Raw genomic sequence first — 165837 nt, forward strand, 5'->3', positions numbered from 1 at the left:
GAGCTGATCGTGCCGATCGCCATGGAAGAGAAGCTGCGCTTCGCTATCCGTGAAGGCGGCCGCACCGTCGGTGCCGGCATCGTCGTCACCATCAAAGAGTAATTTGGACTTAAACCGATCTGTCGCGGGCGCGGGAGTTGCCCGCGCCGCGCCAGAACAAGGAAGTGACGCATGAACGGACAGAATATCCGCATCCGCCTTAAGGCGTTTGACCACCGCGTGCTCGACGCCTCGACGAAGGAAATCGTGTCGACGGCCAAGCGTACCGGTGCAAACGTCCGCGGCCCCATTCCGCTGCCGACGCGGATCGAAAAGTTCACGGTCAACCGGTCGCCTCACGTCGACAAGAAGAGCCGCGAGCAGTTCGAGATGCGCACGCACAAGCGTCTGCTCGACATCGTCGATCCGACCCCGCAGACGGTCGATGCTTTGATGAAGCTCGATCTGGCCGCCGGCGTCGACGTCGAGATCAAGCTCTAAGGGAATGAGAGCGCGGTAAGGGGCGGTGCCCCTGGCCCGGAACTCTAAAGGAATTGAACCGATGCGTTCAGGTGTGATTGCAAAAAAGGTGGGAATGACCCGCATCTATAACGATGCCGGGGAACATGTTCCCGTCACCGTTCTCCTGATGGAGAACTGCCAGGTCGTGGCCCAGCGCACGCAAGAGAAGAATGGCTACACCGCCGTTCAGCTCGGCGTTGGCCTTGCCAAGGTGAAGAACACGTCGAAGGCGATGCGCGGCCATTTCGCGACCGCTTCCGTCGAGCCGAAGGCGAAGGTCGCCGAGTTCCGCGTCTCCGCCGACAACATGATCGATGTCGGCGCGGAGATCACCGTCGAGCACTTCGTCGCCGGCCAGAAGGTCGATGTGACGGGCACGACGATCGGCAAGGGTTTTCAGGGCGTCATTAAGCGCCACCACATGGGCGGTGGCCGTGCGACGCACGGTAACTCGGTTTCGCACCGTACGCACGGTTCGACCGGCCAGCGCCAGGACCCGGGCAAGGTGTTCAAGGGCAAGCATATGGCTGGCCACATGGGCGACACCCGCGTCACCACGCAGAATGTCGAGATCGTATCGACCGACGCCGACCGCGGCCTGATCCTGATCCGCGGTGCGGTTCCCGGATCGAAGGGCGCCTGGATCCTGGTCCGCGATGCGGCCAAGGTGGCACTGCCGGCCAATGCGCCGAAGCCTGCCGCGATCCGCGCCGTTGCTGCCGAAAGTGGCGCCAAGAACGAGGCTCCGGCCACAGAGGGAGCGGAATAATGGATCTCAAGATCACAACGCTGGGCGGCAAGGACGCCGGCAAGGTGGAACTCTCCGACGAGATTTTCGGCCTTGATCCGCGCGAAGACATCCTGCAGCGCGTCGTGCGCTGGCAGCTTGCCAAGAAGCAGCAGGGCACGCACAAGACCAAGGGTCGCGCCGAGATCGCGCGCACCGGCGCCAAGATGTACAAGCAGAAGGGTACGGGCCGCGCCCGTCACCATTCGGCACGCGCTCCGCAGTTCCGCGGCGGCGGCAAGGCCCACGGCCCGGTCGTTCGCAGCCACGAGCACGAACTGCCGAAGAAGGTTCGTGCTCTCGGCCTCAAGCATGCTCTCTCGGCCAAGGCCAAGAGCGCGTCGATCATCATCATCGACGAGCTGAAGCTGACCGAGGCCAAGACGAAGGCGCTGATCGCGAATTTCGCGACGCTGGGCCTGACCAACGCTTTGCTGATCGGCGGCGCCGAGCTTGACAAGAACTTCAAGCTGGCGGCGACGAACATCCCCAACATCGACGTGCTGCCCATCCAGGGCATCAACGTCTACGACATTCTGCGCCGCGGCACGCTGGTCCTTTCGAAGGCCGCCGTCGAGGCTCTCGAGGAGCGTTTTAAATGACCGACCTTCGTCATTACGACGTGATCGTCTCGCCGGCGATCACCGAAAAGTCGACCATGGCCTCCGAGCAGAACAAGGTCGTCTTCAACGTCGCCAAGAAGGCGTCGAAGCCGGAAATCAAGGCCGCCGTCGAAGCGCTGTTCGGCGTCAAGGTGATGGCCGTGAACACGCTTGTCCGCAAGGGCAAGATCAAGCGCTTCCGTGGCACGGTTGGCCGCCAGAGCGACGTCAAGAAGGCGGTTGTGACGCTGGCCGATGGCCAGTCGATCGACGTCGCGACGGGTCTCTGAGCAAGGCCGCGAGGACAGAACAATGGCACTGAAAAAATTCAACCCGGTAACGCCCAGCACCCGTCAGCTGGTCATCGTCGACCGCTCGGGCCTCTACAAGGGCAAGCCCGTCAAGGGTCTGACCGAAGGCCTGACCAAGTCGGGCGGCCGCAACAATCATGGTCGCATCACCGCCCGCTTCATCGGCGGTGGTCACAAGCGTTCGTACCGCATCATCGACTTCAAGCGCCGCAAGTTCGACGTCGTCGGCACGGTCGAGCGCATTGAATACGATCCGAACCGCACCGCTTTCATCGCGCTGATCAAGTATGATGATGGCGAGCTGTCCTACATCATCGCTCCGCAGCGTCTGGCTCCCGGCGACAAGATCGTGTCCGGTGAATCGGTCGACGTGAAGCCGGGCAATGCGATGCCGCTGGCTTCGATGCCGGTCGGCACCATCGTCCACAACATCGAGCTGAAGCCGGGCAAGGGCGCTCAGGTCGCCCGTTCGGCAGGTGGTTACGGTCAGCTGGTCGGTCGTGACCAGGGCATGGCGATCCTGCGCCTCAATTCGGGCGAGCAGCGTGTCGTTCACGGCTCCTGCATGGCCACTGTTGGCGCCGTGTCCAATCCGGACCACGGCAACATCAATGACGGCAAGGCCGGTCGCACGGTTTGGCGTGGCAAGCGCCCGCACAATCGCGGCGTGACCATGAACCCGGTCGACCATCCGCACGGCGGCGGCGAAGGCCGCACCTCGGGTGGCCGCCATCCGGTTTCGCCCTGGGGCAAGCCGACCAAGGGCAAGAAGACGCGGTCCAACAAGGCGACCGACAAGTTCATCCTGCGCTCGCGCCATCAGCGCAAGAGCTAAGAAGAGGTAACGCCAAGTGACTCGTTCGATTTGGAAAGGCCCCTTCATTGACGGCTACCTTCTCAAGAAGGTGGACAAGGTTCGTGAAGGTGGTCGCAATGAGGTGATCAAGATGTGGAGCCGTCGCTCCACCATCCTGCCGCAGTTCGTCGGCTTCACCTTCGGTGTCTACAACGGCCAGAAGCATGTTCCCGTCTCGGTGAACGAGGACATGGTCGGTCACAAGTTCGGTGAATTCGCTCCGACCCGGACCTATTACGGTCACGGCGCGGATAAGAAGGCGAAGAGGAAATAATCATGGGCAAGGCCAAAGCTCCGCGCAGGCTTGCTGATAACGAAGCGCGCGCCGTATTGCGCACGATCCGTATCAGCCCGCAGAAGCTCAACCTCGTTGCCGCGCTGATCCGCGGCAAGAAGGTCGCGACAGCGCTTTCCGATCTCGAATTCTCGGCCAAGCGGATTTCCGGCACGGTCAAGAAGACGCTGGAATCGGCAATCGCCAACGCGGAAAACAACCACGACCTGGATGTCGATGCACTGATCGTGGCGGAAGCCTATGTCGGCAAGTCGATCGTCATGAAGCGGTTCCATGCCCGTGGCCGCGGTCGCGCCAGCCGTATCGAGAAGCCGTTCTCGCACCTCACGATCGTCGTTCGTGAAGTCGAAGAAAAAGGGGAGGCCGCATAATGGGCCAGAAAGTCAATCCGATCGGTCTTCGCCTCGGCATCAACCGCACCTGGGATTCGCGCTGGTTCGCGAACACCGGCGAGTACGGCAAGCTGCTGCATGAGGACATCAAGATCCGCAAGTATCTCGAGAAGGAGCTCAAGCAGGCTGCCATCTCGAAGGTCGTGATCGAGCGTCCGCACAAGAAGTGCCGTGTCACCATCCACGCTGCGCGCCCGGGCCTGATCATCGGCAAGAAGGGCGCCGACATCGAGAAGCTTCGCAAGAAGCTGATGGAGATGACGAAGTCCGAGACGCACCTTAACATCGTTGAAGTGCGCAAGCCGGAGATCGACGCGACCCTGGTCGCCCAGTCGATCGCCCAGCAGCTCGAGCGTCGTATCGCGTTCCGCCGCGCCATGAAGCGCGCCGTTCAGTCGGCGATGCGCCTCGGTGCCGAAGGCATCCGCATCAACTGCGCCGGCCGCCTCGGCGGCGCCGAGATCGCGCGCATGGAATGGTATCGCGAAGGCCGCGTGCCGCTGCATACGCTGCGTGCGGACGTCGACTACGGTACGGCCGAAGCGCACACGGCTTATGGCATCTGCGGCGTCAAGGTCTGGGTGTTCAAGGGCGAAATCCTTGAGCATGACCCGATGGCTTCGGAGCGTCGGGCCAGCGAAAGCGATGCAGCGCATGGCGGTGGTGGTGATCGCGAACGCGGTCGTCGTCGCGAAAACGCCTGAGACATTTAGGAATTTGGAGTTAGAACGATGCTGCAGCCAAAGCGCACAAAGTTCCGCAAGCAGTTCAAGGGCCGTATCCATGGTACCGCAAAGGGCGGCACCAACCTGGATTTCGGTGGTTTCGGGCTGAAGGCGCTTGAGCCGAACCGCGTCACCGCACGTGAGATCGAGGCGGCCCGCCGCGCGATCACGCGTGAAATGAAGCGCGCTGGTCGCGTCTGGATCCGTATTTTCCCGGACGTGCCGGTCACTTCGAAGCCGACCGAAGTCCGCATGGGTAAGGGCAAGGGTGCGGTCGACTACTGGGCGGCGCGCGTCAAGCCGGGCCGTATCATGTTCGAGATCGACGGCGTCAATGAAGAAACCGCCCGTGAGGCACTGCGTCTCGGCGCGGCCAAGCTCTCGGTCAAGACGCGCTTTGTGCAGCGCATCGCAGAATAAGGACGGGCTGATCATGAAAGCCGAAGACATCCGGACCAAGACCCAGGACCAGCTGACCGACGACCTGGCCAGCCTGAAGAAGGAGCAGTTCAACCTGCGCTTCCAGAAGGCCACCGGCCAGCTCGAGAAGACCGCGCGCGTGAGACAGGTCCGTAAGGATATTGCGCGTATCAAGACCATCGCTGCGGAAAAGTCCGCGGCTAAGAAGGCTTAAGGACGAAAACCATGCCAAAGCGCATTCTGCAGGGCACCGTCGTCAGCGACAAGAACGAGAAGACGGTTGTCGTCAAGGTCGAACGGCGCTTCACGCATCCCGTGATGAAGAAGACCGTGCGCATGACCAAGAAGTACAAGGCGCACGACGAGAACAACGCCCACAAGGTAGGCGATCAGGTGTTCATCCAGGAATCGAAGCCGATTTCCAAGGACAAGCGCTGGATCGTCGTGTCTTCGGACCAAGCCTGACCTCGGGCGTAAACAACGAATTTTGGACAGACCGGGGAGGGGCTTTGAGCCCATCCCGTTAGAAGAGAAGAAGGCGGCCAGTCATGATTCAGATGCAAACAAACCTCGACGTCGCGGATAATTCCGGCGCCCGTCGTGTCATGTGCATCAAGGTGCTGGGCGGCTCGAAGCGGAAATACGCTTCCGTGGGCGACATCATCGTGGTGTCGATCAAGGAAGCCATTCCGCGCGGCCGCGTGAAGAAGGGCGATGTGATGAAGGCGGTCGTGGTTCGCACGGCCAAGGACATCCGCCGCCCGGACGGCAGCGTGATCCGTTTCGACAAGAACGCGGCCGTTCTCGTCGACAACAAGAAAGAGCCGATCGGCACGCGTATCTTCGGACCGGTTCCGCGCGAACTCCGCGCCAAGAACCACATGAAGATCATCTCGCTCGCGCCTGAAGTGCTGTAAGGAGCCGGACCAATGCAAAAGATTAGAAAAGGCGACAAGGTCGTCGTGCTGGCCGGCAAGGACAAGGGCCGTTCGGGCGAAGTCCTCTCGGTGCAGCCGAAGGAAGACACCGCGCTGGTGCGCGGCGTCAACATGATCCGCCGTCACCAGAAGCAGTCCCAGTCCCAAGAGGGCGGGATCATCACCAAGGAAGCGCCGATCCAGCTGTCGAACATCGCGCTGGCCGACCCCAAGGATGGCAAGCCGACCCGCGTCGGCTTCATCTTCCAGAAGGACGGCAAGAAGGTGCGCGTCGCCAAGCGCTCGGGAGAAGTCATCAATGGCTAAGGCTCAAACCACGAAGCCCAAGGCTGAAAGCAAACAGTCCAAGGCTCAGAACACGCCGCGCCTCAAGCAGGTCTACAACGAGACCATCCGCAAGGCGCTGCAGGAACAGTTCGGCTACGACAACGAGATGCAGGTTCCGCGCATCGACAAGATCGTGCTGAACATGGGCGTTGGCGAAGCGACCGCCGATTCGAAGAAGCCTTCGATCGCGGCCGAAGACCTGGCGATGATCGCCGGCCAGAAGGCCGTCGTCACCCGCGCCCGCAATTCGATCGCCGGCTTCAAGGTCCGCGAGAAGATGCCGATCGGTGCCAAGGTCACGTTGCGCAAGGAACGCATGTACGAGTTCCTCGACCGCCTCGTGAACATCGCACTGCCGCGCGTCCGCGACTTTCGCGGACTGAATCCGAAGAGCTTCGATGGCCGTGGCAACTACGCCATGGGCATCAAGGAACACATCGTGTTCCCGGAGATCAACTACGACAAGGTTGATCAGATCTGGGGCATGGACGTCATCGTTTGTACGACTGCGAAGACGGACGACGAAGCCAGGGCGTTGCTCAAGGCCTTCAACTTCCCCTTCCGCCAGTAACGGCAGCGAGAAAAGGAAAAATCTGAAATGGCAAAGACCAGCTCAGTCGAGAAGAACAACAGGCGCCGCAAGCTTGCTGACCAGTACGGTCCCAAGCGGGCTGCGCTCAAGGCGATCATCATGGATCAGTCCAAGCCGATGGAAGAGCGCTTCCGCGCTCAGCTGAAGCTTGCCGCCATGCCGCGCAACTCGGCCAAGATCCGCATCCGCAACCGCTGCGAAGTCACCGGCCGTCCGCGCGCCTACTATCGCAAGCTCAAAGTATCGCGCATCGCGCTTCGTGATCTCGGCAATAACGGCCAGATCCCGGGCCTGGTCAAGTCGAGCTGGTAAGGAGGACATAACATGTCATTGAGCGATCCTCTCGGCGATATGCTGACCCGCATCCGCAACGCGTATGGCCGCAAGAAGTCGAGCGTTTCGACGCCGGCTTCGCGTCTGCGCACCCGCGTCCTCGACGTGCTGAAGGCTGAAGGCTATATCCGCGATTACAGCCAGACCGACTTCGACAACGGCAAGTCCGAAATCGAGATCGAGCTGAAGTATTTCGACGGCGCGCCGGTCGTGCGCGAAATCGCCCGCGTCTCGAAGCCAGGCCGCCGCGTCTATGTTTCGGCCAAGTCGATCCCGCAGGTCGCCAACGGCCTCGGCATCGCCATCCTTTCGACACCGAAGGGCGTGATGGCCGACCATGAAGCACGTGAACAGAACGTCGGCGGTGAGATCCTCTGCCAGATCTTCTGATCTGGCAGTTGACCGCAAAGTGGAATCCGGTCTTCGGATCGTTCCCGAAGACAGAGACCTGAAACAAGAGAAGTGACGAGGACAACAAAATGTCTCGTATTGGAAAGAAACCCGTTTCGCTGCCGCAGGGCGTGACCGCGACCGTCAACGGCCAGACCGTGACGGCGAAGGGCCCCAAGGGTGAGCTGAAGTTCGTGGTAAACGACGAAGTGCTGGTCAAGATGGAAGGCAGCGAGATCGCTGTCCAGCCGCGCGACCAGACCAAGACCGCCCGCTCCAAGTGGGGCATGTCGCGCACGCAGATCGTCAACATCCTGCAGGGCGTCAAGGACGGTTTCGAGAAGAAGCTCGAGATCACCGGCGTCGGCTATCGCGCGGCACTTCAGGGCAAGAACCTGCAGCTGGCGCTTGGCTTCAGCCATGACGTCGTCTATGAGACGCCGCAGGGCATCACCATCACGGTGCCGAAGCCGACTGAAATCACCGTGGCCGGCATCGACAAGCAGCAGGTCGGCCAGGTTGCGGCCGAGATCCGCGAGTATCGTGGTCCGGAGCCCTACAAGGGCAAGGGCGTCCGCTATGCTGGCGAGAAGATCGTCCGCAAGGAAGGCAAGAAGAAGTAGTGGGCCTGGCCTCGAGAGGTTGAAGACTTTTCGGAAAAGGCCAAGCCAGGAAGTGTAACGCCGCGGGGAGCGGTCGCGGGAGGCGCTTTCGCCTACCGCATATGGCGGCCCCCGTTTTTTGAAGGCAAGGAAGACCATCATGGGTACCAAGGAATCCACGCAGCGCCGCGCGCAGCGCGTCCGTCGTCAGATCAAGAAGGTCGCCGGCGAGCGCCCGCGTCTGTCGGTCCACCGCACGTCGAAGAACATCTACGTGCAGGTCATCGACGACGCCAAGGGCCACACCATCGCTGCCGCTTCGACGCTCGAGAAGGACCTCAAGGGTTCGCTCAAGACCGGCGCCGACACCGCCGCCGCGACCGCGATCGGCAAGCTGATCGCCGAGCGCGCCACCAAGGCCGGCGTCAAGGAAGTCGTCTTCGACCGCGGCGCCTACATCTATCACGGCCGCGTCAAGGCGCTCGCCGAGGCTGCCCGCGAAGGTGGCTTGAGCTTCTAAGCATAGTCCCGAAAAGTTGCAGACTTTTCGGATAGGGATTATGCGAAGGAATTGATTTCGCCCCCGGTGACCGTTCCCGATTTATTCGGGGCGAGGCACCGGATCTTATCAGCAACCGTGCTTCCGGAAAAAAACAAGGAACAGGATATGGCACAGGAACGTAGGGATGGCGGCCGCGGCCGCGATCGTGAAGAACGCGATGACGGCATGGTGGACAAGCTCGTCCACATCAACCGCGTCGCCAAGGTCGTCAAGGGCGGCCGTCGCTTCGGTTTTGCAGCACTCGTCGTCGTCGGCGACCAGAAGGGCCGCGTCGGCTTTGGTCACGGCAAGGCGCGCGAAGTGCCGGAAGCTATCCGCAAGGCAACTGAATCGGCCAAGCGCGACATGATCTTCGTGCCGCTGCGCTCGGGCCGTACGCTGCACCATGACGTCGAAGGACGCTGGGGCGCCGGACGCGTGCTGCTGCGCGCTGCCAAGCAAGGTACCGGCATCATCGCCGGTGGCCCGATGCGCGCTGTCTTCGAGACGCTCGGCATGCATGACGTGGTCGCCAAGTCGATGGGTTCGTCGAACCCCTACAACATGGTTCGCGCCACATTCGACGCGCTGAAGAGCCAGATGCATCCCAAGGATGTGGCTGCTGCTCGCGGCATCAAGTATTCGACCCTTCAGGCCCGCCGCGGCACCGCCGTTGCGGCTGAAGAATAGTCGATCTGACCAGGGATTTTGACCATGGCCAAGAAAGCAACCAAGACCATCACCGTTGAGCAGATCGGTTCGCCGATCCGCCGCCCGAAGGAACAGCGCGCAACGCTGGTCGGCCTCGGCCTCAACAAGATGCACAAGCAGCGCACGCTGGAAGATACGCCCTCCGTGCGCGGCATGATCGCTGCCGTCCAGCATCTCGTCCGCGTCGTGGACGAGGGCTGAGCCAGAGCGCAGGAGAACTCAGATGAAACTCAACGATCTGCGTGACAAGGACGGCGCGACGCACTCCAAGAAGCGTCTCGGCCGTGGTATCGGCTCCGGCTCCGGCAAGACCGGCGGTCGCGGCGTCAAGGGCCAAAAGGCGCGCTCCGGCGTCGCCATCAACGGCTTCGAAGGCGGCCAGATGCCGCTCTACCGGCGCCTGCCGAAGCGTGGCTTCAACAACATCTTCGCCAAGAGCTTCACCGTCGTGTCGCTGGCCCGCATTCAGGTGGCCATCGACGCCAAGAAGCTCGATGCCAAGGCGACCGTGACGGCTGAATCGCTGGTTGCCGCCGGCGTCATCCGCCGCGTCAAGGACGGCGTGCGCATCCTCTCGGACGGCGAGATCAAGGCGAAGCTCGCCTTTGACGTCGCCGGCGCCTCCAAGGCCGCGATCGAAAAGATCGAAAAGGCCGGCGGTTCGGTCAAGCTGCCGCAGGAAAAGGCAGCCGCCGAGTAACGGCAATTTGAAGCGCGATCGGCAAGAGTTGGATCCGTTTTTGCTCACGATTGCGCTTTGATCTGCTCAACGAGGCGGCCGCGTCAACGCGGCCGCTTGCATGTTTAGAGCCCGGAGCTTATCTCGTGAGCTTCGGTGAAACGCGCCGCCTGACCTCAGGGCCATCAAGCGTTACCAAGCGGAGAATCAGGCATGGCTTCGGCTGCTGAACAATTAGCCTCGAATCTGAATTTCTCGGCCTTCGCCAAGGCGGAGGATTTGAAGAAGCGCATCTGGTTCACGATCGGCGCGCTGCTCGTCTATCGCCTCGGCACCTACATCCCGCTTCCTGGTATCAATCCCGACGCCTTCGCCCAGGCATTCTCTTCGCAGAGCAAGGGCGTGCTTGGCATGTTCAACATGTTCGCCGGCGGCGCCGTGCAGCGCATGGCGATCTTTGCGCTCGGCATCATGCCTTACATCTCCGCGTCCATCATCATGCAGCTGATGACCTCGGTCATCCCGTCACTGGAAGCGCTGAAGAAGGAAGGCGAACAGGGCCGCAAGGTCATCAACCAATACACGCGCTACGGCACCGTGCTGCTTGCGCTGGTTCAGGCCTATGGCATTTCTGTCGGTCTGGAAGGCGGCAACGGCATCGTCAGCGATCCCGGCATGTTCTTCCGCATCTCGACCGTTGTCACGCTGGTCGGCGGCACCATGTTCCTGATGTGGCTGGGCGAGCAGATAACCGCGCGCGGCATCGGCAACGGCATTTCGCTGATCATCTTCTCCGGCATCGTCGCCGGCCTGCCGCACGCCATCTCCGGCACGCTGGAGCTTGGCCGCACCGGCGCGCTGTCGACCGGCCTGATCCTGGCGATCATCGTGCTGGCCGTCGTCGTCATCGCACTCATCGTGTTCTTCGAGCGCGCCCAGCGCCGCTTGCTGATCCAGTATCCGAAGCGCCAGGTCGGCAACCGCATGTTCCAGGGCGATACCTCGCATCTGCCGCTGAAGCTCAACACGTCGGGTGTCATTCCGCCGATCTTCGCCTCGTCGCTGCTGTTGCTGCCGGCCACCGTCGCGGGTTTCTCGCAGACGACCAACATGCCGGCCTGGGCAAGCACCATTCTGGCTGCACTCGGACATGGCCAGCCGCTCTACATGGCATTCTATGCGGCGATGATCGCGTTCTTCGCTTTCTTCTACACTGCGATTGTCTTCAACCCGAAGGACACCGCCGACCAGCTCAAGAAGCATTCAGGCTTCATCCCGGGTTATCGTCCGGGCGAGCGCACCGCCGATTACATCGATTACGTTCTCACCCGCATCACCGTCGTCGGCGCCATCTATCTGGTGCTGGTGTGCCTGCTGCCGGAGTTCCTGATCTCGGCGACTGGCGTACCATTCTACCTTGGTGGCACATCGCTTCTGATCGTGGTCAGTGTCACGCTCGATACGGTTGCGCAGATTCAGGGCCACCTGATCGCGCACCAGTATGAAGGCCTGATCAAGAAGTCGAAGCTGCGCGGGGGGAAGAAAGCCAGATGAGGTTGATATTGCTTGGGCCGCCAGGAGCGGGCAAGGGGACGCAAGCACAAAGACTGGTAGAAAAACACGGCATACCCCAGCTCTCGACGGGCGACATGCTGCGTGCTGCCGTCCAGGCAGGCACCGAAGTCGGCAAGCGCGCCAAGGCGGTGATGGATGCCGGTGAACTGGTGTCCGATGCGATCGTCAACGCGATCGTCGCCGAGCGTATCGATCAGCCCGACTGCGCCAAGGGGTTCATCCTCGACGGCTATCCGCGGACCCTGGTGCAGGCGGATGCGGTCGAGCAGATGCTGTTGGATCGCTCCCAGGCCCTCGACGCCGTCATTGAGCTCGTGGTCGACGACAAGGCCCTGGTCGGCCGGATCGTCAAGCGCGCCGACGAGGCGCAGGCAGCCGGCCTTCCCGTTCGCAAGGACGACAACCCGACGGTGTTCGAAGAGCGCCTGAGGGAATACTACAAGAAGACGTCGCCGCTGATTGGCTACTACTATGCCAAGGGCAAGCTCCGCAGTGTCGACGGCATGGCCGATATCGACGCCGTGACGGAACAGATCGAAGCGGTGCTCAAGGACGCAGTGCGGGGAAATTAACGATTGCACTTGACGGAAGCGGTTCGCTGCGGTATGGCGGCCCGTCTTCCTATCAGGCATGAGCTTTGCTTGTCCGCAAGGGCAAGGCAGCCGTATTGAACTGGAAACTTCCGCATGGGCCGGCCTCCACCGGACGCGGGGCAACTTAAGACAGCGCCGTGCCCGCCTCGTTTTTGAGGATTGGCCGGCCCACATGGAGAAGGGAAGAACATGGCTCGTATAGCCGGCGTCAACATTCCGACCAACAAGCGCGTTGTCATTGCGCTTCAGTACATTCACGGCATTGGCAAGCGGTTCGCCCAGGAGATCGTCGACAAGGTCGGCATCCCGGCCGAGCGCCGCGTCAACCAGCTGACCGACGCGGAAGTGCTGCAGATCCGCGAAACCATCGACCGCGATTACCAGGTTGAAGGCGACCTGCGCCGCGAAGTCTCTATGAACATCAAGCGGCTCATGGACCTCGGCTGCTACCGCGGCCTGCGTCACCGCCGCTCGCTGCCGGTCCGCGGCCAGCGCACGCATACCAATGCGCGCACCCGCAAGGGCCCGGCCAAGTCGATCGCCGGCAAGAAGAAGTAATTTGTTAGGGGAATAAGGGAGTAGGGGAGTAAGGCAGTAGGGAATGCCCATCAATCGGGCCGCACTTTTCCCTACTCCCTTACTGCCCTATTCCCCTACTCCCTTACGAAGGTGGAGCCGCTGGCATTACGGCGGTGTAGAGATCAACTGAAAGGACTATCATGGCCAAGGAAGCCGCTCGTGTTCGCCGTCGCGAACGCAAGAATATCTCGTCGGGCGTTGCCCACGTCAATTCGACCTTCAACAACACGATGATCACCATCACCGACGCGCAGGGCAATTCGATTGCCTGGTCGTCGGCCGGTGCCCAGGGCTTCAAGGGTTCGCGCAAGTCGACCCCGTTCGCTGCCCAGATGGCTGCCGAGGATGTTGCCAAGAAGGCCCAGGAACACGGCATGCGCATGCTCGAAGTCGAGGTCTGCGGGCCCGGCTCCGGTCGTGAATCGGCATTGCGCGCCCTGCAGGCCGCCGGCTTCACCATCACGTCGATCCGTGATGTGACGCCGATCCCGCACAATGGCTGCCGCCCGCGCAAGAAGCGTCGCGTCTAAGCATTTATCGAACGCCGCGCGAGCGCCCTTGGGCGCTCCTCCGCGGCATTCCAGGTCGCCCGCCACGATTGGATGGTGGCGGGTCAACGGAAGGAAAGCATCATGATCCAGAAAAATTGGCAGGAACTGATCAAGCCGAACAAGATCGAGTTCTCGTCGAAGAAGAAGACGCTGACCACGCTGGTCGCCGAGCCTCTCGAGCGTGGCTTTGGCCTGACGCTGGGCAACGCGCTGCGCCGCGTGCTTCTGTCTTCGCTGCGCGGTGCGGCTGTTACCGCCGTGCAGATCGACGGCGTTCTGCATGAATTCTCGTCCATCGCCGGTGTGCGCGAGGACGTGACCGACATCGTCTTGAATATCAAGGAAATCGCCATCCGCATGGAAGGCGATGGTCCCAAGCGCATGGTCGTTCGCAAGCAGGGACCGGGTGCTGTTCTTGCCGGTGACATCCAGACGGTTGGCGACGTCGAGATCCTCAACCCCGACCACGTCATCTGCACGCTGGACGAAGGCGCTGAAATCCGCATGGAATTCACCGTCGACACCGGCAAGGGTTACGTGCCGGCCGACCGCAACCGCGCCGAAGACGCGCCGATCGGCTTGATCCCGGTCGACAGCCTTTATTCGCCGGTCAAGAAGGTCTCCTACAAGGTCGAGAACACCCGCGAGGGTCAGGTTCTCGACTATGACAAGCTGACCATGACGATCGACACCGACGGTTCGATCACCGGCGAGGACGCGGTGGCTTTCGCCGCCCGCATCCTGCAGGACCAGCTCGGCCTGTTCGTCAACTTCGACGAGCCGCAGAAGGAAGTCGCCGCCGAGGCCGTCACCGAGCTCGCCTTCAACCCGGCGCTGCTCAAGAAGGTCGACGAACTCGAGCTTTCGGTGCGTTCGGCCAACTGCCTGAAGAACGACAACATCGTCTATATCGGCGACCTGATCCAGAAGACCGAAGCCGAGATGCTCCGCACCCCGAACTTCGGCCGCAAGTCGCTGAACGAGATCAAGGAAGTCCTGGCGGCGATGGGCCTGCACCTCGGCATGGAAGTGCCGGACTGGCCGCCGGAAAATATCGAAGACCTCGCTAAGCGTTACGAAGACCAATATTGAGCATGAATTCCAAGGATCGGCGGCGTGGGCCGCTCGATCCGACGGTCATGCGGAAAACCATCAGAGGCCACGGCCTCTTGAACAACTGAAGAAGGAAAAGAGCCATGCGCCACGGTTTCAAAGGCCGTCGCTTCGCCCGAAGCATTAGCCATCGCAAGTCGATGTTCGCCAACCTCGCCGTGTCGCTGCTCGAGCACGAGCAGATCGTCACGACCTTGCCGAAGGCGAAGGACCTGCGTCCGATCGTCGAGAAGCTGGTGACGCTCGGCAAGCGCGGCGACCTGCACGCCCGCCGCCAGGTCATTGCCCAGATCGGCAATGAAGGCGTCGTCAAGCGTCTGTTCGACACCATCGCGCCGCGTTACGCCAACCGCAATGGCGGCTATCTGCGTATCATGAAGGCGGGCTTCCGTCACGGTGACAACGCCGCCATGGCTGTCATCGAGTTCGTCGATCGTGACGTCTCGGCCAAGGGCGCCGGCGACCGCGCTCGCATCGAAGCCGAAGGTGCCGACGCGGATGCCGCAGCCGCATAAGGCTCGGTTTTCCCAATGAGTTCAAAGGGGCCTGCGGGCCCCTTTTTTGTTTGCCGATGTTTGCTGTCCATCGGCCAGCGCCAGGTACTGGCTTCCGCTCAACAGCTTCCAATTGAATGCACCCGGTACCTCTTCAGTCTTCGGGTAGGGGTATGAATAGATACTGTCGAGGACGGCTTGAGAATCGATTTTCGCCATCGATTGCGATGGGGAGGAGACGTTCAAATAGGTTTCGGCGTCTTGGTTGCCGATGAAGTCGGCAGCCACATGAAAATGTATCTGAATCGGTCCGGCGCAGATGTTCATTCCGATGTCATGGCCGGACGTCGCGTAGAAAACCTTGGCCTGATCTGGAGTCCAAAGGCCGGCACCCAGGAACTCTGATGGCTTTGTCTTTCCGCTGAACCCGTCCAGGGAGACTGCAAAGCGAGTGGTGAGAGCCTCCAAATCGCCTTTGAGGCAACTGGCCTGCTCAATTTGAAACCAGTTCATCTGGCGAGGCGGCGTGATATCAAAGGAAATTTCGAGCTTTCCGAACGTCCAGTAATCTGGATCGACATGCTCAGGCGTGCCGAGCACTTCGACAATCTCGGCCATTGTCATGTCGGGGGAGATCGGCCCCCAAGCTGCCGGTCTTCAAAAAGTCACGGAAAGACAGGAGTTGTTTTTTCATCAGGGCCACGAGGTTTTCGGTTTCAAGGTCAGCTGTAGCTGTTTTGCTGCCCAAAATAATCGGATTTCAGCGGCTTAGCCTTTCATTTTGCACAATCGTCGGGACAATGCCCCCGAACTTGCCTTGGAGGATTCGCGAATGCGCGCCAGAAGACTGCCCTTTGTTCTGCTTTTCGCCGTCATGGCGTTTGCGGCCGCACCGGTGGTCAGGCAGGCATTGGCCGAGGAGACCAAGACCGATCCCGGCCTGTCCGATGTGCTGACCGACCTGCTGCATGGCGTCGAAGGCGAAAACGCCACGGCTGGTCCCGACAAGCGTGTGCCGTTCGGCCGCGAGGAGGTGCAATTGTCCTTTGCGCCGCTGGTCAAGCAGACAGCCCCGGCGGTGGTCAACGTCTATGCCTCGCAGACCGCCAAGGTGACGTCGCCTTTCGACGGCGATCCGTTCTTCGAGGAATTCTTCGGCCGCTCGCAGCCGCGTGCGCAGTCTTCGCTCGGCTCCGGCGTGCTGGTCGATCCGACCGGCGTCGTGGTCACCAATTACCACGTCATCAAGGATGCCGACCGGGTCAAGGTGGCGACGGCGGACGGACGCGAGTTCGACAGCAAGGTGCTGCTCAAGGACGAGACACTCGACCTCGCCGTGCTCAAGATCACCTCGGACAAGCCGTTTCCGGTTATCGCCATCGGCGATTCCGACGCGCTTGAGGTCGGCGACCTGCTGCTGGCCATCGGCAACCCCTTCGGCGTCGGCCAAACCACCACCAGCGGCATCGTCTCGGCATTGGCCCGCAGCCATATCGGCGTCTCCGATTCCAGCTTCTTCATCCAGACCGACGCCGCCATCAATCCGGGCAATTCCGGCGGTGCGCTGATCAACATGGGCGGCCAGCTGGTCGGCATCAACACCGCCATCTACAGCCGCAGCGGTGGTTCGATCGGCATTGGCTTTGCCATTCCCTCGAATATGGTTCGCGCTTTTGCCGACGCGGCCAAGGCCGGGCTCGACTTCTTCGAGCGGCCCTATGTCGGCGCCGAGTTCGAATCGGTGACGCCGCAGATCGCCGAATCGCTTGGCATGGAGAAGCCGACCGGTGCGCTGGTCTCGTCGGTCGAAGCGACCGGTCCGGCCGCCAAGGCAGGGCTCAAGCCCGGCGACGTGGTGCTGCAGCTCAACGGCAAGCCGGTCGAGAGCATCGAAGCGCTGGACTACCGGATGGCGACGCTGTCGATCGGCACCACCGCCAACTTCGCGGTTTTGACCAAGGGCCAGCAAGCGGCGATGGATATAGCGCTGGAGCGTGCTCCGGAAGGCATGAAGGCTGCCGAGGTGACGCTGCATGGCCGCAGCCCGTTTTCGGGCGCCAAGGTCGCGGAGCTGTCGCCCCGGCTCGCGCAGCGGCTTGGCCTGCGCACGGACATCAAGGGCGTCACCGTGGTCGACATCAACCGCGATTCTCCGGCCGCCGATTTCGGCTTCCAGCCGGGCGACATCGTGCGTGAGGTGAACGGCACCACCATCGATACCGCGGCGACCCTGGAGCTGGCGGCCAAGACGGATACGCGCTGGTGGCGCTTTACCGTCGAGCGTGGCGGGCAGATAATGCGTCAGGTGTTGCGTTATTAGGGCTGGTTCCGTGCATTCGGGCTCATGCTCCAACGAAAAAGAAGTGCATGGCCGATCTGTTCAGCGTCGATGAACCGGAAAAGACCTCGCCTGGGCGGCCGCTGGCCGACAGGCTGCGGCCGAGAAACCTTGGCGAGGTCGTCGGCCAGGAGCATCTGACCGGCCCTGACGGCGCGCTGACCCGGTTGATCGGTTCCGGCTCGCTCGGCTCGATGATCTTCTGGGGGCCGCCCGGCACCGGCAAGACCACCGTGGCGCGCCTGCTTGCCGGCGAAACCAGCCTGGCCTTCGAGCAGATATCGGCTGTCTTTTCCGGCGTCGCCGACCTGAAAAAGGTGTTCGAAGCGGCCAAATTGCGCCGCACCAATGGCCGCCAGACCTTGCTGTTCGTCGACGAGATCCATCGCTTCAACCGTGCCCAGCAAGACAGCTTTCTCCCGGTCATGGAGGACGGGACAGTCGTGCTGGTTGGCGCCACGACCGAAAACCCGTCCTTCGAACTGAATGCCGCTTTGTTGTCACGCGCGCGCGTTCTGGTCTTCCATTCGCTTGGCGAGGAGAGCATCTCCAAGCTGATGACGCGGGCGGAGGAGACCGAGGGCAGGGCGCTGCCGCTCGACGACGAGGCGCGGGCCATGCTCATCCGCATGAGCGATGGCGACGGCCGGGCCTCGCTGACGCTCGCGGAGGAAGTCTGGCGGGCAGCCAAACCCGGCGAGGTCTTCGATCCCGAGGGACTGCAGCGCATCGTCCAGCGCCGCGCGCCGATCTACGACAAGGGCCAGGACGGCCATTACAATCTGATCTCGGCGCTGCACAAGTCGGTGCGCGGTTCAGACCCTGACGCGGCTCTCTACTATCTCGCACGCATGTTCGATGCCGGCGAGGATCCGCTCTATCTAGGCCGCCGGCTGGTCCGCATGGCCATGGAAGACATCGGCCTTGCCGACCCGCAGGCGCTTGTCGTCGCCAATGCCGCCAAGGATGCCTACGACTATCTCGGCTCGCCCGAAGGCGAACTCGCCTTTGCCGAGGCCACCGTCTATCTCGCCACCGCGCCCAAATCCAACGCCGTCTATAACGCTTTCAAGGCTGCCACGCGGGCCGCCAAGGAACATGGTTCGCTGCTGCCGCCCAAGCACATCCTCAACGCGCCGACAAAGCTGATGAAAGCGGAGGATTACGGCGCCGGCTATCGTTACGACCATGACGAGCCGGACGCCTTTTCGGGGCAGGATTATTTTCCGGAGAAGATGGGCCGCCAGACCTTCTATGATCCGCCCGAGCGCGGCTTCGAGCGCGATATCAGGAAGCGGCTCGACTATTGGGCGAAGCTGCGCAAGGAGCGGGAATAGCGGGTTTGCGTGAGGCCGTTGACCAGATCCGCCAGGCAGCCAGCCGGCCACGATAGCAGGGCCGTTGTGTGGTAACCCAAAAAACCTTATCAAGGCGCACGGCCGGGCGGTGGCCGTTGCCTTGATTTGGGCACCTCATTCGCAACAGGATCGCGCTTCGCGCGTGGAAAAATGACAAAAACCCTTCGCAAATCCCTTCGCAAGTTCGCCATTGCCATCCCGCTTCTCGCCCTTGGCTTCTATTTCATTCCCATCCTGACGACGATCTTCATCATCTGCGGCCTGATCGACGTGCTGCGCAACGACCGCAAGGATCTGTCGCTGTTCTCAGGCTATTTTCTCGGCAACGGCCTGTTCACCTGGCTGCTTTCGCCGTTCAATCTGCTGGTCGACCTCTTGTGCTACAGAAATCCGGGCGTCTGGAAGCTGGAGCAGTTTCCCGCCGACTACCAGCGCGAGGTCAACGAGGTCCTGGACATCTTCAAAGCGCGCAAGGATGAGATCATTGCCGACATCGACGCCAATTTCGGCGCCGGCCGGCGCGGCATGTATGTCTACCAGTGGTACGGCAAGCACAGGATCGATAATGTCGCCGAGTTCAACAAGGATTTCAAATACATCAAGACCATAGCCGTTTCCGTCTTCAGCAAGCGCGAATCGACGTCCTGGCATTTCGGCCCGCTGCGGCTCAGCCTGCGCATCCTCTACAATCTGATCCCGGTGAAGTCGGAGATTTTCGTCGAGTGCGGCAACGTCAAGAATTACTGGTACGACAATCCGCTGTTCATCTTCGACGACACGCTGCTGCATCGCTCGGTCAACGAGTATGACGGCCGCCGCTACTGCGTGTTCATGGACATTATCAGGCCGTCTCCGGTTCCCCGTCTCATCGCGGGCATGCTCGCCATCGTCTCGGTCAGCGTCGAGCGCATCAATTCCATGTTCTACAAGAACTGGAAGATGATCGGCTCGACCAAGCCGAAAAATGCCGGGACGACCTGAGCTTTAGAGAACCGGCGCTGCCGGCGGCATTTGGGTGCTCCGCATGTGAGATTTGGCCCATCCTTGTGGCCGCTCATGCGCCGGAACGGCTCCTGGCTGCATGAACGGCGGCCCGGGCTGACTTTGACAGTTCTGCCTCTCCCCTCCTGGCGGCTTCAAGTGACGAAGAACAGATCTCTCGGATTTTGGGCAACGACCTATGTGTGCACCGCTCTGCTGGGAGTTGCTCTTGCTCTCACCTATGTAGGGCTTGAACAGCCTGTCTATTACTGGGACTTCGCTGCCTATTTCGACACGTTCAGCCGGCAAGGCACGCTCTTGGTTCAGAGCCCTCTCGAATGGCTCAGCCACCTGAGAACCTCGATAGCCACGGATGACTACAGTGCGGCGATCCTGGTGCCGCTGATGCCGTTTCACATCATTTTTGGCGATTCGAGGTTTTCCTACATCGCCGGAACAGTCGCTGTTTATCTGGTCCCGACCGCTCTTCTCATCGGCAGAATAAGCTATCTGGAGGCGGCGACCGGGACGTCTTCATACCGAAGCTGGCTCACCGTATGGATTGCGGCCTTTCTCTACACGCCCTTCTGGGCGGCGACGCTTCGCGGGTTGCCTGACATTGCCGGCTGTTTCGCGCTTTGCGCGGCAACCTATTTTCTCTGGAAATCGAGGTTCCTGACCCATGAACCGGTGATCAGCGGAATACGTGTCGGCGTATGCCTGTGGTTGGCATTCGTGCTGCGCCGCTGGTACGCCTATCCCGTCATCGGGGTCGGAATTTCCGCAGCCTTCTTCTGTTTTCTGCAGGCGAAAGACCGGGACTTTCCGGCACTCCGCAATGCCGCCGTCGGGGGCCTGTGTGCGATCCTCGTGGTTATCGGAGCCGCGCTGACCTTCCAGCAACCCCTGATCCTCAAGATACTGGGAACCAGCTATGGCGACCTTTACAGCGGATACAAGACAAACTTCGGTTCACAGCTTGGCCAGGTAGGATCGCGGCTCAGCTATGTGAACTGGCTGTTGATCGTATTTGGCCTTTACATCTCCATCATACGCCGAAACAGATTTTCCCTGTTCTGTGCCGTTGCTTCGGCACTCACCTTCGTCCTCTTCACCCGCATGCAGGACCCGGATCGCCATCATTCGGTGCCAGTATTTCTTTGGCTCTTTCCTGCCTACGCCCAGGCAATCGTTGCGATCGGTTCGATGCCGGCACTGAGATCGCTATGGTCGAACGCCGCGATAGCCGTTGCCGCCGGGCTGGCGTTTTTCGGTACTTTTTTCCCGACTGGCCGCCAGGTGCTGTCACCGATCAGCTACGTCTTTGCCAGCGAAGCCACGCTCCCGCTGCACCTCGACAATCTTCCAGAATACAGGCGCCTTATCGATGACCTTCTTGGAAAGATGGGACCTGAGGACCGGTTGTCGGTATTTGCATCCAGCGGGATGATGAGCGATTCATTGCTGTATGAAATGGACAAGGACCTTTACCCTCGCATCGAGTGGGCTTGTCAGGTCGATAGTCGCGATCGATTCAGACCGGCGGCGTTGAAGTCCAAATACGTTGTCGTGACCGATCCGCCCGTTACCCATCTGCAGCCGGGTGCGCAGCTCTGTGTCTCGATACCGGACCAATACATTGTCGAGGGCAAAGGCATCGGCGCAGCATACAGGCGCATCGCGGCGTACCAGCTGTCCGGCGACGTCAAGGGCTACCTCTACGAACAGGTGCGCCCTGTCGGCAAAACGGAGATCGATGACCTCTACAACGAGTTCAGGAAAAAATATCCGGGATGGGCAACGCCTGAGTGGTGACGAACTCGGCCAATCCGTGCGGTTGCGCCCGCAACGAGGGATTGACCGGGCAGCCGTGCGGGGGCAGTAAACGGTCATGTTCAATCTGTTTCTCGTCGTCGTCGGTGGCGGCATCGGTGCCGGAATTCGTCACCTTACCAACATCGGCGCGCTGCGCCTTGTCGGCCCCAGCTATCCCTGGGGCACGATGGCCATCAACGTCATCGGCTCCTTCGCCATGGGGCTGTTCATCGCCTCCATGATGCGCCGTGGCGGATCGAACGAGGTCAGGCTGTTCGTTGCTACCGGCATTCTTGGCGGCTTCACCACCTTCTCCGCCTTTTCGCTCGATTTCGCGACGCTGTGGGAGCGGGGAGCCACGCTGCCTGCGCTGGCTTATGCCCTTGCCAGCGTCATTGGCGCCATTATCGCCCTGTTTCTGGGACTTTGGCTCGCAAGAAGCCTGCCTTAGTGCTATTGCCGCGCCAAGAACAGGCCGGGCTTCGCTCGGGAAACGGATAAGCGACAAAAAATATGGCAGGCGTTGAACAGATCACGGTGGAGGCCGGCGAGGCGGGCATGCGGCTCGACCGCTGGTTCAAGACCCATTTCCCGGGCCTTGGTTTCGGCCATTTGCAGAAGCTTCTGCGCTCCGGCCAGATCCGTGTCGACGGCGGTCGGGTCAAGGCGGACACCCGTGTCGAGCCCGGCCAGATGGTTCGCGTCCCACCGCTCGAGGTCGACAAGAAGGGCGAGAGTGCGCTGACCGGCCACTCGATCCGCAACCAGGGCGATGCCGATGTTCTCGCCAAGATGCTGATCCACGAGGATCCCAAGGTTTTCGTCTTCAACAAGCCGGCGGGCCTTGCGGTGCAGGGTGGCTCGGGCGTCACCCGCAATGTCGACGACATGCTGGAGGCCTGGCGCAACCAGAAGGGCGAGAAGCCCAGGCTGGTTCACAGGCTCGACCGCGACACCTCGGGCGTGCTGGTCGTCGCCCGCAGCCGGCTGGCCGCCATGAAGCTCTCGGAAGCGTTTCGCGCCCGCGAGACCAAGAAGACCTATTGGGCGCTGGTCAAGGGCGTGCCGCCCAAGCGCGAGGACAAGATCTCGACCTGGCTGATCAAGGAGCCGACGCCGGACGGTGACCGCGTGCGTGTCGCCGCGCACGGCGAAAAGGGCGCCGATCACGCCGTGTCCTACTACCGGATCATCGAGCAGGCGGCGCAGACGATGACCTGGCTGGAGATGGAGCCTTATACCGGCCGCACCCACCAGCTTCGCGTTCATGCCGCCCACATCGGCTGTCCGATCCTGGGCGATCCGAAATATTTCGAGGCCGACACCAACTGGGACTTTCCCGGCGGCATTCAAAACCGCCTGCATCTGCATGCGCGCCGCATCATCATTCCGCATCCCGACAAGGGCGTCATCGATGTCACAGCGCCAATGCCGCCGCACATGCGACAGAGCTGGAACCTGATCGGCTTCGACGACGCCAGCGCGGAGGACTGATCGTGAGCGGCGCCACCGACGGGCTCGCCGCCGATACGCTTGATCGCCGCGACACGGTCGACATGGCCGCCGCCGCCATCATGGTCGGGCTGACCTTTTCCTGGGGGCTGAATTACGTCGCCGCCAAGATCTCCTACGCTGGCTATGATCCGGTTTTCCTATCGATCGCGCGCTCGATCATCGGCGGCCTGTGTGTCTTTGCCTGGTGCCGGTGGCGCGGCATCGCGCTTTTCACGCGCGACGGGACCTTGCTCGCCGGCATCGCGGTTGGCGCGCTTTTCGGCATCGAGTTCCTTTGCCTTTATGTCGGCCTGGAGCATACGACCGTTGCCCGCAACACGCTGTTGGTCAACACGATGCCGTTCTGGATGCTGCTCGGCGGCCATTTCCTGCTCGGCGAGCAGATCACGTTGAGAAAATTCCTCGGCCTGCTGCTGGCCTTTGCCGGCCTTGCCGCGGTGTTTTCCGACAAGCTCGGCGGCGGCGGAGACATGCTGTTCGGCGATCTTCTGAGCCTCGGCTCCGGATTCTTCTGGGCTTTGACCAATATCCTCATCAAGCGCTCGAAGCTGGTCGAGGCGAGCGCCGAGAAGCTTCTGCTTTACCAGCTCGCCGGGGCAGCGATCGTCGGCGTCTTGGTGCTGCCTCTCGCCGGCCCGCCCGTTCGCGATCCGACCGTGCTGCCGACTTTGGCGCTGCTTTTCCAGGCTGTCTACATCGTCGCCTTCACCTATGTGCTGTGGTTCTGGCTGCTGCGGCGCTATCCGGCATCGGGCCTGTCCAGTTTCACCTTCCTGTCGCCGGTTTTCGGCGTGCTGTGCGGCGCCATGTTCTTGAATGAGCCGCTGACCATGCGCATTTTCCTGGCACTTGGCCTGATTGCCGCCGGCCTGATTATCGTCAACCGGCCGGCGCGCAAGCTGACGCCGGTGTAAGAGAGACCTTCATGCGTGATATCCTCAACGACCTCGAAGCGGGCAAATATCTTTCCCATCCCGATCCGGTGCGTCGCGCCCAGATCCAGATGAAGACGCATCTGCCGAAGCGCTTCTACAAGGCCGCCTCTGTCGCACCTGTCGACAATGGCTTTGCCGTGCATCTCGACGGCAAGCCGGTGCGCACCCCGGGCAAGGCGCTGCTGGCGCTGCCTACCGAGGCAGCAGCAGTGCTTGCCGCCGACGAATTCGCCGCCCAAAGCGAGACCATCAATCCGGTGACCATGCCGGTGATGCGTCTCGTCAACACCGCCATCGACGGTGTTGCCAGCGACCCGCAGGCGGTGCTGGAGGATATCCTGCGCTTCGCCTCATCCGATCTGCTCTGCTACCGCGCCGACGTACCGCAGGGGCTGGTGGAGCGGCAGAACCAGCATTGGGATCCGGTGATCGACTGGGCGAGGGGAACACTCGGGGTCCGCTTCAATCTCGCCGAGGGCATCATTCATGTCGAGCAGCCGCGCGAGACCATCGCCGTGCTGGGCAGCCATCTTGCTCAGCGAACAGAGCCGCTGCGGCTCGCCGCCATCCATGTGATGACGTCGCTGACCGGTTCGGCTCTGCTGGCGCTGGCTGTCGATTTCGGCGAACTCGATGCCGATCCTGCCTGGGCCGCTGCCCATGTCGACGAGGACTGGCAGATCGAGCATTGGGGGCAGGATGCGGAGGCCGTTGCCCGCCGCGCGGCTCGCAAGCGCGACATGATGGCTGCTGTCGGCCTGCTGGAAGCGCTCAAGCGCTAAGGAGTTTTCCCAGCTCGCCCGGATTCATCCCGCAGTGCACCTAATACCAAAGTCATAATCCCAAAGACGCGCTGCCTTTGGCAGGCGCTTTCTGTCATTTTTCCGAATGGCTGTCGTTGAGTCCGTGCTCGGAGGAGAACGCGGACGGTGTCGCGCAGCATCGAGAACGGGTCTCACGGGAGGATAACGCAATGGCAATCGCATCGACCGCCGGCGGAGCAAGCCGCGGCATGACGCGGGAGGAGAAGAAAGTCATCTTCGCTTCCTCGCTCGGCACCGTTTTCGAATGGTATGATTTCTATCTCTACGGCGCATTGGCCGGAGCGATCGGCGCGGCATTCTTCGCCTCCTATCCAGAGGCGACTCGCAACATCTTCACGCTGCTGGTTTTCGCCGCCGGCTTCCTGGTGCGCCCGTTCGGCGCGCTGGTGTTCGGTCGCATTGGCGATCTCGTCGGCCGCAAATACACATTTCTTGTCACCATCCTGATCATGGGCCTGTCGACCTTCCTGGTCGGCCTGCTTCCCGGCTCGGCGAACTGGGGCATTGCGGCGCCCATCATCCTGGTCGGGCTGCGCATGCTGCAGGGCCTGGCGCTCGGCGGTGAGTATGGTGGTGCGGCGACCTATGTCGCCGAGCATGCTCCCGACGATCGCCGCGGCTTCTATACGTCGTGGATTCAGACGACGGCGACGCTCGGCCTGTTCCTGTCGCTGATCGTCATCCTGGTCGTGCAGAATTCGCTGAGCAAGGAGGATTTCGCGGCTTGGGGCTGGCGTATTCCGTTCCTGCTCTCGGCCATACTGCTCGGCATATCGGTCTGGATCCGCCTGTCGCTTGCCGAATCGCCGACTTTCCAGCGCATGAAGGACGAGGGCAAGGGCTCCAAGGCGCCGCTGACGGAAGCCTTCGGCCAGTGGAAGAATGCCAAGATCGCGTTGCTCGCGTTGTTCGGCCTCACCGCCGGCCAGGCTGTGGTCTGGTACAACGGCCAGTTCTACGCGCTGTTCTTCCTGGCGAATGTGCTCAAGGTCGACCCACAGTCGGTCAACATCATGATCGCGATTGCGCTGGCGCTCGGCGCGGTCTTCTTCGTCGTGTTCGGCTGGCTATCCGACAAGATCGGCCGCAAGCCGATCATCATGGCCGGTCTCGCGCTGGCGATCGTCACCACCTTCCCGCTGTTCAAGGCGCTGACATGGGCCGCCAACCCGGCGCTCGCCACCGCCCAGCAGAACACGCGTGCGACGGTGACCGCTGCTCCGGGGGACTGCAAGTTCCAGTTCAATCCAACCGGAACACGCAAGCCTCTCACCTCGTGCGATATTGCGACGGACTTCCTGGCCAAAAGCTCGGTGCCCTATGATATCGTCACGACAGCGGCAGCGGGAACAGCGGCCAGCGTCAAGATCGGCGCCGAGACCGTGACGTCTTACGACGCCGTGGCGGCCGCTGATAAGGCTGCTCCAAGCGATGCGGCTTTCAAGAAGGCGATCAACCTGGCGCTTCAGGACGGCGGTTACCCACTGAAGCGTGCTGCCGCCAAGGTTGCTGACCAAAAGCTCGACGCCTTTGTCGCGGCCAATCCCGAACTGAAGCTCGACGCGGCAGCCATTCGCGCCGGTGAAAAGGCCACTGTCCCGCTCGCCCAGGCGGTCAAGGACAAGCTGCTGACGGCCGATGAGGCTGCCGGCGCCACGGACGTGACCGTCTACAGTGTTCCGGCGGCCGGTGCGTTCGCGATGTTTGCCGACCCGGCGGCGGTCAACTGGGCAAAGGTCATCGGCATCCTGTTCATCCTGGTCCTCTACGTGACCATGGTCTACGGGCCGATCGCGGCGATCCTGGTCGAGATGTTCCCGACCCGCATCCGCTATACCGGCATGTCGCTGCCCTATCACATCGGGAATGGCTGGTTCGGCGGCCTGCTGCCGGCGATCGTGTTCGCGCTCAGCGCCTCCAAGGGCGATATCTACTACGGCCTCTGGTATCCGGTGGTGATCGCGGCGATGTCGCTGATCATCGGCATGATCTTCGTCAGGGATACGCTGGGAACCAACCTGCACGACAAGCAGTAGCTGACAGCTCCAGCATACAAAGATAAAGCCCGGCGCGAGCAATCGCGCCGGGCTTCCTCTTTTCAGGCCAATTATCCGTTGACGAGGGCTGCTGCCCCTCTGTGTCAGCTCTTGCGGCCCCGGGCCTCATCCTCGATGGCTGCCTCATGGTACCAGCCGTCGCCGAAGTCTGCGCGGGCACCACGCAGCGAGGCAAGCTCTGCCGCAAACTTAGCCCTTCCGCTCAAATTTGAGGCAGAGAGGCGCGCTGCCGCCGGGAACATCAGAATTTTGGCCGACGGTCGTGTGGAAATGATTTCCATGCCGGATTCCTTTCTTCCGCCGAACCTTTTCGATTCAACTTGGTCCAAAGATAAGGTCTGCAATCAAGTTAGGCAATATGCCTATGAAAAGATCAGTATTTGCACACTATTTGTGCAAATAACGATTGTGATGGATCCGGGCGCATTGCTTAGGCGCTCACCGACTTTCGAGCGGATGCCGCGTCAATTTTGCCGCACCCTCCGGACCAAGAATGGCACACGAATTGCATTTTAAGTGTGCGGCAGGCCGTCTGCTGACGGCAGACGCATGTCGACGCCGTTCAGTGTTCGGTGATCAAGCAACGAGAGGCTAGAATGACGAAATACAAGCTCGAGTATATCTGGCTCGATGGATATACCCCGGTCCCCAACCTTCGCGGCAAGACGCAGATCAAGGAATTCGCCGAATTCCCTGATCTTGAGCAGCTGCCGCTGTGGGGCTTCGATGGTTCCTCGACCCAGCAGGCCGAAGGGCACAGCTCCGATTGCGTGCTGAAGCCGGTTGCGGTCTATCCGGATCCCGCCCGCACCAACGGCGTGCTGGTCATGTGCGAAGTCATGATGCCCGATGGCGTGACGCCGCACGCATCCAACAAGCGCGCCACCATCCTCGATGACGAGGGCGCCTGGTTCGGCTTCGAGCAGGAATATTTCTTCTACAAGGACGGCCGGCCGCTCGGCTTCCCCGAGAGCGGCTATCCCGCACCCCAGGGCCCGTACTACACCGGCGTCGGCTATTCCAATGTCGGCTCCATTGCGCGCCAGATCGTCGAGGAGCATCTCGACCTCTGCCTCGCCGCCGGCATCAACCACGAAGGCATCAACGCCGAAGTTGCCAAGGGCCAGTGGGAATTCCAGATTTTCGGCAAGGGCTCCAAGAAAGCCGCCGACCAGATGTGGATGGCCCGCTACCTCATGCAGCGCCTGACCGAGAAGTACGGCATCGACATCGAATACCACTGCAAGCCGCTTGGCGACACCGACTGGAACGGCTCTGGCATGCACGCCAACTTCTCGACCGCCTATATGCGCGAAGTCGGCGGCAAGGCCTATTTCGAAGCGCTGATGGCGGCCTTCGACAAGAACCTGATGGATCACATCGCCGTCTACGGCCCGGACAACGACAAGCGTTTGACCGGCAAGCACGAGACCGCGCCGTGGAACCGGTTCAGCTATGGCATTGCCGACCGTGGCGCCTCGATCCGCGTGCCGCATTCCTTCATCAAAAGCGACTACAAGGGTTATCTGGAAGACCGCCGTCCGAACTCGCAGGGCGACCCCTACCAGATCGCCTCGCAGATCCTGAAGACGATCGCCTCGGTTCCGGCAAGCGCCCAGGTTTCGGCCGCCGCGTAAGCGTTTCGGACTGCATGACAAGAAGACCCCGGCGTTTCGCGCCGGGGTTCTTTTTTGGCCGTTACCCGGCTGACGGCATTCCTGGGAAAACATACCCAGAAAAAGTCAGGGAATTCACGCGATCGCAAATCGCCCGGGAGTTCTTGCCGCAGCCATGTGAGCCTCCGGCGATCACTCGCTATAAAGCCCGGAAAAGCGCCTTTTCCAGCCCTTATCCGGGGCAAAGGGCCTTCCATAAGCATCTGTTCATACAGCAGAATCGGCCATTCGCGGCCCAGCTTGCGACGTTGACAGATCACGCTACGGCATGCGTGTATTCGCAGGCCTTGGGGTTACGTCACGCAATGCTGTTCGGACGGGCGGGGTTTTCTGAACGGCGGCATTGGCGTGGGCGCCGGACGAGCGGTCACTGTAGCCTGAGACAGTGCTCCGCTCGCTCCTGGCTCCAACGTTGGCGACCGAGCGGCCGCCTTGATCTTCACTGGACATCGCCGAGTAGTGATTGAAGTCACCGGACCGACGCTCAAGCCGGCCGCTCCGATGGACCGTAGGTCCAAGAATCCGGGCATCGTGCGATCGCCGAAGACGAAAGGCGGATACGGGTGCGCATGCGGCTGCCGCGCAGGCGAGACATGCCGGTCGGCTGGCAATTCCTATTGGAGCGCAGCAAAAAGCCCTTGAAAGAGCGAAGTCTTTCAAGGGCTTGAGCATTATAGCTAATCTGGACTGAGATTGAATCTCAGACCGAGTAGTACATGTCGTATTCGACCGGATGCGGGGTCATTTCGAAGCGCATCACTTCGGCCATCTTCAGCTCGATGTAGCTGTCGATCTGGTCGTCGTCGAAGACGCCGCCAGCCTTCAGGAAGCCACGGTCCTTGTCGAGGCTCTGCAGGGCTTCGCGCAGCGAACCGCAGACGGTCGGGATCTTCTTCAACTCCTTCGGCGGCAGGTCGTAGAGATCCTTGTCCATCGGCTGGCCGGGATGGATCTTGTTCTTGATACCGTCGAGGCCGGCCATCAGCAGCGCGGAGAAGGCGAGGTAGGGGTTCGCGCCCGGATCGGGGAAGCGGACCTCGACGCGCTTGGCCTTCGGCGACGAGCCGAACGGGATACGGCAGGACGCCGAGCGGTTGCGCGCCGAATAGGCGAGCAGCACCGGCGCTTCATAGCCTGGCACCAGACGCTTGTAGGAATTGGTCAGCGGGTTGGTGAAGGCGTTGATCGCCTTGGCATGCTTGATGACGCCGCCGATGAAGAACAGGCAGCTTTCCGACAGACCGGCATATTCATTGCCGGCGAAGGTCGGCTTGCCGTTCTTCCAGATCGACATGTGGACGTGCATGCCCGAGCCGTTGTCGCCGAAGATCGGCTTCGGCATGAAGGTGGCCGTCTTGCCATAGGCGTTGGCGACCTGGTGGACGACATATTTGTAGATCAGCATCTTGTCGGCGTTGCGCACCAGTGCGTCGAACTTGATGCCGAGTTCGTGCTGGGCCGCCGCCACCTCATGGTGATGCTTTTCGACGCGCACGCCCATCTCGGCGAGCACGGTCAGCATTTCCGAGCGCATGTCCTGCGCGCTGTCGATCGGCGGCACCGGGAAGTAGCCGCCCTTGACGCGCGGGCGGTGGCCGAGATTGCCGGTCTCGTAGTCGGTGTCGTCGTTCGACGGCAGTTCCGTGGAGTCGAGCTTGAAACCGGTGTTGTAGGGGTCGGCCTTGTACTTCACGTCGTCGAAGACGAAGAATTCGGCTTCCGGGCCGACATAGATGGTGTCGCCGATGCCTTCGGCCTTCATGTAGGCCTCGGCCTTCTTGGCCGTGCCGCGCGGATCGCGGTTGTAGGATTCACCCGAAACCGGATCGAGGATGTCGCACAGGATGACCATGGTCGACTGGGCGAAGAACGGGTCCATATGAACCGTGTCCGGATCGGGCATCAGCACCATGTCGGACTCGTTGATGGCCTTCCAGCCGGCAATCGAAGAGCCGTCGAACATCACGCCATCGGCGAACATGTCTTCCTCGACCTCGATGACATCCATCGTCACGTGCTGCAGCTTGCCCTTCGGGTCTGTGAAGCGCAGGTCGACGAATTTCACGTCGTTGTCCTTGATCTGCTTCATGATGTCTTTGGCTGTCGTCATGTCATGTATCCCTGTGTGATGACGTTTTTTGATGATGACGTTTTCAGGAGGAGGGCCGGTCAGGTCAGACCGCGTCCATGCCCGTTTCGCCGGTGCGTATCCGCACGACTTCCTCGATGTTGGAAACGAAGATCTTGCCGTCACCGATGCGGCCCGTCTGGGCCGCCTTGCGGATGGCCTCAATGGCGCCTTCGACCGCGTCGTCGCCAAGCACGACCTCGATCTTCACCTTGGGCAGGAAATCGACGACATATTCGGCGCCGCGATAGAGTTCGGTGTGGCCCTTCTGACGACCGAAGCCTTTTGCCTCGGTGACAGTGATGCCTTGCAGTCCGGCTTCCTGAAGCGCTTCCTTCACTTCGTCCAGCTTGAATGGCTTGATGATCGCTTCGATCTTTTTCATGTAAAAAGTGGCCTCCACTGCCAAAAAAAACGGGTTGTGACCCCCCGCTTGCGCCTCCATCAAGCACGAACTGTGCCAATTCAGCGGATTCTAAGCGGTCTCATAAGATTTCAAAGCCGCGCCGCACCGGGATGCAAATTCGCGTCATTCGCTGCACCGGATGCGGCATGGGCTGCCAGAGCCTACACAGCGCCAGCACCCGCGTCCGCACAAAAATCAGGCACATCGCCTATCCCGCAGGCAATTTTCTGCCCGCGATGCCTTCGTACCGACGTTGTGGCCGCAGATCTCGGCAACTCCCCCTTGTTTGCTTAGGATCGAAATTGGACAATGCTTGATAGCATGCGGATCGGCAATCCATGAGCAACGAACTTCTTGTCCCCGCCGAAATGACTGCGGCCGACCGGCTGACGATCGCGGCCGGTCCGGCCGATGGAATCAGCCTGATGCGGCGCGCGGGCGAAGCGGTCGCGGCCGAGGTTCTCAAGCGCTATCCCTCGGCAAAGCACATCCATGTGCTGTGCGGGCCCGGCAACAATGGCGGCGATGGCTATGTCGTCGCACGCCTCCTGGCCGGCAGCGGCGTCGGCACAACGATCTGGTCATCCGGAGCGCCGAGGCCGGAAAGCGATGCGGCGCTCGCCGCCGCGGAATCCCTGATCAAGTCCCGGCCGCTGTCTGATTTCGACGCCGAGTTCGGCTCGATCGTGATCGACGCGCTCTATGGGGCAGGGCTGTCCAAGCCGCTGTCCGGCGATGCCGCGAAAGCTGTCGATACCGTGACAGCCCTGCGCCTGCCTGTGGTCGCGATCGACCTGCCGTCGGGCGTCTCAGGTGCCAGCGGCGAAATATTGAGCAGGGCGTTTCGCGCCGAACTCACCGTTACCTTCGCCCGGAAAAAGCCCGGCCACCTGCTGCTGCCGGGGCGCGGGCAATGCGGTGAAATCGTGCTCGCCGATATCGGCATCGATGACGGCATCATCGCCCAACTCGCTGTCTCGACCTTCGAAAATGTGCCGGACCTGTGGTTGCAGGAATTTCCGGTGCCGGCGGTGGACGCGCATAAATACAAGCGCGGCCATGTCGGCGTCTTTTCCGGCGGCCCGAGTGCTACCGGCGCGGCGCGGCTGTCGGCGATGGCCGCCGCGAGAAGCGGGGCAGGGGCGGTCACCGTGCTGTCGCCTGGCAATGCCCTGCAGGTGAACGCGACACACCTCACCTCGATCATGCTGCGAGAGGCGGGGTCACTCGAGGAGGTGCAGGAATTTCTGACGGCGCGCCATCCCGAGGCGCTGGTGTTTGGACCGGGGCTCGGGCCAAAGCCCAAGGTCGGCGATTTCGCCCTGCAACTGATCAAGACCTTGGCGGAGGGTGCACGCGCATCGCAAACCGCAAACCACGGAGGAGCGATCGTGCTTGATGCTGACGCCATTACATCTATGGCCCATCAGCCGCAGTCGCTGTTCGAAGCCGCCCGTCACCTGAACGCGCCAGCGTTGGTGATCACGCCGCATGAGGGTGAATTCGGCCGCTTGTTCCCAGATATCGCCGGGGACAAAACCATGTCGAAATTGGACAAGGCGCGGGCGGCCGCAGCGCGGGCCAATGCCGTCATCGTCTACAAGGGCGCCGACACGGTCATAGCAGCGCCCGATGGCAAAGCGGCGATCAACTCCAACGGTGCACCGTGGCTGGCCACAGCCGGGTCAGGCGACGTGCTGTCGGGCATCATTGCCGGTTTGCTCGCACAAGGCATGCCGCCCTTGGAGGGCACCTGCGCGGCGGTGTGGCTGCATGCCGAAGCCGGCAGCCGGTTCGGACCCGGCTTGATCGCCGAGGATCTGCCGCTGGCGCTGCTGCCGGTGTTGCGTGAACTCTTCGACGCGCGCATGGCTGTTCCATGAACCGCGCCCTGGCTCTGCTGCTTGCCACAGTCTTTGCCGTCTTCGTGGCGTCGACGGCGCGCGCCGAGGGCCCTTTGATCATCGTCGACGATCCGGCGGTGCTCGCCGCACTCGATGCCAAGGGTTTCGGCTTCGTCGACGTTTTCGGCGTCGACGGCGAGGACGGTCTAAAGACGCTTTACGACGAGGCACCCGCCTATCACGCCATCGTCGACATCGTTGCCTCTGATGTTGCGGCATTGCGCGCCGAGATGAAAGCCGGTGGGCGGCCGCTCTACGAGATAACCGACGGCAATGTCGGCCGCATCATGGACATGCGCTGGCTGAAGACCGATGCCGCGCGCCTCCGGTTGGTCGGCATCGTCAACCGGCTCGACCGTCGCGATTTCACGCGGCTGCAAGGCGACAGGAACTGCGGCGAGGTGCGCTTCGTCTACCGCCTGGCCTACAGTTTTCGCAAGAACGGCAAGCTGCTGGCATCGCGCCTGCCGTTCAATTTCAATGCCGTCTACAGCGCCGCGCCCGATGCCGACGGCGGCTGCGTCGGTACTGCCGGACGCTGGACGCCACAGCTTGACGAGAGCGTCGATGCCGGCTGGCTGACCGGCGGGCCGCTGGAGAAGGCCGGGCTGACCTTCAAGCAGCTGGAGCTCAACGCGCAGGTGGTGCGCTTCCCCTCCGGACAGGAAACCGAGTTCGGTGGCCAAGCCGCCTATCTCATGCGGGTATTCGGCATCGATGGCGCTGCTATCAGCGAGAAGCCGCTGGAGAACACGCCCGACACCGCACGGCTCTCGCAGGACGCGGCGCTGAAAGCACGGCTTGCCGCCTATGTCGGCGCCAATCTGCCGGCGGTCGATGAAGGCGTTTATGAAATTCCCGACGAGTTCCTGGCCAGAAAGATTATTTCATGGTCGACCTTCGGCAGTGCGCGGCAGGCCAATCACCCGTTTACGCAATTATTCCAACCTGAGGAATTCGCATCGCTCGATTATTCCGCGCTGAAACTCGTGCGCACGCCGGAAGCGCTGGTCGAACGATTGGACAATGGCGCCTGCCAGGGGTGCCATCAGGCCGGTTCGACCGCCGGTTTCCATTTCATCGGGCTAGACGACAAGACGACATCGCCGTTGAACCGCATCGAGGTCGGGGTTTCGCCGCATCTTCATGCCGAGATCCCGCGGCGCCAGGCGTGGCTGGCCGCCACGGCCGAAGGCAAGCAGCCGAACCGCTTCCGTCCGCTCTCCTTTGCGCCGCCGGCGGTCTGGACGAACGCCGGCGCGGTCGATTACGCGCCGGCGGAGATGGCCATGCCGTGCCTGATGCAGGAAGATGCGACCCGCTTCGGCGCGACCTGGCAGTGCAGCAGTGGTACCATCTGCACGCCGCTGGCCACCGCTTCGGGCGTGCACACGAAACTGGCGCAATGCCTGCTGCCCAAGGACAGCGAAAAAATGTTTTCCGGCCATCCCTGCCTGACCGGCTCGATCGCCAGCAACGCGGCGCAGCCCTTCAACGACCGCTACAGCAGATCGGGCCAGTTCGCGGCCTTCGCCCCGGACATTTCCCGTACCGCCTACACCTGCCGTCCGCCGAAGATCGGCGTGCCTGGAGGCATCGCCTATCGCGGCTGCGACGACAAGGACCGTGCTTTCGCGGCCTTCAAAGCCGGCAAGCCGATGCCGAATGAAATCTGCGGGCTGGTCGGCGGCAAGAAATTCGACATCTGCGTGGCCACCAACAATTTCGACCAATGTCTTGGCGGCGCTGTCAATCGCGGCAACCGGCCGGCCTGTTCGGCCGATCATTTCTGCCGCGAGGACTATATGTGCCAGTCGCTGCCGCCGGACACGCCGGGCATCGGCAAGGTGAAAGGCATCGGCTTCTGCTCGCCGACCTATTTCATCTTCCAGATGCGCATCGACAACCACGCAACGCCATGGGGCAGCCCTGTCCGTGCCACGATGGGAGCGGGGTTTGGTGCGGCGGAAGAGGAGTGAGCTGCCCGACGGTTACCTCCTCGGATAGATGCCCAGCCACGCCTCACAGCGGGATGTTGTCGTGCTTCTTCCAGGGGTTCTGCATGTCCTTGTTGCGCAGCATGCGCAGCGCGCGCGCGATGCGGCGGCGGGTCGAGTGCGGCATGATCACCTCGTCGACATAGCCGCGCTCGGCGGCGACGAAGGGCGACAGGAAGCGATCCTCGTAAGCCTTTGTGTGGGCTGCGATCTTTTCGGCGTCACCGATGTCCTTGCGGTAGATGATCTCGACCGCGCCCCTGGCGCCCATCACCGCGATCTGCGCGGTCGGCCAGGCGTAGTTCATGTCGCCGCGAAGATGCTTTGACGCCATCACGTCATAGGCGCCGCCATAGGCTTTGCGGGTGATGACGGTGATCTTCGGCACGGTGGCCTCGGCATAGGCGAACAGGAGTTTCGCGCCATGCTTGATCAGCCCGCCATATTCCTGCGCGGTGCCGGGCAGGAAGCCGGGGACATCGACGAAGGTGACGATCGGGATCGAAAAACAATCGCAGAAGCGCACGAAACGGGCCGCCTTGCGGCTGGCGTCGGAATCGAGCACGCCGGCCAATACCATCGGCTGGTTGGCGACGAAGCCGACGGTGCGGCCCTCGACGCGCCCGAACCCGGTGACGATGTTCTTGGCGAAGTTCTGCTGGATCTCGAAGAAGTCGCCTTCATCGGCGACCTTCAGGATCAGTTCCTTGATGTCGTAGGGCTTGTTGGCGTTGTCGGGAATCAGCCGGTCGAGCGACAAATCATGGTCGGTGACCGACTGGTAGCATTCGATCTCGGGAAGCTCCGACGTGTTGGAGGCCGGCAACAGGTCGACCAGCCGGCGCATCTGCAACAGCGCCTCGACGTCATTGTCATAGGCGCCGTCGGCGATCGAGGATTTCGTCGTGTGGACGGAGGCGCCGCCGAGGCTCTCGGCGGTCACCGTCTCGTTGGTCACGGTCTTCACCACATCCGGCCCAGTAACGAACATGTAGGAAGTGTCGCGCACCATGAAGATGAAGTCGGTCATGGCAGGCGAATAGACGTCGCCGCCGGCGCACGGTCCCATGATGACGGAAATCTGCGGAATGACGCCTGAGGCCAGCACGTTGCGCTGAAAAATCTCGGCATAGCCGCCGAGTGCTGCCACGCCTTCCTGGATGCGCGCGCCGCCAGCATCGTAGAGGCCGATGATCGGCGCCCGGTTGCGGAGCGCCATCTCCTGCACCTTGATGACCTTCTCGGCATGCGCTTCCGACAGCGAGCCGCCGAATACGGTAAAGTCCTTGGCGAAGAGGTAGACCGGGCGGCCGTTGACGGTGCCCCAGCCGGTGACGACGCCGTCGCCGGCGATCTTGGTGTTCTCCATGCCGAAGTCGGTCGAGCGGTGCTCGACATACATGTCGAATTCCTCGAACGAGCCCTCGTCGAGAAACACCTCGATGCGTTCGCGCGCGGTGAGCTTGCCCTTCTTGTGCTGGGCATCGATGCGGACCTGGCCGCCGCCCATGCGGGCGATCTCGCGGCGGCGCTCGAGTTCCTTGAGAACGTCTTTCATCGATTACCTCCCAAGCCAGCGGCATTTCGTCGTAATCGTGCCGGCAAGCGAGCGCAAGCGGCGCTTGCGCCACGGGCTTTGCTGCGCTGCAACATGAAGCCCCTTGCAATTGAGGGCGAACTCAGCCATATGCAGCCCATAGGCGCTTGGGCCGGGAACGAATCCGGCCTTCTCGACGAATGAGACTGGTTGCGTCTGTTTTCCCTCTTTCCGGTATATCGGCCCTTTTTCCGGTAAATCACAAAGCGGCGAAAAAGCCCCGTGGCATGATGCCTGCGGGCACGACAGCGCAGCCGAGTGGACGAATACGTCCGCCCGCCTTGTCGTTCATCACAGATTTTTCGACGGCAGGTTGCGCCCTGCCGCCATTGATGTTTGCGGCCAGAAGCCGCGTGAAAGAAGATTATTTTGACCAACGAAAACACTTTGCCCGGTAGCACTGCGGAACTCACCGGTTTCGCGGCACTGGGTATTACGGGCGCGCTGCTCAAGGCCACCCACAACGCCGGCTTCGCCGAGCCGAAGCCGATCCAGGCACAGGCGATCCCGCCGCAGATGGAAGGCCGTGACATTTTCGGCATTGCCCAGACCGGCTCCGGCAAGACTGCGGCCTTCGCGCTGCCGATCTTGTCGAAGATCATTGCGCTTGGCACCAAGCGCCGGCCGAAGACGGCACGTGCGCTTATCCTGGCGCCGACGCGCGAACTCGCCGTGCAGATCGAAGACACGATCAAGATCCTCGCCAAGGGCGCGCATGTCTCGACCGCGCTCGTTCTTGGCGGCGTGTCCCGCTTCAGCCAGGTGAAGAAGGTTGCTCCCGGCGTCGACATCCTGATCGCCACGCCCGGCCGGTTGACCGATCTTGTGCGTGAGGGCGATCTCGTGCTTGCCGACACCAAATGGCTGGTGCTGGACGAAGGCGACCGCATGCTCGACATGGGCTTCATCAACGACGTCAAGCGCATCGCCAAGGCGACCGCGCCCGACCGTCAGACGGTGCTGTTCTCGGCGACCATGCCCAATGAAATCGCCGAACTGGCCAAGGGCCTGCTGAAGAACCCGATTCGTGTCGAAGTCGCGCCGCAAAGCACGGCGGCGGCCGAGATCGTGCAGGGCGTCGTCTTTGCCCGCACCAAGCAGAAGCGCCAGGTGTTGTCGACGATGCTCGCCGACGAGGCGATGAAGTCCGTCATCATCTTTTCGCGCACCAAGCATGGTGCCGACAGGGTGACCAAGGACCTCGAGCGCGACGGCTTCAAGGCCGCCGTCATCCACGGCAACAAGTCGCAGAACGCCCGCCAGAAAGCGCTGAACGATTTCCGCGACGGCTCGGTGCGCATTCTGGTGGCGACCGACATCGCGGCGCGCGGCATCGACGTGCCCGGCATCAGCCATGTCGTGAATTTCGACCTGCCTGATGAAGCCGAGAGCTACGTCCACCGCATCGGCCGTACCGGCCGCAACGGCATGGACGGCATCGCGATAACGCTTTGCGATCCTTCCGAGAACAGCAAGCTGCGCCAGGTCGAGCGCATCATCCGCACCAAGCTGCCGATCGTTGCCGACCATCTCGGCAGCCCCGATCCGCTGCGCAATCCGGCTGAAAAGAACGAGCGATTCGAGCCGGCCAATGATCGCAACGACCGCAATGGCCGTCGCGACGGCAGGCGGCCCGGTGGCGAGAACAAGGGCAACGGCTTTGGCAAGAAGCGCTTCGGCGACAAGCCGGCCTTCGCAGGCGAGCGCAAGCCTGATGGCGCCAAGCCGGCCTTCAAGGGCAACAACAAGCGCCGCTTCGGCGGCAAGCGTCCGGCGGCGCGGGCTGCGTAAGTAGGCAGCGCTGTAGTCAATCAAGCTCAGGCTGGCTGACTGCCGGGACAGACCAAGGAAAGGGCGGCCGAAGCGATGCTTCGGTCGCCTTTTTCGTCTGCCTACTTCACCACCGCTTCGATCCAGACGGCGATCCTTTGCGCCAGAAACGCCGTGGTCGATGGCGACAGCGCGCCGCCGGCAATGACGTGATTGTCCGGGTCGCCGGTGTCGTCGACCGGAACCAGTTCATGCGGCGCCCCCCAGCGCCCGGCAATCTCGCGGGTGCGATCGGCCCGCACCACTTTGTCCGAATCAGAAAAGATGAACAGTGCAGGGGTGGTCGCCTTCTCCACCGGCGCGCCATAGGCAAGCTCGGTCAGCGCCTGCATCGGCAAGGTCGCTTCGATCGGATAGCGGGTGGTCCAGAATTTTTCATGCAGCGCGTTGCGCGGCACGAAGCTGTGTTCCTTGCCGGCGACCAGCCTGGCGATCTGTTTGCCCCACGGCATGGTCAGGATCTCGGCGCCCGAAGCCTTGACGCCGAAATTCGGCGAGATGAACGCGATCGCCGCCACCCCGTCCGATGCACCGGGCTGCGTTGCCGCCCAGACCGCCAGCGAGCCGCCGGTCGACGTCGAGATGACGATCACCTTGTCGCCGATCGCCCGGCCAATGGCGAGTGCCTCCTCATAGTCGTTGATCCAGGCGTTGATGCTGCCTTGCGTCATCGCCGCGCCATCCTGCCCGTGACCGGTAAGGCGTGTGTAGAAGAGATTGGCGTCAAGCTGTTCCGCCACTTCGTCCGGCAGCGGGCGGATTTCGCCCTTCGATGCGGAAAAGCCGTGGATGTAGACGATCGACAGCGGGGTCCTGGCATGCACCAACGGATCGGCCCAGACGATCTCTTTTTCCAGCCCGTCACGGATTCCGGGGATGGCGGCTTCCGCCTTTGCCACATAGGCCTGCGGATCGTCAGCGATGAGCGAGGGATCGAAACGGATAGTGGTGTCGACGCGAACGCGCGGGCCGAGCACGAAGGCCAGTGCGAGAATGGCGACAAGGCCCAGCACAGCAAGCACGATCCGTCGCCCCATCGCAGACTCCACGCAGCATTTGTCTCAACCATGGCGACGGCGGCCCGAAACGGGGAGCCTGCCAATTTCGCAGGCGTCCTATTCGATCGGCGGCTTGCGGTCGTAGTGTAGCGGCCGCGCCTTCCAACTGGTCATCAGGCTGATAAACCCTCTGCACAGCGGCCTCGGCAGCAGGCCGAGCAGTTTCAGGGGCCAGCTTGTCCGGCGCGGGAAATGGACTTCGAAGCCGCCGGACTTGATGCCCCGCGCCATGCGGCGCGATGCGCGGCTGACCGGCATCAGTCCCGGCATGGGCAGCATGTTCTTCTCGGTCAGCGGGGTGTCGATGAAGCCGGGATTGAACACCTGGATACGCACGTTCATCTTGTCGAAATCATACTTCAGCGACTCGGCCAGAATGTTGATGGCCGCCTTGGTGCCGCCATAGGCGGCCGTTGTCGGCCAGCCGAAATAGGATGTCACCGAGCCGACCAGCACGACATGGCCGCGCGCCCGCACACGCATGCGTTCGACCGCGGGCACGAGGCCGTTGATGATGCCGAAATAATTGACCTCGAAGGACCGCCGAAAGTCGTTGACGACAAGATTCTCCCCCGGCGTCGAAATGTAGTTCCCTGCATTGAAGATGGCGAGCACGATGGGACCGAGTTCCTTCTCGATCGCGGCGACGGTTCTTGCCATGCGCGGCTCGTCGGTGACATCGCAAGGAAAGGCCGTGACACTGCCCGGCATCTGCGCGGTCTCGACGACAAGCGTGTCGATCGGATCGTCGTCAAGCGCCGTCACCGCGACGGCATAGCCCTGGGACGCAAGATCCCTGGCCAGCGCACGGCCGATGCCGCTTGAGCCGCCCGTGATCCAGGCGACGCCGTGCTTCGGGTTAGCCCGGTAGAGTGTCATGCTGCGCCCTGTCAACTTGTTGGTGCTTTGCTCTAGCGGTGAAGAAATCGAATGAAAAGCCGCTTTTCAACGTCAGCCGGAAATGAACAGTGGCGCAAGAGGCCAGCCTCGGGAAGCGCCGACGCAACAACAGCACTGCAAATGCGACTGGACCAGACAAATTCTTGCCTTGAAACCGCAGCTTCGGGTTTCTAGGGTTTCGGCGCACCTACACAAGGAATCCTGAATGCCCCGTTCTGTGATCGACGCGATCGGCAACACGCCTCTGATCCGCCTCAACAAAGCTTCGGAACAAACCGGTTGCGAGATCCTGGGCAAGGCCGAATTCATGAATCCGGGCCAGTCGGTCAAGGATCGCGCGGGCCTGTTCATCATCCGCGACGCCGAGAAGCGCGGGCTGCTGAAGCCCGGCGGTGTGATCGTCGAGGGAACGGCGGGCAATACCGGCATCGGGCTGACGTTGGTCGCCAAGGCGCTCGGCTATCGCACCGTCATCGTCATCCCGGACACACAGAGCCAGGAGAAGAAGGACACGATCAAACTGCTCGGCGCCGAACTGATCGAAGTGCCGGCCGTGCCCTACAGGAATCCCAACAATTACGTGAAACTGTCGGGGCGGTTGGCCGAGCAACTGGCAAAGACAGAACCGAACGGCGCCATCTGGGCCAACCAGTTCGACAATGTCGCCAACCGTGACGGCCATATCCGCACCACGGCGGAGGAAATCTGGAACCAGACCGGCGGCAAGGTCGACGGCTTTGTCTCGGCGGTCGGTTCGGGCGGCACGCTGGCCGGCGTCGCCTCCGGACTGAAAGCCAAAAGCCGGGATGTGAAGATCGCGCTCGCCGATCCGCTGGGGGCCGCGCTCTATTCTTTCTACACCAGCGGCGAGCTGAAGTCCGAAGGCAGCTCGATCACCGAAGGCATCGGGCAGGGGCGCATCACCGCCAACCTCGAAGGGTTCACGCCGGATTTTTCATTCCAGATCCCCGATGAGGATGCGCTGCCGATCGTCTTCGACCTGATCCAGGAAGAGGGCCTTTGCGTCGGCGGCTCGACCGGCATCAACATAGCCGGCGCGATCCGTCTGGCCAGGGAATTGGGTCCCGGCCACACCATCGTGACCATTCTTTGTGATTATGGCACGCGCTATCAATCAAAACTGTTCAACCCGGAATTCCTGCGCGAGAAGCAGCTGCCGGTGCCAGGCTGGATGGAGCTGAAGAGCACAATTCCGGTGCCGTTCGAAAAGGTCGCGTGATGGCAAACAGGACGGACGCCCTGTTTCGCGACGATGCCTACCTGCGGACGGCGGACGCAACGGTCGTTGCCGTCAACGATCGCGGCGGTATCATCCTCGACCGCACGATCTTCTACGCCACTTCGGGTGGCCAACCGGGCGATACCGGGTATCTCGAGCGTGGCGACGGCAGCCGCATCGCCATTGCCGCCACCCTCACCGGTGAGACCAAGGACGAGATCATCCATGTGCCGGCGCCGGAGCAGGCGGTTCCGCAGCCCGGCGAGGCGGTGAGGCTGGCCATCGACTGGGAGCGGCGGCATCTCTTGATGCGCATGCACGCGGCTTGCCACCTGCTCACCGTCGTCTGCCCGTTCCCGATCACCGGTGCCTCGGTTTCCGAGGACGACAGCCGTGTCGATTTCGACGCTCCGGATGCCGGCTTCACCAAGGAGGACGTCACTGCCGGGCTGATGGACCTGGTGCGGGCCGATCATCCGATCTTTGTCAGGCTGATCAGTGACGAGGATCTGGCTGCCAATCCCGGCCTAGTGAAATCCAAGAACGTTCGGCCGCCGGTCGGCACCGGCAAGATCCGCCTGGTCTGTATCGGCGACAACGCCTCGGTGGACAGCCAGCCCTGCGGCGGCACCCATGTAAAGAGCACCGGCGAAGTCGGCGAAATCCACATCGGCAAGATCGAGAAGAAGGGCCGCGAGAACCGGCGCTTCCGCATCCGCTTTGGGCCGATGTCGGCAAACTGAACAGGACAGTGATCGCCAAAAAAGCGAGCAGGAGAACAAAATGGCCGAGGACAGCCCCTTCACCGTCGACGCAGACTGGCTGCAGCAACGTCTCGGCGAGCCGGGCCTGACGATCATCGACGCATCCTGGTATCTCCCGGCGCAGAAGCGCGATGCGCGCGGCGAGTATGAGTCGGCCCACATCCCGGGCGCACGATTTCTCGATCAGGATGCCGTTTCGGACCCGGATTCGCCCCTGCCGCATACCTTGCCGTCGCCGCAGCATTTTGCCCAGTATGTCGGCGCCATGGGTGTTTCGGCCGATGACACCATCGTCGTCTATGATGGTCCGGGTTTCTTCTCGGCGCCCCGGGCGTGGTGGATGTTCCGGGTGATGGGCGTCTTCCAGACCTATATTCTGGATGGCGGCTTCGATGGCTGGAAAGCCGCCGGCAGGCCGGTGACGGCTGAGCCGACCAAGATCGCGCCAAGCGTGTTTCATGCCGATTTCGACCCCGGGCGCGTCGCCAGCCTCGCCGACATGCGCCGGATCGTCGACACCAGGGCAAGCCAGATCGCCGACGCCCGGGGGCCGGGCCGGTTCACCGGCACTGAACCTGAGCCGCGCGCGGGTATCCGCTCCGGCCATATGCCTGGCGCGCGCAATCTGCCCTATTCGGCGCTGTCGGAAAATGGCGAGCTGTTGTCGAAGGACCGCCTGCGCAAGGTGATCGAGGAGGCCGGCATCGATCTGTCGAAACCTGTCGTCACTTCATGCGGCTCCGGTATTACCGCGGCGGTGGTGACGCTGGCGCTGGAAACGCTTGGCCATACGAACAACAGGCTTTACGACGGCTCCTGGACGGAGTGGGGCGGGCTTTCCGACACGCCTGTGGTGACCGGCAAGGAATGAAGACGATGGAAAACGGCACGCTGGAAGACATTGACGTCACGGTGACGTTCCTCGAGATGCATGTGCCGCCGGCCTATTCGCCGCCTGTGCCGTATAACCGTCAGGTCGCGCTGCTGAAGACCAAGGACATTCCGCTGCATTTCTACCGCTATCTGATGGACCGGGTGGGGCGCAAATGGCACTGGGTCAATGTGCTGAGACTGGATGACGACGAGCTTTCGGCCGGCATCCATCGCGAGGACCGCGACATCAGGGTGCTCTACCTCGATGGCGCCCCCGCCGGCTTCTTTGACCTCAAGCCGCATCTGCCGGAAGAAGTCGAGCTCGCCTATTTCGGCATGATGGAACATGCGACCGGGCAAGGCATCGGCCGCTGGTTCCTGGGCTCCGCGATCGCCGCCGCATGGTCGCATGGGCCGAAGCGGGTGACGGTGCAGACCTGCACGCTCGATCATCCGGCGGCTCTGCCGCTCTACCAGAAGCTCGGCTTCGCACCGGTGGCGCAAAAGAGGGAAATCGTCCATCCGCTGCCTTTCACCGAGCGCGCGGCCAGCGTCATGCGGCCCTAGCCGGAAGCTAATACCAGCTCGAATCTGAACCCGTCGTTCATCGGCCCTTCAGGCTGTTTTTGGCATGTTGCCGGCACCATCAATGCGGCCAAGGCCGAAGGAGACGAAGACATGCTGACCCGCCGTACACTTGCCGCCGCGCTGATCGCGGCAATTGCCATGCCAAGCCTGGCCGCAGCCCAGGCGACAACGCCTTCGGCCGCGACGATCGAGCGGAAGCTCGAGGCGGCGCCGCGTGTGAAATTGCGGCCGAACGAGCGCGTCACCATCCGCGAATTCAAGCGGCGCCCGGATTTGCGCCGCATGGCCCGCTCGATCGATATCCAGTCGATCAACTTCGCCTTCGGTTCGGCGGCCATTTCCAGTTCGCAATACGACAAGATCGAGACCATTGCCGACGCGCTGCGGCGCATCCTGCGCCGCGATCGCGGCGCCCGCGTGCTGATCGAGGGCCATACCGACGCCGTCGGCTCCTTCCAGTCGAACCAGGCCCTGTCCGAACAGCGCGCCGCTTCGCTGAAGCGCACGCTGGTGCGCGAATTCGGCGTGCCGGGTCATGCTCTCGAGACAGTCGGCTATGGCGAGGAGTTTTTGCTGGTGCAGACGCAGACCGAAAACTGGCAGAATCGCCGGGTGACGCTGCGCCGCTTCGACGATTTCATCCGTTGAGCCGCAGCTCCGACGGGACTTGATGAGAGCCGATCGCCGAGGGGCGACCGGCTCTTCGACATTTGGCAGGAATCGGGTGGGCGGCGAGGGTTCAAGGACATAATTTCCAGTCACGACACCGGAGATTTTTCCATGACCATCCAGTTCAAAGCTTTGCCGACCGAAGATGTCAGGACGTTGCAGCGCGGTGGCATCGATGCTTATGGCCAAATGCCCGAGCGAAAGATCTCCGACGGTGACGGCATGCCTTGCCGTCATTGCTTGAAGAACATAGGAGCCGGCGACGCCTACCTTGTTCTGGCATACAGGCCATTCCCGGGGCTTCAGCCCTATGCCGAAACCGGGCCGATCTTCCTGCATGCCGAGGAATGCGATGGTGCCGCTGAGAGCGGGGCGCTGCCCGAGGTTCTCGATAGCCCTGACTACATCGTGCGCGGCTATGGCAGGGATGATCGTATCGTCTATGGCAGCGGCGGCGTCATCCCGACCACGGCAATTGCTGCACGGGCCGAGACGCTGTTCGAACGCGACGAGATCGCCTACGTCCATGTCCGTTCGGCGCGCAACAATTGCTACCAGTGCCGCATCGAGCGCGCTTGAGGCTGAGATTAGCCCCTGGAAACAGTTGTCGTACTCCCGTCGCATATTCGCGATAGAAAGCCATTGTCGATCGATTTGCCGACCACGGATGAACCGGCGGTAAATCTCGACATCGAGGAAGCGGGGCTTTGGCTCCGCTTTTTTGTTGCGCGGGGGTATTCCGCGCAACAAAAAAGCCCGCCGGCATGGCCGACGGGCTGCAACTGTTTGGCTGGAGGGCCTTTTAGTTGAACTTGTACTTCGCGCCGAGACCCACGGTGTGGAAAGAGGAAGTCGCGGTAAGGGTGTCGTCAGGTGCGCCGAATTCCGAAGAAAAGTCCTTCTTGGCGAACTGCGAATAGCGATATTCGAGACCGACGGTAACGTTGCTGGACAGAGCCGTTTCAAGGCCGCCACCAACCGAGAAACCGCTGGAACCCCAGTCGAGAATGTCGCCGATCGGATCGGAAGCGTTCAGATCGAAATGCTGCCAGCTATAGCCGGCAAGCGCATAGGCAAGGGTCGATTCGTTCATCTTCATGCCGACGCGGCCCAACACATCGAACCCATAGTCGGTATCGACGTTGATCGATCCGCCGCCGAGCTCCAGTTCGGAAGTCATGCCGGAGTAGCGTGCATCGACCATGACGCCTGCGACCCAGCTGCCGAAGTCATGATCGTAGCCGACGTTTAGTTCACCAAAGGCACCTTCGCCACCGAGACCATTGAATTCCAGGTCGCCGAGCGGCGGAACGTTGATCTGATGCACGGATGCACCGGCGCCACCAGCGCCGCCGATGTAGAAGCCGGTCCAGTTGTAGGCTGGCGTCTCGAAGGCAGCACCGCCGCCGTTCTGCGCACCGAAACGGTAATTGGCTGCGATCTGGAAGGTATGGCGCGAGGTGTCAAGATTGAGGAGACCGTCCGGAACTCCGACAAGGCCAGCGTCGGAAAGAAGATCGTCCTTGGTCCCGAAGCGCGTATAGCGATACTCAGTCTTGATCGTCCAATTGCTGTTGATGGCCGTTTCGATGCCACCTCCGACAAAATACCCGCTTTGATCCCAATCAAAGTCGAAGCCGGCGTTCGTATCGAGCTTGTACTTCTGCCAGGAATAGCCACCCAGCACGTAACCCAGAGTGTTCGGCGTCAAGAGGTAGCCGAGACGCAGGCCAGCGTCGAAACCGTAGGTTTCCTTGATCGAAGCGTCGAACCCCGTAATGTCCAGCGTGGTCCCGATGTTGCCGACGTGAGCGTCCAGCAGACCTCCGATGAGGAACCGGGGCGAGACCATATAGTCATAGCCAACCGTCAGCTCACCATAGACGCCTTCGCCACCAATGCCGTTCAGCGAGATTGGAATAAAATCGCTGCCGAGCTTGTGTACGTTGGCACCGGCACCGACGCCAAAACCAACGTAGAGGCCGCTCCAGTTAAAGCCGGCAGCTTCTTCTACCGGTTGCACGACGTCAGCTGCATGAGCAGCAGACATCAAAGCTACAGCAGAAATAGCACCAAGAAGAAAAGATTTCGCGGATGTGCGAATGAACATATGCCCGTACCCCAATGAATAAACCCAGAATGTCTCTAGCAGGGAGTCGGCCGGTACGGGAATGACAAATATGCAACAATGATGAGCAAAGTGCCGTTGCGTCACGTGGTTCGACACCAAGCTTTGCCTGAAAAACAGGCTCGCAAGAAAAAAACCGCCGGCTTGGAACCGGCGGGCTGGATTGAAAGGAGCTGTTTTCGCGAAAAATCAGGCGGCAAGAACGGCTTTCGGCTCGACCAGTTCGTAGCCGAGCGCCTCGGCGACTGCCCGGTTGGTGATCTTGCCTTTATGGACATTGAGGCCGTTGCGCAGGTGATGATCGTCGACCAGCGCCTTCAGGCCCTTGTCGGCAAGCTGCAGGCCATAGTGCAGCGTCGCGTTGTTGAGCGCGTGGGCCGAAGTGACCGGCACGGCACCCGGCATGTTGGCGACGCAATAGTGGATGACGCCGTCGACCTCATAGGTCGGCTCGGCATGAGTGGTGGCGTGCGAAGTCTCGAAGCAGCCGCCCTGGTCGATGGCGACGTCGACCAGCACCGAGCCTTTCTTCATGCCCGACAGCATTTCGCGCGAAACCAGTTTTGGCGCCGCGGCACCCGGGATCAGCACCGCGCCGACGACGATGTCTGCCGAAAAGCACTCTTCCTCCAGCGCCTCGACAGTCGAGTAACGGGTGTGGACGCGGCCGGCGAAGAGGTCGTCGAGCTGGCGCAGGCGCGGGATCGAGCGGTCGATGATGGTGACGTCGGCGCCAAGGCCGGCCGCCATCCTGGCCGCGTGCAGGCCGACGACGCCACCGCCGAGCACGGTGACCTTGCCGGGCAGCACGCCGGGCACGCCACCCAGCAGCACACCGCGGCCGCCATTGGCCTTCTGCAGCGCCGTGGCACCGGCCTGGATCGACAGACGTCCGGCAACTTCCGACATCGGCGCCAGCAGCGGCAGGCCGCCACGGTCGTCGGTCACAGTCTCGTAGGCGATTGCCGTCACGCCGGACGCAAGCAGGCCCTTGGTCTGCTCCGGATCCGGCGCCAGGTGGAGGTAGGTGTACAGGATCTGGCCTTCGCGAAGCTGCGCCCATTCGCTGGGCTGCGGTTCCTTGACCTTGACGATCATGTCCGATCTGGCGAACACCTCGGCGGCCGTCTTGGCAATCGTGGCGCCGGCGGCGCGATAGGCGTTGTCATCGGCGCCGATGCCGGCCCCGGCGCCGGTCTCGACCAGCACTTCGTGGCCATGGGCGACATATTCGCGGACCGAGCCGGGAGTGAGGCCGACGCGGTATTCGTGGTTCTTGATTTCCTTGGGGCAGCCGACGCGCATTTTCTTCTCCTGATCCGGCCCTTTGGGCTCGTTCCCTGTATGGATGGAGTGAACCACGAATCGTTGCGCAGGTGTTTGCGAATGCGCTTGCGCCAACCGGCCGGTTTCGATAATCGTTGCGCGAAATAACAAGATATTCGCAGGATTCACGAATAATGACGCTCGACAGGATTGATATCGCCATTCTTGAGGCATTGCAGAAGGATGGCAGGATACCCAACGCGGCACTTGCCGAAAAGGTCGGCCTATCGCAGTCGGCCTGTTCGCGCCGGCTCGACAATCTGGAGAAATCCGGAACCATCCGTGGCTATCATGCCCGGCTTTCCAATACAGCACTTGGCCACCAGATGACGGCGATCGTGCACATATCGCTGTCGGGACAGTTCGAGAAGACTCTGTCGGATTTCGAGGCGGCGATCAAACGCTGCCCGAACGTGCTGTCCTGCCATCTGATGTCGGGCGAATATGACTACATCCTGAGGATCGCGGCCAAGGATCTCGTCGACTATGAGCGAATCCACAAGGAATGGCTGTCGGCGATGCCGCATGTGACCAAGATCAATTCGTCGTTCGCCTTGCGTGAGATCGTCGACCGTACGGCCATGGGCATGAAGCCGGAGATGGCCTAGTTCCTCGACACAGAAGTTCTGACGGGTCGCTGCATAGACAAACCACCTGCCTTCGATTTGCGGAAACGGGCGTCACTTCGTCATCCACGGGCGGAGCAAGGAGTGTAGCGACGCAGCGCAGACCCGAGGATCCATGCCGCGACTTCAAAGCGTCACTACGGTGCAGAGTTCTGCTCGGCTGCATTCCTTGGTCAAGGTCACGGCATGGATCCTCGGGTCTCCGCGACGGAGCTTCGCTCCTGCTTCGCCCGTGGATGACGAAGGTGGGTGCCTTGGGTCAATCCCGAATGCCTCTGCGATCCATCGAGACGAACCATGACAACCTGGCTGCTGACAGGCCGCTAACCACCCTGTGGGGCCTGGGCTAGCTGACCGCCGTTACCACCCGATCCATCGGGATATCGTGCGGCTGCGGGTAGATGGTAGCGATGCGCTGCAATTCGTAGCCGACGCCGATGACCAGCGGCTTGAACGGCATCGCTGCCAGCGTACGGTCGAAGAAACCGCCGCCATACCCCAGGCGGTAGTTCTGGGGATCGATGCCGACGATCGGCGAGATGACGATGTCCGGCAGCACCGGATCGCCCTCGGCCGGGATCGGGATGTTCCAGACACCTTTCTCCAGCCGGTCGCCCGCTTTGTAGACGCGGAAGATCAGCGGCTGCCCCTTCTCGATGACGATGGGCAGGGCGGTGCGGCCGCCGCGTTCGTTTATGGACGCCATCCAAGGCCGCAAATCCGGCTCGCCACGAAACGGCCAATAGAGACTGACCATGCGCCCGGCGATCTCGCCGATCATCGCGTCGAGGCTTTCCGCAATGCTTTGCGACATTACCGTTCGGGCGTCGGCCGAAACAGCAAGACGCGCGGCGATCAGGCGTTCGCGCTCGGCTTTGCGCCAGCGTCTCACATCGGTCCAGTCGCTCGAAGGCGCACGGAATTGCGGATCGAGTTCGTGCATGAAACAGGGCGGCGAAGAATATTGCGCCGGAGCATCGTCGTCACGATCGTTGGCCATGCCTCACCTCATCGCGTGTTCGATGACGCTATACCTCGCGATACGATACAACATGTGCATTCACGACATGCAACGACGAGTCTCGGGCACTGTCCATCTGTTGTTGCATTGCACAAAAATACCTACATCCAGGACAGGCAATCTTGCTATCGGGGTGAACGAAATGAACGAAGCTAGGCATCATGTCGTCGTTGTCGGCGCGGGTTTCGGCGGCCTCGAGTTCACCCGTGCACTTGCTGGCGCGCCGGTCCGTATCACCATGATCGACAAGCGCAACCATCACCTCTTCCAGCCGCTGCTCTACCAGGTGGCGACGACGGCGCTGGCCACCTCCGAAATTGCCTGGCCGATCCGCCACCTCCTGCGCAAGCGCAAGGATGTGACGACGCTGCTCGCCAATGTCACCGGTGTCGACCGCGCCGGCAAGCGCGTGCTGCTCGATGACGGCAGCGCGGTCGCCTACGACACGCTGGTGCTCGCCACCGGTGCCCGCCACGCCTATTTCGGCCATGACGAATGGGAGCCTTTCGCGCCCGGCCTGAAGACGCTGGAGGACGCCACCACCATTCGGCGCCGCATTCTCCTGGCCTTCGAACAGGCCGAGCGGGAGACCGATCCCGCCAAACGCCAGGCGTTGCTGACCATTGCGATCGTCGGCGGCGGGCCGACCGGCGTCGAGCTTGCCGGCACCATCGTCGAGTTGGCGCATGACACGCTGCGCGGCGAATTCCGCAACATCGACACGCGGCAGACGCGCGTGGTGCTGATCGAGGCCGGCGACCGCATTCTGGCCAATTTCGCACCGAAACTTTCCGACTATGCCAGCAAAGCGCTCGAGCGGCTCGGCGTGACGGTCGAGCTCGGCCGGGCCGTCACGCGCTGCGACGCCGAAGGTGTTGTGTTTGGCGATAAGCAACTGGCCGCCCGAACGATCCTGTGGGCAGCCGGCGTTGCCGCTTCGCCAGCCGCTGAATGGCTCGGCGCGCCGGCGGACCGCGCGGGCAGGGTGCTGGTCGAGCCTGACCTCAGCGTGCCCGGCAGCCCGGAGATATTTGTCATCGGCGACGCCGCTCATGTGCTGCGGCCGGACGGGCGGCCGGTTCCCGGCGTGGCGCCTTCCGCCAAACAGGAGGGCCGACATGTTGCGGCCACCATCAAGGCCAGGCTCGGCGGCGACACGACCGCGCGTCCTTTTCGCTACAGGCATGCCGGCGATCTGGCGACGATCGGCAAACGCGCCGCCGCCATCGATTTCGGCTGGATCAAACTCACCGGCTGGCTCGCCTGGTGGCTGTGGGGAGTGGCCCACATCTATTTCCTGATCGGCTTTCGCAACCGGCTTGCGGTTTCGCTGAGCTGGCTATGGATCTACGCGACGGGGCAACGCAGCGCGCGGCTGATCACCCAGGGCGACGACGACAAGGGCTGATTTCTTCGCCCGATCGTTTATCCGCACGTCATCTGTTGCTGATCGAGTGGCGGCTTCATGCGCGCGACTTGTTGAATGGACTTAAGCAGTTTCAGAGCGAAGTTCGCTTCGGGGCAGGGCTTGTCAGGTCGTCGAAGGAGAAAACATGTCGCAACTGCTCCATCCCGTATCCCGCCGCGATCTCCTTGCGGGCGCCGCCGCAGGGGCACTGATCATGCTGCATCCGTTCTCCGCCCGTGCACAAGCCAACCAGGCGCATCTCCGGATCATGGAGACCACCGACATCCATGTGAACGTGCTGCCTTACGACTACTACGCCGACAAAGCGAACGACACGCTGGGCCTGTCGCGCACGGCGTCTCTCATCGATGCTGTGCGCAAGGAAGCCGTGAATTCGATGCTGATCGACAATGGCGACCTGCTGCAGGGCAATCCGATGGGCGACTACATCGCCTATGAGAAGGGGCTGAAGGACGGCGACCTGCATCCGATCATGAAAGGCATGAACCTGCTCGGCTACGAGTGCTCGACGCTCGGCAACCACGAATTCAACTACGGCCTGTCGTTCCTGGACAAGGTGCTGGCCGGCGCCAATTTTCCCTTCGTCTGCGCCAATTTGATCCGCGGCACCGAGCTTGCCGCTAACCCGCGCGACGACAAGCTCTATCTCAAGCCCTATGTCATCCTCGACAAGAAGATCAAGGACGGTTCGGGCGCCGAGCAGCCGATCAGGATCGGCATCATCGGCTTCGTGCCGCCGCAGATCATGGTCTGGGATCTCAAGAACCTCGAGGGCAACGTCAAGACGCGCGACATCGTCGAGGCGGCCAAGGCCTGGGTGCCGCAGATGAAGGAGGAGGGCGCCGACATCGTCATTGCGCTGTCGCATTCCGGTATCGACGTGAAGCAGGGCGAGATGATGGAGAACGCCTCGTTCTTCGTCGCCGGTGTCGACGGCATCGATGCGGTGTTCACCGGTCACCAGCATCTGGTGTTCCCCGGCAAGAAGGATTTCCAGTCGCTCGATGGTGTCGACACGCAGAAAGGCACGCTGCAGGGCAAGCCCGCCGTCATGGGCGGCTTCTGGGGCTCGCATATGGGGTTGATCGACTTGATGCTGGAACGCGACGGATCGAAATGGAAGATCGTTTCAGCCACTTCCGAGGCGCGGCCGATCTTCGAACGCGTCGACAACAAGAACAAGCCGACTGTCCCGGACGACAAGCGCATCATCGCGGCCCTCGAACAGGACCACCAGGCGACACTGGCCTATGTGCGCCGCCCTGTCGGCAAGACCTCCGCGCCGCTCTATTCCTATTTCGCGCTGGTCGCCGACGATCCGTCGGTGCAGGTCGTCAGCCAGGCGCAGACCTGGTACCTCAAGGAAATTCTCAAGAACACGCAATGGAAGGACGTGCCGCTGCTGTCGGCCGCCGCTCCCTTCAAGGCCGGCGGGCGCAACGGCGCCGACTACTATACCGACGTGCCGGCAGGCGACATCGCCATCAAGAATGTTGCCGACCTCTACCTCTATCCCAACACCGTGCGTGCGGTCGAAATCACCGGTGCGCAGGTCAAGGAATGGCTTGAAATGTCGGCTGGCATCTTCAACCGGATCGAGCCTGGGAAGGCCGACCAGGCCCTCATCAACACCGATTTTCCGTCCTACAATTTCGACGTCATCGACGGCGTCACCTACAAGATCGATCTGTCGCAGCCGTCGAAATACGATGCCAAGGGCGGGCTGGCCAACGCTGGCGCCAATCGCATCGTCGACCTGAGTTTCGATGGAAAACCAATTGATCCCAAACAGAAATTCGTCATCGCGACCAACAATTACCGGGCTGGTGGCGGCGGCAATTTCCCCGACATCAATGCCTCGAAGATCATCTACGAAGCACCGGACACCAATCGCGACGTCATCGTCCGCTATATCGTCAGCGAGGGCACGATCAATCCGTCGGCGGACGACAACTGGTCGTTCGCACCGCTGCCTGGAGCCAGCGCCGTGTTCGAAACCGGCCCCAAGGCCAAGGATTTTATTGCGCAGGTGAAATCGCTGAAGATCGAGCCGGCGGGCGAGGGCGAGGCAGGATTCGCGAAATACCGCATCCTGCTTTGAAGGGTGACGGCGACCGCGCGGCCATGTCGAGATCGTGCGCGACATCGCTTGGTCAGCGGCAATGAAAATCGAAGAGCGTGTCGATTTACGCCTTGTAGACCACCTGGCGCACGTCGATGTAGCTGGCGCGGAAGCCGGCTTCGCAATAGTGCAGGTAGAACTCCCAGAGCTTTTTGAAGCGGTCGTCGAAGCCGAGCGGAACGATCTTCTCCCATGACGCCCGGAACCGGTGGCGCCATTCGGCGAGCGTGCGCGCGTAGTCGTCGGGAAAGACGCGCTCGCGCAGGTGGGCGAGGCCATGATCCTTGCCCAGTGCCTTCAGGATCGACGGTGTCGGCAGCATGCCGCCCGGGAAGACGTAGCGCTGGATGAAATCCGGCCTTGCGCGATAGGTGTCGTAGGCGGCTTCGTTGATGGTGATGATCTGCAGGCCGGCAGTGCCGCCAGGCCTCAGACAGGCCTTCATCTTGCCGAAAAACACCGGCCAGTATTTTTCGCCGACCGCCTCGAACATCTCGATCGAGGCGATGCGGTCATAGGTGCCGGTTTCGTCGCGATAATCCTGCAGCTTGATGTCGACCTTGTCGGCAAGGCCAGCCTTGGCGATGCGAGCCGTGGCAAAATCGTGCTGCTCGCGGCTGATCGTCAGCCCGGTCACGCGGCAGCCGATCTCGCGCGCCGCGAATTCGGCGAAGCCACCCCAGCCGCAGCCGATTTCCAGCACATGGTCCTTCGGACCGATCCCTGTATCCTTCGCCAGAGCGCGATATTTGGCGGCCTGGGCGCCTTCCAGGTCGTTGGCACCGGTCGTGTAGAGCGCCGAAGAATAGGTCATGCTCGGATCGAGCCATTCCTTGTAGAAGGCGTTGCCGAGGTCGTAATGCGCCGAGATATTGCGTTTCGAACCGGTGCGCGTGTTCTGGTTGAACCAGTGGCGGATGCGCTGGACGGTGTTGATCAGCCAACTGGTGCCGCCCGCGATACGCTCGCCGATGACCGAATTGACCACGAACAGCTCCAGGAAGCTGGTCACGTCGGGGCTTTCCCAATCGCCGTCCATATAGGATTCGGCAACGCCGATCGTGCCGCCGGAAAAGGCGCGGCCCGGCAAGCGCCAATTCTTCAACACCAGTTCGGCATCTGGGCCAGGTCCCTTGCCGCCGACGAGGACGGCACGGCCGTCCGGCAGCCTGACCTTGAGCGAACCGCGCGGCAGGTTCATCGCCGCCGACAGCACCATGCGCGCTTTCGCTGGAAGACCTTTCACGATCTCCGCGAAATTGAATTCATCGAGCCTGACCGCGTCGCTCAATGCTACGCCAAAATGTTCCTTTTGCGCCATCTCGTGCCCCTGGATTTCCGCGGTGTCGGCGCAAATTGCCGGGCCACGGTTCTCTTGGATCATTCGCCAGCTTCGAACGCCGCCGCGACCGGTTCGTCGGCGAGCGGGCTCGAATGAAGTGCGCGCCCCCTACCAGAGCTTCAGCGCTTCCCGGTGAATCCGTGCGACAATCTTCCACGTCATGCGGGGAAACTTCAAGGGGCAGGCTGCAACCGGGGCTGTGCCAAGCAGATTGCTCGCGCCGGCGGGCATCTGTGCCTTTGGACAGCCAAGGCGCAGCGCGTTAAAAAACGCCTATGGCCGCAGAATTCCTTGTGCGATAGATTTAGCCATGCGTTATGTAATCGTCATTGCCGCCATCGCGTTTTTCCTGATCTGGGATGGCATGTACAATCAGGGCCGGTATCTCGACACCACGGTGAGAGAACTTAGCCGCATTGTGCGATATGCTACCGGCAAGGTTTAGCTCCGGCGGCTGCAGCCGCGACATCCTTGTCGATTGACGCCAACGTCCTGCCGTCACAAAAGACCCCAGCACTTTGATCGAGGAGGCGGGGTTGATCCGGCATATCGTTTTCTTCAGCGCGCGGCGAAAAGAGGATGTCGAGGCTGTGCGCACCGGCTTGCTGGCGCTCGGCGACATTCCTCATTCCAGCCTTTTCGAGGTCACCTTGAACACCAAGGTCGATCCACTGTCCGATGAGGTCGACGTGGTCGTCTATGCGGAGTTCGCCGACGACGCCGCGCTGGCCGCCTACAAGGCGCACCCGCTCTATGCGCAGACCACCAGCAAGGTCAAACCGATGCGCGAACTGCGCTATTCCGCCGATGTCGTTGCCGGAAGCTGATGCCTTGTCCAGGTGGTGCCTTTTTCGAAGTCCGGTGAACTGACTTGGGCGAACTGGCCGGGATTGCGATCAAGTCTTGAACCGATTTGCGGAATGATGCACATCGCGCCTGCATGACCCAAACCGCAGCCGCAGGCACTCATCCGCTCGATCACCTGGTGCTGCCGACGCAGAGCCTTGAGGTTGCGCGAGCCCGGCTCACCGCGCTTGGCTTCGTCGTGGCCCCGACCGGCATCCATCCCTTCGGAACGGAAAACTGCTGTGTTTTCCTGGCCGACGGCACGTATCTCGAACCGCTCGCGGTCGGCGACGAACAGGTGGCGACAAAGGCTATCGCAGACGGCAATGTCTTCGTCACGCGTGATCGCGCCTATCGCGACAGCAACGGCGACGAGGGATTTTCCGCCATTGTTCTAGGCACGGACAATGCCGACGCCGACCATGCACGCTATGTCGATGCCGGCATCTCGGCGGGAGACATGCTGGGCTTTTCGCGCGCCTTCACCGACCCTGCCGGCAAAAGCGACATCGCGTCGTTCAAGCTCGCCTTCGCGGCCGGAGCCGAAGCCACGGACGCCTTCCTGTTTGCCTGCGAGCGGGTCAACGCGCCTGATGTGGACCGCACGGCTTTGCAGGCCCACGCCAACGGCGCGACCGGAATTGTCGAGATCTTGGCGATCAGCGATGCGCCCGGAAAGCAGCATGGGCTGATTTCCGTGGCGGTGGACGATCCGGCCGCCGACAGGCAGGGCGGCATGTTTCCCTTGCCGAATGCAGATTTGAGCGTGCTTGACGGCGCGGCTTTCACCGCGCGCTTCGGCCTGCCTGCCGGCGCGCCGACAGATCTACGCTTCGCAGCGGTGGTCTTTTCGGTTCGGAACGCCGATGTGACATCGAGGCTGCTTGCAGCCAATTCCGTCCAACACGATATAGCGGGCAATGATATCGTCGTGCGGCCTGCACCCGGACAGGGCGCGGCCTTCATCTTCCGGGAGATCCCATGAGCAAGCCGCAAGCGTCCAATTCGATGGCGCCCAATTCGTCGGTAACCGTCGGCAATGTCGTCTTCGACAACAAGGCGGCTCTGTCGCTGATCGCCGGCCCTTGTCAGTTTGAATCACGCCAGCACGCCTTCGATATGGCCGGCGCGCTGAAGGAACTGACCGGCAGGCTCGGCATAGGGCTCGTCTACAAGACCAGCTACGACAAGGCCAACCGCACCTCGCTGTCGGCGACGCGCGGTGCCGGTATGGACGCAGCCCTTCCCGTCTTCGACGAGTTGCGCAAGGAATTTTCGCTCCCCGTGCTGACCGATGTCCATACCGAGGAGCAGTGCGCGATCGTCGCGCCGCATGTCGATGTCCTGCAGATTCCGGCTTTCCTGTCGCGCCAGACGGACATGCTGGTCGCCGCCGCCAGGACCGGCAAGGTGATCAATGTGAAGAAGGGGCAGTTCCTCGCCCCCTGGGACATGAAGAACGTCGTCGCCAAGATCACCGGATCCGGCAATGCCAATGTGCTGACCACCGAGCGCGGCGCGTCCTTCGGCTACAACACGCTGGTGTCCGACATGCGCGCTCTGCCCATCATGGCCGAGATCGGCGCGCCGGTGATCTTCGATGCCACGCATTCGGTGCAGCAACCGGGCGGGCAGGGTGGTTCCTCGGGCGGCGAGCGCCGCTTTGTCGAGACGCTGGCCCGCGCGGCAGTCGCTGTCGGCGTTGCCGGCGTGTTCATCGAGACCCATCAGGATCCCGACAACTCGACCTCTTCCGACGGCCCGAACATGCTCCCGTTGAAGGACATGCCGGCCCTGCTCGAGCGGCTGATGGCATTCGACCGCATCGCCAAGGGCCTCTAAGGGCGGACGCATACTCCGCCGACTGCCGGCGCTTGTGGAAGGCACGAGCCGGCTATACGCTTGGCTGGCAAATGAGCGTTTTGGCAGGAGGAAGCCATGTCCGTCGCCCGCGTCACCGAAATCACATCCTCGTCGAACAAGAGCTTTCAGGACGCCATCGAACAGGGAATTGCGCGCGCATCCAAAACCCTGAAGAACGTCGAGGGCGCCTGGATCCAGGACCAGAAGATCGTCGTCGAAGACGGCAAGATTGTTGCTTATCGCGTCAATATGAAGGTTACCTTCATCCTCGCGGAGTGAACGGTCGACGCCGAAAAAGTCGGGAACCTTCGCCCGCGCCCCTCATTGTCCAAGTATGGTTCGAAACCACAATGAGGAGCACAATCATGGCTACCCAGACAGGTCACACCCAAGCCATCGCCGCTTCGCGGGTCATCGGCACATCGGTCTACAATACCGAAGGCACGAGCATCGGCAGCATCGAGGATGTGATGCTTGACAAGATGACGAACGGCATCATGTTCGCGGTCATCGGTTTTGGCGGCTTCCTCGGTATCGGCGAGAAATATCACGCCATTCCGTGGGCAAGCCTCGACTACGATGAGGACAAAGGCGGGTATGTCGTGCCGTTTTCCAAGGAACAACTCAGGGCGGCACCTGCTTATTCGATCAACGAATTGACCGGGGCGGATGGCGAGGCGGCCCGCGACGAATCCTACAATTATTACAAGGTCACGCCTTACTGGCATTAACAGCAACGATAAAGCGGCCCCGTCGAGAGACGGGGCCGCTTTGGATTCCGGCTTATTCGCTGACGTGTAAGGGGGCCATCGCCTTGGGCGGCGACTGCTGATTGTCGCACGACGTCAGGAATGCCGCCGCGATCAGGAACAGACTCACGATACCACTCAACTGGGACATGGCGAAACTCCTCCTGTTTCGCCCCGCGCCCCCGCACCATAGCCACAAGCCGGCCTGCCGTACATGACTTATGATGACAGCGATTTGCGCTTCGTGAATCGTTCGGAGGCTGAAGCCGCGGCAATAATTGCCAGCCGGCCGATTGCCTTTTGCAGCACTTTGGCTAAGACGTGCGGCATTCTTCAGATCAATCGAGGACATCGCAAATGACCGCCATCATCGACATTGTCGGGCGTGAAATCCTGGACAGCCGTGGAAATCCGACCGTCGAGGTCGATGTCATTCTCGAAGATGGCTCGATGGGCCGCGCGGCGGTGCCATCGGGTGCTTCGACCGGCGCCCACGAGGCCGTCGAACTGCGCGACGGCGGTGCCCGCTATCTCGGCAAGGGTGTGCTCAGGGCCGTCGAAGCGGTGAACGGCGAACTGTTCGAGGCGATCGGCGGCATGGAAGCCGAAAACCAGATCCATATCGACCAGACCATGATCGAGCTTGACGGCACGCCCAATAAGAGCCGGCTTGGCGCCAACGCCATTCTCGGTGTGTCGCTGGCGGTGGCCAAGGCGGCCGCTGATGCCGCCGGCCTGCCGCTGTACCGTTATGTCGGTGGCACCAAGGCGCATCTCCTGCCGGTACCGATGATGAACATCATCAATGGTGGCGCGCATGCCGACAACCCGATCGATTTCCAGGAATTCATGATCCTGCCGATCGGCGCGCCGACGCTGCGCGAAGGTGTACGCTGGGGTTCGGAAATCTTCCATACGCTGCGCAAGAAGCTGAAGGATGCCGGCCACAACACCAATGTCGGCGACGAGGGCGGCTTTGCCCCGAACCTGAAAAGCGCCCCGGTGGCGCTCGATTTCATCATGGAATCGATCGAGCAGGCCGGCTTCAAGCCGGGCGACGAGATCGCGCTCGGCCTCGATTGCGCCGCGACCGAGTTCTTCAAGGACGGCAACTACGTCTATGAGGGCGAGAAGAAGACGCGCGATCCCAAGGCCCAGGCCAAATACCTGGCCAAGCTTGCCGCCGACTATCCGATCATCTCGATCGAGGACGGCTTGGCCGAGGACGATTGGGAAGGCTGGAAGTACCTGACCGACCTGATCGGCAAGAAGACGCAGCTGGTCGGCGACGATTTGTTCGTCACCAACACGGCGCGGCTACGCGACGGCATCCGCATGGGCGTTGCCAATTCGATCCTGGTCAAGGTCAACCAGATCGGCTCGTTGACGGAAACGCTCGACGCCGTCGAGACCGCGCACAAGGCCGGCTACACCGCCGTCATGTCGCACCGCTCGGGCGAAACCGAGGATTCGACCATCGCCGATCTCGCGGTTGCCACCAATTGCGGACAGATCAAGACCGGCTCGCTGTCGCGCTCCGACCGCATGGCCAAGTACAACCAGCTGATCCGCATCGAGGAAGAACTCGGCAAGCAGGCAAGCTATGCCGGCAAGTCGGTGATCAAGGGCTGATCCGGAAAACACTCGGATATCGGATGAAAGGGCGGGAGCATTCCCGCCTTTTTTCATTTCGGTTCGCCAAACCGGTCACCTGTAACCGTCCGTTAAGCACAATCGGGCGAAAAAGATCGTGAGCCGCCTGAGTTCGCGGGCTAGAGCCGGATGATTTCAGGTCTGTTCGACCTGAAGTCTGAATCCGACTCTAAATCAAAGAGATAGAGCATGTTGTCGTCCGAAAACCGCTTCACACATTTCGGCATCACGCTCTAGAGGAACCGGGCGATGTGGACGCGTCAGCACAAGCAGAGAAACACCGGCCGGCTGATCATTCCCTCGCTTTGCGTGGTGTTCCTGGCCTATTTCGGCTTTCATGCCTATCACGGCGAATTCGGCATCTATTCGAAATATCAGCTGGAAGCCCAGACGGTTGCGCTGCAAGGCCAGCTCGATGCGATCAAGGCGCGCCGCATGGAACTCGAGCGCCGCGTTCGGCTGATGCATGAAGGCACGCTCGAGAAGGACATGCTCGATGAGCAGGCACGCAAGGCGCTCAATCTGTCCCAAGCCGATGAAATCACCATTATGTTGCCGACCTCGGTGAAATAACTGATTTCCAGTTAATCGCCAATATTTTCAACGATTTTAATTGCTTAGGCGCATGCCAGCTATGCAAATTCGGCATGGCGCAACGCTTTGACGCGTGTTAGCCTCCCTAAAATCGGTGGGGAGGAGCTGATCTCCCCAGAGCAGATTTCATCCTGCTCTAATGTCCACGAAGAGACGCCAACAGGGAGTGATGCATGGCCACCGCAGCCAGAAAAGCGCCTGCCAAATCCAAATCCGACGGCAAATCGGGGCTTTCCGCCCCCAAGCCCGCCGAGTTCACCAAGGATGAAGAGCTTGCCGCCTACCGGCACATGCTGGTCATCCGTCGTTTCGAGGAAAAGGCCGGCCAGCTTTACGGCATGGGTTTCATCGGCGGCTTCTGTCACCTCTATATCGGCCAGGAAGCGGTCGTCACCGGCATGAAGATGGCGCTGATCGACGGCGATCAGATGATCACCGCCTATCGCGACCACGGCCACATGCTGGCGATGGAGCTGTCGCCGCGCGGCGTCATGGCCGAGCTGACCGGGCGTCGGGGCGGCTTGTCCCGGGGCAAGGGCGGCTCCATGCACATGTTCTCCAAGGAAAAGCACTTTTACGGCGGCCACGGCATCGTCGGTGCGCAGGTGTCTCTTGGTACTGGTCTCGCCTTTGCCAACCGCTACCGCGACAACAACAATGTCTCGCTGACCTATTTCGGCGACGGCGCGGCCAACCAGGGCCAGGTCTATGAAAGCTTCAACATGGCCTCGCTGTGGAAGCTGCCGGTGATCTACATCATCGAGAACAACCGCTATGCGATGGGCACCTCGGTGTCGCGCTCTTCGGCGGAAACCAACTTTTCGCATCGTGGTGCCTCGTTCAAGATCCCGGGCATCCAGGTCGACGGCATGGACGTGCGCGCTGTCAAGGCTGCCGCCGACCAGGCGACCGAATGGTGCCGCGCCGGCAACGGGCCGATCATTCTCGAAATGCAGACCTACCGCTACCGCGGTCACTCGATGTCCGATCCGGCAAAATACCGCTCCAAGGAAGAAGTGCAGAAGATGCGCTCGGACCATGACCCGATCGAGCAGGTCAAGGCACGGCTGATGGAAAAGAAGTGGGCGACCGAGGACGAGCTCAAGACCATCGACAAGGAGGTCCGCGACATCGTCGCCGACGCCGCCGAATTTGCCCAGAACGACGCGGAGCCGGATCCGTCCGAGCTCTGGACCGATATCGTATTGTAACGGGAGGGCAAGGACATGCCGATCGAAATTCTCATGCCCGCTCTCTCGCCGACCATGGAAGAGGGCAATCTTTCCAAGTGGTTGAAGAACGAGGGCGACAAGGTCGTCGCCGGCGACGTTATCGCCGAGATCGAGACCGACAAGGCGACGATGGAAGTCGAAGCTGTTGACGAAGGCACGCTGGGCAAGATCCTGATCGCCGCCGGTACCGAAGGCGTCAAGGTCAACACACCGATCGCCGTGCTGCTGCAGGACGGCGAAAGTGCCGGGGATATCGGCAAGTCTGCGGCGCCCGCCAAGGCGGAAGCACCTGCAAAGGCAGAGGCTCCGGCCGCAGCAGAGGACAAGGCGGAGGCCACAAAGCCGGCCGCCGCACCGGTGGCTGCCGCCCCGAAGACGGAGATCGCCGCCGATCCGGACATTCCGGCCGGCACGGAGATGGTCTCCACCACGGTGCGCGAAGCGCTGCGCGATGCGATGGCCGAGGAAATGCGCCGCGACGGCGATGTCTTCGTCATGGGCGAGGAGGTTGCCGAATACCAGGGCGCCTACAAGATCACGCAGGGCCTGCTGCAGGAATTCGGGCCGCGGCGCGTCGTCGATACGCCGATCACCGAGCATGGCTTTGCCGGCGTTGGCGTGGGTGCGGCGATGGCCGGCCTGAAGCCGATCGTCGAGTTCATGACCTTCAACTTCGCCATGCAGGCGATCGACCAGATCATCAACTCGGCCGCCAAGACGCTCTATATGTCCGGCGGCCAGATGGGCGCGCCGATCGTGTTCCGTGGACCGAACGGTGCCGCCGCACGCGTCGCTGCCCAGCACTCGCAGTGCTATGCCGCCTGGTACAGCCACATTCCGGGCCTGAAAGTGGTGATGCCCTACACCGCCGCTGACGCCAAGGGCTTGCTGAAGGCAGCGATCCGCGATCCGAACCCAATCATCTTCCTCGAGAATGAAATCCTTTACGGTCAGTCCTTCGACGTGCCGAAGCTGGACGATTTCGTGTTGCCGATCGGCAAGGCGCGCATCCATAAATCAGGCAAGGATGTCACCATCGTCTCCTTCGGCATCGGCATGACCTATGCGGTCAAGGCTGAAGCGGAACTGCGTGGCCTTGGCATCGATGCCGAGATCATCGACTTGCGCACGATCCGGCCGCTCGATCTCGACACCATCATCGCCTCGGTCAAGAAGACCAACCGCCTGGTGGTGGTGGAGGAAGGTTATCCGCAGAACTCGGTCGGCGACCATATCGCCAACCAGGTGTCGCAGCGCGCCTTCGACTTTCTGGACGCGCCGGTCATCACCATCGCCGGCAAGGATGTGCCGATGCCTTATGCGGCCAACCTCGAGAAGCTGGCGTTGCCGAATGTCGGCGAAGTCATCGAGGCGGTCAAAGCCGTCACGTATCGCTGAACCGGGCGGGAGGACAAAATGCCAATCAACATCACCATGCCGGCCCTGTCGCCCACGATGGAAGAGGGCAATCTGTCCAAGTGGCTCGTCAAGGAAGGCGACAAGGTTTCGCCGGGCGATGTCATTGCCGAGATCGAGACCGACAAGGCGACGATGGAAGTCGAAGCCGTCGATGAGGGCACGGTTGCAAAGCTCGTCGTTCCCGCCGGCACCGAGGGCGTCAAGGTCAATGCGCTGATCGCCGTGCTCGCCGGAGAGGGCGAGGATGCAGGCGCCGTCGCGAAAAGCGGTGGCGGTGCCGCACCAGCGAAAGCCGAGGCGCCGAAAGCGGAGGAGCCCAAGGCTGACGCACCAAAGGCGGAAGCATCAAAGGCGGAAGCATCAAAGGCGGAACCGGTCGCGACCGCACCCAAGGCAGAGGCGGCTCCAGTTGCCAATGGTCATGCGGCCGGCGAGCGCACCTTCGCCTCGCCGCTCGCACGTCGCATCGCCAGGGAAGCCGGCGTCGATGTGTCTGCCGTGACCGGCACCGGCCCGCATGGCCGCGTCGTCAAGGCAGATATCGACGCCGCGATTGCCGGTGGCGGCGCCAAGCCTGCCGCCAAGGCAGCACCCGCCGGGGCTCCGGCAACTGCTCCTGCTGTGAAGGCGATGTCCGACGATCAGGTGCTGAAGCTGTTCGAGGCTGGCTCCTACGATCTCGTCCCGCATGACAATATGCGCAAGACCATTGCGCGCCGCCTGGTCGAGGCCAAGACCACCATCCCGCATTTCTACCTGACGCTCGACTGCGAGCTCGATGCACTCCTCGCATTGCGCACGCAGATTAACGCCGCAGCCCCGGTAAAGAAGACCGACAAAGGCGATGCGCCCGCCTACAAGCTGTCGGTCAACGACATGGTCATCAAGGCGATGGCGATGGCGCTGAAGGCGGTGCCGGATGCCAATGCCTCATGGACCGAAAGCGCCATGGTCAAGCACAAGCATGCCGATGTCGGCGTCGCCGTGTCGATCCCGGGCGGCCTGATCACACCGATCATTCGGCATGCCGACGAAAAGACGCTGTCCACCATCTCCAACGAGATGAAGGATCTGGCCAGCCGGGCGCGCAGCCGCAAGCTGAAGCCGGAAGAGTATCAGGGCGGCACCACGGCGGTGTCCAACCTCGGCATGTTCGGCATCAAGGACTTTGCCGCCGTCATCAACCCGCCGCATGCGACGATCCTTGCCGTCGGTGCCGGCGAGGAGCGGGCGGTGGTCAAGAACGGCGAGATCAAAATCGCCACCGTGATGTCGGTGACGCTGTCGACCGACCATCGCGCCGTCGACGGCGCGCTGGGTGCCGAACTGCTGGTCGCCTTCAAGCGCCTGATCGAGAACCCGATGGGCATGCTGGTTTAGGACGGAGAGGGCGGTGCGGATCTTCTTCACCTCCCTTATGGCGTTTTTCCTGTCAGGATTGGCAGGCGGCTTGGTTGCTCAACAGCTGGCGGTCGCAACCCATGCGCAGGAAGAATACATTCTGGTGTTCATGACGTCGGTGCTTGTCACCATTGTCGCGACGATCGTGTTTTTCATCGCGCAGCTTTTTTCGAACGCACCGTCGATCATCAACTGGCTGGGCCTCTGCGCAATTGTCCTGTTCGTGCTGATCGGGCTCGGCCTGATCGGTTGGACGTTCTCTCAGCCGGTCGATAAGCGCCAGTGGGAAGGTGACCTGCCGATCGTCGCCGGCCTGGTTTTGCCGAACCTGGCCACTGTGCTGGTTCAATGGCTGTTCGTGCGCTGGCGGTTGAGGCGCGGCTCGATTAACGCACAGGTGGGCGCATGAAGACGGTTCTTTGTTACGGCGACTCGCTGACCTGGGGCTACAATGCCGAAGGTGGCCGCCATGCGCTGGAAGACCGCTGGCCGAGCGTGCTGCAGGCAGCGTTAGGCGCCGACGTGCAAGTGATTGCCGATGGCCTCAACGGCCGCACCACGGCCTTCGACGATCATCTGGCCGGTGCGGACCGCAACGGTGCAAAACTGCTACCAACCGTCCTGACGACCCATGCGCCGATCGACCTGATTGTCATCATGCTCGGCGCCAACGACATGAAGCCGTGGATCCACGGCAATCCCGTCGCGGCCAAGCAGGGCATCCAGCGGCTGATCGACATCGTGCGCGGTCACGACTATCCGTTCGACTGGCCGGCGCCGCAGATCCTGATCGTTTCGCCGCCTGTGGTCAGCCGTACAGACAATGCCGAATTCAAGGAGATGTTCGCCGGCGGTGACGAGGCTTCGACGCGGTTGGCGCCGCTCTATGCCGCTCTTGCCGATGAGGCCGGCTGCGGCTTCTTCGACGCCGGCAGCGTGGCGCAAACCACCCCGCTCGACGGCGTCCATCTCGATGCCGAAAACACGCGAAACATCGGCAAGGCGCTGGCACCCGTCGTGCGCGTCATGCTGGAATTGTGAAGGAGAAAAACCGTGGCTGAGAACTACGACGTCATCATCATCGGCTCCGGCCCTGGCGGCTATGTCACCGCGGTGCGTTCCGCGCAACTCGGCTTCAAGACGGCGATCGTCGAGCGCGAGCATCTCGGCGGTATCTGCCTCAACTGGGGCTGCATCCCGACCAAGGCGCTGCTGCGCTCGGCCGAGATCATGCACTATTCGGACCACCTGAAGGATTACGGGCTGAAGCTCGACGGCAAGGTCAGCGTCGATGCGTCAGCCGTGGTCGACCGCTCGCGCAAGGTGTCGCTGCGGCTCAATGGCGGCGTTGCCTTCCTCATGAAGAAGAACAAGGTCGACGTCATCTGGGGCGAGGCCAAGCTTTCGAAGCCGGGCGAGATCGTCGTGTCGAAGACGGCCAAGAAGCCGATGGAGCCGCAGCCGCCAGTGCCGAAAGGCGTCAAGGGCGAGGGCACCTATACCGCCAAGCACATCATCCTGGCGACCGGCGCCCGGCCGCGCGCGCTGCCCGGCATCGAGCCGGACGGCAGACTGATCTGGACTTATTTTGAAGCCATGGTGCCGAAGGAGATGCCGAAGTCGCTGCTGGTCATGGGGTCGGGCGCCATCGGCATCGAATTCGCCTCCTTCTACCGCACCATGGGCGCCGAAGTGACGGTGGTCGAATTGCTGCCGGCGGTGATGCCGGTCGAGGATGCCGAAGTCTCGAAATTCGCGCAGAAGCAGTTCGAGAAGCAAGGCATGAAGATCATCCTCGAAGCCAAGGTGACCAAGGTCGAGAAGGGTGCCAACTCGGTCACCGCGCATGTCGAGATGAAGGACGGCAAGGTCGAGAAGATCACCGCCGATCGGATGATCTCGGCCGTCGGCGTCCAGGGCAACATCGAGGGCCTCGGACTCGAGGCGCTTGGCGTGAAGACGGAGCGTGGCTGCGTCGTCATCGATGGTTACGGCAAGACCAACGTGCCGGGCATCTACGCCATCGGCGATGTCGCCGGCCCGCCGATGCTCGCTCACAAGGCCGAACATGAGGGGGTCGTGTGCATCGAGAAGATCGCAGATTTTCCTGGCGTGCATGCCACCGACAAGCTGAAGATTCCGGGCTGCACCTACTGCAATCCGCAGGTCGCCTCGGTTGGGCTGACGGAAGCCAAGGCCAAGGCCGAGGGCAAGGACATCCGGGTCGGGCGCTTCCAGTTCGCCGCCAATGGCAAGGCGATTGCGCTCGGTGAGGATCAGGGTTTCATCAAGACCATCTTCGACAAGAAGACCGGTCAATTGCTCGGCGCCCACATGGTCGGTGCCGAAGTGACCGAACTGATCCAGGGTTTTGTCGTGGCGATGAACCTGGAGACGACCGAGGAAGAGCTGATGCACACCATCTTCCCGCACCCGACGCTGTCGGAGATGATGAAGGAAAGCGTGCTCGACGCCTATGGCCGCGCGCTCAACGCCTGATAGATTGAAAGCGCTGCTACAGATGGAACCCGGCGGCAAGGTACTTCGTTTGCGAATGCGTTTTCACGTATCCCACAAGGAGAAGGCATATGCACCTGAATGGCGTCGGCTGGATAGCAGCCATCATCATCGGCGGCCTGGCAGGCTGGTTCGCCGAAATGTTCATGAAGAGCAACACCGGCATCTTCATGAACATCGTCATGGGCATCGTCGGCGCGGTCGTGCTGAACGCCATTCTGCAGGCTCTCAATTTTGGCCCGTTCGGCGTCGGCTGGATTGCCTATCTGATCACCGGCTTTATCGGTGCCTGCCTGCTGATCTGGGCCGGGCGTCTGGTGCGCCGTTAGCATCACTGAAGAGTTGCTATGCGAAAAAGGCTGTTGCGGCATGCGCCGTGGCGGCCTTTTTCTTTGCGTTGAAAAGTCTTAGATAACGTTATGACAGCGAACGCCTGACTGGCGTCGCGAATGAACCAGGTTTCCCGATGGTCACTGTCCTCGATACGATCGCCAACGCCCCGCGCTTGCGGCATCCGGAAAAGGCGCACAAGCCTGATCAGGACGTGCTGCGCAAGCCCGACTGGATCCGCGTCAAGGCGCCGGTGTCGAAGGGCTATGCCGAAACGCGCGAAATCGTCAAATCGCACAAGCTGGTGACGGTCTGCGAAGAGGCCGGCTGCCCCAACATCGGCGAATGCTGGGAAAAGAAGCACGCCACCTTCATGATCATGGGCGAGATCTGCACCCGCGCCTGCGCCTTCTGCAACGTCGCCACGGGCATTCCAACAGCGCTTGACCCGGATGAACCGGCCCGCGTCGCGCATGCGGTCAAGCAGATGGGCCTTACCCATGTGGTCATCACCTCGGTCGACCGCGACGATCTCTCCGATGGCGGTGCGCAGCATTTCGCCGAGGTCATCCGCGCCATCCGGGCCGCGACGCCTTCGACGACGATCGAAATCCTGACGCCCGACTTCCTGCGCAAGGACGGCGCGCTGGAGATCGTCGTGGCCGCCAAGCCCGACGTCTTCAACCACAATCTCGAAACCGTACCGTCGAACTATCTGACGGTTCGTCCGGGCGCCCGCTATTTCCATTCGATCCGGCTGTTGCAGCGGGTCAAGGAGCTTGATCCGTCAATCTTCACCAAGTCCGGCATCATGGTGGGGCTGGGCGAGGAACGGAATGAAATCCTGCAGCTGATGGACGATCTGCGGTCCGCCAATGTCGATTTCATGACCATCGGCCAGTACCTGCAACCGTCGAAGAAGCACCATCCGGTGATCCGCTTCGTCACGCCGGAGGAGTTCAAATCCTTTGAGACGATCGGCCGGACCAAGGGTTTCCTGCTGGTGGCGTCTAGCCCGCTGACGCGTTCGTCGCATCACGCCGGCGACGATTTCGCCAAGCTGCGTGCGGCACGGGAAGCGATTCTCAAGAAATCAGCTTAATCCGCTGGTTTCATGCCAAAATTCGAAGCCATCCGACGCGTATCCCATACACCCGAGCAGATGTTCGCTTTGGTCGCCGATGTTGAATCCTATCCGCAATTCCTGCCGCTTTGCGAAGCGCTGACGGTTCGCTCGCGCAAGGAGCGTGACGGGCGCACGGTTCTGCTTGCCGACATGAGCATTGGTTACAAGGCGATCCGTGAAACCTTCACGACGCAGGTGCTGCTGAAGCCCGCCGAGAACACCATCGACGTGAAGTACATCGACGGGCCGTTCAAATATTTGAGCAATGTCTGGCGTTTCGAACCCGACGGCGCCGGTTGCGCCGTCCGCTTCTTCATCGACTACGAGTTCAAGAGTCGTATTCTGGGCGCGGTCATGGGGACCATGTTCGATCGCGCCTTCCGCATGTTCGCCGAAGCCTTTGAGAAGCGCGCCGACGTCATCTACGGTGCAGCACCTCGGGCCCAAGGTTAGCCGAGTGCTTGCAGGCCCAGTTCCAGCGCTTGCCGGACCGTTTCGCGACGAATGAAATCGCGGCCTTTGTCTGCAAAGAGCTGGTGCTCGGCGACAATCGGTCGGCCGTCCAGCGCAACCCCGAACCAGACCAGGCCGACCGGTTTTCCCGCCGAACCGCCGCCAGGCCCGGCAATGCCGGTGACCGCCAGGGTCAGCCCGGCGCGCGAACGGACAAGCGCGCCTGTTGCCATCTCGATCGCCGTCTCGCGCGAAACCGCGCCGTGCGCCTCAAGCGTGGCGGCGGAGACACCGAGCATGTCCATCTTGGCCTCGTTGGAATAGGTGATGAAGCCGCGATCGACCACGGCCGAGGAACCGGCGATGTCGGTGAGCGCGGCGATGATCATGCCGCCGGTGCAGCTTTCCGCCGTTGCCAGCATGATGCCGCGCTTCTGGCAGGCTTGCAGCAGCGCATTTGCCAGCTCGTTGTTGCTCATTCCGGCACCTCGCCGGGAAACACCACGCTGGCGGTGGCAATCGCCGCTATGCCTTCCTCGCGCCCGACAAAGCCGAGCTTCTCATTGGTTGTGGCCTTGATCGAGATGCGATCCGGCGTAATCGCCAGCATCTGAGAAAGGGCTGCGGTCATGGCCTCGCGATGCGGCCCGACGCGCGGCGCTTCGCAGATCAGCGTGATGTCGGCATTGGCGATGCGGCCGCCGCGCGCGCGCACCAGCCTTGCCGCATGCTCGACGAATATGCGCGACGCAGCGCCTTTCCACTGCGGGTCGGACGGCGGGAAATGCGTGCCGATGTCGCCAGCGCCGCAAGTCGCCAGCAGCGCATCGGTCAAGGCGTGCAGGCCGACATCGGCGTCGGAATGGCCGGACAGTTTCTTGTCGTGCGCTATGGCGACGCCACACAGCGTGACATGGTCTCCCGGTTCGAAGGCGTGGACGTCGTAGCCATTGCCGGTACGGATGTCGGGAAAGCGCACGCGTTCGCCGGAAAGCCGCTGGTCCGCCATCGCAATATCCCGTGCCCAGGTGAGTTTGACATTGTCCGGCGAGCCCGGAACGATCTTGACCGGAATATGCGCCCATTCGGCGATCGCGGCATCGTCGGTAAAATCCATTTTTCCCAGATGATGGGCTTTCTCGTGCGCGGCAAGAATGGGCCAGAACGGAAAGCCTTGTGGCGTTTGCGCCGCGTGAAGCCCGCTGCGCGATACGGTTTCGCCAACCACGCCGGAGGCCGATTCGCGCTTCAGCGTGTCGGCGACGGGCAAAGCGGGCAACGCGCCCTCGCGCTCGCCGATGGCGGCGATGGTGCGATCTATCAGGTCCGCATCGACAAACGGGCGGACGGCGTCGTGGATCAGAACCTGCGCCGGCGCGTGGCCTCTAAGGGCAAGCAGGCCGAGCCGGACGGATTCCTGCCTCGTCGCCCCGCCCATGATGGCGGTGACGCGCTCTACATTGGCGCCCGCCGCCTGCCGGAACAGCTCGTGGTCATCGGCATGAATGGCGACGACGATCTCGCTGGTCCGCGGGTGGGCCAGAAAAATGTCCAGCGTGTGTGCAATGACGGCAAAGCCGCCAATGTGTTGATATTGCTTCGGTCCGTTGGCCTGTCCGGCGCGCGCACCACGGCCGGCCGCAACGATCACCACCGCGACCTTGCCATCCGCATCCGAAACGTGATTTTCACTTGCGTCAGTCATGCCCGTTTGGTCCTAGCGCACGATCCCGAAAAGTGTAATCGGTTTTCGGAAAGATCGTGCGCTAAGTATGAAATTCCAAAGCGTCCTTTGCGCGTCCTGAGGGACGCGCGGCGCTTTGGTCGCGGCCAAAGCCGAAGGCCAGCATTTTTCCCAATTGCGCCTAAATGTGGCGTCATTCCGCGTTGCACATTGCGCCGGTTCTGGCTAGAGAATGTGCAACGAATGAAGATGCTTGGTTTTTGTGCATGGTTAACTTGACCAAATTGCCTGACTTGACCAAATTGGCAGGGCCGCTTGATGTCGGCGGTGTGAGACTCCGCAATCGCGTGTTCCTCGCACCAATGTCGGGGATTACGGACGAGCCGTTCCGGCAGCGTGCCCACGCGCATGGAGCAGGCCTGGTCGTGTCCGAAATGGTTGCCAGCGGAGAGCTCGCCAAGGGCAGGGCCGGTTTCAACCTGCGCATACGCCACTCCGGCCTGCCCGTCCATATGGTTCAGCTTGCAGGCCGTGAGGCGATGCACATGGCCGAAGGTGCCAGAATCGCAGCCGGTGAGGGGGCCGACATTATCGACATCAACATGGGCTGCCCGGCCAAGAAGGTTACCGGCGGTTATGCGGGTTCGGCATTGATGCTGGATCTCGACCACGCACTGTCGCTGATCGACGCCGTTGTCGGCGCGGTCGAGGTGCCAGTGACGGTCAAGATGCGGCTTGGCTGGGACGAAGGCGCGCTCAACGCGCCGATGCTCGCGCGCCGCGCCGAGCAGGCCGGTGTCAGCATGGTGACCGTGCACGGCCGCACGCGCTGCCAGTTCTACCAGGGCAAGGCCGACTGGCGCGCCATCGCCCGCGTCAAGGAAGCCGTGTCCATCCCGGTCGTCGCCAATGGTGACGTCTCTTCGCCGGCGGAAGCGGCCGACATTCTCGATCAATCGGGTGCCGACGCCGTGATGATCGGCCGTGCCCATTATGGCGCGCCCTGGATCGCAGGCGGCATTGCGGCCGCGGCGACCGGCGAGGCGACGCCAAACATGCCACGGGACTCGACCGCGGTCGCCGACTACATCGTGGCCCACTATGAGGACATGCTGGCGCTCTACGGCGCCGAAAGCGGCCTGCGCCAGGCGCGCAAGCATCTTGGCTGGTATCTTGATCGGCATGCCGGCGGCGTCGCCGACGACAGCCGAAAGGCTATACTGACCGCATTCGAGCCCGCGCGCGTTATTGCCTTGCTGCGCGATGTGTTTTCGCGCGATCCGCAACCCTTGAACCTGCGGAGCGCCGCATGAACGCCGCCGCCGGCCAGGGCGCCGAAATGGCGGATGCCGCCCAAATCGTGCTCAACACCATCCGCCGCCCGGTGATCATGATCAGCGAGGAGGGGTTCATCACGTTCGCCAACGCCGATGCGGAAGACTTTTTTCGCTCGAGCGCGACCATGCTCGCCCGCAACACGCTGTCAAAACTCATTCCCTTCGGCAGCCCGCTGCTGACACTGGTCGACCAGGTGCGCGAGCGCCGGGCTCCGGTCAACGAGTACCGCGTCGACGTGTCGTCGCCGCGGCTCGGCATCGAGAAGGTCGTCGATCTCTATGTCGCGCCGGTACCGGAATTTCCGGGCTCGGTGGTGGTTATGTTCCAGGAACGGTCGATGGCCGACAAGATTGACCGGCAGATGACGCATCGGGGCGCGGCACGTTCGGTCACCGGTCTGGCGGCGATGCTTGCCCATGAGATCAAGAACCCGCTCTCAGGCATCCGCGGCGCTGCCCAGTTGCTCGAACTGTCGGCTTCCGACGAAGACCGCGCGCTGACGCGGCTGATCACCGACGAGACCGACCGCATCGTGTCGCTGGTCGATCGCATGGAGGTATTTTCCGACGAGCGGCCGATCGACCGCTACCCCGTCAACATCCATGTCGTTCTCGACCATGTGAAGGCGATTGCCAAGAACGGTTTTGCCAAGAGAATCAAGATATTGGAGGATTACGATCCTTCGTTGCCTCCGGTGTTTGCCAACCGCGACCAGTTGATCCAGGTGTTCCTCAACTTGGTCAAGAACGCCGCCGAGGCGATCGGCAGCGACCCGCAGGGCGAGATCGTGCTGTCGACCGCCTTCCGGCCAGGCATCCGTGTTTCCGTTCCGGGCACGCAGGACCGCGTGTCGCTGCCGCTGGAATTCTGCGTGCGCGACAACGGCTCCGGCGTTTCGGAAGACATCTTGCCGATCCTGTTCGACCCGTTCATCACCACCAAGCCGAACGGCTCCGGGTTGGGTCTTGCGCTGGTCGCCAAGATCGTCGGCGAGCATGGCGGCATCATCGAATGCGAATCGACGCCGCGCGGCACCACATTCCGCATCCTGATGCCGGCCTGGAAAGAAGCGCCAAACGGCGCCGATGATGACGGTGAAGGAGACCGCAAATGACCGTTCGCGGCAATATTCTCGTCGCCGACGACGACGCGGCGATCCGTACCGTCCTCAACCAGGCGCTTTCGCGCGCCGGCCACGAGGTGCGCGTCACCTCCAATGCTTCGACTTTGTGGCGCTGGGTGGCGGCGGGCGAGGGCGACCTTGTCATCACCGATGTGGTCATGCCGGACGAGAACGCCTTCGACATGCTGCCGCGCATCAAGAAGGCGAGGCCGGAGCTGCCGGTCATCGTCATGAGCGCTCAGAACACCTTCATGACGGCGATCCGCGCCTCCGAAACCGGCGCCTATGAATATCTGCCTAAGCCGTTCGACCTGACCGAACTGCTCAACATCGTCAACCGCGCGCTTTCCGAGCCGCGTCGGCCGAAGATCGACGCGCGGCCGGAAGAGCAGCCCGATGCAATGCCGCTGGTCGGCCGCTCGGCCGCCATGCAGGACATCTACCGCATGCTGGCGCGCATGATGCAGACCGACCTGACGGTGATGATCTCGGGCGAATCCGGTACCGGCAAGGAGCTGGTGGCGCGCGCGCTGCATGAATATGGCCGCCGCCGCGGCGGCCCCTTCGTCGCCATCAATATGGCGGCGATCCCGCGCGACCTGATCGAATCGGAACTGTTCGGTCACGAGAAGGGTGCCTTCACCGGCGCACAGAATCGCTCGACCGGGCGCTTCGAGCAGGCTGAAGGCGGCACGCTGTTCCTCGACGAAATCGGCGACATGCCGATGGAGGCGCAGACGCGGCTGCTGCGCGTGCTCCAACAGGGCGAATACACGACGGTTGGCGGACGCACGCCGATCAAGACCGACGTGCGCATCGTCGCCGCCACCAACAAGGATCTGCGCACGCTGATCAACCAGGGGCTTTTCCGCGAGGATCTTTTCTATCGCCTCAATGTCGTGCCGCTCCGGCTGCCAGCGCTGCGCGAGCGCTCCGAGGACGTGCCGGACCTCGTCCGCCACTTCTTCAAGCTCGGCGAAATGGAAGGCCTACAGACCAAGCGCATTTCTTCCGGCGGCATCGAGTTGATGAAGCGCTATCCGTGGCCAGGCAATGTTCGCGAACTGGAAAACCTGGTTCGCAGGCTTGCCGCGCTCTATTCGCAGGACGAAATTTCCGCCGAGATCATCGAGGCCGAGCTGAAGACCGGCGAGCGCCCCGTAGTGCCGGGAGGCGGTAACCTCATTCCCGACGATTTGTCGATTGGCCAGGCGGTCGAGCATTTCCTGCAGCGCTATTTCGCGTCGTTCGCCGGCGACTTGCCTCCTGCCGGGCTCTATCAGCGCATCCTGTCCGAGGTCGAGTTTCCGCTTGTCCTGGCCTCGATGACGGCAACGCGTGGCAACCAGATCAAGGCTGCGGAACTGCTGGGCTTGAACCGCAACACGCTGCGCAAGAAGATTCGCGAGCTCGGCGTCAACGTCTACAAATCATCGCGGCAGGGCTGAGCCTTGATCTGAGCCCGCGCTCTTTTCAGGGGATCGGCTCGCGAAAGATTTCCGTCTCGGTCACACTTGTTGCATAATCGCCACAATGCGTTGCATACATCCGACGCAATCATGGCTCTAGACGGCGACATGGCTCCGCAGGCACCGACAACAAACCAACCGCTTTTCAGCGAACCCGGCGCTCGTGACGGGCGCCGGCTGCTTGCGCTGCCAGGCGTGATCGCCGTCGTCGGCGCGCTGATGACGGCGGCGATCTCGTTCGCCATCCTCGTTGGCGCCACGCCGATCACACCGAACGAGTCGACTACGCTGGCGTTGATTGCCCTCAACACGGCTTTCGTCCTGTTTCTTATCGCGCTGGTCGGGCGTGAGGTGCACCGCATCCTGATGGCGCGCCGGCATGGCAAGGCCGCTTCGCGGCTGCATGTGCGCATTGTCGCCATGTTCGCCCTGGTTGCCGCCATTCCAGCCATCATGGTGGCCATCATCGCCTCGATCACGCTCGACATCGGCCTCGACCGCTGGTTCGAGATCCGCACCAAGACGATCGTCAATTCATCGCTGTCGATCGCCGACGCCTATGTCCAGGAAAATGCCCGCAACCTCCAGGGCACGACGCTGTCCATGGCCTATGATCTCGATGCGTCGCGCACGCTCTACGGCCTTGATCGTACCGGCTTTCTCGACCTGATGAACAAGGAAGCCGTGGGCCGTTCGCTGGCCCATGCGGCGCTGATCAAGCCGGACGGCTCTTTCGTCATGAGCGCCAAGACCGATACGGATTTCGCCATGCCCGAGCCGCCGGAAGGCGCGGTGGCCAGCGCTACCGACGGCAAGCCGGTGCTGATCGAACCGAAAACGCGCAACATCATGGGTGCCATCGTCAAGCTGCGGGAGATCGAAGGACTCTACCTCTACACCATTCGGCTCGTCGACCCCGAAGTGATCAAGGCAAGGCAGATCGTCAGGTCCAACACCGACGAATATCGGGGGCTGGAAGATAACCGCCGTACCTCTCAGGTGGCCTTCGCGCTGCCCTATCTGTCGTTGACGCTCATCATTATCCTGTCCGCGATCTGGACCGGCATTGCGGTCGCCGACCGTCTGGTGCGGCCCATTCGCCAGCTCATCGGCGCCGCCGACGAGGTCGCGACCGGCAATCTCGACGTCGCGGTTCCCGTCAGGCCTTCGGACGGCGATGTCGCGTCGCTCGGCGATACGTTCAACAAGATGCTTCTCGAACTGAAATCGCAGCGCAATGAGATCCTGTCCGCCAAGGACCTGATCGATGAGAGGCGCCGCTTCTCGGAAGCCGTGCTTGCCGGCGTTACCGCCGGCGTCATCGGCGTCGATCCCTACGGCATCGTCACCATCGTCAACCGCTCGGCCGAGGCGATGCTGGCGATTTCGGCCAGCGCAGCCCTTGGGCAGAATCTTTCCGCCGTGCTGCCGCATGTCGGCCGCGTCTTCGAGATCGGCCGCAAGTCCGGCAAACCCGTCTATCGTGAGCAGGTGACCTTTTACCGCGCCGGTGCCGAGCGGACCTTCAACGTGCAGATCACGATCGAGGCCGGCGACGACGGCTCGGAGGAAAAATCCTATGTGGTGACGGTCGACGACATCACCGACCTGGTTCAGGCGCAGCGCTCGTCGGCCTGGGCGGACGTGGCGCGGCGTATCGCCCACGAGATCAAGAACCCGCTGACGCCGATCCAGCTCTCGGCCGAACGTATCAAGCGCCGTTACGGCAAGGTGATTACCGAGGACCGCGAGGTTTTCGACCAATGCACCGACACCATCATCCGTCAGGTTGAGGATATCGGCCGTATGGTGGACGAATTCTCGGCGTTCGCGCGCATGCCAAAGCCCGAGATGAAGGCGATAGATCTGCGCGAATCGCTGCGTGAGGCCTCGTTCCTGGTCGAGGTCAGCCGCGCCGACATCACTTTCGAGCGGATTTTCGGCACGGAGCCGCTAAAGGGCACTTTCGACAGCCGCTTGATGGCGCAGGCTTTCGGCAATGTGATCAAGAACGCCGCCGAGGCCATCGACGGATTGGAACAGAAGGACGGTTCGCACGGCATAATCCGGATTCAAGCCGGGCGCCAGAATGGTGCGATTCGAATCGACGTCATCGACAATGGCAAAGGCCTGCCGCGCGAGAATCGCCAACGGCTGCTCGAGCCCTACATGACCACACGCGAGAAGGGCACCGGACTTGGCCTCGCTATCGTCAAGAAGATCGTGGAGGACCATGGCGGCAGGCTGGAACTACACGATGCTCCAGCGGACTTCCACGATGGGCGCGGCGCGATGATCAGCATCATCCTGCCGCCTGCGGCCGCAACGGCTCCGCGCGGCGAAAGCAGGGCGGAAAACGAAAGAGAAACTGAAAAGGTCGGTAATGGCGTCTGATATTCTCATCGTCGATGACGAGGAAGACATCCGTGAACTCGTCGCGGGCATACTGAGCGACGAAGGTCACGAAACCCGCACGGCATTCGATGCCGACAGCGCGCTCGCTGCTATAGCTGATCGCGCGCCGCGGCTGATTTTCCTCGATATCTGGCTGCAGGGCTCGCGCCTGGACGGGCTGGCGCTGCTCGACGAGATCAAGACCATGCATCCGACCTTGCCGGTGGTGATGATTTCCGGCCACGGCAACATCGAAACGGCGGTCTCCGCCATCCGCCGCGGCGCCTATGACTTCATCGAAAAACCGTTCAAGGCCGACAGGCTGATCCTTATTGCCGAGCGTGCGCTGGAGACCTCGAAATTGCGGCGCGAGGTTTCCGACCTCAAGCTGCGCAGCGGCGAAACCTTCGATCTGATCGGCATGTCGTCGGCGATGAGCCAGTTGCGCCAGACCATCGAACGCGTCGCGCCGACCAACAGCCGCGTGATGATCATCGGACCGTCTGGCTCGGGCAAGGAACTTGCCGCGCGCGCCATCCACACGCTGTCGGCGCGCAAGAGCGCACCTTTCGTGACGCTGAGCGCCGCCAACATCACGCCCGAGCGCATGGAGATCGAGCTGTTCGGCACCGAATCGAATGGCGTCGAGCGCAAGGTCGGGGCGCTGGAGGAGGCCCATCGCGGTATCCTCTACATCGACGAGGTGGCCGACATGCCGCGCGAGACGCAGAACAAGATCCTGCGCGTGCTGGTCGAGCAGCAGTTCGAGCGGGTAGGGGGAACCAAGCGGGTCAAGGTCGATGTCCGCATCATCTCCTCGACCTCGCAGAACCTCGAAGCGATGATTGCCGACGGGCGTTTTCGCGAGGATCTTTACCATCGCCTCGCGGTGGTTCCGGTCATCGTGCCGGGATTGGCCGAGCGGCGCGAGGATATTCCCTACCTCGTCGATAATTTCATGAAGCAGATCGCCCGCCAGGCCGGCATCAAGCCGCGCCGCATCGGCGACGACGCGCTGGCCGTGCTGCAGGCGCACAACTGGCCGGGCAACGTTCGCCAGCTGCGCAACAATGTCGAGCGCCTGATGATCCTTGCGCGCGGCGACGACGTCGATGCGCCGATCACCGCCGACCTGTTGCCGGCCGAGATCGGCGATGTCATGCCGCGCACGCCGAATCAATCCGACCAGCACATCATGGCGCTGCCGTTGCGCGAAGCGCGTGAGCAGTTCGAGAAGGATTACCTGATCGCCCAGATCAACCGGTTCGGCGGCAACATCTCGAAGACCGCCGAGTTCATCGGCATGGAGCGCTCCGCTCTGCATCGCAAGCTGAAGTCGCTGGGCGTCTGAGCGCGACATATCCAGCCGCCGCGCCCGGGCCGAGCATTTGCCGGTTACGGCGGCGGTGGAATCGCATAAGAAAGCCCCGAGAATATCTAGAGGTTGCCCATGCCGCGCATTGCCTATGTCAACGGGCGCTATGTCACGCACGCCGATGCCGCCGTCCATATCGAGGACCGTGGCTATCAGTTCGCCGACGGTGTCTATGAGGTCTGCGAGGTGGCGCGTGGTTTCATCGTCGACATGCCGCGCCATCTGTCCCGGCTGAACCGCTCGCTGACCGAATTGTCGATCGCCTGGCCGGTCACCTCCCGCGTGCTGCCACTCATTCTGCGCGAGGTGGTCAATCGCAACCAGGTCGCCAATGGCCTGGTCTACGTGCAGGTGACGCGCGGCGTGGCCAGCCGCGACTTCGCCTTCCCTTCCGCCGACACGAAGCCGGCCCTGGTAGTCACCGCCAGGAAGGCCGACCCAGCGGCTGGAGCGAAGCGAGCCGAGACCGGCATCGCGGTCATCACCGTGCCGGAGAACCGCTGGGACCGCGTCGACATCAAGACCGTCGGGCTGCTGCCCAATGTATTGGCCAAGCAGAAGGCCAAGGAAGCCGGTGCGCAGGAAGCCTGGTTCGTCGACGATGAAGGCAACGTAAAAGAAGGCGGCTCGTCCAATGCCTGGATCATCACCCGGGACGGCGTCCTGGTCACCAGGCCGGCCGAGCACGGCATCTTGCGCGGCATCACCCGCACGACCATGTTCGAAGTGGCGGCCAAGCTTGGCCTGAAGATCGAGGAGCGCGGCTTTTCCGTCGCCGAGGCCAAGGCGGCACGCGAGGCGTTCATCAGCTCCGCAACGACAATCGCCATGCCGGTGGTGGCCATCGACGGCGATACGGTCGCCAATGGGCACCCCGGCTCAATAACACTTTCGTTGCGGCAGGCCTTTTTTGACATTGCGGAAAAAAGTCCAGCCTGATAACCGCACAGGTGGAATGAACATCAATATATCTCGTTCTGCTTGTCGTTACTGACGACAAGACGGTGTTTGCGAGCTTGACATGCGCCCGTTAATTTGGCGCATTGGCTTGCAAACCGAAGGGGATCGGCGAAAGACAAGAACAATGGCGGAACGATCGCAAAACCTTCAGGACCTGTTCCTGAATTCAGTTCGCAAGAGCAAGAACCCGCTCACCATCTTCCTCATCAACGGCGTGAAGCTGACCGGCGTGGTCACTTCGTTCGACAATTTCTGTGTCCTGCTGCGCCGCGACGGTCACTCCCAGCTCGTCTACAAGCACGCCATTTCCACGATCATGCCGAGCCAGCCGGTTCAGATGTTCGATGGCGAGGAAAGCCAGGGCGCCTGATTGGCACGTGAGAAAGACGCGGACGCCACCGTTCGCGGAAAACCAACACATCATCCCGGGACGGAAGCCAAGGGCCCGACCCGGGCCGTTGTCATTGTGCCCGTCCTTACCCGCCACCAGCGCAACGACGACGAGACCAACCGTCCTCGGTTGATGCGTTCGGCTGATGCTCGTCATGACGAGGCAGTTGGCCTTGCCCGCGCCATCAACCTCGACCTGGTCCACACTGCGGTGGTTACCATCAACGATCCGCGCCCGGCGACGTTGCTCGGCAGCGGCAAGGTCGCCGAATTCGCCGAAATCGTCAAAGAGGGACACGCGGAGGTGGTCGTCGTCGACCATCCGCTGACCCCGGTGCAGCAACGCAATCTGGAGAAGGAGCTGAACGCCAAGGTGCTGGACCGCACCGGGCTGATCCTCGAGATCTTCGGCGAGCGCGCGCGCACCAAGGAAGGCACGCTGCAGGTCGAGCTCGCCCATCTCAACTACCAGAAGGGCCGCCTCGTGCGCAGCTGGACCCATCTGGAGCGCCAGCGCGGTGGCGCCGGCTTCCTCGGGGGCCCCGGCGAAACGCAGATCGAATCCGACCGGCGGCAGTTGCAGGAAAAGATCATCAAGCTGAAGCAGGAGCTGGAAACGGTGCGGCGCACGCGCGACCTGCACCGCGCCAAGCGCAGGAAGGTGCCGTTCCCGGTGGTGGCGATCGTCGGCTACACCAACGCCGGCAAGTCGACGCTGTTCAACCGGCTGACCGGAGCAGACGTGCTGGCGCAGGACATGCTGTTCGCCACGCTCGACCCGACGCTTCGGCGCGTACGCCTGCCGCACGGCACGCCGATCATCCTATCTGACACTGTGGGTTTCATCTCGGATCTGCCGACGCATCTGATCGCGGCTTTCCGCGCAACCCTGGAAGAGGTGGTCGAGGCCGATCTCGTGCTTCATCTGCGCGACATTTCCGATCCGGACACTGCGGCACAAGCGGAAGATGTCGAACGCATCCTGGCCGACCTCGGTGTCGACGCCGGCGACGCCAAGCGCGTGATCGAAGTGTGGAACAAGATCGACCGGCTCGACGAGGGCAACCGGACCCGGCTGCTTGCAGACGGCGCCAATGCCAGCAAGGCGCCGCCGATTGCGGTGTCGGCTGTCACCGGCGAGGGCATCGATGCGCTGAAGGCAATCATCGAAACGCGGATGGCGGGCGAGCTCGAAGACCTGACGGTGACGATCGAGCCGGCACAGTTCGGCCTTGTCGACTGGCTTTACCGCAATGGCGATGTCGTTTCGCGAAGCGACAATGATGACGGCAGCGCCACCATCTCGCTCAAGGCCACGCAAAGCGCCCGCGAAGAGATCGAAAGCAGATTGCGTCGTAAAAACAACGGCTAATGTAACTTACTTCGCGGTCTTTGCTTCCTGCCAGAGCGCTTCCATCTCGGCCAGATCAGCCTTGTCCAGCGTGTTTCCGGCTTTTCCCAGTGCCTGTTCGACATAATGGAAACGCGAGCGGAATTTTTCGTTGGTGCCGCTCAGCGCTGCTTCGGAATCGAGCTTGAGATGACGGCCGAGATTGACGACGGCAAACAGCATGTCGCCGAACTCGTCTTTGATCGAGGCGGTGTCGCCTTTGGCCAGTGCCTCGCGCAACTCGCCGATCTCTTCCTCGATCTTGTCGAGGATGGGCGCTGCCTCGCTCCAGTCGAAGCCGACGCGGGCGGCTTTCTCCTGAAGTTTCAGTGCCCGGGTCAGCGCGGGCAGGGCGACCGGCACGCTGTCCAAAAACCCCTTGCCGTTGTCTTCGGGATCGAGACCGCGGGCGAGGCGAGCGCTTCGCTTCTCCGCCTTCTCTTCGGCCTTGATCTTTTCCCACATGCCCTTGGCCATGCCGGCGCTGCGGGCTTTCTCGTCACCAAAGACATGCGGATGGCGGCGGATCATCTTCGTCGTGATGGCTTGCACCACGTCAGAGAAGGCGAATTCACCGGCTTCCTCGGCCATTTGCGCGTGGTAGACGACCTGCAGCAGAAGATCGCCGAGCTCGTCGCGCAGATCGTCGAGGTCGCCGCGCGCGATGGCGTCCGCCACCTCATAGGCTTCCTCGATCGTATAGGGCGCAATGGTCGAGAAATCCTGTTCGATGTCCCAGGGGCAGCCAGTCTTCGGCGCCCGCAGCGCCGCCATGATCTCGATCAGGCGCGAAATGTCTTTCGATGGCGTCATCTAGAGCTATTCCAGGAAAAGTGTGAAACGGTTTTCTGTCCGGAATTGCGTCAAAACAGTCTATCGGATGCTATCCCGCGACCGGCCGCGCGGCCAACGCTGTCAGCCGGCGCGGAAGCCTTGTCCACAGATGAGCCGCGTCAATCAAGAACCGAAACGATCGCCTTGGCGAGTTCGTCCATGCCGTCCTCGGGCAGGCCGGCGACATTGATGCGGCTGTCGCCGACCATGTAGACGCCGTGCTCGGCACGCAGCCGCTCGACCTGCGCTTCCGTGAGGCCAAGGCGGGAGAACATGCCGCGATGGCTGGCGACGAAGTCGAAGCGGTCGGAATTGGACTGCCGGCGCAACGCTTCGGCGAATTGCACCCGAAGCCTGAGCATGCGCAGCCGCATCTCTTCGAGCTCGGCTTCCCAGTCGGCGCGCAAGGTGGCGTCTTCGAGCACGATGCGCACGGCCGCCGCACCATGGTCCGGCGGCATCGAATACATGGCGCGCGCCGCCGACAGCATCTGGCTCATCGCCACATCCGCCTGTGCGCCGTCCCTGGCCAGGATCATCGCCGCGCCGACGCGGTCGCGGTAGACGGCGAAATTCTTCGAGCAGCTCGACGCCACCACCATCTCCGGAACTTTCGCCGCCAGCAGGCGCAAGCCGAGGGCATCGGCCTCAAGGCCATCGCCAAAGCCCTGATAGGCGATGTCGACAAACGGCAGCAGCTCGCGCTCGACGACCAGATCGGTAACGGCTGCCCACTGTGCCGCATCCAGATTGGCGCCGGTCGGGTTGTGGCAGCAGCCATGCAGCAACACGACGTCGCCGCTCTTTGCCGTCCGCAACGCGGCCAGCATGTCGTCGAAACGAACGGCGCCCGAGGCCGCATCGAAATAGGGATATTCACGGATCTGCAGGCCGGCGGCGCGCATCACCGGCATGTGGTTCGGCCAGGTCGGATCCGATAGCCAGATGGTTGCATCCGAGCGCGTCCGCTTCAGCAGTTCCGCCACCAGCCGCAGCGCGCCGGAACCGCCGGGCGCCTGTGCGGCGCGGATGCGCGTCATGTCGGCGCCTGGACCGAAGGCGAGCTTGGCCATCACTGTGTTGAAGCCGGTATCGCCGGCAAGGCCGAGATAGGTCTTGGTGTCCTGACCCTCCAAGAGCCGCTTTTCGGCTTCGCGCACGGCGCGCATGACCGGCGTCTTGCCGTCGCGATCCTTGTAGACGCCGACGCCGAGGTCGACCTTGTCGGGGCGCGGATCGGCGCGATAAAGGCCGATCAGGGCCAGGATCTTGTCGGCGGGGGCGGGCTGCAGGGCTTCAAACATCGATACGGCTCCAATGGCGGCGGAGTGATACGCAAATCGGTCACGTTTCGCCAGCGGTTTTAGCTGGGTGATCCAGCCCTAGACGGGGGTGCCGGGAAGCCTGCTCTGCACGCTCCTGTGATGTGGACGGGGTTTGATGCGGAACCCATTGATGCGCGTGGGAAAATGACCAGCCGGCATTAACAGCGCCACCACGCCATCGTCCGCGTCGGCATGAGCGCTTCTGTGCGCAAATTTCGGCTTTGCCACGGCCAGTGGTCAGCCCCCACCGTGCCTGTCTTTCACAGCCTGCCGCAACAGATAGGCGACCGCGCTCAGCACCATCAAGGCCAGCCCGAACCATGTCAGGGCATAGGCCAGATGGTTGTTGTGGAACGAAACCACCGTCAAGCCGCCGACCGGCCACCCTCCCGGATTGGGCGTGGCATCGGCATCGATGAAATAAGGAGCGACCTGCCCGAGGCCTTGCGTCGTGGCGATCGCCTGCACATCGCGCGAATACCAGCGGTTGGCGGCCGGATCGTTGTTACGCAGGAAGCCGCCTTTCGGTTCGCTGATGCGCAACAGGCCGTGAATTCCGGTGTGATCGCCCGAGGGCTTGCCTGCGAAGCGGGTTGCCGGATCGCGCTTGTCCGTCGGCACGAAGCCCCTGTTCACCAGAATCGTGAAGCCATCATCCGCTCGGAACGGCGACATTACCCAGAAGCCCCCGCCGAGATCGGTGACCGCCTGGACCAGGGTCTCGCGATCACCGAGAAACCGGCCCGTGACGGCAAGCTGGCGATACTCGCCATCCCTGGCGTTGATCGCTGGCCAGGCCGAAGGCGCCGGGGCGGCCACAGGTACTGCCTTGAGACGCTGGTCGACACGCTCGATCAGGTCGAGTTTCCAGACGCGGCGCTCCAGCTGCCAGACACCAAGCGCCGAAAAGCCGGTGATGCCGATGGCCCCGCAAAGGCAAAGCACCAACAGCGTCCATGGTGAACGCGTAACCCTTTGGCCGTCGCCTGTATTCGAATGCGGTATCGTCCGTGCCTGTTCGTCCAAAGCCAGGTCCCTCTCTCAGGGTATCTGACTCATGTCATGGCCGGGCATCATGTTGACGTTCAGATGGTACATGACCCAGAGTGAGCCCGTCAGCGCGATCACCACCAGGATGAGGGTGAAGATCAGGGCCATCATGGTCCAGCCGCTCTCCGACCTGGTGTTCATATGCAGAAAGAACACCATGTGGACGATGATTTGCACGACGGCGAAGGCCATGATGGCAATCGCCGACGCCATCTGATTGCCGAGCGCGTTGGTCATGACCAGCCAGAAGGGAATGGCGGTCAGCACGACGGACAGGCCGAAGCCTGTCAGATAGCCGCGCAGCGAGCCGTGATCGACGCCGTGATGCGCGTGGCTCTGGTCGCTGGTGTCTGTTTGGTGCCCGGCGCTCATCGCAACATTCCCATCAGATAAACGAAGGTGAAGACGCCGATCCAGATGACGTCGAGGAAGTGCCAGAACATGCTCAGGCACATCAGGCGCCGCTGGTTCGCGGCGATCAGCCCGTGCCTGGAGACCTGCACCATCAGCACCACCAGCCAGACCAGGCCGAAGGTGACGTGCAGGCCGTGCGTTCCGACCAGCGTGAAGAACGACGACAGGAAGCCGCTGCGCTGCGGCGTCGCCCCCTCGTGGATGAAATGGGCGAATTCGTAGAGTTCGATGCTGAGAAAGGCGAGGCCGAACAGGCCAGTGATCACCAGCCACACCTGCATGGGCTTCACCCTTCCCTTCGCCATCTCCAGCATCGCGAAGCCGTAAGTGATGGAGGACAGGAGCAGCATGGTGGTGTTGAGCGCGACCAGCGGAAGATCGAACAGGTCCTTCGGCGCGGGTCCGGCCGCGTAATTGCCACCGAGCACGCCGTAGACCGCGAACAGCATCGCGAAGATGAGGCAGTCGCTCATCAGATAGATCCAGAAGCCGAGCATGGTGCTGCTGCCGCTCTCGGCATGGCCGTGGTCGTCTTCCAGGTGGAAGACCGTGTCGTCGATCACCGTGTCGGCGTGTGCCATGGTGCTTATCCCGCCTGGCTGGTGGCTGCGAGCAGGCGTGTCCGCTCGTCCTCGACGCGGGTGACGTCACTGGACGGAATGTGGAAGTCCCGGTCGTAGTTGAAAGTATGCGCGATGGCGTAGCCGATCAGGGCGACGAAGCTGACGATCGCCAGCCACCAAATGTACCAGATGAGCGCCATGGCAAGCACCACGCTCAACCCGGCCAGGATGACGCCGGCTCCGGTGTTGCGCGGCATGTGGATGTCACGGAAGCCCGTCAGAGGGCGCTGGTAGCCGCGCTTCTTCATGTCCGCCCAGGTGTCGAGATCATGGACGACCGGGGTGAAGGCGAAATTGTAGGCCGGCGGCGGCGAGGACGTCGCCCATTCGAGCGTACGCCCGTCCCACGGATCGCCGGTATCGTCGCGAAGCTGCTCGCGCCGGCGCACGCTGACGAAGATCTGGATGAGGAAGGACAGGATGCCAAGCAGGATCAGGAAGGCGCCGAAGGCGGCGATGATGAACCAGATCTGCAGCGAGGGATCCTCAAAGGTGCGCAGCCGGCGCGTTACGCCCATCAAGCCGAGGATGTAGAGCGGCATGAAGGCGAACCAGAAGCCGACCACCCAGAACCAGAACGACATGTTTCCCCAGAACGGATCAAGCCGGAATCCGAATGCCTTGGGGAACCAGTAGCTGATGCCGGCAAACAGGCCGAACAGCACGCCGCCGATGATGACGTTGTGGAAATGCGCGACCAGGAACAGGCTGTTGTGGAGCACGAAGTCGGCTGGCGGAACCGCGAGCAGCACGCCGGTCATGCCGCCGACCACGAAGGTCAGCATGAAGGCGACCGTCCACATCATCGGCAGTTCGAAGCGGATGCGGCCGCGGTACATGGTGAACAACCAGTTGAATATCTTGGCGCCTGTCGGGATCGAAATGATCATCGTTGTGATGCCGAAGAACGAGTTGACGCTCGCTCCCGATCCCATGGTGAAGAAGTGATGCAGCCAGACCAGGTAGGACAGGATGGTGATGACGATGGTTGCATAGACCATCGATGTGTAGCCGAAGAGCCGCTTGCCGCAGAAGGCCGAGGTCACTTCGGAAAATATGCCGAAGGCCGGCAGGATCAGGATGTAGACCTCGGGGTGGCCCCAGATCCAGATCAGGTTCACGTACATCATCGGATTGCCGCCGAAGTCGTTCGTGAAGAAGTTGGTGCCGACATAACGGTCGAGAGCCAGCAGGGCCAGCACCGCCGTCAGCACCGGGAAGGCGGCGACGATGAGCACATTGGTGCAGAGCGCGGTCCAGGTGAAGATCGGCATTCTCATCATGGTCATGCCTGGCGCGCGCATCTTGACGATGGTGCAGACCAGGTTCACGCCCGACAGCAGCGTGCCGACGCCCGCCACTTGCAGGGCCCAGATATAATAATCGACACCGACATCGGGACTGTAGCCGATACCCGACAGCGGCGGATAGGCAAGCCAGCCGGTGCGGGCAAATTCGCCGACGAACAGCGACATCATGACGATGACCGCGCCGCCGACCGTCATCCAGAAGCTGAAATTGTTGAGGAACGGAAACGACACGTCGCGCGCGCCGATCTGCAGCGGGACGACGAAATTCATCAGGCCCGTCACCAGCGGCATCGCCACGAAGAAGATCATGATCACGCCGTGCGCGGTGAAGATCTGGTCGTAGTGATGCGAATTGAGGTAGCCTTCCGAACCGCCGAAGGCCATCGCCTGCTGGAGCCGCATCATGATGGCGTCGCTGAAGCCGCGCAGCAGCATGACGATGCCGAGCACCATGTACATCACACCGATGCGCTTGTGGTCGACGCTGGTGAACCATTCGCGCCACAGATAGCCCCAGAGCTTGAAATAGGTCAGCGCGCCGACGAGGGCGATGCCGCCCAGCGCGACGACTACGAAGGTCGCGACCACGATGGGTTCGTGCAGCGGCAGCGACTCGAGCGTGAGCCGGCCGAAGATCGCCTTGAGAAGAGCAGGATTGTCGAACATGTCTTGCGTGGCGCCTCAGGAGTTGAAGGGCGACCGAAGCGTGCCGGTTGCGGAAGGTGACGGCAGTCGGATCGACAGGGGCGGTGGCCGTTGCAGACCAGCGCCGACTATCGGCGTCGAGGTCATCGGCGTGACGGATTGATCGGCCTTCGAAGCCGCCAGTGCTTCTTCGGTCGTGCATATGCTGGCGACATAGGATGGGGCAGGGCCGAATATCGTGCCGCGCCGGGCGAACTTGTCATACAGCAGCGGCAGGGTGTTGCGGATGCCGGCCATTCCCAGACCGCCCTTGGCATCGATCTGCGACATCTCGCTCATGCACATCTTGCCGGGCTCGACGCACATGTTGAGGATCGCCTTGTAGAGATCGGCATCCACCGCCGCATAGTGGCGCACGGGTTGGTTCTCGCTGGGCTGTTCGAGCTCCAGATAGCCGTTTCGGTCGAGCTTGCCGCCGCCGTCCTTTGCCTTCGCGATCCATGCCTGGAAACCGGCATCGTCTAGGCCGTGGAACGCGAAGCGCATTCCCGAGAAGCCGGCGCCGCTGTAGTTGGCGGAGAACCCTTCATAGTCGCCGGACTTGTTTATGACGGCGTGCAGCCTGGTTTCCATACCCGGCATTGCATAGATCTGGCCGGCCAGTGCTGGAATGTAGAAGGAGTTCATCACCGATGCGGAGGTGATGCGAAAGCTGATCGGCCGGTCGACCGGCGCAGCCAGTTCGTTGACCATGGCGACCCCGTAGTCCGGATAGATGAACAGCCATTTCCAGTCGAGCGCGACGACTTCGACCTCAAGCGGGCGCACGTCCGGCGGCAGCGGCTTGCCGGCCGCTACACGTCCGATCGGACGATAGGGGTCGAGCAGATGGGTGCCCATCCAGGTCACTGCGCCCAGGCAGATGATGATCAGAAGCGGCACAGCCCAAATGACGAGTTCGAGGTGGGTCGAGTGGTCCCAATCCGGCTCGTAGCGCGCCTCGCGGTTGGACTGGCGGTATCGCCAGGCAAAGAATATGGTGAGAGCCATCACCGGTATGATGACGATCAGCATCAGTGCCGTGGACACCATCAGCAGGTCGCGCTGCTGCGCGGCAACGTCGCCGGCAGGGTTCATGACGACCATGCTGCAGGAGCCGAGCGATGCCAGCAGGGGCAGCAGGAAAAGGGTACGGAGACGGCTCAATGTTTGACCTGTCGGTTGTTCCCCCCAGTGCTAGCCGTACCGCGGCAATGAAGGCATTGGACAATTTGTCCAATGCCGCAATGACGCGGCAGGCGTCATCAAAGCACCTGGCCCGCGCACATGGCAAGCGATCGTATGAGACCGCGGCGGGGCGACGGAGAATGCTGTGAGCCCAACTTCGAAGATCGAAGCCGACGCAAGACGGATAAACGCGCGCCATCATGAGGTGAAGCCCGGCGAAATCGCCGTTGGCGTCATCATCGGCAGGACGTCGGAATTCTTCGACTTCTTCGTCTACGCGATCGCTTCCGTCATCGTTTTTCCGAAGCTCGTATTTCCTTATGCCGACCCGTTGACCGGCACGCTCTACTCCTTCGCCATCTTCGCGCTTGCCTTCATCGCGCGGCCGATCGGGACGGCGATCTTCACCGCGCTCGACCGCGCCTACGGCCGCAGCGCCAAGCTCACCATCGCACTGTTCCTGCTGGGGACCTCGACCGTGTCGATCGCCTTCGTGCCCGGTTACGACCAGATCGGCCCGGCTTCGGCCTGGCTGCTGGCCATGTTTCGGATCGGTCAGGGACTGGCGCTGGGCGGGACATGGGATGGACTTGCCTCGCTGCTGGCGTTGAATGCGCCCGAAAAGCGCCGCGGCTGGTATGCGATGATCCCGCAGCTGGGCGCACCACTCGGGCTCATCGTTGCCAGCGCCTTGTTTGCATATTTCGTCGGCAACCTGTCGGCCGAAGACTTCTTCAGCTGGGGTTGGCGCTATCCTTTCTTCGTCGCCTTCGCCATCAATGTCGTCGCCCTGTTCGCACGGCTGCGCATCGTGGTGACGCCGGAATACACCAAACTGTTCGAAGGCCAGGAACTGGAGCCGACTTCCGTCCGCGAGACATTGCGCGCCGAAGGGCGCACTGTCGTGCTCGGCGCCTTCGCGCCGCTGGCGAGCTTCGCCCTGTTCCACATGGTGACGGTGTTTCCTCTGTCCTGGATTTTCCTGTTCACGCGCGAGGGACCGGCCCGGTTCCTGGTCATCGAGACGATCGGAGCCTTCTTCGGCCTGGCGGCAATCGCGATCTCGGGCTTCGTCGCCGACCGGGTTGGGCGCTGGCCCTTGCTAGGAGGCTCGGCGGTGGCCATCGCCGTTTTCAGCGGTTTCGCGCCACAGCTGCTCGATGGCGGCTTCGTCGGAGAGTCCGTCTTCATGGTATTGGGCTTCGTCCTGCTCGGCCTGTCGTTCGGCCAGTCTTCAGGAGCACTCGCCTCGAACTTTTCAAAGACCTACCGCTATACAGGTGCTGCGCTGACCTCGGACCTCGCCTGGCTGTTCGGCGCCGGCTTCGCCCCCATAGTCGCCCTGTTCCTGTCCGCCCATTTCGGGCTGATCTCGTCAGGCGCCTATCTGTTGTCGGGAGCGCTGTGCACGTTGCTGGCGCTGAGGCTCAACCAGCGCCTGGATCGGACGCCCGCTTGAGTGACCTGCTTGGCCAGGGCTGGGGACCTCCCGGCCCAATGACTCTGCACGACAAGACCAACAAACAGAATTTCCTGCTTCTGATCCAACTGCGCTGGATCGCGGTCGGTGGTCAGATCGTGACGATCCTGTTCGTCCGCTACGCGCTTGGCATCGGCCTGCCGCTGGTGCCGATGGCGGTGGTGATCCTGCTGCTGATCGCTCTCAATGTCGCCAGCCTGCGCCGGCACAGCAGCCAGGACGCGATCACCAACACCGAGCTGTTTCTTGGGCTGCTGCTCGACGTCACCGCGTTGACGGTCCAGCTTTACCTGAGCGGCGGCGCGTCCAATCCCTTCATTTCGCTTTACCTGCTCCAGGTCATCCTGGGCGCGGTGCTGCTGGAGACATGGTCGGTCTGGGCCCTTGTTCTCATTGCAAGCACGTGCTTCATCGCGCTGACCACTTTCTACCGTGAGATCAGCCTGCCCGCCGCACACGGTGCCGGGCTGTTCAGCTTGCACATCCAAGGCATGTTCATCTGTTTCGTCCTGGCGGCAACGCTTCTGGTGCTGTTCATCACCAGGGTCCAGAACAACATTCGCACCCGCGACGCCCATCTTGCGGATTTGCGCCAGCAGTCGGCGGAGGAGGCTCACATCGTCAGGATGGGCCTGCTCGCCTCTGGCGCCGCGCATGAGCTCGGCACGCCGCTGGCCACGCTTTCGGTCATCCTCAACGACTGGCAGCGCATGCCGGCTCTCGAGGCCGATCCGGATCTGGCGCAGGAAATCCGGGAGATGCAGGGCCAGTTGGACCGTTGCAAGAAGATCGTTTCGGGAATCCTGATGTCGTCGGGCGAATTGCGCGGCGAAGGCACGGTTCGCACCTCCGTCGACACCTTCCTGGCGGAGCTGGTGGCCGAATGGAAATCGACACGGCTGCCGCAAGGTTTCGAATACACCAGGCGTTTCGGCGCCAACCAGGAGATCGTCTCCGATCCTGCGCTCAAACAGGTGATGTTCAATGTACTGGACAACGCACTTGAAGCGTCGCCTCTATGGGTCGGGTTGATCGTCAGCCGCCACGCGGACGATCTTATCGTCGAAGTTGTCGACGCGGGACCGGGATTTGAAGAAGCCATGCTTGCTGAATTCGGCAAGCCCTATACGTCGACCAAAAACCGGCCAGGTAGCGGGCTCGGCCTGTTTCTGGTCGTCAATGTCATCCGCAAGCTGGGGGGTAGCGTCACCGTAAGAAATAGAACCGAGGGGGGAGCTTCGGTTACGTTGCATCTGCCGCTGGCTGCTCTGTCTCCGCGAGGGCACAATGCCGACTAAACGCACGCTGTTGATCGTCGAGGACGACATCGCCTTTGCCAACGCACTGCGCCGGTCTTTCGAACGGCGTGACTACGAAACGCATAGCTGCCGGAGCGTCGACGGCGTGCATGCGCTGATCGGCACCGTTGCCTTCCAATATGCCGTCGTCGATCTCAAGCTTGCCAGCGGCTCGGGCCTGGAATGCGTCAGGGCGCTGCACGAGCACGATCCTGAAATGCGGATCGTCGTGTTGACCGGCTTTGCAAGCATCGCCACCGCTGTCGAGGCGATCAAGCTCGGCGCCTGCCAGTATCTTGCCAAGCCCGCCAACACCGACGACATTGAAGCCGCTTTCGGCCAGGTCGAGGGCAATGCTTCGGTGCCGCTCGCCGAGCGACCAACCTCGATAAAGAACCTCGAATGGGAGCGCATCCACGAAATGCTGGTGGAGGCCGACTTCAACATTTCCGAGACAGCACGACGGTTGGGCATGCACCGCCGGACGCTGGCGAGGAAGCTGGAGAAGAGGCGTGTGAAGTAGGCACGATCTACTGCATTCCAGTCGCCACATTGGGCCCACTGCCGCCATGCCTGCCGTCGATGCACCGATGGAAATCACCCGCACAACGATTCCGGGAGCTTGTATTTCTCGGCTTCATCATGCGGTTCCAGGGATAGCCGCTCGATGCTGCGAGGCGAGGGTAGAGGCGAACGATGTCCTCAAAGGGAAAAAATTGGCAGGGCAGGGATTAAAATCCCCACATGCTCCGTAAACAGGACATGAAACCGTCGATGCCACGCTTTGACATCCTAGGACAGCTCGGTTCGCTGCGTCGCTATGCGCGCTCGCTGACGCGCGACAGCACCGACGCCGAGGATCTTGTCCATGACGCGCTGGTGCGCGCCTATGAGCGGCGCAGCACGTTCCGCTCCGGCGGAAACCTGCGCGCGTGGCTGCTGTCGATCGTCCACAACACCTTCATCGACAAGATGCGGTCCCGCAAGTCCGAAGCGTCGCGCGTCGAACAGGCTGGATACCTGGCCGACGGCAGCACGCCGGCACCACAGGAACATTCGGTGCGCCTAGCGCAGGTGCGCGAGGCTTTTTTCAGCCTGCCGGAAGAACAGCGTTCAGCGCTGCACCTCGTCGCCATCGAAGGCCTCTCTTATCAACAGGCCGCCGATGCCAGCGGCGTGCCGCTCGGCACGCTGATGTCACGCATCGGCAGGGCGCGCGCCGCACTGCGCGAGATGGAGGAGCCGGCGAAGGCAAAAAACCATCTCAGGATCGTTGGAGGCCCGTCATGACCGCAACTGTCGATCCCGTGACCGATATCGACCTCGACGCCTATGTCGACGATCAGGTCGACGTCACCCGCCGCATCGAGGTCGAAGCATTCTTGTCCGCTCGCCCGGAGGCGGCGGCGCGCGTGATGTCGGATCTCAGGACCCGCGATGAACTGCGCGTGGCGCTTGCCGGTTCCGCAGGTTTGGCCGGCTCCAAAGGCATGGCGCGGTCCGCGACCGCCGATGCCGCGCGGCGGCTGGAGAGGGGGCTTGCCCGCGGCCGGCTCTTCGGCGTGTTGCAGCGCGCGGCGGCGGTCGCCGGCTTCGTCGCCGCCGGCTGGCTGGCAAACGGCATCATCGGGCCGATGTCGGTGACCAAGGTCGTCGCCTCGCCGCAGCCGCCCGCCTATGTCGACGAGGCGGTGCAGGCCCACAGGACGACGCTGGTGCGCGAGAGCATGCCATCGCAGCCGGAAGCGCCCAATTACAACGCCGGCGAAATCCGCGCCGCCACTGCGATCGTCATGCCGTCGCTGCCGACGGATTGGAGGGTGCGCGACGTGCAGATCTATCCGTCGCGCTTTGGGCCGAGCGTCGAGATGGCGGTCGAGACGAAAGACATGGGGCTGGTGTCGCTGTTTGCGATCCGGCCCGGAACCTTCGACGTCGTCAAGCCGACGATAGCGCCCTCGGGCGATATTTCGTCGGCCTATTTCCAGATCGGCGATGTCGCCTATGCGGTGGTCGGACGAAGCGAGGTTCACGACCTCGACCGCGCCGCCGAGACGCTTGCCAAGACGCTTTACTGATCGATCCACAAAGGAGAACGCAAATGAACACCCCCAATCTGGGATATCGCGTCGGCGCCGGCGCGCAAACCGGAGCCATCTTCGACGAGGGCCTGCGCCAGCATATGCTGCGCGTCTACAACTACATGGGCGTCGGCCTTGTGGTCACCGGCCTCGTCGCCTTCATGATCTCATCGACGCCGGCGCTCTACGTGCCGATCTTCTCCAGCCCGCTGAAATGGGTGGTGATGCTGGCGCCGCTCGCCTTCGTCATGTTGTTCTCGTTCAAAATGCAGACCATGTCGGCGGCGAGTGCCCAGGCGATGTTCTGGGCCTTCTGCGCGGTCATGGGCCTGTCGCTCGCCTCCGTGTTCCTGGTCTTCACCGGAACCAGCATCGCGCGCACCTTCTTCATCGCCGCCACCATGTTCGGCGCCACCAGTCTCTACGGCTACACGACAAAGCGCGACCTGACCCAGTTCTCGTCGTTCCTGATCATGGGCCTGATCGGCGTTGTGATCGCCAGCATCGTCAACATCTTCCTCGGCTCGACCGCGCTGCAGTTCGCCATCTCGGTGATCGGCATCGCCGTGTTCATCGGCCTGACCGCCTGGGATACGCAGACGATCAAAGAACAGTATGCCGAGAATTTCGACGCGGAATCGCGCCAGAAACTTGCCGTCTTCGGCGCCTTCTCGCTCTATCTGAACTTCATCAACATCTTCCAGCTGCTGCTGAATTTTACCGGCGAACGCGAATAACGACTATTCGCTGTGGGCAAGAGCGAGGGTTATTGCTCTTGATGCGGAGAGGTGGCCGGAGGGAGATCCTCCGGCCACAATTCGTTCCTGCAGAACCAGGCTACACCTTGAGTCCCCAAGAGCTTTTGCTAGTCTGCCGACCGCGCCGGCCTTCAACAACGACCCGCGAGGAAATGTGGCACAGGACAGCCAAACGCTTCATGGCGACGGCATCTCGGCGACCATCGTCGCGCAGGGTGCCGAACTGATTTCGCTGCAAGACGCGCACGGATTTGAATTCCTGTGGCAGGCGGGGCCAGAATGGCGGCGGCACTCGCCGGTGCTGTTCCCGATCGTGGGGCGGCTGGCGGGCGATCATCTGCGCCATCGCGGCCGGACCTATCCAATGACGCAGCACGGGTTTGGGCGCGACAAGCCGTTTGCCTGGACGCAGAAGGGGGCGAGATCCTGCACGCTGGTGCTCACTGACGACGCCGACACCTGGGCGCGCTATCCGTTCGCCTTTCGGCTTGAAGTGACCTATACGCTGGTCCGCCAGCAGCTTGATGTGACTTTCGACATCGCCAACACCGGTGATGAGCTCCTGCCGGCATCGATCGGGGCGCACCCGGCATTCAATTGGCCCTTGCAGCCGGATTTGGCCAAGGCGGATTACCGGCTGATCTTTGCCGATGATGAGCCGGCGCCGATCCGCCGTCTTAAGGACGGACTGCTGCTGAAAACGCCACAGCCGACGCCTGTCGAAGGCAACATACTCCCGCTCTCTGAGCGGTTGTTCGACGAGGACGCGGTGATCATGGACCAGATCGCCAGCTCCAGCGTGCGTTATGCCGCTGAGCGTGGCCCGGCTCTGGAGATGTCCTGGCAAGGGGTTCGGGAGTTGGGCGTCTGGTCAAAGCCGGGCGGCGCGCCATTCCTTTGCATCGAACCTTGGCACGGCCTTGCAAGCCCGGTGGATTTCGATGGTGATTTTGTCGACAAACCAGGTCTGATGCTGGTCGCGCCGGGGGCAAAGCGCGTGATGAGCTATCAGACACGGCTGCTATGACGTTCCTGATCGGCAGATCCAGTCACGCCGGGAGTGCCCTATGAAGCTGTATTTCAGCCGCAATCCCAACCCTCGATTGGCGGTCGCGGCGGCACTCCATCTCGACGCGAAAGTCGAATTTGAATTCGCCTCGCCCTTCGCTCCGGGGCAGGCGGAGAAATATCGGCCGTTAAATCCCAATCTCTCACTGCCCATCCTTGTGGATGATGAGGGAAAGAGCCTCTGGGAGGCAGACGCCATAGCCTGCAGGCTCTCGCGCGACGCGCATTCGGATTTCTGGCGCACCGGCGATGACGAACCCGAGATGATCCGTTGGCTCAGCTGGGGCAAGGAGCACTTCGCACTCGCTTGCGACACGGTGCATTTCGAACGTGGGACCAAACAGCGGTACGGCATCGGCCCGATCGATCAGAAGCGGGTGGAGGAGGGCCTAAACCAATTCCATACGGCCGCGGCAATACTCGACGCCGTGCTTGCCGAGCGGCAGTGGCTGGTCGGGAATTCGGTTTCCTATGCCGATTTTCGAATGGCGACCTTTCTGCCGTTCAACGATGCCGCCAGATTGCCGCTCGACGATTATTCCTCTGTCAGCCGCTGGTACCGTCGGCTTGAAGACATCGACGCCTGGCGTGACCCTTTCAAGGGGATGGATGCACCCGAATTGCTGCCGGTGCCGCAAACGGCTGTCGCGGACCAGCGGTGAGAACGCGCGCGAAGAGCCGCGCAGCAGGCCGAGTCTACCAAGGCAATGATGTGCGGGGGATCGGATGAATATCTATGTCCTGAGTGTGGTCGAAGGACAGGAATGGGTCCTTCCTCGACAGGCGGACGACTACCAGCTGTTTTCGACGCTCTGCGGCCGGAAGCAGACACAATGGCATCCGCCCGGGATGGAGATCCTGTGCGAACACGACGACGGTACGCTCCGGCAATATTCAGATTTTCCATGGCTTGGCGAGCATGCGCTCATCCTGCGGGCGAGGGCGTTGAAGTTGCTTCGGCCAACCCTCGAACCGTACGGTGAATTCCTGCCGCTTCGTGCTGACAAGCCAATATCGCTCTTCAATGTCACCACCGTGATCGATGCGCTGGACGAGGAACGTTCAAAGATCGTTCGCTTTGACGATGGCGGCATAATGGTGATCGAAAGCCTCGTCCTTCGAGCGGACGCAATCGGCGGTGCCGAGATATTCAAGCTGCCCGAGCGTGCCGATGGGGTGCGAATATCCGATATCTATCTGCAGGAGACGATCGTACGCCGGATCGGGGAGCTTGGGCTCAAGGGCATTGCTTTCAACTTGGTCTGGAGCGACGAGCCGGTCGGACAAGGCAGGATCGAGTACCCAGGTGTGGAAAAGGGCATTTCAGCCGCAAGCTTGCTCACGAGCTTTTGGGCCGGTCTGCGGCGAAAAGCGGGGTTTTGATATCAAACCTGCCGGACGACGGTGCCGACCACATTGACGAGAAGGCGCGCGGCGGTCAGCGCTGACAGGCCGTCGATGTCGGCCGGAGGATAGAACTCGACAAGGTCGAACCCTGCGATCCGGGTCCGTCTGCCGAGGCCGGCGATCAGGTCGATCACCTGCATGTAGGTGAGGCCGCCGGGTGTACGCGCCGCCACGCCCGGCATGATGCTTGGATCGAGGCTGTCGCAGTCGAGGGTGACGACAACCCGCGCGCCTTCCGGAATATGCCGGAGCGCGGCTTCGACGCCCTGAGCGTGAACCTCGCGGGCGGTCACGAAGCGGCTGCCATAGCGCCGTGCCGCTTCGATCTCGGTGATGCGTGCGCTGCCGACGCTGCGCAGGCCGACTTGCACCATGCCTGCGACATGCGGCATCTCGCTCGCCCTGCGCATCGGGCTCGAATAGCCGTGGCGCTCGCCATACACCTCGTCGCGCCAGTCGATATGAGCGTCGATCTGCAGGACCCAGACCGGCCCGTGCTCCGCAAAGCCGGCGAGGAAGGGAATGGTCATGGAACAGTCGCCACCGATCAGGATCGGCACGGCCGGCAATGCCAGGATCTCGCACGTTTTTGCCTCGATCCTGCCCCGGTTTCCGGCGTTGTCATGCATGGTGGTCAAGATATCGCCGAAGTCGATGCAAGAGGCCGGCTTGCCGTCGAACAGCGGGCCGCCGAGATCGAAATCCCAGTGCTCGACGAGCGCGGCATCGTCCTGGCTCGCAGTTCGGATGGCATCCGCCGCCAAGGCATGGCCGCGGCTGTCCTTGCCGGGATAAGTGCTGCCGTGACCGGCTCCGAAGATCACTGCGCGGGGCATGTGGCCATCTGTCAGGCGATCGGGAAAGCCGAGAAAGGGAGGCGAGGGTGTCATGGCTTGATGGATCCTGATGATGGCTAGCGCACGCCAATCGGTTGTGTCTAAGTCAAGCGCCTCGGCTTCAGCTTTGTGGGCCGATTGGGTAAGCCCAATAAACTCTAAAACAATCGAGATCGATCACCCACCTGGTGTTTCAAATTTGGGCCAATGGGACATTGGCGGTGGCATGGGCCGATCTCGAGGCGACATTGCGCTGCCGACGAGGACGTTGGCGGTTTGGATCGGCAGGCGCGATCCCGAAATTTCCAGTGCGTGACGAGAATGAACCTTGGCTGGTCGCCTGGTAGCGGAACCAGGCGAGGTTCACGTTGTTACCACAGCGGGCGACTACCGGTTGCCGGATTCGGAGTCATCGTTTCATGACCAATGGTCCATTGCCTGAAAACGTTCTGGTCTCGCTTCCCAAGATCGATGCAAAAGCGGCGCCGACGCTCAAAAATGCCGAGGCGGAGGTATTTTACACGGAAGCAATCCGCGAGCTTACCGCCACCGACATACCCTTTCTGGTCGCCGGGACTTACGCGGTAAGCGCTTATACGGGTGTCACCCGCCAGACCAAGGACCTCGATATTTTCTGCAAGGCAGGCGATTACGCGCGGATCCTCGCCCATTTCAAGCAGCTTGGATATGCCGTCGAAATCGAGGATGACCGGTGGCTCGGCAAGGTGTTCAAGGGCACGCATTTCTTCGACGTCATATTCGGCTCGGCCAACGGCACGGTGCCTGTTGGCGACCTGTGGCTGGAACACGCCCGCCAAACAGAGCTGTTGGGCAGCAGGGTGCGGATCATCGGCCCGACCGAACTCATCTGGTCCAAATGCTTTATCCAGGACAGAGGGCGACACGATGGCGCCGATATCGCTCATACGATTCTCAAGGCGGGCGATCAGATCGATTGGCACCGGCTGCTTTCTTATCTGGAGGTTCATTGGGAGGTTCTGTTGATGCAGCTTATCAATTTCAGATGGATCTATCCGAGCGAGCGCGATCATATCCCGGCGTGGCTGCTCGATGAATTGCTCGACCGCCTCGCCAAGCAACGGCAGTTGCCGTCTCCAAGGATGAAGATCTGCCGTGGGCGGCTGCTTTCGCAAACCGATTACGAAATCGACGTCAAGGAATGGGGCTTCGCCGGCGTCGGTGGTGTGGGAGAATTCCGTGATGGCTGATCCCGTCAAGAGCAGCGGGCCCAAGGACGGCGCACGCGCGCTCAAAGTTGCCGCGGTCGGGGATCTCCATGTGCGGGAAGATGCGCAAACCTCGTATCGAAACCTCTTCGGCGAAATTTCGAGCGAAGCGGACATTCTCGTTCTCACGGGAGATCTGACCAATCTCGGCAAGCCTCGTGAAGCGGAGATGCTGGCCGAGGATCTGCGCAACTGCTCGATCCCGGTCGTGGCGGTGCTCGGCAATCATGACTACGAGTCTGGTGCGGTGGAAGACGTCACGAACATCCTGCGCCAGGCGCATGTTCATCTCCTCGACGGGCAGGCAGTCGAAATCGAAGAGGTGGGTTTTGTCGGCGTGAAGGGATTCATAGGCGGCTTCGGGTCACGCATGCTCGGCTCATTCGGTGAACCGGCCATCAAGACGATGGTCGCCGAAAGCGTGAACGAGGCAATGCGACTTGAAAACGCGATGCGCCAGGTGCGGGCGAAGCGCACGCTGGTGATCCTCCACTATGCGCCGATTGCCGACACAGTCGCGGGAGAACCGCCGGAGATATTTCCATTTTTGGGCTCTTCACGCCTGGCGGAGACGATCGATCGGTTCCAGGTTAGTGCTGTCGTGCACGGTCATGCACATCGCGGTTCTTACGAAGGTCAAACGCCTGGCGGAGCCAAGGTCTACAACGTCGCCATGCATGTGACCAAGCCAAGCGGCCGCCCCTACGCCTTGCTCGAAATCTGACGCCAGCGGCATGCGCCGTGGTGCCCATTGGCCCGAACTCAATTGGTGGCGTTGATCGACTTCGCCAACTCTTCCAGCTTCCGGGGATCGTTGCCGTGACGGCGCACCAGTTCGCGAGCCTGCCTGGACGGCAAATCGGTCGTGGCCGCCAGTTGTCGCACCTGCTGATCGTCGATGGCGACCTGCGGCAATGTATGGTCGATATTTCCTTGCTTGTCCTTCATCGCGCTTCTCCTTGATCCCTGTCGATGACAACGGCTCGAAAATCCGACCGGTTCCGAACGATCTGCAAACTTTTGGGCCGGCACCTGGGCGGACCAACATGCGCGTGCCCTGAGGGCGTAACGATCTCGATGGCTGGATTCTGCCAGGAACCATGCCACGGCGCACGAGTTGTTCCGACTGAACGGAGATAGTTAGATGCCACAGCCAAGACAGCCAGACCCAAATCGCGATGTGCCCGTGCCGCCTCCAACATGGAAGCCCCAGCCGATCGAGGAACCCGAACCGGAAAGGCTCCCGGACGAGACCCCGCTGCCCAATCCCGACGAGAATGAAGAGCCTCCCGTCCACGCATAGACGAAGGGGAGCTTCTTTATCGCGGGGCAAGTGCCCAACCTCGAGACAGAAAGCCCATCGCCTGCAGATCGGCAAAGTTGAATGGTTGCTTCGGCGCCTCAAGTCGTCGTCTGGATGATCAGGGTCAGCGTGCCATCGCCATCTATGTTTGCAGCGACAACCTGCGAGGAATTGAGCCCATTCGCCCTCAAAGCCGATGTCGCCTGAGGCGAAGCATCGACTGAGTTTTGCAGGCGAAGCAAATCTTCGGCGCTGGTTTGATTGATCACGGCATCCGCCTGCGCCTTGATTTCGTCAGGCAAATCCTCGACGGCGATAATGGCGACGCCGGTGAAATTCAAATCAGCAGAGCCTGGATCTGGCAGCGCCAGCTCCGGTTGCACTTCGCCCTGCGGTGGCGTCACCTGGGGAGGCTGCGGGCCAACAGTTTGGGCGTAGACGGGCTGAATGATGACCGCCCCGGAAAGTGCGAGAGCTATCGTCAACATGCGCATGGTCGCTCCTTACATCCTCGAGGAGATTTTGAAGAAACCCCCATGCTGAGCGATGGTTCCCGCGGGGCTGGTCCCGCCGGGCGATTTCGTCCCAACTCACCCCAGAGAGACGCCGAAAACCTTGGCCAGGGCGTCCGTCACACGGCTGTCTCCCAACCGGTTGGGCGGTTTCGTACGGAATCGTACCATCGATTGATCTGCACCTTGGACAGGATCAAAATCAAGCAGAGGTGACCATGGGAGGGAGCCGCATGAGCATCGCCAGATGGGCAATAAGACCTGTCGGTACCGCCAAGGCGTTTCTGGCAGAGGAGCTTCGAAGTGCGCGATACGGCGACATTGTTTCGGTCAAAGCGGCGATAGAGGCCGCTCGCAGGGACGCGCCTTATTTGCAGGACACAGACGATGAGTTGATGGAGACGATCGTCGAGCTGGCACGGGAACTGGGGCTGGCCGTCCTTTTTGACTCTCGCGATTGACCGATGAGCCATGGCTGGAGGACTCACCGGCGGTTGAAGCGATTTGGTACGAAATCGACAATTGGCTCATGGCCGAAAATGCGCAATCATTGGGAAATGGGACGACGGTTGGACGACAAACTCGATTGCAAGGCTTGTGGGACTATCCAAATGGACATTCCCGACAACGCGGAGGAATCGACGCCAATTCATTGCAGCAATTGCGGCGCCTTTCTCGGCGAGTGGGGCGAATTGCAGGACGATTTCTACCGTCAGGCTCGCGGTACCGAAGCATTCGACTTGCGCAACGGAACCATTATCAAGAAGTAGCGCGCAACAACGCGGCCTCCGAATAACATCGGTAAATCCACAGGGGTTGGCAGATCTAGCCGACGTCGATGACGACCATCAACCCGCCGCCGCCCTTCTCCTCGACATTGTTGTTCGTCGTGTGATGCGGGATGTGGCAGTGAATGAGCCACTTGCCGGGACGCAGCGCCTTCCACACGACGTCATAGCGCTGTCCCGGTCCGACATTGATGGTATCGGCCAGGAAGCGTGCCGAGGGAGAAAGCGTCTCACCGTCACGGGCGACGACCTCGAAGGGTCCGCCATGGATATGCATTGGATGGACGAAGCCGTTGTTGGTGCCGATGAAACGCACCTTCAGCGTCTCGCCCACCTTCATAGGAATGGTGTCGGTTGCGGGATAGGCCTTACCGTTGATGGTGAAGAAGTTCGGCATGCCGCCTTCCATTGGCATTGAGGGGTAGGTCAGCCCATCACGCACCAGCCATTCCTGAAGTTCGATGACATAGTCGTGGTCAGCCGGAACCTCGTCGGCAGGATTGGCGGGATCGATGATCAGCGCCCCATAAAGCCCCAGCGCCTGGGTGCGGTCCGGCTTGGCATGCGGATGATAGAAATAGGTCCCGTGCTGGGTCGCGGTGAATGCATAGGAATAGGATTGTCCAGGTTCGATCGGCGGCTGGGTGATCTCGGCAGGCCCATCCATCTGGTTCGGCAGAATCATGCCGTGCCAATGCACCGTGGTTTCTTCGGGCAGGTCGTTGGTGACGTCGATGCGAACCTTATCGCCTTGGCGAATGTGGATGCGCGGACCGGGAATCTGGCCATTGTAGGCATAGGCGTCGACCGCGACGTTGGGCAGGATCTGCCAGCGGACCACCGATGGTCTGAGCTCGAACACCTTGACGCCGTTCTCCAGGCGGAATGGCAGTTCCTGGTCGCCCTTGGCGGCAAGAGCATAGGACGAGGTAACGCGACGCGGATCGGTTGCAGCCATGTCACGCATGGCCTCCGCCGGCGTGTCGCGACCCATGATCATGCCTTGCGGCATGATCGCGCCGCCGACGTCACGCGCCGAAAGCGTCAGGTTCAGCCAGTTGGCCGGCGCGGCCATGCCGATCGCCAGCGCCAACACCGACACAATACCGAGGGCCGCAATCTGCGGCGTGGTAGCGTCCGTCTCCATCTGGTGGCCGCTGCGTTTGGACTTATGGGAGGTGTTGCGGCTTCGTCGGCCGTCGCCGGCGTTGGGGTGATGCATAGCATGCTGTTGGTGGGCGGTCGGCTCTCCACTGCTCGTTTCGTTCGCCTGCGGGCGCTGCGTCATCAATCCGTGCTTCAGCCCGCGCGCGACCAGCCAGACATTGGCCGGATAGGCGAGCGTGAAGCCAGCGATGACGCCGATCGACATCACGCCCCAGAACAAAAGCTCGTTCGGCTCCATGGCGCGCATGTCGCGCCCCATCATCAGAAAGCTCATGACGGGTGCCATGCCGGCCATCATGAAATTCATCGAGATGAACTCGGGCAGGAAGCTCTTGCGCACGTTCTCCCAGTAGGTGCCGCCCATCATCGATTTCATGAACAGCGATTGGAAGATGAACAGGCCGAAGGCAAAGCCCGCCAGATATTCGACGATGAGGTCGAGCCACATCGGCAAGCCAAGCGTTGCCGTGATGACTGCGGCGAGAATGATGCCGGTCGCATCGCCGGCAACGCAGTGGATGGTCGAACCGACCCCCTGTTTCCACAGCGGCCTGGTAAAGTCTTCATGCTCGCCCGGCCGTGGCTCCTTGTCTGCAAGCACATAAAGCAGCAGCCCCAATGGACCCATATAGAGGGTCACCAGGATGAAACCCCATTTCATCACCACCGGTTCGGGATTGTTGCGGTATTGATCGAAGCCGACATAAAGCGTCGAGGCGGCGGCAAGAGCGAACCAGACGGCAAGGAAATAGTCGATTGGCTGGATGAACATGGATGCATCCCGTCGCGGATCAGTGGCTTGTCACAAGCAGCCCCGTCGATGAACGCAGCCGGCGTGTTTATGATCCCGCCGGCCCAATCCGGTTGTGTCGAATTCTCCAGCCTGGCGCTCTTGTCGAAGCATTAACGCGCGGTAATTCCCTTGAAGGCGTGGGCGCTTCGCTGCCTCAACAGGAGCTGGCCATGAAACATCAAACACTCGACCAACTGCATGCCGTCGCCAAGATTGAATCGTCGGCTGCCTATTCCGCAATGACACGAAATCAGCGCGTAGAGCGCTGGGCTGAACTGCTGGAGCGTAATCCCGAGCGATGCCTTGGGGCGTTTGCAGGCACTGAACATTTGCACCCTGAAGCACGTGCGATGATGCGGGGCGAGGGTACGGCAATTTCGGTTGCCTTCGAAGATCCAGTGCTGCGCGCATCGGGTTTGAAAGACGACACATATGGTGAGGCAAAGCGCTTTTTCGAGTTGAACGACTGGCAGTTGCACGACATCGTCTGCGATTGCCACGTCGGCTCAACCATGAAAGCGCGCTGGGCTGCGACGCGGGTCCGCTCAGCCATCAGCGGCAGGTTCTTTGCGTGGTTGCGGCAAAGGATAATGCGCTGACCGTAGTTGGGGATCGTCGTCGCTTCGGTGCGGCATACGATCCCCTGTCTTGCCGATTGGATGTCTTGCCGATTGGATGTCTTGCCAATCGGAGGTCTCGCCGATCGGATCAACGCTTGTCCTGGTATAGCCGGTCGGTCGCTCGGTCGCTCTCCCTTCGTTCGGCGGGTCCACGCCGACGGCGTGCGATAACGGCATAGGCCATCAGCACGATCAGCAGCAATGGGCCGCCGGCAACGACGACCAACCACATGATATCTCCAAACATGGCGGCATCTCCTTTCCCAGACAACCGGCGAGGAGGAGAACCGTTCCGCGCAGCAGGCCACCTCGGTCGCCCCTGGTCATTAACTTACGAATTGCGCTCGTAGGTTCCGATGAGTTCAGCCTGCTCAAGCGAATGTTTCTGCGCCTCCCGCCAGATGCGCTCGATGCCCACGCTGGCTGGAATGGCAAGGCTCGGGGTGTCGAGCGCGGCCAGCCGGAAATGGTAATGGTGAACGCCATGTCCGACCGGCGGCTCAGGGCCGTCGTAATAGGCGTTGCCAAAATCATTCGTTGCTTGCCTGAGGGCGCCCGGACCCGGCTTGCCGCTTTCGGCCTCGGGAAGTTCCCTTGCGTCCGGGGAGATGTTGAACACCGCCCAATGACCAAACGTTCCGCTCGGCGCGTCAGGATCCTGAACGACGAGAACAAGGCTCTTTGCTTCATCTGGCACTCCAGACCATTTCAGCGGCGGCGATACGTTTTTGCCGTCTCGTGTGTATCTTTCGGGAATTTGTCCGCCTTCGGCAAAGGCGGCACTGCTAAGGGCAAGTGGCATGGTTCACTCCTCCGGCGAAGTTGATCCCAGCGACGCGCAGGGCAGCTATTTGTTGGTCCGCATCTTTTGTCTTGGATCGATCCCGCCAGCGGCGGTCGTGTCGTTTTCGACGTCACCTTCGACCGTGTTCTCGCCTTCAAGCTCGAACTCTTCGCCTTCCTTGATCGTTCCCTTGGAAGTCCCGATACCAGGATTATTCGCCAAGTCGGCATCGCTTGGTTTTTTCCATTTCGGATGTTTGGTTCCGGTCATGAGAAAACTCCTTCGACGGGGATTGCAGTTTTGAAATCGCAGACCGGATAATTCGTTCCGGTTCCACGCCTCGGCTTCTTCATTGGTTCGCCGCGCGCCGGCTAAAGCCCGAATGGATAGGTGTCGGGAACGCCGGTTCTTGCATGCTCCGGGCCAAGCGGCGTCACTGCCGCGGTTTTGTCGAACCATACGAACGCGTCGAACTGCCGGGGCAGGGAAGCGTCCGCATAGTGGCTGCCCAGCTCGGTTTCCGGCCGGTAGATCACGCCGATAAATCGCTCCAGCCTTCGTTCCAGCAACCGCTCACGCAGCGTTGTGTCGCGCCCGAGGTCGAGCAGGAACCGCGACACAAGGGAATCGTGGCAAAGCCGTTCGTAGCTGTCGGCGTGCGACGCGCGAATTTGCTTCACCTCCATTTTGCCATCCCAGTTGCTGGCGGCCGCTACAGTGCCGGAATGCGTGCCCATACCGATCAGCGCTGCCTCATCCCCGAAACGCTGCCGGCAGAGTTGGCCGATGTTCAGTTCGTCCCTGACGACGCCCATCTCGGTAAAGCGGGCATCGCCGATATGGGAATTGTGCGCCCACACCACGGCCTTGGCGTTGGGGCCGCCGGCATGCAGCAAATGTTCCAACGTTTCGAACATGTGCGTGTCGCGCAGGTTCCAGGACTCCGCACCGCCATAGTACATGATCCGGTAATAGTGTTCGGCGGACGCGATCAGCCGGGCATTCTGACTGGCGTCGAGAAAGTCGGTGCCGTCCCTTTTCGCATATTCGAGCTGTTTGGCGAGCAAGTCCCGGCATTGTTCCAGCACCGCTTTTTCGCATTTTTGATAGCCGGCGGTGAGCACCGCGCGGCCGTAGGTGGACGGTTCGTGTTGCCAGGGCGTCAGACAGCCATAGCGTTCGCGCGCGATCTTGGCTGCCTGGGGATCGACCCGGTCGAGATAGTCGAGGACCGCGCCGATGGAACCGCTCATATTGTAGATGTCGAGGCCGTAGAACCCTGCTTGCTCCAAAGGCTCTAGCTTCTCGTTGTGACGGCGCATCCAGTCGGTGAAGGCCGCGACATCGGTGTTGCGCCACATCCACGTCGGAAATCGCTGGAATGGCGCACCAGTGCCGGTTCGGGGCCGACGATGGCGAACGTAGCGGTCGATCGCCGCCGCGTCGGGCCAGTCCGCCTCGACCGCGACGATGGTGAAGCCGTGGCGTTCGATGAGCCTGCGGGTGATTGCCGCGCGCGCCCCGTAGAATTCGGACGTGCCATGGCTTGCCTCGCCAAGCAGAACAATGCGCCGGTCGGCGAACCGATCGAACAATGCGCCGAAGGCCGGATCGTCGAAATCGGGCAGGGGTTCGGCCGCGGCCGCGATCATATCAGGCAGGCTGATCGGATGGGGATGTCGAAGCGGACGACCGACGTCGGTGACCGTGCCGTTTTCCGACCAACCCTGCTCGCCGATCAGAGGGACGAAGCGCACACCGCCGAAATCCTCCTCGCTATAGGTTGCGGCGCCTGTCCGGGTGACTTTGAGCAGACGTTGCAAATCCGGGTCGTCGCCGACCGGAATGACGAGCCTGCCGCCGACATCGAGTTGTTCCTGAAGGGCGAGCGGTGCGCCGGGACCGCTGGCTGTCACCACGATGGCATCGAACGGCGCCGCCTGCGGCCAGCCCTTGGTGCCATCGCCCGTCCGAACCTCGATGTTTTGGTAGCCGAGTTTTTCAAACCGCCGCTTCGCGGTTTCGACCAAACCGGGATGACGCTCTATCGTGTAGACCTGTTCGACGATCCGGCTCATCACCGCGGCCGCGTACCCCGAGCCGGTGCCAATTTCGAGCACATGGTCACCCGGTTTGACATCCGCCATCTCGATCATGAACGCGACGATGTAGGGTTGCGATATGGTCTGGCCGTCGGCGATCGGCAGCGGCGTGTCTTCATAAGCAAATTCCTCGAAGCCGGGTTCGACGAAGGCCTCGCGTGGAACTTCGCGCATAGCCTGCAGAATCTCACGGTCATGGATGCCGCGCCGGCCGACATGGATTTTGACCATTCGATCACGGGCACGAGGAAGATCGAGCATCTTTTAGCTCCCCTTTGGTGCAACGCTTCGAGGCGATCCTTCGCGGTACCTGCCTTGAGCCTGCCTTCGCGATTCCAGTTTCTAACCGCCAGAAGACTTCAAGGTTCCCGACTATCTGCGGACAGAGCCGTGTGCCCGCCGGGATAGCGTCCGGTCTCTTGGCTGCGCGGGTCGCGACGCCGCCCCGGACGGCGGCAGTCGGGGGTTGCTCAAGCGCAAAAATGCCCCAGTTATCACCAGCGAACCGAAGCTGGAGATGTCGATGAACGACAAGGCAGCCGCGACGCCGCAGGCTATCGGCCACGAACGGATCGACCTCTTGGACCGTTACTGGCGCGCCGCGAATTATATCTCGGTCGGCCAGATCTACCTGCTCGACAATCCGCTGTTGCGCGAACCGTTGAAGGCCGAACATGTCAAGCCGCGGCTGCTTGGACATTGGGGCACGACGCCGGGGCTGAATTTTCTCTACCTGCATATGAACCGCGTTATCCGCGAAAGCGACCTTGATGTTCTGTTTATCTGCGGCCCGGGCCATGGCGGTCCCGCAATGGTTGCCAACACCTGGCTCGAGGGCACCTATAGCGAGATCTATCCGGATATCGGGCAGGGCGAAGACGGCCTCAGGAAACTGTTCCGGCAGTTTTCCTTCCCCGGCGGCGTGCCAAGCCATGCCGCGCCCGAGACGCCCGGCTCAATCCATGAGGGCGGTGAACTGGGATATGCCTTGGTCCATGCCTGCGGTGCGGCCTTCGACAATCCGGACCTGGTGGTTGCCTGCGTCGTTGGTGACGGCGAAGCCGAGACCGGTCCGCTCGCGGCGGCATGGCATTCCAACAAGTTCCTGAACCCGATGTCGGACGGCGCCGTCCTGCCGATCCTGCATCTCAACGGCTACAAGATCGCCAGCCCAACGATCCTCGGCCGCATGGACGACCAGGAATTGCGAAAGCTTTTCGCCGGCTATGGCTACGAACCGTTCTTCGTCGAAGGCCACGAGCCGCTTTCCATGCACCAGTCGATGGCCGCGACGCTCGACACGGTGCTCGATCGCATCCGGTCCATTCAGGAGCAGGCACGGGCTCCGGGATGGCATGGTCAACGCCCGCAATGGCCGATGATCGTGCTGCGCAGCCCCAAGGGGTGGACAGGTCCCAAGGAGGTCGATGGCGAGAAGGTCGAGGGTTTCTGGCGCTCGCATCAAGTGCCGGTGTCGAACGCACGCGGAAATGAGGACCACCGCACGATCCTCGAAAACTGGATGCGAAGCTACAAGCCGGAAGAGCTGTTCGATGAAAGCGGACACCTGTTGCCAGAACTCGCGGCACTCGCCCCAACAGGGACAAAGCGCATGGGCGCAAGCCCGTACGCGAATGGCGGACTGCTGAAGCGCGATCTTGTGCTTCCCGACTGGAAAAGCCTGGCGCTGGAAGTGCCTCGTCCGGGAGGCGTCATCGCTGAAGCGACGCGGATTTGCGGAAGCTATCTTCGCGAGGTGTTCCGCCTCAATGCCGAGGCGCGGAATTTTCGCCTGATGGGGCCGGACGAGACGTCATCCAACCGCCTCGATGAGGTGTTCGAAGTTACCGATCGGATCTGGATGCAGCGCATCGAACCCTACGACGTCCATCTTTCCCGTGACGGACGTGTCATGGAAGTGCTCAGTGAGCATCTTTGCCAAGGGTGGCTCGAAGGCTATCTGCTCACCGGCCGGCACGGCCTGTTCTCCTGCTATGAAGCCTTCATCCACATTGTCGATTCGATGGTCAACCAGCATGCCAAATGGCTGAAGACCTCCGGCGAGCTTGCCTGGCGCAAGCCGATCGCCTCGCTCAATTACCTTTTGACCTCCCATGTCTGGCGGCAGGACCACAATGGTTTCAGCCATCAGGATCCGGGCTTTGCCGATCTGGTCGCCAACAAGAAGGCCGATACGGTAAGACTCTATTTTCCGCCGGACGCCAACACCCTGCTGTGGATCACCGATCATTGCCTGAGAACCTATAACCGCATCAATGTCATTACCGCCGGCAAGCAGCCGGCACCGCAATGGCTGTCCATTGAAGAAGCCGAAGCGCATTGCAAGGCGGGAGCGGGCATCTGGGAATGGGCCGGTACGGTTGCTCAGGGCGAGGAGCCCGACGTGGTCATGGCCTGCGCCGGCGACGTGCCGACACTGGAAACGTTGGCCGCGACCGACATTCTGCGCTCTGCGATCCCCGACCTGAAAATACGTGTCGTCAATGTTGTCGACCTGATGACGCTGCAGTCGAACACCGAGCACCCGCACGGCCTCGCCGATGGAGACTTCGACGCGTTGTTCACGAAGACACGGCCTGTCATCTTCGCCTATCACGGCTATCCCTATCTCATTCATCGCCTGACCTACCGTCGCGCCAACCATGACAACATGCATGTGCATGGCTTCCGCGAGGAGGGCACCACGACGACGCCGTTCGACATGGTGGTGCTCAATGAACTCGATCGCTACCACCTCGCGCTCGCCGCCATCGAACGCGTGCCGGGACTGGCCGAAAGGGCCGAAGGGCTTGCGGGCGAACTCCACGACCGGCTGGTGAAGCACAGGGCCTATGTCCGCGAGCACGGCGAAGACATGCCCGAAATCCAGGAATGGAGCTGGCCCGGCAAAAGCGCGGCAAAGGCGCGCCGATGATCCGCCGGTCGATCCTGGCGCTGAATGCCGGTTCGTCCAGCATAAAGTTCGCGCTTTACGATGTTGCCTCGTCGCAGGATCTGCAGCTCGTTTCACGCGGCACGTTGGACTTGGGCGACACACCCACACTCCGCGCAAAAGCGGCCGACGGAACGGTGCAGTGCGAGCGGCAGCTCGCCGCCGACAAGCCGCGTGATGCGGCCATAGGCGAGATGCTGAATTGGGTGCAGAGCGAAATTGGCGAAAGAAACCTGCTCTGCGCCGGCCATCGCGTCGTGCATGGCGGAAGCGAATTCATCGAACCTGTCCGTCTGACCCCAGACATCATCGACGCCATCGACAGGTTGACGCCGCTTGCTCCGCTGCATCAGCCTCGCAGTCTCGCGCCGGTCCGCGCGATAGCTGCCTTGCAACCGGACTTGCCACAGGTTGGCTGTTTCGACACCGCTTTCCACCAGACGATCGATCCGCTCGTGCGGCGCTTCGCCCTTCCGCGCCAGTATGAAGGGCAAGGCTTGCGCCGCTACGGGTTTCACGGTCTCTCCTATGAATACATCGCCGGGCGACTCAGCGGGATATCGCCAACTCTTGCGACGAAACGCACCATCGTCGCCCATCTCGGCAATGGTGCCAGCCTTTGCGCTTTGCAGCAGGGCAAGAGCATCGATACGACGATGGGGTTTTCGGCGCTGGATGGCCTCGTCATGGGCACGCGGTGCGGCGCCATCGATCCCGGCGTGCTGTTGTACTTCCTGCTGGAAAGAGGCATCGCGGCTGAGGAACTGCAGACAATCCTCTACGAGAAGTCGGGACTGCTCGGCGTATCCGGTATTTCGGGCGACATGAGGACGCTGGAAGCGAGCAATGATCCTCGCGCTCATGAGGCGATGGCGCTTTTCGCCTTTCGCGCCGCGAGAGAGGCCGCGGCGCTTGCAAACACGATGGGTGGTCTTGAATGCCTCGTGTTCACCGCCGGCATCGGCGAACGGTCCGCGTCTATCCGCAACGCCATATGCGAAAAATTGACCTGGCTTGGCGTGGTGCTTGAAGAACACGCCAACGACACCCACGCCGAAATCATCAGTCGGTCGGAGAGCAAGGTGGAGGTGCGCGTGATTGCGACCGATGAGGAAAGTGTCGTTGCACGTCACAGCCGCAAGGTGATGCAAGCCTGAAGGCTCGCCATCGGCATCTGAAGTCGGCTGTCGGTTCGGCCCGACGAAAGCGCGGGCAAGGGTATTCCCTGTACGAAAATTACCAAGCGAGCGGTCGGGGGAACCAACTGCCCATGGAAATATTGTGCGAGCAATCCCGGCTAACCCCGAGACCGTCGGCACGATGATCAGGCCGACAGCCTTACTTCAGGCTTTGGCTGAGGAATCCATGTTTACGGACGACGTTGCGGTGAGGCGCCTGAAAATCCTGGTCGAGCAATATGTCGAGACACGCAAGAAGCGCCACGATGTGATCTCTACAGCCAACGCCGGAACCGCAATCCGAGAGGTGATGCCAAGTTGCCCGCTTTCGGGAAAGGCCTTCGATGATCTGATTGCGGCCTGCGCCATAGAGCATGGCCTCGCCGTGCTCTTCGACAATCCGGGTATATCAGGCACTGAAATCTGAGGCTGGCGCTTCCGAGGCCACCATCGCGATGAGCAGGAGTTCAGTCGGCATGTCCAGATACTTTTTCGACCTTCGAGATGAGAGCGGAAGCTTGCAGGAGGACCCGGAGGGCCAGGAATTTCCTGATCTCGCGAGCGCCGAGGAAAACGCGATGGCGTCGGCGAAGGAAATCCTCGCCGAAGAGCTGCTGCATGGCAAGCCGCTGCGTACCGGATTGGCCTTCGAGATTTTTGACGAGAACCGCAACCTGGTGCTGCGCTTCCCCTTTGCGTTCGCGGCCGAAAAGGCCGGGGCACCCCCTTAATACCGAATTGCCTGGCGGCCGATCGCTTGCAGGGTCATACAGGTAGGTCGGGCGTCAATGCTGATACTATCCTTCCGCCTTGAAGTTTCTGGCTTCTTTCTCGACCTTGGGGCTGTCCTTGCCATGCTTTCGCATGAGCTCCTTGGCCTGCTTGGGTGAGACGTCGGTGGTCTCCGCCAAGCGCAGCGCCTTCTTGTCCTTGCTTTCGGTCTTCTGCTTCCTGGCCGTCATGGCTCTTGAACTCCCTTGAAGCCTGTTCCGATCGATCTTTGCCGGTGCGAACGCCCGAGCATATCCAGATGAACTGTCGTTGCCTGGTTTGCTTCGACGAGACGTCAACGAGACGATCCCGGTCAGGTTCCGTGCATCGCCTGCTCATGTCCGAACTTGTCATGCCACGCGGCGGTACCGATGGCGATCTCGGATGAATTCATTGAAGAAGCGGCCTTTTGAGGAGGCTTTGGTGAAAGCGGCATAAGTCGCCGGCGCAACACCCTCATAATCGTAACGTCTGCCGCTCGGCACAAACCAGACCGAGAGGATCTTGGTAGCGGGATCGTATTGTGTGTTTTGGATCACGGTCGATGGCATAGTGGCACCCGACGAGTCTGCCCGAATAACCCGCTAGCAATAGTCAGGTTCCGCCGATGTCCTCGCGCCTCGCACCGCGACTACCGGTCGCGCGGGTTGCCGAACGTCGGGTCGCGCTTCCTCGAATATCGGTCGATGCGTGGCAGGCTGTCATCAAACTCGATGCCCGGTAGCCTCAGGTCCCAATAGGCATGGGCTTGCGGCCGAAAACCTTCAGGTTTGTCGAGGAAGCCGATCGTCACATAGAACTCGTCCGGCAGGCCTTCGTCGCTATAGCCTATCGAGCTTCCACAGTCTGGGCAGAACGTACGGGTGACGCCTGGCGTTTTGGAAAAGGCCTTCGGAGTTCCCCTAAGAAGCTGAAATTGCTTCGGCCGGTAACCGACCCAGATCGTCAGCGGACTTCCGATGGCCCGGCGGCAATCGTCGTCGTGATCGTAACATATCCAGAAAGGCTCTCCATCCATGGCTGCCGCGATCCGTCCGCAGAAGCAGGCTCCGGTCTCGCGCCGCATCGTCTGTCCATCCTGTCGCGCCCAAGGAACGTTCAGAGAGCGGCCGAACGGCCGCTCCCATTCAAGGTGAAGTCGTTGAAATCATGCATCGTGATGCTCGGGCATGCTCTTGAGCTGATCCTTGGTCCAGTTCGTCACCGCGTGAACGTCGCCGTCTTCATCGCGCATGAATTCCAACTGGCTCGCGGGAACGGCCACTGGCTTGGCGCCTATGCCGAGGAAGCCGCCGACATCGATGACGACCTGACTGGCGGCTCCAGAGCCGTGGACATGCGAAACGCTGCCGACCTTGTTGTCGTCCGCGTCGTAAATGGTGGCGTCTTCGAGAATGTCTGGCGTCAGTTCGGTGCTTGTGAGGCGTACGTGGTTGGTGTGGTCCATCGTTTCGAGACTCCTGTTGGGTGGAATATCTGAACCTCTCAGCCGAGCAATCGTTCCGAACAATTTCGGGGGCGACGGACGGACGACGCAAGGATGCAAGAACCCTCAAATCAGCCTCGGCCCGAATTGACTCGCAAAGCTCCGTACGGAAGCGTACAAAGGACAATCGTCAGCAGCACAGTTGGGCGTTGACGCTTAGGAGTGACCATCGCTCTTGCCCATCACGAGGCATGGCGTTGCATGGCGAGGAGCCCGAGCATCCCGGCCTGCCACTAGACGCGATAACCGCGCTGGCGCGGGATGCAGGCGCCACTGAACAGCAGATACGTGAAATCATATCGCTCCTCGGGTTCGATCGCGCCTCTATCCTGCGGGAGGCTCGTTTGCTGGCGAAAGATGGTCAGCCAGCAAGGCCTTCGAGTCTTCAGCAGTAACTGTCGGTTTCATACCAACACGCCGGCCCGTCTAGTGCTGCGCGAGACGAGGTCTATGGTTCGTTACCGTCCGCTCGTTAGACGGGCGCGGCCGGCTAAGAGATCCCAGTGCTCTTGCCCAAGGGAAAAGAGTCTCGTGGATTACCAGATCCTGCAAGCCAAGAGCGAATTGCTTCGCCGCATGAGCGCGGACGATTTCGCGCGGCTGAGGCCACATCTGGCGAGCGTTTTTCTGGAGTTGCGCGCGCCACTGGAGACTGCGGGGCAGAAGATCGAAGCCGTCTATTTTCTGGAAAGCGGACTGGCATCGGTGGTGGCCAGGACTTCGGCGGCGACCGAAGCGGAAGTCGGAATCATCGGGTTCGAAGGAATGACCGGTTCGGCCCTGATCATGGGGGACGACCAGGCCAACTTTGATTGCTACGTCCAGTCGACATGCGAGGCCCTCCGGGTAGAGGCTGCCCCATTCGTCGAAGCCCTGGAGAACAGCCCTACGTTGCGGTCGTTCCTGTTGCGCTATGTCCAATATTTCCACGTTCAGACAAGCTACACGGCATCGATCAACGCACGGCAGAGCCTGGAAGTCCGGCTGGCGAGATGGCTTTTGATGTGCAGCGACCGCACTGTCGGCGACAGACTTATGATAACCCATGAATTTCTGTCCATCATGCTTGGTGTCAGGCGTCCGGGGGTTACCGTTGGCCTTCAGATGATCGAGAGTTATGGTTATATCCGAGCGCGCCGCGGAGAGATCACGATCCGCGATCGAGACGGTCTCGTGAAGTTGGCGCGAGATTCTTACGGTCCACCCGAAACCCAGTACCGCCGGCTGATCGGAGATCTGGGCTCGAAGCATCCTGCGAGGCAGCAGCGGCCTCTCGTTTGAGCGCTGGAGGGCGACAGAGGCTTCTCCGCCACTGAACCGCCAGGAGGACATTTCGAGTGGCCGACGCGATGATGCCGGTGAGACACCGTTGCCCAAACCCGCGCCGGCCACTGCGGCATGTTTTGGGGATGCCGCGTTGCCAATTTAGTTGCTGACAAGCAACTGGCAACGAGGGCTCACGGTTTGGTAAGAACCGTACGTACATACACGCAACCTCCCTCGATCGCATTCAAGGCCTGCCTGCGGAATCCTAGGTTGAATACAGCACCCGATAACTCCGAATTGACAGGCTTTGTCCGGTCGGCGCGGTGATGTCCGCGGGTAGGGTGCAGATTTGCTGGCCAGGTTCCGATATTGCCAGGCGGGCTGGCCTTCACCATCTAGCTGGGATGTCGACACCCACATCGAAAACACCCGGCTCATCCAGGCTTCAGCACGATCTCTTTGGTGCTGCCGACGACCTGCCGGACGGTTTCCTCTACCAGCCCGAGTTGATCGCGGCGCAAGAAGAAGCGGAACTCGCCCGGCGCCTCGAAGGCCTGCCTTTCGAGGCGTTCGATTTCCATGGCCATCTGGCAAACCGGCGCGTGGTCGGTTTTGGCCTGCGCTACGACTATGACAGGCGTCAGGTCGTCGAAGCGCCGCCGATCCCTGACTTCCTGTTGGCCCTGCGCGACAAGATCGCGGTGCTGGCAGGCAGGCCCGCCGAGGCTTTCGCGCAGGTGTTGATCAATGAGTATCGGCCTGGCGCCGGCATTGGCTGGCATCGAGACAAGCCTCATTTCGAAGACGTTGCGGGTGTTTCGTTGCTGGCGCCTTGCAGCTTCCGGCTCCGGCGGAAGAATGGCACCAAGTGGGATCGCCGCACCATCGTCGTCGAACCAAGGTCGGCGTATCTCATGACCGGACCATCACGCACGGAATGGGAGCATAGCATTCCGCCAGTTGACCTGCATCGATACTCGATCACCTTGCGGACATTGCGCGCCAACTCCGCATGAGCATCGCGCGCCGAGCCGTTCTGAGGCATCGCCAGCGCCATCACGAGTTCTTGAACGCAAACGGTTCCGGGAACCTCCCAACCACAAGTTGGTTTGGAGGACAGGTACAGCTTCAAAGGTGGAGAATGCCCATGGCCCGTGCCCGATCCGTGTTGGTGGCCGCCAGGCGTCCGTTCCATAAGACGCCGATGGCAGTCGCAAATGCATGTTTCGTCGGCACATTGCTGACCGATGTTGCCTATTGGCGAAGCGCTGAAATGATGTGGGCCGATTTTTCCGCCTGGCTGCTGCTTGCCGGCCTGGTTGTGGGCGTGCTGGCGGTTCTTGCAGCACTGGTGGATTTGTTTACCGGCCGGCTTTCCGGTGAAGCCGGGCGTGTATGGCCATATCTCCTCGGCAGCCTCGTCGTGCTCGTCGTATCGCTCTTCAACGCACTGGTGCACAGCCGGGATGCCTGGACCTCGGTCGTGCCGACGGGGCTCATCCTGTCCGCCGTCGCCGTGATCGTTATTCTCTTGCTGGGGCTGCTGGGATGGAGTTCCGGCCGCACTCAAGTGGAGGTGGTCGAATGAATGTCTCCGCAAGACATGTCCGGCGTATCGCGAGCCTCGGTCTGCTGTGCGGATCGATTTTGGCGCTGCCCGCATGCAGCGATAACGAACCGGATCCCACCGATCAGGTCGGAGCGAACCCGACGCTGCCTGAACCGATCCAGTATCTGGTGCCGCCGATGCATGTCGCGTCCGTCATCGGTTGGAAACAGGAGGAAAGGCCGACGGTCGCCAAGGGTTGCAAATCCAGGCCTTCGCCAAGGGCCTGAAGCATCCGCGCTCGCTTTACACATTGCCGAATGGTGACGTTCTGGTGGTCGAGTCCGTGGCGCCGCCCGGTGCGGCGATCAAGCGGCCGAAAGACCTGGTCATGGGCTGGATCGAGTCCATGGCGACGTCAGGCGGCGGCACCGAAGGAAGCAACCGTATCACCCTGCTGGGCGATACCAACGGCGATGGTGTGCCCGATGTCCAGGAGGTCTTCCTCGATCATCTCAATTCGCCCTTTGGCGTGGCCCTGGTCGGCAACGATCTCTACGTCGCCAACACCGACGCCATCGTGCGTTACCCCTACATGTCGGGCGACACCAAGATCACCGCCCCGGGCACAGTGCTGACGCCGTTGCCCGGCGGGCCCATCGATCATCACTGGACAAAGTCTCTCGTGGTCAGCCCCGACGGGTCTCTGCTTTATGTCGGCATCGGATCCAACAGCAACATCACCGAGAACGGCATCCAGGCAGAAAAGGACCGGGCCGCGATATGGGAAGTCGACAGGGCCACTGGCCGATATCGTATTTTCGCGAGCGGCCTGCGCAATCCCAACGGGCTGAGCTGGGAACCGCAGAGCGGCGCGCTGTGGGCTGTGATCAACGAGCGCGACGAGCTCGGGCCTAACCTGGTTCCCGACTATATGACCTCGGTCAAGGACGGCGCGTTCTATGGTTGGCCGTACAGCTACTATGGTCAGCATGTCGACCCGCGCGTGATGCCGCAGCGGCCGGACCTTGTCGCCAAGGCGATCCCTCCCGACTATGCCTTGAGTTCCCACGTCGCACCGCTGGGCTTAGCGTTCTACACTGGAACCAACCTGCCGGACCCGTATCGCAATGGCGCCTTTGTTGGCGAGCATGGCAGCTGGAACCGCAAGACCTTCAACGGTTACAAGGTCGTGTTCGTGCCGTTCAAGGACGGTCATCCAGATGGCAAGCCGCAGGATGTCGTCACCGGTTTCCTCGACAAGGACAACAAGGCACACGGGCGGCCCGTCGGCGTTGCCGTCGACAAATCGGGCGCGTTGCTGATCGCCGACGATGTCGGAAACACGGTCTGGCGCGTAACTTCCGCGAGTCAGTAGGCACCTGCATAAACGCGGATCGCTTCACCTATCTCGGTGCAAATTCCACCAGCGCCTTGACGAATTCTGCCGGTGCCTCGATCGGCAGGAATTCGCCGCAGTTGACGATCACGCGACCTTGCAGGTCCTTTGCTCCAGACAGCCTCAAACCTTCGAGGTAGTCGTCGATCGATCCGAAATCCGCGTCGCCGCGGATATAGAGGATCGGAATTTCGATGCGCGCGGGTACTGCATTGACCTTGGCATCCTCCTTGAACGCGCGATACCAATCAAAGCCGGCCTTAAGTGCCTCCGGCCTCGAATAGGCCTCCGCAAAGTCTCCCGCATTTCATTGGTCAACGCATCGGGATGTCCGGCGAGCAGATCGAAGAAGAAATCGAAGTAGGCGCGCTGGTGGCCTGTCACCAAAGCCAGCGTAAAGTATCGTGCGCCGAGTTCATCGATCACACCCTCATAGATTTTCCGGGAATGGGGCCAGCCGTGCAGAAGGATCAAGGCCGGTCGGCCCGGATCGCCGGCCATGGATACCGCCAGCCGCATATTGCCTGCTTCGAGGGTCCGGACGAGCATCGTCTATCCATTCTCGGGAACTCAGGAGAAAACGATGAGCGAACGAATAGGTTGCCCGACCGGTTCCGCCGGCGTCGCTGCTCACCGCCGCCCGTTCTCCAGCAGTGGCCAGTGCTCAAAGAACCCAGCCTGCTCGCTCAGCCGGCTGGACCGTCACCCGGCGGGAGGAGGGGGCCACTCTCGCCACCGGCCTGTTGGTCCGCTTGGCGGAACAAGCATTTAATCCTGACGTTAAAATGCCGAGCGGTCCCGCAACGGGCGAATGGGCTGTCGCGAAGTCGTCGCGGCGATTTGCAATTAGGACAATGCAGGGAGATCCAGATGCCGCTTACGGCCTTCGCACTCAATTGCTCGCTCAAAGCTTCGAACGACAGGGAAAAATCCTCCACCGATCGGTTGCTCGCCGATGTCCTGGCGGCGCTGATGCAATACGAGGTGAAGGGCGAGATCGTGCGTGCGCTCAGCCACGATATCAAGCCCGGCGTGCTCTCCGACATGGGCGAGGGCGACGATTGGCCGAAACTCAGGAAGAAAATACCGGCGGCCGACATTTTCGTGCTCGGGCTCCCGATCTGGCTTGGCCAGCCCTCGAGTGTGGCCAAGCGCGTCCTGGAGCGGATGGATGCGTTTCTCGATGAGACCGATGACAGAGGGCGCATGCCGGCAGCAGGAAAGGTGGCCTTGGTAGCCATCGTCGGCAATGAGGACGGTGCGCATCACTGCCACGCGGAATGCTTTCAGGCACTGAACGATGTTGGCTTCACCATCCCGGCCAATGGCGGGGTCTATTGGGTTGGCGAGGCCATGCAGGAGGTTAACTACGTCGACCTGCCGGCAACTCCGGAAAAAGTCTCGGGTGCGATCGAAATGGCAGCTTCAAACGCCGCCCATCTCGCTGGATTGCTGAAAGAGCGGGACTACTCGGGCGTCTCGGGGTGACCTTTGTTCACCTAAACACTACCTTGGCAGCGTCGATGAGGTCTCAGTCGGGAACAGGAAGGCTTGTAGCGAGTTCATATTCTCATCAGCCGGCGACCGCCGCTCCGTCTATACGGCGCGAAGCCGCAAACAGGAGAGCAAGTCATGGGTCTCGGCACGATTCTTATCATTATTCTGGTCATTGCATTGCTTGGCGGTTTTAGTGGTCTTGGCGGCGGGCCTTTCTACGGCACCGGTTACTATGGCGGCGGCGGCCTCGGTCTGCTGCTGCTTGTAGTCATTATCCTGGTCGTGCTCGGGCGTCTCTAGCCGAGTCCGCGATGCGGGTGGCAGAATGTATCACCTGCCGCTTGCGGTCCTTCTGGGTTGCTTTGAATCCATAGCAGTCCAGCAATGACGGTCCGCCCTCTAGAGGGCGGACCACTCGTTGGAGATGTTAGGTCAAAATCAGGACGATCTTGAACGTATCCGGATCAACGATGACGATCCGGCCGTCCGCAAGCACGAAATACTCGTAACTTTCGTAAGCGGGAACGATCTTGACGATACGAGCCGGCAAACGATGCAGCCTGACCTTCTGCCGTGGGACTTCGACGCCGACGGTGATGTCAAAATCGACATTGGAAACAGGCTCGACCTTCGTCTCCCGGATGATCTGAGTGACCTCGGTTTTCTGCTCCACCGTCACGTTGTTGATGGAACCGGTCGACGTCGTATCCTGTGTCGAGGCCTTGCCCTGAGCCTGCTCGTCGGTCTGCATCTTGGTCTTGTCCTGAGCCTGCTGGTCGGTGGTGGTGCCAGCCTTGCCCTGAGCCTGCTCGTCGGTCTGCATCTTGGTCTTGTCCTGAGCCTGCTGGTCGGTGGTGGTGCCGGCCTTGCCCTGCGCCTGCTCGTCGGTCTTCAGCTTGGTCTTGTCCTGCGCCTGCTTCAGCTTGGTCTTGTCCTGATGCTGGTGGTCGGTGGTGCCGGCCTTGCCCTGCGCCTGCTCGTCGGTCTTCAGCTTGGTCTTGTCCTGAGCCTGTTGGTCGGTGGAGGTGCCGGCCTTGCCCTGCGCCTGCTCGTCGGTCTTCAGCTTGGTCTTGTCCTGAGCCTGTTGGTCGGTGGAGGTGCCGGCCTTGCCCTGAGCCTGCTCGTCGGTCTTCAGCTTGGCTTTGCCCTGGGCCTGCTCGCCCATCTTGGAACCGCCCTGGCAGTCAGCCTGCCCGGAAGCGCAATTGGCGTCTGCGCCAGATTGGCTTTCGGGCTGTTGTGTCTGAGCCATTGCCGTTCCACAGCCGAGCCCGATCGCCAGCATGCTGGTAATGAGAACATGTTTCATGGGGAAATCTCCCTGGGTAAGGTTCGTCCCTTCAGTGCGTAGAACCAGAACCCAAAAAAAATGTTCCGAGATAGTTGAGTGAGGTCTAAAAAAACGACCTCACTCGAGACCACATGATCGCGGGCGGAAGCCGTCGTTATAATGACCTTTTCAACCTTGCCGATTGCCCTAGCTCTCTCCTGAGAGGAGGCCGGATATGGCAATTTATAGTCTGAGGGTGGTCAGCTTCATTTTCGTGGCACTGGCTTTCGTTCCGGCCGCCGCGCATCTCTTCGCGATGTTCAACAAGATGAAGCTCGACGGGCCAAACTATCTGGCTGCGCAGCGCGCCTATGATGGATGGAGCCTGTTCGGAATCGTGGTGCTGGGAGCATTGCTCTCTACGGCCGCCCTGGCGATCCTGCTCTACCGAGCGAGTGCATCTTTCGGCTTGGTTGTCGTCGCCTTTCTCAGCATCGGCGCCACGCAATTTGCCTTCTGGACGCTGACCTACCCAATCAATCAGGCGACCCGGAACTGGACTGTCCTGCCTGAAAACTGGGAGCTGCTGCGGCGCCAATGGGAGTATTCACATGCCATCGCCGCTGGCCTCAATGCCTTGGCGTTGCTTGTGCTTTTCCTATCGGCGCTTCGCGCTGCGGTGCGTTGAACGACCACGTCTTCACCAGCACGGCCGCCGAGCGGGCAGGAACCCCAATGAAGCGAAATCACTGACCCGCCCGATGTTTCCAGCGTGGCTCGAAAATGAAGCGGTACTATTTCGATCTTCAAAACGGTGACGGCGCGGTACCCGACGATGACGGGCAGCTGTTCGAATCCCGGGAACAAGCCAGAGCGGAAGCAATTCGTATTTTGCAGGATGTTGCCCAAGACGAAATGCCCGACTGCGATTTCGTCAAGGTAACCGTCAAAGTACGCGATGAGATCGGTGCGCAGATGTTTGAGGCATCGCTTGTTCTGACCTCCGGATGGAGCGTGTGATGCCGCAGTGCTAGCGGCGATACCGCACCGGGATTTGCACGACGTTCTCCGATCCAGGCAGATCAAAGGCCATGGCCAGTTGACGTACGGAGGCCATCTCCACGATCAGTTCTTCGATCGAAAAATCCGGCAGGCCGGTCTTCACCCTCTGCCTCACCTTGGCCGCAAGTTCATGAACCCGCACCGGGACGAAAAGCGGGCTGTCGTCCAGCAGCTTGCTGATTTCGATGACCACATCGGCGTCGATGTCTTTCGGCAATTCCCGCATGGGCGTCACCTCCTCTCGAAGCAATAGCCCGTCATGTCGATGCGACGGGCGATCAGGCGTTGAGCGCCGGGCAAGAGGATCGGAGAGGGACGTGCTCGGCGCTGGCCGATAGCCAGATTCATAAAGCTGCGGGCATCGGTGTGTCACGAAAAAATATCGGTACGAAAATTACCAAGCGGCTCATCCCACGCAATCCACAAGCGCCTTCCCCGAAATCGCGACTCCGGCAGCGCTGTTCCCGACAGAGGAGGAACAAAAAATATGGGGAGGAACAAAAATATGGCCCGGAATTGAGACTGACGAATCGGAGGATCTAGCCATGGACAGCAAGGAGAAAAGATCAAACGGCGAGCCCATGAAACTGGGAGCAGGGCCGGCCGGCTGGCCGCGAGCAAGAGCACTGGGACCAGGCCGTGCAGGAGATCGAGGCTGAGGGTTCGGAGACTGAACGTGGCCCGGTTTTGCCTGATCCGGCAGTTGCAGCCGATTCCAATAGCTCGAAGCGTTGATCGTCAAATCCATGGCGTCTTGAGAGTACGATCAGGCAACCAAATTGGTGGAACCTCGTTTGCCGGACAGCAACCAGAGGAGGTTTCGATGAAGAGGTTCTTTTTACTCCTGGTCCTGGCCGCCGTCCTTGCGCTCGGCGCCTGCGACAACAATATCGAGCCGATGAAAGCCAACGCCGGCACCATCAACAAGAAGCCACAGGTTGACCAGGCCGCCAGACCAGAGTCCACGACTGGTGGTGATCAGCCAGCCACTGTGCCTCAGGGCAAATGAACTCGGTCTCACATTGCGACACACCTCTGCTGCGCGTCGCCTATCTCGATGGTGGACCGCGAGACGGCGCCCCGGTTATCCTGCTGCATGGCTGGCCCGACGACGCGACGACATACGCTCGCATTTCGCCGGCCCTTCATGAAGCTGGCTTTCGGACGTTTTCGCCTTGGCTGCGAGGCTTTGGGCCGACATCGTTCCTGTCAGAAGAAACCATGCGCTCGGGCGAGATTGCCGCGATGGCGCAGGATGTGCTGGATTTTGCCGATGCGCTTGGCCTCAGCCGCTTTGCGGTTGTCGGACACGATTGGGGTGCCCGGATATCTTATCTGCTCGCGTCGGTTTTCCCGGACCGCATCAAGTGCTGTGCTGCGCTGTCGCTCGGCTGGCAACCAGGCAAACCAGCAACGCCGGCGCCCGGACAAGCGAAAGCATTTTGGTATCAATGGTTCATGGCGACGGCCCGGGGCGCTGAGTTCGTACGAAACAATGGCAAGAAATTCGCCAGATACCAGTGGGATAGCTGGGGCCCATTAGGCTGGTTCGACGACGCTATTTTCGATGGTGTCGCGAGTTCGTTCGAAAATCCTGACTGGGCGGATGTGACGTTGCATTCCTATCGGGTCAGATGGGAAGAGGCCGAGCCCGATCCACGCTATGCCGAACTCGCCCGCCGGCAAGCAGCGGTCAAGATCATCACGGTGCCAATCCTGACGCTTCATGGTGGCGACGACCGCGTTGTGTTTGCCCAGTCCTCAGAGGGGCTCGAAGAGCATTTCACCGCGTTCTACAGGCGGGTGGTGCTGGATGGCATCGGACACTTCCCGACGCGTGAGGCTTCTGATCAGGTTTCGCGATTGTTGGCTGCGTTTCTCGATAGCCATGGCAAGCGCTGAAGTGGGGTCGTCATTCGACCTCATAGTACAGGCCGGAACCTGACGCATCGCCGTGCATTTCGTCTCCATGCATGACGAACCGAAATGCGGTCTCGCAATCAATCGGCAGCCAGGGAGAATTTGAATGCAAGCTTCAGGCGCAATCTCAACACACCATGCTGGCCAACTGGCCATAGAACCGTTTGCCGGCACGGTGACGGTACGATTTTCCGACGCCATAGTCGCTGCCACGGAACGGGCGAAAGTGCTTCAGGAAGAAGGACATGAGCCCGTGTTCTACATCCCTTTCGAAGACATCTATTTCGACCTTTTCGAAAAGACGAACACCACCAGCCGCTCCCCTTTGAAAGGCACCGCGAGCTACTGGCGCGTCCATGCGGTGGGCAGCTCGGCTGACGATTTCATGTGGGCATACGAGACGCCTGAAACCGCGGCGCGCCCCATTGCACGTCATGGTGCATTCGATCCGGAAAAGGCGCGCATCGATGCTGAGCCCACGGAGGACAGACGGCACACGCCCCACGTCCCGGAGTAGATTGCCCGTTCGCGGCGGGGCGATCTGAATTCAAGGCTGGTGCTGACGGCTCGGAAACTCGTCATCAAGGATGCATAGTGCCTCCTCATATTTGACAGTCGATGCCCCGACCTGTCGTGCCTGCCAGATATTGTCCGCCAGATCCGCGCGCTTCACCGGCAGCGCCAATGGATTCGATGCCGCTCGTCGCACAAACGCGAAGTAATCCTCACCGGACCTGCGCGACATGGCGTCGACGGCCGAAGCGATCGTCGGGCCAAAACCGGCCTCTTCCAACTTGGTCCGGTCCCAGCCTCCGCCCTTTTCGAGGACGTCATGGAGATAGGCGACGACCTTCTGGTCCTTGGTTTCGACCGCGTCAACGATACGGCGGCAGTGCTCGATATACGGTCGCCCGGTCTTGTCGCGCTGTGCTGCGTGGACCTCTTCGGCAATCTTGGCCGCCCGGTAAAACATGCTCATCTGGCTTGACCTTCAGACATGGTTTCACCATCGCTCCTCGGTGTCGTGGTGCGGCAGGTCTATTCCGCAGCAAACCCAGCCAAGTCGCTGCCTCGATCCATAGTTGTAGCGCGGTTCCAGGCGAGCCGGATCGTCGAACGTTCCGATATGCAGCGCGATCTCTCCGGGCGATGCGTCATAGGCAAGGCTGAGGGGCGATCCGCAGGCGGAGCAGAACCCCCTGCAGGCAATCGGCGAAGACCTGCGATAGGTCGGCGTCGCATTGGTCCAGTTCACGCTTTGGGAAGGCACCCAGGCCAGAACCGCGAACGCACTGCCGGTCGCTCGCCGGCACATATCACAATGGCAGTAATGCACTCTCGGTTCGCTTCCAACGCGGAAGCGGATCGTGCCGCAGAGACATCCTCCGCTCAGTTCCATTTTGGCGCCCCGGCTGACTTGCCGCTCCAACGCCTCTCGCGCGGTCTCATGCGAGCACCTCCATTCATCTCAGCGGAAACGCCAGCCATTTACGTCGGTTCCTGTGGCTATCTCAGGAACCAGTGCTTGCGCGCGGCGTTGCGTGTCTTTGCCGACAACGGGAGGAAACAGGGAAAATGCATCGTCGGTCGGAGAAGCGCTGATGTCGATGCCGGGGCTGGCATACGGTCCTCTCGGCGATCGATGCATGCATATCTGCGTGGATATGCAGCGGCTGTTTGCAGAGCCGTCCGAATGGGCAACACCCTGGATCACCCGGGTTCTCCCGCAGATCGAGAGGCTGGTCGAAAGACGCGCGCCACAGACGGTCTTTACACGCTTCCTGCCCGCCGGGAAGCCGGGGCAGGGCGTCGGCACATGGAAGCGCTATTATGAGCGCTGGGCTTCCCTGACGATCGAGACGATCGGGCCCGAAATGACCGAACTGTTGCCGTCTTTAGCCGGCTACTGTCCGCCAGCGGCGATCGTCGACAAGCACATCTACTCGCCCTGGTTCGAAGGGCGTCTCAGAGCGCTCCTGGTGGAGCGCGGCATCGATACGCTGGTCATCACCGGCGGCGAAACGGATGTTTGCGTTCTGGCCACGGTGCTCGGGGCCATCGATTTCGGCTATCGCGTGGTTCTCGTCACGGACGCGCTGTGCAGTTCTTCCGACGCAACCCATGACGCACTGCTGACCGTTTACCACCAACGTTTCGCGCAGCAGGTCGAGACGGTTGAGATGGAAACGGTTCTCTCGAACTGGACTTGACGTCCGCTAACCCGGCCCGGGTGGGAGTGTCCATGCTTCCTTGCGCGGTTGGGCTGCCTATCTGTTAAGAGAATGACGGACACCAGAACAGGTAGCAGGACGTGACGCAACGATCGGGAAGTGCTGATCTTCCACTCCATGGCGGGCGCGTGCCAAAATGGCTCGGCGACCGCATGACGCGTCTTGGCGCTGTGATGTGCGAGGCGATCATTCATCACTATGGTCGAGACGAGCTGCTGCGGCGGCTGGCGCATCCATTCTGGTTCCAGTCCTTTGGTGCTGTCATGGGCATGGATTGGCACTCGTCAGGAATCACGACCAGCGTCGTGGGCGCTTTGAAGCGTGGCCTCACGCCGCTTTCCGGCGAGCTCGGCATTCATGTCTGCGGTGGTCGCGGCGCGCATTCGCGCAAAACCCCGCATGAGCTGGAAGCCATCGGCCAACGCGTCGGCTTCGACGGAGCGGGCCTGGCAACCGCCAGCCGGCTGGTCGCCAAGGTCGACAGCGCCGCCGTCCAGGACGGTTTCGATCTCTATCTGCATGGCTTTATCGTCGCCGATGACGGTCACTGGGTTGTGGTGCAGCAAGGTATGAACGGCGACAGCAAGGTGGCGCGCCGCTACCATTGGCTTTCCGAAGGCCTGAAGAGTTTTGTCGACCAGCCGCATGCCGCCATCGAAGGGGCCAATCAAGGCGAGATCGTCAACCTGACCGACCGGCGTGCCGAGGCGTCCCGCCAAGGGCAACTTGACCTTTTGCAGGATCTCGGACCGGATCGCATCCTGGGCGAGCTGGCGGCATTGGAGCGTGGCGCGGAGCCGACGCGCCGGCAGGAACCGGAACAACCGCTGCTGCCGCATTTGGTCATGCCGGCCCACCATGACGTTCGCGAAAGCGATGTCGTCATGCATCGCCTACACGGCAATATCGCAGCCGCCGCGGACCGCGGTCCCACCGATTTCGCCGAGCTCCTTCTGGTCCCCGGCGTCGGCGCACGCACAGTGCGCGCGCTGGCCCTCGTTGCCGAGGTGGTGCATGGCGCTCCTTGCCGTTTTTCCGATCCCGGCCGCTTCTCGCTGGCGCATGGCGGCAAGGACAGGCATCCATTTCCGGTACCGCTGAAGGTCTATGACGAGACGATCGGGGTTCTGAAGTCGGCCGTGCAGAAGGCAAAGCTCGGTCGCGATGAAGAAATCGGCGCCTTGAGGCGGCTCGACGATCAGTCGCGGCAAGTCGAGCGATACGTGACCGGCCCCAGCCTGAAGGAAATTGTCGCGGGAGAATTCGACCAATCGCATCTGCTTGGCGGGCGCAGCGTGTTCGGGTGGGAAGCTGCGCCGGACACAGCACCTGCTGAGCGGAGCAAGAAAGCGTGAGAACGAGACAGAGGGCTGTAGATCAGTCGGCCAGATCGATCAGCGCGACACCGAGGTCCGGACGCTTGCTGCGGCGCAGATGACCGGGCGCTTCCACCAGGGTGATTTCGAGCGTTGGTCGAACCATGCCGTCAAGCAGATGTCCACCCCGGGTGGTGCCGTCGCTCAATCCAAGCACCGCATGGACGTGCAGGCTGGGCTTGTCATCATCACCCAGTGCAACATCGCCGATCGCGCTCAGAACCTCGCACTGTTCGCCGATGGGGATTTTGCGGTAGGTCTTCGCGGTCGGATCAAACCAGCCCACGGTGGCTTTTTCGAAAGCCCCTATGGCGGTCAAGGACGCACTGCCGATCTCCTGGTCGACCGCGAAGGCGGTCAGTGCCGCGAACGCTTCTTCGCCTGGGTCGAGCACCACGACGAATGTCCGTTGTCCGCCGATCTCATTGACGAGCTGAGATTTCATCCCTGTGCTTCCATCGTTCGGCCCAAGGCCGTCGCCAAGATCAATGGGCGCGGTGTTCCGCATTGCGCTTGCGGGTCGCTGCAGCTTTCTTTGCCGATTCGGATCGGCTTGCGGCAGACCGTGATGCCGATGCCTTGCCGCCGCTTTTACCGCCTTTGTGCGCCGCGAGATGGCCCGTGTGTTTGCCGCGGCCCGAACCGCCTTCCTTCTTGCCACCGCCATCGTCCTTGTTGACGGTAGCCCATGCACGCCGCTCTGCTTCCTTGTCCGAAACCCCGCGCTTCTCGTAGCCTTCGGCAATGTGGTCGGCCTTACGCTCCTGCTTGTCAGTGTATTTCGATTTGTCGCCTCGTGGCATGGCCTGCTCCTATTGAATAAGGGCTGAACGTCGATTTGACGCGCTGGTTCCAACAGAAGTTCGCGTAGCCAATGCCATCGCCCGGCATGGCCAAACACCGCCGCGCGCAGGCTAACGCTTTTCGGGCCGGGGAGAGCGCAGCAGCAGGCGAGGGGAATTGGTTCAGCCGATTGCCAACCTCACGACGAGGGCCAGGATCACGACACCGACCAAGCCGGCTATGAAGATGACCCGACGGGTGCGCGTTCGCAGGATGATCTCGCCTTGTCTCGCCTGCTCCGCAGAGAATACAGGTCCATTGTCGCCGTCCTTGCCATGCCGACCATCGCTCATGATCGCCTCCTTCCGGCTCTTGGCACACAACCATCGCTTGACCGGGGAGGTTCCGATTGCATCGATCCGGCCAGCAGAAAAAGGATCACAGGCTCGTGAGGAGGGAACTTTGCCCTCCGCGAGTGGTTTGGGCCGCTTGAGACCCAGCCAGCCCGGAGCCAGCCATGTCCGATGCCAAAATTTCCAGCGGCTTGAGCAGACGCATGTTCATGACGGCCTCTGTTTCGGCGGCGGCGGTGATGCCGCTTGTGAATTCCCCAACGAGAGCTGCCCAGCCCGCGTCCGCAAAACCGGCCGAACCGCGCGATTTGTCGGCGGTTTCGATGCGTATCAACAAGCAGACCTACAACCTCGCGCTCGACAATCGAACCAGCCTGCTTGACGCGCTGCGCGACCATGTCGGCCTGACCGGCACCAAGAAAGGTTGCGATCACGGTCAGTGTGGTGCCTGCACGGTGCTGATCGACGGAAAGCGGGTACTGTCGTGCTTGAGCTTTGCCGTCATGAACCAGGGCCGGGAGATCACAACGGTGGAAGGCCTGGCTTCGGCGGACGGGGAACTGCATCCGGTCCAGCAGGCCTTCGTCGACCACGATGCCTTTCAATGCGGCTATTGCACACCGGGTCAGATCATGTCCGCCATCGGTTGCATCAACGAAGGCCATGCTGGATCGGAAGATGATATTCGCGAATATATGAGCGGCAATCTATGTCGCTGCGCGGCCTATCCCAACATCGTTGCGGCGATCGTTCAGGCACGCGACGAGACCAGGAGGGCTTAGGATGCGCCCGTTCGTATATGAAAGACCAACCAGCGTCTCCACGGCAATCGCCATGGCGTCCCGTCCCGATGCCGTGCATGTTCCGCCAACCGGCGCCGACACGCAGTTCATCGTCGGCGGCACCAATCTGGCCGACTACATGAAGCTCGGTGTCGCGCGGCCGGAGCGACTGCTCGACCTCAACACTCTTGCCGAGCCGGCCTTGCGGCAGATCAGGATAGACGATGATAAGATCCGGTTTGGTGCGCTGGTCCGTATGGGTGAAGCAGCCGACAACAATGATGTCAGGCGCCGTTGCCCGGTCCTCGCCGACAGCTTGAAATTCGCTGCCAGCGGTCAGCTTCGCAACATGGCGAGCCTGGGCGGCAATGTGCTGCAACGTACGCGCTGCGAGTATTTTCGAGAGATATCTTGGCCGTGCAACAAGCGCGAACCGGGCTCCGGCTGCGCTGCGATGGAAGGGTCCAATCGCCAGCATGCCGTGCTGGGTACGAGCGATGCCTGTATTGCCACGTATCACGGCGATTTCGCGCAGGCGCTGGTTGCGCTGGACGCCACCGTCGATGTCGAAGGTCCGCGGGGAAGGCGCACGCTCACTTTTGCCAAGCTGCATAAACGGCCGGGCGAAACGCCCGACATCGAGACGGATCTGGCCGCCGACGAGCTCATTACCGCCATCGAAGTGCCGCTGGCACAGTGGAGCAGCCGGTCGCGCTATCTGAAGATACGCGATCGCGAATCCTACGCGTTTGCGCTGGCGTCCGCGGCTGTCGCGCTCGACATGGATGGCGAGACGGTAAGGAGTGCGCGCATTGCGCTTGGCGGAGTGGCGACGGTGCCGTGGCGTGCGCGCGAAGCAGAGGACGCGCTACAGGGCAAAGTGCTTGACGAAGCCACGGCGCAGGAGGCCGCCGAGGCTGCTTTCGCCGATGCCAGACCGCGCGAGCATAACGCATTCAAGATACCGCTCGGCAAGCGCACGCTGGTGCGGGCGCTGCTCGAAACCCGGGATATGAAGGGCTGAGCCATGAACCAAGCTGCACCCGCTCCAAGGGAAAACCAGGGCGATCCCGTTGTTCGCATTGACGCCCGGCTAAAAGTTACCGGACAGGCCGGCTATCCCGCCGACATCGTTACGGCCAACGTCGCCTACGGTGCCCTTGCCACCAGCAGCATTGCCCGGGGCAAGGTTTCCGAACTTCACACGAAAGACGCCAATGCCGTACCCGGTGTGCTGGACATCGTCACCTATGGCGATCTGGACAAGACCGACATGCCGAAATTCGGCAACACCGGTGCAAGTTCGATTGGGCCCTTGCACGACAAGACGGTTTTTCACGATGGTCAGATCATCGCTCTGGTGGTCGCTGAAACCTTCGAGGCGGCGGAGGAGGCAGCGATGTTGGTCCGCGCCGACTATGAGGACGAACGGCCCAGCGCCAGCTTTGATTCCAAGGGCGTGAAGATGGAACCGGCTGCCGGCAAAAGCCCGATGTTCAAGGAGGATGCGAAGGCCGGTGACTTCGACGCCGCTTGGGCGGATGCGACGGTGAAGATCGACGAAAAATATTCGACGCCGACCCAGCATCATAATCCGATCGAGCTGTTTTCGACCACCGCCATATGGCAGGGCGACCAGTTGACGATACACGAACCCAGTCAAAACGTTACGGGCTGGAAGGTGGAACTGGCACGCCAACTGAAGCTCGATCCGGCCAATGTGCGGATCGTCAGTCCCTATATCGGCGGCGCCTTCGGCTCCAAGGGGCCGATGACGGCACGCACTGCTATCGTTGCCGTCGCGGCGCGGCGCATCGGCCGGCCGGTTCGCTGCGTCGTCAATCGCATGCAAGCCTTCGGTACGCAGACCTATCGCGCCGAAACGCGGCATCGGATCCGCATGGGCGCCGGCAAGGACGGCCGCATCACGGCGTTCGGACATGAGGCCTGGGAGGTGACGTCACGCCCGGACCCTTATGTCGTCGGCGGCACGTCCGCCACCGCGCGCATGTACGATTACGGCTCCGTTCTGACGCATGTTTCGCTGGTTCATGCCGACCGCAACACGCCTGGCTACATGCGATCGCCGCCGGAGACGCCTTATGTCTACGCGCTGGAAAACGCCATGGACGAAATGGCCGTGGCCGTCGGTATGGATCCTGTCGAGTTTCGTCGCATCAATGAACCGGAGAAGGAGCCGATCGGAGGCAAGCCATTTTCCAGCCGCTCACTCATCAAGTGCTACGACCAGGCGTCCGAGGCCTTTGGCTGGTCGAAGCGCGATCCCAGGGTCGGCTCGATGCGCGACGGCGATTGGCTGGTCGGAATGGGCTGTGCGACGGCAATCTATCCGACTGCCGCCGCACCTTGCGCGGCCCGGGTTCGTCTCACCGCGGATGGCGAGGTTCGGGTCCAGTGCGGCTCCCATGAAATTGGCACCGGCGTTCGCACCATCGCCGGCCAAATGGCGGCCGAAAGGCTGGGGGTCGGCATGGACAAGATCAGCGTGGAGATGGGCGACAGTGCCTTGCCGCCGGCTCCCGTGTCGGGCGGATCGATCTCGACCGCCAGCGTCTGCTCCGCGGTCATGAAAGCCTGCGACGCGATACGCGAAAAACTGTTTGCCGCCGCTGCGGGCAAGGGGGCTCCGCTGGCAGGTTCGGCCAATGCGAAGCTGGATTTGAAGGACGAAGAGGTCGTCACCGAGACCGGCAAGTCCGCCAAGCTGGCCGATGTCTTCAAGGCCATGCAAGTCGGCGCCATCGAAGAATATGCCGAGTTTGCGCCGAAGGGTTCTTCGCCTGAAGCCCTGAGGAAACTCTATGCCGGACAATCGGAGTTTCATGGTGGAGAGAACGACGAAGATTCGGTCAAATATGCGTTTGGCGCCGAGTTCGTCGAAGTGCGCATCAACAGCTATACACGCGAAATCCGGGTGCCGCGCATGGTCGGAGCCTTCGCTGCCGGGCGCATCATGAACACGCGCACCGCGCGCAGCCAGCTGATGGGTGGCATGATCTGGGGCATTGGCCAAGCGTTGCACGAGGCCACCGAAATCGATCAGCGACACGCGCGCTACGTGAATCGCGACCTGCAGGACTATCTCGTGCCGGTCAACGCCGACATCAAACAGGTCGACGTTATCCTGGTCCCCGAAATCGACCACCAGGTCAATCCTGCCGGCGTCAAGGGCTTGGGCGAACTCGGCAATGTCGGAACGGCTGCTGCCGTGGCGAGTGCCGTCTATCATGCCACCGGCAAGCGCATTCGCGATCTGCCGATCAGAATAGATGATTTGATAGGCTGACGATCAAGAGCTCTGGACGGAGCATGGAACTCGTAACCCATAGGAAATTCAAAAACGGCAGGTTGATGCCGTGGGGAAAAGGCACGGTCATCACCGGAGCAAAGGGATTTGTCTACCTCTGCGGCAATACGGCAACCGCCGAAAATTACGATCCTGCCGGAAAGAGAGGAGGGGGCTTCCCTGGCGATGCGGCGGCACAGTGGCGCGCAATTTTGGCGAACATCAAATCAGATCTGGAAGAACTCGGCAGCGCGCTCGACTATCTCATCCGGCTGACCTTCTTCATCAAGGGGCCATTTCCCGATGGCGGCGTTCTAAGTTCACCCAATTTTCGTCTCGACGTACGGGACGAGTTCTTTGCCGAGCATTGCGCGAAGCACTGCAGCTATAACAACCCGCCGCCCTCCGAGGTGATCGGGATTGCAGCGCTTGCGCAAGCCGACATCGATTGTCGCGGTGGCGGCGTTGCCTGACTGAAAAAGTTTTCGCGTGCAGCGATAGCTTAGTTGCCTTGGCTCTCGAGTGTCACTCCGGGGCTGTGGCCGGAGCCGTGTAACGTCGGCGCACAGCGTCAAGCACCCGCTTGCGGCTCTCCTGCGCCGACAGGGTCTTGTCCTCTTCCGCCTCGGCGGTTTCGCGCGCCAGGTCCTTGTCCCTGATCTGCTGTCGAAACCATTTGGAATAGTCGCCGGTGCGCAAGTGAAACTCCCAAGTCTTGTCGTCTATGCCCTCGGCGATCTGAGCGAAGATCATCAGATTGTGAGCCCTGAGGTTCATCGCATTGTCAGGGCCATGGAAATAGAAGCTGCCGGCTTCGTCGAGCTGGCCTTCGGCATATTTCCGGCTGTGCCGCTTGAGTGACTGACGTGGTTCCACCACCTTGACCGTCTTGACTTTCTTGCCCGCCTGCGGCCGCCAGAACAGCACGCGCGCGCCCTTGGGGCTGGGGATGTCCTTTGGCGGCTCAATGCCAGTCTCCTTGCAGAAGACCTTCACCACGTCCTTCGCCTTGGGGCCAAGCGCAATGATGGCTGTCACAAGGCGCAAGGCGTCTGTCGAGATCGCCTCGGGGTGAACGGTGATCAAGATTGTGCCCGGCAATTCCAATGAAAGGACCGCCCGCGTATCGTCGCGCCGCTTGGGCAGAAGATGGTGCGCTTCATCGATGACGAGCCAGTGCGGTCTCGCGGTGCGCCGGCGGAAACTGCTCAGGCCAGGCAGCAGGTCGGCAAAGAAATCCGGCCTCTCGTCGACGCGCAGGGCCAATCCGTTGACGACAATGTTGCTGTCGGCCTTGGCGATCAGATCCAGCACCTGCGCCTTTGTCGGCGCGCTTGAGCCGTCTCCCAGGCGAACGGCGCCTTCGAGGCCGTCATAGTCGCCTTCGGGATCGAAGACGCAGAACTGAAAACCACTTTCGACGAAGCGTTCCGTCAGCGCGGTGGCCAAGGTGGATTTACCAATGCCGGAACTCCCGGCAATGAGGATCGTGTCGCTCGGCGACAGGTAGACATCATCGCCGCCAGACGACCCAAGAACGATGCCGTCATGGCGCTTCGGCACTATCGCGTGATCACGCTTTATCAGCTTTGCGATCAATTGCTCCACGCCCTTGCCGCGGGCGCCACGCATGACCAGGTTGGCTGTATCCTTGACCGCCGGAATTGCATTGTCGACGGCGGCGCTGCAGCCACAGGCTTGCAGGAACGCGTGGTCGTTCTCGGCGTCGCCGACGCCGACGACGTTGTGCGGCGAAAGTCGAAGGTCCTGAAGGGCCGCAGCGAGCCCGGTGGCTTTGTTGATGCCGCTCGGCAGGATCATCACCGCGCCCTTGTTGAAGATGATTTCCAGTTCGAGACCCATCTTCTTGATGATATCGAGCACGGTCGCCTGATGGGGTTCCCAGGTCGCGACGATCGATCGCCCGACCGAAAGCGGCTTGACGCCCTGCCGCTTCAATCTGGCGACGAATTTGGGCTCGGGCGATGGGGCGATCACCCGCTCTTCCTCGCTGGCCGGCGTGTAGATCATCGCGCCATTCTCAGCGACGACCTTGTCGAAGAGGCTAAGCTCGGGAAAGACGCGCTTGAGATCGGGCAGTTCACGCCCGGTGACGAGAACCAGCTTGCGGCCGCTTTTCTTGAACCGCTCAAGCGCGGCGAGCGTCTTCTTGGCGACGATCCCATCATGAGCCAGCGTGCCGTCATAGTCTGCCGCCAATGCAATGAAATACATTCCGCCGACCCTTCTCGTTCCGGTTGCCCTGTGGCTAGAACGTGTGATCGAGACAAAGGCTCCCCACCGACCGGATCGTAGGTGGAGGAGGGGCGGTTCGCCCTCGGAAATCAGGAACTCCTTCGGTGCCGGTACGTTGACCAGACAAGCCGGGAACCGTCCCGGTCTTTGCTGGCGGCGTGCAAACCCCGTCGCCGAAATCCACACCAAGCGCAATGAAAGGTAAGGCCATGGGCTTCTTTTCGAAGGACATCAAGACACTCGACGATCTCTTCGTGCACACGCTGCGCGACATCTATTACGCCGAAAAGCAGATCGAGAAGGCGCTGCCGAAGATGATCGACAAGGCAACCGACCCGCAATTGAAAGCCGGATTTGAAAAACACCTCGACCAGACGAGAGGCCATATCGAGCGCGTCGAACAGGTGTTTGAGTTGCATGGCGTCAAGGCCAAGGAGGTCAACTGTCCGGCAATCGACGGTATTCTCGAGGAGGCCGACGATGTGAGCGGTGACGTCGATGACAAGGAGGTTCTCGACGCGGCGCTGATTGCTTCGGCGCAGGCCGTCGAACACTATGAGATGACCCGCTACGGGACGCTCATCGCCTGGGCCAAGCAACTCGGCCGCACCGACTGCGCCAATGTGCTGGCCAAGAACCTGAGGGAAGAACAGGCGACCGATCGCAAGCTCACCGAAATGGCGGAAAGCAAGATCAACCTGCAGGCAGCCGAATAGGGCTGCAATCCGGCCGGCTGGTAACTCGGCCGGCCGGATTGCTGGCAGGTTTCCACTCCGTCAGCGAGACGGGTCGACGCCCAAGGCCGTTGATTGCTTGCGCAGCGCCTCATCGTCATCCTGCGGCGCATGCCGAGCAGATCCTGCGATTTCCGTGTAGATGCGGTACGCTACACAAGTGAGCGCCACCATGAAAAGCAGACGGCCCATCCATCCTACTCCTTGCTCATGGATTTCATTCCGGCCATCCTCAGTACCCTCCGACGACCGGCAAGATTTCGCCGGTGATGTAGCTCGAGCAATGCGGCGAAGCGAGGAACACATAGGCCGGCGCGAGTTCTTCCGGTTGCGCGGGTCGTTTCATTGGCGTGTCCGCGCCGAATTTCGAGACGTCGTCGGCTTCCTTGTCCGACGGATTGAGCGGCGTCCACACCGGACCCGGTGCGACCGCATTCACCCTTATGCCCTTGCCGATGAGATTGCCCGACAGGGCCCGCGTGAAGGCATGGATGCCGCCCTTGGTCATCGAATAGTCGACCAGTTGTTTTGAACCGTCGATACCGGTTACCGAACCGGTGTTGATGATCGCCGAACCTGGCTTCATGTGCGGCACCGCTTCCTGCGCCATATGAAAATAGCCGTAAAGATTGGTCTTCAGCGTCGTGTCGAAATGTTCTTCGGTCAGCTCGCCGAAATCGCTGGAATGGATCTGGAACGCAGCGTTGTTGACCAGCACGTCGATGCGACCGAATTTTTCAACGGTCTCCATGACCGCCTTGTGGCAGTGGCTGCGTTCGCTGACATCGGCCTTGACCAGGATGCAGCGTCGTCCCTCCTTTTCCACCGCTGATTTGGTCTCTTCAGCATCCTTGTCCTCGGCCAGATAGACGATCGCGACGTCGGCGCCCTCGCGGGCGAACAACACCGCCACCGAGCGGCCGATGCCGGAATCGCCGCCCGTGATGAGTGCTACCTTTTGGTCGAGTTTTTTCGATCCGAGATAGTACGGCGCATCGTACAGCGGCTCCGGCTCTAGCGCCCATTCGTGCCCCGGTTTGGGCTGATGTTGCTCGGGGAAGGGGGGCTCGGGATATTCACGGGCGCCAGCCTGCATGGCGCCTTGCTGCTTCCCACCGCCTTTCGATTTGTCCTTGGCATCGACGCCACGTTGGATATGGCGCTGCTTGGCCGCTTCACCGGCTATTTCCGACTTCATCTGCATGATCGTCTCCTTGGCTTGGAGAGGAAACAACGCATGTCAGGCAAAAAGGTTTGCGCAAAAGATCGACTTGCCGAGAGGATTCCGGCCAGCGTTTGGCAACGCGTAACGACGACATCGCCAGCTGCACCAATTCAGCTGCAATGCAGCCGCGCCAGCCACCGCCGCGATGGGATCGAGCACCGGGGCTTGCCCGCTGCCTGCGCCGCCTTGGCGGCGAGCCAAACGTGATGATGTGGATTGGGAAGCTATTGCGTCAAACTGGCAAAGCAGCGCCATCCGGTCTACTCCGGGCGTAGCCGCCGGAATTCTATCTTGGCGACAGCCCATCGAGCAGGAAGTCGAGGCCTTTTCGGAAGGCGCCATCCCAATCGTTGTCCAACAGCAGACGAGAGCGTTCGATTGTCGGGTAGTGTTCGCTGAGGTGTGTAAGACGCTGCTGTGCGGCTGCCCTGTCTTCTTCCGAGAGGTCGAAGCTTGCCCGGGTGAGGGTGGCGCCCATCACATAATTCCAGAGCGACCATATCGCGGCGTTCAGATTCGCGTCGGCAACACCGGCTCTGGACAAGGTCTTGCTCAACATTTCCAGGCGGCTGAGAATGTTCGGGCCGAGCGCCCGGCGCGGCAACAGCGATGCCGACCAAGGATGGCGCAACATTCTGGCGCGCCAGTCTTCGAGCATATGAACGACGTCTCCACGCCAGTCCGGAGACTCACCTGTTTCAGGCGATCCGCGATGTTCGAGCACCGAATCGAGTGCTAGATCAAAGACATCCTCCTTGTTGTCAACGTGCCAATACAGGCTCATCACACCCGAGCCGAGGCGATCGGCCAGCCGACGCATTGTCAATCCGTCTATGCCCTGGGCGTCCAGCAGTTCCACGGCGATCGCCACGATACGCTCTCGAGACAGCGGCGGCTCGCTGCTCGCCTCCTGGATGGGTTGAAGCTTTGTCCGTTGCGATCGTTTGCTGGCACTGCGGGGTTTGGCTGCCATCTGTCTTCCTTGCTGGCCGAACGTCGATTTTGGCAGGCACCGTCAGGAATGTCGACGCTGATCGCTTGACTAGTACGATGTACCATACGATGACTCGTACATCGCACGATTCATCGTATGAGCGATCTGGTTTAAAGTTCATGCCGGCGGCGAGTGCGTTATTCGCAGTCAGCAGAGCCAGGAGAAATCATGTCACGCGCAATCAAGCATCTGCTTATCGGAGGGCTAATCATCATGACCATTGCAGTTCCCACTGCGTCGCCGGCGAACGAGTTCAAGCTGACCATCATCAATCCACAGACGCTCTACGACCCGTCGCCGAATGGCTACAGCACCGCCGTGATCGCACCGCGCGGAGCTCGGATTGCCTACATTTCCGGGCAGGGCGGCCAAGACAGCACAGGAGCCTTGTCACCCGATTTCGCCGTCCAGGTTAAGCAGGCCTACGCAAATTTGCATGCGGCGCTCGGGGGCATCGGCGCCAAGCCGGATCAGGTGGCGAAGCTCACGGTCTTCGTGGTCGACCACGACATGTCCAAGCTCGATGTGTTAACCAGGAACGTCAAGGACATGTTCGGCGAGGCGTTGCCGGCGCAGACACTGGTTCCCGTTCCCAAGCTTGCAATCGACCCCATGCTTTTCGAGGTGGAAGCCACCGTTATTCTGGAATAGGGAGCCTGATCGCCCCAACTGACATGGGGTCGAGCACGCCGCCGACAGCCGCGCGTTGGAACCACCAATTCATTTTGGCTCCCACGAAGCAAAGCCGTCACGACGCATACACTCTATTGCTATTGCCGCCGCATCCAAAAGTCGCATAAGATAGATTATGGAACTAACGCATCGGTCAAGAACTGGAAGCCGCACCTTTCCTTACGAGGCCAGCCGCGTTGGACGCTTGTGGCTGATGCGCGATGCCGAGCGCAAGAATCTTCGTGACTACCGCGGCGAAGAATGGGTCGTCCATGACGTCGCCGCTCAAGAAGCCGATGCCGTCGTGCGGCAGCATGCACGGCCGGGCTTTGCCATTTCCGTTGTGATCGCGAACGAGGATCCGGACGGGCCGACACGAACCGCCTACAAAGCTCTCGGCTACCGGCTGCTTCGGACCGAAGGTTTTTTCGTCCACCGGTTGCGCCGGATTCCGAGCCCGCCAGCGGTTGCGGTTGCTTCGGTCGAACGCGTGCAGACAGCCGAACGGGCGGCGGCGCAGTTGGGAAAGATCATCCGCAGACAGCCGATCCCGGATCATTTGCTCGGCGACAGCGCGCCGTTGCGCCAGTATGTGGCAGTCGATGGCGCCGATATCGTTGGGCGCGTGCGCAGCTTGGATGCCGTGGAAGCCACGTGGTGTTCGAGCATGTATGTCGAGCCTTCGCACCGGCGTCGCGGCATTGGCCAGGCTTTGATGTCGAAAATGTTGCACGACGATCGGGCGCGTGGGTCGAGGTGCTCGGTGCTGGCTGCAACCCACGCCGGGGCTCTGCTTTATCCCCGGATGGGCTACGAACGGATCGGAACGCTGCTGATATTCGCACCAATGAACCGAAAGCCTGTATGAAAGTCTATTCGCATCACGCTGATTCGTAAGGGATTTCAATCGCCATCCCATCATAGGCCGGCTCGACGTTGGCGGGTGTCTCGGCCATCACCGTGGCGTAGTCGAGCGGCACGTGCATATGTGTCAACACCGCATGTATCGGCGCCAGCCGCTCGATCCATTCAAGCGCTTCGCCAAGGGACAGGTGACTGGGATGCGTCCGGTACTGCAGCGCGTCGATGATCAGCACATCGAGGTCGCGCAGCCGTTCGGCGGTGGGTTCCGGAAAGTCGCTGATGTCGGGACAATAGGCGAGACCGCCAATGCGGAAACCGAGCGATACGATGTCGCCGTGGATCTGCGGCAGCGGCTCAAGGGTGAGGGTACCCCCCTCTCCTTCGATGACCACCGGCCTAGTGTGGTCGATGAGATGCGGCCTGACGATCGGCGGATAGGAACTGCCTTGCGGCGTCTCGAAACAGTATCCGAACGCTTCCCGCAACCGAAGCATCGTCGCCCTGTCGGCATGGACGTCGATCAGTTGGCGCTGATCGAGAACGAAACCGCGCAGATCGTCGATGCCATGGATGTGGTCGGCATGCGGGTGGGTATAGACGACCGCATCGACACGTTTAACGCCGGCCAGCAGCATCTGCTGCCGAAAATCCGGCCCCGTGTCGATGACGACAGTCGTGCGGCTGCCGTTCGCCGCGATCCGCTCGACGAGTGCGGCGGCACGCGTGCGCCGGTTCTTGGGGTTGTCGGGGTCGCAATTGCCCCAGTCGCCGGTGATGCGCGGCGTACCTGGGGACGAGCCGCAGCCGAGAATGGTGAGGCGCAGCCGGTCGGTCATCGTTCAGGCACTTTGCTCTACAGGCCGCGGCATCTTGCCGAACAGCCGGAAGAAATTATCCGTCGTCAGATCAGCGATTTCAGCTTCGCTGACGCCGATGGTTTCGGCCAGCACCTTGGCCGTGTGCGCGACATAGGCGGGCTCGTTGCGTTTGCCGCGAAACGGCACGGGCGCCAGATAGGGCGCGTCGGTTTCGACCAGCAGCCGGTCATGCGGCACATCGGCGGCAATGGCGCGCAACTCAGCTGAATTCTTGAAGGTGAGGATACCCGAGAACGACACGTAGCCGCCGAGAGCGACGCCAATTTCGGCGAGCCGATGTCCGGAAGAAAAGCAATGCAGGATGAAGGGGAAGGCGCCCTTCCCCGTTTCGGCCTTGAGGATCGCTGCCATGTCGTCGTCGGCGTCGCGCGAATGGATGACCAGCGGTAGGCCGGTCTCGCGCGCGGCTGATATGTGGGTGCGAAAGCCTTGCGCCTGCGCATCGCGGGGCGCTTTGTCGTAGAAGTAGTCCAGCCCGGCCTCGCCGATGGCCACCACTTTCGGGTGCGCGGATAGCCGCACAAGCTCCTCGACCGTGATATCCAGCTCTTCGGCCGCATTGTGCGGATGAGTGCCGACAGAGCAATAGACTTCGTCGAAAGTTTCAGCGATCTCAAGTACTTGCGGAAACCGCCTCACGCGTGTCGAGATCGTCACCATACGGTCGATTCCGGCGGCTAACGCGCGGGCGACGATGGCCGCCCGCTCCTCGGCGAAGTCGGGAAAGTCGAGATGGCAGTGACTGTCGACGAGCATCAGACGTTCGCGTCCGGCTGTTCGACATAACGTGGAAACACCCCTTCCGGTACGGGCAACGCAGTGCCGGGCACCAGCGCATGGTCAGCATGGACATGCGCGAAAGCGCGGCTCTCCGCCGGCACCGCCAACAGGTCGAGCAGTTTCGCGGCCGATCCCGGAGTGAAGGGTTGACACAGCACCGCCACGCGGCGCACGACTTCGGCGGTCGTCCACAGCACCGTTTCCATGCGCGCAGGGTTGGTCTTTTTCAACGCCCATGGTGCCTCGCCGGCAAAGTAGCGATCGGCTTCCGCCACCACGCCGAAGATCGCCGCCAGCGCCAGATGGATGCCCTGCTCGGCCATCGCCTTGCGCGCGATGTCGAGAGCGGCGACGGCCTGATCCAGGATTGCTCTGTCTGCATCCGTCAGGTCGCCGCGCTGCGGCACCACGCCGCCGCAGTTCTTGGCGATCATCGACAGCGAGCGTTGCGCAAGGTTGCCGAGGCCGTTGGCAAGATCGGCATTGGTGCGGTTGACGATCGCGTCATGGCTGTAGCTGCCGTCGTTGCCGAAGGGCACCTCGCGCAGGAAGAAGTAGCGCACCTGGTCGAGGCCGTAGTGCTCGACCATCGCGAATGGATCCACGACGTTGCCAACCGATTTCGACATCTTCTCGCCGCGGTTGAACAGGAAGCCATGCGCGAAAACGCGGCTCGGCAACTCAATGCCCGCCGACATCAGAAATGCCGGCCAATAGACCGCATGGAAGCGGACAATGTCCTTGCCGATGATGTGCGTGGCCGGCCAATAGCGCCATTGCTCGGCCTTTGTGTCGGGATAGCCGGCGGCGGTGATGTAGTTGGTCAACGCGTCGACCCAGACATACATCACATGTTTGTCGTCGCCGGGCACCGGCACGCCCCATTTGAAGGTGGTGCGCGAGATCGACAGATCCTTCAGCCCGGACTTGACGAAGCTGAGCACCTCGTTGCGGCGCTCGGTGGGACCGATAAAGTCTGGCTGGCTCTCATAAAGGGCCAGCAATTTTTCCTGATAGGCGGAAAGCCGAAAGAAATAGCTTTCTTCCTCGTTCCATTCGACGGGCGAGCCGAGCGGTTCGCGACGCACGCCATCCTCGCCGAGCGTCGTCTCGCTCTCGTCGAAATAGGCTTCCTGGCGCACCGAATACCAACCGCTATAACGGTCGAGATAGATGTCGCCATTGGCGGCCATCGCCTTCCAGATCGCCTGACAGGATTCGTAGTGGCGCGGTTCCGTCGTGCGGATGTAGTCGTCGTTCGAGCCACCCATCGCCTCGCTCATCGCGCGGAAAATCGCCGAATTGCGGTCGGCCAGCGCCAGCGGCGTTATGCCTTCCTTCTCGGCCGTTTGCTGCATCTTCAGGCCGTGTTCGTCGGTACCGGTCAGGAAGAAGACGTCCTTGCCGTCCAGGCGCTGGAAGCGTGCCAGGGCGTCGGTTGCAATGACCGTATAGGCGTGGCCGATATGCGGCTTGCCGTTCGGATAAAAGATCGGGGTGGTGATGTAGAACTTGTCGCGTGACATGAAGGAACCGTCATGAATGTCTGAATGGAAAGGCGTCGGTGGATATCGTATCGAGGCAGCATTTGCCATCCCGATCCAGGAAACCCAGTCACATTCGCATTGCAGAATTCAGGCGGTCGATCATGATCAGGGCGTGCTGCTTCTTGTCGAGATTGTAGGTATCGGTCTCAGATATAGCGTCCAGCGCCTCATGCCAAGTGTCGGACAACGTTTTGGCCCGTGCGAGATCGCCCGCCAGTGCTGCCTGACTTGCCGCGTCCGACAACAGGTCCAGCGCCCGGCGGTTGAAGATATCGAACTGGATCGCCTGATCGCGGCCAGCCACGGCTTCGGCGAGGCGAAACGCGCCGCCGACATCGCTCTTTCTGCCCGTGACCAGAGCGTCCAGCGTGGAGGCGATCTCCAGCCCGCCATACTGCGTCAGCAGGATGGCGTTGCGGGCGCTGCCCCCTGCCCGCCCGACCAGTGCCGCGCGAGCCGCCGGATCGTCAGGCGGCGCGAGCTCGGTCGTTTCCAGCACCGTCATCAGGTCGTCGGCGTCGAGCGGGTTCAATCGCACCACCTGACAGCGCGACCGGATCGTCGGCAGCAGGCTGCCCGGCGCGTGGACAATCAGGATGAACAGAGTCCGTGCCGGCGGCTCTTCAAGATTTTTCAGCAACGCATTGGCCGCATTGGTGTTCATGTCATCGGCGGGGTCGACGATGACGACCCGATAGCTGCCGTCGTGCGAGGTCAGCGACAGGAAGCGGCTGACCTTGCGTATCTCATCGACGGTGACGACTGTCTTGAAACTCTTGGTCTTGTCGTTCAGCGGCCGGGTCAGATGCAGCACGGAAGGATGCGCCCCGGTGGCGATCTGGCGAAACAGCGACGAAGCCGGATCGGGAGCGGCAAGGCTTTCCGGCGCCTGCGCAAAATCCGGGTGCTTCAGCAGATGATGCGCAAGGTGGAAGGCGAGCGTCGCCTTGCCGATGCCGACCGGTCCGGAGAAGATCAGCGCATGCGGCAGCTTGCCCGCACGATAAGCGGCGGTGAGCACGCCTGCAGCCTGGCCGTGCCCGACCAGAAGGGGCGTTTCGGCGGGCTCCGGCACGCCGTCCAACGTGTCGTGCTGTTCGGGTGCGATGCGTTCGAAGATCATGCCGGCGTTGCCTGCCTGTCGCGTGCCGGCGTTCTCGCCGCCAGTGCCGCGAACACCGCCGCGGTGACGACGTTCTCGACCGCGTCGGGCTCGGCGGCTGCGTCGACGACGATGCAGCGCTCCGGCTCGGCCTTGGCGATCGCCAGAAACGCCTCGCGGCGGGCCTGATGGATCGCCAGCGTCTCCTTTTCGAAGCGGTCGGCGACTGCCTCGGTGCCGCGCCGCAGCGTTGCGCGCCTCAGGCCTTCCGCCGGATCGATGTCGAAGATCAGCGTCATGTCCGGCATCAAGCCGTTGATGGCGACCTGCTCCAGCGCATCCATGAACGCCGAATCGATGCCGCCGGTGACGCCCTGGTAGACGCGCGAGGAATCGAGGAAGCGGTCGCAAAGCACGATGGAACCACGCTCGACCGCCGGCCGGATGAGCTGCTCGACATGATCGGATCGCGCGGCGGCGAAAAGCAGCGCTTCCATCTTCGGTCCGAACGGTTCGGCCGCGCCCGAAAGCAGCACATGCCTGACGGCTTCGGCACCCGGCGAGCCGCCGGGTTCGCGGGTAAGCAGCACATCGTATTTCTTGGCGCGCATCTTCCTGGCCAGCCGCTCGATCTGCGTCGACTTGCCTGCCCCCTCGCCGCCTTCGAAGGTGATGAAAAAACCGCGTGCCAACCGAGAGGCCTTCTTGTCCATGGCTGAATGGGATTGTAGCGCTCTAGATAGTCCGCGTTCGGCCAAACGTCCATGCCGTCAATTTTGCCCTTATGCATGTCGTTCCCCAAAACCATGGCCAGATTTGAGCGACATGCCTTAGCGCAGCCAGCCGACCGCCAGTTCTTTGGCGGCATCGAGGGCGCGCTGCGGCAGCGTGCCCACGCCGATCGATTCGGCGGCGAAAAGCGGTGTCTCCTGGCTGAGCGTATCGCCGATCCAGACGCGCAGCGCGCCCACCGGCTGCCCCTCCTCCACCGGTGCTGCAATCGGGCCGTCATAGACTATCCTGGCCGTCAGCTTGTCGCGGTTGGTGATCGGCAGGAAGATGTCGATCGGGCCCTTGGCCTTCAGCATCACCCCGGGCTTGGCGCCGCCAAAAACCTGGGCTTCTCCAACCACCTCGTCCCTGGCGAAGATTTCGGTCTTCTCGAACGAGCGGACACCCCAGTCGAGCAGCTTTCTCGCCTCTTCGGCACGCTCCTTGTCCGAGGCCAACCCGCTCATCGCCGCGATCACCCGTGTGCCGTTGTGACTGACCGTACCGACGATGCCGAAGCCGGCTGCCTCGCTCGCACCGACCGCCAGGCCGTCGGCGCCGATGTCCATCGCCAGCAGCGGATTGCGGTTCCTCTGCGAAATCTTGTTCCAGGTAAAATCCTTCTGGCCGTAATAGCGGTAGAAATCCGGATAATCGCGCCACAGGTGCAGGGCGAGCTGCGCCAGCTCGCGCATGGTCGTCTGTTGGCCATCCGCCGGCAGGCCGGTCGAATTGACGAAAGTCGACGTCTTGAGGCCGATCTGGCGGGCCCGTTCGGTCATCTGCGCGGCAAAATTGTCCTCGGATCCCGACATGCCTTCGGCGATGACGATGCAGCCGTCATTGGCCGCCTGCACGGTCACGCCCTGAATCAGGTCTTCGAGCCGGATCGACGACTTGAGCTTGGCGAACATCGTCGATGTTCCCGAAGGCGCGCCACCCTTGCGCCAGGCGTTTTCGCTGACAACGAACGTATCGTCGAGCTTCAGTCGACCGGACTTGATGGCGTTGAAAACCACTTCCATGGTCATCAGCTTGGCCATCGAGGCCGGCGGTATCGGCTTGTCGGCATCCTTGGAAAACAGCACCGTCCCGGTCTCGGCGTCGATCATGAAGGCCTGTGCGGCCTTGGTCTCGAACAGCTGCGCACCGGCCGGAGCCTGGAAAAACAGCAGCAGGCCAAAAACCAGAAGCCCAGCGAGCGGGAGCAAGCGCAATTGCATGATGTTCGACCCGTTGGCCGGCACCGCCGGCAAGCCCGCGAAAAGTATCGGGCTTTTTGCACGGCGGATCAACCGCGTCGCTGAAATCCAGCCTGGCTTGCGCTCAGTTGCGCACAGCCAGTGCATCGGGCGCGCCATGCGACCAGGCAGCCTGCAACATCTCGTCCAGATTGCGGTGGCCATCGGGATAGAGATTGACCGAATACCAATCCTCGCCGTCGAGTTCCGAACGCTGGATCTCGATCTTGCCGAAGGCGGCAAGCTGAGCGGCAATACGCTTGGCTTCTCCGGCATCCTCGAACGAACCGGCAGCAACGTAGTCGGTGGACGGACCGGCCGGTGGCGGCTGCCGCTTCCACGATTGGAGCACGTCGGCCGGCGACATGCCGTCGCCACCCATTGCGGCGAAGGCATTTGAGGCGCGTTCGACCCGCTCGTCGGCATAGGACAGCGAGGCCACGGCAAACGGTGATTGCGGCGGCAGATTGATCTGCGGGCGCTCCGGCACGATCGGGCCGAAATCCGGAAGCGCCAGATCGCCATAGGCCGAGGACTGCGTCGACATGACCGGCTGGACAGCGCCGGAATCGGTCAACTGGCCCGGAAACGGCACGGCGGCGGCGCCCGCAGGCAGGCTTGGCGACGGCCCGTTCATGGCGACCATGACGCCGGTCGGCAGTCCATCCGACGGGTCTGGCGCCCTGTTGCCGGGATGGTAGGAAGCCATCAGATACTGGTCGTCATCGCCGTCGAGCGGCGCGCGGCCGACATATTCGACCTTCACCTGAGCGGTGCCGGTGTTGGCATAGTCAAGCATCTGGGCAGCGCGCTCCGAGACATCGATGATGCGGCCTTCGTGATATGGGCCGCGATCGTTGACGCGAACGATGACCGAACTGCCGGTCTTGAGATTGGTGACGCGGGCATAGCTCGGCAGCGGCATGGTCGGGTGCGCCGCCGTTAGATGGGTCATGTCGTAGACTTCGCCATTGGCGGTAAGCCGGCCATGGAAGGCGTCGCCATACCAGGAGGCCAGGCCGACCTTGGCGTAGCGCTTGTCTTCCCGGGGGTAATACCACTTGCCGCGGACCTGATAGGGTTTGCCGAGCTGATCCCTGCCGCCGCCACGTTGGATGCGCCCATTCTGGGAGATCACACGCGGGCTTGCCTTCACGCCATATTCGGATTCGGCGAAATATTCCTTGGAGCGGGTCTTCTTGTAGACCATCGCTTTCGGCTCGGGCTGCGACGCACAAGCCGCCAGCAAGGCGGCCGACATGGCGAACAACGCGACTGCAGCAGCGCGACGAAGACGCGGTTGCGTCACAGCCTGCATTTTCCTGATGTCCCCTTCAGTCTTGACCTAGACGTCGTGTCCAACCGTCGAAGAAGCCGAAACACTCACCCGACCAATACAACGACGCCTTTGAACCCCGATCCTTTGTGCGCAGGAATTGCTTATCACGGTATTAACCGATTGTGGCTGCAACCGGGCAAGATTGTGGCGTCTCCACCGTGAAAGCCTTCTGAAAAGTAACGGTTTTCGTGCTTCCACGCGAGAGATGTGATGCCCTCTGCCACAGAGAGCCTGGCTTCGCTCCTGCCGCCCATGCCTGCCGTTGACCAAGCTTTGACGGGCAGCGGACCGACCGTCGGAACAAAGAAATGCGCCGCTAGTTTCTTCCGCAGGGCACTCGAACAGAAGGACGAGGATGATGAAAATGGCTTCATTGACAATCGCGATCGCAATGTCACTTTCTGCCGGGTCTGCGATCGCCGCATGCCCGGACAAGTCGGCTTCCAACGCAGGGACGGATTCCGAACAGACCGCCGGTATTTCGAAAGATGGAACTCATGCGCCTTTAGAGACCCCAAAAGCGTCGGATAGCGCGGGCAAGCCAGCCGCCAAGGATGGCGCCACGATGCCGTTGGCGGGCGCCGAAGGCGGCGGCGACAAGAATCTTGCAACCTCGCAGCAGGACATTGAGGCGCAGCAGCATGGTGATAAGGCCGCGGCGGCAAAGGCGGACGAAAGCTGCAAAGACTGAGGAACACGCAGGCCGGAGCCGATTTGCAGCTTCGGCCTTCCTCACGAGCAGCTGTTCCCTTGGCGAACTGAATTTTTTGGGGAAATGCCGCAGCTCTCCCAAGAGGTTGACCTATAGGGATTAACCCGCCCCGCCCGGTTGCAAGGATGGTTCTGGCGATAGCTGGACTGCGCCCTTGCCTGGGGCGCTGCATGGAAGCACTGCAGCGCCTCACAATCTCGGGCAACGCCCGCGGCGGGCTTCTTCTTCATGCACCATTGGACCGCGATGGTCCCGGTGCTCGATCCCGACAAGCTCAGAGTCTGCCCAGGACAGCAGGAAGCGACGCAGCGGTGGTTGACGCAGCCCTCAATGCCGCTTTACAGGAATGAGGCGTGAACCAGCCGGGAGCGCCTTCGGTGCCAATCCGGTGCTAACAGGCCAAACGGGTTGGCCCCCGCGCTACCCAAGTGGTTGAAAAATCACGATGGAGGAATGGCCGAGCGGTTTAAGGCACCGGTCTTGAAAACCGGCGTGGGTGCAAGCTCACCGTGGGTTCGAATCCCACTTCCTCCGCCAACTGGCGCCCCTGCAACCCACCTTTTTAGCATTTTGAACCTCCTATTGACCTTGCTCGCGCAACATGCCCCTTATTATGTGTAACAATCTGTGTAACGCCAGGGGATGGAATGGCGCGGAAAGATCCGCCAAAGGCGCATAAGCGCGACGGCACCTGGTACCTCGTTCGCCGTGTTCCGAAGGAATTCGCCGAGCTCGATCGCCGCGTCCTGGTCCGCATCAGCACCGACATTCCGATCGTAAACGATCCCCGTGGCATTCGTGCCAAGGAAGTAGTGCAGCGCCTCCACGTCGAGCTCGATGCGTATTGGGGAGGGCTTCGCGACGGTCAATCTGGCGAAGCTCGCTTGCGTTTCGAGGCGGCCCAGCAGCGGGCGAAAGCCCTGAGGCTGGTCTATCAGACGAATGCCGAGCTCGCTGAAGGCGCGCGCGATGATATTGTCGACCGCATTAGACTGCTCCTCGACAGGAACGTCATTGAGGACGAGCGGGAGGTGGCGGCCGCCCTGGGTGGTGAGGAGCGGCCGGCGATCCGCCTCACGGGGCTGGTTGCAGAATTCGAGAAGATCGAGGCCCAAAGCCTCAATGCCATGTCCCCGAACCAGCTCCGAAAGTGGCGCAATCCGAAAAAGCGCGCCGTTGGCAACCTTATCGAGGTTGTGGGCGACATGAACATAGCCGCCCTCACCCGGAGCCACGCCATACAATTTCGCGAGTGGTGGCAGAAACGCATACGCGTGGAAAGTCTCGACATCGGCACCGCAAACAAGGACATCGGCCACGTGTCGAAGATGCTGACCACTGTCGACATGGCACATCAGCTGAATTTGCCGCCGGTGTTCAAGAAATTGCGGCTATCGGGACAGGTCGCGGTCCAACGAGCGGCTTTCGAAGCGGCTTTCGTCCAAGACAAGATCCTTGCCGACCGCGCGCTGGCGGAACTCAACGAGGAGGCCCGTCACCTTGTGCTGCTGATAGCGGACACCGGCATGCGTTTGTCGGAGGCGGCGAACCTTCTGCCGCACCGCATCTTGCTAGATCACGCGGTGCCACATGTGCAGGTGAGGCCCGATGGACGCGTGTTGAAGACAGACCACTCCCTGCGCGACATTCCGCTCGTGGGTTGCGCGCTCGCCGTAATGAAGCTCCACCCCAAAGGGTTTCCGCGCTATCTCGACAAGGCCGACTCGCTCTCTGCCTTGGTCAACAAGTTTCTTGACAATGCGAATCTCCTGCCGACTGATGACCACTCTCTCTACAGCCTGCGGCACACATACGAGGATCGGCTGACGGCCGTGGAGGCGCCCGAAAAGGTCGTGGCCATGCTGATGGGCCACAAATGGCATCGGCCAAAATACGGTTCTGGCCCGACGCTCGAGCAAAAGCAGTTCTGGCTGAAGAAGATCGCGTTCAAACCGCCGGCGCATCTTTGACCTCCCGCGCATCATTGCGGTGAGGACCGCCGCGTTATCATCGTGGCGCGCTTGAGCTCGACGGCGCGCTCCAGATGCTCGAACAACGGCACGTATGCGCTCTCAGGGGTACAGTCACGCTTGTATATGCGGTGCTCTCCGATTAATGGCCGTGAGCCGAGAACAAATCCGAGAGGCCGAAGGATGTATGGCGATGTCGTTAGGGGAGAACTCAATCTCCAGCCTTCGGCCCTCATCCGCTCCGAAGCTGAGTACATCCTCGACTTCCGTGATGCTGACGCCCTCTGAGCTCGACTTGCTTCGGCAACAGTCGAAAGAGACGGGCGACTTCGCGCGAAAAGCCTTCGAGGGTCTACGCCCCAAGGCAGCGAAATCGGCCTATGCGGCTGGGGTGCCGTCGACGGTGACACCGAGCAGACGCGCCTGAGTTTGGAGCGACCGGACGGACACCGCCGGCGGCTACTACACGCCTAGAGACGCAATCGTACCGCGCTGGACAGCGGCCGGCCCAATGCGGCCTACCACGAGGCGTTCCACCGCCTGCAGGCGCTGTTTCTCACCGATGCCGAGCCTCGGCTAAGATTTCTACGACGCTGGACGGGATCGAAGCGGCCCGTGCTTTTGCCAGCTCTGGAGAGCCACCATTTTTACGTTTACCTGCTTACGTCTCCGTACCAGACCAGTGGGGGCTGCTGTCAGCTCCCCGATGCTCATGCCATTGCAGAGAGCCGCCTAAATGAAAAACAGCTGTCATTGGCTCGAACTGTCCTTATCGAAGATCGTTTTGTCATCTACGATCCAAAGACTGAAGAATATTTCATTATCGACTGGTTCAAAGATAACCCGCCGATGGGTGAAAAACATCGGCTTGGCGTGATAATGCAAATCGACAAGATTGTAAGCAAGCGAGTTCGTGGAGCGGCGCTATTCGAGCTTGAGCGGCTTTGCCCAGTAAAGCTCAAAGATGAATCAGAGGTACTCCCATTCAAATCGGGTATTCATAATACCGCAATCGTCCGAAATGCTGGGTCTTTGAAACGCTCTCAGTGAGCCATCCTATCGAGACCCTGTCGCTGCCCTACCCTATCGATACCTTATCCATACCCCATCGATACCCTATTGATACCCTATCGACACAGAGACAGAGATAGAGACCATACAAGACGGAAATCCAACGAAACAAAAAATCTTACCTAAACCATTTTGAAAAATGTTTGCCGCGAGCGGCGAAGCTACCCTGTTCCGCGTTGGAGCGAAGGATCGAACATGGAGGACAGAACCAGTTGGCCCAAGACTACACCGAGACATGCGAAGCTAAAACTAGGAGGGGGACGGAATGCAGAAACGCAGCTGTGCCTGGAAAGCTCAGATGTCGGTTTCATGGTGGGCTGAGTACAGGCCCCACATCCCAAGGAGGAAAGGATAGGATAGCCGAAGCGCAGCGGTATCGTTGGGAGAGGTGGAGAGCTGCGGCTGATTCCTAGCAAATTGGCTTGGCAATCGTCGGCGCTCAACGAATGACTTGACTCCTCAACGGACATATTCGGACGGGTTTGAATGGGTCAACAATCCGCTTGAATGAATCAAGATGCAAACGGTGCCACTCCATGGGGTGTTACGATTATGTTGACTTTTGTTGACCTGAAAATCGTTTCGGTGAACGGGTTTCCAGGCACATGCTGAAGCGCACGTAGTGGCCAGGGGGCATTGAGGCGCGTGAGGCTTGCCCGGCGCAGCCAGAGCAAACCAGGCTCACGGACGTTTTGCACGGCAGACCAGGTCTCAATCATCTGCTGCTTTCGCGCGCTATGCCTTTGAATTGACCAACGATGGGGTTGGGGGTCAAAGCGAGATGGATCCCAAGCGCGGCCTTAGGGCCTCATAGAACTATCACCCTCATCTTTGTTGGGGTTTTGGCCAACTAAGCGAAGATCGGGCTAGGCCGAAGACGGCCGATCGAGGTCGACTCGCGCGACGGCGTAGGCGTCAAGCGAGATGAATTGGTCATCCAGCGGTCTTGCGGAAATTTCCATGAAGTTGGGATCGGTTGCCGCCTGCTCGAACTGCTCGGCGCCGAGAAGAGCAATACGGGCGCTGCTCGGCGCATCCGAAAGCCGCACAGATTGCGTCTTGGCGGTGAGGTTAGCGACCCACAGGGTCACGCCCCGATCGTTTTCAGCTGCGATCGTCACAACGCCGTCAGCGCCGAAAGTTCCTACGGACAGCAAGGTGGCTCCGCCGAGCTTTGAGAGACCAGCCAAGACATGGAAAGCGGGATAGACCGTTCGGGAATCCTGCTGGTCAAACCATGGCTGCACGAAATCAGCCTTCCTATGGATTTGGCCAAATGGACCGGTGAAGTCACCGAAGACGACGGCCTCGATGCCCTCGCGAGCGCATGCGGCGAAATAGCCGACGATCCAGGCCGCATTGAACAGCCCGCGCTGACGAGGATCGATGCGCGATAGGCAGACGCGACCATTCGCTTCGTTCTGCGCCGTGGAGGCACCGTAAGGGTTCTCGCGGCAGCCGAGCTGACTGGGACCCACACGCAGCGGCAATTCGCCCATGAAGGAACGGGCAGAGCGGATCAGGTGGGGAATGGCCTCAAGCGTCTCCATCACTGACACATCGTCGGCAGCGTGCACGCTTGGACAGGTGGTAAAGGTCGCGTAGTCGAGCGCCTCGCTTGGCGGGCGCTTGCGATTGAGCTCGGTGAAGTACGCGGCCATGCCGCCGCCGACCGGTACACCCGGGAAAGCCCGGCGCGCTGCCGAGTAGCTTTCCTGGAAGCTCGGCATGGCCGGCCATGCTGCTCCCGGCTGTACCGATTTCATGTCCTGCGCCGGAAAGACGCAGATAGCTTCTAGATTGAGGCCGAGGCGACGGACAGCATCCGCGACCGGCTTCAACTCGCCGAAGGGATCCAGCGTTCCCCTGGTTATGATCTCCAGCACGACGCTTGCACCAATCAACCGGGTCAGCGCTGCGTACCGTTCAAGTTCATCGTGGCCGTGCCCGAGACGGAGATCGACCTGGCAGGCTATCCACTGCGGAGCCAATTGCCGAATTAGATCGGAGTTTCCAAGGGCGTGCCTGGCCTCGTCGGCGGCGACGCCGACGCCAATGCGAGGCACTCGGCCGGCCGGTCCGCCAATCGTCACTTTGATCGGCGGGTCAGGATTTTCAGACATCGGCGCAAGAAGCGTCCCCGACATATGCAGCCGGACGGCCTGGGTGAATTTCTGGCCCTTGGGCAGTCTGTAGGGCCACGGGCGACGCAAGGGACGAACATAGGTTTTATAGGATGCGTCAGACCAATTGCGTTGATCCTCCATCTCAAAGGCATCACCATCCATGGTGCAGGTGGCCCAGATCCCAGGCGCGATCTCATGTGACAACGCGCGCACGTCGGTGAACGGACATTCCGGATCAATAAAGTCCGGAAAATGCGAAAGCCTTTCGAGACCATCTTGATGCAGGACCCGCACCGGCTTGCCGGCCAAATCTGCTATGGGATGCAGCACGACGAAGCCGGTCCGGTTGGTCAAAAGGTCGGTCTCAGGCTCTGCTTCTGTCACAAACGACAGCGCACCATCGCTACTGCCCGAGACGCGTGCCCGGTAAACCAGGCGGCCGGATGTTGCGGCACATGTTGCACGGTATTCAATGGCGAACGCATCCGGCCTCTCGTCGATCCGCAGATCATCGAGAACGGGGGTACATGTTCCCCAGTTTTCGTCCCGTACAAGAAACGAGATTCCGCGCAAGATCTCGATCGTCCCGATGCGGATGTAGCGCAACGCCCCATTGTCGAACGCGACCGACAAGGATCCGGCGCGCAGTGTGCGCAGCGGTGCCTCGTGCTGTTCGGTGCCACATAAGCGGACTGCCAGGGAAGCTGTCGAGGTCAAATTGCCCGCTCCGTCGTGGCGTCGAAGATCGAGGCCCGGTTCATGTTGATGTCGATCGCAAGCTTCTCGCCCGGACGGCTGACGTCGTGCGCCTGCAGCTCAGCCATCACCGGCGCGCCAGCCAGTCGGAATGTCGCGTAGCTGCGCGAGCCGGTCGGCTGCAGCAGGTCGATCGTTGCCTCATAGCGAAACGTGCCCTGCTCCGGTGTGGCAGTGTGCGCCCGAGTGAGATGTTCTGGCCTCAACCCGAGCAGCACCTGCTGTCCGTCTGCGACGCCCTTCAGCCCCCTGCCCGGCGCTAAGGGCAGCAGCGCGTCCGCGAGCCGGATGGCGGCGGCGCTTCCGTCCAAGGCAAGGTTGCCTGGCAGGAAGCTCATCCGCGGCGAACCCAGAAACCCAGCGACGAAGGTTGAGGCCGGGTGCTCGAACAACTCGAGTGGCGCGCCCTGCTGCTCTATCAACCCGTCGCGCATCAGCACGATGCGGTCAGCCAACGTCATCGCTTCGATCTGGTCATGGGTGACGTAGATCATCGTTGTGGCAATGTCCTGGTGAAGGCGTTTGATTTCGCCGCGCATTTCGTCGCGAAGCTGTGCGTCGAGATTGGACAGTGGCTCGTCGAACAAAAAGATGAGGGGGTTGCGGACTATGGCGCGGCCGATGGCGACGCGCTGACGCTGGCCACCGGACAGCTGACGCGGAAAACGCCCCAGCAAGGGAGTGATGCCAAGCATGCGTGCCGCCTCGGCCACGCGCACCTCGACCTCTGGCTTCGGCATCTTGCGAGCCTTGAGGCCGAAGCCAATGTTCTTGGCCACGCTCATATGCGGATAGAGCGCATAATCTTGAAACACCATTGCCACGTCGCGATCGCGCGGCCGGAAATCATTGACCACTTCGCCGCCAATCTCGATCGTGCCTTGTGAGCTCTCCTCCAGTCCTGCGATGGTCCTCAGCAGAGTGCTCTTGCCGCATCCGGAGGGTCCAACCAGGACAGTGAACTCGCCGTCGGGGATGTGGAGGTCAATGCCGCGCACCGCATGGAAGGCGCCGTAGCGCTTGTGCAAGCCGGTGATTCTGACTTCGGCCATGCCTTCCCTTCCTATCCGCGAACGGCGCCGAGCGTCAGCCCGCGCACGAGATGTCGTTGAGCAAGCACTCCAAGGGCGATCGATGGCACAAGGGAGACAATGGCAAGGGCTGCGGCTTCACCATATTGTGCGCCCTGGAAGCCGATGAAGGCTCGGAAGACCGTTGGCAGCGTAAAGGCAGTTCGGCTGGTCAAAATCAGAGCGAAGAAGAACTCCGTCCAGCAGGCAATGAAGGCGAAGACAGCCGCCGCGACGATGCCTGGTGCTGCGAGCGGCACGGCAACGCGCCAGAACGCCTCCCATCTCGTGCAGCCATCGACGAGGGCCGCCTCCTCCATCGACTTCGGCATGCCGCGGAAATAGGCAAACATCATCCAAACCGACACCGGTAGCGTAAAGACCGTGTAAGCTAGGATCAGCCCGATATGGGTGTCGTACAGCCCGACGCCACGATAGATAAGGAATACCGGCAGGACGATGCCTATCGGTGGCAGGAAGCGCTGCGACAGGACCCAGAAGGACAGATGCCGGCCGCCCGTGTTGTAGCGCGCCAGACTATAAGCCATCAGCGTGCCGATCAGTGCCGAAAGCACCGTCGCCGAAAGCGAAATAATCAGGCTGTTGATAAGGCCGTCGAGACCGCGATAGGTGAACAGCGCAGCTTCGTAGTGGACAAGCGTCGGTGCGGCAGGGAACCAGACAGGCGGTACGGTGAGGTAGTCGTCGCTGGGCTTGATGGAGGTGTTGAACATCCAGTAGAGCGGCCACAGCACAAACACCAGGAAGAACCCCAGCAGCAGAATTCGGCCGATCGGCAACGACCGGCGTTTCCTGCGGCGGGCGGGCGCGACGGCGGCCATTAGACCGGTTCTACCTTCAAGAGCCGACGCACCAGCAACGTCACGATGAGCGCCGTAAAGATCAGGAACAGCCAACTTCCTGCTGTTGCTTGCGATAGATGAAACTGCGTGAAGCCGACGGTATAGAGATAATAGGAGGCCGTGTAAGTTTGTGTTCCCGGGCCACCGCCTGTCATGATGAAAATGGTATCGAACATACGGATTGCGTCGAGCAGACGGAAGGTCAGGGCCAGCAGCATCATCGGCCCGAGATGCGGGAGCGTGATCGCCCAAAAAGCCTGCCAGGCGTTGACGCCGTCAAGTTCTGCCGCCTCATAGAGATTGGGTGGGATTGCGGTCAGCCCAGCGAGCAGGATGACGAACATGAACGGCGTCCACTGCCAGACATCGGCGATGATCAGCGAGATATAGAGCCACGGGCGCTCCGTCATCCATCCTATCGTAACCTCCTGCCCCAATAGTTGCGTCAGGATATAGTTGGTCGGTCCGAAAGGCCGCTGTAAAAGCAGCGTCCAGGCCTGGCCGACGATGACCGGGCTGATGAACAGCGGCACGATCAGGATCGACATGATCACACCGCGGCCCGGAAAGCTGCGCACCATTGTCAGCGCCACCAGGAGACCGAGCACGAATTCGATAGCGACGCTGATGCCCGACAGCCATGCTGTCAGCAACAGCGACCAACGTGCTACTGGATCGAACACGACCCGCTCAAAGTTCTTCAATCCGACAAAGGCGTGGCCCGGCACCTGGAAGTCGTAGTTGATGAAAGATACCACCAGCGAGAACAGAAGCGGATAGATCGAGAGCGCCAATATCAGCAGCACCGCGGGCGCCACCAGCAGCCACTTGAAGTGACGGTCTGCCCATTGGGCAAAGGCAGACAGCCGGGGCGGTGCGCCGGCGGCCTTCAAGCGACGGATCGTGGCGGTGGGCTGCATAGGCGTATCCAAAAATCGCCGCTTAGCGGGGAGGTGTTGCGAGCCAAGCGCCCGCAACACCAATTGCTCCAGACAGCATGCCTCCCCTCAGAGGGTGACCGCCATGCCAAGTTTTTCCACCGTGTTGTCGGCAGTGGCGCCAGGCAGTTTCAAGAACTCGGTGTAGAAGCCTTTCTGCGAATCCACACCCAGTCGGTCGGTCGTCTCGTTCCACTCGGCGGCGGCCGTTTCAAGCGACGCCTTCGCATCCGCCCCAGCCCACACCGCGGTGCACATGCGGTCGATGCTCAAGAAGTAGTCCTGCGCGCCTGGCATGATCGGATCGAGCAGACCGACATTTGCCGAGTTGTTGAGGTTGGCAAGGTACTCCTTGGCACTGGGGAAGAGCGCGCCGTAGAGCTCGGACTTGAAGTGCGAGATGCGGTATGGGTCGCGTAGCGCATAGGGCAGCATGCAACGTGCCAGCGAGACGGGTGGCGAGCATACCCATTGCATGAACAGATATGCCGCCTCTGGGTTGGGCGAATCCGCGGACAGTGCCTTGTTGTAGCCGGTCGCATGTTCCGGATTTCCCGGAACGACGGCATAGCCGACCTTGCCAGCGATCTGCGACTGCGGAATGAAGTTGATTGCCGTGGCGGACTGCGAATAGTTCGCCGCCATACGGCCGCTAGGAGGCCAGGAATAGATCATCGCGACTTTGCCGGTCAGGAAAGCCGCCCACAAGGAAACGGCGTCGAGCTCGTTGTTGCCGGGGATCGAGGCCTTGTTTGCGGCGAGCATGTTTGTCAGCGTCTTGACGCCGGCATCCGACACCAAGCCGGCCTTCATGTCGTCTCCGAACAGTTTTCCGCCGTTGGCGCGGTACTGCTGCAGAAAGTCGAACTGATTGCCAGGGCTGCCCGCCTTGCGGAAATGTCCCGCGCCATAAACCTTTGGCGCCATCTGGTCGGTAATGAACTGGGCGATCTGGGCATATTCTTCCCAGGTCTTCGGCGGTCCAAGCTTGGCGTTGAACTTCGCCTGGTAAGCCTCCACCATTTTCGGATCCTCGAAGATGTCCTTGCGGTAGTAGAGAGCGAACATGTCGCCGTCGTCGAAGAACCCCCAGATCTTTCCCTTGTAGGTCGGCAGCGCCTTGTACAGGGGATGATAGTCCTCGAGGTCTGCCGGGTTCATGTATTTGGCGATGTAGTCGTCTAGAGGGGCAATGACGCCGCCATCGGCAAGCGACGGTGTCCAGGCCGGCGAGATGTCGAGAACGTCATAGGCACCCGAGCCGGCGATGTGCTCGGCGACTGCCTTGGAGTACTGGTCAGGGTTCGACAGTTCGACGACATTCGACTTCATCCCGGTAAGCTGCTCCCACATCGGCCCACTGAAATTGCGCGGATCGAGTGCCTGCAGGCCAGCCTCGTAGGTCATGTTGAGGGTGACGCCCGAATGCGCCTTGGCCGCCTCCGCCGCGCGAAAGGCGGAACCGTCCGCCGGCCCTTCCTTCGATGCTTTTAGGGCTGCGGCCTGCGCCTGGCCGAGCGGCGACGTGGCGTCCGCCAATTCCAATGTTTGCTGCGCCATCGCCCAATCCGTCATCATCCCCAGCATCGGGCCGGACACGGCCAACATGCCGGTCATCTGACCGAAGCGGGTGATGAAAGTTCGGCGGGTGGTTTCGCCGCTCATGAAGGCGTCGACCTCTGCTTCGAGACCTGCCTGAAAGTCACGTTTTTCACGATCGTTCATAGTGCTTGGTCCTCCCATTTCCATTTGCTTCACTCGTCCGCCGGCGCTGCGGTCAAGCATTTCCTCCCGTAAGGTCGCCGCAAAGGGGCCGCGGCGGCGCGCCCAAAAATCAGTGTCCTCCTAGGTTCCGAAGCGGGCGGCGAGCCCCGACAGCCTGGTCTTCCACAGCTCGCTCGAAAGAACCTCGCGATTGACCACGCCGCGCGGCTCCCGACCGCGCTGCACCTCCATTACCGCTTTGACGTCGGCGGCACCGTTGCCGGCAAAGCACTGGTCGGTCCAGCAAAGTGCGTGCGGCGCCAGGATGACATTGTCGAGTTTGAGGATCGCATCGTCTGCGTCGGGAGGCTCTTGTTCCAGCACGTCGAGACCGGCGCCGGCGATGCGGCGCTCCTGCAGCGCTTGCGACAGCGCTTTCTGGTCGACGATCGGGCCGCGCGCGGTGTTGATCAGGTAAGCTGTCGGCTTCATCAGGGCGATCCGCTCAGCGTTGACGATGTGGTGGGTCTGAGGCGACAGGGGGCAACTGACCGACAGCACGTCGGCGCGGCGAAACAGATCCTCCAGCCCGACCAGCTCGACGCCCAGGTCGGCAGCGACCCTCTTGTCGGCAAACGGGTCATGGGCAATGAATTGCATGTCAAAGGGCTTCGCCAAGCGGAAGACCTCGGCACCGATGTTGCCGATGCCCAGTGACCCAAGCGAACGCCCGACGAGGCCGACCCCCATGTGATCGGAGCGCTTCTCGAAACCAACAGACCCTTTGCGGGTGAGCGCGTCCTTTGTCAGCAGTTTGCCGGTCAGTGCCAGCATGAAGGTGATGACGGATACGGCGACGGGGCGTCGCACGCCATCGGGCGTGATGACCAAGGCAATGCCGGCTGCGGTGCAGGCCTCAACGTCGACAGTGTCGTAGCCGACCCCGAAGCGGGCAACGACGGCCAGGCGCCCGCTCCTTGGGATGCTCGTGGCATCGAAGCGATGGGCGAGGAGGATCAGCGCATCGAAATCCTCAAGTTGGTCGGCGCGAAGCGGACTGTTTGACTCCAGGAACACCATCTCGACGCCTGTCGCATTGCGCAGTGGCACCAGATCGAAATCTGGGTAGGTCGGCGAGCCGTCCGGCTTGCGGAAATCACCGGAAAGCGCCACCCTGAATTTTACGCTGTCCATCGTCTCCTCCGCTCCTATTCGCACCCGGCCCGGATCTTGGAAACCGCGTCGGCGATCGCGTCGTGCAGAACCCAAACGTCGCCTGAATAACAAATAAAATCAAAACCTTGTGCGTAGAAGTCGTGTCCCTGCGCGACGTTGGGCACCAAGCGTCCAAGCGATTTGTTGTGCTTCTTGGCGGCGGCAACGATTTTGGCCATTGCAGCAGTGAAAGTGGGGTGGGCGAAGTCGCCAGGAATGCCGAGCGAGACGGACAGGTCGAAATGTCCGACCCACAGACAATCGACCCCGTCCAGTCCCGCGATGCCGTCAATGTTCCTGACGCCGTCGGCGGTCTCTATCAGGCAGATGAACGTCGAGCGCTTGTTGGCGGCTGAGAATTTATCAGTGACCGAGCCCGGACGGTAGCGGTCATGAGCGATCTGCAGCGCCACGCCGCGGACGCCGGCAGGGTGATATTTCATGGAATTGATGATGTGCTGCGCCTGCTCGACGGTACTCACCATCGGCGCGATCAGGCCTTCGGCCCCCATATCCATGGCGCGGGCAAGGAAATGGTAGTCCTGCGATGGCACACGCACCATAACCGGCAGGTCGGCCGCCTCGAAATAGCGGATCGCACTCTTCACCGTCTCCAGGCTGAAGCCCGAATGCTCCATATCGAAAAAGACGAAGTCACAGCCAGCGGACTTCAGGATGTGACCTATACCCGGCGTCGCGAACTCGGCGACGAGCGTACCAAGTTTGACCCGCCTGTGAGAAGTTAACGCCCTGAGACTTGGCTCTGACATGCACTTCCTCCCGTTCGCCCAAAAGGGCCAATCCGCCTAGTTCTCGTCAATGCGTGGCCTCAAGAACGAGGTCGCAGGTCATCACCAACTTGGTCACGACGAGCGGCGCGCTCTGCGTATTGAATTCGTCGAAGTGAGCGGTGCGGCAGTGCTCCTCGAATGCGGCCTCGCTATCGTAAATCTCATAGAGCAGGACCCGGTCCGGTTCGCCGCGCGCCTCCGTCACGTCAAAGCGGCGGCAGCCGGCCTCGCTGCGCATCGACGCGGTTGCATTGGCGTCCACAAGTTCGCGGAATCTGCCCCGGGCACCCGGCTTGAGGCGGAAATCGACCCAGACCACGAAGCCCCTCATCACTTGGCACCTGCAATTTCCAGATAGCGCCTGGACACATATTCCAGATGCCTGCGCATAGCCGCTTCGGAGGCGTCTGGATCGCGCGCGGCGACGGCATCAAAGATTTCGCGATGAGCCTCATAGGCCTTGCGGTCTTCACCTTTGGCCAAAGTCGTGCGCCGCTGTTCGAGCAGCCATTCGGCCAACGCCGCGTGGATAGCTGTGAAGATTCGATTGCGGGTGATCACCGCCAGCACGTAGTGGAAGTCCACGTCGGTGCGCTCGAAGCGCGTCAGGTCCCCGATCGACTGTCGGTTGATTTCAAGCGCCTCTTTGAGACTTTCAATATCTTCTGGGGTGGCATTGATGGCGGCGTTGCGGGCAAGACCGACTTCGAAAAACAAACGCGCGCTCTGGAAGTCATGAACCCCGCCGGGGGCCGAAATCATGTGACGCGCCGGCCCCGAGAGGGCGTCGATCACGAATTGGGGCGTTGGCCGAGTGACGCGGGCGCGCTCGCCGGATTTCACCTCGACAAGGCCCATCTTGCTCAGATGCAGCAGGGCTTCGCGGATTGAAGGGCGCCCGACCCCAAACTGCCGCATGAGTTCCCGTTCGGATGGGAGCCGGTCGGCTTCGGCCAGCTCTCCCCCGCGGATCATCCGCTCAAGGTGCGCTGCAACCTCGTCCGAAAGCTTCCGCGGCTTGATCAGAACTCCGATCATTGGCATACCTGTTATACCAATACGCTATGGCCCCAGAGCGCCTCTGTCAACGATCCTTCTACCAACAGACGCTCGTGACCAAGTGAGAACGGTCATTGTTCTTCCTGTCAAACGAGTATCTATCGGCGTTCGCCCAACTGAGACGCCGCACAAAGTTGGAACGAATCTGGCGTAAAATTGGCTGGGCGCATCGACGCCGGCATCGAGGAGGCGCTCGCCCGCTTTGGCATCGATACTCGTGGCGCAGCAGACGGCTGGGGAGCGACACTCGACAGCGTATATGACGGAGCGATTGAGGCGCTGACCTCCCTTGATGCTAGCTTTGCAAAGGCACTAGCGATCATCGCCGAGGGCTGAGCATGGCAGACATCGATGCTACACAGCGCGTCATCGAACATCTTTTGACGCATTTCGCCTGACCAAAAGCGGGCGCAAGCAGTCCGGCGGCAACGGGCTGTAACCGACTGTCAGGTCTCGGCAGGCATTTGAGATAGCTGCCGTTCTCCATACGATCCCCAGTTGGACGATAAGACCAAGCGTCCCAACAGCCAGAAGCGGACATCGTCAACGAGTTTAATTTACGCAGCCAGGATCGACCTCGCAGTTCGGGCCGATGCGACACCCATCCGGAACGCCATAGCTCAAAACCCCTCAAGCGCTTCAGCGCAGCGTTGCAAAAGGTCAAGCTGCGTTGCGGACCTCGGGTCTGCCGTTCGTTCTCCTCCGTCACGGCTGGTATACGGAGAACCACACGCCTTCCGTGATCCCTGACCTCTCTGGGCAGCATGATCCCGACCGCTTCCTGCAACGGAGGGCGATCATTTCCACTAAATCCAATGCTTTATGAGGAAAGCCGGTGGTACCGTTGGCTGGGATCAGTTCGCCCATCAACCAACTGTTTTTGTCACGTTTTTCCTTCCTGCGGGGTGTTGTTTGTATCACAATATGTATCACAGCAGGCAGCACAATCTCGCCGCGGATATTCCGCCGGCGACACGGACAGACGGCAACTTGCATCGGCGTACGAGGGGGCTGCGCAATTTTTTGCAGAAGCAGGAACATAGCTGCATCGCCCAAGTTAAATACCGACGGCATTGGATCACGGCTTCATTCTCGCATTTCCAGTCTGCCAGAGTGCTCCGGGATTCTTTGATGCTCGAACGAATGGGCAGGACAATGTATCGCTGTCAGCTTTTGCTATCAGCCTTTGGTCTGGTGTTGTTGACGGGTGGCCTGTTCCCACAGGGCCAAGCCATGGCACAGGCGCCCTGCCCGGCCGACCACGATAAGCTGCTCGCTGTCCTCAAGGCCAATGTGAAAGCAAGCGGCGGACCTGCCAACGGTGGCTTTGAGACCAACGAATGGGCCGCTATCGTCGCCCGCGACGGCGCCGTATGCGCGATCGCTTTCAGCGGTCCCACCGCCGATTCGCAATGGCCAGGCAGTCGCCTCGTCGCGGCAGAGAAGGCCAACACGGCCAATGGACTCAGCCTGGCGCAGATGGCCCTATCGACGGCCAATCTCTACGCGGGGGCGCAGCCGGGCGGGCCGCTTTTCGGCTTGCAGGAGACCAATCCGGTCAACCAGGCCGCGGCCTATGCGGGCGATCCCAAAACGTTCGGAAGCGCCAGCGATCCCCTCGTCGGCAAGCCGATTGGAGGCGTCGTTGTGTTTGGCGGCGGGCTTGCCCTCTATGACGGCAAGAGCATCGTCGGAGGCATCGGAGTCTCCGGAGATTCCTCATGCGCCGATCACAATGTCGCCTGGCGTGTTCGCGCGGCGCTCGGCTTCGACAAGGTTCCCGCCGGGGTCAATCCCAATCGCAAGGACGCCATCGTCTACGATCTCGATCCCGGCGGCAAAAGCGCCTCGGGCTGGGGTCATCCGCTTTGTGCCGGCACCGAGGCTGACATCGCGGCGGAGCTCGGCGCCGGCGTGGGAGGCTCGATCCACAAATGAAAGGCATGCTGCACCCGGCACCAGCGCGCGTTGACGCAGGACAAGGCGCCCGCGCATTGGCGATCTGGAATTCTTTTCGCACCTGCATACTCTCGGTGATGCTGCTGGCATGCGGCCCATTCCTGAGCGGTGCCTCGGGGCCGCCATCGGCGGCGGCTATTGCGCCGCCCGCCGCCGCCGCGCCACCCGATGACGGGCAATGGACAATGCCGGCCAAGAACTACGCGTCGACCCGCTTCAGCGACCTGACCGAGATCAACGAAGGCAACGTCAAGAACCTGCAGGTCGCCTTCACCTTCTCGACCGGCGTGAACAAGGGTCAGGAAGCAGCGCCGCTGGTTGTCGGCAACATCATGTACATCGTCACGCCCTTTCCCAACATCGTCTACGCGCTCGACCTTTCCAGGCCCGGCGCGCCGATGAAGTGGAAGTACGAGCCCAACCCCGAGCCGGCGGCACAAGGGGTGGCCTGCTGCGATGTCGTCAACCGCGGCGCGGCCTTCGCCGACGGGCGTATCTTCTTCAACACGCTGGACGGCTACACGATCGCGCTCGATGCCGGTACGGGCAAGCCGATCTGGAACGCTCATATCGGCAACATCAACATCGGCGAGACAATCACCATGGCGCCGCTGGTGGTGAAGGGAAAAGTTCTGGTCGGCAATTCCGGCGGCGAAATGGGCGTCCGCGGCTGGGTGAAGGCGCTGGATGCCGGAAACGGGCATGTTGTCTGGACGGCTTATGGCACTGGACCCGACAAGGATGTGCTGATCGGCCCGGACTTCAAGCCCCACTATGACATGGACAAGGGCACAGACCTTGGCGTGACGACATGGCCGCCGGAAGCCTGGAAGATCGGCGGCGGCAATATGTGGGGCTGGATCTCCTACGATCCGGACTTGAACTTGATCTTCCACGGCACAGGCAATCCAGGACCGTGGAATCCGGATTTGCGGCCCGGCGACAACAAATGGACGTCCGGTATTTTCGCGCGTGATCCCGATACCGGAGCGGCGAAGTGGTTCTATCAGTGGAGCCCGCATGACCTCCATGACTATGACGGGATCAACGAGCAGATCCTTCTGGACATGACCTGGCAAGGCAAGCCGCGCAAGGTCCTCGTCCGACCGGAACGCAACGGCTACCTCTATATCCTGGATCGGACCACTGGCGAGGTGCTGTCGGCCACAGCCTATGGCCCGGTCAATTCCAGCAAGGGCGTCGACCTGAAGACCGGCCGCCTGATTGCAAACCCCGACAAGAGAACCGGCACCGGCAAGGTGGTGCGAGACATTTGCCCGACAGCGTCGGGCCTCAAGGACTGGCAACCATCGGCCTTTTCGCCGAGGACCGGCCTGCTCTACATCCCCCACAACAATCTCTGCATGGACGAAGAAGGCGTCGAGGTAAACTACATCGCAGGCACGCCCTATGTCGGCATGAACGTACGCATGATCCCCGGGCCGGGCGGCAATCGTGGTGCCTTCACCGCCTGGGATGTTGCCGCCGCCAAGCCGGCCTGGGTCCTGAAGGAGAACTTTCCGGTGTGGAGCGGCACCGTCGTCACTGCCGGCGATGTCGTCTTTTACGGCACCATGGAAGGCTGGTTCAAGGCGATCAGCGCCAGGACTGGCGATCTCCTTTGGCAATTCAAGACATCGTCCGGCATCATCGGCCAGCCGATAACCTATCGCGGCCCCGATGGGCACCAATATGTCGCAATTCTGTCAGGCGTCGGTGGCTGGGCCGGTGCCATCGTTTCCGGCGACCTCGACCCACGCGATGCTACCGCGGCACTTGGCTTCGTCAACGCGATGAAGGATCTAAAGAACGCTACCACGGCGGGAGGCACGCTTTATGTGTTCCGGCTGCCTTGATGGATTGGACTTGACCGTACGTCCGGCGCGAAAGGCGTTCCAACGGGTGGCGATCGGCATGGCCGGGCTCGCCTTGTTGCTCTTGCCGGCTATTGCCAATCCACGTGAGTTGAGAGTGTGCGCCGACCCGAACAACATGCCGTTTTCCAACGCCGCCGGTCAAGGCTTCGAGAACAGGATCGCGGAAATTATCGCCACTGATCTCGGCGCCAAGCTGACGTATACTTGGTGGGCGCAGCGCCGTGGCTTCATCCGTAACACGCTGAAGGCAGGCCTTTGCGATCTCGTGCCCGGCACGCCTGCCAATGTCGAAATGCTGCGCACGACCACGCCTTACTACCGTTCGTCCTATGTCTTCGTGACCCGCCAGGACGGCCCGGACGTGGCCTCCTTCAACGACCCGCGGTTGCAAGAATTGCGTATCGGTGTTCAGCTCATCGGCGACGATGGCGCCAACTCGCCGCCTGTCCAGGCGCTTGGCCGCCGCGGCATCGTCGGGCACCTCATCGGCTACCCCGTCTATGGCGACTACTCCGCTCCCAACCCTCCGGCGCGCATCGTCGAAGCTGTCGCGAACGGCGAGATCGATCTTGCCGTGGTCTGGGGTCCGCTCGCCGGCTATTTCGCCCAGAGGCAAAAGGTGTCGCTCCGGATCACGCCGGTCACGCCTCGCATCGACGGACCGCAACTGCCGCTGATGTACGACATCTCAATGGGTGTTCGGCGCGAGGACGATGCGCTGCGTGGCGATGTGAATAGCGCGCTTGCCAGACACAAGGCCGAGATCGACGCGGTTCTGGCGCAATACGGCGTACCGCGTCTGGACATGGCCGGGAGTCCGGCGCGATGAGGCAGGCTCTGGCGATGTTGCTGCCCTTGACGCTGACCCTGGTCGCCTGCCAGCGCGAGGAGCGCGACACGCGACCGCAATCGGCGCTCGGCTCAGGTGAGCAGCCGACGCCTGTGACCACGTTGGAGCCGGGCGGACAGCGCCCCTCCCCCACCGACAACAAGGCGGCGAGCTTCGAGGCCAACGCCTTCCACATGAGCGAGGGCAAACGCCTGTTCGGCTGGTTCAACTGCTCGGGCTGCCATGCCAATGGCGGTGGCGGCATGGGCCCGGCGCTGATGGACGAGAAGTGGCTCTACGGCAGCTCGATCGAAAGCATCCACGCCACGATCCGCGACGGCAGGCCGAACGGGATGCCGAGCTTCGGCCAGAAGATACCCGACGACCAGATATGGGAGCTGGCGGCATATGTGCGTGCACTGGGCGGCAACGCGCCCTCCTCCGCCGCGCCGCAACGCAATGACGGCATGATGGTGCATCCCTCGGAAAACCGCCTGCCGGATGCCGCGACACTGGGCAAATCACCGTGAAGCGCCCGGCTTCGATGACCTTCGCCCTCTGTGTCCTGCTTCTTCTGCAGGGATGCGCAGGCTGGCAGTCGGCGCTGGATCCGAAAGGCCCCGCAGCCGGCGAGTTGGCTTGGCTGATCTGGTTCTTCACCGCGCTTTGCGCGGTTGTGTGGGTGCTGGTGATGATCGCGCTCGCAGCACCGCTGGTCATGCGATCGCGTCCTGGCGATGAACCCCTCTTACTCGACGAAGCGGCCGAACGCCGCAAGATGCGCGTGGTCGCGTCCGCCGTCGGACTGACCGCCATCATCCTGATCGGACTGACGCTGTTAAGCTTTTTCGCCAACAGGACGCTGGCTGCGATCGGCTCGGAGGCTGTGCTGACAATCAAGGTGACCGGGCACCAGTGGTGGTGGGAGTTGCGCTACGAGGATGCTACGCCGAGCCGCATCCTGACGACGGCAAACGAGATC

General features: G+C 61.4%; 181 protein-coding genes, 1 tRNA gene and 2 pseudogenes. 125 read left to right on the top strand and 59 right to left on the bottom strand.

Going from position 1 to position 165837, the window contains the following annotated elements; all coding sequences use genetic code 11:
• The 28 genes from NKJ11_RS17985 to rplQ form a co-directional block, all read left to right on the top strand.
• A partial coding sequence (locus NKJ11_RS17985) for an EF-Tu C-terminal domain-related protein (protein WP_152536282.1) occupies positions 1–102 on the top strand: 102 nt, incomplete at its 5' end.
• 69 nt (positions 103–171) lie between these two features.
• On the top strand, positions 172–480 hold the full coding sequence (gene rpsJ / locus NKJ11_RS17990; RefSeq protein WP_010909272.1) for a 30S ribosomal protein S10: 309 nt from the start codon (positions 172–174) through the stop codon (positions 478–480).
• A gap of 61 nt (positions 481–541) precedes the next feature.
• Positions 542–1270 carry a 50S ribosomal protein L3 gene (gene rplC, locus NKJ11_RS17995; RefSeq protein ID WP_013531422.1) on the top strand — a complete coding sequence of 243 codons (729 nt, stop codon included), beginning with the start codon at positions 542–544 and terminating at the stop codon, positions 1268–1270.
• Entirely contained in the window at positions 1270–1890 is a 621-nt protein-coding gene (gene rplD / locus NKJ11_RS18000; RefSeq protein ID WP_013531423.1) for a 50S ribosomal protein L4, read from the top strand. The genes rplC and rplD overlap by 1 nt, the downstream gene beginning before the upstream one ends.
• Positions 1887–2180 carry a 50S ribosomal protein L23 gene (locus NKJ11_RS18005; protein WP_013531424.1) on the top strand — a complete coding sequence of 98 codons (294 nt, stop codon included), beginning with the start codon at positions 1887–1889 and terminating at the stop codon, positions 2178–2180. The genes rplD and NKJ11_RS18005 overlap by 4 nt, the downstream gene beginning before the upstream one ends.
• Before the next feature lie 22 nt (positions 2181–2202).
• The gene (gene rplB, locus NKJ11_RS18010; protein WP_024505067.1) at positions 2203–3036 is read left to right on the top strand and encodes a 50S ribosomal protein L2; all 834 of its coding nucleotides are present in this window, start codon (positions 2203–2205) and stop codon (positions 3034–3036) included.
• 16 nt (positions 3037–3052) lie between these two features.
• A complete protein-coding gene (gene rpsS / locus NKJ11_RS18015) occupies positions 3053–3331 on the top strand; it encodes a 30S ribosomal protein S19 (RefSeq protein ID WP_006205463.1) in 279 nt (92 codons plus the stop codon).
• Between the two features lie 2 nt (positions 3332–3333).
• Positions 3334–3723, top strand: coding sequence for a 50S ribosomal protein L22 (gene rplV / locus NKJ11_RS18020; RefSeq protein WP_006205462.1), 390 nt, complete (start codon positions 3334–3336; stop codon positions 3721–3723).
• Entirely contained in the window at positions 3723–4448 is a 726-nt protein-coding gene (gene rpsC / locus NKJ11_RS18025; RefSeq protein WP_013531426.1) for a 30S ribosomal protein S3, read from the top strand. The genes rplV and rpsC overlap by 1 nt, the downstream gene beginning before the upstream one ends.
• A gap of 27 nt (positions 4449–4475) precedes the next feature.
• On the top strand, positions 4476–4889 hold the full coding sequence (gene rplP, locus NKJ11_RS18030) for a 50S ribosomal protein L16 (RefSeq protein ID WP_013531427.1): 414 nt from the start codon (positions 4476–4478) through the stop codon (positions 4887–4889).
• A gap of 13 nt (positions 4890–4902) precedes the next feature.
• Positions 4903–5103, top strand: a complete 201-nt coding sequence (gene rpmC, locus NKJ11_RS18035) for a 50S ribosomal protein L29 (protein ID WP_006205459.1) — start codon at positions 4903–4905, stop codon at positions 5101–5103.
• A gap of 11 nt (positions 5104–5114) precedes the next feature.
• Positions 5115–5354 carry a 30S ribosomal protein S17 gene (rpsQ, locus tag NKJ11_RS18040; protein ID WP_010909280.1) on the top strand — a complete coding sequence of 80 codons (240 nt, stop codon included), beginning with the start codon at positions 5115–5117 and terminating at the stop codon, positions 5352–5354.
• A gap of 83 nt (positions 5355–5437) precedes the next feature.
• On the top strand, positions 5438–5806 hold the full coding sequence (rplN, locus tag NKJ11_RS18045; protein WP_006205457.1) for a 50S ribosomal protein L14: 369 nt from the start codon (positions 5438–5440) through the stop codon (positions 5804–5806).
• A 12-nt stretch (positions 5807–5818) separates the two neighbouring features.
• A complete protein-coding gene (gene rplX, locus NKJ11_RS18050; protein WP_013531428.1) occupies positions 5819–6133 on the top strand; it encodes a 50S ribosomal protein L24 in 315 nt (104 codons plus the stop codon).
• Positions 6126–6725: a 50S ribosomal protein L5 gene (gene rplE, locus NKJ11_RS18055; protein WP_013531429.1), complete on the top strand. Its 600-nt coding sequence runs from the start codon at positions 6126–6128 to the stop codon at positions 6723–6725. Before rplX ends, rplE begins: the two co-directional genes overlap by 8 nt.
• Before the next feature lie 27 nt (positions 6726–6752).
• The gene (rpsN, locus tag NKJ11_RS18060) at positions 6753–7058 is read left to right on the top strand and encodes a 30S ribosomal protein S14 (RefSeq protein ID WP_013895695.1); all 306 of its coding nucleotides are present in this window, start codon (positions 6753–6755) and stop codon (positions 7056–7058) included.
• Positions 7059–7070: 12 nt separating this feature from the next.
• Positions 7071–7469 (top strand): 30S ribosomal protein S8, encoded by a 399-nt coding sequence (rpsH, locus tag NKJ11_RS18065; protein WP_013531431.1) that lies wholly within the window; start codon positions 7071–7073, stop codon positions 7467–7469.
• 89 nt (positions 7470–7558) lie between these two features.
• Positions 7559–8092: a 50S ribosomal protein L6 gene (gene rplF, locus NKJ11_RS18070; RefSeq protein ID WP_013531432.1), complete on the top strand. Its 534-nt coding sequence runs from the start codon at positions 7559–7561 to the stop codon at positions 8090–8092.
• Between the two features lie 139 nt (positions 8093–8231).
• On the top strand, positions 8232–8591 hold the full coding sequence (gene rplR, locus NKJ11_RS18075) for a 50S ribosomal protein L18 (RefSeq protein ID WP_023812084.1): 360 nt from the start codon (positions 8232–8234) through the stop codon (positions 8589–8591).
• Between the two features lie 147 nt (positions 8592–8738).
• On the top strand, positions 8739–9302 hold the full coding sequence (gene rpsE / locus NKJ11_RS18080; RefSeq protein WP_006333394.1) for a 30S ribosomal protein S5: 564 nt from the start codon (positions 8739–8741) through the stop codon (positions 9300–9302).
• A 24-nt stretch (positions 9303–9326) separates the two neighbouring features.
• Complete coding sequence (gene rpmD / locus NKJ11_RS18085; RefSeq protein ID WP_006205449.1) at positions 9327–9524, top strand: 50S ribosomal protein L30; 198 nt, start codon at positions 9327–9329, stop codon at positions 9522–9524.
• Between the two features lie 22 nt (positions 9525–9546).
• Complete coding sequence (gene rplO, locus NKJ11_RS18090) at positions 9547–10023, top strand: 50S ribosomal protein L15 (protein ID WP_013531434.1); 477 nt, start codon at positions 9547–9549, stop codon at positions 10021–10023.
• Between the two features lie 192 nt (positions 10024–10215).
• Positions 10216–11556: a preprotein translocase subunit SecY gene (gene secY, locus NKJ11_RS18095; RefSeq protein ID WP_023812083.1), complete on the top strand. Its 1341-nt coding sequence runs from the start codon at positions 10216–10218 to the stop codon at positions 11554–11556.
• Positions 11553–12149, top strand: coding sequence for an adenylate kinase (locus NKJ11_RS18100; protein ID WP_023812082.1), 597 nt, complete (start codon positions 11553–11555; stop codon positions 12147–12149). The genes secY and NKJ11_RS18100 overlap by 4 nt, the downstream gene beginning before the upstream one ends.
• A 210-nt stretch (positions 12150–12359) precedes the next feature.
• A complete protein-coding gene (rpsM, locus tag NKJ11_RS18105) occupies positions 12360–12728 on the top strand; it encodes a 30S ribosomal protein S13 (protein WP_013531437.1) in 369 nt (122 codons plus the stop codon).
• Between the two features lie 161 nt (positions 12729–12889).
• A complete protein-coding gene (rpsK, locus tag NKJ11_RS18110; protein WP_006205444.1) occupies positions 12890–13279 on the top strand; it encodes a 30S ribosomal protein S11 in 390 nt (129 codons plus the stop codon).
• Between the two features lie 102 nt (positions 13280–13381).
• On the top strand, positions 13382–14392 hold the full coding sequence (locus NKJ11_RS18115; protein ID WP_023812081.1) for a DNA-directed RNA polymerase subunit alpha: 1011 nt from the start codon (positions 13382–13384) through the stop codon (positions 14390–14392).
• A gap of 104 nt (positions 14393–14496) precedes the next feature.
• On the top strand, positions 14497–14928 hold the full coding sequence (gene rplQ / locus NKJ11_RS18120) for a 50S ribosomal protein L17 (protein ID WP_027038732.1): 432 nt from the start codon (positions 14497–14499) through the stop codon (positions 14926–14928).
• Between the two features lie 21 nt (positions 14929–14949).
• On the opposite strand, the gene NKJ11_RS18125 is transcribed toward rplQ, so the two are convergent.
• Positions 14950–15525, bottom strand: coding sequence for a hypothetical protein (locus tag NKJ11_RS18125; protein ID WP_352793884.1), 576 nt, complete (start codon positions 15523–15525; stop codon positions 14950–14952).
• Between the two features lie 214 nt (positions 15526–15739).
• Between NKJ11_RS18125 and NKJ11_RS18130 the strand changes: the two genes are divergently transcribed.
• From NKJ11_RS18130 to NKJ11_RS18170, 9 genes are all read left to right on the top strand, one after another.
• Positions 15740–17227, top strand: coding sequence for a DegQ family serine endoprotease (locus tag NKJ11_RS18130; RefSeq protein ID WP_352611720.1), 1488 nt, complete (start codon positions 15740–15742; stop codon positions 17225–17227).
• 47 nt (positions 17228–17274) lie between these two features.
• Positions 17275–18582, top strand: coding sequence for a replication-associated recombination protein A (locus tag NKJ11_RS18135; protein ID WP_352611721.1), 1308 nt, complete (start codon positions 17275–17277; stop codon positions 18580–18582).
• A gap of 171 nt (positions 18583–18753) precedes the next feature.
• Complete coding sequence (locus NKJ11_RS18140) at positions 18754–19584, top strand: aspartyl/asparaginyl beta-hydroxylase domain-containing protein (RefSeq protein ID WP_127295791.1); 831 nt, start codon at positions 18754–18756, stop codon at positions 19582–19584.
• Between the two features lie 159 nt (positions 19585–19743).
• Positions 19744–21399, top strand: a complete 1656-nt coding sequence (locus NKJ11_RS18145; RefSeq protein ID WP_352793886.1) for a hypothetical protein — start codon at positions 19744–19746, stop codon at positions 21397–21399.
• A gap of 76 nt (positions 21400–21475) precedes the next feature.
• Complete coding sequence (gene crcB, locus NKJ11_RS18150) at positions 21476–21850, top strand: fluoride efflux transporter CrcB (protein ID WP_352611723.1); 375 nt, start codon at positions 21476–21478, stop codon at positions 21848–21850.
• Positions 21851–21912: 62 nt separating this feature from the next.
• A complete protein-coding gene (locus NKJ11_RS18155) occupies positions 21913–22893 on the top strand; it encodes an RluA family pseudouridine synthase (RefSeq protein WP_023812076.1) in 981 nt (326 codons plus the stop codon).
• 62 nt (positions 22894–22955) lie between these two features.
• Entirely contained in the window at positions 22956–23828 is an 873-nt protein-coding gene (locus NKJ11_RS18160) for a DMT family transporter (RefSeq protein ID WP_050592714.1), read from the top strand.
• Between the two features lie 11 nt (positions 23829–23839).
• Complete coding sequence (locus NKJ11_RS18165) at positions 23840–24631, top strand: ATP12 family chaperone protein (RefSeq protein WP_352793887.1); 792 nt, start codon at positions 23840–23842, stop codon at positions 24629–24631.
• A gap of 191 nt (positions 24632–24822) precedes the next feature.
• Positions 24823–26709 (top strand): MFS transporter, encoded by a 1887-nt coding sequence (locus NKJ11_RS18170; RefSeq protein ID WP_023812073.1) that lies wholly within the window; start codon positions 24823–24825, stop codon positions 26707–26709.
• A gap of 104 nt (positions 26710–26813) precedes the next feature.
• Here NKJ11_RS18170 and NKJ11_RS18175 read toward each other — a convergent pair whose 3' ends face one another.
• Positions 26814–27011, bottom strand: a complete 198-nt coding sequence (locus NKJ11_RS18175; RefSeq protein WP_023812072.1) for a DUF2735 domain-containing protein — start codon at positions 27009–27011, stop codon at positions 26814–26816.
• A gap of 315 nt (positions 27012–27326) precedes the next feature.
• Between NKJ11_RS18175 and NKJ11_RS18180 the strand changes: the two genes are divergently transcribed.
• Entirely contained in the window at positions 27327–28367 is a 1041-nt protein-coding gene (locus tag NKJ11_RS18180) for a glutamine synthetase beta-grasp domain-containing protein (protein WP_023812071.1), read from the top strand.
• Positions 28368–29106: 739 nt separating this feature from the next.
• Here the strand turns inward: NKJ11_RS18180 and glnA are convergent.
• On the bottom strand, positions 29107–30516 hold the full coding sequence (glnA, locus tag NKJ11_RS18185; protein WP_112395089.1) for a type I glutamate--ammonia ligase: 1410 nt from the start codon (positions 30514–30516) through the stop codon (positions 29107–29109).
• A 64-nt stretch (positions 30517–30580) separates the two neighbouring features.
• Positions 30581–30919 (bottom strand): P-II family nitrogen regulator, encoded by a 339-nt coding sequence (locus NKJ11_RS18190; RefSeq protein WP_006205430.1) that lies wholly within the window; start codon positions 30917–30919, stop codon positions 30581–30583.
• A gap of 359 nt (positions 30920–31278) precedes the next feature.
• Between NKJ11_RS18190 and NKJ11_RS18195 the strand changes: the two genes are divergently transcribed.
• A complete protein-coding gene (locus NKJ11_RS18195; protein WP_352793889.1) occupies positions 31279–32823 on the top strand; it encodes an NAD(P)H-hydrate dehydratase in 1545 nt (514 codons plus the stop codon).
• Entirely contained in the window at positions 32820–34823 is a 2004-nt protein-coding gene (locus NKJ11_RS18200; protein ID WP_352793891.1) for a hypothetical protein, read from the top strand. The genes NKJ11_RS18195 and NKJ11_RS18200 overlap by 4 nt, the downstream gene beginning before the upstream one ends.
• Before the next feature lie 43 nt (positions 34824–34866).
• On the opposite strand, the gene NKJ11_RS18205 is transcribed toward NKJ11_RS18200, so the two are convergent.
• On the bottom strand, positions 34867–36399 hold the full coding sequence (locus NKJ11_RS18205) for an acyl-CoA carboxylase subunit beta (protein WP_023812067.1): 1533 nt from the start codon (positions 36397–36399) through the stop codon (positions 34867–34869).
• Between the two features lie 408 nt (positions 36400–36807).
• Between NKJ11_RS18205 and NKJ11_RS18210 the strand changes: the two genes are divergently transcribed.
• Positions 36808–38229: a DEAD/DEAH box helicase gene (locus NKJ11_RS18210; RefSeq protein WP_023812066.1), complete on the top strand. Its 1422-nt coding sequence runs from the start codon at positions 36808–36810 to the stop codon at positions 38227–38229.
• 101 nt (positions 38230–38330) lie between these two features.
• Here the strand turns inward: NKJ11_RS18210 and NKJ11_RS18215 are convergent, their stop codons facing one another.
• Positions 38331–39305 (bottom strand): alpha/beta hydrolase, encoded by a 975-nt coding sequence (locus NKJ11_RS18215; RefSeq protein ID WP_352793894.1) that lies wholly within the window; start codon positions 39303–39305, stop codon positions 38331–38333.
• 78 nt (positions 39306–39383) lie between these two features.
• Positions 39384–40205, bottom strand: a complete 822-nt coding sequence (locus NKJ11_RS18220; protein WP_023812065.1) for an SDR family oxidoreductase — start codon at positions 40203–40205, stop codon at positions 39384–39386.
• A gap of 226 nt (positions 40206–40431) precedes the next feature.
• Here NKJ11_RS18220 and NKJ11_RS18225 point away from each other — a divergent pair, with 226 nt between their 5' ends.
• From NKJ11_RS18225 to NKJ11_RS18250, 6 genes are all read left to right on the top strand, one after another.
• Positions 40432–41466 carry a cysteine synthase A gene (locus NKJ11_RS18225; protein ID WP_023812064.1) on the top strand — a complete coding sequence of 345 codons (1035 nt, stop codon included), beginning with the start codon at positions 40432–40434 and terminating at the stop codon, positions 41464–41466.
• Complete coding sequence (locus NKJ11_RS18230) at positions 41466–42209, top strand: alanyl-tRNA editing protein (RefSeq protein WP_023812063.1); 744 nt, start codon at positions 41466–41468, stop codon at positions 42207–42209. The genes NKJ11_RS18225 and NKJ11_RS18230 overlap by 1 nt, the downstream gene beginning before the upstream one ends.
• A gap of 40 nt (positions 42210–42249) precedes the next feature.
• Complete coding sequence (gene sseA / locus NKJ11_RS18235; protein ID WP_023812062.1) at positions 42250–43101, top strand: 3-mercaptopyruvate sulfurtransferase; 852 nt, start codon at positions 42250–42252, stop codon at positions 43099–43101.
• Positions 43102–43106: 5 nt separating this feature from the next.
• Positions 43107–43670 carry a GNAT family N-acetyltransferase gene (locus NKJ11_RS18240; protein ID WP_023812061.1) on the top strand — a complete coding sequence of 188 codons (564 nt, stop codon included), beginning with the start codon at positions 43107–43109 and terminating at the stop codon, positions 43668–43670.
• Between the two features lie 111 nt (positions 43671–43781).
• Positions 43782–44339 carry an OmpA family protein gene (locus tag NKJ11_RS18245; protein ID WP_023812060.1) on the top strand — a complete coding sequence of 186 codons (558 nt, stop codon included), beginning with the start codon at positions 43782–43784 and terminating at the stop codon, positions 44337–44339.
• A 132-nt stretch (positions 44340–44471) separates the two neighbouring features.
• On the top strand, positions 44472–44939 hold the full coding sequence (locus tag NKJ11_RS18250; protein WP_023812059.1) for a DUF1203 domain-containing protein: 468 nt from the start codon (positions 44472–44474) through the stop codon (positions 44937–44939).
• 223 nt (positions 44940–45162) lie between these two features.
• Here the strand turns inward: NKJ11_RS18250 and NKJ11_RS18255 are convergent, their stop codons facing one another.
• Together NKJ11_RS18255 and ald are read right to left on the bottom strand one after the other, a co-directional pair.
• Positions 45163–46470, bottom strand: a complete 1308-nt coding sequence (locus tag NKJ11_RS18255) for an outer membrane protein (RefSeq protein WP_352775246.1) — start codon at positions 46468–46470, stop codon at positions 45163–45165.
• A gap of 207 nt (positions 46471–46677) precedes the next feature.
• Positions 46678–47793: an alanine dehydrogenase gene (ald, locus tag NKJ11_RS18260; RefSeq protein WP_023812057.1), complete on the bottom strand. Its 1116-nt coding sequence runs from the start codon at positions 47791–47793 to the stop codon at positions 46678–46680.
• A gap of 155 nt (positions 47794–47948) precedes the next feature.
• On the opposite strand from ald, the gene NKJ11_RS18265 reads away from it, so the two are divergent.
• Entirely contained in the window at positions 47949–48422 is a 474-nt protein-coding gene (locus NKJ11_RS18265; protein WP_023812056.1) for an Lrp/AsnC family transcriptional regulator, read from the top strand.
• A 364-nt stretch (positions 48423–48786) separates the two neighbouring features.
• Here NKJ11_RS18265 and NKJ11_RS18270 read toward each other — a convergent pair whose 3' ends face one another.
• Complete coding sequence (locus NKJ11_RS18270) at positions 48787–49440, bottom strand: 5-formyltetrahydrofolate cyclo-ligase (RefSeq protein ID WP_128304443.1); 654 nt, start codon at positions 49438–49440, stop codon at positions 48787–48789.
• Positions 49441–49603: 163 nt separating this feature from the next.
• Between NKJ11_RS18270 and NKJ11_RS18275 the strand changes: the two genes are divergently transcribed.
• Positions 49604–50869: an NAD(P)/FAD-dependent oxidoreductase gene (locus NKJ11_RS18275; RefSeq protein ID WP_352611731.1), complete on the top strand. Its 1266-nt coding sequence runs from the start codon at positions 49604–49606 to the stop codon at positions 50867–50869.
• 145 nt (positions 50870–51014) lie between these two features.
• A complete protein-coding gene (locus NKJ11_RS18280; protein WP_352793895.1) occupies positions 51015–52991 on the top strand; it encodes a bifunctional 2',3'-cyclic-nucleotide 2'-phosphodiesterase/3'-nucleotidase in 1977 nt (658 codons plus the stop codon).
• An 85-nt stretch (positions 52992–53076) separates the two neighbouring features.
• Here NKJ11_RS18280 and NKJ11_RS18285 read toward each other — a convergent pair whose 3' ends face one another.
• Positions 53077–54333: an SAM-dependent methyltransferase gene (locus NKJ11_RS18285; protein WP_128304513.1), complete on the bottom strand. Its 1257-nt coding sequence runs from the start codon at positions 54331–54333 to the stop codon at positions 53077–53079.
• Positions 54334–54664: 331 nt separating this feature from the next.
• Here NKJ11_RS18285 and NKJ11_RS18290 point away from each other — a divergent pair, with 331 nt between their 5' ends.
• From NKJ11_RS18290 to NKJ11_RS18370, 17 genes are all read left to right on the top strand, one after another.
• A complete protein-coding gene (locus tag NKJ11_RS18290) occupies positions 54665–54799 on the top strand; it encodes a hypothetical protein (protein WP_023812051.1) in 135 nt (44 codons plus the stop codon).
• Positions 54800–54890: 91 nt separating this feature from the next.
• The gene (locus NKJ11_RS18295) at positions 54891–55181 is read left to right on the top strand and encodes a Dabb family protein (RefSeq protein ID WP_023812050.1); all 291 of its coding nucleotides are present in this window, start codon (positions 54891–54893) and stop codon (positions 55179–55181) included.
• Positions 55182–55294: 113 nt separating this feature from the next.
• Entirely contained in the window at positions 55295–56185 is an 891-nt protein-coding gene (locus tag NKJ11_RS18300; protein ID WP_352611733.1) for a VOC family protein, read from the top strand.
• On the top strand, positions 56182–57042 hold the full coding sequence (kdsA, locus tag NKJ11_RS18305; protein WP_031213495.1) for a 3-deoxy-8-phosphooctulonate synthase: 861 nt from the start codon (positions 56182–56184) through the stop codon (positions 57040–57042). Before NKJ11_RS18300 ends, kdsA begins: the two co-directional genes overlap by 4 nt.
• Before the next feature lie 96 nt (positions 57043–57138).
• On the top strand, positions 57139–57342 hold the full coding sequence (locus NKJ11_RS18310; RefSeq protein ID WP_352552015.1) for a dodecin family protein: 204 nt from the start codon (positions 57139–57141) through the stop codon (positions 57340–57342).
• An 86-nt stretch (positions 57343–57428) separates the two neighbouring features.
• Positions 57429–57794 carry a PRC-barrel domain-containing protein gene (locus tag NKJ11_RS18315; protein ID WP_127294419.1) on the top strand — a complete coding sequence of 122 codons (366 nt, stop codon included), beginning with the start codon at positions 57429–57431 and terminating at the stop codon, positions 57792–57794.
• A 375-nt stretch (positions 57795–58169) separates the two neighbouring features.
• Positions 58170–59444 carry a phosphopyruvate hydratase gene (gene eno / locus NKJ11_RS18320; RefSeq protein WP_023812044.1) on the top strand — a complete coding sequence of 425 codons (1275 nt, stop codon included), beginning with the start codon at positions 58170–58172 and terminating at the stop codon, positions 59442–59444.
• 270 nt (positions 59445–59714) lie between these two features.
• Positions 59715–60038 carry an FtsB family cell division protein gene (locus NKJ11_RS18325; protein WP_023812043.1) on the top strand — a complete coding sequence of 108 codons (324 nt, stop codon included), beginning with the start codon at positions 59715–59717 and terminating at the stop codon, positions 60036–60038.
• Between the two features lie 194 nt (positions 60039–60232).
• Positions 60233–61270 (top strand): pyruvate dehydrogenase (acetyl-transferring) E1 component subunit alpha, encoded by a 1038-nt coding sequence (pdhA, locus tag NKJ11_RS18330; protein WP_352793897.1) that lies wholly within the window; start codon positions 60233–60235, stop codon positions 61268–61270.
• 15 nt (positions 61271–61285) lie between these two features.
• Positions 61286–62689 (top strand): pyruvate dehydrogenase complex E1 component subunit beta, encoded by a 1404-nt coding sequence (locus NKJ11_RS18335; protein WP_023812041.1) that lies wholly within the window; start codon positions 61286–61288, stop codon positions 62687–62689.
• Positions 62690–62707: 18 nt separating this feature from the next.
• A complete protein-coding gene (locus NKJ11_RS18340; protein ID WP_128304446.1) occupies positions 62708–64090 on the top strand; it encodes a pyruvate dehydrogenase complex dihydrolipoamide acetyltransferase in 1383 nt (460 codons plus the stop codon).
• Positions 64091–64103: 13 nt separating this feature from the next.
• Complete coding sequence (locus NKJ11_RS18345) at positions 64104–64520, top strand: hypothetical protein (protein WP_352793898.1); 417 nt, start codon at positions 64104–64106, stop codon at positions 64518–64520.
• Complete coding sequence (locus tag NKJ11_RS18350; protein ID WP_128304447.1) at positions 64517–65152, top strand: SGNH/GDSL hydrolase family protein; 636 nt, start codon at positions 64517–64519, stop codon at positions 65150–65152. Before NKJ11_RS18345 ends, NKJ11_RS18350 begins: the two co-directional genes overlap by 4 nt.
• 12 nt (positions 65153–65164) lie before the next feature.
• Positions 65165–66610 carry a dihydrolipoyl dehydrogenase gene (lpdA, locus tag NKJ11_RS18355; RefSeq protein ID WP_128304448.1) on the top strand — a complete coding sequence of 482 codons (1446 nt, stop codon included), beginning with the start codon at positions 65165–65167 and terminating at the stop codon, positions 66608–66610.
• A gap of 89 nt (positions 66611–66699) precedes the next feature.
• Positions 66700–66957, top strand: coding sequence for a GlsB/YeaQ/YmgE family stress response membrane protein (locus NKJ11_RS18360; protein ID WP_023812036.1), 258 nt, complete (start codon positions 66700–66702; stop codon positions 66955–66957).
• A gap of 137 nt (positions 66958–67094) precedes the next feature.
• Positions 67095–68060, top strand: coding sequence for a lipoyl synthase (lipA, locus tag NKJ11_RS18365; protein ID WP_023812035.1), 966 nt, complete (start codon positions 67095–67097; stop codon positions 68058–68060).
• A gap of 12 nt (positions 68061–68072) precedes the next feature.
• Positions 68073–68537 (top strand): type II toxin-antitoxin system RatA family toxin, encoded by a 465-nt coding sequence (locus NKJ11_RS18370; protein WP_352677851.1) that lies wholly within the window; start codon positions 68073–68075, stop codon positions 68535–68537.
• Here the strand turns inward: NKJ11_RS18370 and NKJ11_RS18375 are convergent.
• Positions 68534–69016, bottom strand: coding sequence for a CinA family protein (locus tag NKJ11_RS18375; RefSeq protein ID WP_352677849.1), 483 nt, complete (start codon positions 69014–69016; stop codon positions 68534–68536). The two genes, NKJ11_RS18370 and NKJ11_RS18375, sit on opposite strands and share 4 nt — an antisense overlap.
• Positions 69013–70242 (bottom strand): bifunctional 2-C-methyl-D-erythritol 4-phosphate cytidylyltransferase/2-C-methyl-D-erythritol 2,4-cyclodiphosphate synthase, encoded by a 1230-nt coding sequence (locus tag NKJ11_RS18380; protein WP_352677847.1) that lies wholly within the window; start codon positions 70240–70242, stop codon positions 69013–69015. Before NKJ11_RS18380 ends, NKJ11_RS18375 begins: the two co-directional genes overlap by 4 nt.
• Positions 70243–70505: 263 nt before the next feature.
• Here NKJ11_RS18380 and dusB point away from each other — a divergent pair, with 263 nt between their 5' ends.
• From dusB to hflX, 8 genes are all read left to right on the top strand, one after another.
• Positions 70506–71534 (top strand): tRNA dihydrouridine synthase DusB, encoded by a 1029-nt coding sequence (dusB, locus tag NKJ11_RS18385; protein ID WP_352611759.1) that lies wholly within the window; start codon positions 70506–70508, stop codon positions 71532–71534.
• Positions 71531–72673: a two-component system sensor histidine kinase NtrB gene (locus NKJ11_RS18390; RefSeq protein ID WP_023812029.1), complete on the top strand. Its 1143-nt coding sequence runs from the start codon at positions 71531–71533 to the stop codon at positions 72671–72673. Before dusB ends, NKJ11_RS18390 begins: the two co-directional genes overlap by 4 nt.
• Entirely contained in the window at positions 72670–74130 is a 1461-nt protein-coding gene (gene ntrC / locus NKJ11_RS18395) for a nitrogen regulation protein NR(I) (protein WP_023812028.1), read from the top strand. Before NKJ11_RS18390 ends, ntrC begins: the two co-directional genes overlap by 4 nt.
• A 129-nt stretch (positions 74131–74259) precedes the next feature.
• A complete protein-coding gene (locus NKJ11_RS18400) occupies positions 74260–76545 on the top strand; it encodes a sensor histidine kinase NtrY-like (protein WP_023812027.1) in 2286 nt (761 codons plus the stop codon).
• Positions 76535–77896, top strand: a complete 1362-nt coding sequence (ntrX, locus tag NKJ11_RS18405) for a nitrogen assimilation response regulator NtrX (RefSeq protein ID WP_023812026.1) — start codon at positions 76535–76537, stop codon at positions 77894–77896. The genes NKJ11_RS18400 and ntrX overlap by 11 nt, the downstream gene beginning before the upstream one ends.
• A gap of 99 nt (positions 77897–77995) precedes the next feature.
• Positions 77996–78859: a D-amino-acid transaminase gene (locus tag NKJ11_RS18410; RefSeq protein ID WP_352611736.1), complete on the top strand. Its 864-nt coding sequence runs from the start codon at positions 77996–77998 to the stop codon at positions 78857–78859.
• 145 nt (positions 78860–79004) lie between these two features.
• Complete coding sequence (gene hfq, locus NKJ11_RS18415) at positions 79005–79250, top strand: RNA chaperone Hfq (RefSeq protein WP_006202172.1); 246 nt, start codon at positions 79005–79007, stop codon at positions 79248–79250.
• Entirely contained in the window at positions 79251–80642 is a 1392-nt protein-coding gene (hflX, locus tag NKJ11_RS18420; RefSeq protein WP_352611737.1) for a GTPase HflX, read from the top strand.
• A 6-nt stretch (positions 80643–80648) separates the two neighbouring features.
• Here the strand turns inward: hflX and mazG are convergent, their stop codons facing one another.
• From mazG to cyoA, 7 genes are all read right to left on the bottom strand, one after another.
• On the bottom strand, positions 80649–81473 hold the full coding sequence (gene mazG, locus NKJ11_RS18425) for a nucleoside triphosphate pyrophosphohydrolase (protein ID WP_023812023.1): 825 nt from the start codon (positions 81471–81473) through the stop codon (positions 80649–80651).
• 140 nt (positions 81474–81613) lie between these two features.
• The gene (locus tag NKJ11_RS18430) at positions 81614–82798 is read right to left on the bottom strand and encodes an amino acid aminotransferase (protein ID WP_352611738.1); all 1185 of its coding nucleotides are present in this window, start codon (positions 82796–82798) and stop codon (positions 81614–81616) included.
• A gap of 258 nt (positions 82799–83056) precedes the next feature.
• A complete protein-coding gene (locus tag NKJ11_RS18435; RefSeq protein WP_352793900.1) occupies positions 83057–83764 on the bottom strand; it encodes an SURF1 family protein in 708 nt (235 codons plus the stop codon).
• 96 nt (positions 83765–83860) lie between these two features.
• Entirely contained in the window at positions 83861–84241 is a 381-nt protein-coding gene (cyoD, locus tag NKJ11_RS18440) for a cytochrome o ubiquinol oxidase subunit IV (protein WP_352611739.1), read from the bottom strand.
• The gene (gene cyoC, locus NKJ11_RS18445) at positions 84238–84864 is read right to left on the bottom strand and encodes a cytochrome o ubiquinol oxidase subunit III (RefSeq protein ID WP_127270912.1); all 627 of its coding nucleotides are present in this window, start codon (positions 84862–84864) and stop codon (positions 84238–84240) included. Before cyoC ends, cyoD begins: the two co-directional genes overlap by 4 nt.
• A 5-nt stretch (positions 84865–84869) precedes the next feature.
• Complete coding sequence (gene cyoB, locus NKJ11_RS18450) at positions 84870–86882, bottom strand: cytochrome o ubiquinol oxidase subunit I (RefSeq protein ID WP_352611740.1); 2013 nt, start codon at positions 86880–86882, stop codon at positions 84870–84872.
• A gap of 15 nt (positions 86883–86897) precedes the next feature.
• Entirely contained in the window at positions 86898–88067 is a 1170-nt protein-coding gene (gene cyoA, locus NKJ11_RS18455; RefSeq protein WP_023812017.1) for a ubiquinol oxidase subunit II, read from the bottom strand.
• Positions 88068–88233: 166 nt separating this feature from the next.
• Here cyoA and NKJ11_RS18460 point away from each other — a divergent pair, with 166 nt between their 5' ends.
• The 9 genes from NKJ11_RS18460 to NKJ11_RS18500 all read left to right on the top strand — a co-directional run bounded on the left by NKJ11_RS18460 (position 88234) and on the right by NKJ11_RS18500 (position 96156).
• Positions 88234–89547, top strand: coding sequence for an MFS transporter (locus NKJ11_RS18460; RefSeq protein WP_023812016.1), 1314 nt, complete (start codon positions 88234–88236; stop codon positions 89545–89547).
• A gap of 38 nt (positions 89548–89585) precedes the next feature.
• Positions 89586–90866, top strand: a complete 1281-nt coding sequence (locus NKJ11_RS18465; RefSeq protein ID WP_031213491.1) for an ATP-binding protein — start codon at positions 89586–89588, stop codon at positions 90864–90866.
• Positions 90856–91389, top strand: a complete 534-nt coding sequence (locus NKJ11_RS18470; protein WP_023812014.1) for a response regulator transcription factor — start codon at positions 90856–90858, stop codon at positions 91387–91389. Before NKJ11_RS18465 ends, NKJ11_RS18470 begins: the two co-directional genes overlap by 11 nt.
• A gap of 251 nt (positions 91390–91640) precedes the next feature.
• The gene (locus tag NKJ11_RS18475) at positions 91641–92156 is read left to right on the top strand and encodes a sigma-70 family RNA polymerase sigma factor (protein ID WP_245273246.1); all 516 of its coding nucleotides are present in this window, start codon (positions 91641–91643) and stop codon (positions 92154–92156) included.
• Positions 92153–92944 carry an anti-sigma factor family protein gene (locus NKJ11_RS18480; protein WP_128304461.1) on the top strand — a complete coding sequence of 264 codons (792 nt, stop codon included), beginning with the start codon at positions 92153–92155 and terminating at the stop codon, positions 92942–92944. Before NKJ11_RS18475 ends, NKJ11_RS18480 begins: the two co-directional genes overlap by 4 nt.
• Before the next feature lie 23 nt (positions 92945–92967).
• Entirely contained in the window at positions 92968–93684 is a 717-nt protein-coding gene (locus NKJ11_RS18485; RefSeq protein WP_023812012.1) for a Bax inhibitor-1/YccA family protein, read from the top strand.
• Positions 93685–93859: 175 nt separating this feature from the next.
• Positions 93860–94732, top strand: a complete 873-nt coding sequence (locus tag NKJ11_RS18490; protein WP_023812011.1) for an aldose 1-epimerase family protein — start codon at positions 93860–93862, stop codon at positions 94730–94732.
• Between the two features lie 40 nt (positions 94733–94772).
• Positions 94773–95435: a glutathione S-transferase family protein gene (locus tag NKJ11_RS18495; protein WP_023812010.1), complete on the top strand. Its 663-nt coding sequence runs from the start codon at positions 94773–94775 to the stop codon at positions 95433–95435.
• Positions 95436–95499: 64 nt separating this feature from the next.
• Positions 95500–96156 carry an imm11 family protein gene (locus NKJ11_RS18500; protein ID WP_023812009.1) on the top strand — a complete coding sequence of 219 codons (657 nt, stop codon included), beginning with the start codon at positions 95500–95502 and terminating at the stop codon, positions 96154–96156.
• Between the two features lie 2 nt (positions 96157–96158).
• Here NKJ11_RS18500 and NKJ11_RS18505 read toward each other — a convergent pair whose 3' ends face one another.
• A complete protein-coding gene (locus tag NKJ11_RS18505) occupies positions 96159–97070 on the bottom strand; it encodes an agmatinase (RefSeq protein WP_023812008.1) in 912 nt (303 codons plus the stop codon).
• 365 nt (positions 97071–97435) lie between these two features.
• Here NKJ11_RS18505 and NKJ11_RS18510 point away from each other — a divergent pair, with 365 nt between their 5' ends.
• Positions 97436–98245, top strand: a complete 810-nt coding sequence (locus NKJ11_RS18510) for a nucleotidyltransferase family protein (protein WP_023812007.1) — start codon at positions 97436–97438, stop codon at positions 98243–98245.
• Positions 98238–98987 (top strand): metallophosphoesterase family protein, encoded by a 750-nt coding sequence (locus tag NKJ11_RS18515; protein WP_023812006.1) that lies wholly within the window; start codon positions 98238–98240, stop codon positions 98985–98987. Before NKJ11_RS18510 ends, NKJ11_RS18515 begins: the two co-directional genes overlap by 8 nt.
• Before the next feature lie 38 nt (positions 98988–99025).
• Here NKJ11_RS18515 and NKJ11_RS18520 read toward each other — a convergent pair whose 3' ends face one another.
• Together NKJ11_RS18520 and NKJ11_RS18525 are read right to left on the bottom strand one after the other, a co-directional pair.
• Positions 99026–99211: a hypothetical protein gene (locus tag NKJ11_RS18520; protein WP_023812005.1), complete on the bottom strand. Its 186-nt coding sequence runs from the start codon at positions 99209–99211 to the stop codon at positions 99026–99028.
• A 453-nt stretch (positions 99212–99664) separates the two neighbouring features.
• Positions 99665–100060 (bottom strand): hypothetical protein, encoded by a 396-nt coding sequence (locus NKJ11_RS18525; RefSeq protein WP_023812004.1) that lies wholly within the window; start codon positions 100058–100060, stop codon positions 99665–99667.
• A gap of 251 nt (positions 100061–100311) precedes the next feature.
• On the opposite strand from NKJ11_RS18525, the gene NKJ11_RS18530 reads away from it, so the two are divergent.
• Complete coding sequence (locus NKJ11_RS18530) at positions 100312–100539, top strand: hypothetical protein (protein WP_023812003.1); 228 nt, start codon at positions 100312–100314, stop codon at positions 100537–100539.
• 150 nt (positions 100540–100689) lie between these two features.
• Entirely contained in the window at positions 100690–100848 is a 159-nt protein-coding gene (locus NKJ11_RS18535; RefSeq protein WP_023812002.1) for a hypothetical protein, read from the top strand.
• A 55-nt stretch (positions 100849–100903) separates the two neighbouring features.
• Here NKJ11_RS18535 and NKJ11_RS18540 read toward each other — a convergent pair whose 3' ends face one another.
• Positions 100904–102805: a multicopper oxidase domain-containing protein gene (locus tag NKJ11_RS18540; RefSeq protein WP_023812001.1), complete on the bottom strand. Its 1902-nt coding sequence runs from the start codon at positions 102803–102805 to the stop codon at positions 100904–100906.
• Between the two features lie 191 nt (positions 102806–102996).
• On the opposite strand from NKJ11_RS18540, the gene NKJ11_RS18545 reads away from it, so the two are divergent.
• On the top strand, positions 102997–103425 hold the full coding sequence (locus NKJ11_RS18545) for a hypothetical protein (RefSeq protein WP_023812000.1): 429 nt from the start codon (positions 102997–102999) through the stop codon (positions 103423–103425).
• A 109-nt stretch (positions 103426–103534) separates the two neighbouring features.
• On the opposite strand, the gene NKJ11_RS18550 is transcribed toward NKJ11_RS18545, so the two are convergent.
• From NKJ11_RS18550 to NKJ11_RS18565, 4 genes are all read right to left on the bottom strand, one after another.
• Positions 103535–103693 carry a hypothetical protein gene (locus NKJ11_RS18550; protein WP_128304463.1) on the bottom strand — a complete coding sequence of 53 codons (159 nt, stop codon included), beginning with the start codon at positions 103691–103693 and terminating at the stop codon, positions 103535–103537.
• An 84-nt stretch (positions 103694–103777) separates the two neighbouring features.
• Positions 103778–104248: a YbhB/YbcL family Raf kinase inhibitor-like protein gene (locus NKJ11_RS18555; protein ID WP_352793902.1), complete on the bottom strand. Its 471-nt coding sequence runs from the start codon at positions 104246–104248 to the stop codon at positions 103778–103780.
• A 45-nt stretch (positions 104249–104293) separates the two neighbouring features.
• A complete protein-coding gene (locus NKJ11_RS18560) occupies positions 104294–104500 on the bottom strand; it encodes a hypothetical protein (protein WP_013531530.1) in 207 nt (68 codons plus the stop codon).
• 101 nt (positions 104501–104601) lie between these two features.
• Complete coding sequence (locus NKJ11_RS18565; protein WP_352793904.1) at positions 104602–106593, bottom strand: protein-L-isoaspartate(D-aspartate) O-methyltransferase; 1992 nt, start codon at positions 106591–106593, stop codon at positions 104602–104604.
• A gap of 262 nt (positions 106594–106855) precedes the next feature.
• Here NKJ11_RS18565 and NKJ11_RS18570 point away from each other — a divergent pair, with 262 nt between their 5' ends.
• The 4 genes from NKJ11_RS18570 to NKJ11_RS18585 all read left to right on the top strand — a co-directional run bounded on the left by NKJ11_RS18570 (position 106856) and on the right by NKJ11_RS18585 (position 111194).
• Positions 106856–109267: a phosphoketolase family protein gene (locus NKJ11_RS18570; protein WP_352793906.1), complete on the top strand. Its 2412-nt coding sequence runs from the start codon at positions 106856–106858 to the stop codon at positions 109265–109267.
• Complete coding sequence (locus NKJ11_RS18575; RefSeq protein WP_352775195.1) at positions 109264–110442, top strand: acetate/propionate family kinase; 1179 nt, start codon at positions 109264–109266, stop codon at positions 110440–110442. The genes NKJ11_RS18570 and NKJ11_RS18575 overlap by 4 nt, the downstream gene beginning before the upstream one ends.
• 208 nt (positions 110443–110650) lie before the next feature.
• A complete protein-coding gene (locus tag NKJ11_RS18580; protein WP_031213489.1) occupies positions 110651–110890 on the top strand; it encodes a hypothetical protein in 240 nt (79 codons plus the stop codon).
• Between the two features lie 49 nt (positions 110891–110939).
• Complete coding sequence (locus NKJ11_RS18585; RefSeq protein ID WP_502905801.1) at positions 110940–111194, top strand: DUF6894 family protein; 255 nt, start codon at positions 110940–110942, stop codon at positions 111192–111194.
• Between the two features lie 66 nt (positions 111195–111260).
• On the opposite strand, the gene NKJ11_RS18590 is transcribed toward NKJ11_RS18585, so the two are convergent.
• From NKJ11_RS18590 to NKJ11_RS18605, 4 genes are all read right to left on the bottom strand, one after another.
• The gene (locus tag NKJ11_RS18590) at positions 111261–111425 is read right to left on the bottom strand and encodes a hypothetical protein (RefSeq protein WP_352793909.1); all 165 of its coding nucleotides are present in this window, start codon (positions 111423–111425) and stop codon (positions 111261–111263) included.
• A gap of 159 nt (positions 111426–111584) precedes the next feature.
• Positions 111585–111785, bottom strand: a complete 201-nt coding sequence (locus NKJ11_RS18595; protein WP_023811991.1) for a KTSC domain-containing protein — start codon at positions 111783–111785, stop codon at positions 111585–111587.
• Between the two features lie 80 nt (positions 111786–111865).
• Complete coding sequence (locus NKJ11_RS18600; RefSeq protein WP_127294509.1) at positions 111866–112300, bottom strand: GFA family protein; 435 nt, start codon at positions 112298–112300, stop codon at positions 111866–111868.
• A gap of 81 nt (positions 112301–112381) precedes the next feature.
• A complete protein-coding gene (locus tag NKJ11_RS18605) occupies positions 112382–112681 on the bottom strand; it encodes a PRC-barrel domain-containing protein (protein WP_013531539.1) in 300 nt (99 codons plus the stop codon).
• A gap of 570 nt (positions 112682–113251) precedes the next feature.
• Between NKJ11_RS18605 and NKJ11_RS18610 the strand changes: the two genes are divergently transcribed.
• The 6 genes and pseudogenes from NKJ11_RS18610 to NKJ11_RS18635 all read left to right on the top strand — a co-directional run bounded on the left by NKJ11_RS18610 (position 113252) and on the right by NKJ11_RS18635 (position 118728).
• On the top strand, positions 113252–114001 hold the full coding sequence (locus tag NKJ11_RS18610; RefSeq protein ID WP_128304471.1) for a Crp/Fnr family transcriptional regulator: 750 nt from the start codon (positions 113252–113254) through the stop codon (positions 113999–114001).
• Positions 114002–114390: 389 nt separating this feature from the next.
• The gene (locus tag NKJ11_RS18615) at positions 114391–115002 is read left to right on the top strand and encodes an alpha-ketoglutarate-dependent dioxygenase AlkB (RefSeq protein WP_128304472.1); all 612 of its coding nucleotides are present in this window, start codon (positions 114391–114393) and stop codon (positions 115000–115002) included.
• 131 nt (positions 115003–115133) lie between these two features.
• A complete protein-coding gene (locus NKJ11_RS18620; RefSeq protein WP_127294592.1) occupies positions 115134–115574 on the top strand; it encodes a DUF2231 domain-containing protein in 441 nt (146 codons plus the stop codon).
• Positions 115571–116910: pseudogene (locus NKJ11_RS18625) on the top strand (PQQ-dependent sugar dehydrogenase). Before NKJ11_RS18620 ends, NKJ11_RS18625 begins: the two are co-directional and overlap by 4 nt.
• Before the next feature lie 891 nt (positions 116911–117801).
• On the top strand, positions 117802–118419 hold the full coding sequence (locus NKJ11_RS18630) for a flavodoxin family protein (RefSeq protein ID WP_352793946.1): 618 nt from the start codon (positions 117802–117804) through the stop codon (positions 118417–118419).
• Between the two features lie 144 nt (positions 118420–118563).
• A complete protein-coding gene (locus tag NKJ11_RS18635) occupies positions 118564–118728 on the top strand; it encodes a DUF3309 family protein (protein ID WP_023811982.1) in 165 nt (54 codons plus the stop codon).
• Positions 118729–118855: 127 nt separating this feature from the next.
• Here NKJ11_RS18635 and NKJ11_RS18640 read toward each other — a convergent pair whose 3' ends face one another.
• The gene (locus tag NKJ11_RS18640; RefSeq protein ID WP_352793912.1) at positions 118856–119737 is read right to left on the bottom strand and encodes a DUF1236 domain-containing protein; all 882 of its coding nucleotides are present in this window, start codon (positions 119735–119737) and stop codon (positions 118856–118858) included.
• A 217-nt stretch (positions 119738–119954) separates the two neighbouring features.
• Here NKJ11_RS18640 and NKJ11_RS18645 point away from each other — a divergent pair, with 217 nt between their 5' ends.
• The gene (locus NKJ11_RS18645; RefSeq protein WP_352793914.1) at positions 119955–120386 is read left to right on the top strand and encodes a hypothetical protein; all 432 of its coding nucleotides are present in this window, start codon (positions 119955–119957) and stop codon (positions 120384–120386) included.
• Between the two features lie 95 nt (positions 120387–120481).
• Entirely contained in the window at positions 120482–120718 is a 237-nt protein-coding gene (locus tag NKJ11_RS18650; protein ID WP_023811979.1) for a DUF6894 family protein, read from the top strand.
• A 10-nt stretch (positions 120719–120728) separates the two neighbouring features.
• Here the strand turns inward: NKJ11_RS18650 and NKJ11_RS18655 are convergent, their stop codons facing one another.
• Positions 120729–120986 (bottom strand): hypothetical protein, encoded by a 258-nt coding sequence (locus NKJ11_RS18655; protein WP_023811978.1) that lies wholly within the window; start codon positions 120984–120986, stop codon positions 120729–120731.
• 395 nt (positions 120987–121381) lie between these two features.
• Here NKJ11_RS18655 and NKJ11_RS18660 point away from each other — a divergent pair.
• The 4 genes and pseudogenes from NKJ11_RS18660 to NKJ11_RS18675 form a co-directional block, all read left to right on the top strand.
• Positions 121382–121495 (top strand): annotated as a pseudogene (locus NKJ11_RS18660) (DUF2934 domain-containing protein); the annotation flags it as partial.
• 88 nt (positions 121496–121583) lie between these two features.
• Positions 121584–121769: a hypothetical protein gene (locus NKJ11_RS18665; RefSeq protein ID WP_352793916.1), complete on the top strand. Its 186-nt coding sequence runs from the start codon at positions 121584–121586 to the stop codon at positions 121767–121769.
• Entirely contained in the window at positions 121766–122662 is an 897-nt protein-coding gene (locus NKJ11_RS18670; RefSeq protein ID WP_352793918.1) for an alpha/beta fold hydrolase, read from the top strand. Before NKJ11_RS18665 ends, NKJ11_RS18670 begins: the two co-directional genes overlap by 4 nt.
• A 124-nt stretch (positions 122663–122786) precedes the next feature.
• Positions 122787–123197 (top strand): DUF427 domain-containing protein, encoded by a 411-nt coding sequence (locus NKJ11_RS18675; protein ID WP_127294535.1) that lies wholly within the window; start codon positions 122787–122789, stop codon positions 123195–123197.
• A gap of 30 nt (positions 123198–123227) precedes the next feature.
• On the opposite strand, the gene NKJ11_RS18680 is transcribed toward NKJ11_RS18675, so the two are convergent.
• Together NKJ11_RS18680 and NKJ11_RS18685 are read right to left on the bottom strand one after the other, a co-directional pair.
• Positions 123228–123659: an HD domain-containing protein gene (locus NKJ11_RS18680; RefSeq protein ID WP_352793920.1), complete on the bottom strand. Its 432-nt coding sequence runs from the start codon at positions 123657–123659 to the stop codon at positions 123228–123230.
• Between the two features lie 24 nt (positions 123660–123683).
• Positions 123684–124079, bottom strand: a complete 396-nt coding sequence (locus NKJ11_RS18685; protein ID WP_352441508.1) for a GFA family protein — start codon at positions 124077–124079, stop codon at positions 123684–123686.
• A 202-nt stretch (positions 124080–124281) separates the two neighbouring features.
• Here NKJ11_RS18685 and NKJ11_RS18690 point away from each other — a divergent pair, with 202 nt between their 5' ends.
• Positions 124282–124890, top strand: coding sequence for a cysteine hydrolase family protein (locus tag NKJ11_RS18690; protein ID WP_127294539.1), 609 nt, complete (start codon positions 124282–124284; stop codon positions 124888–124890).
• 101 nt (positions 124891–124991) lie between these two features.
• Complete coding sequence (locus NKJ11_RS18695) at positions 124992–126266, top strand: DUF763 domain-containing protein (protein WP_352721427.1); 1275 nt, start codon at positions 124992–124994, stop codon at positions 126264–126266.
• A gap of 22 nt (positions 126267–126288) precedes the next feature.
• On the opposite strand, the gene NKJ11_RS18700 is transcribed toward NKJ11_RS18695, so the two are convergent.
• The 3 genes from NKJ11_RS18700 to NKJ11_RS18710 form a co-directional block, all read right to left on the bottom strand.
• A complete protein-coding gene (locus NKJ11_RS18700; protein ID WP_352751010.1) occupies positions 126289–126732 on the bottom strand; it encodes a PPC domain-containing DNA-binding protein in 444 nt (147 codons plus the stop codon).
• A gap of 40 nt (positions 126733–126772) precedes the next feature.
• The gene (locus NKJ11_RS18705) at positions 126773–127090 is read right to left on the bottom strand and encodes a hypothetical protein (protein ID WP_023811967.1); all 318 of its coding nucleotides are present in this window, start codon (positions 127088–127090) and stop codon (positions 126773–126775) included.
• Between the two features lie 162 nt (positions 127091–127252).
• On the bottom strand, positions 127253–127423 hold the full coding sequence (locus tag NKJ11_RS18710; protein WP_023811966.1) for a hypothetical protein: 171 nt from the start codon (positions 127421–127423) through the stop codon (positions 127253–127255).
• A 209-nt stretch (positions 127424–127632) separates the two neighbouring features.
• Between NKJ11_RS18710 and NKJ11_RS18715 the strand changes: the two genes are divergently transcribed.
• Genes NKJ11_RS18715 through NKJ11_RS18730 form a run of 4 tightly spaced genes read left to right on the top strand, consistent with a single transcriptional unit; the run spans position 127633 to position 131985 of the window.
• A complete protein-coding gene (locus NKJ11_RS18715) occupies positions 127633–128205 on the top strand; it encodes a (2Fe-2S)-binding protein (RefSeq protein ID WP_352441559.1) in 573 nt (190 codons plus the stop codon).
• A gap of 1 nt (position 128206) precedes the next feature.
• The gene (locus NKJ11_RS18720; protein WP_352441507.1) at positions 128207–129229 is read left to right on the top strand and encodes an FAD binding domain-containing protein; all 1023 of its coding nucleotides are present in this window, start codon (positions 128207–128209) and stop codon (positions 129227–129229) included.
• Positions 129230–129232: 3 nt separating this feature from the next.
• Positions 129233–131512, top strand: coding sequence for a xanthine dehydrogenase family protein molybdopterin-binding subunit (locus tag NKJ11_RS18725; protein WP_352751007.1), 2280 nt, complete (start codon positions 129233–129235; stop codon positions 131510–131512).
• 23 nt (positions 131513–131535) lie between these two features.
• Positions 131536–131985 (top strand): RidA family protein, encoded by a 450-nt coding sequence (locus tag NKJ11_RS18730; protein ID WP_352751005.1) that lies wholly within the window; start codon positions 131536–131538, stop codon positions 131983–131985.
• A gap of 52 nt (positions 131986–132037) precedes the next feature.
• Here NKJ11_RS18730 and NKJ11_RS18735 read toward each other — a convergent pair whose 3' ends face one another.
• The gene (locus NKJ11_RS18735; protein ID WP_352793923.1) at positions 132038–133747 is read right to left on the bottom strand and encodes an HAD family hydrolase; all 1710 of its coding nucleotides are present in this window, start codon (positions 133745–133747) and stop codon (positions 132038–132040) included.
• A gap of 230 nt (positions 133748–133977) precedes the next feature.
• Between NKJ11_RS18735 and NKJ11_RS18740 the strand changes: the two genes are divergently transcribed.
• Entirely contained in the window at positions 133978–134484 is a 507-nt protein-coding gene (locus NKJ11_RS18740; protein ID WP_023811961.1) for a YciE/YciF ferroxidase family protein, read from the top strand.
• A gap of 60 nt (positions 134485–134544) precedes the next feature.
• On the opposite strand, the gene NKJ11_RS18745 is transcribed toward NKJ11_RS18740, so the two are convergent.
• The 3 genes from NKJ11_RS18745 to NKJ11_RS18755 form a co-directional block, all read right to left on the bottom strand.
• The gene (locus NKJ11_RS18745) at positions 134545–134694 is read right to left on the bottom strand and encodes a hypothetical protein (protein WP_023811960.1); all 150 of its coding nucleotides are present in this window, start codon (positions 134692–134694) and stop codon (positions 134545–134547) included.
• A 40-nt stretch (positions 134695–134734) separates the two neighbouring features.
• Positions 134735–135706 carry an SDR family oxidoreductase gene (locus NKJ11_RS18750; protein WP_023811959.1) on the bottom strand — a complete coding sequence of 324 codons (972 nt, stop codon included), beginning with the start codon at positions 135704–135706 and terminating at the stop codon, positions 134735–134737.
• 307 nt (positions 135707–136013) lie between these two features.
• On the bottom strand, positions 136014–136700 hold the full coding sequence (locus NKJ11_RS18755; protein ID WP_023811958.1) for a TetR/AcrR family transcriptional regulator C-terminal domain-containing protein: 687 nt from the start codon (positions 136698–136700) through the stop codon (positions 136014–136016).
• A gap of 189 nt (positions 136701–136889) precedes the next feature.
• On the opposite strand from NKJ11_RS18755, the gene NKJ11_RS18760 reads away from it, so the two are divergent.
• Positions 136890–137372, top strand: coding sequence for a RidA family protein (locus NKJ11_RS18760; RefSeq protein ID WP_023811957.1), 483 nt, complete (start codon positions 136890–136892; stop codon positions 137370–137372).
• Between the two features lie 235 nt (positions 137373–137607).
• A complete protein-coding gene (locus NKJ11_RS18765; protein WP_352630685.1) occupies positions 137608–138261 on the top strand; it encodes a GNAT family N-acetyltransferase in 654 nt (217 codons plus the stop codon).
• A 13-nt stretch (positions 138262–138274) separates the two neighbouring features.
• On the opposite strand, the gene NKJ11_RS18770 is transcribed toward NKJ11_RS18765, so the two are convergent.
• The 7 genes from NKJ11_RS18770 to NKJ11_RS18800 form a co-directional block, all read right to left on the bottom strand.
• Positions 138275–139093: an MBL fold metallo-hydrolase gene (locus NKJ11_RS18770; RefSeq protein ID WP_023811955.1), complete on the bottom strand. Its 819-nt coding sequence runs from the start codon at positions 139091–139093 to the stop codon at positions 138275–138277.
• Between the two features lie 3 nt (positions 139094–139096).
• Positions 139097–139891 (bottom strand): TatD family hydrolase, encoded by a 795-nt coding sequence (locus NKJ11_RS18775; protein WP_352677692.1) that lies wholly within the window; start codon positions 139889–139891, stop codon positions 139097–139099.
• Positions 139891–141441 (bottom strand): methionine--tRNA ligase, encoded by a 1551-nt coding sequence (gene metG, locus NKJ11_RS18780; RefSeq protein WP_352793925.1) that lies wholly within the window; start codon positions 141439–141441, stop codon positions 139891–139893. The genes NKJ11_RS18775 and metG overlap by 1 nt, the downstream gene beginning before the upstream one ends.
• Before the next feature lie 88 nt (positions 141442–141529).
• Positions 141530–142585, bottom strand: coding sequence for a DNA polymerase III subunit delta' (locus NKJ11_RS18785; protein ID WP_352793927.1), 1056 nt, complete (start codon positions 142583–142585; stop codon positions 141530–141532).
• Positions 142582–143256, bottom strand: coding sequence for a dTMP kinase (gene tmk, locus NKJ11_RS18790; RefSeq protein WP_352793929.1), 675 nt, complete (start codon positions 143254–143256; stop codon positions 142582–142584). The genes NKJ11_RS18785 and tmk overlap by 4 nt, the downstream gene beginning before the upstream one ends.
• A 138-nt stretch (positions 143257–143394) precedes the next feature.
• Positions 143395–144558, bottom strand: coding sequence for a D-alanyl-D-alanine carboxypeptidase family protein (locus tag NKJ11_RS18795; RefSeq protein ID WP_352793931.1), 1164 nt, complete (start codon positions 144556–144558; stop codon positions 143395–143397).
• 103 nt (positions 144559–144661) lie between these two features.
• On the bottom strand, positions 144662–145894 hold the full coding sequence (locus NKJ11_RS18800; RefSeq protein ID WP_352793933.1) for a septal ring lytic transglycosylase RlpA family protein: 1233 nt from the start codon (positions 145892–145894) through the stop codon (positions 144662–144664).
• Between the two features lie 385 nt (positions 145895–146279).
• On the opposite strand from NKJ11_RS18800, the gene NKJ11_RS18805 reads away from it, so the two are divergent.
• The 5 genes from NKJ11_RS18805 (at position 146280) to NKJ11_RS18825 (ending at position 150081) form a co-directional block, all read left to right on the top strand.
• The gene (locus NKJ11_RS18805) at positions 146280–146606 is read left to right on the top strand and encodes a hypothetical protein (protein WP_352793935.1); all 327 of its coding nucleotides are present in this window, start codon (positions 146280–146282) and stop codon (positions 146604–146606) included.
• A 468-nt stretch (positions 146607–147074) separates the two neighbouring features.
• Positions 147075–147164, top strand: a tRNA-Ser gene (locus NKJ11_RS18810).
• Positions 147165–147274: 110 nt separating this feature from the next.
• Entirely contained in the window at positions 147275–148597 is a 1323-nt protein-coding gene (locus tag NKJ11_RS18815; protein ID WP_352793937.1) for an integrase, read from the top strand.
• A gap of 615 nt (positions 148598–149212) precedes the next feature.
• Positions 149213–149647, top strand: a complete 435-nt coding sequence (locus NKJ11_RS18820) for a hypothetical protein (RefSeq protein WP_352793939.1) — start codon at positions 149213–149215, stop codon at positions 149645–149647.
• A 233-nt stretch (positions 149648–149880) separates the two neighbouring features.
• Positions 149881–150081, top strand: coding sequence for an HGGxSTG domain-containing protein (locus NKJ11_RS18825; protein ID WP_352461333.1), 201 nt, complete (start codon positions 149881–149883; stop codon positions 150079–150081).
• Positions 150082–150534: 453 nt separating this feature from the next.
• Here the strand turns inward: NKJ11_RS18825 and NKJ11_RS18830 are convergent, their stop codons facing one another.
• The 9 genes from NKJ11_RS18830 to nanR form a co-directional block, all read right to left on the bottom strand.
• Positions 150535–152511 carry a D-apionate lactonase family protein gene (locus NKJ11_RS18830; protein WP_352793940.1) on the bottom strand — a complete coding sequence of 659 codons (1977 nt, stop codon included), beginning with the start codon at positions 152509–152511 and terminating at the stop codon, positions 150535–150537.
• Complete coding sequence (locus tag NKJ11_RS18835) at positions 152508–153602, bottom strand: ABC transporter ATP-binding protein (protein WP_023811943.1); 1095 nt, start codon at positions 153600–153602, stop codon at positions 152508–152510. Before NKJ11_RS18835 ends, NKJ11_RS18830 begins: the two co-directional genes overlap by 4 nt.
• Positions 153603–153613: 11 nt before the next feature.
• On the bottom strand, positions 153614–154420 hold the full coding sequence (locus NKJ11_RS18840; RefSeq protein WP_245273237.1) for a carbohydrate ABC transporter permease: 807 nt from the start codon (positions 154418–154420) through the stop codon (positions 153614–153616).
• A 41-nt stretch (positions 154421–154461) separates the two neighbouring features.
• Positions 154462–155463 carry a carbohydrate ABC transporter permease gene (locus tag NKJ11_RS18845; RefSeq protein ID WP_245273236.1) on the bottom strand — a complete coding sequence of 334 codons (1002 nt, stop codon included), beginning with the start codon at positions 155461–155463 and terminating at the stop codon, positions 154462–154464.
• A 27-nt stretch (positions 155464–155490) separates the two neighbouring features.
• A complete protein-coding gene (locus NKJ11_RS18850) occupies positions 155491–157146 on the bottom strand; it encodes an extracellular solute-binding protein (RefSeq protein ID WP_127296120.1) in 1656 nt (551 codons plus the stop codon).
• A 120-nt stretch (positions 157147–157266) separates the two neighbouring features.
• Positions 157267–158319: an NAD(P)-dependent oxidoreductase gene (locus tag NKJ11_RS18855; protein ID WP_352442883.1), complete on the bottom strand. Its 1053-nt coding sequence runs from the start codon at positions 158317–158319 to the stop codon at positions 157267–157269.
• Between the two features lie 14 nt (positions 158320–158333).
• Positions 158334–159110, bottom strand: coding sequence for an HpcH/HpaI aldolase family protein (locus tag NKJ11_RS18860; RefSeq protein WP_352442884.1), 777 nt, complete (start codon positions 159108–159110; stop codon positions 158334–158336).
• A gap of 46 nt (positions 159111–159156) precedes the next feature.
• Positions 159157–159462, bottom strand: coding sequence for a putative quinol monooxygenase (locus NKJ11_RS18865; protein WP_023811937.1), 306 nt, complete (start codon positions 159460–159462; stop codon positions 159157–159159).
• Positions 159462–160169, bottom strand: a complete 708-nt coding sequence (nanR, locus tag NKJ11_RS18870) for a transcriptional regulator NanR (protein WP_352793941.1) — start codon at positions 160167–160169, stop codon at positions 159462–159464. The genes NKJ11_RS18865 and nanR overlap by 1 nt, the downstream gene beginning before the upstream one ends.
• 177 nt (positions 160170–160346) lie before the next feature.
• On the opposite strand from nanR, the gene NKJ11_RS18875 reads away from it, so the two are divergent.
• From NKJ11_RS18875 to NKJ11_RS18900, 6 genes are all read left to right on the top strand, one after another.
• Complete coding sequence (locus tag NKJ11_RS18875; RefSeq protein ID WP_128304509.1) at positions 160347–160526, top strand: hypothetical protein; 180 nt, start codon at positions 160347–160349, stop codon at positions 160524–160526.
• A gap of 486 nt (positions 160527–161012) precedes the next feature.
• On the top strand, positions 161013–162128 hold the full coding sequence (locus NKJ11_RS33850; protein WP_502895284.1) for a heme-binding protein: 1116 nt from the start codon (positions 161013–161015) through the stop codon (positions 162126–162128).
• Entirely contained in the window at positions 162125–164005 is a 1881-nt protein-coding gene (locus NKJ11_RS18885; protein WP_352793942.1) for a methanol/ethanol family PQQ-dependent dehydrogenase, read from the top strand. The genes NKJ11_RS33850 and NKJ11_RS18885 overlap by 4 nt, the downstream gene beginning before the upstream one ends.
• Positions 163986–164855 (top strand): substrate-binding domain-containing protein, encoded by an 870-nt coding sequence (locus tag NKJ11_RS18890; protein WP_352793943.1) that lies wholly within the window; start codon positions 163986–163988, stop codon positions 164853–164855. The genes NKJ11_RS18885 and NKJ11_RS18890 overlap by 20 nt, the downstream gene beginning before the upstream one ends.
• Complete coding sequence (locus NKJ11_RS18895; RefSeq protein ID WP_352793944.1) at positions 164852–165385, top strand: c-type cytochrome; 534 nt, start codon at positions 164852–164854, stop codon at positions 165383–165385. The genes NKJ11_RS18890 and NKJ11_RS18895 overlap by 4 nt, the downstream gene beginning before the upstream one ends.
• 14 nt (positions 165386–165399) lie before the next feature.
• On the top strand, positions 165400–165837 hold a 438-nt coding region (locus NKJ11_RS18900; RefSeq protein WP_502905802.1), incomplete at its 3' end, for a cytochrome c oxidase subunit II.

The sequence above is a fragment of the Mesorhizobium sp. M0243 genome (genome assembly GCF_040321775.1).
In the GTDB taxonomy this organism is placed as follows: domain Bacteria; phylum Pseudomonadota; class Alphaproteobacteria; order Rhizobiales; family Rhizobiaceae; genus Mesorhizobium.

What these genes read in the sequence shown, in the direction of transcription:
- rpsJ (WP_010909272.1), top strand. Translation starts at nt 172, where the DNA reads ATGAACGGACAGAATATCCGCATCCGCCTTAAGGCGTTTGACCACCGC.
- rplC (WP_013531422.1), top strand. Translation starts at nt 542, where the DNA reads ATGCGTTCAGGTGTGATTGCAAAAAAGGTGGGAATGACCCGCATCTAT.
- rplD (WP_013531423.1), top strand. Translation starts at nt 1,270, where the DNA reads ATGGATCTCAAGATCACAACGCTGGGCGGCAAGGACGCCGGCAAGGTG.
- NKJ11_RS18005 (WP_013531424.1), top strand. Translation starts at nt 1,887, where the DNA reads ATGACCGACCTTCGTCATTACGACGTGATCGTCTCGCCGGCGATCACC.
- rplB (WP_024505067.1), top strand. Translation starts at nt 2,203, where the DNA reads ATGGCACTGAAAAAATTCAACCCGGTAACGCCCAGCACCCGTCAGCTG.
- rplV (WP_006205462.1), top strand. Translation starts at nt 3,334, where the DNA reads ATGGGCAAGGCCAAAGCTCCGCGCAGGCTTGCTGATAACGAAGCGCGC.
- rpsC (WP_013531426.1), top strand. Translation starts at nt 3,723, where the DNA reads ATGGGCCAGAAAGTCAATCCGATCGGTCTTCGCCTCGGCATCAACCGC.
- rplP (WP_013531427.1), top strand. Translation starts at nt 4,476, where the DNA reads ATGCTGCAGCCAAAGCGCACAAAGTTCCGCAAGCAGTTCAAGGGCCGT.
- rpmC (WP_006205459.1), top strand. Translation starts at nt 4,903, where the DNA reads ATGAAAGCCGAAGACATCCGGACCAAGACCCAGGACCAGCTGACCGAC.
- rpsQ (WP_010909280.1), top strand. Translation starts at nt 5,115, where the DNA reads ATGCCAAAGCGCATTCTGCAGGGCACCGTCGTCAGCGACAAGAACGAG.
- rplN (WP_006205457.1), top strand. Translation starts at nt 5,438, where the DNA reads ATGATTCAGATGCAAACAAACCTCGACGTCGCGGATAATTCCGGCGCC.
- rplX (WP_013531428.1), top strand. Translation starts at nt 5,819, where the DNA reads ATGCAAAAGATTAGAAAAGGCGACAAGGTCGTCGTGCTGGCCGGCAAG.
- rplE (WP_013531429.1), top strand. Translation starts at nt 6,126, where the DNA reads ATGGCTAAGGCTCAAACCACGAAGCCCAAGGCTGAAAGCAAACAGTCC.
- rpsN (WP_013895695.1), top strand. Translation starts at nt 6,753, where the DNA reads ATGGCAAAGACCAGCTCAGTCGAGAAGAACAACAGGCGCCGCAAGCTT.
- rpsH (WP_013531431.1), top strand. Translation starts at nt 7,071, where the DNA reads ATGTCATTGAGCGATCCTCTCGGCGATATGCTGACCCGCATCCGCAAC.
- rplF (WP_013531432.1), top strand. Translation starts at nt 7,559, where the DNA reads ATGTCTCGTATTGGAAAGAAACCCGTTTCGCTGCCGCAGGGCGTGACC.
- rplR (WP_023812084.1), top strand. Translation starts at nt 8,232, where the DNA reads ATGGGTACCAAGGAATCCACGCAGCGCCGCGCGCAGCGCGTCCGTCGT.
- rpsE (WP_006333394.1), top strand. Translation starts at nt 8,739, where the DNA reads ATGGCACAGGAACGTAGGGATGGCGGCCGCGGCCGCGATCGTGAAGAA.
- rpmD (WP_006205449.1), top strand. Translation starts at nt 9,327, where the DNA reads ATGGCCAAGAAAGCAACCAAGACCATCACCGTTGAGCAGATCGGTTCG.
- rplO (WP_013531434.1), top strand. Translation starts at nt 9,547, where the DNA reads ATGAAACTCAACGATCTGCGTGACAAGGACGGCGCGACGCACTCCAAG.
- secY (WP_023812083.1), top strand. Translation starts at nt 10,216, where the DNA reads ATGGCTTCGGCTGCTGAACAATTAGCCTCGAATCTGAATTTCTCGGCC.
- NKJ11_RS18100 (WP_023812082.1), top strand. Translation starts at nt 11,553, where the DNA reads ATGAGGTTGATATTGCTTGGGCCGCCAGGAGCGGGCAAGGGGACGCAA.
- rpsM (WP_013531437.1), top strand. Translation starts at nt 12,360, where the DNA reads ATGGCTCGTATAGCCGGCGTCAACATTCCGACCAACAAGCGCGTTGTC.
- rpsK (WP_006205444.1), top strand. Translation starts at nt 12,890, where the DNA reads ATGGCCAAGGAAGCCGCTCGTGTTCGCCGTCGCGAACGCAAGAATATC.
- NKJ11_RS18115 (WP_023812081.1), top strand. Translation starts at nt 13,382, where the DNA reads ATGATCCAGAAAAATTGGCAGGAACTGATCAAGCCGAACAAGATCGAG.
- rplQ (WP_027038732.1), top strand. Translation starts at nt 14,497, where the DNA reads ATGCGCCACGGTTTCAAAGGCCGTCGCTTCGCCCGAAGCATTAGCCAT.
- NKJ11_RS18125 (WP_352793884.1), bottom strand. Translation starts at nt 15,525, where the DNA reads ATGGCCGAGATTGTCGAAGTGCTCGGCACGCCTGAGCATGTCGATCCA.
- NKJ11_RS18130 (WP_352611720.1), top strand. Translation starts at nt 15,740, where the DNA reads ATGCGCGCCAGAAGACTGCCCTTTGTTCTGCTTTTCGCCGTCATGGCG.
- NKJ11_RS18135 (WP_352611721.1), top strand. Translation starts at nt 17,275, where the DNA reads ATGGCCGATCTGTTCAGCGTCGATGAACCGGAAAAGACCTCGCCTGGG.
- NKJ11_RS18140 (WP_127295791.1), top strand. Translation starts at nt 18,754, where the DNA reads ATGACAAAAACCCTTCGCAAATCCCTTCGCAAGTTCGCCATTGCCATC.
- crcB (WP_352611723.1), top strand. Translation starts at nt 21,476, where the DNA reads ATGTTCAATCTGTTTCTCGTCGTCGTCGGTGGCGGCATCGGTGCCGGA.
- NKJ11_RS18155 (WP_023812076.1), top strand. Translation starts at nt 21,913, where the DNA reads ATGGCAGGCGTTGAACAGATCACGGTGGAGGCCGGCGAGGCGGGCATG.
- NKJ11_RS18160 (WP_050592714.1), top strand. Translation starts at nt 22,956, where the DNA reads ATGGCCGCCGCCGCCATCATGGTCGGGCTGACCTTTTCCTGGGGGCTG.
- NKJ11_RS18165 (WP_352793887.1), top strand. Translation starts at nt 23,840, where the DNA reads ATGCGTGATATCCTCAACGACCTCGAAGCGGGCAAATATCTTTCCCAT.
- NKJ11_RS18170 (WP_023812073.1), top strand. Translation starts at nt 24,823, where the DNA reads ATGGCAATCGCATCGACCGCCGGCGGAGCAAGCCGCGGCATGACGCGG.
- NKJ11_RS18175 (WP_023812072.1), bottom strand. Translation starts at nt 27,011, where the DNA reads ATGGAAATCATTTCCACACGACCGTCGGCCAAAATTCTGATGTTCCCG.
- NKJ11_RS18180 (WP_023812071.1), top strand. Translation starts at nt 27,327, where the DNA reads ATGACGAAATACAAGCTCGAGTATATCTGGCTCGATGGATATACCCCG.
- glnA (WP_112395089.1), bottom strand. Translation starts at nt 30,516, where the DNA reads ATGACGACAGCCAAAGACATCATGAAGCAGATCAAGGACAACGACGTG.
- NKJ11_RS18190 (WP_006205430.1), bottom strand. Translation starts at nt 30,919, where the DNA reads ATGAAAAAGATCGAAGCGATCATCAAGCCATTCAAGCTGGACGAAGTG.
- NKJ11_RS18195 (WP_352793889.1), top strand. Translation starts at nt 31,279, where the DNA reads ATGAGCAACGAACTTCTTGTCCCCGCCGAAATGACTGCGGCCGACCGG.
- NKJ11_RS18200 (WP_352793891.1), top strand. Translation starts at nt 32,820, where the DNA reads ATGAACCGCGCCCTGGCTCTGCTGCTTGCCACAGTCTTTGCCGTCTTC.
- NKJ11_RS18205 (WP_023812067.1), bottom strand. Translation starts at nt 36,399, where the DNA reads ATGAAAGACGTTCTCAAGGAACTCGAGCGCCGCCGCGAGATCGCCCGC.
- NKJ11_RS18215 (WP_352793894.1), bottom strand. Translation starts at nt 39,305, where the DNA reads ATGGGGCGACGGATCGTGCTTGCTGTGCTGGGCCTTGTCGCCATTCTC.
- NKJ11_RS18220 (WP_023812065.1), bottom strand. Translation starts at nt 40,205, where the DNA reads ATGACACTCTACCGGGCTAACCCGAAGCACGGCGTCGCCTGGATCACG.
- NKJ11_RS18225 (WP_023812064.1), top strand. Translation starts at nt 40,432, where the DNA reads ATGCCCCGTTCTGTGATCGACGCGATCGGCAACACGCCTCTGATCCGC.
- NKJ11_RS18230 (WP_023812063.1), top strand. Translation starts at nt 41,466, where the DNA reads ATGGCAAACAGGACGGACGCCCTGTTTCGCGACGATGCCTACCTGCGG.
- sseA (WP_023812062.1), top strand. Translation starts at nt 42,250, where the DNA reads ATGGCCGAGGACAGCCCCTTCACCGTCGACGCAGACTGGCTGCAGCAA.
- NKJ11_RS18240 (WP_023812061.1), top strand. Translation starts at nt 43,107, where the DNA reads ATGGAAAACGGCACGCTGGAAGACATTGACGTCACGGTGACGTTCCTC.
- NKJ11_RS18245 (WP_023812060.1), top strand. Translation starts at nt 43,782, where the DNA reads ATGCTGACCCGCCGTACACTTGCCGCCGCGCTGATCGCGGCAATTGCC.
- NKJ11_RS18250 (WP_023812059.1), top strand. Translation starts at nt 44,472, where the DNA reads ATGACCATCCAGTTCAAAGCTTTGCCGACCGAAGATGTCAGGACGTTG.
- NKJ11_RS18255 (WP_352775246.1), bottom strand. Translation starts at nt 46,470, where the DNA reads ATGTTCATTCGCACATCCGCGAAATCTTTTCTTCTTGGTGCTATTTCT.
- ald (WP_023812057.1), bottom strand. Translation starts at nt 47,793, where the DNA reads ATGCGCGTCGGCTGCCCCAAGGAAATCAAGAACCACGAATACCGCGTC.
- NKJ11_RS18265 (WP_023812056.1), top strand. Translation starts at nt 47,949, where the DNA reads ATGACGCTCGACAGGATTGATATCGCCATTCTTGAGGCATTGCAGAAG.
- NKJ11_RS18270 (WP_128304443.1), bottom strand. Translation starts at nt 49,440, where the DNA reads ATGGCCAACGATCGTGACGACGATGCTCCGGCGCAATATTCTTCGCCG.
- NKJ11_RS18275 (WP_352611731.1), top strand. Translation starts at nt 49,604, where the DNA reads ATGAACGAAGCTAGGCATCATGTCGTCGTTGTCGGCGCGGGTTTCGGC.
- NKJ11_RS18280 (WP_352793895.1), top strand. Translation starts at nt 51,015, where the DNA reads ATGTCGCAACTGCTCCATCCCGTATCCCGCCGCGATCTCCTTGCGGGC.
- NKJ11_RS18285 (WP_128304513.1), bottom strand. Translation starts at nt 54,333, where the DNA reads ATGGCGCAAAAGGAACATTTTGGCGTAGCATTGAGCGACGCGGTCAGG.
- NKJ11_RS18290 (WP_023812051.1), top strand. Translation starts at nt 54,665, where the DNA reads ATGCGTTATGTAATCGTCATTGCCGCCATCGCGTTTTTCCTGATCTGG.
- NKJ11_RS18300 (WP_352611733.1), top strand. Translation starts at nt 55,295, where the DNA reads ATGACCCAAACCGCAGCCGCAGGCACTCATCCGCTCGATCACCTGGTG.
- kdsA (WP_031213495.1), top strand. Translation starts at nt 56,182, where the DNA reads ATGAGCAAGCCGCAAGCGTCCAATTCGATGGCGCCCAATTCGTCGGTA.
- NKJ11_RS18310 (WP_352552015.1), top strand. Translation starts at nt 57,139, where the DNA reads ATGTCCGTCGCCCGCGTCACCGAAATCACATCCTCGTCGAACAAGAGC.
- NKJ11_RS18315 (WP_127294419.1), top strand. Translation starts at nt 57,429, where the DNA reads ATGGCTACCCAGACAGGTCACACCCAAGCCATCGCCGCTTCGCGGGTC.
- eno (WP_023812044.1), top strand. Translation starts at nt 58,170, where the DNA reads ATGACCGCCATCATCGACATTGTCGGGCGTGAAATCCTGGACAGCCGT.
- NKJ11_RS18325 (WP_023812043.1), top strand. Translation starts at nt 59,715, where the DNA reads ATGTGGACGCGTCAGCACAAGCAGAGAAACACCGGCCGGCTGATCATT.
- pdhA (WP_352793897.1), top strand. Translation starts at nt 60,233, where the DNA reads ATGGCCACCGCAGCCAGAAAAGCGCCTGCCAAATCCAAATCCGACGGC.
- NKJ11_RS18335 (WP_023812041.1), top strand. Translation starts at nt 61,286, where the DNA reads ATGCCGATCGAAATTCTCATGCCCGCTCTCTCGCCGACCATGGAAGAG.
- NKJ11_RS18340 (WP_128304446.1), top strand. Translation starts at nt 62,708, where the DNA reads ATGCCAATCAACATCACCATGCCGGCCCTGTCGCCCACGATGGAAGAG.
- NKJ11_RS18350 (WP_128304447.1), top strand. Translation starts at nt 64,517, where the DNA reads ATGAAGACGGTTCTTTGTTACGGCGACTCGCTGACCTGGGGCTACAAT.
- NKJ11_RS18360 (WP_023812036.1), top strand. Translation starts at nt 66,700, where the DNA reads ATGCACCTGAATGGCGTCGGCTGGATAGCAGCCATCATCATCGGCGGC.
- lipA (WP_023812035.1), top strand. Translation starts at nt 67,095, where the DNA reads ATGGTCACTGTCCTCGATACGATCGCCAACGCCCCGCGCTTGCGGCAT.
- NKJ11_RS18370 (WP_352677851.1), top strand. Translation starts at nt 68,073, where the DNA reads ATGCCAAAATTCGAAGCCATCCGACGCGTATCCCATACACCCGAGCAG.
- NKJ11_RS18375 (WP_352677849.1), bottom strand. Translation starts at nt 69,016, where the DNA reads ATGAGCAACAACGAGCTGGCAAATGCGCTGCTGCAAGCCTGCCAGAAG.
- NKJ11_RS18380 (WP_352677847.1), bottom strand. Translation starts at nt 70,242, where the DNA reads ATGACTGACGCAAGTGAAAATCACGTTTCGGATGCGGATGGCAAGGTC.
- NKJ11_RS18390 (WP_023812029.1), top strand. Translation starts at nt 71,531, where the DNA reads ATGAACGCCGCCGCCGGCCAGGGCGCCGAAATGGCGGATGCCGCCCAA.
- ntrC (WP_023812028.1), top strand. Translation starts at nt 72,670, where the DNA reads ATGACCGTTCGCGGCAATATTCTCGTCGCCGACGACGACGCGGCGATC.
- NKJ11_RS18400 (WP_023812027.1), top strand. Translation starts at nt 74,260, where the DNA reads ATGGCTCCGCAGGCACCGACAACAAACCAACCGCTTTTCAGCGAACCC.
- ntrX (WP_023812026.1), top strand. Translation starts at nt 76,535, where the DNA reads ATGGCGTCTGATATTCTCATCGTCGATGACGAGGAAGACATCCGTGAA.
- NKJ11_RS18410 (WP_352611736.1), top strand. Translation starts at nt 77,996, where the DNA reads ATGCCGCGCATTGCCTATGTCAACGGGCGCTATGTCACGCACGCCGAT.
- hfq (WP_006202172.1), top strand. Translation starts at nt 79,005, where the DNA reads ATGGCGGAACGATCGCAAAACCTTCAGGACCTGTTCCTGAATTCAGTT.
- mazG (WP_023812023.1), bottom strand. Translation starts at nt 81,473, where the DNA reads ATGACGCCATCGAAAGACATTTCGCGCCTGATCGAGATCATGGCGGCG.
- NKJ11_RS18430 (WP_352611738.1), bottom strand. Translation starts at nt 82,798, where the DNA reads ATGTTTGAAGCCCTGCAGCCCGCCCCCGCCGACAAGATCCTGGCCCTG.
- cyoD (WP_352611739.1), bottom strand. Translation starts at nt 84,241, where the DNA reads ATGAGCGCCGGGCACCAAACAGACACCAGCGACCAGAGCCACGCGCAT.
- cyoC (WP_127270912.1), bottom strand. Translation starts at nt 84,864, where the DNA reads ATGGCACACGCCGACACGGTGATCGACGACACGGTCTTCCACCTGGAA.
- cyoB (WP_352611740.1), bottom strand. Translation starts at nt 86,882, where the DNA reads ATGTTCGACAATCCTGCTCTTCTCAAGGCGATCTTCGGCCGGCTCACG.
- NKJ11_RS18465 (WP_031213491.1), top strand. Translation starts at nt 89,586, where the DNA reads ATGACTCTGCACGACAAGACCAACAAACAGAATTTCCTGCTTCTGATC.
- NKJ11_RS18470 (WP_023812014.1), top strand. Translation starts at nt 90,856, where the DNA reads ATGCCGACTAAACGCACGCTGTTGATCGTCGAGGACGACATCGCCTTT.
- NKJ11_RS18475 (WP_245273246.1), top strand. Translation starts at nt 91,641, where the DNA reads ATGCCACGCTTTGACATCCTAGGACAGCTCGGTTCGCTGCGTCGCTAT.
- NKJ11_RS18480 (WP_128304461.1), top strand. Translation starts at nt 92,153, where the DNA reads ATGACCGCAACTGTCGATCCCGTGACCGATATCGACCTCGACGCCTAT.
- NKJ11_RS18485 (WP_023812012.1), top strand. Translation starts at nt 92,968, where the DNA reads ATGAACACCCCCAATCTGGGATATCGCGTCGGCGCCGGCGCGCAAACC.
- NKJ11_RS18495 (WP_023812010.1), top strand. Translation starts at nt 94,773, where the DNA reads ATGAAGCTGTATTTCAGCCGCAATCCCAACCCTCGATTGGCGGTCGCG.
- NKJ11_RS18500 (WP_023812009.1), top strand. Translation starts at nt 95,500, where the DNA reads ATGAATATCTATGTCCTGAGTGTGGTCGAAGGACAGGAATGGGTCCTT.
- NKJ11_RS18505 (WP_023812008.1), bottom strand. Translation starts at nt 97,070, where the DNA reads ATGACACCCTCGCCTCCCTTTCTCGGCTTTCCCGATCGCCTGACAGAT.
- NKJ11_RS18510 (WP_023812007.1), top strand. Translation starts at nt 97,436, where the DNA reads ATGACCAATGGTCCATTGCCTGAAAACGTTCTGGTCTCGCTTCCCAAG.
- NKJ11_RS18515 (WP_023812006.1), top strand. Translation starts at nt 98,238, where the DNA reads ATGGCTGATCCCGTCAAGAGCAGCGGGCCCAAGGACGGCGCACGCGCG.
- NKJ11_RS18520 (WP_023812005.1), bottom strand. Translation starts at nt 99,211, where the DNA reads ATGAAGGACAAGCAAGGAAATATCGACCATACATTGCCGCAGGTCGCC.
- NKJ11_RS18525 (WP_023812004.1), bottom strand. Translation starts at nt 100,060, where the DNA reads ATGCGCATGTTGACGATAGCTCTCGCACTTTCCGGGGCGGTCATCATT.
- NKJ11_RS18530 (WP_023812003.1), top strand. Translation starts at nt 100,312, where the DNA reads ATGAGCATCGCCAGATGGGCAATAAGACCTGTCGGTACCGCCAAGGCG.
- NKJ11_RS18535 (WP_023812002.1), top strand. Translation starts at nt 100,690, where the DNA reads ATGGACATTCCCGACAACGCGGAGGAATCGACGCCAATTCATTGCAGC.
- NKJ11_RS18540 (WP_023812001.1), bottom strand. Translation starts at nt 102,805, where the DNA reads ATGTTCATCCAGCCAATCGACTATTTCCTTGCCGTCTGGTTCGCTCTT.
- NKJ11_RS18545 (WP_023812000.1), top strand. Translation starts at nt 102,997, where the DNA reads ATGAAACATCAAACACTCGACCAACTGCATGCCGTCGCCAAGATTGAA.
- NKJ11_RS18550 (WP_128304463.1), bottom strand. Translation starts at nt 103,693, where the DNA reads ATGTTTGGAGATATCATGTGGTTGGTCGTCGTTGCCGGCGGCCCATTG.
- NKJ11_RS18555 (WP_352793902.1), bottom strand. Translation starts at nt 104,248, where the DNA reads ATGCCACTTGCCCTTAGCAGTGCCGCCTTTGCCGAAGGCGGACAAATT.
- NKJ11_RS18560 (WP_013531530.1), bottom strand. Translation starts at nt 104,500, where the DNA reads ATGACCGGAACCAAACATCCGAAATGGAAAAAACCAAGCGATGCCGAC.
- NKJ11_RS18565 (WP_352793904.1), bottom strand. Translation starts at nt 106,593, where the DNA reads ATGCTCGATCTTCCTCGTGCCCGTGATCGAATGGTCAAAATCCATGTC.
- NKJ11_RS18570 (WP_352793906.1), top strand. Translation starts at nt 106,856, where the DNA reads ATGAACGACAAGGCAGCCGCGACGCCGCAGGCTATCGGCCACGAACGG.
- NKJ11_RS18575 (WP_352775195.1), top strand. Translation starts at nt 109,264, where the DNA reads ATGATCCGCCGGTCGATCCTGGCGCTGAATGCCGGTTCGTCCAGCATA.
- NKJ11_RS18580 (WP_031213489.1), top strand. Translation starts at nt 110,651, where the DNA reads ATGTTTACGGACGACGTTGCGGTGAGGCGCCTGAAAATCCTGGTCGAG.
- NKJ11_RS18585 (WP_502905801.1), top strand. Translation starts at nt 110,940, where the DNA reads ATGTCCAGATACTTTTTCGACCTTCGAGATGAGAGCGGAAGCTTGCAG.
- NKJ11_RS18590 (WP_352793909.1), bottom strand. Translation starts at nt 111,425, where the DNA reads ATGACGGCCAGGAAGCAGAAGACCGAAAGCAAGGACAAGAAGGCGCTG.
- NKJ11_RS18595 (WP_023811991.1), bottom strand. Translation starts at nt 111,785, where the DNA reads ATGCCATCGACCGTGATCCAAAACACACAATACGATCCCGCTACCAAG.
- NKJ11_RS18600 (WP_127294509.1), bottom strand. Translation starts at nt 112,300, where the DNA reads ATGCGGCGCGAGACCGGAGCCTGCTTCTGCGGACGGATCGCGGCAGCC.
- NKJ11_RS18605 (WP_013531539.1), bottom strand. Translation starts at nt 112,681, where the DNA reads ATGGACCACACCAACCACGTACGCCTCACAAGCACCGAACTGACGCCA.
- NKJ11_RS18615 (WP_128304472.1), top strand. Translation starts at nt 114,391, where the DNA reads ATGTCGACACCCACATCGAAAACACCCGGCTCATCCAGGCTTCAGCAC.
- NKJ11_RS18620 (WP_127294592.1), top strand. Translation starts at nt 115,134, where the DNA reads ATGGCCCGTGCCCGATCCGTGTTGGTGGCCGCCAGGCGTCCGTTCCAT.
- NKJ11_RS18630 (WP_352793946.1), top strand. Translation starts at nt 117,802, where the DNA reads ATGCCGCTTACGGCCTTCGCACTCAATTGCTCGCTCAAAGCTTCGAAC.
- NKJ11_RS18635 (WP_023811982.1), top strand. Translation starts at nt 118,564, where the DNA reads ATGGGTCTCGGCACGATTCTTATCATTATTCTGGTCATTGCATTGCTT.
- NKJ11_RS18640 (WP_352793912.1), bottom strand. Translation starts at nt 119,737, where the DNA reads ATGAAACATGTTCTCATTACCAGCATGCTGGCGATCGGGCTCGGCTGT.
- NKJ11_RS18650 (WP_023811979.1), top strand. Translation starts at nt 120,482, where the DNA reads ATGAAGCGGTACTATTTCGATCTTCAAAACGGTGACGGCGCGGTACCC.
- NKJ11_RS18655 (WP_023811978.1), bottom strand. Translation starts at nt 120,986, where the DNA reads ATGCGGGAATTGCCGAAAGACATCGACGCCGATGTGGTCATCGAAATC.
- NKJ11_RS18665 (WP_352793916.1), top strand. Translation starts at nt 121,584, where the DNA reads ATGAAGAGGTTCTTTTTACTCCTGGTCCTGGCCGCCGTCCTTGCGCTC.
- NKJ11_RS18670 (WP_352793918.1), top strand. Translation starts at nt 121,766, where the DNA reads ATGAACTCGGTCTCACATTGCGACACACCTCTGCTGCGCGTCGCCTAT.
- NKJ11_RS18675 (WP_127294535.1), top strand. Translation starts at nt 122,787, where the DNA reads ATGCAAGCTTCAGGCGCAATCTCAACACACCATGCTGGCCAACTGGCC.
- NKJ11_RS18680 (WP_352793920.1), bottom strand. Translation starts at nt 123,659, where the DNA reads ATGAGCATGTTTTACCGGGCGGCCAAGATTGCCGAAGAGGTCCACGCA.
- NKJ11_RS18685 (WP_352441508.1), bottom strand. Translation starts at nt 124,079, where the DNA reads ATGGAACTGAGCGGAGGATGTCTCTGCGGCACGATCCGCTTCCGCGTT.
- NKJ11_RS18690 (WP_127294539.1), top strand. Translation starts at nt 124,282, where the DNA reads ATGTCGATGCCGGGGCTGGCATACGGTCCTCTCGGCGATCGATGCATG.
- NKJ11_RS18700 (WP_352751010.1), bottom strand. Translation starts at nt 126,732, where the DNA reads ATGAAATCTCAGCTCGTCAATGAGATCGGCGGACAACGGACATTCGTC.
- NKJ11_RS18705 (WP_023811967.1), bottom strand. Translation starts at nt 127,090, where the DNA reads ATGCCACGAGGCGACAAATCGAAATACACTGACAAGCAGGAGCGTAAG.
- NKJ11_RS18710 (WP_023811966.1), bottom strand. Translation starts at nt 127,423, where the DNA reads ATGAGCGATGGTCGGCATGGCAAGGACGGCGACAATGGACCTGTATTC.
- NKJ11_RS18715 (WP_352441559.1), top strand. Translation starts at nt 127,633, where the DNA reads ATGACGGCCTCTGTTTCGGCGGCGGCGGTGATGCCGCTTGTGAATTCC.
- NKJ11_RS18720 (WP_352441507.1), top strand. Translation starts at nt 128,207, where the DNA reads ATGCGCCCGTTCGTATATGAAAGACCAACCAGCGTCTCCACGGCAATC.
- NKJ11_RS18725 (WP_352751007.1), top strand. Translation starts at nt 129,233, where the DNA reads ATGAACCAAGCTGCACCCGCTCCAAGGGAAAACCAGGGCGATCCCGTT.
- NKJ11_RS18730 (WP_352751005.1), top strand. Translation starts at nt 131,536, where the DNA reads ATGGAACTCGTAACCCATAGGAAATTCAAAAACGGCAGGTTGATGCCG.
- NKJ11_RS18735 (WP_352793923.1), bottom strand. Translation starts at nt 133,747, where the DNA reads ATGTATTTCATTGCATTGGCGGCAGACTATGACGGCACGCTGGCTCAT.
- NKJ11_RS18740 (WP_023811961.1), top strand. Translation starts at nt 133,978, where the DNA reads ATGGGCTTCTTTTCGAAGGACATCAAGACACTCGACGATCTCTTCGTG.
- NKJ11_RS18745 (WP_023811960.1), bottom strand. Translation starts at nt 134,694, where the DNA reads ATGGGCCGTCTGCTTTTCATGGTGGCGCTCACTTGTGTAGCGTACCGC.
- NKJ11_RS18750 (WP_023811959.1), bottom strand. Translation starts at nt 135,706, where the DNA reads ATGCAGATGAAGTCGGAAATAGCCGGTGAAGCGGCCAAGCAGCGCCAT.
- NKJ11_RS18755 (WP_023811958.1), bottom strand. Translation starts at nt 136,700, where the DNA reads ATGGCAGCCAAACCCCGCAGTGCCAGCAAACGATCGCAACGGACAAAG.
- NKJ11_RS18760 (WP_023811957.1), top strand. Translation starts at nt 136,890, where the DNA reads ATGTCACGCGCAATCAAGCATCTGCTTATCGGAGGGCTAATCATCATG.
- NKJ11_RS18765 (WP_352630685.1), top strand. Translation starts at nt 137,608, where the DNA reads ATGCGCGATGCCGAGCGCAAGAATCTTCGTGACTACCGCGGCGAAGAA.
- NKJ11_RS18770 (WP_023811955.1), bottom strand. Translation starts at nt 139,093, where the DNA reads ATGACCGACCGGCTGCGCCTCACCATTCTCGGCTGCGGCTCGTCCCCA.
- NKJ11_RS18775 (WP_352677692.1), bottom strand. Translation starts at nt 139,891, where the DNA reads ATGCTCGTCGACAGTCACTGCCATCTCGACTTTCCCGACTTCGCCGAG.
- metG (WP_352793925.1), bottom strand. Translation starts at nt 141,441, where the DNA reads ATGTCACGCGACAAGTTCTACATCACCACCCCGATCTTTTATCCGAAC.
- NKJ11_RS18785 (WP_352793927.1), bottom strand. Translation starts at nt 142,585, where the DNA reads ATGATCTTCGAACGCATCGCACCCGAACAGCACGACACGTTGGACGGC.
- NKJ11_RS18795 (WP_352793931.1), bottom strand. Translation starts at nt 144,558, where the DNA reads ATGCAATTGCGCTTGCTCCCGCTCGCTGGGCTTCTGGTTTTTGGCCTG.
- NKJ11_RS18800 (WP_352793933.1), bottom strand. Translation starts at nt 145,894, where the DNA reads ATGCAGGCTGTGACGCAACCGCGTCTTCGTCGCGCTGCTGCAGTCGCG.
- NKJ11_RS18805 (WP_352793935.1), top strand. Translation starts at nt 146,280, where the DNA reads ATGGCTTCATTGACAATCGCGATCGCAATGTCACTTTCTGCCGGGTCT.
- NKJ11_RS18815 (WP_352793937.1), top strand. Translation starts at nt 147,275, where the DNA reads ATGGCGCGGAAAGATCCGCCAAAGGCGCATAAGCGCGACGGCACCTGG.
- NKJ11_RS18835 (WP_023811943.1), bottom strand. Translation starts at nt 153,602, where the DNA reads ATGGCCGAAGTCAGAATCACCGGCTTGCACAAGCGCTACGGCGCCTTC.
- NKJ11_RS18850 (WP_127296120.1), bottom strand. Translation starts at nt 157,146, where the DNA reads ATGAACGATCGTGAAAAACGTGACTTTCAGGCAGGTCTCGAAGCAGAG.
- NKJ11_RS18855 (WP_352442883.1), bottom strand. Translation starts at nt 158,319, where the DNA reads ATGGACAGCGTAAAATTCAGGGTGGCGCTTTCCGGTGATTTCCGCAAG.
- NKJ11_RS18860 (WP_352442884.1), bottom strand. Translation starts at nt 159,110, where the DNA reads ATGTCAGAGCCAAGTCTCAGGGCGTTAACTTCTCACAGGCGGGTCAAA.
- NKJ11_RS18865 (WP_023811937.1), bottom strand. Translation starts at nt 159,462, where the DNA reads ATGAGGGGCTTCGTGGTCTGGGTCGATTTCCGCCTCAAGCCGGGTGCC.
- nanR (WP_352793941.1), bottom strand. Translation starts at nt 160,169, where the DNA reads ATGATCGGAGTTCTGATCAAGCCGCGGAAGCTTTCGGACGAGGTTGCA.
- NKJ11_RS33850 (WP_502895284.1), top strand. Translation starts at nt 161,013, where the DNA reads ATGAGGAAAGCCGGTGGTACCGTTGGCTGGGATCAGTTCGCCCATCAA.
- NKJ11_RS18885 (WP_352793942.1), top strand. Translation starts at nt 162,125, where the DNA reads ATGAAAGGCATGCTGCACCCGGCACCAGCGCGCGTTGACGCAGGACAA.
- NKJ11_RS18890 (WP_352793943.1), top strand. Translation starts at nt 163,986, where the DNA reads ATGTGTTCCGGCTGCCTTGATGGATTGGACTTGACCGTACGTCCGGCG.
- NKJ11_RS18895 (WP_352793944.1), top strand. Translation starts at nt 164,852, where the DNA reads ATGAGGCAGGCTCTGGCGATGTTGCTGCCCTTGACGCTGACCCTGGTC.